Origin of the sequence: Paraburkholderia sp. EG286A (assembly GCF_040965375.1) — a bacterium.
Classification (GTDB): Bacteria; Pseudomonadota; Gammaproteobacteria; order Burkholderiales; family Burkholderiaceae; genus Paraburkholderia.
This window is the reverse complement of the sequence record NZ_JBFRCB010000006.1, coordinates 397,395-626,811: the sequence shown is the minus strand read 5'-3', so window position 1 is coordinate 626,811 and position 229,417 is coordinate 397,395. Positions and strand designations below refer to the sequence as shown.

Annotated in this window: 202 protein-coding genes, 1 tRNA gene, 2 pseudogenes and 2 riboswitches (2 of these 207 only partly in view); of the genes and pseudogenes, 111 read left to right on the top strand and 94 right to left on the bottom strand. The window is 64.2% G+C overall.

Going from position 1 to position 229,417, the window contains the following annotated elements; genetic code table 11:
• The 3 genes from efeB to AB4Y35_RS29775 form a co-directional block, all read right to left on the bottom strand.
• A protein-coding gene (gene efeB / locus AB4Y35_RS29785) for an iron uptake transporter deferrochelatase/peroxidase subunit (protein ID WP_368707190.1) crosses the window boundary here: on the bottom strand, positions 1-576 show its 5' portion. Its footprint begins 732 nt before the window's first position; the window shows 576 of its 1,308 coding nt (coding positions 1-576); its start codon is at positions 574-576; its stop codon lies beyond the left edge, outside the window.
• A 2-nt stretch (positions 577-578) separates the two neighbouring features.
• The gene (locus tag AB4Y35_RS29780; protein ID WP_368707189.1) at positions 579-1,739 is read right to left on the bottom strand and encodes a hypothetical protein; all 1,161 of its coding nucleotides are present in this window, start codon (positions 1,737-1,739) and stop codon (positions 579-581) included.
• A gap of 94 nt (positions 1,740-1,833) precedes the next feature.
• The gene (locus AB4Y35_RS29775; protein WP_368707188.1) at positions 1,834-3,348 is read right to left on the bottom strand and encodes a carbohydrate porin; all 1,515 of its coding nucleotides are present in this window, start codon (positions 3,346-3,348) and stop codon (positions 1,834-1,836) included.
• 320 nt (positions 3,349-3,668) lie between these two features.
• Here AB4Y35_RS29775 and AB4Y35_RS29770 point away from each other — a divergent pair, with 320 nt between their 5' ends.
• Both AB4Y35_RS29770 and AB4Y35_RS29765 read left to right on the top strand, forming a co-directional pair.
• A complete protein-coding gene (locus AB4Y35_RS29770; protein WP_368707187.1) occupies positions 3,669-4,535 on the top strand; it encodes an arylamine N-acetyltransferase in 867 nt (288 codons plus the stop codon).
• A 78-nt stretch (positions 4,536-4,613) separates the two neighbouring features.
• Positions 4,614-5,291 carry an isoprenylcysteine carboxylmethyltransferase family protein gene (locus AB4Y35_RS29765; protein ID WP_368707232.1) on the top strand — a complete coding sequence of 226 codons (678 nt, stop codon included), beginning with the start codon at positions 4,614-4,616 and terminating at the stop codon, positions 5,289-5,291.
• A gap of 7 nt (positions 5,292-5,298) precedes the next feature.
• On the opposite strand, the gene AB4Y35_RS29760 is transcribed toward AB4Y35_RS29765, so the two are convergent.
• From AB4Y35_RS29760 to AB4Y35_RS29730, 7 genes are all read right to left on the bottom strand, one after another.
• Complete coding sequence (locus AB4Y35_RS29760; RefSeq protein ID WP_368707186.1) at positions 5,299-6,078, bottom strand: hypothetical protein; 780 nt, start codon at positions 6,076-6,078, stop codon at positions 5,299-5,301.
• 86 nt (positions 6,079-6,164) lie between these two features.
• Positions 6,165-6,320, bottom strand: coding sequence for a hypothetical protein (locus AB4Y35_RS29755; RefSeq protein WP_342922500.1), 156 nt, complete (start codon positions 6,318-6,320; stop codon positions 6,165-6,167).
• The gene (cydB, locus tag AB4Y35_RS29750; protein ID WP_368707185.1) at positions 6,295-7,299 is read right to left on the bottom strand and encodes a cytochrome d ubiquinol oxidase subunit II; all 1,005 of its coding nucleotides are present in this window, start codon (positions 7,297-7,299) and stop codon (positions 6,295-6,297) included. The genes AB4Y35_RS29755 and cydB overlap by 26 nt, the downstream gene beginning before the upstream one ends.
• 37 nt (positions 7,300-7,336) lie before the next feature.
• Positions 7,337-8,776, bottom strand: coding sequence for a cytochrome ubiquinol oxidase subunit I (locus tag AB4Y35_RS29745; protein ID WP_368707184.1), 1,440 nt, complete (start codon positions 8,774-8,776; stop codon positions 7,337-7,339).
• Between the two features lie 409 nt (positions 8,777-9,185).
• The gene (locus AB4Y35_RS29740; RefSeq protein ID WP_368707183.1) at positions 9,186-9,374 is read right to left on the bottom strand and encodes a 4-oxalocrotonate tautomerase; all 189 of its coding nucleotides are present in this window, start codon (positions 9,372-9,374) and stop codon (positions 9,186-9,188) included.
• Positions 9,375-9,418: 44 nt separating this feature from the next.
• Entirely contained in the window at positions 9,419-10,195 is a 777-nt protein-coding gene (locus tag AB4Y35_RS29735; RefSeq protein WP_368707182.1) for a class II aldolase/adducin family protein, read from the bottom strand.
• Between the two features lie 10 nt (positions 10,196-10,205).
• Entirely contained in the window at positions 10,206-11,153 is a 948-nt protein-coding gene (locus AB4Y35_RS29730; protein WP_368707181.1) for an urea transporter, read from the bottom strand.
• Between the two features lie 344 nt (positions 11,154-11,497).
• Here AB4Y35_RS29730 and AB4Y35_RS29725 point away from each other — a divergent pair, with 344 nt between their 5' ends.
• The gene (locus tag AB4Y35_RS29725; RefSeq protein ID WP_368707180.1) at positions 11,498-12,079 is read left to right on the top strand and encodes a putative glycolipid-binding domain-containing protein; all 582 of its coding nucleotides are present in this window, start codon (positions 11,498-11,500) and stop codon (positions 12,077-12,079) included.
• Between the two features lie 18 nt (positions 12,080-12,097).
• Here the strand turns inward: AB4Y35_RS29725 and kch are convergent, their stop codons facing one another.
• The 4 genes from kch to AB4Y35_RS29705 form a co-directional block, all read right to left on the bottom strand.
• Complete coding sequence (gene kch, locus AB4Y35_RS29720; RefSeq protein ID WP_368707179.1) at positions 12,098-13,279, bottom strand: voltage-gated potassium channel protein; 1,182 nt, start codon at positions 13,277-13,279, stop codon at positions 12,098-12,100.
• Positions 13,276-14,160, bottom strand: a complete 885-nt coding sequence (locus AB4Y35_RS29715; RefSeq protein ID WP_368707178.1) for a mechanosensitive ion channel family protein — start codon at positions 14,158-14,160, stop codon at positions 13,276-13,278. The genes kch and AB4Y35_RS29715 overlap by 4 nt, the downstream gene beginning before the upstream one ends.
• Positions 14,161-14,283: 123 nt before the next feature.
• A complete protein-coding gene (locus AB4Y35_RS29710; protein ID WP_368689619.1) occupies positions 14,284-14,820 on the bottom strand; it encodes an N-acetyltransferase family protein in 537 nt (178 codons plus the stop codon).
• Between the two features lie 97 nt (positions 14,821-14,917).
• Entirely contained in the window at positions 14,918-15,841 is a 924-nt protein-coding gene (locus AB4Y35_RS29705; protein WP_368689620.1) for a DMT family transporter, read from the bottom strand.
• Between the two features lie 122 nt (positions 15,842-15,963).
• Here AB4Y35_RS29705 and AB4Y35_RS29700 point away from each other — a divergent pair, with 122 nt between their 5' ends.
• Positions 15,964-17,382: a PLP-dependent aminotransferase family protein gene (locus AB4Y35_RS29700; RefSeq protein ID WP_368707177.1), complete on the top strand. Its 1,419-nt coding sequence runs from the start codon at positions 15,964-15,966 to the stop codon at positions 17,380-17,382.
• An 18-nt stretch (positions 17,383-17,400) separates the two neighbouring features.
• Here the strand turns inward: AB4Y35_RS29700 and AB4Y35_RS29695 are convergent, their stop codons facing one another.
• A complete protein-coding gene (locus tag AB4Y35_RS29695) occupies positions 17,401-18,705 on the bottom strand; it encodes an MFS family transporter (protein ID WP_368707176.1) in 1,305 nt (434 codons plus the stop codon).
• Between the two features lie 249 nt (positions 18,706-18,954).
• On the bottom strand, positions 18,955-20,523 hold the full coding sequence (locus tag AB4Y35_RS29690) for an MDR family MFS transporter (RefSeq protein ID WP_368707175.1): 1,569 nt from the start codon (positions 20,521-20,523) through the stop codon (positions 18,955-18,957).
• Between the two features lie 97 nt (positions 20,524-20,620).
• Here AB4Y35_RS29690 and AB4Y35_RS29685 point away from each other — a divergent pair, with 97 nt between their 5' ends.
• The 3 genes from AB4Y35_RS29685 (at position 20,621) to AB4Y35_RS29675 (ending at position 23,609) form a co-directional block, all read left to right on the top strand.
• Positions 20,621-21,349 (top strand): TetR/AcrR family transcriptional regulator, encoded by a 729-nt coding sequence (locus AB4Y35_RS29685; protein ID WP_368707174.1) that lies wholly within the window; start codon positions 20,621-20,623, stop codon positions 21,347-21,349.
• An 88-nt stretch (positions 21,350-21,437) separates the two neighbouring features.
• Positions 21,438-23,000 (top strand): deoxyribodipyrimidine photo-lyase, encoded by a 1,563-nt coding sequence (locus tag AB4Y35_RS29680; protein WP_368707231.1) that lies wholly within the window; start codon positions 21,438-21,440, stop codon positions 22,998-23,000.
• A gap of 198 nt (positions 23,001-23,198) precedes the next feature.
• Positions 23,199-23,609 (top strand): response regulator, encoded by a 411-nt coding sequence (locus tag AB4Y35_RS29675; protein ID WP_069268743.1) that lies wholly within the window; start codon positions 23,199-23,201, stop codon positions 23,607-23,609.
• A 108-nt stretch (positions 23,610-23,717) separates the two neighbouring features.
• On the opposite strand, the gene AB4Y35_RS29670 is transcribed toward AB4Y35_RS29675, so the two are convergent.
• A complete protein-coding gene (locus tag AB4Y35_RS29670; RefSeq protein ID WP_368707173.1) occupies positions 23,718-24,347 on the bottom strand; it encodes a Fur family transcriptional regulator in 630 nt (209 codons plus the stop codon).
• Between the two features lie 57 nt (positions 24,348-24,404).
• Positions 24,405-25,031 carry a glutathione S-transferase family protein gene (locus tag AB4Y35_RS29665; protein ID WP_368689626.1) on the bottom strand — a complete coding sequence of 209 codons (627 nt, stop codon included), beginning with the start codon at positions 25,029-25,031 and terminating at the stop codon, positions 24,405-24,407.
• A gap of 216 nt (positions 25,032-25,247) precedes the next feature.
• On the opposite strand from AB4Y35_RS29665, the gene AB4Y35_RS29660 reads away from it, so the two are divergent.
• A complete protein-coding gene (locus AB4Y35_RS29660) occupies positions 25,248-26,924 on the top strand; it encodes an ATP-binding domain-containing protein (protein ID WP_368707172.1) in 1,677 nt (558 codons plus the stop codon).
• A gap of 12 nt (positions 26,925-26,936) precedes the next feature.
• Here the strand turns inward: AB4Y35_RS29660 and AB4Y35_RS29655 are convergent, their stop codons facing one another.
• The gene (locus AB4Y35_RS29655) at positions 26,937-27,878 is read right to left on the bottom strand and encodes a phosphoribosyltransferase family protein (RefSeq protein ID WP_368707171.1); all 942 of its coding nucleotides are present in this window, start codon (positions 27,876-27,878) and stop codon (positions 26,937-26,939) included.
• A gap of 306 nt (positions 27,879-28,184) precedes the next feature.
• On the opposite strand from AB4Y35_RS29655, the gene AB4Y35_RS29650 reads away from it, so the two are divergent.
• Together AB4Y35_RS29650 and AB4Y35_RS29645 are read left to right on the top strand one after the other, a co-directional pair.
• Positions 28,185-28,709, top strand: coding sequence for a molybdopterin-dependent oxidoreductase (locus AB4Y35_RS29650; RefSeq protein WP_368707170.1), 525 nt, complete (start codon positions 28,185-28,187; stop codon positions 28,707-28,709).
• Between the two features lie 52 nt (positions 28,710-28,761).
• Positions 28,762-30,612, top strand: coding sequence for a hybrid sensor histidine kinase/response regulator (locus AB4Y35_RS29645; RefSeq protein WP_368707230.1), 1,851 nt, complete (start codon positions 28,762-28,764; stop codon positions 30,610-30,612).
• A gap of 82 nt (positions 30,613-30,694) precedes the next feature.
• Here the strand turns inward: AB4Y35_RS29645 and AB4Y35_RS29640 are convergent, their stop codons facing one another.
• Entirely contained in the window at positions 30,695-31,549 is an 855-nt protein-coding gene (locus AB4Y35_RS29640) for a helix-turn-helix domain-containing protein (RefSeq protein ID WP_028205599.1), read from the bottom strand.
• Between the two features lie 323 nt (positions 31,550-31,872).
• Here AB4Y35_RS29640 and AB4Y35_RS29635 point away from each other — a divergent pair, with 323 nt between their 5' ends.
• Positions 31,873-32,514, top strand: a complete 642-nt coding sequence (locus AB4Y35_RS29635) for a C39 family peptidase (RefSeq protein ID WP_368707169.1) — start codon at positions 31,873-31,875, stop codon at positions 32,512-32,514.
• Positions 32,515-32,629: 115 nt separating this feature from the next.
• Here the strand turns inward: AB4Y35_RS29635 and AB4Y35_RS29630 are convergent, their stop codons facing one another.
• Together AB4Y35_RS29630 and AB4Y35_RS29625 are read right to left on the bottom strand one after the other, a co-directional pair.
• Positions 32,630-33,592, bottom strand: coding sequence for a LysR family transcriptional regulator (locus AB4Y35_RS29630; protein ID WP_342922521.1), 963 nt, complete (start codon positions 33,590-33,592; stop codon positions 32,630-32,632).
• A 299-nt stretch (positions 33,593-33,891) separates the two neighbouring features.
• Complete coding sequence (locus AB4Y35_RS29625; RefSeq protein ID WP_368707168.1) at positions 33,892-34,944, bottom strand: NAD(P)-dependent alcohol dehydrogenase; 1,053 nt, start codon at positions 34,942-34,944, stop codon at positions 33,892-33,894.
• A gap of 189 nt (positions 34,945-35,133) precedes the next feature.
• Here AB4Y35_RS29625 and AB4Y35_RS29620 point away from each other — a divergent pair, with 189 nt between their 5' ends.
• From AB4Y35_RS29620 to AB4Y35_RS29610, 3 genes are all read left to right on the top strand, one after another.
• Complete coding sequence (locus AB4Y35_RS29620; RefSeq protein WP_368689633.1) at positions 35,134-36,114, top strand: AraC family transcriptional regulator N-terminal domain-containing protein; 981 nt, start codon at positions 35,134-35,136, stop codon at positions 36,112-36,114.
• 68 nt (positions 36,115-36,182) lie between these two features.
• Positions 36,183-37,115, top strand: coding sequence for a 2-hydroxyacid dehydrogenase (locus tag AB4Y35_RS29615; protein WP_368707167.1), 933 nt, complete (start codon positions 36,183-36,185; stop codon positions 37,113-37,115).
• Positions 37,116-37,335: 220 nt separating this feature from the next.
• Positions 37,336-39,384 (top strand): EAL domain-containing protein, encoded by a 2,049-nt coding sequence (locus AB4Y35_RS29610; protein ID WP_368707166.1) that lies wholly within the window; start codon positions 37,336-37,338, stop codon positions 39,382-39,384.
• Between the two features lie 7 nt (positions 39,385-39,391).
• Here the strand turns inward: AB4Y35_RS29610 and AB4Y35_RS29605 are convergent, their stop codons facing one another.
• The 3 genes from AB4Y35_RS29605 to AB4Y35_RS29595 form a co-directional block, all read right to left on the bottom strand.
• A complete protein-coding gene (locus AB4Y35_RS29605; protein WP_368707165.1) occupies positions 39,392-40,708 on the bottom strand; it encodes an MFS transporter in 1,317 nt (438 codons plus the stop codon).
• A gap of 67 nt (positions 40,709-40,775) precedes the next feature.
• Positions 40,776-42,008: a CaiB/BaiF CoA transferase family protein gene (locus AB4Y35_RS29600; protein WP_368707164.1), complete on the bottom strand. Its 1,233-nt coding sequence runs from the start codon at positions 42,006-42,008 to the stop codon at positions 40,776-40,778.
• The gene (locus tag AB4Y35_RS29595; RefSeq protein WP_368707163.1) at positions 42,005-43,807 is read right to left on the bottom strand and encodes an acyl-CoA dehydrogenase family protein; all 1,803 of its coding nucleotides are present in this window, start codon (positions 43,805-43,807) and stop codon (positions 42,005-42,007) included. The genes AB4Y35_RS29600 and AB4Y35_RS29595 overlap by 4 nt, the downstream gene beginning before the upstream one ends.
• A gap of 131 nt (positions 43,808-43,938) precedes the next feature.
• Here AB4Y35_RS29595 and AB4Y35_RS29590 point away from each other — a divergent pair, with 131 nt between their 5' ends.
• Positions 43,939-44,850 (top strand): LysR family transcriptional regulator, encoded by a 912-nt coding sequence (locus AB4Y35_RS29590; protein ID WP_368707162.1) that lies wholly within the window; start codon positions 43,939-43,941, stop codon positions 44,848-44,850.
• A gap of 10 nt (positions 44,851-44,860) precedes the next feature.
• Here AB4Y35_RS29590 and AB4Y35_RS29585 read toward each other — a convergent pair whose 3' ends face one another.
• Positions 44,861-47,413 (bottom strand): adenosylcobalamin-dependent ribonucleoside-diphosphate reductase, encoded by a 2,553-nt coding sequence (locus tag AB4Y35_RS29585; RefSeq protein WP_368707161.1) that lies wholly within the window; start codon positions 47,411-47,413, stop codon positions 44,861-44,863.
• Positions 47,414-47,648: 235 nt separating this feature from the next.
• Here AB4Y35_RS29585 and AB4Y35_RS29580 point away from each other — a divergent pair, with 235 nt between their 5' ends.
• Positions 47,649-48,140, top strand: a complete 492-nt coding sequence (locus AB4Y35_RS29580; protein ID WP_368707160.1) for a thioesterase family protein — start codon at positions 47,649-47,651, stop codon at positions 48,138-48,140.
• A gap of 23 nt (positions 48,141-48,163) precedes the next feature.
• Here the strand turns inward: AB4Y35_RS29580 and AB4Y35_RS29575 are convergent, their stop codons facing one another.
• The gene (locus AB4Y35_RS29575) at positions 48,164-48,463 is read right to left on the bottom strand and encodes a DUF3331 domain-containing protein (protein ID WP_069266348.1); all 300 of its coding nucleotides are present in this window, start codon (positions 48,461-48,463) and stop codon (positions 48,164-48,166) included.
• A gap of 383 nt (positions 48,464-48,846) precedes the next feature.
• On the opposite strand from AB4Y35_RS29575, the gene AB4Y35_RS29570 reads away from it, so the two are divergent.
• A complete protein-coding gene (locus AB4Y35_RS29570) occupies positions 48,847-49,914 on the top strand; it encodes an AI-2E family transporter (protein WP_368707159.1) in 1,068 nt (355 codons plus the stop codon).
• A gap of 46 nt (positions 49,915-49,960) precedes the next feature.
• Here the strand turns inward: AB4Y35_RS29570 and AB4Y35_RS29565 are convergent, their stop codons facing one another.
• The gene (locus AB4Y35_RS29565) at positions 49,961-50,815 is read right to left on the bottom strand and encodes an alpha/beta hydrolase (protein WP_368707158.1); all 855 of its coding nucleotides are present in this window, start codon (positions 50,813-50,815) and stop codon (positions 49,961-49,963) included.
• 126 nt (positions 50,816-50,941) lie between these two features.
• Positions 50,942-52,051 carry an OpgC domain-containing protein gene (locus AB4Y35_RS29560; RefSeq protein ID WP_368707157.1) on the bottom strand — a complete coding sequence of 370 codons (1,110 nt, stop codon included), beginning with the start codon at positions 52,049-52,051 and terminating at the stop codon, positions 50,942-50,944.
• 716 nt (positions 52,052-52,767) lie between these two features.
• Here AB4Y35_RS29560 and AB4Y35_RS29555 point away from each other — a divergent pair.
• Positions 52,768-53,628 carry a peptidoglycan DD-metalloendopeptidase family protein gene (locus AB4Y35_RS29555; protein ID WP_368707156.1) on the top strand — a complete coding sequence of 287 codons (861 nt, stop codon included), beginning with the start codon at positions 52,768-52,770 and terminating at the stop codon, positions 53,626-53,628.
• Positions 53,629-53,722: 94 nt separating this feature from the next.
• Here AB4Y35_RS29555 and prpF read toward each other — a convergent pair whose 3' ends face one another.
• From prpF to prpB, 4 genes are all read right to left on the bottom strand, one after another.
• Positions 53,723-54,913 (bottom strand): 2-methylaconitate cis-trans isomerase PrpF, encoded by a 1,191-nt coding sequence (gene prpF, locus AB4Y35_RS29550; RefSeq protein WP_368707155.1) that lies wholly within the window; start codon positions 54,911-54,913, stop codon positions 53,723-53,725.
• A 58-nt stretch (positions 54,914-54,971) separates the two neighbouring features.
• Positions 54,972-57,569 carry a Fe/S-dependent 2-methylisocitrate dehydratase AcnD gene (gene acnD / locus AB4Y35_RS29545; protein WP_368707154.1) on the bottom strand — a complete coding sequence of 866 codons (2,598 nt, stop codon included), beginning with the start codon at positions 57,567-57,569 and terminating at the stop codon, positions 54,972-54,974.
• Between the two features lie 84 nt (positions 57,570-57,653).
• On the bottom strand, positions 57,654-58,820 hold the full coding sequence (prpC, locus tag AB4Y35_RS29540) for a 2-methylcitrate synthase (RefSeq protein ID WP_324148636.1): 1,167 nt from the start codon (positions 58,818-58,820) through the stop codon (positions 57,654-57,656).
• Between the two features lie 31 nt (positions 58,821-58,851).
• Positions 58,852-59,742 (bottom strand): methylisocitrate lyase, encoded by an 891-nt coding sequence (prpB, locus tag AB4Y35_RS29535; RefSeq protein WP_368707153.1) that lies wholly within the window; start codon positions 59,740-59,742, stop codon positions 58,852-58,854.
• A 236-nt stretch (positions 59,743-59,978) separates the two neighbouring features.
• On the opposite strand from prpB, the gene prpR reads away from it, so the two are divergent.
• Positions 59,979-62,015, top strand: coding sequence for a propionate catabolism operon regulatory protein PrpR (prpR, locus tag AB4Y35_RS29530; protein ID WP_368707229.1), 2,037 nt, complete (start codon positions 59,979-59,981; stop codon positions 62,013-62,015).
• A gap of 7 nt (positions 62,016-62,022) precedes the next feature.
• On the opposite strand, the gene AB4Y35_RS29525 is transcribed toward prpR, so the two are convergent.
• Entirely contained in the window at positions 62,023-62,415 is a 393-nt protein-coding gene (locus tag AB4Y35_RS29525; RefSeq protein WP_368707152.1) for a hypothetical protein, read from the bottom strand.
• A 174-nt stretch (positions 62,416-62,589) separates the two neighbouring features.
• Here AB4Y35_RS29525 and AB4Y35_RS29520 point away from each other — a divergent pair, with 174 nt between their 5' ends.
• Positions 62,590-63,210: a DNA-3-methyladenine glycosylase gene (locus tag AB4Y35_RS29520; protein WP_368707151.1), complete on the top strand. Its 621-nt coding sequence runs from the start codon at positions 62,590-62,592 to the stop codon at positions 63,208-63,210.
• Between the two features lie 216 nt (positions 63,211-63,426).
• Positions 63,427-63,771: a DUF4148 domain-containing protein gene (locus AB4Y35_RS29515; protein WP_368689653.1), complete on the top strand. Its 345-nt coding sequence runs from the start codon at positions 63,427-63,429 to the stop codon at positions 63,769-63,771.
• Between the two features lie 424 nt (positions 63,772-64,195).
• Here the strand turns inward: AB4Y35_RS29515 and AB4Y35_RS29510 are convergent, their stop codons facing one another.
• Positions 64,196-64,639, bottom strand: coding sequence for a CBS domain-containing protein (locus AB4Y35_RS29510; protein WP_324156329.1), 444 nt, complete (start codon positions 64,637-64,639; stop codon positions 64,196-64,198).
• Between the two features lie 284 nt (positions 64,640-64,923).
• Here AB4Y35_RS29510 and ribA point away from each other — a divergent pair, with 284 nt between their 5' ends.
• Positions 64,924-65,571 (top strand): GTP cyclohydrolase II, encoded by a 648-nt coding sequence (gene ribA / locus AB4Y35_RS29505; protein WP_035513597.1) that lies wholly within the window; start codon positions 64,924-64,926, stop codon positions 65,569-65,571.
• Between the two features lie 663 nt (positions 65,572-66,234).
• On the opposite strand, the gene AB4Y35_RS29500 is transcribed toward ribA, so the two are convergent.
• Together AB4Y35_RS29500 and AB4Y35_RS29495 are read right to left on the bottom strand one after the other, a co-directional pair.
• Positions 66,235-67,947 carry an ATP-binding protein gene (locus AB4Y35_RS29500; RefSeq protein WP_368707150.1) on the bottom strand — a complete coding sequence of 571 codons (1,713 nt, stop codon included), beginning with the start codon at positions 67,945-67,947 and terminating at the stop codon, positions 66,235-66,237.
• Positions 67,944-68,945, bottom strand: coding sequence for an SIR2 family protein (locus AB4Y35_RS29495; RefSeq protein WP_368707149.1), 1,002 nt, complete (start codon positions 68,943-68,945; stop codon positions 67,944-67,946). Before AB4Y35_RS29495 ends, AB4Y35_RS29500 begins: the two co-directional genes overlap by 4 nt.
• 747 nt (positions 68,946-69,692) lie before the next feature.
• On the opposite strand from AB4Y35_RS29495, the gene AB4Y35_RS29490 reads away from it, so the two are divergent.
• From AB4Y35_RS29490 to AB4Y35_RS29470, 5 genes are all read left to right on the top strand, one after another.
• Positions 69,693-74,840, top strand: a complete 5,148-nt coding sequence (locus AB4Y35_RS29490) for an AAA domain-containing protein (protein WP_368707148.1) — start codon at positions 69,693-69,695, stop codon at positions 74,838-74,840.
• Entirely contained in the window at positions 74,837-75,847 is a 1,011-nt protein-coding gene (locus AB4Y35_RS29485) for a hypothetical protein (protein ID WP_368707147.1), read from the top strand. The genes AB4Y35_RS29490 and AB4Y35_RS29485 overlap by 4 nt, the downstream gene beginning before the upstream one ends.
• Positions 75,844-76,860, top strand: coding sequence for a hypothetical protein (locus AB4Y35_RS29480; protein ID WP_368707146.1), 1,017 nt, complete (start codon positions 75,844-75,846; stop codon positions 76,858-76,860). The genes AB4Y35_RS29485 and AB4Y35_RS29480 overlap by 4 nt, the downstream gene beginning before the upstream one ends.
• Before the next feature lie 550 nt (positions 76,861-77,410).
• On the top strand, positions 77,411-79,825 hold the full coding sequence (locus AB4Y35_RS29475) for a hypothetical protein (RefSeq protein WP_368707145.1): 2,415 nt from the start codon (positions 77,411-77,413) through the stop codon (positions 79,823-79,825).
• Between the two features lie 490 nt (positions 79,826-80,315).
• A complete protein-coding gene (locus AB4Y35_RS29470; RefSeq protein WP_368707144.1) occupies positions 80,316-81,413 on the top strand; it encodes an HNH endonuclease in 1,098 nt (365 codons plus the stop codon).
• A 321-nt stretch (positions 81,414-81,734) separates the two neighbouring features.
• Here AB4Y35_RS29470 and AB4Y35_RS29465 read toward each other — a convergent pair whose 3' ends face one another.
• The 4 genes from AB4Y35_RS29465 to AB4Y35_RS29450 all read right to left on the bottom strand — a co-directional run bounded on the left by AB4Y35_RS29465 (position 81,735) and on the right by AB4Y35_RS29450 (position 85,126).
• Complete coding sequence (locus AB4Y35_RS29465) at positions 81,735-82,472, bottom strand: zeta toxin family protein (protein ID WP_368707143.1); 738 nt, start codon at positions 82,470-82,472, stop codon at positions 81,735-81,737.
• A gap of 7 nt (positions 82,473-82,479) precedes the next feature.
• Entirely contained in the window at positions 82,480-83,058 is a 579-nt protein-coding gene (locus tag AB4Y35_RS29460; RefSeq protein ID WP_368707142.1) for a hypothetical protein, read from the bottom strand.
• Between the two features lie 290 nt (positions 83,059-83,348).
• Positions 83,349-84,473 carry a helix-turn-helix domain-containing protein gene (locus AB4Y35_RS29455; protein ID WP_368707141.1) on the bottom strand — a complete coding sequence of 375 codons (1,125 nt, stop codon included), beginning with the start codon at positions 84,471-84,473 and terminating at the stop codon, positions 83,349-83,351.
• The gene (locus tag AB4Y35_RS29450) at positions 84,470-85,126 is read right to left on the bottom strand and encodes a hypothetical protein (RefSeq protein WP_368707140.1); all 657 of its coding nucleotides are present in this window, start codon (positions 85,124-85,126) and stop codon (positions 84,470-84,472) included. The genes AB4Y35_RS29455 and AB4Y35_RS29450 overlap by 4 nt, the downstream gene beginning before the upstream one ends.
• Before the next feature lie 248 nt (positions 85,127-85,374).
• Here AB4Y35_RS29450 and AB4Y35_RS29445 point away from each other — a divergent pair, with 248 nt between their 5' ends.
• Genes AB4Y35_RS29445 through AB4Y35_RS29430 form a run of 4 tightly spaced genes read left to right on the top strand, consistent with a single transcriptional unit; the run spans position 85,375 to position 92,310 of the window.
• The gene (locus AB4Y35_RS29445; RefSeq protein ID WP_368707139.1) at positions 85,375-86,802 is read left to right on the top strand and encodes a Wadjet anti-phage system protein JetA family protein; all 1,428 of its coding nucleotides are present in this window, start codon (positions 85,375-85,377) and stop codon (positions 86,800-86,802) included.
• The gene (locus AB4Y35_RS29440; RefSeq protein ID WP_368707138.1) at positions 86,799-87,470 is read left to right on the top strand and encodes a DUF4194 domain-containing protein; all 672 of its coding nucleotides are present in this window, start codon (positions 86,799-86,801) and stop codon (positions 87,468-87,470) included. The genes AB4Y35_RS29445 and AB4Y35_RS29440 overlap by 4 nt, the downstream gene beginning before the upstream one ends.
• Complete coding sequence (locus tag AB4Y35_RS29435; protein WP_368707137.1) at positions 87,467-91,168, top strand: SbcC/MukB-like Walker B domain-containing protein; 3,702 nt, start codon at positions 87,467-87,469, stop codon at positions 91,166-91,168. The genes AB4Y35_RS29440 and AB4Y35_RS29435 overlap by 4 nt, the downstream gene beginning before the upstream one ends.
• The gene (locus AB4Y35_RS29430; protein ID WP_368707136.1) at positions 91,165-92,310 is read left to right on the top strand and encodes a Wadjet anti-phage system protein JetD domain-containing protein; all 1,146 of its coding nucleotides are present in this window, start codon (positions 91,165-91,167) and stop codon (positions 92,308-92,310) included. Before AB4Y35_RS29435 ends, AB4Y35_RS29430 begins: the two co-directional genes overlap by 4 nt.
• A gap of 522 nt (positions 92,311-92,832) precedes the next feature.
• On the opposite strand, the gene AB4Y35_RS29425 is transcribed toward AB4Y35_RS29430, so the two are convergent.
• The 4 genes from AB4Y35_RS29425 to AB4Y35_RS29410 all read right to left on the bottom strand — a co-directional run bounded on the left by AB4Y35_RS29425 (position 92,833) and on the right by AB4Y35_RS29410 (position 100,267).
• Positions 92,833-94,860: a sigma-54-dependent Fis family transcriptional regulator gene (locus AB4Y35_RS29425; RefSeq protein ID WP_368707135.1), complete on the bottom strand. Its 2,028-nt coding sequence runs from the start codon at positions 94,858-94,860 to the stop codon at positions 92,833-92,835.
• Positions 94,861-95,233: 373 nt separating this feature from the next.
• Positions 95,234-95,740 (bottom strand): acetone carboxylase subunit gamma, encoded by a 507-nt coding sequence (locus AB4Y35_RS29420; protein ID WP_368707134.1) that lies wholly within the window; start codon positions 95,738-95,740, stop codon positions 95,234-95,236.
• Positions 95,741-95,786: 46 nt separating this feature from the next.
• A complete protein-coding gene (locus tag AB4Y35_RS29415) occupies positions 95,787-98,111 on the bottom strand; it encodes a hydantoinase B/oxoprolinase family protein (protein WP_368707133.1) in 2,325 nt (774 codons plus the stop codon).
• Positions 98,108-100,267 (bottom strand): hydantoinase/oxoprolinase family protein, encoded by a 2,160-nt coding sequence (locus AB4Y35_RS29410; protein ID WP_368707132.1) that lies wholly within the window; start codon positions 100,265-100,267, stop codon positions 98,108-98,110. The genes AB4Y35_RS29415 and AB4Y35_RS29410 overlap by 4 nt, the downstream gene beginning before the upstream one ends.
• A 421-nt stretch (positions 100,268-100,688) precedes the next feature.
• Here AB4Y35_RS29410 and AB4Y35_RS29405 point away from each other — a divergent pair, with 421 nt between their 5' ends.
• The 7 genes from AB4Y35_RS29405 to AB4Y35_RS29375 all read left to right on the top strand — a co-directional run bounded on the left by AB4Y35_RS29405 (position 100,689) and on the right by AB4Y35_RS29375 (position 108,800).
• The gene (locus AB4Y35_RS29405) at positions 100,689-101,669 is read left to right on the top strand and encodes an SH3 domain-containing protein (protein ID WP_368707131.1); all 981 of its coding nucleotides are present in this window, start codon (positions 100,689-100,691) and stop codon (positions 101,667-101,669) included.
• Between the two features lie 771 nt (positions 101,670-102,440).
• On the top strand, positions 102,441-102,827 hold the full coding sequence (locus tag AB4Y35_RS29400; protein WP_342922546.1) for a hypothetical protein: 387 nt from the start codon (positions 102,441-102,443) through the stop codon (positions 102,825-102,827).
• Between the two features lie 253 nt (positions 102,828-103,080).
• Positions 103,081-103,779, top strand: coding sequence for a response regulator transcription factor (locus AB4Y35_RS29395; protein WP_342922547.1), 699 nt, complete (start codon positions 103,081-103,083; stop codon positions 103,777-103,779).
• Positions 103,776-105,191: a FecR domain-containing protein gene (locus AB4Y35_RS29390; RefSeq protein ID WP_368707130.1), complete on the top strand. Its 1,416-nt coding sequence runs from the start codon at positions 103,776-103,778 to the stop codon at positions 105,189-105,191. The genes AB4Y35_RS29395 and AB4Y35_RS29390 overlap by 4 nt, the downstream gene beginning before the upstream one ends.
• Positions 105,192-105,202: 11 nt before the next feature.
• Positions 105,203-107,611 carry a CHASE2 domain-containing protein gene (locus AB4Y35_RS29385; RefSeq protein ID WP_368707129.1) on the top strand — a complete coding sequence of 803 codons (2,409 nt, stop codon included), beginning with the start codon at positions 105,203-105,205 and terminating at the stop codon, positions 107,609-107,611.
• 82 nt (positions 107,612-107,693) lie between these two features.
• Positions 107,694-108,320, top strand: a complete 627-nt coding sequence (locus tag AB4Y35_RS29380) for a DUF4136 domain-containing protein (RefSeq protein ID WP_368707128.1) — start codon at positions 107,694-107,696, stop codon at positions 108,318-108,320.
• Between the two features lie 99 nt (positions 108,321-108,419).
• Positions 108,420-108,800, top strand: a complete 381-nt coding sequence (locus AB4Y35_RS29375; RefSeq protein WP_368707127.1) for a VOC family protein — start codon at positions 108,420-108,422, stop codon at positions 108,798-108,800.
• A 7-nt stretch (positions 108,801-108,807) separates the two neighbouring features.
• On the opposite strand, the gene bluB is transcribed toward AB4Y35_RS29375, so the two are convergent.
• From bluB to AB4Y35_RS29355, 4 genes are read right to left on the bottom strand one after another with little or no spacing between them, the layout of a single operon-like run.
• A complete protein-coding gene (bluB, locus tag AB4Y35_RS29370; protein ID WP_368707126.1) occupies positions 108,808-109,500 on the bottom strand; it encodes a 5,6-dimethylbenzimidazole synthase in 693 nt (230 codons plus the stop codon).
• On the bottom strand, positions 109,484-110,794 hold the full coding sequence (locus AB4Y35_RS29365) for a cobyrinate a,c-diamide synthase (protein ID WP_368707125.1): 1,311 nt from the start codon (positions 110,792-110,794) through the stop codon (positions 109,484-109,486). The genes bluB and AB4Y35_RS29365 overlap by 17 nt, the downstream gene beginning before the upstream one ends.
• A gap of 4 nt (positions 110,795-110,798) precedes the next feature.
• Positions 110,799-111,401 carry a cob(I)yrinic acid a,c-diamide adenosyltransferase gene (cobO, locus tag AB4Y35_RS29360; protein ID WP_133185648.1) on the bottom strand — a complete coding sequence of 201 codons (603 nt, stop codon included), beginning with the start codon at positions 111,399-111,401 and terminating at the stop codon, positions 110,799-110,801.
• The gene (locus AB4Y35_RS29355) at positions 111,401-111,823 is read right to left on the bottom strand and encodes a cobalamin biosynthesis protein (RefSeq protein ID WP_368707228.1); all 423 of its coding nucleotides are present in this window, start codon (positions 111,821-111,823) and stop codon (positions 111,401-111,403) included. Before AB4Y35_RS29355 ends, cobO begins: the two co-directional genes overlap by 1 nt.
• 211 nt (positions 111,824-112,034) lie before the next feature.
• A riboswitch (cobalamin riboswitch) is annotated at positions 112,035-112,305 on the top strand.
• A gap of 213 nt (positions 112,306-112,518) precedes the next feature.
• Between AB4Y35_RS29355 and cobW the strand changes: the two genes are divergently transcribed.
• The 4 genes from cobW (at position 112,519) to AB4Y35_RS29335 (ending at position 119,131) form a co-directional block, all read left to right on the top strand.
• Entirely contained in the window at positions 112,519-113,610 is a 1,092-nt protein-coding gene (gene cobW / locus AB4Y35_RS29350; RefSeq protein WP_368707124.1) for a cobalamin biosynthesis protein CobW, read from the top strand.
• A 27-nt stretch (positions 113,611-113,637) separates the two neighbouring features.
• Positions 113,638-117,432 carry a cobaltochelatase subunit CobN gene (gene cobN, locus AB4Y35_RS29345; RefSeq protein ID WP_368707123.1) on the top strand — a complete coding sequence of 1,265 codons (3,795 nt, stop codon included), beginning with the start codon at positions 113,638-113,640 and terminating at the stop codon, positions 117,430-117,432.
• On the top strand, positions 117,429-118,466 hold the full coding sequence (locus AB4Y35_RS29340) for an ATP-binding protein (RefSeq protein ID WP_368707122.1): 1,038 nt from the start codon (positions 117,429-117,431) through the stop codon (positions 118,464-118,466). Before cobN ends, AB4Y35_RS29340 begins: the two co-directional genes overlap by 4 nt.
• A 155-nt stretch (positions 118,467-118,621) precedes the next feature.
• Positions 118,622-119,131: a VWA domain-containing protein gene (locus AB4Y35_RS29335; protein ID WP_368707121.1), complete on the top strand. Its 510-nt coding sequence runs from the start codon at positions 118,622-118,624 to the stop codon at positions 119,129-119,131.
• A gap of 7 nt (positions 119,132-119,138) precedes the next feature.
• Here AB4Y35_RS29335 and AB4Y35_RS29330 read toward each other — a convergent pair whose 3' ends face one another.
• Complete coding sequence (locus AB4Y35_RS29330) at positions 119,139-120,137, bottom strand: flagellar brake protein (RefSeq protein WP_368707120.1); 999 nt, start codon at positions 120,135-120,137, stop codon at positions 119,139-119,141.
• 192 nt (positions 120,138-120,329) lie between these two features.
• Between AB4Y35_RS29330 and AB4Y35_RS29325 the strand changes: the two genes are divergently transcribed.
• Complete coding sequence (locus AB4Y35_RS29325; RefSeq protein ID WP_368707119.1) at positions 120,330-121,880, top strand: diguanylate cyclase; 1,551 nt, start codon at positions 120,330-120,332, stop codon at positions 121,878-121,880.
• Positions 121,881-121,887: 7 nt separating this feature from the next.
• On the opposite strand, the gene cobJ is transcribed toward AB4Y35_RS29325, so the two are convergent.
• From cobJ to cobG, 4 genes are read right to left on the bottom strand one after another with little or no spacing between them, the layout of a single operon-like run.
• Complete coding sequence (gene cobJ, locus AB4Y35_RS29320; protein ID WP_368707118.1) at positions 121,888-123,597, bottom strand: precorrin-3B C(17)-methyltransferase; 1,710 nt, start codon at positions 123,595-123,597, stop codon at positions 121,888-121,890.
• Positions 123,585-124,316 carry a precorrin-2 C(20)-methyltransferase gene (locus AB4Y35_RS29315; protein ID WP_342922563.1) on the bottom strand — a complete coding sequence of 244 codons (732 nt, stop codon included), beginning with the start codon at positions 124,314-124,316 and terminating at the stop codon, positions 123,585-123,587. The genes cobJ and AB4Y35_RS29315 overlap by 13 nt, the downstream gene beginning before the upstream one ends.
• Positions 124,317-124,943: a precorrin-8X methylmutase gene (locus tag AB4Y35_RS29310; protein WP_368707117.1), complete on the bottom strand. Its 627-nt coding sequence runs from the start codon at positions 124,941-124,943 to the stop codon at positions 124,317-124,319. It lies immediately after the preceding gene.
• Positions 124,936-126,321 (bottom strand): precorrin-3B synthase, encoded by a 1,386-nt coding sequence (gene cobG / locus AB4Y35_RS29305; protein WP_368707116.1) that lies wholly within the window; start codon positions 126,319-126,321, stop codon positions 124,936-124,938. The genes AB4Y35_RS29310 and cobG overlap by 8 nt, the downstream gene beginning before the upstream one ends.
• 95 nt (positions 126,322-126,416) lie before the next feature.
• Positions 126,417-126,605, bottom strand: a riboswitch (cobalamin riboswitch).
• 167 nt (positions 126,606-126,772) lie between these two features.
• Between cobG and cbiE the strand changes: the two genes are divergently transcribed.
• Genes cbiE through cobM form a run of 3 tightly spaced genes read left to right on the top strand, consistent with a single transcriptional unit; the run spans position 126,773 to position 129,473 of the window.
• Entirely contained in the window at positions 126,773-127,999 is a 1,227-nt protein-coding gene (gene cbiE / locus AB4Y35_RS29300) for a precorrin-6y C5,15-methyltransferase (decarboxylating) subunit CbiE (RefSeq protein WP_368707115.1), read from the top strand.
• Positions 127,996-128,721 (top strand): cobalt-precorrin-6A reductase, encoded by a 726-nt coding sequence (locus tag AB4Y35_RS29295; protein WP_368707114.1) that lies wholly within the window; start codon positions 127,996-127,998, stop codon positions 128,719-128,721. Before cbiE ends, AB4Y35_RS29295 begins: the two co-directional genes overlap by 4 nt.
• Positions 128,722-128,735: 14 nt before the next feature.
• Positions 128,736-129,473, top strand: coding sequence for a precorrin-4 C(11)-methyltransferase (gene cobM, locus AB4Y35_RS29290; protein WP_368707113.1), 738 nt, complete (start codon positions 128,736-128,738; stop codon positions 129,471-129,473).
• Here the strand turns inward: cobM and AB4Y35_RS29285 are convergent.
• Positions 129,470-129,916, bottom strand: coding sequence for a MarR family winged helix-turn-helix transcriptional regulator (locus AB4Y35_RS29285; protein ID WP_069266231.1), 447 nt, complete (start codon positions 129,914-129,916; stop codon positions 129,470-129,472). The genes cobM and AB4Y35_RS29285 overlap by 4 nt on opposite strands.
• Positions 129,917-130,019: 103 nt before the next feature.
• Here AB4Y35_RS29285 and AB4Y35_RS29280 point away from each other — a divergent pair, with 103 nt between their 5' ends.
• Together AB4Y35_RS29280 and AB4Y35_RS29275 are read left to right on the top strand one after the other, a co-directional pair.
• Entirely contained in the window at positions 130,020-130,385 is a 366-nt protein-coding gene (locus AB4Y35_RS29280) for a hypothetical protein (RefSeq protein WP_368707112.1), read from the top strand.
• 13 nt (positions 130,386-130,398) lie between these two features.
• Positions 130,399-131,016, top strand: a complete 618-nt coding sequence (locus AB4Y35_RS29275) for a glutathione S-transferase family protein (RefSeq protein WP_368707111.1) — start codon at positions 130,399-130,401, stop codon at positions 131,014-131,016.
• 61 nt (positions 131,017-131,077) lie between these two features.
• On the opposite strand, the gene AB4Y35_RS29270 is transcribed toward AB4Y35_RS29275, so the two are convergent.
• Together AB4Y35_RS29270 and AB4Y35_RS29265 are read right to left on the bottom strand one after the other, a co-directional pair.
• The gene (locus AB4Y35_RS29270; protein WP_368707110.1) at positions 131,078-132,553 is read right to left on the bottom strand and encodes a sodium:solute symporter; all 1,476 of its coding nucleotides are present in this window, start codon (positions 132,551-132,553) and stop codon (positions 131,078-131,080) included.
• Complete coding sequence (locus AB4Y35_RS29265) at positions 132,550-132,765, bottom strand: DUF3311 domain-containing protein (RefSeq protein ID WP_368689679.1); 216 nt, start codon at positions 132,763-132,765, stop codon at positions 132,550-132,552. Before AB4Y35_RS29265 ends, AB4Y35_RS29270 begins: the two co-directional genes overlap by 4 nt.
• Positions 132,766-133,010: 245 nt before the next feature.
• Here AB4Y35_RS29265 and AB4Y35_RS29260 point away from each other — a divergent pair, with 245 nt between their 5' ends.
• The gene (locus tag AB4Y35_RS29260; RefSeq protein ID WP_069266235.1) at positions 133,011-133,688 is read left to right on the top strand and encodes a MarC family protein; all 678 of its coding nucleotides are present in this window, start codon (positions 133,011-133,013) and stop codon (positions 133,686-133,688) included.
• A gap of 55 nt (positions 133,689-133,743) precedes the next feature.
• Entirely contained in the window at positions 133,744-134,577 is an 834-nt protein-coding gene (locus AB4Y35_RS29255) for a class II glutamine amidotransferase (protein WP_368707109.1), read from the top strand.
• 33 nt (positions 134,578-134,610) lie between these two features.
• On the opposite strand, the gene AB4Y35_RS29250 is transcribed toward AB4Y35_RS29255, so the two are convergent.
• The 4 genes and pseudogenes from AB4Y35_RS29250 to AB4Y35_RS29235 all read right to left on the bottom strand — a co-directional run.
• The gene (locus AB4Y35_RS29250) at positions 134,611-136,581 is read right to left on the bottom strand and encodes a PAS domain S-box protein (protein ID WP_368707108.1); all 1,971 of its coding nucleotides are present in this window, start codon (positions 136,579-136,581) and stop codon (positions 134,611-134,613) included.
• Positions 136,582-136,670: 89 nt separating this feature from the next.
• The gene (locus AB4Y35_RS29245) at positions 136,671-137,585 is read right to left on the bottom strand and encodes a glycosyltransferase family 2 protein (protein ID WP_368707107.1); all 915 of its coding nucleotides are present in this window, start codon (positions 137,583-137,585) and stop codon (positions 136,671-136,673) included.
• A gap of 252 nt (positions 137,586-137,837) precedes the next feature.
• Positions 137,838-138,521: an HAD family hydrolase gene (locus tag AB4Y35_RS29240; protein ID WP_368707106.1), complete on the bottom strand. Its 684-nt coding sequence runs from the start codon at positions 138,519-138,521 to the stop codon at positions 137,838-137,840.
• Between the two features lie 99 nt (positions 138,522-138,620).
• Positions 138,621-138,815: pseudogene (locus AB4Y35_RS29235) on the bottom strand (trehalase family glycosidase); the annotation flags it as partial.
• Between the two features lie 61 nt (positions 138,816-138,876).
• Between AB4Y35_RS29235 and AB4Y35_RS29230 the strand changes: the two are divergent.
• Positions 138,877-140,619: a recombinase family protein gene (locus AB4Y35_RS29230; RefSeq protein WP_368689684.1), complete on the top strand. Its 1,743-nt coding sequence runs from the start codon at positions 138,877-138,879 to the stop codon at positions 140,617-140,619.
• A 48-nt stretch (positions 140,620-140,667) separates the two neighbouring features.
• Here AB4Y35_RS29230 and AB4Y35_RS29225 read toward each other — a convergent pair whose 3' ends face one another.
• From AB4Y35_RS29225 to AB4Y35_RS29215, 3 genes are all read right to left on the bottom strand, one after another.
• A complete protein-coding gene (locus AB4Y35_RS29225) occupies positions 140,668-140,949 on the bottom strand; it encodes a hypothetical protein (RefSeq protein WP_368689685.1) in 282 nt (93 codons plus the stop codon).
• A 272-nt stretch (positions 140,950-141,221) separates the two neighbouring features.
• Positions 141,222-141,437 (bottom strand): hypothetical protein, encoded by a 216-nt coding sequence (locus tag AB4Y35_RS29220; RefSeq protein ID WP_368689687.1) that lies wholly within the window; start codon positions 141,435-141,437, stop codon positions 141,222-141,224.
• Positions 141,437-141,670, bottom strand: a complete 234-nt coding sequence (locus AB4Y35_RS29215) for a hypothetical protein (RefSeq protein WP_368689688.1) — start codon at positions 141,668-141,670, stop codon at positions 141,437-141,439. The genes AB4Y35_RS29220 and AB4Y35_RS29215 overlap by 1 nt, the downstream gene beginning before the upstream one ends.
• Between AB4Y35_RS29215 and AB4Y35_RS29210 the strand changes: the two genes are divergently transcribed.
• Positions 141,660-141,998, top strand: coding sequence for a hypothetical protein (locus AB4Y35_RS29210; RefSeq protein WP_368689689.1), 339 nt, complete (start codon positions 141,660-141,662; stop codon positions 141,996-141,998). The two genes, AB4Y35_RS29215 and AB4Y35_RS29210, sit on opposite strands and share 11 nt — an antisense overlap.
• Positions 141,999-142,082: 84 nt before the next feature.
• On the opposite strand, the gene AB4Y35_RS29205 is transcribed toward AB4Y35_RS29210, so the two are convergent.
• From AB4Y35_RS29205 to AB4Y35_RS29150, 12 genes are all read right to left on the bottom strand, one after another.
• Positions 142,083-142,568 carry a hypothetical protein gene (locus AB4Y35_RS29205; protein ID WP_368689690.1) on the bottom strand — a complete coding sequence of 162 codons (486 nt, stop codon included), beginning with the start codon at positions 142,566-142,568 and terminating at the stop codon, positions 142,083-142,085.
• A complete protein-coding gene (locus AB4Y35_RS29200; protein WP_368689691.1) occupies positions 142,562-143,032 on the bottom strand; it encodes a hypothetical protein in 471 nt (156 codons plus the stop codon). The genes AB4Y35_RS29205 and AB4Y35_RS29200 overlap by 7 nt, the downstream gene beginning before the upstream one ends.
• A 3-nt stretch (positions 143,033-143,035) precedes the next feature.
• A complete protein-coding gene (locus tag AB4Y35_RS29195) occupies positions 143,036-143,590 on the bottom strand; it encodes a hypothetical protein (RefSeq protein WP_368707105.1) in 555 nt (184 codons plus the stop codon).
• 18 nt (positions 143,591-143,608) lie between these two features.
• Positions 143,609-143,830, bottom strand: a complete 222-nt coding sequence (locus tag AB4Y35_RS29190) for a hypothetical protein (RefSeq protein WP_368689693.1) — start codon at positions 143,828-143,830, stop codon at positions 143,609-143,611.
• 4 nt (positions 143,831-143,834) lie between these two features.
• Positions 143,835-144,812: a hypothetical protein gene (locus AB4Y35_RS29185; protein ID WP_368707104.1), complete on the bottom strand. Its 978-nt coding sequence runs from the start codon at positions 144,810-144,812 to the stop codon at positions 143,835-143,837.
• Between the two features lie 83 nt (positions 144,813-144,895).
• Positions 144,896-145,807: a YqaJ viral recombinase family protein gene (locus AB4Y35_RS29180; protein WP_368707103.1), complete on the bottom strand. Its 912-nt coding sequence runs from the start codon at positions 145,805-145,807 to the stop codon at positions 144,896-144,898.
• 833 nt (positions 145,808-146,640) lie between these two features.
• The gene (locus AB4Y35_RS29175; RefSeq protein WP_368689696.1) at positions 146,641-147,120 is read right to left on the bottom strand and encodes a hypothetical protein; all 480 of its coding nucleotides are present in this window, start codon (positions 147,118-147,120) and stop codon (positions 146,641-146,643) included.
• The gene (locus AB4Y35_RS29170; protein WP_368689697.1) at positions 147,117-147,785 is read right to left on the bottom strand and encodes a hypothetical protein; all 669 of its coding nucleotides are present in this window, start codon (positions 147,783-147,785) and stop codon (positions 147,117-147,119) included. The genes AB4Y35_RS29175 and AB4Y35_RS29170 overlap by 4 nt, the downstream gene beginning before the upstream one ends.
• 1,167 nt (positions 147,786-148,952) lie before the next feature.
• Entirely contained in the window at positions 148,953-149,339 is a 387-nt protein-coding gene (locus AB4Y35_RS29165; protein WP_368689698.1) for a hypothetical protein, read from the bottom strand.
• Positions 149,336-149,545 (bottom strand): hypothetical protein, encoded by a 210-nt coding sequence (locus AB4Y35_RS29160; protein WP_368689699.1) that lies wholly within the window; start codon positions 149,543-149,545, stop codon positions 149,336-149,338. The genes AB4Y35_RS29165 and AB4Y35_RS29160 overlap by 4 nt, the downstream gene beginning before the upstream one ends.
• Positions 149,542-149,775: a DNA-directed RNA polymerase subunit alpha C-terminal domain-containing protein gene (locus AB4Y35_RS29155; protein WP_368689700.1), complete on the bottom strand. Its 234-nt coding sequence runs from the start codon at positions 149,773-149,775 to the stop codon at positions 149,542-149,544. Before AB4Y35_RS29155 ends, AB4Y35_RS29160 begins: the two co-directional genes overlap by 4 nt.
• The gene (locus AB4Y35_RS29150; RefSeq protein WP_368689701.1) at positions 149,772-149,993 is read right to left on the bottom strand and encodes a hypothetical protein; all 222 of its coding nucleotides are present in this window, start codon (positions 149,991-149,993) and stop codon (positions 149,772-149,774) included. Before AB4Y35_RS29150 ends, AB4Y35_RS29155 begins: the two co-directional genes overlap by 4 nt.
• A gap of 501 nt (positions 149,994-150,494) precedes the next feature.
• On the opposite strand from AB4Y35_RS29150, the gene AB4Y35_RS29145 reads away from it, so the two are divergent.
• The 35 genes from AB4Y35_RS29145 (at position 150,495) to AB4Y35_RS28975 (ending at position 178,679) form a co-directional block, all read left to right on the top strand.
• Positions 150,495-150,809 (top strand): hypothetical protein, encoded by a 315-nt coding sequence (locus AB4Y35_RS29145; protein ID WP_368689702.1) that lies wholly within the window; start codon positions 150,495-150,497, stop codon positions 150,807-150,809.
• Positions 150,810-151,067: 258 nt separating this feature from the next.
• Positions 151,068-151,721 (top strand): hypothetical protein, encoded by a 654-nt coding sequence (locus AB4Y35_RS29140; RefSeq protein WP_368707102.1) that lies wholly within the window; start codon positions 151,068-151,070, stop codon positions 151,719-151,721.
• Positions 151,722-151,781: 60 nt separating this feature from the next.
• Positions 151,782-152,006 (top strand): hypothetical protein, encoded by a 225-nt coding sequence (locus AB4Y35_RS29135; RefSeq protein WP_368689704.1) that lies wholly within the window; start codon positions 151,782-151,784, stop codon positions 152,004-152,006.
• A 19-nt stretch (positions 152,007-152,025) separates the two neighbouring features.
• Positions 152,026-153,087, top strand: coding sequence for a hypothetical protein (locus AB4Y35_RS29130; RefSeq protein ID WP_368707101.1), 1,062 nt, complete (start codon positions 152,026-152,028; stop codon positions 153,085-153,087).
• Positions 153,068-153,619 carry a hypothetical protein gene (locus AB4Y35_RS29125; protein WP_368707100.1) on the top strand — a complete coding sequence of 184 codons (552 nt, stop codon included), beginning with the start codon at positions 153,068-153,070 and terminating at the stop codon, positions 153,617-153,619. Before AB4Y35_RS29130 ends, AB4Y35_RS29125 begins: the two co-directional genes overlap by 20 nt.
• Complete coding sequence (locus AB4Y35_RS29120) at positions 153,616-154,116, top strand: hypothetical protein (RefSeq protein WP_368689707.1); 501 nt, start codon at positions 153,616-153,618, stop codon at positions 154,114-154,116. Before AB4Y35_RS29125 ends, AB4Y35_RS29120 begins: the two co-directional genes overlap by 4 nt.
• Positions 154,113-154,337: a hypothetical protein gene (locus AB4Y35_RS29115; RefSeq protein WP_368689708.1), complete on the top strand. Its 225-nt coding sequence runs from the start codon at positions 154,113-154,115 to the stop codon at positions 154,335-154,337. Before AB4Y35_RS29120 ends, AB4Y35_RS29115 begins: the two co-directional genes overlap by 4 nt.
• A gap of 249 nt (positions 154,338-154,586) precedes the next feature.
• Positions 154,587-155,171, top strand: a complete 585-nt coding sequence (locus AB4Y35_RS29110) for a hypothetical protein (RefSeq protein ID WP_368689709.1) — start codon at positions 154,587-154,589, stop codon at positions 155,169-155,171.
• Between the two features lie 198 nt (positions 155,172-155,369).
• On the top strand, positions 155,370-155,663 hold the full coding sequence (locus tag AB4Y35_RS29105; RefSeq protein ID WP_368689710.1) for an HNH endonuclease: 294 nt from the start codon (positions 155,370-155,372) through the stop codon (positions 155,661-155,663).
• A 216-nt stretch (positions 155,664-155,879) separates the two neighbouring features.
• Positions 155,880-156,404, top strand: coding sequence for a ParB/Srx family N-terminal domain-containing protein (locus tag AB4Y35_RS29100; protein WP_368689711.1), 525 nt, complete (start codon positions 155,880-155,882; stop codon positions 156,402-156,404).
• The gene (locus AB4Y35_RS29095; RefSeq protein WP_368689712.1) at positions 156,388-157,056 is read left to right on the top strand and encodes a hypothetical protein; all 669 of its coding nucleotides are present in this window, start codon (positions 156,388-156,390) and stop codon (positions 157,054-157,056) included. The genes AB4Y35_RS29100 and AB4Y35_RS29095 overlap by 17 nt, the downstream gene beginning before the upstream one ends.
• A 30-nt stretch (positions 157,057-157,086) precedes the next feature.
• Positions 157,087-157,566: a phage terminase small subunit P27 family gene (locus AB4Y35_RS29090; RefSeq protein ID WP_368689713.1), complete on the top strand. Its 480-nt coding sequence runs from the start codon at positions 157,087-157,089 to the stop codon at positions 157,564-157,566.
• 25 nt (positions 157,567-157,591) lie between these two features.
• A complete protein-coding gene (locus AB4Y35_RS29085; protein ID WP_368689714.1) occupies positions 157,592-159,262 on the top strand; it encodes a terminase large subunit in 1,671 nt (556 codons plus the stop codon).
• 11 nt (positions 159,263-159,273) lie between these two features.
• The gene (locus AB4Y35_RS29080; protein WP_368689715.1) at positions 159,274-159,852 is read left to right on the top strand and encodes an HK97 family phage prohead protease; all 579 of its coding nucleotides are present in this window, start codon (positions 159,274-159,276) and stop codon (positions 159,850-159,852) included.
• A gap of 2 nt (positions 159,853-159,854) precedes the next feature.
• Positions 159,855-161,351 carry a phage major capsid protein gene (locus tag AB4Y35_RS29075; protein WP_368707099.1) on the top strand — a complete coding sequence of 499 codons (1,497 nt, stop codon included), beginning with the start codon at positions 159,855-159,857 and terminating at the stop codon, positions 161,349-161,351.
• Positions 161,352-161,424: 73 nt separating this feature from the next.
• Entirely contained in the window at positions 161,425-161,571 is a 147-nt protein-coding gene (locus tag AB4Y35_RS29070) for a hypothetical protein (RefSeq protein WP_368689717.1), read from the top strand.
• 3 nt (positions 161,572-161,574) lie between these two features.
• Positions 161,575-163,059: a phage portal protein gene (locus tag AB4Y35_RS29065; protein WP_368689718.1), complete on the top strand. Its 1,485-nt coding sequence runs from the start codon at positions 161,575-161,577 to the stop codon at positions 163,057-163,059.
• Positions 163,046-164,089, top strand: coding sequence for a hypothetical protein (locus tag AB4Y35_RS29060; RefSeq protein ID WP_368689719.1), 1,044 nt, complete (start codon positions 163,046-163,048; stop codon positions 164,087-164,089). The genes AB4Y35_RS29065 and AB4Y35_RS29060 overlap by 14 nt, the downstream gene beginning before the upstream one ends.
• Positions 164,086-164,535, top strand: a complete 450-nt coding sequence (locus AB4Y35_RS29055) for a head-tail connector protein (protein ID WP_368707098.1) — start codon at positions 164,086-164,088, stop codon at positions 164,533-164,535. The genes AB4Y35_RS29060 and AB4Y35_RS29055 overlap by 4 nt, the downstream gene beginning before the upstream one ends.
• Before the next feature lie 10 nt (positions 164,536-164,545).
• Complete coding sequence (locus tag AB4Y35_RS29050; protein WP_368689721.1) at positions 164,546-164,911, top strand: phage head closure protein; 366 nt, start codon at positions 164,546-164,548, stop codon at positions 164,909-164,911.
• Positions 164,908-165,411, top strand: coding sequence for an HK97-gp10 family putative phage morphogenesis protein (locus AB4Y35_RS29045; protein WP_368689722.1), 504 nt, complete (start codon positions 164,908-164,910; stop codon positions 165,409-165,411). The genes AB4Y35_RS29050 and AB4Y35_RS29045 overlap by 4 nt, the downstream gene beginning before the upstream one ends.
• A 16-nt stretch (positions 165,412-165,427) precedes the next feature.
• Positions 165,428-165,787, top strand: a complete 360-nt coding sequence (locus AB4Y35_RS29040) for a DUF3168 domain-containing protein (RefSeq protein ID WP_368689723.1) — start codon at positions 165,428-165,430, stop codon at positions 165,785-165,787.
• The gene (locus AB4Y35_RS29035; protein WP_368707097.1) at positions 165,784-167,238 is read left to right on the top strand and encodes a hypothetical protein; all 1,455 of its coding nucleotides are present in this window, start codon (positions 165,784-165,786) and stop codon (positions 167,236-167,238) included. The genes AB4Y35_RS29040 and AB4Y35_RS29035 overlap by 4 nt, the downstream gene beginning before the upstream one ends.
• Positions 167,239-167,568: a hypothetical protein gene (locus AB4Y35_RS29030; protein ID WP_368707096.1), complete on the top strand. Its 330-nt coding sequence runs from the start codon at positions 167,239-167,241 to the stop codon at positions 167,566-167,568.
• 255 nt (positions 167,569-167,823) lie between these two features.
• Entirely contained in the window at positions 167,824-169,917 is a 2,094-nt protein-coding gene (locus AB4Y35_RS29025) for a hypothetical protein (protein ID WP_368707095.1), read from the top strand.
• Complete coding sequence (locus AB4Y35_RS29020) at positions 169,914-170,366, top strand: phage tail protein (protein ID WP_368689727.1); 453 nt, start codon at positions 169,914-169,916, stop codon at positions 170,364-170,366. The genes AB4Y35_RS29025 and AB4Y35_RS29020 overlap by 4 nt, the downstream gene beginning before the upstream one ends.
• 10 nt (positions 170,367-170,376) lie before the next feature.
• Positions 170,377-171,039: a phage minor tail protein L gene (locus AB4Y35_RS29015; RefSeq protein WP_368707094.1), complete on the top strand. Its 663-nt coding sequence runs from the start codon at positions 170,377-170,379 to the stop codon at positions 171,037-171,039.
• The gene (locus AB4Y35_RS29010) at positions 171,036-171,794 is read left to right on the top strand and encodes a C40 family peptidase (protein ID WP_368707093.1); all 759 of its coding nucleotides are present in this window, start codon (positions 171,036-171,038) and stop codon (positions 171,792-171,794) included. Before AB4Y35_RS29015 ends, AB4Y35_RS29010 begins: the two co-directional genes overlap by 4 nt.
• A 39-nt stretch (positions 171,795-171,833) precedes the next feature.
• Positions 171,834-172,355, top strand: coding sequence for a tail assembly protein (locus AB4Y35_RS29005; protein ID WP_368707092.1), 522 nt, complete (start codon positions 171,834-171,836; stop codon positions 172,353-172,355).
• Between the two features lie 3 nt (positions 172,356-172,358).
• Positions 172,359-175,694 carry a host specificity protein J gene (locus AB4Y35_RS29000; protein ID WP_368707091.1) on the top strand — a complete coding sequence of 1,112 codons (3,336 nt, stop codon included), beginning with the start codon at positions 172,359-172,361 and terminating at the stop codon, positions 175,692-175,694.
• A gap of 2 nt (positions 175,695-175,696) precedes the next feature.
• Positions 175,697-176,719: a hypothetical protein gene (locus tag AB4Y35_RS28995; protein ID WP_368707090.1), complete on the top strand. Its 1,023-nt coding sequence runs from the start codon at positions 175,697-175,699 to the stop codon at positions 176,717-176,719.
• A gap of 89 nt (positions 176,720-176,808) precedes the next feature.
• Positions 176,809-177,222 (top strand): phage tail assembly chaperone, encoded by a 414-nt coding sequence (locus AB4Y35_RS28990; protein ID WP_368707089.1) that lies wholly within the window; start codon positions 176,809-176,811, stop codon positions 177,220-177,222.
• A 2-nt stretch (positions 177,223-177,224) separates the two neighbouring features.
• Entirely contained in the window at positions 177,225-177,707 is a 483-nt protein-coding gene (locus AB4Y35_RS28985) for a hypothetical protein (RefSeq protein WP_368707088.1), read from the top strand.
• 4 nt (positions 177,708-177,711) lie between these two features.
• Complete coding sequence (locus tag AB4Y35_RS28980; RefSeq protein WP_368707087.1) at positions 177,712-178,230, top strand: hypothetical protein; 519 nt, start codon at positions 177,712-177,714, stop codon at positions 178,228-178,230.
• Positions 178,227-178,679 carry a D-Ala-D-Ala carboxypeptidase family metallohydrolase gene (locus AB4Y35_RS28975; RefSeq protein ID WP_368689735.1) on the top strand — a complete coding sequence of 151 codons (453 nt, stop codon included), beginning with the start codon at positions 178,227-178,229 and terminating at the stop codon, positions 178,677-178,679. Before AB4Y35_RS28980 ends, AB4Y35_RS28975 begins: the two co-directional genes overlap by 4 nt.
• A gap of 231 nt (positions 178,680-178,910) precedes the next feature.
• Here AB4Y35_RS28975 and AB4Y35_RS28970 read toward each other — a convergent pair whose 3' ends face one another.
• Entirely contained in the window at positions 178,911-179,807 is an 897-nt protein-coding gene (locus AB4Y35_RS28970; protein WP_368689866.1) for a LysR substrate-binding domain-containing protein, read from the bottom strand.
• A gap of 310 nt (positions 179,808-180,117) precedes the next feature.
• Here AB4Y35_RS28970 and AB4Y35_RS28965 point away from each other — a divergent pair, with 310 nt between their 5' ends.
• From AB4Y35_RS28965 to AB4Y35_RS28940, 6 genes are all read left to right on the top strand, one after another.
• Positions 180,118-181,197: an ABC transporter ATP-binding protein gene (locus AB4Y35_RS28965; protein ID WP_368689736.1), complete on the top strand. Its 1,080-nt coding sequence runs from the start codon at positions 180,118-180,120 to the stop codon at positions 181,195-181,197.
• 45 nt (positions 181,198-181,242) lie between these two features.
• The gene (locus tag AB4Y35_RS28960; RefSeq protein ID WP_368689737.1) at positions 181,243-182,319 is read left to right on the top strand and encodes an ABC transporter substrate-binding protein; all 1,077 of its coding nucleotides are present in this window, start codon (positions 181,243-181,245) and stop codon (positions 182,317-182,319) included.
• Between the two features lie 39 nt (positions 182,320-182,358).
• Positions 182,359-184,119, top strand: coding sequence for an ABC transporter permease subunit (locus tag AB4Y35_RS28955; RefSeq protein WP_368707086.1), 1,761 nt, complete (start codon positions 182,359-182,361; stop codon positions 184,117-184,119).
• A 43-nt stretch (positions 184,120-184,162) separates the two neighbouring features.
• A complete protein-coding gene (locus AB4Y35_RS28950) occupies positions 184,163-185,296 on the top strand; it encodes a M24 family metallopeptidase (protein ID WP_368707085.1) in 1,134 nt (377 codons plus the stop codon).
• Positions 185,297-185,341: 45 nt separating this feature from the next.
• Positions 185,342-186,097, top strand: a complete 756-nt coding sequence (locus AB4Y35_RS28945; protein WP_368707084.1) for a gamma-glutamyl-gamma-aminobutyrate hydrolase family protein — start codon at positions 185,342-185,344, stop codon at positions 186,095-186,097.
• An 87-nt stretch (positions 186,098-186,184) separates the two neighbouring features.
• Positions 186,185-186,871 carry an aspartate/glutamate racemase family protein gene (locus AB4Y35_RS28940; RefSeq protein ID WP_368689741.1) on the top strand — a complete coding sequence of 229 codons (687 nt, stop codon included), beginning with the start codon at positions 186,185-186,187 and terminating at the stop codon, positions 186,869-186,871.
• Positions 186,872-187,753: 882 nt separating this feature from the next.
• On the opposite strand, the gene AB4Y35_RS28935 is transcribed toward AB4Y35_RS28940, so the two are convergent.
• The 4 genes from AB4Y35_RS28935 to AB4Y35_RS28920 all read right to left on the bottom strand — a co-directional run bounded on the left by AB4Y35_RS28935 (position 187,754) and on the right by AB4Y35_RS28920 (position 190,393).
• On the bottom strand, positions 187,754-187,969 hold the full coding sequence (locus tag AB4Y35_RS28935; RefSeq protein ID WP_368689742.1) for a hypothetical protein: 216 nt from the start codon (positions 187,967-187,969) through the stop codon (positions 187,754-187,756).
• Positions 187,970-187,982: 13 nt separating this feature from the next.
• The gene (locus AB4Y35_RS28930; protein WP_368689743.1) at positions 187,983-188,243 is read right to left on the bottom strand and encodes a hypothetical protein; all 261 of its coding nucleotides are present in this window, start codon (positions 188,241-188,243) and stop codon (positions 187,983-187,985) included.
• Between the two features lie 3 nt (positions 188,244-188,246).
• A complete protein-coding gene (locus AB4Y35_RS28925) occupies positions 188,247-188,546 on the bottom strand; it encodes a hypothetical protein (RefSeq protein ID WP_368707083.1) in 300 nt (99 codons plus the stop codon).
• Positions 188,547-189,154: 608 nt separating this feature from the next.
• On the bottom strand, positions 189,155-190,393 hold the full coding sequence (locus AB4Y35_RS28920; RefSeq protein WP_368707082.1) for a Shedu immune nuclease family protein: 1,239 nt from the start codon (positions 190,391-190,393) through the stop codon (positions 189,155-189,157).
• 237 nt (positions 190,394-190,630) lie between these two features.
• Between AB4Y35_RS28920 and AB4Y35_RS28915 the strand changes: the two genes are divergently transcribed.
• Positions 190,631-190,771, top strand: a complete 141-nt coding sequence (locus AB4Y35_RS28915; RefSeq protein ID WP_368707081.1) for a hypothetical protein — start codon at positions 190,631-190,633, stop codon at positions 190,769-190,771.
• Here the strand turns inward: AB4Y35_RS28915 and AB4Y35_RS28910 are convergent.
• The 3 genes from AB4Y35_RS28910 to AB4Y35_RS28900 all read right to left on the bottom strand — a co-directional run bounded on the left by AB4Y35_RS28910 (position 190,768) and on the right by AB4Y35_RS28900 (position 194,007).
• Entirely contained in the window at positions 190,768-191,910 is a 1,143-nt protein-coding gene (locus tag AB4Y35_RS28910; protein ID WP_368707080.1) for a RelA/SpoT domain-containing protein, read from the bottom strand. The two genes, AB4Y35_RS28915 and AB4Y35_RS28910, sit on opposite strands and share 4 nt — an antisense overlap.
• A 114-nt stretch (positions 191,911-192,024) precedes the next feature.
• Complete coding sequence (locus AB4Y35_RS28905; protein ID WP_368707079.1) at positions 192,025-193,419, bottom strand: hypothetical protein; 1,395 nt, start codon at positions 193,417-193,419, stop codon at positions 192,025-192,027.
• Between the two features lie 381 nt (positions 193,420-193,800).
• Complete coding sequence (locus AB4Y35_RS28900; RefSeq protein ID WP_368707078.1) at positions 193,801-194,007, bottom strand: ribbon-helix-helix protein, CopG family; 207 nt, start codon at positions 194,005-194,007, stop codon at positions 193,801-193,803.
• A gap of 747 nt (positions 194,008-194,754) precedes the next feature.
• Here AB4Y35_RS28900 and AB4Y35_RS28895 point away from each other — a divergent pair.
• The gene (locus AB4Y35_RS28895) at positions 194,755-195,273 is read left to right on the top strand and encodes a hypothetical protein (protein WP_368707077.1); all 519 of its coding nucleotides are present in this window, start codon (positions 194,755-194,757) and stop codon (positions 195,271-195,273) included.
• 160 nt (positions 195,274-195,433) lie between these two features.
• On the opposite strand, the gene treF is transcribed toward AB4Y35_RS28895, so the two are convergent.
• Positions 195,434-197,359, bottom strand: coding sequence for an alpha,alpha-trehalase TreF (treF, locus tag AB4Y35_RS28890; RefSeq protein ID WP_368707076.1), 1,926 nt, complete (start codon positions 197,357-197,359; stop codon positions 195,434-195,436).
• 234 nt (positions 197,360-197,593) lie between these two features.
• On the opposite strand from treF, the gene AB4Y35_RS28885 reads away from it, so the two are divergent.
• Positions 197,594-198,766, top strand: a complete 1,173-nt coding sequence (locus tag AB4Y35_RS28885; protein ID WP_368707075.1) for a 4-hydroxybenzoate 3-monooxygenase — start codon at positions 197,594-197,596, stop codon at positions 198,764-198,766.
• An 83-nt stretch (positions 198,767-198,849) separates the two neighbouring features.
• Here the strand turns inward: AB4Y35_RS28885 and AB4Y35_RS28880 are convergent, their stop codons facing one another.
• From AB4Y35_RS28880 to AB4Y35_RS28860, 5 genes are all read right to left on the bottom strand, one after another.
• A complete protein-coding gene (locus AB4Y35_RS28880; RefSeq protein ID WP_368707074.1) occupies positions 198,850-199,902 on the bottom strand; it encodes an Ldh family oxidoreductase in 1,053 nt (350 codons plus the stop codon).
• 41 nt (positions 199,903-199,943) lie between these two features.
• On the bottom strand, positions 199,944-201,440 hold the full coding sequence (locus AB4Y35_RS28875) for a DASS family sodium-coupled anion symporter (RefSeq protein ID WP_368707073.1): 1,497 nt from the start codon (positions 201,438-201,440) through the stop codon (positions 199,944-199,946).
• 292 nt (positions 201,441-201,732) lie between these two features.
• On the bottom strand, positions 201,733-202,065 hold the full coding sequence (locus AB4Y35_RS28870; RefSeq protein WP_254318105.1) for a DUF4148 domain-containing protein: 333 nt from the start codon (positions 202,063-202,065) through the stop codon (positions 201,733-201,735).
• A 171-nt stretch (positions 202,066-202,236) separates the two neighbouring features.
• Positions 202,237-202,920 (bottom strand): DJ-1/PfpI family protein, encoded by a 684-nt coding sequence (locus tag AB4Y35_RS28865; protein WP_368707072.1) that lies wholly within the window; start codon positions 202,918-202,920, stop codon positions 202,237-202,239.
• A gap of 224 nt (positions 202,921-203,144) precedes the next feature.
• Positions 203,145-203,582 carry a carboxymuconolactone decarboxylase family protein gene (locus tag AB4Y35_RS28860; RefSeq protein ID WP_368707071.1) on the bottom strand — a complete coding sequence of 146 codons (438 nt, stop codon included), beginning with the start codon at positions 203,580-203,582 and terminating at the stop codon, positions 203,145-203,147.
• 191 nt (positions 203,583-203,773) lie between these two features.
• Here AB4Y35_RS28860 and AB4Y35_RS28855 point away from each other — a divergent pair, with 191 nt between their 5' ends.
• The 3 genes from AB4Y35_RS28855 (at position 203,774) to AB4Y35_RS28845 (ending at position 207,197) form a co-directional block, all read left to right on the top strand.
• Positions 203,774-205,270 (top strand): PLP-dependent aminotransferase family protein, encoded by a 1,497-nt coding sequence (locus AB4Y35_RS28855; protein ID WP_368707070.1) that lies wholly within the window; start codon positions 203,774-203,776, stop codon positions 205,268-205,270.
• 323 nt (positions 205,271-205,593) lie between these two features.
• Positions 205,594-206,043, top strand: a complete 450-nt coding sequence (locus AB4Y35_RS28850; protein WP_028205533.1) for an HU family DNA-binding protein — start codon at positions 205,594-205,596, stop codon at positions 206,041-206,043.
• Between the two features lie 254 nt (positions 206,044-206,297).
• Entirely contained in the window at positions 206,298-207,197 is a 900-nt protein-coding gene (locus tag AB4Y35_RS28845; RefSeq protein ID WP_368707069.1) for a LysR substrate-binding domain-containing protein, read from the top strand.
• A gap of 230 nt (positions 207,198-207,427) precedes the next feature.
• Here AB4Y35_RS28845 and AB4Y35_RS28840 read toward each other — a convergent pair whose 3' ends face one another.
• Together AB4Y35_RS28840 and AB4Y35_RS28835 are read right to left on the bottom strand one after the other, a co-directional pair.
• Entirely contained in the window at positions 207,428-208,600 is a 1,173-nt protein-coding gene (locus AB4Y35_RS28840) for a porin (RefSeq protein ID WP_368707068.1), read from the bottom strand.
• Positions 208,601-208,820: 220 nt separating this feature from the next.
• Positions 208,821-210,230, bottom strand: coding sequence for a YihY/virulence factor BrkB family protein (locus tag AB4Y35_RS28835; protein WP_368707067.1), 1,410 nt, complete (start codon positions 210,228-210,230; stop codon positions 208,821-208,823).
• Positions 210,231-210,425: 195 nt separating this feature from the next.
• On the opposite strand from AB4Y35_RS28835, the gene fdnG reads away from it, so the two are divergent.
• From fdnG to AB4Y35_RS28775, 12 genes and pseudogenes are all read left to right on the top strand, one after another.
• A complete protein-coding gene (gene fdnG, locus AB4Y35_RS28830; protein WP_368707066.1) occupies positions 210,426-213,497 on the top strand; it encodes a formate dehydrogenase-N subunit alpha in 3,072 nt (1,023 codons plus the stop codon).
• Positions 213,498-213,510: 13 nt separating this feature from the next.
• On the top strand, positions 213,511-214,446 hold the full coding sequence (gene fdxH / locus AB4Y35_RS28825) for a formate dehydrogenase subunit beta (protein ID WP_368707065.1): 936 nt from the start codon (positions 213,511-213,513) through the stop codon (positions 214,444-214,446).
• A complete protein-coding gene (locus AB4Y35_RS28820; RefSeq protein ID WP_069266254.1) occupies positions 214,433-215,059 on the top strand; it encodes a formate dehydrogenase subunit gamma in 627 nt (208 codons plus the stop codon). The genes fdxH and AB4Y35_RS28820 overlap by 14 nt, the downstream gene beginning before the upstream one ends.
• Positions 215,060-215,186: 127 nt before the next feature.
• Positions 215,187-216,119: a formate dehydrogenase accessory protein FdhE gene (fdhE, locus tag AB4Y35_RS28815; protein WP_368707064.1), complete on the top strand. Its 933-nt coding sequence runs from the start codon at positions 215,187-215,189 to the stop codon at positions 216,117-216,119.
• A 15-nt stretch (positions 216,120-216,134) separates the two neighbouring features.
• On the top strand, positions 216,135-217,601 hold the full coding sequence (gene selA / locus AB4Y35_RS28810) for an L-seryl-tRNA(Sec) selenium transferase (RefSeq protein WP_368707063.1): 1,467 nt from the start codon (positions 216,135-216,137) through the stop codon (positions 217,599-217,601).
• On the top strand, positions 217,598-219,526 hold the full coding sequence (selB, locus tag AB4Y35_RS28805; protein ID WP_368707062.1) for a selenocysteine-specific translation elongation factor: 1,929 nt from the start codon (positions 217,598-217,600) through the stop codon (positions 219,524-219,526). Before selA ends, selB begins: the two co-directional genes overlap by 4 nt.
• Before the next feature lie 46 nt (positions 219,527-219,572).
• Positions 219,573-219,668, top strand: a tRNA-Sec gene (locus tag AB4Y35_RS28800).
• 565 nt (positions 219,669-220,233) lie between these two features.
• The gene (locus AB4Y35_RS28795) at positions 220,234-222,762 is read left to right on the top strand and encodes a transposase family protein (protein WP_368707061.1); all 2,529 of its coding nucleotides are present in this window, start codon (positions 220,234-220,236) and stop codon (positions 222,760-222,762) included.
• Positions 222,743-223,888, top strand: a complete 1,146-nt coding sequence (locus AB4Y35_RS28790; protein WP_368707060.1) for an ATP-binding protein — start codon at positions 222,743-222,745, stop codon at positions 223,886-223,888. The genes AB4Y35_RS28795 and AB4Y35_RS28790 overlap by 20 nt, the downstream gene beginning before the upstream one ends.
• Positions 223,885-224,352: pseudogene (locus AB4Y35_RS28785) on the top strand (TniQ family protein); the annotation flags it as partial. The gene AB4Y35_RS28790 and the pseudogene AB4Y35_RS28785, both read left to right, overlap by 4 nt.
• A gap of 468 nt (positions 224,353-224,820) precedes the next feature.
• Positions 224,821-225,258 carry a hypothetical protein gene (locus AB4Y35_RS28780; RefSeq protein WP_368707235.1) on the top strand — a complete coding sequence of 146 codons (438 nt, stop codon included), beginning with the start codon at positions 224,821-224,823 and terminating at the stop codon, positions 225,256-225,258.
• Between the two features lie 61 nt (positions 225,259-225,319).
• Positions 225,320-226,708 (top strand): TniQ family protein, encoded by a 1,389-nt coding sequence (locus AB4Y35_RS28775; protein ID WP_368707059.1) that lies wholly within the window; start codon positions 225,320-225,322, stop codon positions 226,706-226,708.
• A gap of 690 nt (positions 226,709-227,398) precedes the next feature.
• Here the strand turns inward: AB4Y35_RS28775 and AB4Y35_RS28770 are convergent.
• Positions 227,399-228,913, bottom strand: a complete 1,515-nt coding sequence (locus AB4Y35_RS28770) for a tyrosine-type recombinase/integrase (RefSeq protein WP_368707058.1) — start codon at positions 228,911-228,913, stop codon at positions 227,399-227,401.
• Positions 228,910-229,417, bottom strand: partial view of a DNA-binding protein gene (locus AB4Y35_RS28765; protein WP_368707057.1) — the 3' portion only. Its footprint extends 464 nt past the window's final position; the window shows 508 of its 972 coding nt (coding positions 465-972); the start codon falls outside the window, past its right edge; the stop codon is at positions 228,910-228,912. The genes AB4Y35_RS28770 and AB4Y35_RS28765 overlap by 4 nt, the downstream gene beginning before the upstream one ends.

Here is a 229,417-nt window from a genome sequence, read left to right as displayed (position 1 = left end):
GGCACACGCCTGCACGAACAGATCGCCGCCGGTCTTTTGCGCGATCAGCTGGTCGCCGTTGAAGCGCGGCAGATCGACGAGCGCGGCAGGGCGCTTGTGCGCGAGGCCATAGCGGTCCTTGTCCTGCGACGTGAAGAGGCCGGGGCCGAAGCCGAAGGTGACCGTGAGGCCCGCCGGGCCGAGGCCCAGCACGTCGCCAGAATCGGGCGCGGGATGGTCGTCGCCGGTGTAGTCGAGCGCGGCCGCCGGCTGCGCCTGGCTCATGCGCGCCGCGGACTCGGTCCACTTGCGCAGCAGGTTGATGACGTCGTCGCGCGAGGTCGTCGTGAGGTCGAAGGCCGCGACATACGTGTGCGCCTGCTGCGGCGTCACGATGCCGCCCTGGTGCTCGCCGTAGAACGGCTCGACGGCGAGCATCGGGTCGGCGGACATCGCGTGGTGCTTCGCTTCGGCGGCCTGGGCGAGGCCGCTCGTGGCCGCACCTGCGCCGAGGCTCGCACCGAGCGCGGCGCCGGCTTTCAGGAAGCCGCGACGCGCGGGGCGCGAGGGCTGGTTGGGGGTATCGTCGGAGGGCATGATTATTTAGCCAGCACGAGAGTGTTCACGTCGTCTTCCACGTAGTAGAAGCCGTCGCCTGCCGGGGTCAGCGCGATGCCGAACAGGTCGCCGTTGCCCGGAGGCGTCTGCGCCTTGTCGGTATCGATCCAGCGGGCGTACAGCTGCTTTGCCGCGGCCGGGTCGATCTCGACGACCTGGCCGTTCAAGGCATTCGTCACGAGCAGGTGGCCCTGCGGCGTGGTGATCATGGCGAGCGGACGGTGCAGCAGCCCGTCGGCGGTGAGCTGGCGGCCCACGCCCGCGCTCGTGTCGCGCGTGAGCGGGTCTTCGATCACGTTGATGCGGTTGCCGATCGCGTCGGACACGTAGAGCAGCTTGTTGTCCGCCGACAGCGCGAGGCCGGTCGGGCCGACGAGGAACACGCCCTTGTCCGCCTGCGCGCCGAAGCCGCTCGCCACCACGGTTTCGCGCTTCAGGACCGGCGCCTGGCCGCTCGGGATGTCGAAGTCGAGGCGCAGCACCGTGGCCTGCTTGAACACGGGCGGGTTACCGTCCGCACCGCCCACGCCGAAGCCCGCATTGCTCACGAACAGTGTGGCGTGGTCGCCGTTGTCGACCACGGCCATGTTGCCCCACGGGTCATTGAGATTGGAACTGCTGATGACCTTGTTGATCTTGCCGCTGCTGTCGAGCACGATCATGCAGCCCGCGCCCTTGGTGCCGGTGGTGCCGTCGTTGCTCGGCGTGCTGCCCACGATGACCCAGCCCGACTTGAGCATCGTCATCGCGGTCGAAAGTCCGACGCCGCCCGGGCATTCCTTGAGATCGCGCGGAATCGTCGCGAACAGCGTCATCTGCTTCGTGTCGGGGTGGTAGTCGACGATCGTGCTGCCGGTGCCCTGCAGGTTGGCCGCGTTGTTGAAGTTGTCGACCAGCACGTCGCCTTCTTTCACGGTGCCGGAGGAGACCGGCGCGACGAAGATCGCATACGGGTTCTGGTCGCCGTTGTCGGGCACGGTGTTGATGAGCGTGGTGTGGTGCTTGACGGTCTCGAGCAGGCCCTGCGGGTCGGCGTGAGCCGCGAGCGGCGCGCCGGCGAGCGCCGCCGCGGCGGCAAGCGCGAGCGCCGAGCGGACCGCGTGGGCCGTGCATTGCAGGAGCGTGCGCGTAGCGTGTTTCATACTGAATCTCCGTGCCTCGCGCGGCCGGCGCGCACGCCGGCTGGGACACGCGAGGACTTGGGGTTGAACATGGGTCGGGTGCGCTTTCGTGGGCCTAGAACGTGATGTTGGTCCGCACGCCGATCACGAACGTATTGCGCAGCGGCGCGGTCGGATCCTGCGGATTCTGGCCGGCGCCCGCGTTGAACGTGTATTGCGCGTCGGCCTGGAGAATCCACCACGGCGTGACCTGATACTGATAGGTGGCTTCGAGCGCGGTTTCCTGCGTGCGCACGCCGTAAGGACCGCCGGTGAACATCTGCTGGTCGAGGTCGAGGTTGTGCACGTTGTTGCCGACCTTGATGTAGGTGGCGGCAAGGCCCACGCTGTCGTTGTCGCGGCCCTTGAACGGCGCCTTCATGACGATGCCGAGGTTGGCCGCGAGGCTCACGAGATTGCGGTCGCCGGGCGCGCCCATTACGCGCGCGAATACACCGATGCTGCGCGCTTCGTCCGGGTCGGGACGCCAGATCATCTGGTCGGCCACCGCGTAGATGCTGTAGTTGCCCCGATGCGTCGCCGGAATCCCGGTCGAGGCCGGATTGGCGAGCGACAGGCCGGTGTTGTCGTAGCGCTGGTCGTCGAACGGGTTGTTGTTGTACCAGAAGCCAATCTTGTAGGTGCCCGGCAGGCCGTGATTGTCGGCGCTCACGAGTTCGCCTTCGGACGGCTGGTTGATGGCGTACTGCAGTTCGCCGATCCACAACGTGCCGTTGTGCAGATTGAAGTTCGTACCGCTAAGGTTGTTCGGATCGTTGCCGAGCGGGTCGCCTGCGAACACGCCGGCGAGCGCGGTGAGCGAAGGCGTGATCTGGCCGCGCACGCGCACGCCGAGACCGGCGAGCGGATAGGCCGGGCCGCCCGAGGGCATGTCGTACGAAGGCAGCGCGGGCCAGCCGAACATCGTGTTGATGAAGAGCGCGGCGTACTGGCTCGTGATGAATTCCTGGTCGAGACTCTGCTGACCGATCTTCACGTCGAGGCGCTTGTCGAGGAACGATTGCTGGTACCACAGCTCCCAGAGGCGCGTGGTCGGCGTCGCTTCGATGCCGCTCGCGGTATTCAGCGTGCCGAGGTTCGACGTGCTCAGGTTGGTGCCGTGAATCTGCAGGCCGCTCACGTTGAACAGACCGCCCGGAATGCCGAGCGCCTTGCTCGTGTCGACCTGCACGGTCGCCGTCGTGAGGCCGTCGTACGCGCCGCCGGTCTTGAGGCCGCCGCGCAGGTTCGCGAGGTATTCGCTCGTCTCCGTGAGCTGGAAGGTCACGCCGTATTTGCCGAGCCACGGCCGCAGTCCGCCCATGTCGCCGAGCATCGTCTGGCGCGTCCAGAAGCCGGTCCAGAAGTTCGACGGCTGCGCCTGAATCGCGAGGTCGGCTTCCGGTGCTTCCGGGGCGGCGTCCGGGTTCGCATTGCTTTGCGCATGAGCCGCGCCGCAAGCGAAGGTCGCGCTGGCAGCGAGCGCGGCGATGGCGCGCAACGCCGGCGCACGCCGGGGCGCCGGACGATGGCGCACCGAACGGCGCGAGCAGGCCGACGAAGCAACGTGGACTGATCGGGTCAATTCCATCGTATTCCTTACTTATTGAAATGTTTGCGTGATGGGTCGCTCTGGCTTTGTTATTCGCAAATCGCTGAATACCCGACATCTCCAGACGGCGCCATCGTACTAACGGAGAATGCGAGCGTCAACAAAAACGAGAATGATTCGCAACTGTTTTACGCTTGCTTTACGCTGCATCACGGACATCCTTGCGAATTGCTTTCAATCGCGCATTTACGCATTACAGGTCGTTAGCTTTGGATGAATTAGTCAGGCGAATGAAGTCGCTTATCATCATGTGTGTGAACGCGCGTTTCGCCGCTCAAACTTCAAGACAAGCTGGCTCCATGACCGACATTTCCCCAGGCTACGAACTCGATCTCGATGCGTACTTCGCCCGCATCGGCTACGACGGTCCGCGTGTCGCGACCCTCGCCGTGCTGCGCGAACTGCAGCGCCTGCATCCGCTTGCGATTCCTTTCGAGAACCTCGATCCGCTGGCGGGGCGGCGCGTCTCCATCGAGCTGCCGGACATCGTCGCGAAGCTCGTGACGCAGCGACGCGGCGGCTACTGCTTCGAGCACAACACCTTGCTCGCGCATGTGCTCATGCAACTGGGCTTTACGGTGACGCCGCTCGCCGCACGCGTGCTGTACGGGCGCGAACCCGACGCGCGCACGCCGCGCACGCATATGCTGCTGCGCGTGGAGGCGGAAGGCGATACGTGGCTCGTCGACGGAGGCTTCGGTGCCGCGACGCTGCGTGCGCCGCTCTCGTTCTCGACAGAGGCGGAACAGCCGACGCCGCACGAACCGGCGCGCCTCGTGACGTTGTCCGCGAACGAGCGCAAGCTGCAATTGCACGATGGCGAGAAGTGGTTCGATCTCTATCGTTTTGAATTGACGCCCGCCGAGTGGGTCGATTACGAAATGGCGAACTGGTACACGTCGGCGTCGCCCGAGTCGTTCTTCACGTTCAGCCTGATCGCGTGCATTGCACGCGAAGGCGGCCGCGCGATCCTGTTCAACGAGCGTTTTACCGAGCGCGACGCACAAGGTCAGGTGAGCGAGGAGCGTACGCTCGCAAATGGAGCGGAACTCGCGCAGTGTCTGCGCGAACGCTTCGGCATCGATCTCGCCCGCGGCGAAGAAGCGCAGCGTATCGACGCCGACGCGCTCTATGCGCGCATGACGTCACACGGCGCGCAACGGTAGACGCGAGTCGGCGTCCGACGCGACGCCGCGCCCGCGGGCAAGGAGGGCATCATGACTGAGCTGAAAATGACGAAAGCGCTGATGGCGAAGCTGTTCGCGCAAGTCGTGGTCTGGTTCGGATTGATGGGCGTGCTGTTGTTCGTCTCGGCGGGCACACTGGCGTGGACGGCGGCGTGGCTGTGGCTCATCGAGTGGGCGTTGTGCGGCGTGTGGATCGGCCTGTGGCTCGGGCGCGAAGATCCGGGCCTGCTGGTCGAGCGCCTCGCGCCGTTCGCGCAACGCACGCAGCAGCCGTGGGACCGCGTGTTCATGCTGTGCGTCTCGGTGGGTTTTTGCGCGTGGCTCTGCCTGATGGGCATCGACGCCGTGCGCATGGGCTGGTCGCGCGTGCCGCTGTGGCTCAGCGTGCTCGGCGCCATCTTCATCTTCGTCGATATCTACGCGACGCGCGCCGTCTTCGCGGCGAACCGCTTCGCGGCGCCCGTGGTGAAGATTCAGAGCGAACGCGGGCACACAGTCAGCGATACCGGCCCGTATGCCTACGTACGTCACCCGATGTATGGCTTCGCGCTGCTCTTTCTCGTCGGCACGCCGCTCATGCTCGGTTCGTGGTGGGGGCTCGCTTGCGTGCCCGTGATGGTCGTGGGGATCGGCTATCGCGCGGTGCGCGAAGAGCAGACGCTGGCGGAGAATCTGCCCGGCTACCGCGAGTATCTGGCACGCGTGCGTTATCGCTTCGTGCCGGGCATCTGGTAGTGCGAGATTAGCTCGTGGCGGGCGAAGTCAGGGCTTGCGCGTAACGTCGATAAAGCCAGGCGAGCGCCGTGGTAGTGAGCAGCGCAAACACGATATTGCCGATGCTCTGACCAATGGCGAGTGCGGTGAGCCATCCCGGCTGCCGCACGATTTCAGGCGTGACGCCCGCGAGGCCCATGCCGATCAGCACGATCAGGCCGCACACCGCAATGGGCAGCGCGGCGACGAAGGTGACGCCAAAGAGGCTCCAGAAGTGCCCGCGGCTGTCGCGCCAGGCGGCGCTGAAGGCGATCTTGCTGCCGACGGCGAGCGCCGGAAAGAGCAGCGAGAGGCGCACCGCCACGAACATCCAGATCGCAACGACCACCAGAAAGAGGAACGCGGCGCCGCCCTGGTATTGAGGCCGCAGCACGACCCACAGCAACAGCGCGAATGCGCCGAGCGCGACCGCCAGAATGAGGCCGACCGCGAAAATACGCAGGAACGGCTTGGCCCCTGCCGGCATGAGCGGCGCGCTGCGCTCGCCTAGCAGCACGAAGCGCGAAATCTTGAGCGTGAACCAGAGGTAGACAAGCGAATTCAGGAGCGAGGCGAGATTGCCGAGGAAAATGAGCCCGGCGGAGGGCGCTGCGCCTTCGGCCGGCACGGGCCGCCCGGCGAGCCCGAACCAGCCGAGCGCCGCGTAGATCACAAACGTTCCCGCAAGGAGAACCGGCATTTGCACGGCGGCCTGCCAGGCGCTCGCCCATGCGCGCTTGACGCATTCCATGAAGGTCATCTGTTGCATGAGGTTTTCGCACGGGTAACAGAGAGCCTACAGTCTAACGCGGCGCCGTGAAATCGAGCGCGCTCGTGCGACTCCGCTCGTGCCATTCACTTCACGGCGAACAGCGTGAGGTTCATGAAGACCTTGAACGCGAACCCGAGCGAGACGGCTGCGCCCACGCCCGCACACCAGAGGAGTACGAACCAGAGCCAGCCAGGCAGCGCCCGGCGTGCAGTTTTAATGGTAGTGATGGGTGTCGCCATGACGCACCTTGCCTCTAAAGACCCAGTAGCTGAGCATCGTGTACGCGAGGATGACCGGCAGAATGAACGCCGCGCCCGCGAGCGTGAACATCTGGCTCTCGCGCGGCGCCGCCGCTTCCCACAGCGTGAGGCCCTGCGGAATCGCGTACGGCCACAGGCTCACGAGCAGGCCCGCGTAGCCGAGCAGCACGAGTCCGATGGCCGCGATGAAGGGCGTCTTGTGATGGCGTGCATGCACGGCCCAGCGCATCCACGCGGCGCAGGCGAGCACGAGCAGCGGCACCGGCGCGAGACGCCAGAAGAGGCCCGAACGGAACCAGCGTTCGGCGATGGCCGGATCCTGCAGCGGCGTCCACAGGCTCACGAGCGCGATGAAGCCGAGCAGCATGACCGTGAGCGGCCAGACGAGCTTGCGCAGGCGGCGCTGCAGGTCGCCCTCGGTCTTCGCGACGAGCCAGCAGCAGCCGAGCAGCGCATAGGTCGCGACGAGCCCGAAACCCGAGAGCAGGCTGAAGGGCGTGAGCCAGCCGAAGGCGTCGCCGGCGAACTGGCCGCCGTCCATCGGAATGCCTTGCAGGAACGCGCCGAGCGCGATGCCCTGGAAAAACGCGGCGCCCGTCGAGCCGCCGATGAACGCGAGGTCCCACAAATGCTTCGTGCGGTTGGCCTTGGCGCGAATCTCGAACGAGACGCCGCGGAAGATCAGGCACGCGAGCATGAACACGAGCGGCAGGTAGAGCGCGGAAAGCACGGTCGAGTACACCACGGGGAATACGGCGAAGAGCCCCGCGCCGCCGAGCACGAGCCAGGTCTCGTTGCCGTCCCACACGGGGGCGACCGTGTTCATCATGAGATCGCGCTCATCCTCGTCGGGAAAAAGCGGAAACACGATGCCGATGCCGAGATCGAAGCCGTCCAGCACCACGTAGAGAAGAACGCCGAGCGCGATGATCGCGGCCCAGATGACGGTGACATCCATTTGCTTGCTAGCCTCGTAACGATGAATGCGGGGAGCCTCAGGCGTCGATCAGCTGATCGGCGGCGGACATGGGGCGGCGCGCGGTCTGGCTCGCAGCGAGCGCAGGGTGCGCCACGCGCGGCTCACGTGGCTCATGCGGCGCATGTGGCCTCGAGTCGGGCAGCGCGGGACCTTTGCGCAGAAGCTTGAGCAGGTAGTAAATGCCCGTGCCGAACACGAGGAAGTACACCGCCACGAACGCCATCAGCGAAATGCCCACCTGTTGCGCCGTGAGCGGCGACACCGCCTGTGCCGTGCGCATCACGCCATAGACCACCCAGGGCTGACGGCCGGCTTCCGTCGTCACCCAGCCCGCGAGCAGCGTGATGAAGCCCGTCGGACCCATGGCGAGCACGAAGCGCTGGAAGCCGCGCGATTCGTAGAGCGTGCCGCGGCGGCGCAGCACCCAGCCGGTCACGCCGAGCACGATCATCAGGATGCCTAAGCCGACCATGACGCGGAAGCTCCAGAACAGCAGCGGCGAATTGGGCCGCTCGTCGGCGGGGAAGGACTTGAGTCCCTTGATCTCGCCGTCCCAGCTATGCGTGAGGATCAGGCTGCCCAGGTGCGGAATGGAAACGGCGTAGTGCGTCGTCTCGGCCTGCATGTCGGGAATGCCGAACAGATTGAGCGCGGTGCCGCCCTGTTCGGTGTCCCAGATGCCTTCGATCGCGGCGATCTTGGCGGGCTGATATTCGCGCGTGTTCAGGCCGTGTGCGTCGCCGACGAAGGCCTGCACCGGCGCGAGCACGAGCAGCAGGCCGAGCGCCATCGAGAACATCTTCTTGATGGCGGGGTCGCGCCGCCCCTTGAGCAGATGCCACGCGCCGCTCGCGGCCACCACGAGCGCGGCCACGATGAACGCGGCGATCGCCATGTGCGCGAGACGGTACGGGAAGGACGGATTGAAGATGATCTTGAACCAGTCCACCGGCACGACGTGGCCATCGACGATCTTGAAGCCTTGCGGCGTCTGCATCCAGCTATTCGAGGCGAGGATCCAGAACGTGGAGATGAGCGTGCCGATGGCGACCATCAGCGTCGCGCCGAAGTGGGCGCGCGGGCTCACGCGGTTCCAGCCGAACAGCATGATGCCGAGGAAGCCCGCTTCGAGAAAGAACGCGGTCATGACTTCGTACATCAGCAGCGGTCCGGTGATGGGGCCCGCGAACGACGAGAAGCCGGACCAGTTGGTGCCGAATTCATAGCTCATGACGACGCCGGACACGACGCCCATGCCGAAGGCCACGGCGAAGACCTTCGACCAGAACAGGCAGAGGTCCTTGTAGAACGGTTGGCGCGTTTTGAGCCAGCAGGCTTCGAGCACGGCGATGAAGCTCGCGAGGCCGATGGAGAGCGCCGGAAAGACGATGTGAAACGAGACGGTGAAGGCGAACTGCAGCCGGGCCAGGTCGAAGGCGGATAGTGACGTGTGCATGTACGTGCCTGTTGCTTGCTTACCGGGAAAAGCGCGGAAGAAACGTCGCACGGCGAGGCAGTGGGGGCGCTGCGCTTCTCGTGCAATGGACGTAAGCGTAGGGGAACGGCGAAGGTTTTGCTGCGCTGCGACGTGCGCCAGCGTGTCGCAGTCGTCAATATCAAAGGGACGAAAACATGCGCTAACGCATTGATACAGATCAATTTAGATTAAACACTCGTTGCGCAGCGGGGATGTGCGAAGAGCGTCGCGCTGCGTCAATACACCGCGCTGCCGCATGGGGTGCGGCAATGTGCCTCCGCGTGCGGGGTCAGGAATCGTGCGGGGGGAAATTCAGGCGCGCCTGGCGGCGCGAGCGGGTGTACGACGCCAGGCGGAAAAGATCAGGAATGCGATGAAAATGGCGGCTTTAGCGCGGATCGCTCCACAGCTTGCCGGCCGTCGCCCAGTTTTCCGGCTTCACGTCCTGAAAGATGATGTCGACGGATTGCGGCTCGACGCCGAGCACCTTGCACGTGGTCTCGGTCAGGGCGGCGGCGAGCTGGCGTTTTTGTTCGACGCTGCGGCCTTCGAACATTTCGATGTGGAATGTCGGCATGGAGGTCTCCTTGAAAAGTGAGCGAAACGATGGATTGGGCGCGATCAGTCTCGGTATGACGAATCGATGCGATCGAGCTTGCGCAGCAGCGCGGGCCATTCGAGCACGCCTTCGATCGCGCCGCCGTCGCGCAACTGCTCGGCCGTGCGTTCGGCCACCCCGGGCGGCGGCACGACGAGCGGTACGCCGCCGGCCTGCGCCTGCAGCTGGATTTCGCAGGCCTTGATGAGCGTCGCCATCAGCACGTAGGCTTCGGCCACCGTGCGGCCGGTGGTGAGCGTGCCGTGATTGCGCAGCAGCATGGCCGGGTGAGCGCCGAGATTGGCCGTGAGGCGCGTGCCTTCGGCGGGCGTGAAGGCGAGGCCTTCGTAGTCGTGCCACGCGAGCTGGCCGTAAAAGCGCAGCGCGTGCTGCGAGGCGGGCAGGAGCCCGTCGCGCTGGATCGACACGGCAATGCCCGCCGTATTGTGCAGATGCATCACGCACACGGCGTCGGGCCGCGCGAGATGCACGGCCGCGTGCAGCGCGAAGCCGGTGGCGTTCACGGGATGCTCGCTTGCGCCGACGATACGGCCTTCGGTGTCGATCTTCACGAGGTTCGAGGCGCGCACTTCGTCGAAGGCGAGGCCGAACGGATTGATGAGGAAGCGGCCCGCCTCGCCCGGTACGGCTGCGGAGACGTGCGTGTAGATGAGGTCGTCCCAGCCGTTGAGTGCGATGAGGCGGTAGGCGGCGGCGAGATCGACGCGCAGTTGCTGCTCGGCGGCGGAGCGCGGCGCGGTCTCGGCGCAGGTGCTCGTCGGGCGATGGGCGAAAGACATGGCGATTCCTTCAGCGGACGATGGACTCTTCAGGCGGCGTGGACGACGCAGGGCGCAGGCGTCGCGCCGCCGCGTGCACGCTCCAGCTTGCCAGCACGAACGGCGCGGTCAGCGCGGGCAGTCCGCAGCGCACGGCGGCCAGATGCAGGGCCGCGGCGAGCATGGTCGCACAGATCGCGGCGCGTGTGCCGAGCGCGCAGACCGCGAGCGCGGCAAGCGCGCCGTTGAAGCCCGCGAGGCCCGCGCCGAGGGCGGCCGGGCTCGCGCCGCACGCGAGTTCGAGCGCGCTCGCGAGCGCCGCGCCGCCGAGCGCATAGGCCGCTGCGCGCCGCGACGACCAGGCGAGGCCCGCGAGCACGCACAGTCCCGCCGCCGCGCCCGAGGCAAAAGTGGTTTGCGCGAGGCCGCTCAACACGCCGGCGGCGGCGTGTGCGGCGGCCGCGAGCGGCGCGCCGTGTGGCGCCTGCGGGGCTGCGGCGATTGCGCTGGCGACGGGGGCGCTGCCGGGGTGCAGCGGCAGCCAGATCCAGGTCGCGATGACACAGGGCACGGAATGCAAGCCGAGCCGGGCGCGCGCGAGGCGGCGGTCCAGCGGCCCGGCGAGCCACGCGCTCGCGCCGCCTGCGATGAGTGCAAGCGCTGCCGCCGTGCCCGCATCGCCGACAAAGGTGAACGCCGCGAGCGCGGCGAGCGCGCCGTTGTAGCCTGCGAGGCCGTCGCGGATCGCCGCTTCTGCGTGGCCTGCCACGACCGCGCAGACATTGGCCGCCGCGGCGCCGAGCAGGGCGGCGAAAGCCAGCCGCCAGTCGGTGAGCGCGAGCGCCGCGAGCAGGCACGCGCCCGTTCCCGCGTGCGCCTGCAGCACGATCTGGCCGAGGCTGCGCAAAAGCGCGCCAGCGGCGGCGGTGTCGGTGGACCGGGCAGTGGCGCCGGCAGCGGCGGAAAATCGGGCGGACATGGCGAAGACGTGGCGTGCGGGTGCGGGCGGTGAGGCCCCGGTGCGAGGCGCACGGCCGGCCAGATTGCGAGCATAGGCGATGCAGACCGCCTCGCGCATGCGCGTGTGTTGATAGTCGCTATTCGTCGCCGCGTTACGATATGCGCAAGGGCGGTTATCGAGGTCATCCAGAGACAGCTTTGCATGGGACCAGAGTAAGTGCTAAAGCACTAACTCTGGTCGACAGCTTTGCATGGGACCAGAGTAGGTGCTAAAGCACTAACTCTGGTCGACAGCTTTGCATGGGACCAGAGTAAGTGCTAAAGCACTAACTCTGGTCGACAGCGTTACATGGGAGGCGAACGATGCGTGAAGTGCGTTGGGCATCCGAGACGGGCGAGGGTATCGAGCATCTGGCGTTCGATGCGCATTGCGGCCCGAAATTCGGCGAAACAGGCGACACGATCCGCGCGGAAAGCGTGGTCATCGGCGAGCGCTACGGCAAGTCCTATGGCCTGTGCTACGCCATCGAGTGCGATGCGCGCTGGCGCGTGCGCTGGGCGGCGTTTCGCGTGATGGGCGGCGGCTCGCTCGTGCTCCAGAGCGACGGCAAGGGCCACTGGACCGACGGCGAGGGGCGCGCACTGGAGGCGCTCGACGGCTGCATCGACATCGACATCGCCGCGACGCCGTACACGAACACGCTGCCGATCCGGCGTCTGGGCCTCGCGCGCGGCGAGCGCCAGCCGATCCGCGTGGTGTACATCGCCGCGCCCGAGCTGGATCCCAAGCCCGTCGAGCAGGCCTACGTGTGCATCGAGCGCGATCGCGAGTATCGCTACGAGGGCATCTTTCGCGACTTCACGGCGAACCTGCGCGTGGACGAAGACGGGCTCGTCATCGACTATCCCACGCTGTTCCGGCGCCTGCCGCCGCTGGACCGGTAGCACGCGGCGCCAAGACGCTTACGCCGCGCCGCCCGCGCTCTTGCCGAACAGCAACTGTTCGATCAGCGTGTTGTCGATGGTTTCGTTGTTGAGCGTGCGCGCGAGCAGTTCGCCCGCGAGCAGTTGCGGCGAAAACACCATGTCCGGCTGCAGCAGGCGCAGCCGCTGCAGGTTGCGGCTGTCGTTGACGAGCGCCACGGTGCGCACCTTCGGCGCGATTTCCTTGATGGCGAGAATCACGAAGGCGTTCTCGGCGTCGTCCGAGCGCAGCGCGAGCGCGGCGAGCGCGGTTTCGGCGCCCGCGTTGTGCAGCGTCGCGGTGTCGCTCGCATCGCCGACGATGAGGTCGGCCTCCGGTGGATAGTTGTGCGGAATATTCGGCGCGACGATCACGGTCGCCGCGTAGCCGCGCTTGAGGAGCCCCGCGTACACGCTATGCGCGAGCGGCGACGCGCCGACGATCAGATAGTGGTTCTTGCGGGTCACGTTGGAAATGCCTCCCTTCACGATGCGTTTCAAATGGCCGCCGATCACGGGCCCGATCACGGCGCTGATCGACGTCGCGAACACGGTGATGCCGAGCACGATGATCGAGGCCGTGAACAGCCGCGCAGTGTCCGAGCGCGGCACGATATCGCCGTAGCCGACCGTGGACATCGACACGATCGAGAAGTAGAACGCCGTGACGAGGTTGCGGATAGGCGGGTCGAAGTCGTCGCCGAGATACAGCGAGCCGAACACCGCGTAGACGACCAACGAGCCAATGCTCAGGAATGCGAACAGCGATCCCGCGGCGACGCTCGCGCGATCGAAGTGGCGCCAGTAGTAGATCAGCGCGCAGGCGAGGGCGAGCGAGAAGCCGGCGAGCGCGTGACTGCGATAGTCGCCCCACAGGCAGATGCTGGCCGCGCCGGTGAGCAGCACCAGAGAAAGCACCCACGCCACGCGGGCGCGCAGCGCGATGCCGAACGACATCATCGTGAGGCCGGTCGCAACGAGCGCCTGAGGCAGCGCGAGCACGCCGAACGCATTGATGAGCGTGATCCAGTCGTCGAACCAGTTGCCGCCCGCGTGTTCGAGCGCCTTCTGTGCGACCGGGCGCACCAGCAGCAGGCCGTCGAGCACCAGCAGCACAGCCAGGTAGCCGTGCGGCACGAGCCCTCGGGCGTAGCCGCGCAGGCGGCGCGCGTACGCGCTCATTGCTGCGCGTGTTGCGTCGGTTGTGTCGGTTGCTCAGGTTCCGCCGGTTGCGTCTGCACGATGTGCAGCTCGCGCGTGCGCAGGGGCAGCGAGCAGTGCGCGTCATTGAGCGTCTGGCGCACCTTGCGCGACAGCTCCCAGCGCATCTCCCAGAACGTGTCGATATTCGACCACACGCGCACGTTGAGCACGGCGGTGCTGTCGTCGAAACGCGTCACCATGACTTGCGGCGCGGGCGAGGCCAGCACGCGCGGGTCGGCGGCGGCGAGCGTGCGCAAGGCGTCGATCGCGCGGTTCACGTCGTCGCGCACCGACACTTCCACTTCGAGGTCGAGCCGGCGCGTGGGATTGCGGCTGTAGTTGCGGATCGAATTGCTCCACAGCGCGCTGTTCGGCACGTACTCGCAGATGCCGTCCGGTTTCGTGAGGCGCGTGGTGAAGAGATTCACTTCCTCGACGGTGCCCGCGACGCTGGCGCCGGCGCTGCCGTCGATATAGTCGCCCACCTTGAACGGCCGCAGCAGCAACAGCATGATGCCGGCCGCGATGTTCTGCAGCGTGCCTTGCAGCGCGAGACCGATGGCGAGACCGGCGGCGCCGAGCACCGCGACGATGCTGGCGGTCTGGATGCCGATTTGCGAGAGCGCGCCGATCACGGCGACGAGGCGCACGCCCCACACGGCGGTGTCGCGCACGATGGGGCGCAGCGTGGGATCGATGCCGCTGCCTCGCCGCTTGATCCAGTTGCCCACGCGCCGGGAGAGCCACCAGCCGAACCAGAGGATCGCGAAGGCCGCGCACAGGCGCAGCGCGAGCGCGGAGAGCGCGTCCCACAGGAAGCCCCAGTTGGACGGGTGCAGGTGTTCGAGGAGGGGTTGCATGGTGAATCAGTCCTTGTCTGCGGAGCCCTGAGTCCGGCTCCGTTGCGAAAGGACGTATTGTACGAGCGGCGTTTCGCTTGCGGCGCGCGTGTGGCGTGCCGCCATGCAGTTGAGGCTCGCGCGTCAGCCCTTGGGCGGCGTATCCGCGCCCGGCCCGAGCGTGCGCTGCATGAGCGCGGTGTCGCGCCACTCGCCATGCTTGAAGCCCACGCCGCGCAGCGTGCCGGTCAGCGTGAAGCCCAGGCGCTCGTGCAGTTTGAGCGAGCCGCCGCGCGGGTCGGCGACCACGGCGATCATCTGCCGCCACGGGCCGGCCTCGCAGCGCTCGATCAGCGCGTCGAGCAGCGTGTGGCCGAGTCCGCGGCCGCGAAACGCCTCGTCGATATAGATCGAGTCTTCGACCGTGAAGCGGTACGCCGGACGCGGCCGGTAGGGCGTGGCGTAGCAGTAGCCCGCCACCTGGCCGTCGATCTCGGCGACGAGCCAGGGCAGGCCGTGTTCGCGCACGGCGGCGTGGCGGCGCAGGAGTTCTTCGCGCGAGGGCGGCGTCTCCTCGAACGACGCCGTGCCGTGCAGCACGTGGTGCGCGTAGATCGCGGCGATGGCGGGAAAGTCGTCGGCGGTGGCGTCGCGCACGTGCGCGTCGGAGTGTGGGTTCATCGGTTGGAGCGAGCGCGAAGGCAAAGGAGAAGGAGGTTTGCGTTCCTCACTATGCCTTGCGCGGGCGCGCTTTTGAAGCGCGCCAAAAAAGCCCGGGCTAGACGCGCTGCGTGCCCGCGCGATTCGCGACAGCGGAAGCACCGCCCGCGCGCCCGAAGCGCCGCGCGCCGGCCACGCACGCGATCACCACGGCGGTGACGGCGATCATCGCGGGCGGCACGGACTCGTGCAGCAGCAGCGCGGCGAGCACGAAGCCGAAGAACGGCTGCAGCAACTGCAACTGCCCGACGCCCGCAATGCCGCCGAGCGCGAGCCCGCGATACCAGAACACAAAGCCGATCAGCATGCTGAAGAGCGACACATAGGCGAACCCCCACCACGAGGCCGCGCCCACCGCGGCGAACGAGGCGGGCCGCAGCCACCACGCGAGCGGCGCCATCACGGGCAGCGAGATCACGAGCGCCCAGCAGATCACCTGCCAGCCGCCCAGGCGCCGCGAGAGCCGCGCGCCTTCCGCGTAGCCGAGCCCGCACACGACGATCGCGCCGAGCATGAGCGCGTCGCCGAGCGGCGAGGCGTCGATGCCGTGGCGCAGCGCGAACGCCACCACGGCGGCGCTGCCCACCGCGGAAAAGAGCCAGAAGGCCGGCTGCGGACGCTCGCCCGCACGCAGCACGCCGAACACGGCCGTGGCGAGCGGCAGCAGGCCGACGAACACGATGGCGTGCGCCGAACTCACGTGCTGGAGCGCGAGCGCCGTGAGGAGCGGGAAGCCCACCACCACGCCGAGTGCCACGATGACGAGCGGCCAGACCTCGGCGCGCGCGGGTCGCGCCGCGCGCAGCCCAAGCAGCAGCAGCACGCTGAGCCCGCCCGCGATGCTCGCCCGCGCGACGGTGAGGAACACGGGGTCGAGGCCGAGCACGGCGAGCCGCGTGGCGGGCAGCGAGCCGCTGAAGATGAGCACGCCTGCCAGGCCGCAGAGCCAGCCGTCGGTGGTGGGGTCGAGCGTTTTGCGCATGGGCTTGTGGGCAAGAGGAAACAGCGGTGATCGATCCGCAGATGATGCGCGCCGCGCCGCGCGAAGGTAAGCTACAGATCAGTACAATTTGTTCAAACTGTATTGAACACGGAGCAGTACAGATGAAAGACAGAGCGAGGACGCAAGCCCTGCCCATGACGCGCGTCGAGCAGGTGATGCAGGCGCTGCGCGAGCGCATTGCCGCGCGGGCCCTGGCCGCGGGCGCGCGCGTGCCGTCGATCCGGGCGATGAGCGGGCAGCTTGGCGTGTCGAATTCGACGGTGGTGGAGGCCTACGAGCGCCTCGTCGCCGAAGGCGTGCTCGTCGCGCGGCGCGGCGCCGGATTTTTCGTGGCCGGGCACGCGCCGCCGCTCGCGCTCGCCGCGCTCGGGCCGCAGCTCGACCGCGAGATCGATCCGCTCTGGCTCACGCGCCAGTCGCTGCAGACCGAGGCCGACGCGCTGCGGCCCGGCTGCGGCTGGCTGCCCGCCTCGTGGCTGCCGCAGGACGCCGTGCGGCGCGCGCTGCGCGCCCTCGCACGCGACCCGCGCGCGCCGCTCACCGATTACGCGTCGCCGCTCGGCCTGCCGGCGCTGCGCCAGCAGCTGGCATGGCGGCTCGGCCAGCACGGCGTGGAGACCGCGCCCGGGCAGATCGTGCTGACCGACGGCGGCACCCAGGCGCTCGACCTGTTGTGCCGCTTCCTGCTGGAGCCGGGCGACACCGTGCTCGTGGACGACCCGTGCTACTTCAATTTCCAGGCGCTGCTGCGCGCGCACCGGGTGCGCGTGGTCGGCGTGCCGTACACGCCGACGGGCCCGGATCTCGCCGCGTTCGAGCGCGCGCTGGCCGAATCGCGTCCGCGCCTCTATGTGACGAACTCGGCGGTCCACAACCCCACGGGCGCGACGCTCGCGCCCGCCGTCGCGCATCGCCTGCTCAAGCTCGCGGAGGAACACGACCTCCTGATCGTCGAGGACGACATCTTTGCCGACTTCGAGATCGAGCCCGCGCCTCGCCTCGCGGCCTTCGACGGGCTCGCGCGCGTCGTGACGATCGGCAGCTTTTCGAAGACGATGTCGGCGGCGGCGCGCTGCGGTTTCATCGCGGCACGCGCAGACTGGATCGAGCCGCTCGTGGATCTCAAGCTCGCGGTCTCGTTCGGCAATGGGGAGATGGTGGCGGAACTCGTGCACCGCCTGCTCGTGGACGGCACCTATCGGCGGCATCTGGACGGCTTGCGTGCGAAGCTCGCCGACGCCATGGGCGAGACGCTGCAGCGGCTCGCGGCGCTGGGCCTGACCGCATGGACGCGTCCGCAGGCGGGACTATTCGTATGGGCGCGGTTGCCGGATGGACTCGACGCCGCGCAGATCGCGCGCGAGGCGCTGGTGGAAGGCGTGGTGCTCGCGCCTGGCAACGTGTTCAGCGTGTCGCGCAGCGCGGGCGATTTTCTGCGCTTCAATGTTTCGCAGTGCAATCGTCCGAAGGTCTACGAAACATTGCGGCGTGCGATGGAGCGGGTGGCGCAGCCCGCATGAAGGGGCCGCGCCCATGCATCACGGTTCGTGACGCAGATAGCCTTCCTTCGACGGATCGCGCATACGCCACGAGACGATCAGCGAAATCGCGCACAGCGCGGTCACGTACCAGTAGAACATGGACTCGCTGCCGGCCGCCTTGAACCACAGCGCGACGTATTCGGCCGAGCCGCCGAACAGCGCGTTGGCCACCGCGTACGAGAGACCCACACCCATCGCGCGCACTTCGGGTGGGAACATCTCGGCCTTGATGAGGCCGCTGATCGAGGTGTAGAAGCTGACGATGGCCAGCGCCACCGTGATCAGCGCGAACGCGGCCACCGGGCTCGACACGTCCTTGAGCGCATGCATGAGCGGCACCGTGCCGATCACCGCGAACGTGCCGAACAGGATCATCGACGTGCGCCGGCCGATCTTGTCGGACAGCGCGCCGAACACCGGCTGCATCAGCATGTAGACGAAGAGCGCGCAGGTCATCACGTTGCTGGCGGTTTTCGCGTGCATGCCGGCCGTGTTGACGAGGTACTTCTGCATGTAGGTCGTGAACGTGTAGAAGATCAGCGAGCCGCCTGCCGTGAAGCCCACCACGGTCAGGAACGCGCCCTTGTGCTGCCACACGCCGCGAATCGTGCCCGCGTCGCGTTTGTGGCGCGACTCGCTCGTCGAGGTTTCGTCGAGCGATTTGCGCAGATAGAGCGAGATCAGCGCGGCGAATGCGCCGACCACGAACGGAACGCGCCAGCCCCAGGCCTTCAGTTCTTCGGTGGAAAGCGTCTGCTGCAGGATCACGAGCACGAGCAGTGCGCAGAGTTGGCCGCCGATCAGCGTGACGTACTGGAACGACGCGAAGAAGCCGCGCCGGCCCTTGAGTGCGACCTCGCTCATGTAGGTCGCGCTCGTGCCGTACTCGCCGCCCACCGAAAGTCCCTGGAAGAGCCGCGCGAGCAGCAGCAGGAACGGGGCGAACGCGCCGATCTGCGCGTAGGTGGGCAGCATGGCGATCACGAGCGAGCCGCCGCACATCATGAGCACCGAGATCATCATCGCGGTGCGGCGGCCGTGGCGGTCGGCGATGCGGCCGAACAGCCAGCCGCCGATGGGGCGCATGAGGAAGCCCGCGGCGAACACGCCGGCGGTGTTGAGCAGCTGCGTGGTGGTGTTGCCGCTCGGGAAGAACGCGGGCGCGAAATACAGCGCGCAGAACGAGTAGATATAGAAGTCGAACCACTCGACGAGATTGCCCGACGAGGCGCCGACGATGGCGAATACGCGTCGCCTCGTGTCTTGCGCGGATAGCGTGGTTGGGTCGGTCTGGACGTCCATGGGCGGGTCTTCTCCTGGTTTGTGTGTTTTGTGGCGAGCGGCCGTCATGCGACCGTCGCAAGAGTTGAAACGCGCGCCGCCGGGTCCCGGCGCGCGATGCCCGCGATTTTAGATAACTGTAATTAAATGTGTGGAAAATGTAATGACTGCACGAACGGGCCCTAATAGGCCCACGCAATGCCGGTTCGCGAGGCACAAAAAAGCCAGCGGGGAGCCGCTGGCTGGAGGGGGAAAGCGGGGGAAAGTCGCTCAATGCTGCTTGCGCAGCGGCACGTCGCGCAGCAGCCACGACAGCGCGAACGAGAACACCACCACGACCGCAGCCGAAAGATAAACGGTGTGCAGCGCGCCGGCGAACGCATCGAGATACTGCGCGTGCAGCGTGGGCGGCAAATGGTGGATCACATCGGGCGTGAGCGGCTGCGGCAGTTGCACGTCGGCGGTAAGCACCTTTTCGAGCCGCGCGTTCAGCCCATGCGAGAACACCGCGCCGAACGCGGCTACGCCCACCGAGCCGCCAATCGAGCGGAACAGCGTCGCGCCCGACGTGGCCACGCCCATGTGGCGAAATTCCACGGCGTTCTGCACGGCGAGGATCAGCACCTGCATCACCATGCCGAGGCCGCAGCCGAGCAGACCCATGTAGACATACATGAGGTGAATCGGCGTATCGATCTGCAGGCGCGCGAGCAGCATCATCGCCACGGCCACGAGCGCCGTGCCCACGATCGGGAATATGCGGTACTTGCCGATCTTGCTGATGATGCGGCCCGTGATGATCGACATCACGAGCACGCCGCCCATCATCGGCAGCATCTGCATGCCGGCCTGCGAGGGCGTCGAGCCCTTCACCACCTGCAGATAGAGCGGCAGGAACGTGACCGAGCCGAACAGCGACACGCCCACGATGAAGCCGATCAGGCTCGCGAGCACGAAGGTGCGCTGGCGAAAGAGTTCGAGCGGGATGATGGGCTCGGCCGCATGCTTTTCCTCGTGGATGAAGCCCGCCACGGCGACGATGCCGAGCAGCAGCGTGAGCCAGAGCGTAGGCGACGTCCACGGCAGCAGCGAGCCGCCCTCGCTCGTGAAGAGGATCAGGCAGGTGAGGGCAGCGGCGAGCCAGCCCGCGCCCATGTAGTCGATCACGTGCTTCACGTGCGCGGCGCGCGGCTTGAACACCGCGCCGATCACCACGAGCGCGATCGCGCCGAGCGGCAGATTGATGTAGAAAATCCAGCGCCACGACAGATGCTCGACGAGAAAGCCGCCGAGCAGCGGCCCGATCACGGTGGCGATACCGAATACGCCGCCGAACATGCCCTGATACTTGCCGCGCTGCGCCGGCGGGATCACGTCGCCGATGGCGGCCATCGTCACGACCATCAGGCCGCCGCCGCCGATGCCCTGCAGGGCGCGCAGCACGATGAGCTGTTCCATGTTCTGCGCCACGCCGCAAAGCGCCGAGCCGATCAGGAAGATCACGATGGCAGCCTGCAGCACGATCTTGCGCCCGAACAGGTCGCCGAACTTGCCGTAGAGCGGCACGACGATCGTCGAGGTGAGCAGGTAGGCCGTGACGACCCATGAGAGCCGGTCGAGCCCGCCCAGTTCGCCGACGATCGTAGGCAGCGCCGTCGAGACGATGGTCTGGTCGAGCGCGGCCAGCAGCATGACGAGCAGGAGCGCCGGAAACAGCAGCCGGATCGGCGGGTGGCCGCCCGCATCGGCAGCTGCCGGGCCCGACGCCAGCACCGCTGCATTCGCGTGAGCGCCGACCCCCGCCGTAGCGGGCACAGGGTGTTTCGTGCTGGGTTTCATCGTGTGCGTCTGTCTTGAAATTAATTAATTCGGAGGTTAATATTAGGACAATTATTCCAGTTGGTCAAAATTCATTTCGTTACCCGATAAAACGCCTATGAAAGTGCCAGAACCCACCCTCGACAGCGCAGGCGGCACGCCAGGCCGGCCCGCCACGCGCCGTCCCGGCCGGCCCAGCGGCGGCGTGGGCGGGGCGGAGCAGCGCGCGCGTCTGATCGACGCGGCGCTTGCGTTATTCGCGCGCCAGGGCATCCTCGACACGTCGCTGGCCGCCATCGCCCGCGAGGCGGGCGTGACGCCGGCGATGGTCCACTACTACTTCAAGACGCGCGATCAACTGATCGACGTGCTGATCGACGAGCGTTTCGTGCCGCTGCGCGAGTCGCTTGGCGACATCTTCGCGGAGCATCCCGACGACCCCGTGGCGGCGCTCACCGCGCTGGTGCAGCGCTTCGTGACGCTGGGGCAGCGCAATCCGTGGTTTCCGCCGCTGTGGGTGCGCGACGTCATCAGCGAGGGCGGCGTGCTGCGCCAGCGCATGCTCGAGCGCCTCGGCCGCGAGCACCAGGAAAAGGCCCACACGGCCATCGCGCGCTGGCAGCGCGAGGGCCGGCTCAACGCGGCGCTGGAGCCTGCGCTGCTGTTCCAGTCGCTGATGGGCCTCACGCTGCTGCCGCTCGCCACCAGCCAGATGTGGCGCGGCGACGCACAGCAGCCTCACGTCGGCGTCGAGGCGATCGCGCGCCATGCGGTCGCGCTCATCACCGAGGGCGTGGGGCCTGGGCGCATCGACGCACACGCCGATACGGGCATTGATACGGATTAGTCGCCAGCGCGCGCCGTGGTACGCTCCGTGACCTTTGCGGCATGGCCCGTGCGCAGTGCCGCGCGCATGTTCCCGGTCGAGGTCCGGTCTGCCTTCTTGTTCCGCTTCTTCCCGCACTTCTGCGCACCAAGCCCCCGCCATCGTCTGGTTTCGCGACGATCTCCGGCTCGCCGACCAGCCCGCGCTCGCGCAGGCCGCGGCGAGCGGCCTGCCGCTGATCTGTGTCTGGATCCACGATCTGCACGCGTCGGGCGAGCGCCCGGAGGGCGGGGCGGCGCGCTGGTGGCGCCATGAATCGCTGCGCGCGCTCGAAGCGGCGCTGGCTGCTCGCGGCGGCCGCCTGCTGCTATTGCAGGGCGACGAAGCGGCCACGCTGGACACTCTCGTCACGGAAACCGGCGCGCAAGCCGTGTACTGGAACCGCCGCTACGGCGCGGCGCAGCGTGAGGTCGATCGCGCCCTCAAAGCCTCGCTGCGCGAGCGCGGCGTGACTGTCGAGAGCCTCAATGGTCAGCTCCTCAACGAGCCGTGGACGGTGCTCAATCAGTCGGGCGAGCCGTTCCGGGTCTTCAGCGCCTACTGGCGCGCCTGCCTGCGCATGGGCGACCCACCGCCGCCGGCAGGCGAGCCCGAACGGATGATTTTTCAATCGCTGCCAGCACGTCTTACCCAGCGTGCATCGACGCTCGACGCGCTCGGCCTGGCTCCTCGCGCGCCCGACTGGTCGGGCGGTTTGCGCGCAGCCTGGCCAGCGGGCGAGGAAGCCGCGCTGGAGCGCCTGCGCGCGTTCCTCGCCACCGACCTCGACGCCTACGCCGGCGAGCGCGACGAGCCCGGCGACGCGGCCACGAGCCGCCTCTCCCCGTATCTCGCCGTCGGCGCGATTTCGCCGCGCCAGGTCTGGGCGGCGCTCAGGGCGGCGCAGCACGCGCACGGACGCGGCTCGGCGCGCCGCGCCGCGAGCGCCGAAAAGTTCGCGAGCGAACTGGGCTGGCGGGAGTTCTGTCATTACCAGCGCTTTCACTACGTCGATCTGGCCACGCGCAACCTGCGTCCCGCTTTCGACGCCATGCCGTGGCGCAAGGACGCCGCCGGCCTGAAAGCGTGGCAGCGTGGGCTGACCGGCTATCCGCTCGTCGATGCCGGCATGCGCGAGCTTTGGCACACGGGCTGGATGCACAACCGCGTGCGCATGGTCGTGGCGTCGTTCCTGAGCAAGCATCTGCTGATCGACTGGCGCGCGGGCGAGTCCTGGTTCTGGGACACGCTCGTCGACGCCGACCCGGCCAGCAACCCGGCCAACTGGCAGTGGGTGGCGGGCTCGGGCGTGGATGCCGCGCCGTATTTCCGCATCTTCAATCCGGTGCTGCAGGGCCAGAAGTTCGACCCGCGCGGCGCCTATGTGCGGCACTGGGTTCCGGAGCTGGCGGGCCTGCCCGATGCGCTCGTGCACCAGCCGTGGCAGGCCGGCGCGCAGCAACTCGAAGCGGCGGGCGTGCGCCTCGGCAAAACTTATCCGGAACCTGTCGTCGAGCATGAACTGGCACGCCAGCGTGCACTCGAAGCCTATGCGCAAACCGGTAAGGCCAAAGGCCTTGCCGCTTCGCGACAGCGTTCAAAGCAGGACAAAAAACAGGGCGGCAAAGCGTGAGCGCGGCCGTCATCGGGCTGTCTTGTGATGCGGCTATCGTGCGCGGCGCGGATGGGCGCACGCGCGGCACGCAGGAACCGGACGGCATCAAGATTGCTCTATCAGGACGGCCCGCGTTGCCGTGCGCCCGGCGTGACTCCGGGCTCGTAGCCTTGCGGCACTCGGCCTGACAGACAGAAAGGCATGTAAGCAAACACAATGAACGCAGTACACAAGCTCGACCGGACGACCATCGTCCTCGTCGAAGACGACCCGCACAGCCGGGCGTCACTGACTTCGCTGCTCGAGGCGGAGGGTGCGCATGTGGTGGCGGTCGAAGACGCCGAAACCGGCGTCGAAGCGGCCCTGAGCCTGCACCCCGACGCCGTGGTCTGCGATCTCGACCTGCCGGCCATGGACGGCTTCTACCTGATCCAGCGCCTGCGCGACTACGAAATCCGCGGCGATCACGCACCGACCGTCGCGGTCGCGCTCACGGGCCATACCGACGAAAGCTGGCGTCTGCGCAGCATCGGCGAGGGCTTCCAGCACTTCATGACCAAGCCGGCCCGGCCGGACGAACTGGTGACGCTGCTGAGCGACGCGATCGACGCGCGCCAGTCGCTGTGACGCCGCGCGCGTAGCGCGGCGGCAAAGGTGCGGGTGCGGATGGACTGAAGCGCCGCGAGATGCGGCGCGGCTGAGCTGTTGCCCGCGCTCAAGGGCGGGCAAGATCGGTTAGCTAACGGACGAGGACTGCGCGGCGGCTTGCGGCGCCGCAGCGGCGCCCGGCTGTGCAGCCTTGTCGGCCGAATTGGCCTGACTCTCCTGGCATTGCGCGCAGAGGCCTTTGAGCTCGATGCCGTCGCCGGCGAGCCGGTAGCCCGCGGCCTCGATCTGCGCAACCAACGCCTGGCGCAGCTTGGGCTCGTGCAGCTCGGTGACGTTGCCGCACTGCTGGCACACCACGAGAATGCCGTGCTGACACTGCGTGAGGTCGTGGCACACGGCGAACGCGTTGATCGATTCGATGCGGTGGATGAGCCCCGCCGACAGCAGGAAGTCGAGCGCCCGGTAAACAGTCGGCGGCGCCGAACCCGGATGGATCTGCCGCATTTCGTCGAGCAGCGAATACGCCTTGGTCGCGCGTCCCGAGGCGAGCAGCAGCTCCAGCACCTTGCGGCGGATCGGCGTGAGCTTTTCGCCGCGCTCGCGGCAATAGGCTTCGGCCATCGCGAGCGCGGACTCGACCGAAGCGCCCTCTACACCGTCGTGCGAGTGGGCGTGGCCGTGATCGTGCGCGTGGTCGTGCGCCTCGGTGTCGCTGTGCAGGGCCAAGGCGTCCGGGGACGGTTTTGCTGTCTTCATGCTTGCGATTATACGGGGCGCGCCGCCGGCCCGCCCGCGCCGCCATGGAGCGACGGCTCAGGTGAGCGGCAGATCGATGTACTTGCGAAAGCCCTGGCGCTGTGCGATGCGCTGATACCAGCGTTCGACATTCGGCAGCGGCTCGCGCTCCACGCCTTCGAGTCCGAACCAGCGCCGCGCGTACGCGCCGAGCACGATGTCGGCGAGCGAGAAGCGCTCGTTTTCCATGAAGAAGCGGCCTTGCAGATGGTGGTCGAGCAGCCGCCAAAGCGGGGTCAACTGATCGAAGTCGGCCGCGAGCTTCGCCGTGTCGCGCTTTTCGGGCGGCGTGCGCACGAGCGCGAGGAACACGGGGCGCTCGACGGGCGCGAGGGTGCCGATCGACCAGTCGAGCCAGCGCTCGATCGAGGCGCGCACCTTCGGGTCGGTCGGATAGAGCAGGCTCGAAGGGCCATACTCCATCGCCAGATAGCGCAGGATCGCGTTCGACTCCCACAGCACGAACGTGCCGTCGGTGATCGTCGGGACCTTGCCGTTCGGATTCATGGCGAGATAGGAAGGCTCGTTGAGATGGCCGAACGAGCCGCCCGCGTCGATGCGCTGGAACGGCAGCACGAGTTCATCGCAACACCACAGGACTTTCTGGACATTCACCGAATTGGCGCGTCCCCAGATCGTGATCATCTGGCGCGTACTCCTTGCAAGAGGAAAAAGGGTCAACCTGGCGCAGGCCGCCACGATACACGATTCTCGCGCGGTTTATTTGTGCAGCCAGGCATTTCGTAGAATAGGCGCTGCGCGGCGCCCGGAGTTCCGCCGCCGCGCCCGCTTCGTGCGGCAGCGCTCCCTCGCTTGCCTGCGCGGCCGCCACGAACCTCAACATCCGTCCGAGACCCGCCCATGGCCCGCATTGTCCCCGACGACTGGCAGCATCTCGAAGCCACCGGCGCCGCCGCGCGCGAGCGCGAAACGCTCGCCGCGCTCGCCCGCGGCTTGCCGAACGGCTACACCGTCTATCACGGCGTGCACTGGACGCGGCTCTCCGAGGGCTTTTCGGTGTTCGGCGAGGCCGATTTCGTGATCGTCAGCCCGGCCGGGCGCGTGATGCTCGTCGAGCAGAAAACGGGTTTTTTGCGCGAAACGCCGGGCGGGCTCGTCAAGGCGTACATGCAGACCGAGCGCAACGTGGCGATCGCGCTGGCGCGCACGGTCGAAGGGCTGCACCGGCGCTTTACGGCGTCGTTCGGCGCGGGCACCTACGTGCTCGAAGAGCTGTTCTACTGCCCCGACCACGTGGTGCGCGAGCCGGCCATCGCGGGCGTGAACCCGGCGCGCATCGTCGACGCCACGCGCAAGGCGCAGCTCGCCGCCATCGTGCTCGAAGCCATGCCCGCCGACGAGCCGCGCCTGCCGTGCGCCGCCAGGATCCATCACTTTCTCGCCGACGAACTTTCGCTCACGCCCGACACCAGCGCGCTGCTCGGCGCGGCGGGCACGCTCGTCACGCGGCTCGCGGGCGGCCTCGCCACATGGGCGCGGCGGCTCGAATTCGCGCCGTTCCGGCTGCGCGTGATCGGCACGGCGGGCTCGGGCAAGACGCAACTGGCCGTGCAGGTCATGAAAGACGCGATGGCGCGCGGCGCGCGCACGCTCTACGTGTGCTTCAACCGGCCGCTCGCGGATTACATCGCGCAGCTCGCGCCGCCCGGGGCAAAGGTGGCGACCTATCACCAGCTGTGCGACTGGGTCGCGCGAGACGGCGGCCACGTGCCCGACTTCGCGAGCCCCGGCGCGTTCGAGGACCTCGTGCGGCGCTTCGGCGAGATGCCAATTGCCGAGCGCTGGCAGTTCGACCTGCTGATCGTCGACGAAGGGCAGGATTTCCATGAGCCGTGGGTCGGCGCGCTCGCGCGTCTGCTGCGGCCGGACGCTGCATGGTGGTGGCTCGAAGATCCGCTGCAGAACCTGTACGTGCGTGAGCCGCTCGCGCTGGCGGGCTGGACCGTGCTGCGCGAAAACACGAACTACCGCAGCCCGCGCGACATCCTCGCGTTCCTGCGCGACGTGGCCGGACCGACCGTGCCCGCCATCGCGCAGCTCGCGGCGGGGAGTCCGTTCGACGGCTCCGACGTGACGGTGGCGAGCTGGGACGAGCATGAAGCCGGACCCGGCGCGGAACCCGGGGTGGTTCTGGCCACGAAACGCGCGATTACGCAGGCGCTTTCGCTCGGCTTTCGCAAGCAGGACATCGTCGTGCTTTCCTGGCGCGGACGCGAGCATTCGCTGTTCGCGACGCTCGATCAGCTCGGCCCGCACCGGCTGCGCAGCTTCACGGGCCAATACGACCTGTTCGGCAATCCGCAGCACCGCGAGGGCGACCTGCTGCTCGAATCGATCTACCGCTTCAAGGGCCAGTCCGCGCCGTGCGTGATCCTGACCGAGGTGGACTTCGAGTCATTCGACGAGCGCGCCGCGCGCAAACTCTTCGTCGGCGCGACGCGCGCGGCCATGAAGCTCATCGTGGTGGCGTCGCCGCGCGCCGCGCGGTTCATCGAGGGCCGGCGCGGCGGCGCCTGAACGCTGGCTCGCTCAGCTCCAGGCCGAGGCGCCGATCAGCGTGCCCGTGCGTGCCTGGGCGTTCCACCAGATCACGCGCAGGAGCGGCGCGGTCTGGGCAATCAGGATCGCCTGCACCGGATCGCTCTCGATGAAGTGCGTGACACCGCTGCGGATGGCCGCCGCGGCCTTGTGCGCAGCCACGGCCGCGGCCGTGTCGTCGTGTTCGTCCGGCGTGCGCATGATCAGTTCGAGGTGCCCGAAGCCGTGGCGTTCGAGCCAGGCGAGCGTGCGCTCGCGGTCGATCTCCGGACGCCCCGTGATGATCGCGCGCGTGCGTTTCATGTCGATGCCGGGCAGCCGCTCGAACGGCACCAGCTCATCGCGCTCGGCGAGCGCGGCGACGAGGTCTTCGTCGTAGCGCGCAATCGGGAGGTCGGGGAGCAGGACGCCGTCGAGATCGATGGCGTAGACCGCGTACTCGTGGTCGTCGGCCATGCGCGTGCCTTCGCCGTCGCGGATCCAGTCGGCGCGATAGCGGTCGGTGTAGGCCTGGCGCTCCCACGGGAACAGCGCGAAATAGCCGCTCGCGTCGATCGAATAATCGGGGCGCAAACGGCTGAGGTCGTCGTAGGCGCCGGTGAGCGTGCGCACGACGAGCCCGTGCTCGCTCAGGAACGCGATGCAGTCCACGAGCGTATGGCCGCGCCCCGCGATGTCCTCGCAGAGCAGCACTTTCGAGCCCGGTTCGGGCAGCGGCAGCGTGGAATCCCAGCGCACTTCGCGCGTGATGCGGTCATAGCGCAGGAATGCGACAGCCGCACCCGTTGCGTGCGAAACCATCAGCGCGAGCGGCGCGCCGCCGCGCAGGATGCCGACCACGAGGTCGAATTCCTCCGCGATCAGCGCCGGCTGCAGCGACTCGACCCAGTGATCGAGCTGTTCGTAGGTGAGCGGAACGACAGGTTTATCCATGGGTTGAATTGGGTGTCGAAGCGCGTGATCGGTAACTGCGCGGCAACTGCGCGGCAACTCCGCAACGCGCGTTTCCGATAGCGGTGTACGAGAAAAAGACGGCTATTGTCAGCACAATGTTTGACGATATTATGCCTATGCTCACCAGCGCCTGCTGGCATGGCGGGTGGAGGTAGCAGGAAAACGAGGGAAACGCAGCAGGAAAAAGCGGCGCATTACCGCAAAATGTAGCGTAGCGCCGCGCAAAGACACACGAAAACGACGCGAATCATCGCGCGAAAGGGCTCGGGCAAGATGTGGCATTGGATGGGATGGCCAGGCTGGCGGCGCTGGGCCGCCGTGGTGGCGCTCGCGGGTGCGGCGCCGTTTTTTGCACCTTCTGCGCAGGCGGCGGGTGCTACGGGTGCGCTCTCGCTCGACGTCGATGGCGAGGTGCGCGTGACCAACAACGCGTCCCACACGGCGTATCACTTCAGCGAGGCGGAACTGCTCGCGCTGCCCGCGCATTCGATCACGACGGCCACGACCTGGACGCCGCGCTCGACCTTCACGGGCCCGCTGCTTTCGGACGTGCTCAAGGCCGTGGGCGCCTACGGCAGCCAGATCGAGATCCATACGCTCGACGACTACACCTGCGTCGTGCCCGTGGCCGACGCCGCGCGCTACGGCGTGGTGGTCGCCTATGAGATGAACGGCCAGCGGCTGAAGGTGAGCAATTTCGGCCCGTTGTTCCTGATCTATCCACGCGACCAGCATCCGCTCGAGCTCGACGGCGCGGCCGGCGACTCGAAATTCGCGTGGCAGATCAAGTCGATGACGATCAAGCGGTGAGTAGCGGGTGATACAACGTCCCTTGCGACGCCTGCTGCAGGCGATCATCTGGATGGCGGCGCTCGCGCCGCCCGTGGTGGCGGTCGGCTATCTGCTCTATGCGAACCTGCTCAATCCGCAGGTCGTGCAGCGCATCACGGGCAATTACGACGGCCTGTACTGGGACGCCGCGCAGCTCCAGATCGCCTACGCGCGCTTCGAGAGCCAGTTGCTGATGTTCGCGGACGGCATCGACCGCGATCTCGACAAGGTGCGGCTGCGCTACGAGGTGCTGCAGTCGAAGCTCAACGTGATGAAGGGCTCGACGCTCTCGCTCGACTCGACGCCGGGCCTCAAGCGCCGCCAGGACGCCGATCTCGCCATTCTGGCCGCGACGATTTCGCCATTCGAGGCCGAAATCGCCACGCTCGCCGACAACCCCGAACGCGCGGTGCCGATGCTCATGGCGCTCGACCTGCACTGGACCCAGGTGACCGACCTCGCGCTGAACCGGCGTTTCGCCGACGTGACCGAGCGCGAGGCGATCCGGCACGATTTCATCGCCAAACGCCGCGAACTGTTCGCGTCCGGGCTCGTGCTGCTCGTGCTGTCGGCGGCGGCGGGCGTGCTGCTCGTGATGAACGGCTACCGGCGCACGCGCCTCTTGCACCAGCAGCGCGCGGCGCTCGAAGCCGAGCACCAGGCGAGCCGCGCCGCGCGCGAGGCGAGCATGGCGAAGGACGCCTTCCTCGGCATGATCAGCCACGAACTGCGCACGCCGCTGCACGCGATCGTTTCGTCGATCGAGCTGCTCGGCTTCAACTCGCACTCGGAAGCCGACCGCAAGGTGATCCAGCGCCTCGAAACCGCCGCGCGCCAACTCGAAGCGCAGATGAAGGACCTCACCGACTACGCGCGTCTCGGCGCGGGCAAGCTCGAATTGCGCCAGGAAGAGTTCGAGCCGCGCGAACTGCTGCAGTCGATCGTCGACGAGAACGAGCAGGCGGCGCGCTCGCGCGGGCTCGTGTTCGAGCATGCGTGGGTGGGACCGCAGCGGCGCGTGGTGGCCGACCCGCACCGGATTCGCCAGATCGCCGGCAATCTCGTCACGAACGCGATCCGCTACACCGAGCGCGGCAAGGTGCGGCTCGAATTCTGGCTGCAGGCGCCCGCGCGGGTCCCGCGGCCCTCGCCGGACGAGGAGGGTGCGCCGAAGCCTGCTGGCGGCGACACGCTCGTGATCGTCGTCGGCGACACGGGGCCCGGCGTGGCGCCGGACCAGATCCCGCTCATCTTCAAGGAGTTCACGCAGCTCGACACGTCGCGCTCGCGGCGCTACGAGGGCGCGGGGATGGGACTCGCGATCGTGCGCGGCCTCGTCGAGCTGTTCGGCGGCACGATCGAGACGCAAAGCCGCGTGGGCAAAGGCACGACCTTCACCGTGCGGATTCCCGTCACGCCGGTCGAGCCGCTTGCGCCCCCGGCCGTGGCCGAAGCGGCGCAGCCCGCGCGGACAGCGCCGCAGGTGCTCGTCGTCGACGACAACCCGCTCGTGCGCGATTCGCTCTGCGAGATGGTCGCGCACATGGGCTATCGCGCGCTCGCGGCCGGCGACGCCGACAGCGCGCTCGCGCTGCTCGCGCACGTGGCATGCGACGTGGTGCTGCTCGACCTGCACATGCCGGGCCGCGACGGCTACGACTTCGTGGCGGGGCTCGAAACCGCGCAGGACGTGCTCGCGCAGCCGCGTGTGATCGCGGTGAGCGCCGACGTGGCGGGGCTGGCGGCGCTTCCGGACCACGCGGGCAAGACGCCGGGCGGCGAGGGCGCGCCGTTCTTCGACCGGCTCACGAAGCCGGTGCATTACGAGGTGCTGCGCGCGGCGTTGCAGCGCGCGCTGAGCGCGCCGCGGGCGGCCGCCTGAAAGGCGTGGGAGCGGGCTGAGCGGGCGGAGCGGGCTGAGCGGACGGAGCGGACGGAGCGGACGGAGCGGACGATGCGCGGCGTCAGCCGCGGTTGAGCCGCTTGGAAAGATCGGCGACGAGAATCGCCATGCGCGCCGGCTTTTCGTAGCAGGCCACGTTGTAGTGGCGCACGACCTGGCTGATCTCCGATTCGCTGGCCTTGCCGGTCAGCAGTTCGCCGGTGAGCACGAAGATGGGCGCGTCGGGGTTCTCGGAGGCGCGCACGCTGCGGATCGCCTCGGCGGCGGTCTGGCTGCCGAACAGCCAGTCGATCACCACGCCGTCGAACACGTTGTTTTCGAGCGCTTCGTTGAATGCCGCGAGGCCGTAGAGCGCGAGTGCCGTGTAGCCGCTGTGCTCGAGGTAGTCGCGCAGGTTGTCGGCGGAGGAGCGGTCGTCGTCGACGACGGCGATGAGCGGCTTGTCGGACTCGGCGCGGCGCGGGTAGATCTCGATCTTGTGGACTTCGCGCGCGTTCTGGTAGAGCGCGCCGTCCGGGCGCACCACGCGCCACTGGCCCTGCTTTTCGTAGGCGACGAAGTCGGGGCGGCTGCCCGCCTCGACCGGCGCGCCGATCCACGCGGTGCAGGGCAGCTCGGCGGCGCTCACGCAGAGCATCGCCTCCTGAGCGCTGGCCCCAACCATGCCGGGGTCGAGCAACTGCGCGCCGAACAGCTGGCCCGCGGGTTCGCCGAACGCCTCGGCCACTTTCTTGATCTGCGCGAGCGTCCATGGGCTGTTGCCGCGCAGCTTGCGGTGCCCCTGTGAAAAGCTCAGGTCAAGAATCCGGCACAGCTCGGTCGTTTGCTGACGCTTGCCGATGCCGTGACGGCTCATCAGCTCGCGTACGCGCTCCGCCACCGAGGCCGAGTCGGTTGTGTAGGCAACGTTCGACATACTGCTCAAAGGGGGGATTCGTGGATTCAGTTTCTGATTGATCATGCCGTGGCGCCGTGAGGCCGGTCTGACCGGACCTCGCGCGGCCTGCGCACGGGAGCACGATATTCTAAACGCATAAAATGCCAAACGACGGCGCTATTTTAGCTAAATGTAATGCGGCGCCGAATAACGAGAATGTAAGCGTATATTCGGCTTCGTTTACATCCGGCTTGCGATATTCGCGGCATTGCGGGGACGGCGCGCGGCTGCGAAGATGCACGATTTTGAACGCCGTGCGCTCGCGCGCGGAAGATCAACCTTACTGGGGCGAGGGGTATCGTTTGGACGACGTGCGCAACGGCGGGACATGGCGGCATGAAGGCGTGCCGTACTACAGCCAGTGGGGCAGCGCCGACTGGGTGGCGCCCATCGTCGAGCGCGGCGCCGACCCGTGCGAGGACCCGCACTGGCGGGCGAGCGGCTTCTCGGAGGCCGACGCCTACCGCTTCTGGGCCAAGCGCCTGTGCGGCCTGACCTGCCTCGAATCGGCGCTCGACTATTGGGGCGTCGCGCATACGCCGCGCGCGCAGATGCTCGAGGAGGCGTTGCGGCACGGGGTATATCGCGTGCGCGAAGACGGTGGCGTGGACGGCTTGATTTACCGGCCGTTCGCCGCATGGGTGGAAGGCGCGTTCGGCGTGCGCGTGGAGGTGATGACCGACGAGGGCATCGCGGCGAGTGCCGCGCGCATCGATGCCGATACGCTCGCCATCGTTTCCGTGAGCCCGGAGATCCGCTATCCCGAGCGGATGGATCCCGGCCAGGGCGGTCATCTGATCCTGCTGCACGGACGCGGCGATGGCGGCGTGTGGTTCCACAATCCTTCGGGCATTGCGCCGTATCAGGCTGATGCCTGGCTGCCCTATGAGACGGTTGCGCGGTTTCACGCGCGGCGTGGGATGGCGCTTAGGCGGCCGCGCTGAATGCGCGTGGGTGGGGTTTTGGTTGTGGATCCTGGCGGCTTTGGCCTTTCCTTGTTTTCGCGTCGGTATGCAGGCGCGACCACAAGAAAAGGCCAAAGCAAAAAACCGCAAACACTCAAACCGGCGCCAGCTGCAGCCCCTCCAACAACTGCCGCACACGCGAGAGATCGCGATTCACCGCGCCAGCATCCTCAAACAACTCCGCGAGCCAGTCAACGAACACGCGCACACGCGGCGACAGCTGCCGCGACTTCACGAACGCCACCGAAACGGGCGTAGGCAGCGGCTTCCACTGCGGCAGCACCTCGACCAACGCACCGCTGTCCAGGTACGGCTGCGCCGCGAGCAGCGGCGGCTGGATCAGCCCATAGCCCTGCAGACCGCACGTGAGGTAGGCGAACTCGTCGGAGACATGCACGAACCCGTCCACCTTCACCTTGGTCGGACTGCCGTCCACCTCGAAGTCGAACTCGAACGGGCGGCCCGTGAGCGGCGAGAGGAAGTTGACGACGGGATGCTGCGCGAGATCGTCGAGCGTTTGCGGCGCGCCATGCCGCTCGAGGTAAGCGGGGCTCGCGCAGGTCACGTGCTCCAGCACGCCGAGGCGCCGCGCAGCGAGTCCCGAATCGGGCAGCTCGCCGAGCTGGATGCTGCAATCCACGCCCTCGCCGACGAGATCGACGTTGCGCAGGCTCACGCCGATCACGAGGTCGATCTGCGGATAGCGCGCGTGAAAATCATCGAGCGCGGGCAGCACGATCGCGTTGGCGATCAGGCCCGGCATTTCCACGCGCAAGCGGCCGCCGATCGCGCCGGGCGACTGGCGCACGCTCGCTTCGGCATCGTCGATGTCGGCGAGGATCTGCGAGGCGCGCTCGTAGTACGCGGCGCCTTCGGGCGTGAGCGAAAGGCGCCGCGTGGTGCGCACGAGCAATTGCGTGCCGAGCAGCGATTCGAGGTTTTGCATCAGCGTAGTGGCGCTGGCGCGCGGCATATCGAGTGACTGCGCGGCTTTGGTGAAACTGTTGGTGTCGACGATGCGTACGAACGTGCGCATCGCCTGGATGCGGTCGATCACGGGCGAGCTCCTGACAATGGGCTTGAGGCTTGAACGAAATCCGCGCTGCTGCAGAAAAAGAGTGGGCCGCGTAGCGACGAATGCGCTTCGCGGTGCCGGCGTCTCGCGGAAAGCGACGCTCAGCGGTTAAACAGCCATGACGATTGGATGGCGGCGCATGTGACGCCGGCTCGACTACGGGAGGCCAAAAAAGTAGGCCTCGAAGGGGAAGGGCTGGCGGGCCATCCGGAACGGATGGCCCGGCGGGGCAGGGTGTTACGTCGGGATGCGCGGGTCTTGTTGCCTGCGCGGCGTGCGCGTTACTTGCGCAGCGAATCGAGGTCGATCACGAAGCGGTACTTCACATCGCTCTTGAGCATGCGCTCATAGGCGTTGTTGATGTCCTGCATCTTGATCATTTCGATATCCGACGTAATGCCATGCTTGCCGCAGAAGTCCAGCATTTCCTGGGTTTCTGCAATGCCGCCGATCAGCGAGCCCGCCAGACGGCGGCGCTTCATGATCAGGTTGAAAACTTGCGGCGACGGGTGATCGTGCTCGGGCGCGCCCACCAGCGTCATCGTGCCGTCACGGCGCAGCAGTTCGATGAACGGGTTGAGGTCGTGCTGCGCGGCCACGGTGTTCACGATCAGGTCGAAGCTGTTGGCGTGCGCCTGCATCTGCTCCGGGTCCTTCGAGATCACCACTTCATCCGCGCCAAGGCGCTTGCCGTCTTCGATCTTCGACGGCGACGTGGTGAACAGCACCACGTGCGCGCCCATGGCATGCGCGAGCTTCACGCCCATGTGACCGAGGCCGCCGAGCCCCACGATGCCGACCTTCTTGCCGGGGCCCGCGCCCCACGTGCGCAGCGGCGAATACGTGGTGATGCCCGCGCACAGCAGCGGCGCCGCAGCGGCGGCATCGAGGTTCTCGGGCACGCGCAGCACGAACGCTTCGTCCACCACCAGCTGCGTGGAGTAGCCGCCGTAGGTGATGTCGCCGCTCACGCGGTCGGCGCCGTTATAGGTGCCGACCCAGCCGCTCTCGCAATACTGTTCGAGGAGTTCGGCGCAGCTCGGGCAGGTGCGGCACGAGTCGACGAGACAGCCCACGCCGACGAGTTCGCCCACCTTGTACTGCGTGACGCCGTTGCCGACTTCGGCCACGCGGCCCACGATCTCGTGGCCCGGCACGACCGGGTAAATCGTGTTGCGCCATTCGTCGCGCGCCTGGTGCAGGTCGGAGTGGCACACGCCGCAGAACAGCACGTCGATACGGACGTCGAGTTCGCGCAGGTCGCGGCGCTGGAATTCGAACGCGGCGAGCGGCGAGGCGGCGTCGCGGGCGGCGTATCCGTAAGTTAGGTACATGGGTTGGCTCCTTTGGTGCATGGGTGTTGCGGCAGGGTTCCCATCGTAAGGATCGGGACCCACCCAGGGAATACCTGAAGCTATCGAAGACTTGCCTGATTCTCCTGGTGCTCAGCACATCCACAGGTTCGGTGATAGATTGGCAAGCCTGTTTCTCTGCCTGACTTCATCTTTTGGGGCACAACCGATATGGGCTACGTCAAAACCCTCGCCGCGGCGGCCATCGCGCCGGCGGCCGCCACGCAGGCGCGCACGGTCGACCTGCTCATGCAAATCACGCAGCGCGACGGCGTGCACGCCACGGCGGTCGAAGGCGTGCGGCTCTACCGCGGCAGCCAAAGCCATCCGCGCCAGCCGGTCATGTACGAACCGAGCATTTTCATCGTCTGCCAGGGGCGCAAGCGCGGCTTTCTCGGCGACCAGGTGTTCATCTACGACGCCCAGCAATACCTGGTCCTCTCGGTGCCGATGCCGTTCGAGTGCGAGACCGAGGCGAGCCCCGAGAAGCCGATTCTCGCCATCTCGATTCGCGTCGATCTCACGACCGTCGCCGAACTGCTCATGGCGCTCGACGACCCGCGCCGCGCCGTGTCCGAACCCTCGGGCATCTACGCCACGCCGCTCGACGCCACGCTTTCGAACGCCGTGCTGCGCCTGCTCGAAGCGCTCGCGCAACCGTACGAAGCGCGCATTCTCGGTCCTTCGATCGTGCGTGAGATCTGCTACCGCGTGCTCATGGGCGAGCAGGGCGACGCGATTCGCGCGGCGCTCACGCATCAGCATCACTTCGGGCGGATCGCGAAGGCGCTGCGGCGCATTCACACCGACTACCGCGGCGACCTCGACGTCGAAACGCTCGCCTCCGAGGCGGGCATGAGCCTTGCCGTTTTTCATGCGCATTTCAAGGCCGTTACTTCGACGTCGCCGATGCAGTACGTGAAAACCACGCGCCTGCATCATGCGCGCCTCCTGATCACGCACGACGGCCTGACCGTGAGCGCGGCGGCCACGCGCGTCGGCTATGAAAGCGCGTCGCAGTTCAGCCGCGAATTCAAGCGCCTGTTCGGCATGAGCCCGGCCGACCAGATGCGCCAGGCGCGCGACGCCGCAGCCGCCGCGGCCGCGCCGCGCGTCGAGGTGCTGCCGCCGCGCTATGTGACGGCCGTGTGAAGTCCACGCGCGGGGCACTCCGGTATTCGATTCGCATATCGAAACAATGACGGAAGGGTGACACGACGATGAAGCCATGCCTGCTGGTCCTGATACTGCTTCCCGCTGAAGACCTCGCCGGGTTTGGCGAACAGTTCGACGTGATCTACGCGCCCGATGCCGATGCGCGCGCCAAAGCGGTCGCGGAACGTGGCAAGGACGTGCGCGTGGTGCTCACCAACGGCACGACGGGCCTCACCACCGACGAAATCGACCGCATGCCCGCGCTCGAACTGGCGGGCGCGCTCGGCGCGGGCTACGAGAACATCGCGCTCGACCACGCCCGCGAGCGTGGCATCGCGCTGTGCAATGGCGCGGGCGTCAATGCCGACTGCGTCGCCGACCACGCGCTCGCGCACCTGCTCGCGGCCGTGCGCGCCGTGCCGCGGTTCGACGCCGCCTGCCGCACCGGCGTCTGGCGCGACGCGCTGCCCATGCGCCCCACGGTCACGGGGCGGCGGCTCGGCATCGTCGGCTACGGGCATATCGGCGAGAAGGTCGCGCGGCGCGCGGCGGGCTTCGGCATGGAGCTCGGCTATCACAACCGCAAGCCGCGCGAGGGCGCTCAGGCGCGCTATTTCGAGAGCGTGATGGCGCTCGCGCAATGGAGCGACTTTCTCGTGATCGCGACGCCGGGCGGCGCGCAAACGAAGCATCTGATCGACCGCGACGTGATCGATGCACTGGGGCCGCACGGCTTCCTCGTCAACGTGTCGCGCGGCAGCGTGGTCGATACGGCCGCGCTCGCCCTCGCGCTGAAGGCGGGGACGCTGGGCGGCGCGGGGCTCGACGTCTACGAGGGCGAGCCGCAGCCGCCCGCCGCGCTCATCGGGTTGGACAACATCGTGCTCACGCCGCACGTGGCCGGCGCGTCGCCCGACGTGCGCACCGCCACGGTGCGCCACTTCGCCGAAAACGCGGCGCGACACTTCGCGGGCGAGGCGCTGCTCACGCCGCTTTGAAGGCCGGCGTTGGGCGCTTTTAGCGCCCGCGTGCACCGCCCCGTGTATGCCACCGTGCACCGACGCCCGCAGCGCATGACGTATCATCCCTCCTGTGCGAGCCAGAATCGCTGTTCGAGCGGCCGCTAGTGACCACCACGGCCATGAACCCGGCGCGACACCCTGCCCGTTTTGCAGATCCGGGCCGTGACGCCAGGGCGGTGATATCGAAGGCTCAAAAATGAAAACGCTGATTGGCGCGCTACACGAGCACGCGGCCCACGTGGTGAACCGCTTCTACGAGGAGCTGGGCCGCTTGCCCAAATCCCGCCGCATCCTCGAAATGCTCTCGGCTGCGGAACTCGCGCACCTCAAGGCGCGGCAGATCCAGAATCTCCTTGCCCTCGCCAGCCTCGGCCTGACCGCGCGCGAGCACGAGGACATGGCGCAGCGCATCGGCCGCATTCATGCCATCGTCGGGCTCGACAAGGAAGAACTCGTGCGCAGCCGCGGCATTCTTCAGGAGCTGATCTACGCGGACGTCGGCCGAACCGTGAGCACGCAACAACTCTCGCTCTACGCGCGCCGCCTGACCACGGACCTCGCGTGGCAACTCAAGGCGTACCAGGCGGTCCAGGACTCGCAGCAGGAGGCGCTGTTGCGCATCACGCGTCTTGTGTGGGAGGCGGGCAGCTACACGAATTTCATCGACCAGGTGATCGCCGCGCTGGCGGCGCACGACGAAGTGAGCGCCTGCACCATCGGGCGTCCCGACGCAGCGGGCATTTTCCATTTCGAGGCCGGCGCGGGCGGCAAGACCGAAGGCGGCATGCTCAACGTGCTCGCCGCGCACGATCTGGAAATCAGCGTGCGCGCCGATCATCCGCAAGGGCAGGGCGCCATCGGGCGCGCGTGGCGCAACGGCAAGCCCGAGCGCGTCGTGAACTATCAGACCGATCCGCTCGTCGCGCCGTGGCGCGATCTCGCGGCGCGCGAGGGCGTGCGCTCTTCGGTGGCGATTCCGCTGGCCGCGCCCGGGCAGCCGCCGCTCGCCGTGCTGAGCCTGTACAGCGCGTTACCGGGCGGCTTCGTCGGGCCCGATCAGGTGGCCTTCGTCGATTTGCTGCAAACGCTGCTCGGCTGCGCCGCGATGCGCATCCCCGCCAACGACGGCCTGAGCGCCGCGGTGCCGGTGAGCGTGCGCCAGCATTGGGCGGCGCTCGTGCGCACCGGCGCGCTGGAAATGCACTATCAGCCGCTGCTCAGCCTCGCAACGGGCAGGGCGACCAAGGTCGAAGCGCTGGCGCGTCTGCGCGACGGCGAGCGCCTGCTCGTGCCCGACATGTTCCTCTCGGCGCTCTCCTCCGACGATCTGCTCGCGCTCTTCGCACGCGGCATCGAGCAGGCGCTCGCCGACCGCGAACGCTGGTACGCCCAGGGCCGCGACCTCGACGTCTCGATCAACCTGCCGCCGGCGGCGCTCAACGACATCCGCTATTTCGAGGCCACCCGCACCGCGCTGGCCGCGCACCGTTGCCCGGCTGCGCGGCTCACGCTGGAAGTTCTGGAGAACGAAGCACTGTCGCTGAGCCAGGGGCAGCGCGCCATTCTCGCGAAGTTCCGCGAATTGGGTGTGCTGCTCGCGCAGGACGATCTCGGCGCCGGGCATAGCGGCCTCACGCGCCTGCGTGAATTGCCGTTCGACTGGATCAAGCTCGACCGCGAGATGGTGAAGGTGAGCGGCGGCGACGCGCTCAGTACGCTGCGCGTGATCTATCAGTTGACGCGCCTCGGCCATTCGTTGGGCAGGCGCGTGCTTGCGGAAGGCGTCGATACGCTCGACCTCCTTCGCGCGCTCGCCATTCTCGGCGTGGACGGCGCGCAGGGCTATGGCATCGCGAAGCCGATGGAAGGCACACGTCTCATCGAATGGCTCGACACGACGCCGGCCTTCGCCGCGACCGCGAACGTCGAAAGCGGCGCTGGAACGGAAAGCCTGCTGGCGCGGCTCGCCCGCTTCGTGATCTGGGAAGAGCGCATGCTCATGATCGCGGCGGTGCCCGACGCGGCGCAAGACCTCTTGCGCGCCTTGACGCGCGAAGAGGGCGAGGGCGGCAGCACGCCGCTCGCGCAGTCGCTGGCGGGCTTCGGCGATATTCTGCCGGCCGGCGCGCAACGCGATGCGCTGCACCGGGAGGTGGTCGGCGCGCTGCTGACCGAAGGCCCGAACAGCGAAGCGTGGCGCGTTGCGCTGAACGGGCTGATAGCGGCGATTGCGGCGGCCGTGTAGCGGAGCGTTAGTCCTGCAACGCGAGCGCCACATCGCCTTGCGTGGCCGGCGACTGCTTGCGCTGCAGTACCGCGATACACACGAGCGAAATGGCCGCAAGCGCGCTGTAGAACAGCGCCAGCGGCCACCACTGACCCGGATAGTCATGCGCGAGCAGCGTGCCGACGAGCGGCGTTAGGCCACCCGCGAGCGCCGCGCAACACTGGTAGGAGATCGAAATCGCCGAGTAGCGCACGCGCACCGGGAACGCATTCGTCATGAAGCCCGCCATCACCGCATACGAGCTGCACATGCACATCACGGCAATCGCAATGCCGACCACGATGGCGACCGGCCGGCCGGTGGAGACGAGCACGAACATCGGGTAAGGCGAAATCATGGCCAGCGCGGCGGCCAGCACGAGGAAGCGACCGGCGCCCACGCGCTGGGCAAACCAGCCGGAAAAGAGCTGCGTAAAAAGCTGGATGAACGCGACGACGAACAGGCAATCCAGAATCAGCCCGCGGTCGAGCCCGAGCGTTTGCGTCGTGTAGTTGAGCATGAAGGTGTTGACGAACCACGCGCCCGCCACGCCGATCACATTCGCGCCGAGACACAGCAGCACGGCGCGCCACGAATCGCGCAGCACTTCGACGATCGGCATCGCGGCGGTGCGGCGCTGCGTCCGGATCGCCTCGAATTCCGGCGACTCGCCCACGCCCGAGCGGATCAGCAGGCCCACCACGAGCAGCACCGCGCTCGCGATGAACGGCAAGCGCCAGCCCCAGGCAAAGAGCGCATCCTTGTCGAGATGCGCCACGCTGCGAAATGCCAGCAGCGCGAGAATCAGACCGGCCGGGCTGCCGAGCTGCGCAAACGAGGCGAGAAACGTGCGCTTTTTCTTGGGCGCATGCTCGCCGGCCATCAGCACCGCGCCGCCCCATTCGCCGCCGATCGCAATGCCTTGCGCCACGCGCAGCAGCACGAGGAGCGCCGGCGCGAGCGCGCCGGCGCTCGCATAGGTCGGCAAAAAGCCGATGCCCACGGTGCCGACGCCCATGATCGACAGCGTCGCGACGAGCGCCTTCTTGCGGCCGATACGGTCGCCCAGATGCCCGAACACGAGCCCGCCGAAGGGGCGCGCGAAAAAGCCCACGGCGAAGGTGCCGAACGAGGCGAGCGTGCTGTAGAACGGCTCGTGGGAGGGGAAGAAGAGCTTGCCGAAGATGAGCGCCGAAGCGGTGGCGTAGATATAAAAGTCGTACCACTCGATGGTGGTGCCGACAAAGGCGGCGAGCGAAGCGCGCGCGGGCTGGCGCGCAGGGGTAGTGCCGGGGCGGGTCATGCTTGTCTCCTGGATCGGGGTGAGCCGGCTTGGGCCGGTCTGTATTCCGTTGAGGGTGAATGGAACGCTAGTCGCTTGGCATCGTTTCGGGTTCCTTGACAATGCCGGCTTCGAAGAGTCGTTGCTGCGTATCGGCGTCGATGCCGAGCGTCTCCATCACGGCGCGCGTGTCGGCGCCGAGCGCGGGCGGGCGCGTACGGTAGGTCGGCGGCGTGCGCGAGAGCTTCACGGGCGCGCCCGTGCCGCGATAGCCATCCATCTCGACGATCATGCGGCGGTGCTGCGTGTGCGGATGCGCGGCCACGGCGTCGACGGTCTGCACGGGGCCGCACGGCACGCCGGCCCGGATCAGGTCGCGCGCGAGCGGCTCGCAGTCGTGCGCGGCAAGCCGCGCTTCGAGCGCCGCCTTGAGTTCCGGCCGATGCGCGCAGCGGCTGCGGTTGTCGGCGAAACGCGGGTCGTCGGCGAGGCCGGGCACGCCCAGGTGCGCACAGAGCTTCGCGAACTGGCGGTCGTTGCCCACCGCGAGGAAGATGGGCGCGCTACCCGTCGCGTAGCTGTCGTACGGCGCGATGTTCGGGTGCGCGTTGCCGCTGCGCTGCGGCGTGCGGCCATTGCCGAAATAGTTCGGCAAATGCGGATGCAGGAGCGACACGCCGCAATCGTAAAGCGCGATATCCACCGACTGCCCGAGGCCGCTCTTTTCACGCTCGGCCAGCGCGAGCAGGATGCCGGCGAGCGCGTTCAGCCCCGTGACCATGTCCACGATCGGCAGGCCGATGCGCAGCGCGGGACCGTCGTGCTCGCCGTTCACGCTCATCAGACCCGCCATCGCCTGAATCGCGGCGTCGTAGCCGGGCAGTCCGCCGAGCGGTCCGTCCGGACCGAAGCCCGAGATCGCGCAGTGAATCAGGCGAGGAAAACGGGGACGCAGATCGCGCTCGTAGTCCATGCCCCAGCGCGCGAGCGTGCCCGGCTTGAAGTTTTCGACCAGCACATCCGCGCCTTCGAGCAGCTGCCACAGAATCGTGCGACCCTCTTCGCGCGAGAGGTCGACGGCGATGCCCTGCTTGTTGCGGTTCACGCCAACGTAGTACGACGCCGTATCGCCGACGAAGGGTGGGCCCCAGCCGCGCGTTTCGTCGCCGTCGGGCGGTTCGAGCTTGATGACCTCGGCGCCGTGGTCGGCGAGCGCCTGGGTGCAGTACGGACCGCCCAGCACGCGGCTCAGATCGATCACGCGCAGGCCATGCAGCGCGCCGTTCACCGGGGTTGCTGCGGATTCCTGAGTTGTATTCATCGCGCGTCGCCTCGATGTGCCGGAATCAGTTGCATGGCTTGCTCGAGCGTCAACGCTCGTTCGTCCACGAGCGCACGCAGCGTCGCGGCGTTTTCGTCGCGTTCGTCGAGCGCGAGCGGGTCGCGCGGCAGCAGCTTGTGGCGCACGAGCAGATGCGCGAAGGCGAGGCGCCGGTAATCCGCGGCGTCGTGCGAAATCTGCGCGGCTTCGCAGGCCATGAGGGCCGCCGTCGTGGCGTGATAGAGCGCGCTCGCGGCCTGGCGCACCGATTCGTCGCGGCCGCATTCGGCCACGCTCACGAGCGCCGCGCCCGCGCGGTCGAACACGTCGCGCAGGAGCGCGGTACTTGCTTCGGGCAGGCCGCTTTGCGCAAGCTCCGCGTGCACGTGCTGCGTGAGCGCCTCGAGCGCGCCTTCGCGCTTCGCCGCACGCGCGACGTCGAGCGCGACGATATTGCTCGTGCCTTCCCAGATCGAGCCGAGATGCGCGTCGCGCACGAGGCGCGGGTCGCTCCACTCCTCGATATAGCCCACGCCGCCGCGCACTTCCATGGCGTCGCCGGTGACGCGGCGCGCGTCGCGGCAGGCGCGGAACTTGATGAGCGGCGTGAGAATGCGCACGCACTTCGCCGCGAGCGCGTCGCCGGCATCGGCGCGCGCGAGCAGCGTGGCGATGCGCATGAACATCGAGCGCGCCTGTTCGGCGGGCAGCATCATCTTGAGCAATTGACGCTGCATGAGCGGCATTTCGATGAGCTTGCGGCCGAACGCCTCGCGGTTGCGCGCGACGTGCAGCGCCTCGGTCACGGCGCGGCGCATGAGGCCCGCCGCGCGCACGCCGTTCGACAGCCGCGACATGTTGATCATGTCCGCCATCTGATGAAAGCCGCGGCCCACCTCGCCGATCAGGTACGCCTGCGCGCCTTCCAGCACGATCTCGCCGCTCGCCATCGAGCGGCTGCCGAGCTTGTCCTTCAGGCGCACGATGCGATAGGCGTTGCGCGTGCCGTCGGTGAGCGTCTTCGGCAGCAGGAACAGTGCGAGGCCCTTGATGCCGGGCGGCGCGTCGTCGGGGCGCGCCAGCACCATTGCGAGATCGGCGTCGGCGTTCGAGCAGAACCACTTGTCGCCGTAAAGACGCCACACGTCCTCGCCATTCGCGTCGCGCTCACGCGTGGCGCGCGTGGCGATGCGCGCCACGTCCGAACCCGCTGCCTGCTCGGTCATGAACATCGCGCCCTGGTAGAGCGTGTCGAAGTCCTGCGAGGCGAGCATCGGCAAATAGCGCGCAACGAGGTCGGGCGAGCCGAAGCGGCGCAGCGTGCGCGTGAGCGAGTCGGTCATGCTCACCGGGCAGCACAGGCCGAATTCGGCCTGCACGAACAAAAACGTGAGCGCGTATTTGACGAGCGGCGCGGGCGCGCTCTCGCGATGGCTCATGGCCGCGAGGCCGAGCTCCGCGTAGGCGACGCGTTCGAGCGCCACGTAGTCGGGATGCTTGTCGATGCGCTGGATCGCTTCGCCGCTGCGCGTGCGCGCCTCGAGCGTGGGCGGGTGCTTGTCGGCGACGAGCGCGAACGCGTCGAGTTCGTCGGAGGCGCGCTGGCCGAGCGCGACGAGCCGCGTTTCGAGCGCGCCGAATGCGGCATCGCCGAGATAGCTACGCAAAAGGGGCGCGAAACCGGGGTCGCTGGTGTAGAAGTTGATGCCGCGGCTATCGGGGATGTTGGCCGAAGCGCTTGCCGGGACGGCCTGCGGGGCCTGTGCGGACTGGGTGGCGAAGGCGGGGCGATCGCTCATCGTGTGCTGTCTCCATGCTGTTTTGCTCTGCGATTCGGCGTAGCTTAGGCGCGGCTTCGATAATCGTCCAATACAACCGATGTCATGTACGATAAGCGCCATCTATCGATAACACGCCGAAGGAGGCCGCCATGGAACTCAAGCAACTGCGCTATTTCGTGGCGGTAGCCGAAGAGCTGCACTTCGGGCGCGCGGCGCGCCGGCTCTTCATTTCGCAGCCGGCGCTGAGCTTCGACATCCGCAAGTTCGAGGATCAGCTAGGCGTGCAGCTGCTCGAACGCACCAACAAGGCCGTCGCGCTGACCAACGCGGGCAACGTGCTGCTCGAAGAGGCGCGGCGGCTGCTGGAGCAGGCCGACGAAGTGCGGCGCATCGCGGCGCGCTCCGCGCACGGGCTGGCGGGGCGGCTGCGCATCGGTTTCGTCAATTCGATGCTGTATCGCGGGCTGCCGGAGGCGGTGCGGCGTTTCGAGGCCGATCATCCCGCCGTGGAAGTGGTGCTGCGCGAGATGAACACGGCCGAGCAGGTGCAGGCGCTGCAGCGCCTGCAGATCGATCTCGGCTTCGCGCATTGGGGGCGTTTTCCGGCCGAGGTGCAATCGGAGCGGTTGTTTGCCGAGCCGTTTCTCTGCTGTCTACCGGAAGGGCATAAGCTCGCGCGCAGGCGCCGTATCGAACTGGGCACGCTCGCGCGCGAACCGTTCATCCTGTTTCCGCGCTCGGTGTCGCCTCACTATCACGATCAGATCATTGCGACCTGCGTGGAGGCCGGATTCAGTCCGCAGATTCGCCACGAAGCGCGGCTCTGGCAAACCGTCGTGACGATGGTGGAGTTCGGCATGGGCGTCGCGCTCGTACCCGCCGCGCTCGGGGCTGCGGGCGGCGGGCGCGTGGTATTCCGCCCATTGGCCAGCAATCCTTATGAATCGCAGGTGCTAAGGCTCGTGCGCAGTGGCGAGGCGAATGCGCTGGCGCAGGGGTTTGCGGGTTATCTTGGCGGGCGAAAGGAAAACAGGGCGGCCGCCACGCCGCCCCGGACTTGAACGCCGGACCTCAACCGCAAGTCCCGATCTCGCCGCACGCCGTGCAGAAGTCGCAGCCGTCCTTGCGGATCACCGCATTCGCCCCGCACGACCCGCACTTGCGGCCGAGCATCGCGTGAGCAAACGCGTGCTGGGTATCGGCGGGCAGCGCGTTGTCGCCGTCCAGCACCTGGTCGCCGGGCTGTTCCGCGCCGGCCCGCGCGTTGCCGGTGAATTGCGCGGCCAGTGCACCGTCACGCCGCTGCGCGAGCAGCCGTGACGGCACCTGCCGCCCCTCGGCATCGAGAAAGCCGCGCCGGTGCAGGATCTGCTGGATCGCGTAGGCGATGGCCGCGACCTCGGAGTCGTGCCACAGCGGAATGCGCCGGCCGTCCAGACGCTGCGTCTCGCCATAGCGCACCTGGCCGCGATCCCACGACACCTTGCGCAAATCCTGCAGATTGCGCGCGACGAAGCCGCCGCGCGCCGCGAGCGAGAGCGAACGCATGGTCGCCGTGATCCATTGCTGCTGCTCGTCGCGCTGGCCCACGGGGATGAAGAATTCGATGGGCCGCTCGATCGTCACCGCTTCGCCGCCCACCTGGCCCGTCACTTCGAGAAACGACACCGCCACGTAGAGCGACACCTTGCCCGTCTGCGTGATGTATTCGATCTTCTCGATCACGGCCGGCAGCTCGCCCTTGGGTCGATGGTCGATCGCCACGCGCAGCGGGTCGAGCAGGGCGTCGCCGAGCGCGTCGTCGGCCGTTGCCGCCGCTTCGGGAGGCAGCGTTTGCAGCACCGCGCCGAGCGTCTCGTTCGGGCGGTAGGTCGCGAGTCCCTTGAGGCCGCGCCGCCATGCGTCGAGATAGAGGTTTTCGAAGTCCTCGAACGGATAGTCGGCGGGCACGTTGACGGTCTTCGAGATCGACGTGTCGACGTACGGCTGCACGGCCGCCATCATCGCCACGTGTTCCTGTGCGCTCATTTCCAGCGCGCTCACGAAGTACGCGGGCAGCGCGCTCACGTTGCCGCCCAGTTCGCGGAACACACGCCACGCGTGGTCTTCGACGTTGAACGTTTCGCGGTTGCCGTCGGCCATGCGGCGCGTGCGCTGGTAGGTCCACGAGAACGCGGGCTCGATGCCGTTCGAGACGTTGTCGGCGAACGCGAGGCTCACCGTGCCCGTGGGCGCGATGGACAACAGATGGCTGTTGCGGATGCCATGCGCGCGGATCTCGGCCTTGAGGTCGTCGGGCAGGCGTGAGGCGAAGGTGCCTTCTTCGAGGTACGTCCTCGCGTCGAAGAGCGGAAACGCGCCGCGCTCGCGCGCGAGTTCGACGGAGGCGCGATAGGCGGCGTCGCGCATCGTGCGCCCCACGCGCGCGCCGAATTCGCAGCCTTCGGGCGAGTTGTAGCGGATGCCGAGCATCACGAGCGTGTCGCCGAGTCCCGTGAAGCCCACGCCGATACGCCGCTTGGCCGCCGCCTCCGCCTGCTGCTCGGGCAGCGGCCAGAGCGTCGCGTCGAGCACGTCGTCGAGGAAGCGTACCTGGGTGCCCGTGCGTTCGGCGAGCTGATTCCAGTCGAAATCCGCCTTGCCGCCGCGCATCTGCGCGAACGGGTCGATCACGAAGCGGGTGAGGTCGAGCGGTCCGAGGTTGCAGCAACCGTACGCGGGCAGCGGCTGCTCGCCGCACGGATTGGTCGCGCGGATCGATTCGAGCGCGCGCAGGTTGTTGTCCTCGTTCATGCGCGAGATGAACACCACGCCCGGCTCGGCCACGTCGTAGGTCGAGCGCATGATCGCGTCCCACAGCGCGCGGGCGCGCGTCTCGGCGTAGACCCACAGGCCGTCGTCGCGGCGCTGCAGGTCGCCCGAGGCGCGCAGCGCGGGCGAGGGCTCGGCGCGATGCACGAGCTGCCAGGGCGCGTCGTTTTCCACGGCGCGCATGAATTCGTCGGTCACCGCGACCGAGACGTTGAAGTTGTTCCAGCGCCCCTTCGAATGCTTGGCCTCGATGAATTCGGGCAGGTCGGGGTGATCGCAGTCGAGCACGGCCATCTGCGCGCCGCGCCGGGCGCCCGCGCTTTCCACGGTGCGGCACGAGGCGTCGAACACGTCGATGTAGCTGCACGGCCCCGATGCGCTCGATCCCGTCGAATGCACGAACGCGCCGCGCGGCCGGATCGCCGAAAAGTTGTAGCCCACGCCGCCGCCGCGCCGCATGGTCTCGGCGGCCTGCAGCAGCGCGACGTAGATGCCGGGACGGCCTTCGGCGTCCATGCCCTGGATGCTGTCGCCGACCGGCTGCACGAAGCAGTTGATCAGCGTGGCTTCGATGCCGGCGCCCGCCGCGCTCATGATCCGCCCCGCGCCCAGCGCGCCGTTGCGCAGATTGTCGACGAAACGCGCCTCGACCTCGGCGCGCAGCGCGGGCGGCTCGACCTGCGCGACGCCGCGCGCGACGCGGCGGTAGACGTCGTCGGCGGTCTGCTCGTCGCCTTTGGCGTACTTCTCGAGCATCACGTCGAGCGAGAACTGCTGCGGGGGAAACGGAAGCGGGGGCGTGTTTTCTGCCATGGCCGGGCCTCGCGAAGCGCCGCGCGGGAGGCGGCGGTTGAAGGGCGTTGGAAGGGCGGCGGCTGCGCCGCGACCGTTCAACCTTACCCCAGCGGCGCGCGGCGTGCACGGCGACGCGAGCACACATGCGGCGGCGCCGGAGCCTGCCGGCGTCGCGGCGCACGAGGCGGGTCTGCGGTTACACTGCTCCCGCCTGCATGCGGGCACCGAATGTGGAGACGCGAGGGGAGACTGGATGACGAACGAAACGGCGCCCGTGGTCTACCGCGACACGGTGCGCGCGGAGTGGGTCGATTACAACGGCCATCTGCGCGACGCGTTCTACATGCTGATCTACAGCTACGCGACCGACGCGCTGCTCGACGCCATCGGGCTCGACGCGGCGGCGCGCGAGGCGCGCGGGCGGTCGATGTACACGCTGGAAGCGCACCTGAACTATCTCCACGAGATCAAGGAGGGCGCCCAGGTGCGCGTCGACGTCCGGGTGATCGAGCACGACGCGAAACGCGTGCGCCTGTATCTGGAGCTGTTCGCGGGCGATCTTGACGAAGCGGGCGGCTCGCCCGTCTCGGCGAGCGAGCAGTTGCTCTTGCACGTGGACCGCTCGGGCCCGCGCGCAGCGGCCTTCGACGCCGATGTGCTCGCGCGCGTGGAGGCGTTGTGCGCCGCGTCGGCGGGCGTCGCGCCGCGCCATGCCGCGCGGGCTATCTCACTCGCGCCTCGTTGAGGCCGCGGGCGACGTCGCCGCGCTTACTTCGGCAGTTCTGCGCCGATGAGGGCGCCGAACACTTCGGCGGCGATCATGACGGAGGCGTTGAGCGGTGCGGGACGTTCGGCCGGCTTGAACACGGCGTCGCCGCGGCGGATCTTGCGGCGCGACACGGCGCAGGTGCCCGAAGAATGCGCCGAGCGGCGGCGCCAGCGCTGTTCGCCATAATGGCAGCGACCGGGTTCGACCCAGCGGATCACCAGCGCCGTATCCGTCTGCTCGAGTATTTCGATGCGCTCACCGTTGGCTCCGTCAAGCGAGAGGCACGCTTTTTTCTTCATTGTCGGCTCCGTAAGTGTGGTGCCGCGAATGTAGTCCTGCGCGCTGACAAGTGCCATTCTGTCGCCGTTGAAACACCATTCCATTATCAGCAACAATCGCCCTGCGACACGTTGCGATTCACGAAGGAATGGGGGTTTGCGGCAGATTGGGGGTCGACATCTCGAATTTGTGCAACGCACTGTTGTACGTGGCGCGACATCGAGTGGCCCGAAAACGGGCGCCTGGAGGGCGTTCCAGGGTGGGGACGGAACGGTTGGCGCGGACCGGGATCTGAGGAAAGACTGGGCCGCCTGGATTGATTGCTGCACCGCGCTGGCTGGTGGCACCGCACCTGCGCAGCCACGAAACCCGGGCCCCTGTTTTTGAATTTTCACGAGGTTACATGATTCATCGTCCGCCTGCTCCGAACTCCGCAAACGAGCAGAAAATCCAGCGCGCCGCCTCCGCGGTGCTGTACGCCACGCTCGTCCTGCTGGCGCTGTGGATCGTGCGCGAGTTCGTGCCCGCCGTGGCCTGGGCGAGCGTCTTTGCCATCGTCCTGTGGCCCACCTATCAGGCGATCGAGCGCCGCGCCTGGTTCAAGGGCCGCAAGACGCTGATCGCCACGCTGCTCACGGCCGCGATCGGCCTGCTCGTGCTCCTGCCGATCGCCGTCACGGCCATTCAGGCCGGCGGCGAGGCTCACGAGCTTTACCTCTGGCTGCGCGACGCCCAGGAGAACGGCGTGCCGGTGCCCGACTTCGTTGCGCATCTGCCGGTCGGCAGCCGCCAGGTGAGTGACTGGTGGCAGGCCAATCTCGCGCAGCCGCTCAAGGCTTCACCGGCGATGAAGAGCCTGCACGGCGACACCATCGCCACGTTCGGCCGCCACTTCGGTGCGCGCGCCGCCCACGCCACGATGACGTTCGGCTTCATGCTCGTCACGCTATTCGTGATCTTCCGGGCCGGCCCGCGTCTTTCGGCAACGGTGATGCGCGGTGCGCGCCGCGCCTTCGGCGCCGACGGCGCACAGCTCCTGCAGCGCATGGCCGCCGCCGTGCGCGCCACGGTTACGGGGCTCGTGGTCGTGGGGCTGGGCGAGGGCGTGCTGCTGGCCGCCGCCTATATCGCGACCGGCGTGCCGCATGCGGCGCTGCTCGGCACCGTCACCGCCATCGCGGCCATGCTGCCGTTTTGCGCGCCCATTGTGTTCTGCGGCGCGGCGCTGTGGCTCGTCATCCAGGGTTCGTTGATCGCGGCGGCTGCGCTCGCGGTATGGGGCTTCGTGGTGGTGTTCGTCGCCGAGCATTTTGTGCGGCCCGTGCTGATCGGCAGTTCCACGCGTCTGCCGTTTCTGCTCGTGCTGTTCGGCATTCTGGGCGGGGCGACGACCTTCGGGCTGATCGGCATCTTCATCGGCCCGGCGCTCATGACCGTGCTGATGGTGCTTTGGGTGAACTGGGCGGAGTAACGCCCAGTTACGCCCGGTTCGCGGCGAGGCGCGGCACGCGCCTCGCTCAGCGGAAGCACCCGAGCGTGTACTTGAGCGCCGCCGGCAGCAGTTCGCGCCACACGGGCCACACGTGGCCGCCATCGACGATGCGCAGTGCCGCCGTATTGCCCGCCTCGCGCAGCCGCGTATAGAGCAGCGACGACTCGGCCTGGATCACGAGGTCGTCGTCGCCGGCGGCAATGAAGAACGGCACGCGCCGGGGCTGCGCGAAATACGGCTTCCAGAGCGCCGGATAGTTGAGCGTGCGCCAGATCTGCGCATCGAACTGATGGTCGCCGAACACGCCCACGTGACGCGCCGCCGAACTGGGCGGCGGGTCGCCCGCATAGACCGCCGGGGAAAGGAGCAGCGCGCCGCAGAACATGTCGGGGTGCTCCAGCGTATAGCGCAGCGCGCCGAACCCGCCCATCGAAACGCCGCCGATCGCGCGGCCGTCGCGTGCGTCGTCCACCGCGAAGTGCGACTCGATCTCGGGCAGCAGATCCTGGAAGAACGCCGTCTCCATCCGCTCCTTGCGGTCGACGTACCAGTCGGTGCCGCCCTGCGGCATCACGATCACCACGGGCGGGATCTCGTGACGGGCGATCAGCGTGTCGGCGGTGGTCTGGAGCTGGCCATGCGTGACCCAGTCCATGGGCTCGCCGTTGTTGCCATGCAGGAGATAGAGCACCGGGTAGCGGCCCTGGTCGGCGCGATAGCCGTTCGGCAGGTACACCACGTAGGGCCACTCGCGGTTGAGCGCCTCGGCGTGGAACGTGCGGACCACGATCGTGCTCGCCGCGGCAGGCGCCGCTGGCGTGACGAACGCCGCGCAGGAGAGGGCGAGCGGGAGCAGCGCGGTGCGAAGGAGTCTGCGCATGGCAGGGACATCGAGAGCGGTGGCGCGCCGGCGGCGCGGGGTCATCATGCTAGCAGCCGCTCGTGCGCGCCGGAAGCCGTGATCGGCTGGCCGGCGAGCCGTGCATGGCCGGCGAGCCGCGTCGTTTCAGGCGGAAGCTTTGGCGCGCGAAGGCAACAGCCGCTTGAGCGGGTCGGACGCACGCGCGACGAGCAGCAGCGCGGTGATCGCCACGGCGTCGGCGCAGAGGCCGAGCGGCACGTTCAGGTAGCCGTCGGTGTACCAGTAGAGCACCGAGTCGACCGTGAGCGAAATCACGGCGCCGGCCACGAACGAGAGCATCCCCTTGCGGCCGACGAGGCCCACCCAGGGCAGCGCATGCGCCACGCGCTTCGCCCAGCCGAGGCGGATGACATGCGCCGTGAGCCACGCGATGCCAAGGAAGTTGAGCACGCGAAACCAGGCGAGGTTGCGCTTGAAGTCGCCGTCGAGCGCGACGTTGCCGAGCTGCAGTCGATAGATCGCGGCGCCCGCCACGACGGCGAGTGCGGCGAGGGTCACGAGCGTGCCGAGACGGTGCGCGCTCACGCGCTGGAACACGGGTTGCGCCTGCGCGATCACGCCGAGCACGAACATCAGCTGCCAGCCGAACGGGTTGAAGTCCCATTGCACGTCTTCGACGTGCGGCAGCCACGGCGCCAGGTGCGGCGCGACGCCCCACAGCGCAAGGCTCACGGCCAGCAGCAGCCACGGCCGCGTGCGCGCGAGCGGCAAGGCGAGCGGGGCGGCGAGCGGGGCGGCGAGCGCGAACCAGGCGTACATCGGCAGCACGCCGGCCAGATACGGCTGGCGGCGCAGCAGCACGATGTCGCGCAGCGCGGCGGCGGGCGCGAGCGTGAGATCGTCGAGATCGGTGGTGGCGAGGTTGGGCGCATCGACGTTGCAGGCCACGAGAATCGCGGTGACGAGCAGCATCAACAGCGCCGTCACGACGAACGCGCGGTAGATCTCGAACGCGCGTTTGATGAAGCGCTGCCGCGCCGCGGCCTCGGTGCGGCGTGCGCACAGCGTGGCCCACGCGGTGGCCGTGGCGAAGCCGCCGAGGAAGACGAAGACCTCGGCCGCGTCGCACAGCGCGTAGGCGTGCAGCGTGACGCGCGAGACGATGCTGCCGCCAATGTGATCGACGACGATGATGAGCAGGACGAGGCCGCGGAAGAAATCGAGTTCGACTAGACGGTTGGATGACTTTGGCATGTTGGGGCAGCGGGCCGGGCCGGTATGGGGCGCATGAAGCAGCCGGTGATGCAAAACGGGCCGGGCGGGCAGATGCTGGGAGTACCTGGCTGGAAAAATCGGGAAATCGGGAATTCGGGCGAGGTTCGTGGGGCGCCTGGCGCCGGGAACCGTGACGTGGCCACCGCGGCGGCCGCACGACAAACGCAGGAAAAGACCTGAAGATTACGCGAGGGTTCCCGCCGCATGCGGGTTTACGTTGACGCCGCCGATATTAGCGCAATTTCAAATGCCTTTCAGCGGGCGCCGCCAGTGCGCCCTTCAAGTTTCCGGGACGTGTGCCGATAAGTCAGGGGAAAGGGCACGATCATGCCGGCGCGGCGAACGCCGCCCTGACGCGGGTTTGGGCAGTTTCTTCTGGCCCCTTGTCGATGTTTTTATCGAGCAAGAATTCGGCTAATTAACATTTGTTTCAAAGTGTTCTCCCTGGGCTGATTTCGTGGAGTTGCGCTTTACAATGCCGGATCGAATTTGAGATGGCACGCTCGTTCGTTAATGGAGCGATCGCGTGCGTTGAATGTTTATGGTTCGAGATGCAGTCGATTTAGATGCAGATCGAAGCAGCCCGGCGCAGGCGAGCCGGAGCGCCACGGGGGCGGGAGCGCGGCATACGCAGCAGACCGTCCCGGGCATCCACTCGCTGCATCGCACGGCTGCAAGCACCGCAGGAGAGAGCAATGATGAAAGACGATCGTATCGGCCAGCGCGGTCTCAAGGGGTTCTGGGCCGTGTTGGGGCTGGCAGCCCTGCTGGGCGGCTGCGCCGACATGAACCAGCAGCAACCGCAACAACAACCGCAGCCCGACACGGCGGCGGCGGCCCCGGCCTCCGACGCAGCGAGCGCCGACGCCAGCGCCGCACAACAGGCGGCGAGTGCGCCCGTCACGCGCGTCGTCACGAAAACGACCTACGTGCGTGTGCGCCGCGGCGACACGCTGCAGCGCATCGCGCAAAAGCACAGTGTGTCGGTCAAGGATCTGGCCGCCTGGAATCACCTGAAGCCGAACGGTCACCTGCGCGCAGGCCAGTCGATCAAGCTGGTTTCGAAGCAGACGATCACCGTCCAGGTGGCCGCGCCGCAAGCTGGCGGCGCAACGGCGAACGCCAACGCGAACGCAGCCGGAAACCGCCAGGTCGCCGCCGAAGTGGCGCGCCACGCGAACAGCGTCGCGCTCGTGTGGCCGGCGCATGGCCGTGTGGTCGAACCGTTCGCGCCGGGCACGACGCGCGGCATCGAGATCGCGGGCAAGGCCGGCGATCCCGTGATCGCTGCCGCCGACGGCAAGGTCATGTACGCGGGCACGGGCCTGAACGAATACGGCAGCCTGATCATCGTCCAGCACAACAAGGACTTCCTCACGGCTTACTCGCACAACCGCCGTCTGCTCGTGAAGACCGGCGACACGGTGCACCAGGGCCAGCAGATCGCCGAGATGGGCAGCGAGAACAACGACCGCGTGGCGGTGCTGTTCGAGGTGCGCCGCGATGGCAAGCCGGTGGACCCGATGCCGTATTTGCCTTCTTCTCCGCAGGGCTGAGCGCGGCAAGAACAACAAAACCGCCCAGACGCATCGCAGCGTCAGGGCGGTTTTTTTTCATCACCGCAAACCGCGTACTTCTTGAAACCGCGCCTTAAAACGCGTCGCCCGGCACCCGCACCCAGCCTTCCATCAGCACGCGTGCGCTGCGGCTCATGATGGCCTTCGTGACCGTCCATTCGCCGTTTTCCTGACGCGCCTCGGCGCCCACGCGCAGCGTGCCCGACGGATGCCCGAAGCGCACCGCGCTGCGCTCGCCGCCGCCCGCCGCGAGATTCACGAGCGTGCCGGGAATGGCCGCCGCGGTGCCGATCGCCACGGCCGCCGTGCCCATCATGGCGTGATGGAGCTTGCCCATCGACATGGCGCGCACCAGCAGGTCCACATCGCCGGCTTCCACGCGCTTGCCGCTCGACGCCGCATAGCCCGTGGGCTGCGCCACGAAAGCGATTTTCGGCGTGTGCTGGCGCGTGGCGATCTCGTCGAGGTGCTTGATGAGCCCCATGCGCAGCGCACCGTGCGCGCGGATCGTCTCGAACTTCTCGAGCGCCTGCGCGTCGCTGTTGATCGCGTCCTGCAATTCCGTGCCCGTGTAGCCGATGGCTTCGGCGTTCACGAAGATCGTCGGAATGCCCGCATTGATCATCGTGGCCTTGAGCGTGCCTACGCCCGGCACTTCGAGGTCGTCCACGAGATTGCCGGTGGGGAACATCGCGCCGCCCGCGCCTTCTTCCTCGGCGGCCGGGTCGAGGAATTCGAGCTGCACTTCGGCGGCGGGGAAGGTCACGCCGTCCAGTTCGAAGTCGCCCGTCTCCTGCACGTGGCCGTTCGTCATCGGCACGTGCGCGATGATGGTCTTGCCGATGTTGGCCTGCCAGATGCGCACGGTCGCCACGCCGTTGTCGGGCACGCGGCTCGGGTCGACGAGGCCGCCGCTGATCGCGAACGGGCCCACGGCGGCGGAGAGATTGCCGCAGTTGCCGCTCCAGTCCACGAAGGCCTTGTCGATGGCGACCTGGCCGAACAGGTAGTCGACGTCGTGGTCGGGCTTGGTGCTTTTGGCCAGAATCACGGTCTTGCTCGTGCTCGACGTCGCGCCGCCCATGCCGTCGATCTGCTTGCCGTACGGGTCGGGGCTGCCGATCACGCGCATGAGCAGCTTGTCGCGCGCCACGCCCGGCTGCTGCGCCGAAGCGGGCAGATCCTGGAGGCGAAAGAACACGCCTTTGCTGGTGCCGCCGCGGATGTAGGTGGCGGGAATCTTGATCTGAGGTACGTGTGCCATGTGTTGTCCTGAAACGAAGGGCGGCGCGCGCGTGAGCGCTGCGCCGCCCGTTTCCCGTTTATGCCGCTGCCTGTGACGATTCGAGGAAGTCCTGCGCGAAACGCTGCAGCACGCCGCCGGCTTCGTAGATCGACACTTCTTCGGCCGTATCGAGCCGGCAGGTAACCGGCACTTCCACGCGCTCGCCGTTGCGGCGTTCGATCACGAGCGTGAGGTCGGCGCGCGGCGTGCGCGCGCCGATCACGTCATAGGTTTCCGTGCCGTCAATGCCGAGCGTCGTGCGGTTCGTGCCCGCCTTGAACTCGAGCGGCAGCACGCCCATGCCGATCAGGTTGGTGCGGTGAATGCGCTCGAAGCCTTCCGCCACGATCACTTCCACGCCCGCCAGACGCACGCCCTTGGCCGCCCAGTCGCGTGAGCTGCCCTGGCCGTAGTCCGCGCCCGCGACGATGATGAGCGGCTGCTTGCGTTCCATGTAGGTTTCGATCGCTTCCCACATGCGCGTGACCTTGCCTTCCGGCTCGACGCGCGCGAGCGAGCCCTTCTTCACGGCGCCGTCCACCACGGCCATCTCGTTGATGAGCGTGGGGTTCGCGAAGGTCGCGCGCTGCGCCGTGAGGTGGTCGCCGCGGTGGGTTGCGTACGAGTTGAAGTCCTCTTCGGGCAGGCCCATCTTCGCGAGGTACTCGCCCGCTGCGCTGTCCAGCAGGATTGCGTTGGAAGGCGAGAGGTGGTCGGTCGTGATGTTGTCGCCGAGCACGGCGAGCGGGCGCAGGCCCTTGAGCGTGCGCTCGCCGGCCAGCGCGCCTTCCCAGTACGGCGGGCGGCGGATGTAGGTGCTTTGCGCGCGCCAGTCGTAGAGCGGGTCGGTCGTTTCGCCCGTTACCGCGGTGGCCGCGAACATCGGTTCGTACACCTTGCGGAACTGCTCGGGCTTCACGCTCTTCGCGACGATGGCGTCGATCTCTTCGTCGCTCGGCCAGAGGTCCTTGAGGTACACGGGCTTGCCATCCTTGTCCGTGCCGAGCGAGTCCTGTTCGATGTCGAAGCGGATCGTGCCCGCAATCGCGTAGGCGACGACGAGCGGCGGCGAGGCGAGGAACGCCTGCTTCGCATACGGGTGAATGCGGCCGTCGAAGTTGCGGTTGCCCGAGAGCACGGCGGTTGCGTACAGGTCGCGGTCGATGATCTCCTGCTGGATCTTCGGGTCGAGCGCGCCCGACATGCCGTTACACGTGGTGCACGCGAACGCGACGATGCCGAAGCCGAGCTTTTCCAGATCGGGCAGCAGGTTGGCTTCTTCGAGGTAAAGCTCCACGGCCTTCGATCCCGGCGCGAGCGAGCTTTTCACCCACGGCTTGCGCGTGAGGCCGCGCGCGTTCGCATTGCGCGCGAGCAGCGCGGCGGCGATCACGTTGCGCGGGTTGCTCGTGTTCGTGCAGCTCGTGATGGCGGCGATGATGACCGCGCCATCGGGCATCTGGCCCGGCGTTTCTTGCCACTTGCCCGCGATGCCGCGCTCGGCGAGAGCGGACGTGGGCAGACGCTTGTGCGGATTCGACGGGCCGGCCATGTTGCGCACGACGCTCGAAAGATCGAACGTGAGCGTGCGCTCGTATTGCGCGTTGTCGAGCGTGTCGGCCCACAGGCCAGCGGTCTTCGCGTAGGTTTCGACCAGCTTGACCTGCTCTTCCTCGCGGCCCGTGAGGCGCAGATAGTCGAGCGTCTGGTCGTCGATGAAGAACATCGCGGCCGTGGCGCCATATTCGGGCGCCATGTTCGAGATCGTGGCGCGGTCGCCGAGCGTGAGGCTCGATGCGCCTGCTCCGCGGAACTCCAGATACGCGCCCACGACCTTTTCCTTGCGCAGGAATTCGGTGAGGGCGAGCACGATGTCGGTCGCGGTGATGCCGGGCTGGCGCTTGCCCGTGAGTTCCACGCCGACGATATCGGGCAGGCGCATCCACGAGGCGCGGCCGAGCATGACGTTCTCGGCTTCGAGGCCGCCCACGCCGATGGCGATCACGCCGAGCGCATCGACGTGCGGCGTGTGGCTGTCGGTGCCGACGCAGGTGTCGGGGAACGCCACGCCGTCACGCGCCTGGATCACGGGCGACATCTTCTCCAGATTGATCTGGTGCATGATGCCGTTGCCCGGAGGAATCACGTCGACGTTCTTGAACGCCTTCTTCGTCCAGTTGATGAAGTCGAAGCGGTCTTCGTTGCGGCGGTCTTCGATCGCGCGGTTCTTGTTGAACGCGTCCGGGTCGAAGCCGCCGCATTCCACGGCGAGCGAGTGATCGACGATCAGCTGCACCGGCACGACCGGATTCACCTTGGCGGGGTCGCCGCCCTGGTCGGCAATGGCGTCGCGCAGGCCGGCGAGATCGACGAGCGCGGTTTGCCCGAGGATGTCGTGGCAGACCACGCGCGCCGGGAACCACGGAAAGTCGAGGTCGCGCTTGCGTTCGATGAACTGCGTAAGCGACGCGGCGAGCGTGGCCGGGTCGCAGCGGCGCACGAGGTTTTCGGCGAGCACGCGCGAGGTGTACGGCAGCGTGGCGTAGGCGCCGGGCTGGATGGCCTCGACGGCTTCGCGCGCGTCGAAGTAATCGAGCCGGGTGCCCGGGAGGGACTTGCGGTAGGCGGTATTCACGGCTTGGGGACCAAATGTGTTGTGAGCGGCGGTGCGCGGGATCGAAGGCGATGTCGTCACGCTACGACGCATCGCCTCCGGCGATCAGCGCTTGCTGATCGGCGTGAACTTCAGATTCTCCGGACCCGTGTAATTCGCGCTCGGGCGGATGATCTTGTTGTCGATGCGCTGCTCGATGATGTGCGCGCTCCAGCCGGCCGTGCGCGCGATCACGAAGATCGGCGTGAACATGGCGGTCGGCACGCCCATCATGTGATACGACACGGCGCTGAACCAGTCGAGGTTCGGGAACATCTTCTTGACTTCCCACATCGTCGATTCGAGGCGCTCGGCGATGTCGAACAGCTTCATGTTCGACTGCTCCTTCGAGAGCTTCTTCGCGATTTCCTTGATGACCTTGTTGCGCGGGTCCGAGATCGTGTACACCGGGTGGCCGAAGCCGATCACGACTTCCTTCTTCTCCACGCGCGCGCGGATATCGGCTTCTGCGTCGTCGGCGTTTTCGTAGCGCGACTGGATCTCGAATGCGACTTCATTCGCGCCGCCGTGCTTCGGACCGCGCAGCGCGCCGATCGCGCCCGTGATGGCCGAGTAGATGTCCGAGCCCGTGCCCGCGATCACGCGGCCCGTAAACGTCGAGGCGTTGAACTCGTGCTCGGCGTACAGGTTGAGCGACACGTGCATCGCGTCGACCCACGACTTCGACGGTGCGCGGCCGTGCAGCAGGTGCAGGAAGTGGCCGCCGATCGAGTCGTCGTCGGTTTCGACTTCGATGCGCTTGCCGTTGTGCGAGAAGTGATACCAGTACAGCAGCATCGAGCCGAGCGAGGCCATCAGGCGGTCGGCGATATCGCGCGCGCCCGGCAGGTTGTGGTCGTCCTTTTCGGGCAGCACGGTGCCGAGCACCGAGACGCCGGTGCGCATCACGTCCATCGGATGCGCCGAGGCGGGCACCGCTTCCAGTGCGGTCTTCACGGCCGCGGGCAGGCCGCGCAGCGCCTTGAGCTTGGCCTTGTAGCTGGCCAGTTCGGCCGTGTTCGGCAGCTTGCCGTGCACGAGCAGGTACGCGACCTCTTCGAACTCACACGCGGTGGCGAGGTCGAGAATGTCGTAGCCGCGATAGTGCAGGTCGTTGCCGGTGCGGCCCACGGTGCACAGCGCCGTGTTGCCCGCCGCCACGCCCGAAAGCGCAACGGACTTCTTCGGCTTGAAACCGCCTGCGGCTTGCGTGGTGTTTTCTGCTTCGCTCATGGTGTCTTCCTCTCTCTATGTATGGTCAGGTTTACTTCTTCGCGGCAAAGAGCGCGTCGAGCTTGTCTTCGTACGCGTGATAGCCGAGGTAGCGGTAGAGGTCCTCGCGCGACTGCATCGTCGAGACGGCGGCCTTTTGCGTGCCGTCGCGCTTGACGGTTTCGTAGAAGTTCAGCGCTGCGGCGTTCATCGCACGATACGCGCCGCAGCAGTAGAGCGCGATATCCACGTTCGCGCTCTTGAGTTCTTCGGTCGTGAAGAACGGCGTCGAGCCGAATTCCGTGAGATTGGCGAGAATCGGCACGTTCACGGCGGCGCGGAAACTGCGGTAGTCGTCGAGCGTCTTCATCGCTTCGGGGAAGATCATGTCCGCGCCCGCTTCCACGTAGGCGACGGCGCGCTCGATCGCGGCGTCGATGCCTTCCACGGCGGCCGCGTCGGTGCGGGCCATGATGACGAAGCCGTCGTCGGTGCGCGCGTCCACGGCGGCCTTCACGCGGTCCACCATCTCGCCGGTCGCCACGACTTCCTTGTTCGGGCGATGGCCGCAGCGCTTCTGGCCCACCTGGTCTTCGAGGTGAACCGCCGCCACGCCGGCCTTGATGAACGACTTGATCGTGCGCGCGATGTTGAAGGCGCCGCCCCAGCCGGTGTCGATGTCGACCATCAGCGGAATGTCGACGGCGTCGGTGATGCGGCGGGCGTCGATCAGCACGTCGTCCATGGTGCTGATGCCGAGGTCCGGCACGCCGAGCGAGTTGGCGGCCACGCCGCCGCCCGAGAGATAAACGGCCTTGAAGCCGGTCGCCTGCGCGAGCTTGGCCGCATACGCGGTGATGGCGCCGACGACCTGCAGCGGTTGTTCGGCGGCCACGGCTGCGCGGAATTTCGCGCCGGCGCTGGCGGGGGATTTGTTGTTCATGCGGGATGTCTCCAATTGAATCGCCGCCTCATACTGCAGATAGCGTGCCAGCTCCGCGCAAGGAGGCTAACGCGTTGATTTTGCGCCGGAATCGCGTGTGCCGGCAACGCGCCCCGATTTCCATGGTGAAATCGTAATTTCAAAAATGAAATCGACGCGCGATAATGCGAAATCTGGCTGACGGCCGGCTTTCGGCTGCGCCGGCCCTCGACGTCACGACCGTATCGTTGGACATCATGAACCGCTTTCCCGCTCCCGCTTCCTCCGCCATTCGCCCGCGTGTCTGGGCCATGGGCATCAGCCGCTTGCGCGACCTGTTTCGCGACATCGCCCGCGAATACGACGAACTCGCGGACCTGCGCGTGGTGCCGCGCGGCTTCGAGGAAGCGGTGGCCGAAATCGCCGCGGCGGGGCCGAACCAGCGGCCCGATGTGGTGGTCGCGGCGGGCTCGAACGGCACCTACCTGAAGGCGCGTATCGACCTGCCCGTGGTGCTCGTGCAGCCCACCGGCTTCGACGTGATGCAGGCGCTCGCTCGCGCGCGGCGCGAGGCCGAACTCGTCGCGCTCGTGACCTACGGGGAGTCGCCCGTGGAAGTGCAGCGCTTCGCGAGCGCGTATGGCATCAACGTGGTGTTCGGCCATTACCGCACCGTGCAGGACGCCGAAGCCTGCGTGCTCGACCTGCGCGACCGCGGCGTGGGCGCGGTCGTGGGGCCGGGCCTCGTCAACGATCTCGCGGCCCGGCTCGGGCTCGTGCCGTTTTTCGTCTACTCGCGCCCGTCGGTGCGCGCGGCGTTCGACAACGCGCTGGATCTCGTGCAAGCCACCTGGCGCGAAACGCAGCGCCGCCAGCGGCTCGACAGCGTGCTGCAACATCTGCGCGACGGCGTGGTCGCGCTCGACGCGCGCGGCCGCGTGGAGGCGATCAACCAGCGCCTCGCGGCCGTGCTCGGCATCGATCCGGCGGCAGCCGCGGGCCAGTCGCTCGCGGCGCTCGCGCCCGACATCGCCTTCGCGCTGCCCGAGGCCGATGGCGAATCGCTCGAGACCGTGCGTGGCGTGAGTTACGTCGTGCATCGCGGGCCGCTGGTCGACAACGGCGTGACGACGGGCGCCGTGCTCACGTTCCAGGAGTCGCGCGCGGTGGAGCGGCTCGACCGCACGCTGCGCTCGCGTCAGCGCACCCAGCAGTTCGTCGCGCGCTACCGGCTGGACGACCTGAGCGGCGCGACGCCCGGCATCGAGCGCGTGCGCCAGCTCGCGCGGCGCTATGCGAAGTCGGACGCCACGGTGCTGATCCGCGGCGAAAGCGGCACCGGCAAGGAGATGATCGCGCAGGGCATTCATCGCGAGAGCCCGCGGCGCGACTTTCCGTTCGTCGCCATGAATTGCGGCGCGTTTCCCGAGGCGCTGCTGGAGAGCGAGCTGTTCGGCTACGAGGAGGGCGCGTTCACGGGCGCGCGGCGCGGCGGCAAGGTGGGGCTCATCGAGGCGGCGCACCGCGGCACGCTGTTTCTCGATGAAATCGGCGAGATGCCGTTGCCGTTGCAGAGCCGCCTACTGCGCGTACTGCAGGAGCGCGAGGTGGTGCGCCTCGGCGCCACGGAGCCCACACGGGTGGACGTGCGCGTCGTCGCCGCCACGCACCGCGCGCTCACCGAGCAGATCGAAGCGGGCGAGTTTCGCGCGGATCTCTTCTATCGCCTGAACATTCTCAATCTCGCCATTCCGCCGTTGCGCGAGCGCGGCGCCGATATCGCGCTGCTGGCGGCGGAATTGCTGTTCCAGGCGTCACGCCGCGAGCCGCGCGTGGCCGTGCGCATCCGCACGCCCGAAGATGCGGCGCGCACGCTCGCGCTGGTGAGCGGCGCGCTCGCGCGGCACGCATGGCCCGGCAACGTGCGCGAGCTGCAGAACGTGGTCGAGCGGATGGTGGTGGAGCTGGCCGATTCGGAACAGGACGTGCTGACGCCCGACGTGCTGCGCTCGATCGCGCCGGAGGTGTTCGAGTCGCGCGGCGCGGCGAGTGGCGCTGCAACGACGGCAGGCGAGGGCGCGCTGACCTTGCGCGAGCGCAGCCTCCACACCGAAGCCGATGAAATCCGCGCCGCGCTCGACGCCTGCAACGGCGATCGCGCCCGCGCTTGCGAGATGCTCGGCATCAGCAAGACGACACTGTGGCGGCGCCTTTCCGCCGCGAAGGGCAAGCGCGGCGGTGCGGCCGCGGAGGCAACGGCGGCCACGGCTCCCCGCAAGGCGCCGCGCGCCTGAAACGCGCTCAGTTCTTCAGGGCGTTGAGCAGCGGCGCCACGGTGCCGTGCAAGTGCAGGATTTCGGGGCTCGCCTGCAACAACGCCTGATAGCGCTCGTAGAACTCCGCCGATTCCTCGCCGGAAAAGAGCGCCGCCACGCCTTGCGCCGCGCCGATGCGATCGTCGGGGCTCGCGTCCTTGGCGTCGAGCGTTTCGTCGACGTTGGCGATCACCGTCGAGAGCGGCATGAGCCAGCGAAAGCCCGAGCCGTTGATGAGCACCTGCAGGAAGGCCGCCGGCGTGACCGGTCCGAACTCGCGTTCGTAGTCCTTGCGCTCGTGGTCGAGAATCGCCTTGTGCAGCGTGAGCAGGGGCTTGCGCACGGTCGAGAGGAATTCAATCGCGCTTTGTTCGTTCATCGTGCGGCTCCTTCGGTAGCGCGAACCGTTCGCGCGGATATGCGGACGATGGTAGCGCAATGGCCGGCCGCACGTGGCCAAGCGGTAGATGAGCAGTGGACGAGCGCGGCAGCGCTACACTCTGCCGGTCCGCGAAACCGCGATGCTTGCGCCGATCACCCCGAGAACGCTTCGATGACGATGACGATCCTGCCACTGCACCGCAACGACCTGCCGCTCGACACCGCCGAGCTGGCGCGCTTCATGGTCGGCAAATACGTCGTGCGCGACCTGGCGCGCGGGCGCATGGCCGGGCGGCTCGTCGAAGTCGAAGCGTATCCCGTGGGCGACTCCACGAGCTACGCCTACATCGGACGCCGGCCCTATAACGCCGCGATGTTCCTCGAGCGCGGTCATGCCCACGTGCGGCTGACCTACGGCAGCGCCTGGATGTTCAACATGTCGAGCGAAGCCGTGGACGTGGGCGCGGGCATCCTGTTTCGCGCGCTGGAGCCGCTCGAAGGCATCGGCGCGATGGAGGCGCTGCGCCCCGGCGTCCCGCTGCGCGATCTCGCGCGCGGGCCGGGGCGGCTCTCGCAGGCGTTCGGCATCGCGGCGGCCTTCGACGGCGTGGACCTGTGCCGCGGGCACGGACTCTGGATCGGCCGCGTGGACGAACCCGAGCGGCCCGTGGGGGTGACGACGCGCATCGGGCTCTCGCGCGAGATGGACCGGCCGCTGCGCTTCTACGAACTGGGCAGCCGCTTCGTGAGCGGCCCGCGCAAGCTGCTGGACGGCAGCGTCGCCCCGCTGTGACCGGCTCGAGCGCCCCGTGGGAAGCCGCGGGAAGCGCCGTGCCGCAAGGCGCTCGGGCGATATCGCATGCGCGCGGCATTGTTGCCGCGAATGAAAGTGTATTTTCTCAAAATAAGGGTTTCCCCTGGGCTCCTGTCTCAATACACTGAAATCACTGGTTCGGCGAGGCAAGCAGACACCGCCGTCGGCATAAAACAAGTGATGGAGGTAATGAACATGAAGTCCCGTACCCTGATTCAAGCCGCAATCGTCGCTGCCCTCGTGGCTGCTCCGGCCCTTTCGTTTGCCCAGGTGCAAGGCAACGGTCCGGTCACACGCGCCGAAGTGAAGTCCGAATTGATCCAGCTCGAGAAGGCCGGCTACAACCCGGCTACCGCCAACGACGCGACGTACCCGAGCGACATCCAGGCCGCCGAAGCCCGCGTGAGCCAGCAGGAAGGCCTGGCGCAACAAGCGCCGGCAGCCGAAACGAGCGGCTATGGCCCGTCGACCTCGGGTTCGGCGCAGTCTGGCCAGCCGGCCACGGTGCGCCCGTCGCAGTCGGTGTACTTCGGCAACTGAGCGGCTACCGGCGTGGGCGACCGGCCCGGGCAACTGAGCGGATAACCGGGCAGGGCGCGCCGTCATGGGGCGCCGAAGTCCGGGGAAAGCGAACGGTGCAAACGGCCGCCGCTCAGACACCGGCGCAGGCGACATCGCCCGGCCACAGTCTGGCCGCTCCCGCGCCAGCCGGTGCCGGGGCGCTTCGAGCAGGCCCAGACGCCCTCGCAAGTTGACCCGGCCGCGCCCCCACCCAGCCTGGCTCCCAACCGATACCGGCGAAGGCGGACACCGTTCCGCCTTTGTCGCACGCCGCCCGCGCAAACCATCGCGCGATTTTTCATGCGTGGAACCTCCGCCGCCGAAAGGTGGCTTCGCCCAACCCCGTCGGGATTGGGCGCTTTTTCACGTCTGGCGGTCTGGAGGGAGGGGCGGGCGCGTTACGTCAGGCGCCAGGCCCGCCGGTGATGTAATGCTCGAGCTGCTCGATCGTGAACTTCTGCTCGGCGATGATTTCCTTCACCAGGTCGCCGATCGACACCATCCCCACGAGCTTGCCGCCGTCCATGACGGGCAGGTGGCGCATGCGCCGCTCGGTCATGAGCGCCATGCAGTCGTAGGTGGTCTGCTCCGGCTGGACGAAGCGCACGTGCGTGCTCATGATGTCGCGCACGGCGGTCGTTTTCGAAGATCGGTCCATCAGCACGATCTTGCGCGCGTAGTCACGCTCGGTGACGATGCCGGCGATCGATGGACCGTCGGTCACGAGCAGCGCGCCGATCTGCTTATCGGCCATCAGGCGGATTGCGTTATAGACGGAATCGGAGGCTTCGATCGTGTACACCACCTGTTCCGGCTTCGATTTGAGTACCTGTGCAACGCTTGTCATAGGGCGACCCTCTTCGTCCTTCTGGTTGTCCAGTCATTGCGCGGTGCGGCAAGCCGGGCGTATTGCCCGTCAAGCCATTGGAAAGCCTTTTCAGTATAGGCGGCCGGCGTGCCGCGCGTCGTCGGGGTATGCGCGGGGTCGCACCATTTATGCCGAGGGCATGCGGCGCGGGCCGAGCCGCCCCTACGGGGCTGCGCGGCGGGGCGGAGCAAATGGCGGTAAACTCCGGTTCCGAACCTCAACCCGGCCCCTTGCCGGTTTTGCCAGTTTTTTGCTCGAGAATCATGCCTACGCTTCCTGAGTCGTCCTGTGCGGACGGCGACAACGCCAACGAATGCGTCGTGCTTGACGCGACTGCCACGCTGCCGACCCGCTACGGCACGTTCGAGTCCTATGTCTACCGGGTGAAGGACGGCGGCGCCGAGCATCTCGCGCTCGTCATGGGCGACGTGGGCAGCGGCGAGCCCACGCTGACGCGGCTCCACTCCGAGTGCCTGACCGGCGACGTGTTCGGTTCCTACCGCTGCGACTGCGGCGAGCAGCTCGACCTCGCGCTGCGCTACATCGCCGCCGAAGGCCGTGGCGTGCTGCTCTATTTGCGTGGCCACGAAGGCCGGGGCATCGGCCTGTCGAACAAGATCCGCGCGTACCAGCTGCAGCAGCAGGGCCGCGACACCGTCGAGGCGAACCTCGATCTCGGTCTGCCCGACGACGCGCGCGAATACGATTCGGCGGCGGCAATCCTGCGCCTGCTGAAAGTGTCGTCGGTGAAGCTCATGAGCAACAATCCGAAGAAGTTCGACACGCTCAGGCAGCACGGCCTCCCGGTGATCGAACGCGTGGCGCTCGCGATCCCGATGCGCGAGGAAAACGAGCGTTATATCCGTACCAAGCAGGTCAAGTTCGGGCATTACTTCGAAGAGAACGAGTAGTTTAGGATTGCATAGGACTATATCTGTCTCGTTTAATGGGTGTGCGTGCAAGTTATTGATTTATAATAAATTTATTTGGGGTTGTTGATGTGATGGTCAAGATTGTTTCGAATCGTTTGAAATAATGAACGAATGAAAAAAACGTAATATCCGGCTCCGCCAGAAGCGGTCGGGGCTTGAGATTTTCGTATGCAACTTATTGATTTTAAATTGATTTATTGGCCAGACGCGAGCGTTTGAAGATGGGCCTCCGCCCACGTTGCTCTATTCGGGCTTGCTACGTCGGCGTAGGTTTTTCTCCCATTGCGAGAAAACCTACGCCGCGTGTTTTTTCTGCAGAAACCTACGCCGAGGAGCCATTCCCGATTTTTGGCATGCCTCGCGTCGACGTTGCGTTGCGCGCTTGTGAGTGGGCCAACGCCCCCCGGCGTTTGCCGCACAGGCACCATCCACAGCCAATCTGGCGGGACTGTCGGGCAAGTGGCGACGGTGTTTGCAGCAACGGACAGCAGAGGCTTGACTGGTTCGATACTTACGTCCGTTGCACCACAAATCAGGTTCAGGGCGCTGGAACACATATTTGCGACCTGCTTGACGCCGATTTCATAGCGTCGGCAGTGTCTTCGGTATCTAGATGGTGCTCTGAGGAAAGCCGGTATCTGGCTACATCTTCCAGAACTTGTGGTATGCGGGGCCTTCTGACTTTGGAGGGTGTTCCGGCTCAGTAATCTTGACGGGGGTGGGCATCGGGAAATCAACGCCCACCAGAATGGCTTCTCCCTGCCCAAGCGTCGGTAGGAAGGCTGCTGCCGAACCATCCAGGTTTCCGCACGCTTTTTCGACAACGTCACGATCCCGTTCGTTGATGAGTCGATGGACGATGAACATACCCATCTGGCTCAGCACATCCTCAGGCACGTCGCGAGGGCGTTGTGTCGCCAGAATGGTCGTTAGGCCGTACTTTCGTCCTTCCTTCGCAATGAGCCCAAAAGCATCGAGGTGTATGCGGTTGTGTTCGTCACCCATATTCCTGTTGAGGAACTGATGCGCTTCATCCAGTACAACGACCACGGGCATCTCTTGAAAGGCACGTTGACGGGCCATACCCAGCAGGTGGCGTCCGATGGCATTGGCGAGCAACTCACGGGCGTTGTGGTCAAACGGCAGATATTCCATCGAAATTCGGAGAACACGGTTGCCGGATTTGAGAAATGCATCGATTTGCTCAGTGAGCGACGACGCGAATGCTTCTGGATGAAAGAGGCAGCGGAGAGACTTCGAGCGAGTAATTGAATAGATCTTCGCTACGAGAGTTTCGCAGTAGCCTTTGGTGCGTTCGTCGTACCCACCCCACATGGTGTAGTCGGGTTTCGCGAGGGTGCCGCCGTTTTCGTAAACGCACTCCTCGAAGATTTGCTTTCCAAGCTGCGAAATGAGGTATTTGGCGCCGTCGGCTTCGACGGCCGCTTCATGGCGCGCCCAAGCTACATTGAACTCCCGACGGACGGTGCCTGCCTTCTTGATAGTAGGAGGCTCGCTGTCCCCGTTGAGAACGTAGTTGAGTTTGAGGCTGCGCAAGGCCTCCCGCAGTTTCGGCACCTGTGCCCCGGGACTCGGCTGGAAAATGGCAAAGAGGTCGGGCTCGGTCAACTGCCAGTATGGAAAGGCGACGAAATGCCGAGGATCGTCTTTGCTTTCCTGCTCGCCGCCCAAATGGATGGCCTGCACTCCTTCTGTGAATGTATGAAATTCTCCGGTCGGATCGACCAGGATGATCTTGCCTCCAATCCGGGCAGCTTCCTGGATGATCCGAGCCACGGTCCAGCTCTTGCCTCCGCCAGTGGCGCCAAGTACTGCACAGTGGCGGCCAAACATATGCGCGGGACTGACGTTGACCCGGGTACCGGATTCCTGTGAAATCGTTGCCAGTTCAATGAGCCCAGCGACGCCAGCGTTGTTGCCTTCGACAATGTGCTTAACCAGCAGCGGGTGTGCCGAAAAGACCTGCTGGCCAATGCGGGGATGAATGGGAATGCCCGAAATCACCTTTCCGGTTGCAAGCTCCAGAGTCGTTAGCAACTGCACGAAGCCGATCGGATGTGCTTCCGGACGCTCACCCAGGACTGGCTCTGCCTTGAGCCGTTCGTTATCGGGCAATCGGACCTCGGTTATCCGGCCGAGTACGGCAAGTCCTTCTCCCTCGATAAAGACAAATTCGCCGACCTGGCCACCAAGAACGGCATAGCCTGAATACTGGCGCGCCGATACGCTCGCCGCAAATGGCAGATTGATCTTTGCAGCATCGGGGGATATATACGACACGGAGCCGATGTATCTGCTGGGATCGAACGGACTGGTGGACAAGCGCCTGTTCATGCGCTTTCACCTCGAAGACGGCGGACACGATCCAGGTGCTGCTCGAGATCCGTTTCTGCAGCGATGTCGGGTAGGTGGGGAACAATTTCCTCGAACGTCGCGCTGACTAGCGCAAGGCGAGCATCGCCATGCTCGATGAGATAACGGATCTTCTTCAGATGTGCGTTCGTCGCATCAATCCCCAGCCTTGTGGGCTTCCCCTCACGTGGGCCAAGACTGGGGTCACATATGGCCACCTTGAGGCTCAGATTTGAATTGATTGCCGAGAGAATGGGCTCTGCAATGTGATTGTCGTTAAAGCCGAACCCTAGGATCAGCAGACCCGTATCGGGTTGGCGAAGTGCCGCCTGCAGCGATGACATCATTTCGAAATAAGGCTGCTCGAACGCCAATTCATATTTGGTGTTACGGGGATAGACTAGCAGGGGACTTTCACAGTCCGATTTTTTTTCGATCTCGTTCGTGACCGGGTTTCTCATCCAGTCAATCGAGCCGTGCAGTTTATAGAGCAGAAAGACGTTCGAGATGAAATCGTGGCTATCGGGATTGCTGTCGCGCTTGACGATGTCATACGTGAAGTAAAGGCTGTCAAAGACCTGTGGGCTAGAGTGCGAAAAGCCGTCGATCACGACATATCGTCCCTTGCGCGCGGCGTACTCGAAGCACAGATCGTAGTTCGTCGTGAAGAGCTTGCTGCGCATCTTTCGCGGTGAGCGGCGTGACAGACGGCGCAGAAAATCTGCATGCACGGCTACGTCATCATCCGGCTCAAGAAAGCGGACAGCGTCCCGAACCGTTGACTCAGCAGTATGAATGAACCGGCGGACTGTTTCTCGCTCGTCCGGGTCGGCTAGAAACTCTGCTGCGATCTTGCAGTGAGAAAGCAGTGCCTCGATATTTCCCTTTTGTTGTTCATCCTCTGGTAGTCGCGAAAGCGCGAGTACCTTTTCGAAATCATTGCCGGTCGCTGCAAGGACCTTTGACCACAGGTCCCACATGGTCGGTGCCAGTCTTTTTCCCTCAATGGGTTGGCGACCGTCTGCGCGCCTCGTCTCATCAACGTTCACGTGCAGCGATGTTCCAAGGCCTGTGAGAACAATCAGGTTGTTGCACCGGAAGCAGTCAGACAGACTGCGCTGTATTTCATCGAGCGCTGGATCTGACACGGGTTCCGCGTTCTCGCTAGTCGACCGCGTCCGTTGCCAATGGCCGGTACTTCGATACGTGAATACCTGCATTTGCTCATTTCCGTGCTGATGGTGCCGGCAGTATACGATTTTCAAACGCGTGTGAGGATACGTGCTGTGCTGGATAGTGTAAAAGGTGTCCTAGCTATGAAGTCATATCGCAAGATCAATTTTATGCAAAATGAATAGGCAGAACATTTCTGCCATCAGGTGATTGTGATGTTTGGTTAAAACTCAATTGGTGCGTATTCAACGGCAGATAGTGCCGCGAATTTGTGTCATAGTGCGACTCGGTCGGATTGAATTGCACCGTCAATGTGCGAGATCAGCGAACGGTTATCACATGAGGCGGGCGGGGGCAAGACGTTAGTCATTGTCGGCACATAGCGTTACAGCAGCTTAGAGTAAACAAGAAATAACATGCTCCGCAAAGTTTGGGGAAAGATTGCATCTGCGTTGGCTGGAAGCGCACCACATGGGGAAGGGCCGCACAATGAGCGTCGAAGTCCCGACCGCGAAATCCCGGCAACGCAAACGTCGTCGCAGGCACGGAACGCAATGCTGAAGTCCCGTGCCGTCGTTCCTTTGACGGATGCGGTGCTGCAATACTGGTACGAGACCCTGAAATCCGACGATATCTCGGCTTTCGCAAGGTCGAAATTCCGGTTCGCCGTTGGAGATCCGCTGCGCCTCGGCTGGAATTCATTCACGTTGGGATTTGGTTCTGCGCAAGCTGCGCTTGACGCTCTCATCGAGCAAGCAATGTCTGGCAATCGGCGAGCCGCTCCCGCCGGCCCCGCAGCTGCAACCGACGAAGTCGGCGTGGATCAGGATGCCGACGAGGAGGACGTGGACGACGAGCCTGAGTTCACGGACGATCGCATCAGAATGGCAGTGGTTTTCTACGCGTCGTCGAAATGGAAGGCCGATTTGACGCTCTGGCCCGGCATGCCAGGGGCCAAAGCTGACGATGCTCCACCATTGGACATCGTCTACTGGTTTCCGTTTGAAATCGACAGGGAAGGGCGGGCTTACCTGCCACGTGACGCACAGGATCAGTGGCCGCGCATCGTGCGCCAATGGCTCGATCCACAACCCGTTTCCGATCGGGACGACCAGCCCGAACCCTTTGCACATCTGGACACGTACCGCGGTGCACTGGAGACATTCTTCACTGCCTGCGGGGAAGGCGCATCGCTTGCCGTGTACGTCAAGGCGAGCGTGCAGTTGTGGACTACCCTGCAGCAGAGTGCCGAAAGCGACGGATACTCCCGCGTGAGGGGATTCTGGGCCGCAGTGCCTCGCGTGCCAGGCTTTGCTGTTCGTGCGCTCCTGGACGTTTATGAAGCCATGCCGGGTGACCGGTCGCCGGGGGCTCTCGCGCAGTTGCTCGGTGGGAGCGATAGAAAATCGAGCGCACTGGACGTTGCTGCGCCGATCGGTGAGACCACGGCACGGCGCCACATCGGCATGGTCGACAAAGGCGCGAAGGTTGATCGCCCCGATGACGGGCGCAGTGCCGACCCGCTGAACGATTCGCAGCGTCGTGCAGTCCATGCGCTAATCGAACTAGACAAAGGGGGCGGCGTCATTGCGGTTAGTGGGCCGCCAGGCACCGGCAAAACCGCCATGCTGCGCGCGATGATCGCTAACCAGTGGGTGAGTGCCGCATGCGAGGATCAGCCGGTTTGTCCGATGACGCTCGTTTGCGGTGCCACGAACCAAAGCGTCGAAAACGTCATGGGAACGTTCGATGGTGCGGTCGGCGAGTATGATGCGCTCGCGAGGCGTTGGCTGAAGAGGGGCGGCAGGAAGCGTCTGGGTTTCACGGCGAGCTTTCCGTCGACGGCCAAGCGCGAGAAGCACCGAGAACGCTTTTCTATCATGAAGGCAGACAAGAGGAGCGGCAAGCTTGTCGTGCAAGGCGTGGGAGCGTCGAGTACCCATGCGAAACGCGAGCATCTGCCCTTTGCAGCACTGTACTGGGCTCGCGGGTTTGAGAAAGCACTGGTCGCGCTTGGGCCGCTTCTGACGGACCAGCAGCGCCGAGCCGTAGGCGATAGTGTTGCTGCGATCGCGCGCATTGCTAAATCGTCGTGTCAATCCGGATCGTATCCGCGATACTCAGACGTACCGACCACCGGCGTTCAGGAAGAGGCAATCAAGGACGTCGTACTGCGACTCGGGACGCTCGCAAGACTACTCCAGCAGGCGTTGCACGTAGCGGTCGGCGAACAGGAGCGGGTGCGGGCCGCGCTGATACGCGGCGATGGGCTCACCAACGGGCAAGCCGGTGCGGTCGTAATGTTGTCTTCGAGGTGGCTAGAGCCGCTCGGCGACGAACTGAAGCAGGCGACGGGAGCGCATGCGCGACGCCTCCTAGCGGAAAAAATCGTCGATGTTGCGCTGCGTCCTCTAGCGTTTCACCTGGCGGCGCGCTATTGGGAGGCGCGCTGGCTCATGAGTCTCGCGGAGCAGCAGGAGGGCAGGCCCGCGAATCTGCGCCGGCTCGCCATGCTTTTTCCCTGCATGGTGTCGACGTTGCACAGCGCGCCCAGACTGCTGAGCGACGAACGCGAGCCCATGTTCGATTTCGTCGATTTGCTAATCGTCGACGAAGCGGGACAGGCTGCGCCTGAACTCGGCGCACCTGTATTCAGCCTCGCGAAGAAAGCGGTTGTCGTCGGGGACATGAAGCAGCTCGCGCCCGTGTCGTCGATAACCGAAGAACTCGACGCGCGCCAGGTGGCGGATCGCTACGCTAACGAAGCGCTGTTCGGCAACTGGCGGCTGCGCGGCGCGGATGCGGCAACAGGCTCCGTGATGAAGCTCGCGGCAACCGGTGCGTCGCGCGCGGAGCGTGCACCGGATGGGCATATCCGCGATGGACTCCTGTTGCGGGAGCATTACCGTTGCGCGGAATCGATCATCAACGTATGCATCGACCTGCTGTATCACGAACACGACCGCGATCCGGACGGTGCGGTGAGGACGCGCGAGCTCGTGCCGATGGTCAAGGATCCGTTGCCTGGCTCGTTCGCAGACGGCGAGCGTCCGCTGGAGCCGGACCCAGCATCTGAAGCGGCGCTACGTAGGCGCATGAAGCAGACCTATCCGTTGCCCCCTCTGGCATTTTTTCAGACAGGAGGCGCAAACGACGAACCGGTCAAGACCGATTCGTGGCTCAATCCGGGCGAGGTCGAAGCGATTGTGAGCTGGCTGGAAACCGTCGGACCGCGGCTTTGCAGGTGGGTCGCCCGAGCGGACGGGAGAGTGGGTGAGCAGGAGGACCTCGCGAAGGTCATTGCCATTGTGTCGCCGTTTCGCGGACAGGTGCGTGCGATCCGTGAAGCCGTGAGGGAGCGGCTCGATAAAGCCTGGACATTGAGTGGAGAGCCTGCGTTGAGCGAGCGTATGACGATCGGCACCGTGCATACGCTGCAAGGTGCGGAAAAGCCAGTCGTGCTGTTCAGCGCCGTCAACAAGGAAAGCCGCGCCAGCCAGCGTACGTCGAATAATCACCGGGAACGCGTCTTTATCGATCGCGATGACGGTCGACTGCTCAACGTTGCCATTAGCCGCGCGCAGAAGTGTTTCATCCTGTTCGGCCATTCGGACCTGTTCTTTTCGGCGCAGGCGATGAGTACTGGCAACGACCTGCCGTCCGCAATCGTTGGCCGATGTCTCGCCGGGGTGCGTGAGTCGGAGCGCGAAGCGCGCACCGGGGCGCGGCGCCAGCCTGCTGTCAAGCTCGGGCCGACGAAGTTGATGGTGGTCGAGTCACCGCATAAGGCGAAGATCATTCAGCAACTGTTGCAGGAACCGATCCAGGTGTTTGGCTCAGGTGGTCACATACGCGATCTTGCCGGGCCGGGTTCCATTCGTAGTGCAGATGGCCTGAAGCCGCACTGGTACCTAATCGGGAGGACGGGGCAGACGGATGTGCAAATGCTGCTGGCCCGGACAGCGTCGCGGCTGCTGCAGTGTGAAGAACTCATTCTTGGCACGGACAACGATGCGCAGGGTGAGGCCATCGCGTGGCACATACTTGATGTGCTGAGCGGGGCTGCCTGGTTTACTCATGTGAAGCGCGTTCGGCGTGTGCGATTCCAGGCGTTGACGTCGGTGGCGCTTGACGATGCTTTCAGCGAAGCGACCGTCGTCGAGATTTCGGGCGATACGCCGCTTGCGCGCACGCAGAGCGCCTGCGCCGCGCTGAATATGGGTGTGGCCTACGGCGCGCTCGCGACGCGCGTGCTCGACAATCTTGTGGGGTCTGTCTATGCACGGCATGGCGTACCTGGTGGCGGCCGTGTCAAGGGACCGCTATTGCGCGCGCTGGCTGGCGAAGGCGATGAGGGTGATGCACGCGGCGGCCGTTACGGACTCAGTGTTGGCGTCGTCGTCGGGCAGATGCAGCAAAGCGTGCCTGCGAGGCTCGTGGTGAGTCGCAAGTCAGGACCGTGGCAGCCATGGGGAACGTCAAGCCTTGAAACCGCGCAGCAGTACCGGCAACGCATTGCGGGTGTTCGTCTCGCATCGGTTCCGTGTCTTGTGTCCGGGAACATCGAGCATGTGCCGAGCGACGATCGTATCGGCACGAATGCCGTGCTGCGTGAGGCATTCCAGAGATTTCGGTTGATGCCATCGGAAACGATGCGGCTCCTGCAGTTGCTTTATGAGCGACGTCCGGGGGAACTGGACGACCCAGGAACAGATCCGGCGCCGGGTCAGGTGGCGACAGGCGCATGGGCCTCCGTGGACGGAACCGGCGTATTGAGGCTGACACCGACCGGCAAGGAAATGGCTGGTCGGTTGCTTGACGACGCGTGGCTCAGAAACATCAGCTCCGGCTCGCTTCTGAACGGGTTCGACTTTGCGTTGTCGAAACTGGCTTTGAAGCCAGGTGCGTCGCTTGACGACTATCGGCATTTCGTGGCGACCTGGGCCGTCCGCTTCGACGACACGCTGCGAGCGCGCGACGGGACGCTCGAGGTAGCGCAACCGTGGGGACCCACACTTGACGCGTCGGGTTCGCCGCTCGATCTGTTCGCTCAGCAACCTGCTGTCGCGTTACCCACGTGGGCGGTCGGCGACAAGCATATAGCCCTGGCTCAGATCGCTACGCCGGAAGCGCGGGCGGCTGATGACAGCTTGGCTGCGGCGCGCCATGGCGCACGCGGCGCACTCACGCCTCTCGATGTGCGTGTCAATGCGCAGAGCAAGACGATGCAGGGATTCCCGGATTCGGCCTTGAAAGTCTATGCGATGTTGCAGGCGATGACTTTGGCTGCGGTCGTCGTGGATACCGAAGTCCAACTGGTTCGCCACGTGTATCCGCTCGATGTGTCTGGCGCTGTTGACGACGAAGCGCTCGGCGTCGAAATCGCCATCGCGACGGGTTTGGAGCGAGCCGGATGGTCTGCTGTTGATCCTGTTGGGTGGGATTGCATTGCACGCCAATGGGCGAAACCTGAAGATGAAAGGGCGATCGGTCAAGGCGCGGTCGTGACTGTGGACGAGAGCATTCATACGCGGTCGCTGTCCTTGCCGAGTGTCGATCAGTTGCTGCTCTGGATGGAGCGTCGAGGTCTGGGGCGGCCATCGACATTCGGCACGCATCTGGCCGCGCTGTTGAGCGGGCCCGCCGCTATCGGGCGGCCGACCGGAACGCCGCAGGCAACGGAAGAAACGGTGGAGCAATGAGCGTTGCATTTCATGACATGCGCGCCGTGCGCGAAGCGTTCGACGCCTGCCAGCGGGCGCCGGATGATCCCGCAGCGCTCAACCACTTTCGTGCGTTGCACACCGCGAATCAGGATCAGTTCGTCGAATCGTTCGACGTCGGCGGCGTAACCTATCCGCGCACCGACGGACATCGCCTGAGTGAAGCGCAGGCTCGCGAGGCAATCAGCAAATACCTGGAAACGGGCTCGCCGGCGGACCTCAATGCGCAAACTGTGGCGATTGCATGGCCGTTACCCGACGAGGTTCTTCGGCAGGAGATCGAGACGGTAGTGAAGATCGCGAGCGCAGTCGAGAAGCTGGACTGGCGGACCGATGAGATTGCTGCCTCCGATGTGAGCGCGTTGCGTGAACTGCTTCGTATGCCAACAAGCACGGGAAGCTACGGCGATCTGCGCAGTCAAGTCGGGCACGGTTTGGTTGTCCGCGGTTACGATGCTGATCATCTGATCCCAGACAAGGCCATGCGGGGGCGCACCACGTTGCGCGGCGATTCTCCGACGAAAGCCAGCGGCTTTGCGACGTTTCTGCAGGATGGCCAAAATCGCGGCTCTCAGCATAAATTTGCCACCGATGCGCAGATTACGGTACGGCAGTATTTTGCTACGCTCGATCGTAATCCCACCGTTGGCGAGTACCTTGAACGCGTGCATGTCTGGATGACGAATATCTATACGACCGCGGATCTGGCAGTCGAATCGTTGCTGAGCGATCCGGCGATGCGCTCCGGGGCGGACTTCCAGAAGGAAAACGTCAAGGGCTATGCAATCGCCCAAGCGGGTTTCATGACGTGGCCGGAGCGACAAAAAGTGGGCCGGGCAATTGCAACCGCATTGCTCATCCAGGCTCGTAATCACTATCGCGATATGAACTGGGACATGAACCGCGAGCTGCCACTTGTCAGGAACGCATCGGGTGTCGCGCCTCCCCGCGTGCAACCTCAGCCGTCTCTGGCCGATAAGGCATGATCGATTTGGACGATAGCACTGCAGGGACGATGCGCAACTGCGCATACGTGTCCGCCGATCTGACGATGGTGGGTGACGTGCCGTATTGGGCGGTCCACGCGATCGACGAAGATGATGGGAACCGGACGTCGTGGGTTGTGCATGGCCACTTCCAAGGAGACGCGTTTTCCATCTCGTACGACGTCTGGGTGCCCGACGCAATCCAGGCGATTGCGGGCAACGCAAACGGTCATCTGTGGGCCATCACTGCCGGTGGAGCGCTTATCACGAATATGCCGATGCAGGATCGTCCTGAATGGGAGGCCATGGCCGTGCACCCATCGCTTCACGACGGCGCCACGTGGTACACGCACGAGCTCGTATTCGAGTGCGAAGGCGCAGCAACGCCGGAAGTCGCGGTGTGTCTGTGCTGGAGCGCGGATGAACTGTTGATAGGGACGTTCAGCCGGCGGATCTACTGCTGGCAGGGAAGCGCTGCCAGCCTCGAATTCTGTAGTAGGGCGCCCGAGTTCTCCGGAGGAGTCAACGATATCCTGGCGACTTCTGCTGGCGCAATTGCGCTCGGATATGGGGGCACATTGCTTGCGCGCGCACGCAAAGGTGTGTGGAGTGCACCGCAGGTCCCGTGGTCGCCGGAGGATGCAGCGTTTGTCAATGTGGTCGCCGGAGTCGTGACGCACGACGGTCGGATGTGTGCGGTCGTCGATGGAGGATGGGTCGTGACGGGCGACACCTCCGCAGTGACCATCACGCATCGGGTTGCAGGTAAGCCATTGGGTATCTCGACATTTCAGGACGATATTTACGTGGCAACAATGGAGGGGCTTTATCAACTGTCGGGCGCTGGTCACGCGACCTTGATGAGACGCAATGTCGCGTTGGGGAAGCTGATCGATGCCGGTTGCGCACTTGTTGCCACCGATGCAGCGCCTGCAGATCCGGCACGCGCCGGGCTCTATATATGGCTGCGTACACGCACTACCGATCGGTGGTCCAATCCGACGCTGGGATGAACAGGGGCTTTCGCGTGAAGGGGCGTGTGGCAGGCGACGATGGCCAGTGCACACTATGACAGGAACGCCGAAACCGCAGGTTCGTTGGATGGCGTTCGGGTTGAATGCCATAATCGCACGCCAAAGGAGCCACCGATTGTCGGGGGGCAGCCAGCGTAAAAAGCGGAGGCGCGGTGATCCGAGGCTACACCGAAGTCGAGTTCGGAAGGAAGCTGGGCGCAGTGCTTTCTGCGTCGCGACTGATCCACTGCATCGAGTACTTGAAGAGGCGCGAGAAGGAGCCTTATACGATCAAGCGAAGTCTGTACGCCGCAGGTCGCCATGTATTCATTTGCGGCGACCGAGGAGTCGGCAAGAGTTCGCTCGGGTAGCGGCCCGCGCCTAGGCTGGCGATGTACGTTGGAAACGCGAAGCGTCTATCGTGGCCCGAGCATCCCGCGTGGCGTGCACGTGGGAGAGACGGTCGCCGAATGGGACGACTTGAGGTCATAAGAACGGTCGCGCGCCGTATCTCGTCCGGTTCTCGGGCAACCCATCTGTTGGGGGAAGCATGGCTGAAGAGAAGCAGAGAGGATTGAGTGGATATCGCGGATACGAATACCAGATCGTGGCCTCGATCTGGATCTCGTTGTCGCTAATGCTCGAGAGCGGGCGTGTCACACAGGTTGTGGTGGAACCAGAGAACCACGAAGATCTCGAGGCCGAGTTTGTCGGCACGGTGTCGTCGCCGGATCAGGAATCATCTACCGTGGTCGCATCGGATGGCCAGTCGATGCGTGCAATCTACCAAATGAAAACGCTATCATCTCGGCACTGGTCACTTAAGGCGCTGGGAAACGTGATCGGTCAAGGCACATCGGTGAAGGGGGCTGATGCCGGATCGCGACATCGGACTAGAGCCCTGGAGATGCTGTTGAACGATGCCTCTCTGTCGTACACTCTGGTGACAGATGCGCGTGTCAACGACGAACTGGCCGGGCTTGTTCGTACCACGATACCGCTCGGGCGCGATGACGCGGGGTTTCCCGTAGAACTGTTAGCAGATGGCCGGCATGATCTGCTGGCCACTCTGCGCGGGCGCTTGCACATACTCCACGACCTGAGTGCAGAACTGCTGGGGTATCGGATTCGCGATCTCCTCACTAAAAAGGGCGGGGTACCCCGCGGCGAGGTAGCCGGCTGTATGGCGGCCCTCAAGGATGCGTTTCGGCTGTGCATGCTCGGCAAGCGTGACACTCGCTTCACCGCGATTGAGCTTAGCGCGATGCTGGAACGTCACGGGGCAAGACCGGCGTCGGGACCCATCCCGGGATATGTACCGCCGGCCATTGCCGCTCAAGCCGCATCAACTCTACGTGAACAACGTTGTGTCGTGATAGTGGGAGCCCCGGATATTGGCAAGGCCTCGCTGGCCGACTATCTCGCGGCCAGTTTCGAACTGGATTCGCTGCCGTGCCCGGTGATCCCGTTGGAGGATCTCGCCGGCTTACCGGTTCGCCTGCGGAATGAAGGTCCAGCATTATTGGTTGTTAAGGATGGCTGGGCAAAATATGGCGCCGTTCATTCGCATGCGTGGACCAACTTTCCGGAGATATTGGCGCAGGCTCCCAGGGACAAGTTCTTCATCGTGACCTGCGACCTTGATGTGTATCGACGCCTGCCGGACCACATGCGTACGCGTCTTCAGTGCCATCGCGTGAAAATCGAAGAGGAACATTACGATGATAAAGCCCGCTGGCAAATCGTGCTGAACCAGGCCGGCCTGACGTCTTGGCAACTGAAGTCGCTCGAGGCTGCGCGAGAGGCGGTCTTGCGCGACGTTGCGGAGCCATTCACTCTGAATTTGTTCGGCACCTTAGTGCGCGAGCACGCGCAGCACATGATTCAACCCACACCTGCCGATGATTGGGGGAGTCTGCCCTTCGATCTACCCCAAGCCGATCCGAACAGCAGACTGCTTGAGGATCTGGCTGAGCGGGCCCTCCAGGAGACCGTTGGCTATCGAACGGTTCGACTGATCTCGGCCTACCACCACATGCCGTGGCAACATGCGGCACTGGTATACGGCGTCTACGTGGCGTTCGCACAGAACAGGGACTCCGACATGGAGCGCATCGCCGAGCAAGTAGCTCACAAGACGGGAGTACGCCTGCATGGGGAGGCGTTCATCGAGTACTTGGTCAATACGGGCGTCGCACAGCGTTGGGAAAATCACCGCGTCACCTTGGAGAGGACATCACTTGACGCGCTGCGTCGGCTGGTCGTGGAAAGGAGGCTCGACGTTCATCCGGTGTTTGTGGCCGTCGTTCTGAATCTTGCCGAGACGATGGATCAAGCCAATTTTGCGAGCCGACTCGAGCGAATCGTGACGCTAATCACCGAAATCTATCCCGACGTGCCACCGCATGACAGCGCTTGGAATAAGGTAGCCCAAGTGGTCGACGCCCAGCTCCTGCGTGCATTGGACGTGCGGGACTACCGTCAGTTCATCCGCAATGTGGAGGCGTCAATGGACTGGGGATTTGGGAAATCTGCGCTATCCCGCCTGATGTACACACTGCATCCGCGGCGGATTCCTTGGGTCGATATGGAGTTTTACGATTTCTTGCCATCTTCGCACCACGCCTGGAACGCCGTGGTGATGGAACTGCCGGACTATGACTTGAACCGGTTTGTCTGTCGCTTCATCGTCGAATTCATGCCCTATTCGTTGATCGACTACAGTGCCGCATCGAAGCAGTTCGTCAGTTTCCTTCGCGCCTCGGGGAAGGTATCGGGCGACGATGTGCATAAGGCCGTTCACATCTTAGAGGATTTCGTTTCGACGGATTGGGGTGATGACCGTTGGTCTTACGACTACGACGGCAATCAAAACAAGCCGGTGTTGTTAGCCTTGCTAGAGGCGTCCAGCGAAGACCCATTCGTATCGCGCCTGCCGCCCCCGACCCCTCCTTGGGCTCTCTGAACCGACGTAGCGCACATCGGCGCATCAACTGCCCACTTCGTCGGCTACGACTATCGCTTGCCTAATAGGATCGATGTGTGCACGATTGCTGATCTAGATGTATCGCGATACGAACGCGATGTACAGCAGAATCCGAGTAACAGATACTTTGAGTCGGTGGAGCTTGCGTCCTTCGGCGGAATTGGCACCGATGTTGGCGAGCAAAAGCGCAGCATTGGAGTGAGGGCTCGGGTCAGACTGGACTCATCCGGATCAGATCGTTTTATGTGGCGCGTGGGCGGCGGCGGACTGTCACCTTTAAGCGTTCTAAATCCGCGCCGGCGCGTTGCTCCAGAGCTGCGCTGAGCCACATCGGCCGCATCCGGAAATTGCTGGCTTGTTCGATAGAACGAGGTGGGTAGGCGCCTAGCCGCAGACCACGGCAGACGCTATTCTGTCGCGCGTTTCCCAGCGCGACCTATTTGCAGAAACGAGAGAATGAGAGAGAGCGATGGCGCTGTTTATCCAAAAGCCGATACTTTGGAATACCAACGACTACATCGTGCCCTCTGGCGTGATCGCGACTAGTGGCTATCCCCGCGAGACCGGCTACGGGCATGAGGAGTGGAACAACTCGCCGCGAATGGTGCTCAAGCGTGGCGAGGAGCGCTTTCGGGTGTTTCACACTGAAGGTCTCGGCTCCGCACCGCTCGATGAGAATGCAGGGCAGACATTCGTTTTCATGACGGTCTCGCACGACGGTATCCAGCAGCTCGTCGGTATCGCCGGCAACGCGATTGGGCTCTCGCAAGAGCGCGATCAAACGCAACGCGAAGCAATCGTCCGAGAACTCTCGCTCGACGACTTTTGGAAAGACGCGTGGGCGGTCGAAAACGTGCAGACGCAATACGGCGGCCACAAGCCGACCTTTATGACTGGCTGGCGGCAAAATCTCCACTGGATCCCCAACTGGGTCTGCCCCGATGATTTTTATTGGTGGCTCGATCAACCAGTCACTCTCGATGCGCGCGAGATCACAGGGAAAGGTAAGCTGCTCGGGATGTTTGGCAGTTACACCGAATGGGACTTACCTACCGTCGGCCGCGTTCTCGACGCGATCCCAGCGGCTCGACGCAACAAGAAGTGGGGCATTCTTGCGGATGCGATGCAATGCGCCCCGACGGCGCGTCTAGACATAGAGGACCGGCCGGATGGCGACGAGCCCGTTACGGATGTGCTCACGCGCGCGAACGCGCGGCGTGGCCAGGGCCGGTTTCGAGAGAAGCTCATGCAAGTGTGGGGCGGCGCGTGCGCGGTTAGTGGAATTGACTGCCGCGAACTCTTGATCGCCTCGCACATCAAGCCATGGAATCACTCAACTCGCAAGCAGAAGCTCGACAGCTTCAACGGGCTTCTGTTGTCGGCCAACCTCGATGCACTCTTCGACAAAGGGCTCATTACCTTCGTAGACGGCGGCGGCATGCAGATATCACCGCGGCTCGAAGCCCGGCATATCGAGGCGCTCGGATTGCCGAAGTCGCTTCGCTTCGTCCCCGATGGGACGGAGGCCTACCTCAAATATCACCGCGAACGGGTCTTTCAACGCTGACGCGGCACGTGGTTGCGGGCGCTGTACCACACCGCTTTTGTATCCGTCCCGTCGGCGGCCGGCCGCCCCCGCCAATTGGACGAAAAGAGGCCGACGCGCAGTCGGTCCAAACACACGCACTAAGCCGCGGGCACTTCTCGAATTCAGGCCCGCACATCGCGACGCGTGTGGCAAGATCTGTAAGCGTCCCGCCATCGCATCTCGACTACCCGCGAAGGGGCTCGGGAGTACCGTCGAAGTAGTGAATCGGCCCGGTCCCATAGGCTGATGGAAAGCCAGCCAACGGGGGCTCATCGCGTCACGATGTTGGCCTAGGTGGCGTCAGTAGGGCGCCACGATATCCAGCCACGCGGTAATTTCCTGCGGTGCCTTGCCAGTCGAGCGAATATCAAACAACACGTCCGTGTGCGTACGGACGTAGCATGGCGTGAAGGCGCGCGCCAGATCTCGGCTGTTGTCGACGAGCACCGCCGCATCAGCCACGGTCAGTGCGGCATGAATGGCCTGCTGCGTGCGGGGGAAGCGTGCGAGGATTTTTTCCGGGCTGACGTCGTGCCCGCCGGCGGCCACGCGAGTGAGTACACGCCCAAGGGAAAGTGCCGCGCTGCTCAGCCCCACAAAGAGTAGCACGACGAAATAGCCTGCCGCCTGCAGGTTGCGGATCAGGTCAATCTTGCTTTCGTGGCCTCCGCCGGGCAAAGGCTTCCAGTGGGAGAAAACGGTCTCCGTGGCAAAAGGAACCTTGTTAGCCATTGCCTGGGCGACAAAGCTCTCGACGCCTTTCTGGGCGACCTGCATCCACATGGCGTCGGTATCACGCAGGCGCTGCGCCCAGGGACGTAACTTACCCCTGCTGTTCTGTTCCGGAAGAATCGACAGCATCATCCGGTCGGCGTTGATCAGCGGAATCTGAATGTCATCGACAATGTGCTTGTACCACATCGTCGATTTTCCCGAGCCGTTGTGCCCTGCCAGGACGATGGCGAACGGTTTGCCGGACGCAACGGCGAGTTTGACAATATCGCTGACGGATTTTTGTATTGGAGTTTTTCGCGCCATACGAAAATTATGCGTGGGATTTTTCAGGTTTGAACTGTCCCTTCACGAAATGGCCTCGTTCCACCTTCCCATGCAGACGGCGTACAACGCGCTGCGGGTCGATCGGATCTGCGGTAAAGACGGGCACCCCCGGCGGGTGACGCAGGGTCACCCCAGGTTTGACCAGACGTTCACCCAGCCCCTTTGCCACCTTTTTACTCGCGGTCACCGCGCGTTTGACATTGGCTGCGGTCGGTTGCTGGACTGACACCGAGACGTGGCCAAACGTGACTTCCACGATGGGCATCGTGTCTTTCCCTGTGCGATGCGCGGTTAGGACCCGGTCGTTCGCCGTTTTGTTCGCGTGCTTTGCTGCCGCAACAACGCCTGCGCTTTTACTGGTGCGTTTGGCTGCTGCTGTAACAACGTCCGCGGCGGCCTTGCCCAGACGCTTCGCTCCCACGGCAACGCCTGTGCCTTTGCCAGCGCGCTTGGCTGCCACAACAACGTCCGCACTTTTGCCCGGCCGCTTCGCCACCACGCCTTTCCCTGCACCTGCCTTGGCTGACTTGGGTGATGCTGTCGCTGCTTGCTTGATACCAGGCACGATGGACCTCCACGTATTGCTTTCCCCTCTGAGCATTCTACCTCCCAAGCAGGTTTTGCCACCAGACAGACAATGGGTTGGATGGAACATCAGGAGCGGTTATCGGAATACAGCTGGCTTGTAGAAATTAGTGCCAGAGCAATTGATATTTGCCGCTGGCCGTCGTCTTCCTGGTCAGGGTTGCTCAAGCAGCAAGGCGAGAGCATCGATCACGATACCGGCGAGCCGTACTCGTTCTTTTTTCGTTGTACGGTCATCCTCATGCGACATGGCGCGCATGTCTGCCTCGGTCATTCGAGGACATCCCCTTGGGAACCCACGATACGGAGCTGAGGCGGCTTGCCCGTTCGAGCCTTGTTGTTTCCGCCGCCACTGAGTCCGGTAAGCGCCAGCCCGAAAACAAGCTGATCCAGTTCTTCGACGGGGACGCATAGGTCACTGGCAATATCCACCTTGGAAATGCTCTCATTCCGAAGTGTCGCGAAGACCTTTTGCAGGATTTGCGATGACTCACGCAGCCCTTCGTTGGGTTCCTGTTTGCGATAGCCACGCGAAGACAGTTCGATGTAAAGCGATTGATAGTGCCAGTCGCTCAGTACGCCCACAGCGTGCAGACGGTAGGTCAGTGCCGCAACGGAAACGCTCCAGTACTTTTTGAGTTCGATGAGATGGTCGACGGTAGCCATCCTCGGAGCGTAGGTGAGGATGCTCGACTTTGGCATCAGGAATGCAGAAGCAAAGGCATTTGCCTGTTGTTCTGCCTCACGACCCTGCGGCGAGCCATGGCGGTGAAGGACCAGATGCCCCAGTTCGTGGGCTGCGTCGAAACGGCTGTGCTCGGCGGATTTCTTGGTGTTCAGAAATACGAAGGGCGTGCGTTGTCGCCACATCGAGAACGCGTCAACCTCGGTCGCATCGACCGAGAGGGAGAACACACGAACGCCTTTGGATTCCAGCAGATGCACCATGTTCTTGACTGGTAGTTCACCGAGTCCCCATTGCTGACGCAATGCAAGTGCCGCAGCTTCGGGATTGTCTTCACGGCTGAGGTCGGGCAAGTCCGGTGTCGGAAGCTCAAACCGTGCTTCGATCCAGCCATTCAGCATGAGGGCGATGGCCCCGGCGCCAAGCGCGGTATCCCGTTGCCCGGCGGTCATCTTTGAGAGCGCCCGAAAACTGGCAATGTCTGGTGTTGGTTCGTCCAGGTCGTCGCCGAAAAAAAACACCTTGGGAAACCCGAGGGCCGAGGACAGTCTGGTCAGGCGATCTCCGTCAGGGCTGAACTCCCCTTTTTCATAGGCCGAGATCGACCGTGGCTCGACGCCTACCGCGGCGGCGAGCTTGATCATCGTCAGCCCGCGCCGCTTGCGAGCCAGGGTCAGGCGAGACGGATTGAACAGCGCGTTCTGGATCATGCTCGCCGCTTGACGTCGACGTTGATATCCGGCTGGTCCGGCGGCGAAGGGGGAACGACTTCCAGAGCCGCAGGGTCAGTCGGGATCGCGCCCAAAATGATTCGTTCCTGCCAGCCATCTACACGGCCGTCCAGTCCCATCGAGGTCGGCAAAGAAAGTTCGCAGCGGACTTCGCCCTGCGCACGGTGGACCAGCAGAATCCACGTCATTCGCTGCTCCTCGGATGCTGCATGACGCGCGGGCGCTGGCACATCGATCGGTGGGAAGATGAGATCGAGTTGTAACTGGTTAGACGTTACTGCGCCGGCCGTGCTTGGGCCTTTTGACGATTTGGTTGTCGGCTGGATACCGGCGAAACCGGTAGCTTCGTCGCCGGTAGCAACAGCTATGGCAATAGAACCCACCGGGTTGATCACCAGTGAGTAGTTGTTCTCGTCCGAACGCTCCCATCCCGCCGGCAGCACGTATTCGCGCAGAGCGCGAACCATGGCCGCCCAGGCGCTGAAGCCGGGGTAGAGTGGCGGATCGTTCGCTGTGCAAGACGCGAACGCAACGTAGCCGCGTTTCACGACTTCGGCGAGCCTGCTCGCCTCAAGGCCGAGCTGACCTAAGCGGTTTTCAGCATCAATGCTTTCAACGTGGATTCGCGTCATGGGGGCACCCCGAAGTCAACTTCCGGTTTTTATACCTTAAACAAGGTGAAAAAACAAGAAGTTCTGAAGGCGGCAGAGTGTCGGGTGTCGACGAGGGGATGGCCTCGCGGGGCGAAAACCTGGTCATTCTTCAGGGCCGGTTGATGATTGGAGTGTGCTGGCGGGTTACAGCGTCGCTAGGCGAGCTTTATCATAGTGGGCGCTGAGCAGCCATGGCCGGCATGGCGCCATACCGGGGCAACCACTCCATGAGTCAACCCGCGTTCTTCGAGGCTGAGCGCAAGCGTTTCTTCCGACCCCTGAACAGCTCCCGTAGGGAGTTCGTCGTCGCTTGCCTTCGTGCCCTGTACGAGCGCTTGCACGGGCCGGCCGCTGACTACGCGCACACGATGACGCGAGATTCGCTGCGCGAGCTGCTCATGGCAGTCGTGCGAGATAACCCCGACAGATTGATCACAGAAGCAGAAGCTGACGAGTTCAGTATCGCTGACGGTGAGCCTCTGCAACTGACAAACCTCGTGATGAGGACGCTGCTTACCGACGGTTGGCTCGAACAGTTCGCCGACCGAGAGGGCTTGGTCACGGCGTTCCGGTTCTCGCGCCCGGGCAAGCTCTTCGCCGAGGCGCTGTGGACGCTGGACCGCCCGAGCCGAAGCCGGCAGCGAAACATGCGCGGTTGCCGAAACGCCTTGGAAGCGGCCCTGCAGCCTCGCGGTGACGCCCATGACCTGGTCGACGCTTATGAATACGCCGAGAAGGTCATCGAGGACCTGACTGAGGGCATCGACTATTTCCAGGAGCTTGTGCGCCACCTGATGCAGGCGGCATCGGCGCAGCGCCAGTGGGGCGAGTTCGTCGAGTTCCTCGACCGGTTCCAGCGGGAGTACTCCAAGCAGTTGACCGCGGACAACGCGATGCTAAACCGGCAGGCCATCCGCCAAAACTTGGACAGGCTTCGCCAGGTAAACGACACGAAGTTCAGCCGAATGGACGAGCAGCTTCACGACATTGCACACTGGGCAGTGAAGGAGCACACCGGTGCCTCGGTCTACGAGTGGCTCCTCGGTCGCATAGAGGCCATCGTCGACGCCGCCTGTGAGACCAAGCAGCCCGGCTTCCTCAAGGCGATGGAGACCTACCTGAAGCGCATCAACGGGTTGGCGATGCAATCGCTGATGCTGCGAGCAGGTCAGACCCGCCATGCCTATTTGCAGGGCATCCAGCGCGTGGCGCAGGCTGAAGACAGGGAGGAGCAGGACCGGCTTCTCCGGCACTACGGCGCTTACCTCACCAATGCTGAGGTCCGGCTGCTCGACCCGGCCAGCTTCAAGCTGCGTACCGCGACGCAGCGCCGTAAGGCTGTCACCGTGACCATTCGACCGCGGACTACGCGAGAGGAACGCCTCGCCGCCGTTCTCGCACGCGCAGAGGCAGAGGCTTTCTCACTCCCGAACGAACTTGTGGCCGAAGGCCTCCGCGCGGACCTGCGCATCTTCCGGCATCCGGTGAGGCTCTCAGCCCTTCCAGCCGAAAGCGCGGAAGATGTGCTCAAGGCTATGCAGGCTGTCGAAGCTGCGCGGGCCAGTGGTGATGACTTCCTGGTGCGCAGGCTGCCCACGCGCCTGGATAATCCGGCTTATTCCGGCAGTGACTACGAAATCGAACTGAAAAAATGAACTTGTCCTCCGTCATTCGCGACCAACTGGCGCTGATCAACATGAAGCAGGAGCGCTTCCGGGAGCTGGTCATTCGGCTTTTTTCCTATGGCGTCATCGTCCGCGACGAGGACCGCACCGAGCAGGCGCTGTACGACGACGCCAGGCGCATCCAACAACTGTTAGAAGACTACTTCGATCTCGCCGGCTTCCTGCTTCACCACGACACGACGAATCAGTTCTACCGTCTCTATGCTCCAGGCGCCGTGGTCGACGGACTGCCGGAGGACACGCTTGAGCCTGTGCCTTCACTGCGCGCTCGCCTATCGACCGATTTCGTCGCCGCAGCCTTGGCGCTGCGCTTCCTGTACCAGAACAAGCTGAATTCGGGTGACATCCAGCCCCAGGGCGAAGTGCTCATCAGCTTCGAGGATCTAGCGGTGGCGTTGCAGGCTCAACTTAAGCGTTCGTTGCCGAACGGCGTCACCGAAAAGATGCAGTTGCTGGCAGAATTGCGTAAGCATCGGCTGCTGAGTTACTCGACGACCTTCAGCATCGCCGACGAAGATGCGCTTCTGGCCATCCGGCCCACGATTTTGGGCATCGTCTCCAATGATGCGATGACCGCCGCGCTCGATACAGATGGCATTGTCGAGCAGGAGACGACCGTCGGAGAGGAGGCGGAATGAAGCTGGACCGCTTGGTGCTCGTCAACTGGGGGCAGTTGCCTCCGGGCGACTACGAGCTGGGCAACATGACGTTGCTCACCGGCCCCACCGGCGCCGGCAAGTCGACCATGCTTGACGGCTTGCAGACCGTGATGACGGCGTCCTATCAAGGCATCGTGGCTTACAACCCGGGCCAGGAGGAGACTCACGGCACTCAACGTCGCGGCAAGACCCGGCGCACGCTGGAGTCGTTCATCTGTGGTGCTGAGTACAGTCTGTTCTCGCGTCCTGATGGCGCCCACGGCTGTGTGGCTGCGATCTTTCGCCCTGAGGATGGTGAGCCGACGGCCAAGCTGTTCACCGCGGTCGTCGCCGCAGCCGCCCGGGTGGATGGGCAGGGAGAACGCCGGGTCGCCCGCCTTGAACGACTGGAACTCATCATCGTTGATGAGGAAGCCCTGAGCGTCGCCGACTTCCTGAAGGACGCTAGTCACAGCGAGTGGGTCGCGGTCGAGGATCTGGTCAAGCGGTTGAAGTCGCGTTACCGCAAGGTCACCTCATTCGGTGGCCACAAGAAGGATTATCTCTGCGCTTTGTATGGTCGGTTCCGCGGTCGCACGTCGGTGACGTGGGATGAGACCTCCAACGCTGCCAAGGCGTGGAGCCAGTCCATTGCCTACAAGCCCATCGGCTCGGTGCATGATCTGGTGCGCGACGACATCCTTGAATTCGACGGCAAGCTGCTGCAGGAAAGCATCTCGCGCATCAGCGAGCTGATGCGCCAGGTGACCAGTCTGCGGGAGGAAGGCGAGCGCCTGACTGCTACTGTCAACCGACTGAAGCTGCTGAAGGGGGCCATTGACGAAACAGCCGTGGCCTTCGAGCAGCAGGTGCAGTACGACCTCCTTTGGGCAAAGATTCATCTGCGCGATGACGAAACGCGGGTGGCGGAAGAACGTCGGAAGATTGCCGCCGATGGCGAAATTGAGACGCGCAACCTCGCTCTCATCCGGACGCTCACCGGGCAATGGGAAAACCTCGACCGCAGCCGCGTCCAACTGACTGCAACCCTTCAAGGCATCGAGGCTCACGGTGTCAAGGAGCGGCTGGAGCTTCAACTGCGAAACGCGACGAGCAACGCGCGCAAGGTACTGGACGAGCTGGCCAAGGGACTCCGGTCCGCGGCGAATCTCGACCAGGTGGCTCGGCAGCTTGCGGGCAAGGTGGTGCCCAAGGAATTCACCCGACTCCTGCCGGCCGTCGAGGTTGTTGCCAGGGCGTTTGCAAAGACCGAACTCGGGCACTTGGCGGATCTTGTGCGCGCCGTGCACCGCGTGTTGCAGGCGCCGTCGTTCGTACCTGACGAACTCCTGGAACTCTCCGGCCAGTTCGAGGGGCTCAACCAAGGACTTGCTGAGGTGTTCAAGACCTTAGTAGGCCCTGTGGACAGTGTCTCTATGGCCATCGCCGCCGACGAAGCGTCGTTGACCACTCGTATCGAGACTGAGCAGAGAACGGTTCGAGACCTGGCGAGCACCAAGGCACGGCTGGCATCCGGGGGCGGCAACTACGACTCGCCGACAGCAATGGCCGTCGCCCGCATCCGGGAAACGCTGCCCGAGGCATCGGTGCTGGTGCTGTGCGATCTCGTCGAGCCGGCGTCCGAGAAGTGGCAGCCGGCCATCGAAGGCTATATGGGCAACGCCCGCTTCAACCTCATTGTCAAGCCCGAGTGGGAGGCAAGGACCATCGACTTCCTGCACACTTGGGGCTCGAAGGCGAAGGTGGTGCAGGGGAAGCGTTGCCTGGACAAGGCTGACATGAGCCGCGTGCCACGTGAGTCCATCATCCACGAGTTGCACACCAATCATCCCATCGCGCGGGCGTACCTCGTCGAACAGTATGGCTCTGTCATCAAGGTCGACACATCTAACCAGCTACGTGACGTTGCTCGCGGATTGACGATGGACGGGAAGGGCAGTGGTTCGCGCACCATGTTCGTGACTGAGCGTTATGAGTTGGTATTTGGACGTGCGGCCCGTGAGAACGCGCTCCGACGAACGACCGCTCAGCTGGATGAGGCAGAAGGCCGCTTGGCCGACCTTCAGGCGCTCAAGAAGACGCTCTCCGATGTCAGGTCACTGCTGTCAGCCGTTCGCGAGCCCAACTTCGACCCCGACCCCCTGCTCAATTACGCGGGGGAGATTGACCAGGCTCAGAGTGCACTGAACCAGCTGGACCTGCGCGAAGTGAACGAACTGGAGACCCGCTTGACCGAGTTGCAGCGGCAACTCGGCGACGTCGACCGGGACCGCAACGACGCGCATCGGGCCATTCACCTAGCACAGGAGAGGACAGAGAAGTCTGAGGAGGTAATCAAGGGCATTACCGGCCGCCGCGACGAGCGACTGCGCGAGCTCCAACGGCAGATTGGGAGGCTGAAACAGCTCTGCGAAGTGAACCCCGAACGCACCTACACGGTCATGTCGGAACAGGTCGAGGGCCTGCTGTCCGCCGCAACGGTGGCGGAGGTGACGACTCGCCGTGATCAGCTACGCAGCCTTCCAGCTCTGCGTGTTGGCGAAGTTCGTGAACAATTGAGCGAGCACAACATCAAAGCCAGGACGGAGGAGCGCTTTCAAGTGCACCTACCCTATCTGCACGAAGGGGATGGCTTCGACCCCTGTTATGGCCCGTTGGCGCAGCTCGGGCGCGCGGTGGGCGCGATGCACGCTGACCTCGAGGGCGTGGGACTGTACAACAACCGCAATGAGGTGGGAAAGGCAGAGCGGTCCTTCCACGACGTTTTTACCAAACAGTTTTGCGTCGAAATTAAAGCCAAGGTCGACGACGGCATCCGGACCTTGCGGCAAATGAACGCAGAGCTCCAGAATCTCAAGTTCGGCACCGACCGCTTTACTATCGACTGGTCCAGGTGGGAACCAGAGTTCGAAGACTATTACGGTTTTTTCAAGGCCGTGGCGGAGCTGGCTGACTCACCGGACACGGTCGACCTGTTTGCAGAGACAACGCTGAGCGACAAGCATCGGGCAGTACGCGACCGGCTGGTGAAGCTGCTTCTGGACAAGGACCAGGAGCGCGCCGAGCGAGACCTGTTGCGCATCGCGGATTACCGGAACTATCGCCGATACGAAATCTGGAATGAGTCTGATAGCGGCGGCCGCATCGCACTGTCCATCTGGGGAACCGGCTCCGGCGGCCAGCTGGAGACGCCGGCATACATCGTTCGTGCCGCCGTAGTGACGAACCGGATGAAGCTTTTTGACAAGGGGCCGAGTCTGAAGCTGCTGGTGAGCGACGAATCGTTCTCCCGAATGGACGAGCTGCGCGCCCGGGCGGTGCTTCGGTATCTGCGCGACAGCCTGGGCCTCCAACTGATTAGCGCCATGCCAACTCGCGGCGCGGGCGGCTTGCGACCGGAGTTCGATCGTGAATTCAGTTACAGCCGGGCCGGCGTCGACGAGATGAATGGCGAGCTGGACTTCATCATCGAGTGCGACGAGCGCCACTTCAAAAAGGACCGCATGCGTGAGATGTGGGAGGCACACCGCGAGAAGGTCCGGGAGCAAGCGAGGCTGGCATTCGAGGCGAAGGAGCCGGCGCCGTCGGAAGTCCCGCAGGCTTCACCTGGCGACTTGTTCTTGTCAGATGCCCTTGCCGATGCAGCGCCGGCCAGTTCCATGGAGACAGCCCCGTGAGCGATCGAGCGCCTCTGTGGCTGCAGGGTGCCGACATGCAGCGGCTGCTCAATCTGCTGGTTGACAGGCTCGAAAGCGCAGACCAGCGAGGCACGCGCGCACAATCGGTGGCTCTTGGCCCCAAAACTTGGCCGGCTCTTTATGAGGCGCCGTTCGAGTCCACCAAAGAGATGCTTTGGGAGCAATTTGGCGAGCTAGTGCGCTGGGGCTGGCTGGCAGTCAAGCCTGAGGGCGTTGCAAAGGAGCGCTCCGGCTACGACCGGGCCCCGCGTGTCACCGTTCTTGACGAACCCGCACTGCGCGCGGCCGTTGGTCGTCCAGAGCGGGTCCGCAGCCCCGCGGAACTCTGGCGGGAAGCTGTCTTCGCTGACTTGGTCGCCTCGAATGAGGTCAAGCGTCAGGTCAGTGAATTCTGTATCGACATGCCTGACCGAGCGATGTCCGAGGTCGTGGCCCGCCTTAACGAACTGCGGGTGTTGAAGCACGAGTCCTTGCTTCTTCGCGAAGTCTCCTCCCGGCTGTTCTGGGGCATGTCCAAGGTTCTGGATAAGCGCCAGGCGTTGGTTGCCGCGCTGCTCGAGCTCGATGACTGCCCTTTCCCGGAGTCGCCGGTACAGCTTCAAGTGTTCCTACCGCCAGCAGGCTTCCGCGGCGTTCTCCTCATCGAAAACCTGACGACCTACGACCGGGCGATGCGGTCTGGTAGCGCTGCCTTCGAGGGGCTGGCCTTGGCGTTCGCATCCGGCTTTAAGGGTAGCGCTCAGCGGTTGCGTACGCCCGAGGGATGCTCGCTGTTTTTCTCTGATCAAGGCGGCGACACGCGCGACCTGCGTGACGGATTCAAGTCTTGGCTCTTCGGGAAAGAAACGCGGCCAGCGTACTTTTGGGGTGACCTGGACTGGGCTGGTATGCGAATCCTCGCAGCCATGAGAGCCAGTTTCTCCGGGCTGACTGCGTGGCAAACTGGTTATGCGGCCATGTTGCAGGTTCTTCGAGAGGGCCATGGGCACTCGCCGGAAGCAGCCGAGAAGCAAGGGCAAAAGATCCTCGCGGAAACCGGTTGCGCGTACGCCGATGGCCAACTCGTGCCTGCGCTCCGTGAGACACGCCGTTTTGTAGACCAAGAACTATTCATGCCGTAGGGCCACAAGCTCACCATCGTGGTCAAGTCCATCGGCCGCTTCTTCAGTGACCTTGCGCTTCCGCTCAAGAATGTCCGGTGGTCACTGGGGGCTCTGCTGGTTCTATCCTGTTGCTCCGAACCTGATCGGATGAGTTCACGCGACAAGACGGTGTGCGGCGGGTCACTTTGTCGCGGGAGTCGGCGGGATACCGTTCTGGCGACTCTTACGGCTTCGACGGGTGCTACGGGTAGCTGGAGGCGGTGCGGGCGGGGTGGCCAATGGACGCATCCTATCCGGTCATTTAGGGGCAAATCCTGCACTTTCGGGTCCTCTGTTGCTGAAATGCGACGCTAACATGCCAAAGAGTCGCGAGGGAATTCAGCGTAGGTTTTGGCGTAGGTTTGCAGGTGACGGCCCGCCAGAAAAGGCCGCGTCACTACTTCGAAGAGAACGAATAACGCCGCCGCTAGCGAGACTGCCCCGGCCGCGCCCTGCAACAGGGCGTAGCCGTTCAGGCGTTGTCGCGCAGGTCTGGCTCGTCTAGCGCAAGCCCCCTGACCGGCGCGCATGGCTCACGGCTGCCACGAGGCCGTATCTGCGGACCTTTTCATAAAGCGTACTTTTGGCGATGCCCAACTGATTCGCTGCCTGCGTGAGATTGCCGGCGTGGCGTTCGAGCGCCCGGCGGATCGTTTCGGCTTCGGCCATCCGCAGCGATGCCTCCGCGCCTTGTTCCGATGTGCTCGTAGCACCCGGCGCACCGCACTCCATTGGCACAACAGGCGCGCGGACCTCTGCAGGTAAGGTCTCCACGCCGATCGTCGGGCCGTGGGCCAGCAGGAGGGCGCCTTCGATCGCGTTGCGCAGTTCGCGCACGTTGCCCGGCCACGAATAGTTGAGCAGACAGGCATAGGCCTCGTCGTCGAACGATCGGTCCTGCAAACCGTAAGATCCGCACATCTGCTCGAGCCAGTAGGCAATGAGGGCAGGCAGATCCTCCGTACGTTCACGCAGACTCGGAATCGACACGGTCGTCACCGCAATGCGGTAGAACAGGTCCATGCGGAACGTGCCCTTGCCAATGGCATCCTTCAGGTCGCGATGAGTGGCGGCGACGAGCCGGAAGTTGACCTTGCGCGGCGTGTTCTCGCCTAGCCGGTAGATTTCGTTCTCCTCCAGAACGCGCAGCAGATGGGGCTGAATGTCGAGCGGCATCTCGCCGATCTCGTCGAGAAACAGTGTGCCGCCGTTGGCCGCTTCGATCTTGCCCGCGGCGCCCGACTTGCGCGCGCCGGTAAACGCCCCTTCGGCATAGCCGAACAGTTCGCTCGCGAGCAGGTCTTTCGAGAGTCCGCCGCAGTTCAGCGCGACGAACGGCCCGTTCGCCCGTTCGCTGGCCTGATGGATGCCCTGTGCGAAGAGCTCCTTGCCCACGCCCGTCTCGCCGAGCAACAGGACAGGGACCTTCGAGGGCGCGAGCTGGCGCGCCTTGTCGACGGCCGCGCGCAATACGCGGCTGTCTCCGACGATGCGCCCGAAGCCGCGGGTCGCGCCGGGAAGCGGCTCGCGTTCGCGGGCAACCGGTTTTGGGCCGCGCACGGCGGGCGCGCCGGGGATCACGATCATGAAACCCAGGACACCGTCTTCGCGCAGTATTTCGACATGGGCATGTCGCAGCCAGGCCGGTGCTGCCGCCGAAGCGACGCTGCCTGACCTGGCGTCCAGTCCGGGCAGCACGAAGCTGGCGTCGAGCTGCAGGTCGAAACCGAGTCGCCGCAGCGCGGGCACGATCTGGGCATTCGCCTTGACGAGGCGCCCCTGCTCGTCAACGATGAGCACTCCGTCCGGGCCGTTGGTACCCAGGCGTGACGCGCAGAGGTCCAGCACGCGCAAACGCCGCTGCATGGCATCCTTGGCAAGCCGGCTTTCGATGCGCCCCGCGAGCGACACGGTCAGCGCGAGCGTGTAGCGGCTGTAGGTGTCCGCGAGTCCCGAGACATCGATCACGCCCAGCACGTGGCCATGGAACGGATCGCGGATGACAGTGGCCGAGCAGGTCCAGCGCTTGATGCCGGCGCAGAAGTGCTCCGCGCCGTGAATCTGCACGGGCTGCCCCAGTGCGAGTGCAGTCCCGATCGCGTTGGTGCCGCAGTTGAGTTCGGTCCAGTTGCAGCCCGGCACGAGCCCGACCTCACGCGCGGGCTCGATGATCCGCATGTCGCCTTCGTGTTTCAGGACGATGCCGTCCGGGTCGGCAAGCAGCATGACCGTACCGGTCTGCGTCAGCAACTCGCGGATCTGCTGCATGAGCGGCAGGCTTGCGCTGATCAGACGGTTGCTGGCGCCTTGCCACTGCATCAGCTGGTCTTCGCCGAGCGGCGGCGGTGCGCGATCCGCTGCCGGGTTGACCTGCCCGAGGAGGCAGCGCTGCCAGGAATCATCGACGACGCCGCGCACCTCGGCCGAGTGCCATTCGTCGCCGCCTACTCGATGCTCCCATGCCGTCATGATGCCGGCGTCGTGCTGGGGACTGGAAAACCAGTCCATGGGCGTGCCTGTCGGTTGCATACCTGTCTCCTGGCAGTTCGCGTTTGCAGCAAACCATGAGGCCGTGGCGACCGGCCTCTTTTTTCATCCCAGTCTTGCCCGGCTGGACCGGCCGGGGCTCGTTGCTGGGTATCGTACTCCGATCCGGTGCCATGACCGGCTCGCAATCTATCCCGTACAAGCAATGCGTGCGCCAGCCGGCCCCCGGCAGGCCTTGTGGTGCCTGCTGCCAACGCAAGCGGACGGGTCGGTTTCAACTGCTCGAGCGAAAGCGCGACCGGAAACACGCCGGCCGTCCGGAAATCGAACGGCCGGAAAACGAACGCCCCGCTTCGCGCAATGCGAAAGCGGGGCACACCGGCGTCAAACCACGCCAGCCGGTTCGAACATCAGCCTAATCGACCCGCTCGGGGACCGGCAGCTTGACCCATTCGGAGTAGAACGCGTCGATGTCGGGCTCGAAGTCGTGGACGACCGGATACCACGGCGTCGGCGCCTCCACGTCATGCATCGCTGCGCACGTGGGGCAGTAGTACTCGCGGTACACCTGCCATTGCGTATCGGGCGCCATCAGCCGCGGATAGACATCGTCCATGGCTTCGTCGGTATCGCGTACGAAGATGTTGGCGTGCAGCTTCCAGTTTTCCCGGTAGTCGCAGAACACGTGGCCGCAGTCGCACTGTGTGACCCATTTCTTCGTCGCCCATTGCTGCACGATGTACAGGTGCGGCCCGAGCGGCAGCACGATGCGGTCCTTCCAGCCGAGCCTGGCCTGCAGCGACTCGACGTACATCTGAAACCGCTCCGCGTCCTTGGGCATCGACAGCATGCGCAGCGTCGTGTCCCAGTCGAGCTTGCCGTCGACCAGATTGCGGATCTGTTCCCTGGTGTAGGTGGACATGGCGTTTCCTCCTCGAATTCCTTGATGGTTGCGTGAAAGCGCGGACTTACTCTTCGACCAGCACGACGGTGTTGACGTCGGGCATCTTCGAGAGGTCCATGCGGAATTTCGAGCCATAGGTCGGTACGTCGAGCTCGTCTTCGGTGAGCGTCCACGCATCCGGCAGATCCCAGAACGCCCGGAACTGCTGCTCGAACTTCGTCGAGAGCCCGAAGCTCGTTGCGAACATGTGCTGCACCTGGGGCGCGGCGTGTTTGAGCACGATGCGCTCGCGTTCGCCTTTCATCCATTCGCGCGTGGGTTGCGAACGTGCCAGGCGCGCATTGCGGATCGTGACGCGCTGCAGTGCAGTGGCCTTTGCGTCCACGGTCCAGATGCCGTTGGCATGCTTCGTCGCGACGGCGCCGTACACCTTCTGCGCGTATTCGGGCAGCAGCAAGGCACTGTTCAGATCGCGTTCGATGGCTTCGGGCTCGCGATCGAGCGGGTCGCCAAAGCCGGGGCCGCCGCGCAGATAGTTGAGGTAGAGATCGTAGTTGCTGTAGCAGTCCTCCGTGGTCATGCACTGATGATCGCGCTTGATGATGGCGCCCGCGTTCAGGTGATTCTCGTAGTCCGGGAAATCCGGGTTGGCATCGCCGCCGAGCGGCAGGCTTTCGCCCAGTGCGATGCGCTCCTTCAGGCCGGTGCGGTGCGCCTCGAAGCGGTAGCCGGTGGCGCTCGGGTAGCCGCCCATGAGCCCCCAGTCGCTGTTCATATAGCCGTTGCCCATGAAGAACATGGTCCAGTCCTGCGCCTTCCACACCATGCGCAGTGTTTCGAAACCACACCCGCCGCGATACTTGCCGTAGCCGCCCGAGTTCGTCTTGATGTTGCGGCCGAGGTAGAGCAGCGGTTCCGCCATCTCCCAGATCTCGATATCGCCCATGTCGCCTTCGGGATTCCAGATCGCGGCGGCATGACTGAGGCCGTCCTTGACTGCGCAGGCACCCGTGCCGCACGACGAAGCCTCGAAGCTGTTGACGGCATGGATCTCGCCATCCTGGTTGATGCCGCCGCCCTGCAGCCAGTTCGATGTGTTGGCGTTGCCCGCGTTGACCTCCTCGAGATAGCCGCGGCTGAAGTAGGCCTGCGAGAGACCGCGCCACAGCGCGCTCCAGCCCGAAACCAGGAAGTGCCAGGCATAGGCGTGACCCGTGCGGCGGTCGTCCGGATTCATCCACGCGCCCTTGGGCAAATGGAACTCGGTGCCGAAATACGCGCCGTCGTTGATGCGCTGCGTGGGGACGAGTGTTTGCGTCATCATCACCCAGATGCCGCTCGTGAACGCGACCTGGTGCGCGTTGTACGAGTGCCAGCCCCAGCGGCTCGCACCCTCGAAGTCGAGCCGCCAGGTACCGTCCTTGCGGATCTCCATTTCCACGGGCGAGTGCATGATCGAGTCGAGTTTCGCGAACGCCGACGAGGTCTGCACATCGGGATGGTTGTACGGCACGTCGACGAAGGCGACCTTGCGATACTTGCCCGGCAGCGTCATCGCCTTGATGCGGGTCTGCAGACCCCTGCGTCCTTCCTCGATCACTTCATAGGCAAACTTCTCGTACGCGTCGAGCCCTTCCTCTTCGATCACTTCCTCGATCAGGTTGCGGATCATGTGGCAGCCGGCAATGCGCGTGCGTTCGTCGAGAATCCAGTACTTCGGTGTACGTACCGAACGCTGGCTCTCGTGGAGCCAGTCGCGCAGCGGTGTGTCGTTCACACCGGTCTTTCGGCACGTGATCATGTAGCCGTCGCCGAAGCGCTGCACCTGGCCGGTCGACATCGATCCCGGTGTCACCGCGCCCGTGTCGATCACGTGGGTCACGCCGCCCACCCAGCCGACCAGCTTGCCGTGCGAAAAGATCGGCACGATCGTCGCGATGTCGCACGGATGGACGTTGCCGATCGAGCAGTCGTTGTTGGTGAACATGTCGCCGGGATGAATGCCGGGATTCGCTTCCCAGTTATTTTCGATCATGTACTTGATCGCCGCGCCCATCGTGCCGACGTGGATGATGATGCCGGTGGAGGTGAGCACGCAGTCGCCCGCGGCGTTGTAGAGCGTGAAGCACAGTTCGCCTTCCTGCTCGACGATCGGGCTTGCCGCGATCTTCTTCGCGGTTTCGCGCGCATGGACGAGCCCGCCGCGCAGCTTCGAAAACATCTTTTCGTAGCGGATCGGATCGCGCTCGCGCAATTCGAGCCGCTCGAGCCCGTTGTAGTGGCCCGTTTCACCGGTGCGCGCGAGGATGCCGTCGCGGAACTGCTTGAGGGTCTGGCCGTTCTTGAGGAGGTCGGCGAAGCCGACTTCCTGGCGGGATAGCATGTTCATTGCGTGTCTCCTTGCTGGACTTCCCTGAGATGGAAGAGGCGGTGCTTGTCGAGCGTGGTCGCAAAACCTTTCGGCACGACGAAGGTCGTCGCGTCGGATTCGATGATGGCCGGGCCGGTGATCTCGTTGCCGGGTTTGAGCGCCTCCATCTTCCACAACACCGCGTCGTACCATTGCTTGTTGCGATAGAGCCTGCGCACTCCGGTTCGCGCCTCGGCCGGCGGCAGGGCGCCGCCTTCCGCGTCCTCGGGGAGCACGGGCTTTTGCGTGATCACCATGCCGCGCATGATGGCGCCGGTGACGGAGAAGCCAAGCTCGGGCGAACGCGCCGAACTGGCATAGACGCGGCCGTAGGTGTCCTCGAATGCCGCGACGATGCGATCCCAGTCCCCGGCCTGCGCGGCGCTGGCGATCGGCGATTCGATCTCGAGGTCGTTGAGCTGACCCATGTACTGCATGCGAAAGCCCGGGCGCAGGATCACGTCCTGCTCGCTGAAGCCGTTGATGCGGAATTCTTCGACCACCTTGGCGGCGAGCTCTGACCACGCCTTCTGGATGGTTTGTGCGGCGAGGACCTTGTCGTCGTCGCCGGCGAGTTGGGGCAGCGCCAGATCGACACTCTTGTCGTACCGATACTCGAAATCCGCGCACGCGCAGCCGAACGCCGAGAAGCCGGCCGCCCACGCGGGCACCACGACATCCTTGAAACCAAGCCCTTCGGTGTAGCCATAGGTGTGGACCGGACCGGCGCCGCCATACGAAAAGCACACGAACTCGGTCGGGTTGTAGCCTTTCGCGCTCACGTTCGAGCGCAGGTACTCGCGCAGCTGCAGGTCCAGCAACTCGATGACGCCGGCGGCCGCGTCTTCGACGGAGAGCCCGAGCGGAGCGGCGATCTGCGCCTCGATGTGCTCGCGCGCGCGGTTGACATCGAGCTTGATCTGGCCGCCGAGGAAGTTGTCGGGGTTGAGGTAGCCGAGTACCACATGGCAGTCGGAGACCGACACGGTCGTGAGCCCGCTTTCCGGCCAGCAGGTGCCGACGCGATAGCCGGCGCTGTCCGGGCCGAGCTTGATCGCGCCGCTATAGGGATCGAGCCGCACGAAGCTGCCCGCGCCGGCGCCCACGGAATCCATCGTGACGAGCGGCAGCGACAGCACGAGGCGCGCCATGTCCGGATCCGATGCGATCGCGAAGTTGCCCTTCGTGATGAGCGCCATGTCGAACGACGTGCCGCCGATATCCGAGCATGCGATGTTGTCGTAGCCGAGGGCCTCGCCGAGCAGCTTCGAGCCGATCACGCCGCCGATCGGGCCCGAGACGATCGTGCGCGCGAGTTCTTTCGCCTTCCAGCTGATCGTGCCGCCGTGGGTCGCCATGACCCGCAGGTCGAACTTCGCACCGTGCTTGCGGAAGCGGTCGCTGACCTTTTTGAGCGTCTGCCGCGACGGCTCGGCTGCATAGGCCTCGAGCACGGTCGTATTCATCCGGTGGCTTTCCTTGCGCTGCGGATAGTAGTCGACCGAGGCGAACACCGGGATGTCCGCGCCGACTGCCTTCAGCTCCTGGCGCACGATGTCGCGCGCGAGGCGCTCGCTCGTGGCGTTCTTGTGCGACTGCAGGAGACAGATCACGATGGCCTTCGCGCCCGCTGCGACCAGCTCGCGCGTCGCCTGCCGCACTTCGGCGTCGCGTACGGGAATGACGATTTCACCCTGCACGTCGGTGCGCTCGGTGACGCCGCGCGTGCGCGAGAGCGGCACGAGCGGCTCGTCATAGCGGTGCGTGTTCAGATGAATCCGCTCTTCGAGCGCGTAGCCGAGGTAGCTCTGGATCGCGCGGCCCATCGAGTGCACGTGCTCGAAGCCTTTATTCACGAGCAGCCCGACGTCGAGCCCCTTGCGCTGCACGACGCGGTTGAGCATGGCCGTGCCGGAGTACACGCAGGTCACGAGTTCGGGATAGACGGCGTCGACGTCGCGCTGCCAGTGCGCGAGCGCGTCCTGCGAGGAGTTGAAGATCGCGAATGATTCGTCCTCCGGGTTGCTCTGCGCCTTGCCGACGACGAATCGCCCGTCGGCGCGCACGAAGAAGGTGTCGGTCATCGTGCCGCCGGCGTCGATGCCCAACACCTGGACTTGCGAAAGCCCTTCCATGGTTTCGTCTCCAATGATTGAAGTAGTCACGAGCGGCGTTGCTCACGTTTGACCGAATGCGTCGCACGCGATGTCGCGGCTCGCGCTCGTCTCTGCAACAGTCGTGCCATTGCAGGGCAATCCAGGGCAGAGCCCCGCGCGACAAGGGCTCGCGAGCAGAGCCAGGCGCAGGGGCGGGGCGGCGATGGGTCCGGAAGCGCAGCCAGACGGCCGGTTTTCAGCCTTGACCGGCGTTCGAATGCCGGTCGATCGGGCGCATCGGATGGTTGATGTCGTTGCAGGCTCACCTGGATGAGGGGAGCGTCCGGTCGCGCAGCGACTTCACTACGTCAAAGAAAACGCATAACCTCGAAGCAGCGTCGCGTGCCGGGCACGGCAATTGCGCAGCGGCAAAACAAACTAGCTGGAACAGGGAGAAACAATGTCCAAGCGCTTCAACACGCGCCTGCGTGCGCTCGTACCTGCGCTCGCCAGCGCGTGCCTCGCAACCGGCCTCGTGCTCGCGTCGTCCGACGCCAGCGCGCAATCCGCGGCCTACACGAGCGAACCGGTGGATCTGTACGCAGGGCCTTCAGGCGACTATCCCGTCGTTGCCGAACTGGGACCCGGCCAGCCCGTCACCGTGATGGGCTGCGTGGGCGACTATTCGTGGTGTGACGTCACGGTGCCGGGTCTGCGCGGCTGGGTCTACGGTGGGTATCTCAGTTATCCGTATCAGGGCAACTACGTGCCGCTCACCGACTATGGCGCGGAGATCGGCGTGCCGATCGTGGCGTTCTCGCTCGGTGCCTACTGGGGCAGCTTCTATCGCGACCGGCCGTGGTATGGCGAACAGCATCGATGGGATCACGTACCGCCGCCTGAACGCGGCCGCCCGCCGGCCGCGCCGGCGTGGCACGGCGCGCCGGGCCGTCCGCCCGCGATTGCGCCTGGCGGCGGCGAGCGCCCGCCCGCGCCCAATGAGCCGATGCGCGGCGCACCGCCGCCCGGAGCGCAACGCCCGCCTGGCAACGTGGAGCAGCCCGGCACCATGCGTCCCCACGAGGCGGGGCATCCGCCCGAGCAGCAGCAGTTCGGCGGCCGGCCGCCGGCCGGCGCGCCCGCGCAGGGCTATGCGCGTCCGCCGGAGCCCCAGCCGCAGGGCGGCATGCGTGCGCCCGGGCCCGCACCTCAACAGCCGCAGGGTGGCATGCGTGCGCCCGCGCCCGCACCTCAACAGCCGCAGGGCGGCATGCGTGCGCCCGGGCCTGCACCTCAACAGCCGCAGGGCGGCATGCGCCCGCCCGCGCCCGCGCCTCAACAGCCGCAGGGGCGGCCGGCTGCGCCGCCTCAGGGTGGTCAGGGCGGCCACGGTCCCAGCCAGGGTGGCGAACGGGGCAACGAGCGGCAAACCGAGCACTAACGCATAGCGTTGCTTCGCCGCAGCGGCGGGATCTCCATGGCGGGAATCCCGCCGTTGCTGTTTTCCGGCTGCGAATTAGGATTGCGAATCAATCAAGGGGTGTGACGGTCATGCGACGCGTTACGCGGGCTCACTGGAGCCATCGCCCGCGCCATGCCCTCCGCCCGGCTTTTCACCGCTTTTCGTCGGTTCTGACAGATTTAACAATCCCTGACAGTAAATTCATGGCGCCCAGGTGAGAATACGTCGTCGCGGCAAGTGCAAGCACGGCCGCACGCCGCCAGCGCCACGCGAGCTTCGCGCATGCGCCGCTGGCAACGGATTTCTGCTACGGGGGCTGGCTCGCTCGGGACCTGGCGACGCAGTCAGCAAGAGGAAGTCAGAGCGAACCCGAGTTCGCCGGATAACGCTGGGAAAACCAGTGCTTTGAGGTGGACGTGGCGATGGCGGCACGTGCCTCGTCGTGCAGGGAGGCGGCTGCGGCCCGCTGACAGCGTCGGGCGGTGACGCTGGCAGCGGGGCTCGCGCCGCGTACGACGATGACTGCGCTGGCGGTCCGACTCCGGGGGCGGAATCCGGAGACCACGCAGTGCGCAGCACGCGGCCGTCGCCACATTTTTTTCCGCACACCAGAACGCATTCTTTTTGCCGCTTCGCGCATGGCGAGCGGCTCGACGTTGTTGCGTCCGCGAAAAAACGCCTGGCCGCTTCACTTCCGTTGCTCTGCCTGCTTGTCTTCACGGGGGCTACATGTTTTTCCGATCCGGCCGTATGCGTTTTCCACCGGGCTCGCGCGTGGACAGCCCCGACGGTGGCCGCGAGTTCGACCGCATCGAACTCGACCTCGCGCGCGACCGCCATGCGCGCGCCGCAATGGAGGCCTACGCGGACTCCTGCGCGGCCGAACTCCCGTGGCTCAGCGAAGCGCTGCACCTTTCGCGTTTCGGCGCGGCCGAGCGCCTGACACAGTGTTCGTCCACAGTGTTGCGCGTGTTTGTCATGGCGCAGTCGCGCGCGGCCTTGCAGCCCGACTATGCGCATGCGGCATGGGAGCACGTGCGCTCCCATCTGACCGCGCTGCTCGCGGAATCGCCTTCAGCCGCGGGCGAGGCGGCCAGGCCCGGTTCGAACGAAGGCAAATTCGACTACCATGAGTGATTAACATGAGAGCGATCTGTTCACCGAAGTCGAGCGCGGCCTCGCGCTCCCATTTTTTTCGAGACGCGGCGAGAGTAGCGGCCTTTGCTGCACGGCGGGTTGCGCGTGCCGCCAGGGCCAGGGCGGGTGGCCGACGATCCGGTGCCGAAGCGCGCGCCAGAGCCCGCCAGGCGATGGTCCCGGTGGCAGCGCGGTGCGGCAGGGAGGCAGTCCATCGCAGGACGATGAAGAACAAACCTGGTTGCGGGGTGCTATGAGAGTTGCAGTACTGGATGACGATGCAGCGCAGACCGAGTTCGTCTGCCAGGCCTTGAGCGCGGCGGGCCACGTCTGCCACGCGTTCGCCAAGGGCAGCGAGCTCGTCAGGCAGCTTCGGCGGCAGACGTTCGATCTGCTCGTGCTCGACTGGAACGTGCCCGACATGGCGGGCGACGAAGTGCTGCACTGGGTGCGGCAGAGCCTCTCCACGCGCCTGCCGGTGCTCTTCATGACGAGCCGCAGCCGCGAGGCCGACATCGCGCAAATGCTCAACGCCGGCGCCGACGACTACGTCGTCAAGCCCGTCTCGGCGCCGGTGCTGAGCGCCCGCGTCAATTCGCTGCTGCGCCGCGCCTATCAGCTGCACACGCCCGCGTTCAAAGAAACCTTCGGCGAGTACGAGTTCGACCTGAAGTCGCGCCAGGCTTCGGTGAGCGGCCGCAACGTCGCGCTCACGCAGAAGGAGTTCGATCTCGCGCTGCTGCTGTTTCAGCACCTGAGCCGGCCGCTGTCGCGCGCGCACATTCTCGACGTGATCTGGAAACAGTCCGACGACATTCCTTCGCGCACGATGGACACCCACGTTTCCATGCTGCGCTCGAAGCTCGGCCTGCGTCCCGAAAACGGCTATCGCCTCACGCCGATCTACGGCTACGGCTACCGGCTCGAGCGGATCGAGGGGGACAACGCGTGAGGGGCGTGCGTGCGGTGCGCGCCACCGCGGCGCCGTTCCTTGCCTTCGCGCTTGCGTTCATTGCCCTTCCCCGCGGCGCCGAGGCCCGCGAGCACGCGCCCGCGCAGCCGCCCGAGATGACCACCTACGTCACGCGCCCGGGCGACTCGCTCTACGACATCGCCACGCGTTACCTGCGCAATCCCGCCGACTGGAAGACGCTCGCGAGCCTCAATCATGTGAGCGAGCCGCGCCACCTCCGGCCGGGCACGACGCTGCGCGTGCCGGTCGCGCTGTTGCGCCAGGATGGCCTGAGCGCGAAGGTGGTCGCCGCGAACGGTCCCGTGCAGCATGCGTTCCGCGCCGGTCCGCTCCTGCCGCTCACGGTCGGCGCGAGCCTCGTCGAAGGCGACAGGGTGCAGACCGGCCACAACGGCTTCGCCACCCTCGAACTGACCGATGGCTCGCATATCGCGCTGCCGCCCGATACCTCGCTCGACCTTGCCACGCTGCGTCAAACGGCGCTCACGGGCGCGACCGACCGCATCGTCGATCTCCATCATGGCGAGGTGAACAGCGAGGTCACGCACGCCACGAAGAAGGACGATCGCTTCCAGATCCGCTCGCCTTCGGTGGTGGCCGGCGTGCGCGGCACGCAGTTTCGCGTGAGCTACGACGGCGACAAGCGCGCGACGGCGGTCGAGGTGCTGGACGGTGCAGTGGGCGTCGACGCCGACTCGCTGGCCCACAAGGGCCGCGGCGCTCGCGCACAGCCGCCGGCACCGGGCGTGCCGCTTAGCGCCTCGGAGCAACTCGTCGCCGCGCACCACGGCAACCTCACGCTGGCGGGCCAGCCGGCGGGCGCGCCCGTCACGCTGCTCGACGCGCCCGAACTGCTGCATCCGTCCAAAGTGCAGGATGACGAAGCAGTCGCCTTCGAAATCGCGCCGTCGGCGGGTGCGAGCGCCTGGCGCGTGCAGATCGGCCGCGACGCGGGGCTGCTCGACATGATTCGCGACCAGCGCAGCGCCGAGCCGCGCGCGTCGTTTGCCAACCTCGAAGACGGCACCTACTTCGTGCGCATCTCCGCCATCGACGCCCGCGGCCTCGAAGGCATGCCGGCGTCGTATGCGTTCGAGCGCCGGCGCGTCGCGCTCGGCACGAGCGCCGGCCCCATCGAAGGCTCGCGCGACTTCGCGTTCCGCTGGTTCATCGACCGCAACGCGCCGAACACGCGCTTTCGCTTCGTGCTCGCCACGACGTCCGATCTGCGCGCGCCGCTCATCGACCGTACCGACATCACGGCGGGCGACGCGGTCGTGCGCGACCTGCCGAAGGGCGTCTACTACTGGACGGTGATCGCCGAGCAGTTCGACAACGGCCACTATTACCAGAAGGCCAGCCCGGTCCAGTCGTTCAGGCTCGATTGGTGACGGAGCCGCGCATGAGCGTGAGGCCGCCCGCGCGCCTTGGCCGCTCCGTCGGGCGACGCTTCCTGTTCGAATGGACCGGGGTGGGCTGCGCGGGCGTGGTCGTGGTCGTGCTCTGCGTGCTCTGGCGGCTCACGAGCGGCGCCGACCATCTGGTCTATGACCGCCTGCTCTCTGCGCGCGCGCTGCCGGTGTCGCCCGACATCGTGCTCGTGGAGATCGACAATGCGAGCGTCGCCGCGCTCGGACGCTGGCCCTGGCCGCGCGAGCTGCACGCGCGGCTCGTCGATCAGCTCGCGAAAGCGGACGCGGCGGCCGTCGTCTACGACGTGCTGTTCACCGAATCGTCTCCCGACGACGCGCACTTTGCGCAGGCGCTGCGCGCGCGCCCGTCGTTCCTGCCGATCCTGCTCACGCCCGCCGACGACACCGGCCACCGCGAGGCCGTGCCCCCGGTCGCGCCGCTCGCGCAGGCGGTCGCCGGCATGGGCCATATCAACCTCGAAGTCGATAGCGACGGCATCGTGCGCAGCGTCGCGCTGTTCGAAGGCGACGCGCAGCAGCGCTGGCCACAGCTGATGGTGCCGGTCTGGCGGGCGGTGCGCAGCGGCGCCGTGAAGCTCGCGCACGGTACGCCCGGTGCCGCGCAGCGCGATGAGGTGCTGCATGCGGCGGCACCCGGCAGCGAGTCGCGCTTCCTGATTCCTTTCGGCGCGAATTCGCAGGCCTTCCGCAAGGTCTCGTTCGCCGACGTGCTCGATGGCCGCGTGCCGCCCGAGCAGTTGCGCGGGCGCGTGGCGATCGTCGGCGTCACGGCCTCGGGGCTCTACGACCGCTTCGCCACGCCGCTCTCGGGTACCCTCGGGCCGCTGCCCGGCGTGTACATCCACGCCATCGTGCTCGACACGCTGCTCAACGGCAGCGCCATCCAGCCCGTGCCGCCGGTCATGGTCGTGCTTGCCTCGCTCGCGCCGCTCGTGCTGCTGCTGGCGGGTTTCCTCGTGCTCTCGCCGCTGCGCACGCTGCTGCTGCTCGCGTTCCTGATCGCCGTGTCGCTCGGTGCGAGCGCGGGCATGCTGCACGCGCGCCTCTGGCTCCCGCCGGTGCCCGCGATCGTCGCGCTGCTCATCGTCTATCCGGTGTGGAGCTGGCGCCGCCTCGAGATGACGATGGCGTATCTGCGCAAGGAACTGCGCCAGCTTGCCGACGAACCCTACCTGCTGCCCGAGGCCCCCACGCCGCGCCGCGAATTCGCCGGCGACGCGCTCGCCCAGCAAATGGCGCTCATGGCGCAGGCCGCGCAGCGGCTGCAGGACATGCGCCGCTTCGTGTGGGACAGCCTCGATTCCGTGCCGGAGCCGATTCTCGTGGCCGATCTGCGCGGTGTCGTGCTGATCGCGAATCATGCTTCGCGTGCGTATCTCGAGCGACTGAACGTGAGCGCCGCGGAAGGTCGCCGGATGCAGGACGTGTTCGGCGACCTCGCGCTCGTCAAGCCGATCGACCCGGCGCCCGACGCGATGGCGTTTGCGCACGCGCACTGGCCCGCGCCGCTCGACCCGGCGCGCGACGAGTTCGCGGAATTGATGGAGCGTGGCGTGGAAGTGCGCGCGCGCGACGGCAGCGACTACCTGCTGCGCTACGCGTGCTGCACCAACGCGCAGGGGCAGGCGGTGGGCTGGATCGCGGGTCTCGTCGACGTAACCGAGCTGCACGACGCCGAGCGCCAGCGCGAAGACGCGCTGCGCCTGCTGTCGCACGACATGCGCTCGCCGCAGGCCTCGATCGTTGCGCTCGTCGAGACGGAGCGCGAACGCGGCACGCTCGGCTCGGAGCCCGTGCGCGGCGTGATGGAGCGGATCGAGCGCTACGCGCGCCGCTCGCTCAAGCTCGCCGACGACTTCGTGCAACTCGCGCGCGCCGAGTCGCAGGTGTATGCGCTCGAGCCCACGAGCCTCGCGGAGCTGGTGATCGATGCGAGCGATGAAGTGTGGCCGCAGGCGCACGCGAAGCGCATCCAGATCGACACCGTGTTCGAAGGCGAGCAGATGGGCTGGATCAACGCCGACCGCTCGCTCATGACGCGCGCGCTCGTGAACGTGCTGAACAACGCAGTGAAGTACAGTCCTGTGGATACGCGCATCGTCTGCACCGTTGCGCTGGACGACCGCGTTGCGCCGCGCGTGCTCTGCTCGATTCGCGATCAGGGCTACGGCATTTCGCAGGAAGATCAGGCGAGGCTGTTCCAGCCGTTCCAGCGCTTTCACGCGGAACAGCGGCCCGAGGTGAGCGGCGCGGGGCTCGGCATGGCGTTCGTGAAAACAGTCGTGACGCGCCACGGCGGCGACGTCCAGCTGGACAGCGAGCCAGGCAAGGGCACCGTCCTGACGATGTCGCTGCCCGCGTTCGACGCGCCGGTTTGAGCCGCGCCGGACCGTTGCGGCGGCGCATGCATAACCCGAATGCCGCTGGCCCCATGCCAGCGGCCACCCGATGGAGTGTTTCGTGAAGACCTTGCTGTCGATCTGTCTCCTGCCGATGCTCGTCGCCCTCGCCGGATGCGCGGGCGTGACGACCGACGTCGCGGCCACGGGTGCGCTGCCCGCTGCGGCGGCGACCAGCCAGCCCGCGCTCTACCGTTTTGCGCCAACCCCCGCCCAGGCCGATGCGGGCGAGATCCTGCCGTACCAGGCGTTGCTGAGCGACGGTCTCGCGCAGCGCGGCTTCAAGGCAGGCGCACCCGAGGCGGCGCGCTATCTCGTCTCGGTGGCGTGGGACACGCATCCCGCCGAGGTGAAAGTCGTGGATAGCCGTTGCGGCGCCGGCTGCGCGCCGGCCGAGGGGCCGTCGTTGCCGTGGTTCGGGCGGCCCTACGTGCATACGCTGACGCTGCGTTTCTTCGCGTTGCCCGAAGGCGGCGAGGTCTACAAGGTGAGCGCCGTGAAGCGCGACCGCAACGCCGACGCACGCGAGGCCGTGCCGTATCTCGTGGCGGGCGCACTGGCGCGGCTGCCGTACGCGGGCGCGCCGCAATGGCGCGTCAAGCTGAAGGCTCCGGCCAGCGCCGGCACGGCGGAGCAGGCGCCTGGCATGCCGGAAGTGCTCTCCGTCTCACCCGTCAATCCGCAGTAGTTCAGGGCAACTTTTCCCAGGCCGCGCCGAACGCGAAGGCGCTATGCTGGCTCCAGAATCTGGCGCAACGGTTGCGCGCAGACATCACGGGAGTCGCTCATGTTCGATCACATTGGATTGCGCGTGCAGGATCTCGCACGAAGCGTGCGTTTTTACGAGGCGCTGCTCGCGCCGCTAGGCGTCGTGGTGTGCATGCGCGACGACACCTACGCGGGGCTCGGCCAGCCGGGCGAGCCCAAACTCTGGCTGCACGCCATATCCGCCGACACCGCGCTGGCGCCGCGCGGCGTGCACGTGGCATTCGCGGCGGCGAACCGCGCTGCGGTCGCTGGTTTCTATGAAGCGGGCCTGCGCGCAGGCGCGAAAGACAATGGCGAGCCCGGCGTGCGTGCCGATTACAGCCCCGACTATTACGCAGCATTCCTGATCGATCCCGACGGCAACAACGTCGAGGCCGTCTGCTACGCGCGCGAGGCGTGAGCGGGCGTCAGGCGCCGGGCGTTGCGTCCGGCGCCGCTTCGGCCACGCTGGCCGGCTCGTCATGCGGCCAGCGGTTTTCGAACACGCATTCGCCAAGCGGCTTGCGTTCGGCCCATTTCTCCATTTCGAGCATCGGCTGAGGGTAGAACGCGTCGACCTGACCCACGCACAGTATCGCCACCGGCTTGGCGCCGGGGGGCATGGCGAGCAGGGCGCGTACCTCGTCGACGTCGAAGATCGACACCCAGCCCATGCCGAGGCCTTCGGCGCGCGCCGCGAGCCACATGTTCTGGATCGCGCACGCCACGGAAGCGAGGTCCATCTCGGGCAGCGTGCGGCGGCCGAAGACGTGGGCTTCGCGGCGATCCATCAGCGCGACCACGAGCACCTCGGCGCAGTCGCGCATGCCCTCCACCTTGAGCTTCATGAACTCGTCGCGCCGTTTGCCCAGCGCATCGGCGGTCGCGATGCGTTCGCGCTCGACCGTCGCATGCAGTTGCTCGCGCAACGCATGGTCCGTGATGCGCACGATGCGCCACGGCTGCATGAAGCCCACGCTCGGCGCGTGATGCGCGGCGTCGAGCAGACGCGCGAGCGTCGCGGGGTCGATCGGGCCCGGTGCGAAGTGCCGCATGTCGCGGCGCTCGTAGATCGCGCGGTAGACCGCCGCGCGTTCGGCTTCGTCAAAGGGCTGTGCCATGGAAGAGTGCGGCCGCGAAAGCCGGGTTGGAGGGCCAGTAAGCGTGCATATAGGTGGCCGCGATCGAGCCGTGCCGATACAGCGCCTCGCCGGGCGCGCCAGTTTGAGCGTGGCGTGCCGTGAGCGCGGGCGCGAGCGGTGTGGAAACACGCGAATAGTGAAACGTATGGCCGCGTAGCTCGCCATGCGCGCCGTCGAGCTGCTGCATGCCGAGCGCCGCGAAGCGCTTTTGCATGACCGCCTCGCCCGGAAGCATGCCGAGCATCGGCGTGCGCGTGCCTTCCACGTCGGTCAACGCATCGAGCAGATAGAGCATGCCGCCGCATTCGGCGACGAGCGGTTTGCCTGCGGATACATGCGCGCGCAACGAATTCGCGCTTCGCGTGTTGTGCGCGAGCGTCGAAGCATGTAGCTCGGGATAGCCGCCCGGCAGAAAGACCGCATCGGCGCCGGCGGGCGCGGGCTCGTTCGCGAGCGGCGAGAAGTAACTCACGCTCGCACCCAGCGATTCGAGCAACGCAATGTTCGCCGGATAGAGAAACGAGAACGCGGCGTCGCGCGCAATGGCGATATGACGGCCTTCGAGTCGTCGCGCAATCGCTTCGTCATGCGAAGGATCGGAGAATGCCACTGCCGGCGGCAATTCGGCGAGCGCGGTTTGCGCGAGCGCGTCGGCGGCGCGTTCGATGCGCGCGTCGAGGTCGTCGATCTCCGCGGCCTGATGCAGGCCGAGATGACGATCGGGCAGCGCCATCGTCGCTTCGCTCGCGACGTGCCCGAGCCAGCGCACGTCGGCGGGCAACGCCTCCTGCAGCATTTGCGCGTGGCGCGGCGAGCCCACTCGGTTCGCCAGCACGCCATGAAACGGCACGTCCGGCCGAAAGCGCGCGAGACCGAACGCGATCGCGCCGAAGGTCTGCGCCATCGACTTCGCGCTGACGATGGCGGCCACCGGCACGCCAAACTCAGTCGCGAGATCGGCGCTGCTCGGCGTGCCATCGAACAGGCCCATCACGCCTTCGATAAGGATCAGGTCGGCTTCGCGCGCGGCCTGCGCGAGCAGCGCGCGGCACGCTTCTTTGCCCACCATCCACAGGTCGAGCGAGAGCACCGGCGCGCCGCTCGCGCGGGCGAGGATCATCGGGTCGAGAAAATCCGGCCCGGTCTTGAAGACGCGCACGCGCCGGCCCGCGCGCCGGTGCAGGCGCGCGAGGCCGGCCGTGAGCGTGGTCTTGCCCTGGCCCGAAGCGGGCGCGCTGATGAAGAGCGCGGGGCAGGCAACCGTTGCGCTCATGCGCTTAGAACTCCACGCCCTTTTGCGCTTTCACGCCTTGCTCGCGATACGGATGCTTCACGAGGCGCATTTCCGTGACGAGGTCGGCCGCTTCGATCAGCGCGTCGGGCGCATGGCGGCCCGTCACGACCACGTGCACGTGCGGCGCGCGCGACGCGATCACACCGAGCACTTCGTCGAGCGGCAGATACTCGTATTTGAGCACCGTGTTGAGTTCGTCGAGGATCACCATGGCGTAGTCGCCGCTCTCGATCATGCGCTTCGCTTCGTCCCAACCCTTGCGCGCGGTGGCGATGTCGCCGTCGCGATTCTGCGTGTTCCAGGTGTAGCCGTCGCCCATCGTCACGAAATCGCAGTGCGCAACGCTGCCGAGAAAGTCGCGTTCGGCCGTGTGCAGCGCGCCCTTGATGAACTGCACGACGCCGAGCTTCATGCCGTGGCCGAGCATGCGCACCGCCATGCCGAACGCGGCCGTGCTCTTGCCCTTGCCGTTGCCGGTGTTGACGATCAACAGGCCCTTTTCGTGCGTCGCGGCGGCCTGCTTCTTCTCGTGGCCCTCGCGGCGGCGTTGCGTCATGCGTTGGTGCGATTCGGGATCGGTTTTCATCATCGGGAGTGGGTTGATTGCGGCGCTTTCGCGTCCGCGTTTGCGGGGTCTTGCAGAAAGCCTGCGATTGCGACCGTCACGCCGTCGAGCGCCAGCTTGCCGCGCACGAGCGGAGCGCCGCCCGCCGCGAGACGCGCGCAGGGCTCGCACACGCCGTCCACGCCGAACTGCGCCTGCGCGGCGGCGGAGGGCGGCGCCGGTGTCGGCGTCGCGGCGAGTTGCTCCCGCGTGTACGTCTGCAGCGGCAGCGCGTGTGCCGCGCAAAACGCTTGCAAGGCGGGTTCGCCGGCTTTGGCGTCGAGCGTCGCCACGGCCGTTACGCCGTCGAGCGGCCACGCGCCGAGCGCGGCGCGCACTGCGGCTTCGACCTGCGCGAGCGTCACGCCGCGCCGGCAGCCGATGCCGAGCGCAAGCGGCGGCACGCGCTGCGCGGGCTCCGGCGTGGCTTCGAATGAGGCTGCGCGCGAGGCGCGATGTTCGGCAGGATTCACGGCGAGAGCGTCGATCGAAGGCGTGACCGCAGTGGCAAAACGAGCAAAAGCGTCGCGTTCCAGCAGGCGCCGGATGCGCGCTACGATAGCACACGCTTTTGCGGCTTCCCACGCCTTCCTTGACGCGCAGGCCCCCCGCGCCTACACTCGCACGCACTCTGGTGCTCGCGCGCGCGATTCATAATGCACGCGCAGTTAAACGGGAATCAGGGAGCCATCCCGCCTCGGGCATGGCCAACCTGAACTGCACCCGCAACGGTACAACGAGCGCGGCGTTCGCACGAATGCCGCAAACCGCTTCCATGCTTTACGCAGTCCACGCCACTGTGCAAGCCGGCCGCAAGGCCGCTCGCGCGGGAAGGCGAAGCGGTGTTTCGTCAGTCCGGATACCGGCCAGATACGTGGGATTCGCGCTGCGGGGATGCGGTGCCGGGTCCGTGATTTTCATGCGTCAGCCGGGCGAGGCCCGGGTGCGTTTCTGGCCGTTCGTCCCCTGCAGGTTGTTGAATCGTTGCGCGTGACAGCGTTTCCATGGATGCGCGCGTGTCCGCAACGCAGCACCCGCACGAACGGCAGGCGCGACGCACCATGCCCCTCGATACGGCCTGGCGCCGAAGGAGCACTTCATGCAAATGCGCAAGATTCCGGTCACGATCGTGACGGGCTTTCTCGGCAGCGGTAAAACCACACTGCTGCGTCACATTCTTCAGCACGCGGGCGGCCTGCGCGTCGCGGTCATCGTCAACGAATTCGGCGAACTCGGTATCGACGGCGAGATTCTGCGTGGCTGTGGCATCGGCTGTGACGAGAACGGCAACGAAACCGAAGGCCAGCTCTACGAACTCGCGAACGGTTGCCTCTGCTGCACCGTGCAGGAAGAGTTCTTCCCCGTGATGGAGAAACTGCTCGAACGCCGCGGCGATGTCGATCACGTGCTGATCGAAACCTCGGGTCTCGCGCTGCCCAAGCCGCTCGTGCAGGCGTTCAACTGGCCGTCGATCCGCAACGCGTTCACCGTCGATGCGGTCGTGACCGTGGTGGACGGCCCCGCCGCCGCGAGCGGCCAGTTCGCCGAAAATCCGCAGGCCGTGGACGCGCAGCGCCGCGCCGACCCGAATCTCGATCACGAATCGCCGCTGCATGAGCTGTTCGAAGACCAGCTTTCGGCCGCCGACCTCGTCATTCTCAACAAGACCGATCTGCTGGACGTTGCGGGCCAGGACGCGCTCATCGCCGAGCTGCGCGAAGAGCTGCCGCCGCAGGTGAAGATCGTGCGCGCGCAGCACGGCAAGCTCGATCTGCATACGCTGCTTGGGCTCGAGGCGGCCTCCGAGGAGAGCATTCATCTGCGCCACGACCATCATGGTTCCGCCGACGATCCCGATCATCACCACGACGAGTTCGATTCGGTCGTGGTGTCGGGCAATGCGGCTTCGCGCGAGACCGTGATCGAGGCGCTGCAGCAACTCGTCGATGCGCACACGATCTATCGCGTGAAGGGCTTTGCCGCGTTGCCGGGCGCGCCCATGCGCCTCGTGATTCAAGGCGTGGGCCGCCGCTTCGACAGCTATTTCGACCGCCGCTGGAACGCACAGGAAAGCGCGGCGCAGCCGCTGGCGAGCCGCTTCGTGCTGATCGGCGAAGACCTCGATGGCGCGACGCTGCAAGCGGCCTTCGATACCGCATTGGCGAACCTGCAGACCGCGGGCGCGAAGTGAACGCGCCGAGCTAGACGAGGCAGTCCCATGCATTTGCTGCGCACCACGCCAGGCGGTTTCGTCGACGACACGCAAGGCGTTATCCGGATCGACCAGCAGCCCGCCGAGATCGTCGTGCTCAGTTCGGCGGACACGACGCTCGCGCTGCTCGCGAGCGTCGTGCCGCGCCTGCCCGCGGGCTTTCCGAGCGTGCGGCTCGCGAACGTCACGTATTTGCGCCAGCCCGCGTCGGTGGACTTCTACGTCGAAGACGTCCTGCAGCACGCGCGCGTGGTGGTGGTCGATCATCTGGGCGGCGAAACGTACTGGCCTTATGGCATCGAGCAGGTCGTCTCGCTCGCCGGGCGCCGCGGGCAACTGCTCGCGATGTTTTCGGGCGACTTGCAGGAAGACCCCAATCTCATCGCCAAGAGCCGCGCCGAGCCCGAGTTTTGCCGTTTGCTTTGGCGTTATCTGCGCGAAGGCGGCGCGGCCAACGCCGCATCGTTCCTGCGTGCGCTCGCGTGGCGCGCGTTCGACTGGGGCAGCGAGCCCGCGCCGCCCGTTGCGCTGCCCGCCGCCGCGCTCTATTGCCCGCAGCGCGACGTCGCGACCATCGACGAATGGCGCGCGCGCTGGCAACCCGGCGCGCCGGTCGTCGCGCTGCTGTTTTACAAGGCGCATTTGCAGGCGGCCAACACTGCCGCTTTCGATGCCCTGATCGCCGCGCTGCTCGCGCGCGGCCTGAACCCGCTGCCGCTTGCGATCACGTCGCTCAAGGACGCCTTGAGCCGCGACGTGCTCGACCAACTGGCGGCCGAACACGACGTCTCGCTCGTGCTGAATACCACGGCCTTCGCGGCTTCATCGCTCGATGACCCCGAACCGATCGCGCTCGCCGGCGACGCGCCCGTGCTCCAGGTGATCCTGAGCGGCGGCAATCGCGAAGACTGGGTGAAGGACAATCACGGCCTGAATTCTCGCGACATCGCCATGCATATCGCACTGCCCGAAGTGGACGGCCGCGTGATTACGCGTGCGATCAGCTTCAAGGGCCTTGCGTACCACTGCAAGGAGACGCAGGTCGATGTCGTGCGCTATCAGCCCGACGCCGAACGCGTGGCTTTCGTCGCCGAACTGGCGCGCCGGTGGTGCCGTCTGCGCAGCCTGCCGAATGCAGAGAAGAAGCTCGCGCTCGTGCTCGCGAACTATCCGATGAGCGAAGGGCGCATCGGCAACGGCGTGGGGCTCGACACGCCGGCCTCGGTGGTCGGCATCCTGCGCATGCTGCGCGACGAAGGCTATCGCGTGGCCGATCTGCCCGAAGACGGCGACGCGCTCATGCGCATCCTCACGCAGGGCGTGACCAACGATCCCGACACGCGCGCGCTGCGCCCCGCATGGCAGAGTCTTTCCCTCGACGATTACCGTGCGCGCTTCTCGCAGTTGCCCGCCGAGGCGCAAAACGCGCTGATCGCGCGCTGGGGCGTGCCGGAGGACGACCCCACGGTGCGCCGCGGCCGCTTCATGATTGCGGGCTGGCGCTGTGGCCAGGTGTTCGTGGGCATCCAGCCGTCGCGCTCGCGCGGCGACGACACCTACGCGAACTACCACGACGCCGAACTCGTGCCGCCGCACGCGTATCTCGCGTTTTACTTCTGGCTGCGCGACGCGTTCGGCATCGACGCCATCGCGCACGTGGGCAAGCACGGCAACCTGGAGTGGCTGCCCGGCAAGAGCGTGGCGCTCGCCGACACCTGCTGGCCCGACATGGCGCTCGGGCCGCTGCCGCATCTGTACCCGTTCATCGTCAACGATCCGGGCGAGGGGAGCCAGGCCAAACGCCGCGCCCAAGCCGTGATCATCGATCACCTGATGCCGCCGCTCACGCGTGCCGAAAACTACGGGCCGCTGCAAGACCTCGAACGTCAGGTCGATGAGTATTACGAAGCATTGATGGTGGACCCGCGCCGCGCCAAGCTGCTGCGCAAGACCATCCTCGCGACGATCATCGAGCATCGGCTGCACGAGGAGTTGAGCGTTTCCGCGCCGCAGGATCAGGCCGGCGAAGACGAATTGCTCACGCGCGCCGACGCTTATCTCTGCGAGCTGAAGGAGGCGCAGATTCGCGACGGCCTGCATACGTTCGGCGAATCGCCGCAAGGCCAGCAGCGGCGCGACACGCTGCTCGCGCTCGGGCGCTACGCATGCGGCGACGGGCAGGGCGCAAACGCGGGCCTGATCGACGCGCTCGCGCGCGACCTGCGTATCGATCACCTCGTCGATCCGGCCACGGTCGATTGGGCTGCGCCGTGGCAGGGCCCGCGTCCGCCGCAACTCGCTGCGGTGAGCGATACGCCATGGCGTCATGCGGGCGACACGCGCGAACGCCTCGAAATGCTCGCGGCCACGCTGATCGAAGACATTTGCTCAGGCGAACGAAGCGATGCGGAGCCTGCATCGCTGCCGCACGCGGCCCGGGTGCTCGCGCGCCTGCGCGACGACGTGCTGCCGCGCCTCGACGCCTGCGGCCCCGAAGAGTTGCGCCAACTGCGCCGTGGCTTCGAAGGCCGCTTCGTGCCGCCGGGCCCGAGCGGTTCGCCCTCGCGAGGCCGCCCCGACGTGCTGCCCACGGGCCGCAACTTCTATTCCGTCGATACGCGCGCCATTCCGACCCAGGCGGCGTGGGCGCTCGGCATGAAATCGGCGCATCAGCTCATCGAGCGCCATCTGCAGGAGCACGGCGACTACCCGCGCGCCGTGGGGCTTTCGGTCTGGGGCACGGCGACGATGCGCACCGGCGGCGACGACATCGCCCAGGCGTTTGCGCTGATCGGCGTACGGCCGAAGTGGGCTGCCGGCAGCCAGCGCGTGACCGACTTCGAAATCATGCCGGTCGAGGCGCTGGACCGGCCGCGCATCGACGTGACACTGCGCGTATCGGGCTTCTTCCGCGACGCGTTTCCCAACGTCATGCATCTGTTCGACGCCGCCGTGCAGGCGGTGGCCGATCTCGACGAGCCGGAGCACCAGAACCCGCTGCGCGCACGCGTGCTGCGCGAGCGCGACGTGTTGGTCGCGAACGGCATGGCCGCCGACGAGGCGCGCCGCCGCGCGGGCTGGCGCGTGTTCAGCGCACGCCCCGGTGCGTACGGCGCGGGCTTGCAGTCGATGATCGACCATCGCCAGTGGCAGACCGACGCCGATCTCGCGAACGCGTATCAGGCGTGGGGCGGCTACGCCTACGCGCAAAAGAGCGCGGGCGATGAGGCGAGCGAGGCGTTCCGCGCGCGTCTCGCGTCGCTCGACGTGGTCCTGCAGAACCAGGACAACCGCGAACACGACCTGCTCGACTCGAACGACTACTACCAGTTCCAGGGCGGCATGGCCGCGGCGGCGCGGCATTTTTCGCAGGCGCAGCCCGCGCTCTATCACACGGACCACAGCAACCCCGCTGCGCCGCGCATACGTCCGCTGCACGAAGAGATCGCGCGCGTGATCCGCTCGCGCGTGGTGAACCCGAAGTGGATCGACGGCGTGAAGCGTCACGGCTACAAGGGCGCGGCGGAAATGGCGGCGACCGTGGACTACCTGTTCGGCTATGACGCGACCGCGCGCGTGGTGGGCGATCATCAGTACGCGCTCGTCGCGAACGCCTACGTGCACGACGACGACACGCGCGAATTCATGCAGCGCCACAATCCGCATGCGCTGCATGCCGTGTGCGAGCGCCTGCTCGAAGCGATCCAGCGCGGTCTCTGGCAGGAGCCGGGCGAGCATCGCGCACAACTCGAACACCGTCTGCTCGAAGCCGGGCAGCATCTGGAAGGATCAGGACCATGAGCGCTGCGGCCACGCGTCCCGCGTTTCCCTTTACCGCGCTGGTCGGCCAGGCGCCGTTGCAGCGCGCACTGCTGCTCGCGGCCATCGACCCCGCGATCGGCGGCGTGCTGGTGAGCGGGCCGCGCGGCACCGCGAAATCCACGGCCGCGCGGGCGCTCGCGGCCCTCCTGCCGGAAGGCGCGTTCGTCACGCTGCCGCTCGGCGCGAGCGAGGACAAACTGATCGGCACGCTCGACCTCGAAGCGGCGTTGCGCGAGAGCGCGGTGCGCTTCGCGCCAGGGCTGCTCGCGCGCGCGCACGGCGGTGTGCTCTACGTGGACGAAGTGAACCTGCTGCCCGATGCGCTCGTCGACGTGCTGCTCGACGCGGCGGCGAGCGGTGTGAACACCGTGGAGCGCGATGGCGTGTCGCACACCCACGACGCGCACTTCGTGCTGGTCGGCACGATGAATCCCGAAGAGGGCGAGTTGCGTCCGCAATTGCTCGATCGCTTCGGCTTGATGGTCGAACTCGGCACGCCTTATGACGCCGCGGAGCGGCAACGCATCGTCAAGGCGCGTCTCGCGTTCGACGCCGATCCGCAGGCGTTCTGTGCGGCGCGCGAGACTGAACAGCGCGCGCTCGCGCAGCGTATCGCGGCGGCCCGCGCTGCGCTCGCCAAGCTCGACTGGAGCGACGCCGTCCACGAGCGCGCGGCGCAGCGTTGCATCGAGGCCGCCGTCGACGGCTTGCGCGCCGACCTCGTGATGCTGCGTGCGGCGCGTGCGCTCGCCGCGTTCGAAGGCGCGCAGGCGGTGAGCCCGGACCACGTCGATGAAGTTGCCGATTGCGTGCTCGCGCATCGCCGGCACGCCATGCCGCAGCGTTCCGATGCGCCGTCTTCCCCCGAGCCGCAGCAGCCGCCCTCCGCTTCCAGGCGCGAAGACAAGCACACCGAAACAACGTCGGATGCCGATTGGGGCGAGTTGCCGCCCGAGCCCGTCGCGGCGAAGGCCGTGAAGGGCGTCATCCCGCTGCCCGCAAAAAAACGCTGACCCGTCGGGCACAGGCCGCCGCCTTCGCACAGGGCGGCGCTCGACGGCGAGAAGGCCCGGGGCGCGGTCCCGCGCAAGTCGCGAAGCGCGGCGAGCGCATCGCCTGGCCGCCCACGCTCGCGGCCAAGCGCGCCGGGTCGTTGCAGGCGCAACATTTGCGCTTCGCCAGACGCAAGACGGGTTCCGGCGCGCTCCATTGCTTCGTGCTGGACTGCTCGGCTTCGATGCTCGCGCGCGGCCAGCTCGCGCTCGCCAAGGGATTGTTGATCGCGCTGTTCGATCGCGCCCGCGCCGAGCGTGTGGAGGTGGCGCTGATTGCTTTCGGCGGCGCCGGCGCCGAGCTGAGGTTCGGGCCCGCGGTGCCGCGCTGGTGGAACGAGCGCTGGATCGAGCCGATCGGCGGGGGCGGCGGCACGCCGCTCGAAGTGGGCATCGGCCGCGCGGCGCAAGTGCTCGAAACCGCCGCGCGCCGCGATCCGGCGCGCGCGCGTCATCTCTGGCTGTTCAGCGACGGCCGCACGACGCAGTGGCCCGAGCGGCCGCGCCACGCCGACCACGTCACGGTGATCGATTGCGAACTTGGCGCGCTGCGCGTGGGGCGCTGCGAGGCGCTCGCGCGAGCCTGGGCCGGCGAGTGCCTGGACGCTCAGGCATTGCTCGCCTGAACGCGCATTAGCGCATGCTGCCGGTCCAGTACAGCACGTCGTCCTGACGATCGAATACGTAGACTTTCATCGCCATCTGTTCGGCGGGCGTGAGGCGGTCGAGTTCGAGGCCGAGCGTCGCGTGCGCGGGGTCGCCCGTTTCCGCCTGCACGTTGCGGATGATTGCAGTGGTTTCGATCGCCGTCGCGTTGTCGCCCGAGCGCAGCTGGAAGGCCACGCGCAGCCGCTCGCCCACCTTGCCGAGTGCCCACGCGGCGCTCACCGAAAGCCCGAGCGCGCTGATCCCGCGTGCGAGCGCCACGCCGTCATAACCCGCACCTTCCTCGCCGATGCCATAGCGCACGGGAAATTGCGCGCGCACCCGAATCGAGCGGCGTTCGCGCAGGCGGCGGATGTTGGCGGGCTTCGAAAGCACGAGGTAGTCGAGCGGCGACTGGCTGAGCGCATGCACGGTGCATACGAAGCGATAGACGGCCTGGCTCGCAATCGCGACGATCTCCACGTTTTCGCCCGGCGTGATGGCGATGGGGCGGCCGTCGACATAGGGCGTCGTCACGAAGAGTGCCTCGTTGGGCGCGAAGCCGATCAGGCGGCACGGGTGCATCGGTGCGCCGCTCGCGCCCATCTGCGGACGCAGGCCCATCAGCGCGCCGATGGTCAGGTGCATGTCGCGCGTGGTGGCGGCTGGATCGCCGGTGCTGGGCGCATTCGTGGCCGTCGCGCTCTCCGGTGCAGCCTCGAGCCGTTCCCTGTCGCCGCGATGCGGCGCGAAATGCTGGAACAGAAAGTCGCGTTCCGCTTCGCCCATCAGCACCGAGCCGGCGTCGAGCAGCAGGGCGCCGTCGCGATCGACGACGGGCCAGGCGAGCGGCTCGCCGACCGGCAGGGCTTGCGGCGTGAGCGGGGCGGCTTCCGTTGCGGCGTCGGTGGCTTCGGCTTGATCTTCAGTGGTCGGGTTGGTCATCGGCGCAGGGTGGACGGTGAGCGGTTCGCGTTGCGAATGCACTTCGCGGCTTCATCTGGTTTACGGCGCTGCGGCAGGGAAATTGAGTATGTGCCGCGCTTCGAAGGCGGTTTCGCGAGCCGCAGTATGATGGCGCCTGAATGCAATCTGTAATCGGCCGGCAAACAGTTCAAGCGGGATCAACGAAGCGAGCGGAGCAAGAGGAAACGCCTCATGAAGCTCTGGACACGATGTTTGCGAATCCTCCGCCAATGGAATGGGGCGCTCATGCAGTGGGTGGGGAGCCATCCGTTCATTGTCGGCACGATGGGCTCGCTGGTCGGCGCGGCCATCGTCGCCATCGTGCTGTTGGGGCTGATGCAGCAGCGCACCCAGGCCATCGTCAGCACGCAGCACAATTCGGGCGCGCTCGTTGCGCTGATGTCGAACGACCTCGAGGCCAATTTCAGCATCTGCGACCTGTTGCTGCTCGACGCCGCCGAGAGCGCGCGCGACCCGCGCACGCAAAGCCTGCCGCCCGACCTCCGCCGCAAGCTGCTGTTCGGCCGCGTGGCGACCGGCACGTATCTCGACGACGCGTTCTATGCCGACGCGAGCGGCCATATCGTCGAATCGCGCGACGGCCGCGCGTATCCCGGCGTCAATCTCGCAGACCGGGACTATTTCACGGCGCAGCACGAGCGCTCGGTCGGCATGTATATTTCGGACCCGATTCGCTCGCGCACGCGCGAAGGCCAATATTCGATCGCGCTGTCGCGCCGCGTGAACGAGTACGACGGCTCGTTTGGCGGCGTCGTGCTGCTCACGATGCGTCTTGCGTATTTTCAGCAACTGTTCGACCGGCTCGACATCGACCCGAAGGGCAGCGCGTTCATCATGCTCAGCGACGGGACCTTGCTCGCGCACCATCCCTATTCGGACTACGAAGTGGGCGCGCAGATCGGCGAGCTGGACTACATCCAGCCGATGCTGAAAAACAGTGCCGGCTCGTTCATCGCCGTGGGCGAGGCGGACGAGGTCGAACGCATCTATACGTACAAGCGCGTTCCGCACACGTCGCTCGTCGCGGTGGTCGCGCCTTCCGTGGACGGCGCACTCGACGCATGGCGCCACCGCCTGCGGATCTATGCGCCGATGGCGTTGATCTTCGGCGCGCTGATCGCGGCTTCGTCGTGGCTGCTCGCATTTTCGATGCGCACGCGGCTCGCCACGCAAAAGGAATTCGAACGTCTCGCGGTCACCGACGCGCTCACGGGCCTCTTCAACCGGCGCGCACTCGACTTGCGCATCGAATCCGAATGGCAGCATGCGAGACGCGCGGGCGAGCCGCTCTCGGTGCTCTTCATCGACATCGACAAGTTCAAGCTCTTCAACGACTTCTACGGGCATGCCGAGGGCGATAAAGTGCTGGCCGCGGTGGCCCGTGCGATACGCGAGGCCTGCCGCCGCGCGACGGACATGGTGGCGCGCTACGGCGGCGAGGAGTTCGCCGCGGTGCTGCCGGCCACGCCGATCGACGGCGCCGTGAAAATCGCGGAAGCGGTGCGCCAGCAGGTGGCGGCGCTGGGCATCGCGCACGAGCATAGCGAATACGGCACGCTGACCGTGAGCATTGGCTGCGCCACCTGCGTGCCGCACAAGAGCGATGGCGCGCAGGCGCTGCTGCGCGCCGCCGACGCGGAGCTTTACGCCGCGAAGCAGGCGGGGCGCAATCAGGTGAAAGCGCGCGAGTTCGAGGGTGCGCCACCCGACCCGCGCGACTCGCTGCCCACCCTGAAGGCGTAAGTTTCTTTTAGGTATCCTCGCGATACCAGCGCGGCGTGTAAATCCACTCGCTGCCATCGCCGCGAGCGAACCCGCGCGTGGCCGACGACCCGACGATCACCATCGTGCGCATATCGACGTCCGCCGAACGCAGTTCGCCGAGGGTCGTCGCGCGCAGCGTCTCGCCGGGGCGGCCCACGTCGCGGCCCAGCACCACGCGCGTCTGCGGCGCGCGCACGCTGCGCACGATCTCCAGCGCGCGCTCGAGCTGCCAGGGCCGCGCGCGCGAGATGGGGTTGTAGAACGCCATCACGAGATCGGCCTGCGCCGCATGCAGCAGGCGCTTTTCGATCACCGTCCACGGTTTCAGGTTGTCGGAAAGCGAAAGCATGCAGAAGTCGTGGCCGAGCGGCGCGCCGACTTGCGCCGCCGTGGCGAGCGCCGCGGAAACGCCTGGCACGATCGCCAGCTCGACGGCATGCCAGCCGGCGTCACCCGAGCCTTCGAGCGCTTCGAGCACGGCGGCCGCCATGGCGAACACACCGGGGTCGCCCGACGAGACCACGGCCACGCGCCGGCCCTCGCTCGCCATCTCGAACGCGTGGCGGGCGCGCTGCAGTTCTTCGCGGTTGTCGGTGGCGTGGCGCTGCTGGTCCGCGCGAAACGGGCCCGCCATCTCCACATAGGTGGCATAGCCGACGATATCGGTGGCGCTGTCGAGCGCGGCGCGCGCGGCGGGCGTGAGCAGGTCGGCTCGGCCGGGGCCGAGGCCCAGCACCGTGAGCTTGCCGCGCGCGCGGCCCAGCGTGAGCGGGTCGAGCGGCGCGGCCGCGCAGGCGAGGGCGACGCCGTTATCGTTCGGCGCGTAGCGCTCGACATTTGCCGCGAAGTCGAGGGCGGCGAGCGTGGCTTGCGCCGTGTTCTCCGCGCTATCGACGAAGCGCAGCGGCACGCCGAGTTCCGTTGCGGCCTGCGCGAGCGATGCATCGCGCGTGTGCGCAGCAGGGGCGACGAGCGCCGCGAGCGCGAGCGGCGCGAGGCCGTGCGCATCGAGTGCGCGACGCACATCTTCAGCAAGCGCTGCGCGTGGCGCGCCCACGGCCGCGACGATGCTGCGCGGATGAATCACGAGATCGTCGGGACTGCCGTCCCAGGCGTTCGCGCTCACGCGGATGGCATGGCGCGCCGCGACGTCACGCGGCAGATCGACGTTTTCCAGCCACGGTGCCTGGCCGTCCACGCGTGTCGTTGCGCCCGCAAGCAGATCGGAGACGAAGCGCTTGCCTTGCGCGAGACTCGCGAGCGTATAGCCCGCGGGCGGATTGAGCAGGCAGGTGCCGAAGCGCAATTCGCCGCTCGTGGTGATGGCGGGCGCAACCGCGAGCGCCGCGCCGATTTCGCGCGCCATGACGTTCACGCCGGTGAGTCCGCCGAGCAGCGGCACGACGGCGCTGCCGTCCTCGGCGAGCGCGAGCACCGGCGGCTCCGCGCCCTTGTTGGCAAGGAGCGGTGCGAGGCAGCGGATCACGATGCCCGCCGCGCACAGCGCGACGATGGGCAGGCCGCGCGTATAGCATTCGCGCAAATGCGCGCCAAGCTCGCTGAACGCGACATCGCCTGCCACGCGGCCCTGCAGTGCATGGACCTGCGCGCCGGGGTAGAGCGCCTGCACGCGCCGCGCCGTGGCGAGCGCGCCGGGCCCGAGAATGACGATCGCGGGCGGCGTCACGACTGCCATTTCGCCCCCGGCACGACGAGCAGCGAAAAGTAGGGCGAAGCCATCGGATCGACGTCGTCGAGCGGGACGATGCGCTGGTTCGCCATGGTTGCGCGCTCGACATACAGCGCGCGATGCGCGAGGCCCAGTTCGCCCAGCACGCGGCGCACCTTGTCGAAGTTGCGGCCCAGTTTCATGATCACGGCGGCGTCCGCGTCGGCCAGGCGCCGGCGCAATTCGTCCTCGGGCAGCACGCCCGAGAGTACGGCGAGGCTCTGGTTGCGGTAGACGAGCGGCACGCCCAGCACCGCCGCGCCGCCCAGCATCGAGCACACGCCCGGCACGACTTCGGCCTCGTAGTGCGCGGCGAGGCGGTCGTGCAGATACATGTACGAGCCATAGAAGAACGGATCGCCTTCGCAGATCACGGCCACGTCGCGTCCGGCGTCGAGATGGCGCGCAAGCATTTGCGCCGCGCCGTCGTAGAAGTCGGCGATGATCGCTTCGTACGAGAGCGGCGGTTCGAGCGCTTCGGTCGTCACGGGGTACACGAGCGGCAGGCGTTCCTGCTCCGCTTCGAGATGGGCCTCGACGATGCCGAACGCATTGCCTTTCTTGCCCTTCGCGACGAAATACGCGACCACGGGAGCGGCCTTGAGCAGGCGCAGCGCCTTGAGCGTGAGCAGTTCGGGGTCGCCGGGGCCGACGCCAATGCCGTGCAGACGTCCTTTGCGGATCATTTATTCGGTCTCCGAAGCGAGTGCGTTGACGGCGGCGGCGGCCATCGCGCTGCCGCCGCGGCGGCCGTGCACGACGACGAAGGGCACGCCGTGACTTTCGGCTGCGAGTTGCGCCTTGGACTCGGCCGCGCCGACGAAGCCGACGGGAAAGCCGAGGATGAGCGCGGGGCGTGGGGCGCCCGCGGCAATCATGTCGAGCAGATAAAAGAGCGCGGTGGGCGCATTGCCGATCGCAACGACGCTGCCTGCCAGATGCGGCCGCCACAGTTCGAGCGCGGCTGCCGAGCGCGTGTTGCCGACATCGCGCGCGAGATCCGGGACGGCGGGATCGTCGAGCGTGCAGATCACGGCGTTGTCCGCGGGCAAGCGCGCGCGCGTCACGCCATAAGCGACCATTTTCGCGTCGCAGAGAATCGGCGCGCCGCCCGCGAGCGCGTTGCGGCCCGCCGTGCCCGCGCCTGCGGAAAACGCGAGGTCGGCGGCGACGTCGACCATGCCGCATGCGTGGATCACACGCACGGCTAGTTTTTCGAGGTCGGCGGGAATGCGCGAGAGGTCGGCTTCGGCGCGGATCGTCGCGAACGACTCGCGATAGATCGCCTGGCCGTCGCGAATGTAATCAGACATCTTGGGTACTCCGGGGCCGCTGCGCGAGGGCTAGCGCGGCGGCTTCGATCGTCAGGTTGCGCGCGACGAGCCGGCCGAAGCCGCTTTGCGTCTCGTCGCGCTGGTACAGGTCGTAGTGGTCGGGGGCGCTGGCGAGCAACGTGAACGGCGCGCAATGCGCGGCCGCGCAGGAGCGCTCGCAGCCGCTCAGGTGGGCTTCGGCGCCGGGCGGCAGCAGGGCGGCGAGGCGCTGGGCGTCGGCTTTCGTGTCCGCGCGGCTTTTTGCGCATCCCGTCGAGCCGGTGCACGCGATCAGGCGCGCGAGCGGGTTGGCGCGCGAGACGATGAGACCGAGCGCGTGCAGGCGTTCGAGCGCAGCGGGCACGGCGTGCGCGGGCACGTTCGGCAGCAGCACGCCTTGCCATGGCGTCACGCGCAGCGTCGCATCGCCCGAGTCTTCCGCGAGCGCGGCGAGTGCGTGCAGCGTTGGCGCGTCGATACGGCCGAGCGCGGGCTGCGTGCCCACGTAGCCGCGGCCGTCGGCGTGCAGCGCGTGCGCGCCGAGGCGCAGGTCGGCGGGACTCGCCGCGCGGCGCCACGCGTGCAGCGTGGCGTCGTCACGCATCAGCGTGCATTCGCCATGCTGTTGCGCGCGCTGAAGCAGCGCGTCGAGCGAGTGAGCGGCCAGCACGTCGCGCATGCGTGTGGCGTCCGCGCCCGCGAGATCGAGGAACGCATGCAGCAGCGCGCGCATCGATGGGCAAACGTCTTCGGCGCCAAGCGTGCCGACTGGCTGCGCCGTGGGGCAACCCGCGAGGCCCAGCGCGAAGCGCACCGTTGCGCCATGCGGCAGCGCGGCGAGCCAGATGTCGTGCGGATGCTCGAGCATCGCCACACGCTCGCCGCCGTCCAGTTGCAGCGCGAACTTGGGCGAGAGCGCGGCGAAGCGTGGCTCGCGCCGCATCATGTCGATGAGCGCGGCGGCGAGTTCCGTCGTGTCGCACAACGCGTCAGGATCGAGGCCCGCGAGCGGGCTCAGCATCACGTTGCGCAATTCGTCGGCGGCGCAAGCACGCTCGATCGGGCTCGCGGCGTCGATGCCGGTAGGGCCGAGGCCTGCGTCGATCAGCGCGGCGCTCAATGCCGCTTCCTCGCCGGCGCGCACGCCGCGAATCTGCACGTTCGCGCGATTGGTCAGTTCGAGTACGCCGTTCGCGTGTGTCGACGCTGCGTCGGCGAGGGCCCGCGCACGCGCGGCGCTCAGCACGCCGCCAGGCAGACGGATGCGGCACAGGCCGCCGTCGCGCGCCGCGACCACGCGCACGAGCCCCGGGCACGCCGAGGGGCGGAGCACGGCTAATGCGGCAATGGGCGAGACGGGCTTCGTTGCGTGTTTCAAGGCATTATCGGGTAAGCATCACGCTGGAGCGGCGCGTTGCCCGCACGGCAGGCGGGAAACGGCAGCGATATCGGTACACCCCGCCCGATATGGGTTCGCGCGAACAGTCGGCCGGCAGGTCTCCTGGCTCGCAGGTCGTGAACCGCATCGGCCTTCCCGGTAAAACCAGTGGCTCGGGTGGATGCGGTCTCGCTGCTCACAGTCGCGGGGGCGGCCACAGCTTGCTGTGTTCCCTGATTGCGATCCGGAGTTAGCGCTTCAGCGCTTACTCCGGTCCCATGCAAAGCTGCGATCCGGAGTTAGCGCTTCAGCGCTGACTCTGGTCTCACGCAAAGTTGCCTTAACGGCGCCGGCGGACACGGTATTATGCCCGTTTTCGCGCGTGCTCCGCCCCACGATCGGGCTGCGGGCCCGTGGCGGCATAGAGAAACAGGCAACGGCGGGAGAGCGAATGCAGGGCAAGCAGGCATGGCTGACGGTGGTGGGCATCGGCGACGACGGCTACGCGGGGCTCGGGCGCGACGCGCGGCGCGCGCTGTTCGACGCGGCCATCGTGACGGGTGGCGAGCGCCATCTGGCGATGCTGCCCTCGCGCGTGCGTGCACGGCGCGAAGCGTGGCCCCAGCCGTTCAGCGTGGAGGCGCTGCTTGCGTACCGCGAGGCGAATGCGTCCGTCTGCGTGCTCGCGAGCGGCGACCCCATGCTGTTCGGCGTAGGCGCGACGCTCGCGCGCCGCGTGGCGCCAGGTGAAATGCGCGTGCTGCCCGCGCCGTCGTCGCTCTCGCTCGCGGCGGCGCGCATGGGGTGGGCGTTGCAGGATACGGCGATGGTCTCGCTCGTCGGCCGTCCGCTCGATGCGCTGCGCCGCCATCTCTACGCGCGCTCGCGCGTGCTCGCGTTGAGCGCGGACGGCCGCACACCCGCGGCGCTCGCCGCGCTGCTCGCCGAAGCGGGCTTCGGCGCCACGCGTCTTGCGGTGTTCGAGCATCTCGGGGGCCCGCTCGAACGCCGCATCGAAGGCCGCGCCGACGCGTGGCACGTCGAACAAGCCGCGGCGCTCAATCTGGTCGCGTTCGAATGCGAAAGCGATAGTGCGCAGACGCCCGCGCGCGGCTGGACGCTCACGCCCGGCCTTCCCGACGACGCCTTTCGCCACGACGGTCAGATCACGAAGCGCGACGTGCGCGCGCTCACGCTCGCGCGTCTCGCGCCGACGCCCGGCGCGCTGCTGTGGGACGTGGGCGCGGGCAGCGGCTCGATCGGCATCGAGTGGATGCGCTCGCACGCCGCCTGCCGCGCGATCGCGATCGAGGCGCACGCCGAGCGTCAACGCTTCATCGAGCACAATCGCGCGGCGTTGGGCGTGCCGGGTTTGCAACTCGTCGCGGGCCGCGCGCCCGAAGCGCTCGCAGGACTCGCCGCGCCCGACGCGGTCTTCATCGGCGGCGGCGTGACCGTACCCGGCGTGCTGGACGCGTGCTGGGCGGCGCTCGCGAGCGGCGGCCGACTCGTCGCGAACGCGGTGACGTTGCAGAGCGAAGCGGCACTCGTGGCATGGCGCGCGCAGCACGGCGGCACGCTCACGCGCATCGGCATCGGCGAGGCGCAACCGCTGGGCGGCTTCGACACCTGGCGTCAGGCCTTGCCCGTCACGCTTTACGAGGCCGTCAAGCCATGACGGCGCGCATCCTGCTGCTCGGCGGCACCGGCGATGCGCTGGCGATCGCGCGCACGCTCGGCCCGCAGCACGTGTACTCGCTCGCGGGCCTTGGCCGCGTGCCCGCCGATCTCGCCTGCGCGGTGCGAGTGGGCGGCTTTGGCGGGGCAGAAGGGCTCGCGCGCTTTCTCGCCCACGAAAACATCGCACTCGTCTTCGACGCCACGCATCCCTATGCCGCGCAGATCAGCGCCAACGCGGCGCGCGCATGCGTGGCGGCAGACGTGCCGTACTGGGCGCTGCGGCGTGCGCCGTGGCAGCCGCAGCCCGGCGACGACTGGCGCATGGTGAGCGGCTGGGCCGGGGTAGTCGAGGCGATTGCGCCGTTCGCGCGCCCGCTCTTCACGCTCGGGCGCGAGCCGCTCGCGCATCTGGACGAAGTGCCGCCGCAGCAGCACTGGACGATCCGTTGCCTCGAAGCGCATCCCGGCCACGCCCGCGCACACATCATCGATGCGCGCGGGCCGTTCACCGCCGACGGCGAGCGCGCGCTCTTTACCGAGGCGCGCATCGACGTCGTGGTCAGCAAGAACAGCGGCGGCGCCGCGACCGAAGCGAAGCTCGCCGTCGCGCGCGAACTGGGCTTGCCCGTGGTGATGATGCAGCGCCCGCCGCTGCCCGACGCGCAACGTGAATTCACGTCGGCGCAAGCGGCAATCGACGCGCTCGCGAACCCTGTTTAGCGGAGTTTTCACGCATGACCGTTTTCTTCATCGGCGCGGGGCCGGGCGATCCTGAACTGATCACCGTGAAGGGCCAGCGCCTCGTGCGCAGCTGCCCCGTCATTCTCTACGCGGGCTCGCTCGTGCCGCCCGCCGTGCTGGAAGGCCACCGCGCGCATAAGGTGGTGGACACGGCGCCGCTCACGCTCGACGAGATCGTCGCGCTGCTCGAAAACGCGCATGCCCAGGGCTTCGACGTGGCGCGCGTGCATTCGGGCGACCCGTCGCTCTATGGCGCGATCGGCGAGCAGATCCGGCGCTTGCGCATGCTCGGTATTCCTTATGAAGTCGTGCCCGGCGTGACCGCGGCCGCTGCGTGCGCGGCGGCGCTCGGCAGCGAACTCACGCTGCCGGGCATTTCGCAGACGCTCATCCTGACGCGCTACGCCACGAAAACGTCGATGCCCGAAGGCGAGCAGCTAGGCGACCTCGCGCGGCACAAGGCGACGCTCGCGATTCACCTGGGCGTGCGCCATATCGCGCGCATCGTCGAGGAATTGCGGCCGCATTACGGCGAAGATTGCCCGGTCGCGGTGATCTATCGCGCGAGCTGGCCCGACGAGGAACGCGTAACGGGCACGCTCGCGGATATCGCGCAGAAGGTGCTGGCGACGGATATCGAGCGTACGGCGCTCATTCTCGTGGGGCGCGTGCTCGCGGCGGAGGGATTTGCGGATTCGACGCTTTACGGGACGCAGAAGCGCCAGGACTAAGAAAGCGCGCGCAAGTGCGCCCGCAGCTTGTCCACCTCGCCCTCGGCGAACTCCTTTTCGATTTCCTCATGCGTTTGCTGCCATAGCGGAAATGCCGCGTTGAGCAGCCGATGCCCCTCGTCCGTGAGGCTCAGCAAGCGGCTGCGCTTGTCTTCCGGGTCCTGCTCGATCACGACGAGACCGCGCCGCTCCAGTGGCTTGAGCGCGGCCGTGAGCGTGGTGCGGTCCATGGCCAGCAGCGACGCCACGTCTTTCATGCCGGGCGGATGCGGCCGGTTCAGCGACATCAGCAGCGAAAACTGCCCGTTCGTGAGATCGAGCGGCCGCAGCACGTCGTCGAAAATGCGCGCGAGATTGCGTGCCGCCCGCTGCATATGCAGACACAGGCAGCAATCGCGCACCAATAGCGTGGTTTCGAAGGGAAGTTTCTTTGCGCGTGCCATGTTGCAATTATGTTGATATCAACCTATGCTGTCAAGGCCGGATGGGCGACATGCCGTTGCTCCCGTTTTCAGACCAGCAACCAGACCAGCAGTTGGAGGACACATGAGCGATCAGAAACTGTTTCTCGCTGTTTTTCTCGGTACCAAAGACAACGCGCGCATGAAGGGTTGGGCGGCGCTTTCCGAAGCGGATCGACATGCAAAGGAAAAGGAGGGCATAGCGGCCTGGCACGCGTGGGTCGAAAAGCACAAGGCGTCGATCGTCGATATGGGCGGCCCGCTCGGCAAGACCAAGTCGATTGGCGAGGATGGCATCGCGGATACGTCCAATGCGCTAACGGGCTATACCGTGCTGCGTGCCGCATCGCACGAAGAGGCCGCGAAGCTGTTCGAAGGGCACCCGCATTTTTCGATTTTTCCGGGCGAGGGCGTCGAAGTGATGCCGGTTTTGCCGATTCCCGGTGTCTGAACGGAGGCGCGCCATGAAACTCTACGGCTTTGCCGGCACCCGTTCGCAACGCGCGCTATGGGGCCTCAAGGAAGTCGACGCCGATTTCGAATTCATCTCGGTCAATCTGCTCGAAGGCGAGCACAAGCGGCCCGAATACCTGCGCATCAATCCCGCGGGCAAGGTGCCCGTGCTGATCGACGGCGACCGCGTGATTCCCGAATCGGCTGCCATCGTGCTGTATCTCGCGGATAAATATCCGGAGAAGGCGCTGTTGCCCGCCGATCTCGACGAGCGGGCGCAGGCGTATCGCTGGACCCTGTTCGCGGTCACCGAGCTGGAGCAGCCGCTCTGGAGAATCACGCGGCATTCGTTCCTGTATCCGCCGGAAAAGCGCAGCCCCGCCGAAATCGAACTCGCGCGGGAGGACTTCAGGACCATGGCCGCGGTGCTCGAGAAGCATCTCGAAGGACGCGAGTTCATCGTCGGCAACCAGCTTTCCGTCGCCGACTGCGTGACGGTGTATCTGATGGACTGGGCCAACGAAGTGCAACTGCTCGACGGCTTCCCGCGTTTGCAGGCGTATCTCGAACGCCTCTACGCGCGCCCCGAGGCGCCGCAGCGCATCGCCGAAGCGCGCAAGGCGGCATAAATGAAAAACGGCCCAACCGGATCACGCCGATTGGGCCGCCTCGCTACCGCGTTACGCCATCTCAATGCGCCCGCGCATGCTCATGATCCACATGCGTGCGCGGCTGCGTCACCGTGCTCACCACCACGAGCACGATCACGTTCACGAACAGCGCAAGGAAGCCGATGTTGACGTCCTTGAGCGCGTCCGGCGCGAACGGAATCAGCTGAGCCACGCTCACATGCGTGAGCGTCGTGGCGATCACCACGAGCACGCCCGCCACGATGCCGCAGAACGCGCCTTGCTTCGTCACGCGATTGTGCGCAAAGAGGCTGCACACCAGCGCCGGGAACAGCTGCGTGACGAAGTTGTAGCCCATCAGCAGCAGCGCGACGATGGTGTCGCCGCCCTTGAGCGTAAAGCCGACCGCCACGAGCGCGATTACCGGCACGAAAATGCGCGCGAGCTTCGCGACTTGCGCGTCGTTCGCGCTCTTCGAGAGTGCGCCGCGATAGACGTCGTTGGCGAGCAGCGTCGAAGCCGTGGTGAGGATCATCGAGCCCGGCACGAGTGCGGTGAGCACGCCCGCCGCGCCGATGACGCCCACGAACCACGGATCGAACGTCTGCAGCGCGAGACGGAACAGCGAGAGGTCGATGTCGGAGCCCTTGAGGCCCGGCACCTTGAGCACGGCCGCGAAGCCGCAGAAGAACACGAACAGCAAAATGAGCTGATAGAGCGGCAGGATCATCGCGTTGCGGCGGAAGATGCGCTCGTTCTTCGCGGTGTAGACCGACATGAACGTGTGCGGCCACATGAAGAAGCCCAGCGCCGTGAGCAGCACGGTGGACTGGAACCACGTCACGCTCTGGCCTCGCGCCGGGAACGTGAGGAAGCCGGGCTTGGCGGCGTCGATGGCGCGGAACATCTCGCTCAGGCTGCCATAGTGGTGGATCGGCAGGTAAATGCCGAGGAACACGGCAATGGCGAGAATCATCGTGTCCTTCACGACCGAGTTCCACGCGCAGCCGCGCACGCCCGAAACGATCACGTAAGCCGTGACCACGGCCGCGCCGATCCAGATCGCTGCCGTGGAGGAGATCGCGCCATAGGAGGCCGTCGTCACGATGATGCCGAGGCCCTTGAGCTGCAGGACGAGATACGGCACGAGCGCGAGCACGCCCACGCACGCCACCAGCACGCCCAGCGCGGGGCTCTGGTACTTGCGCGCGAAGAAGTGCGGCTGCGAGACGAGCCGGTGCTGCTTGGCGAAGCGCCATACGGGCGGCAGCATCCAGTACGAGAGAATGTATGCAAGCGTGCCGTAAGCCAGAATGTAGTAGACGGGCGCGCCCTTGCCATAGGCGAAGCCGCTGCCGCCGAGGAACGTGAAGGTGGTGTAGATCTCGCCCGCCATCAGCAGGAACACGAACGCGGTGCCGAAGCTGCGGCCGCCCACGGCCCACTGCTCGAGGTTCATGTCGTGCCCGCGGCGGGCGCGCATGCCGAGGTAGAGCGCGACGAAGGTCATCGCCGCGATGATGATGAGGGCGCTCATGATCGCACCTCCGCATCCGCGTCGCCCGAAAGCCGGTTGACCGGGTCGAGCCGGTAGACGATCCCCATGATCACCGCGGCCAGCACGACCCACATGACGATCCACGCGAGCACGAGCGGCATGCCGAGCACGAGCGGCTCGGTGCGATTGACAAACGGCACCCCTAACAGGATGCCGATAAAGGGCAAGGCAGCGAGCAACCGCAGTGACATGGCAACTCCTCTTTCATATAAGAAGAAAAGAAACGTCGCGTCGGGGTGCGAGGCCACCCACTCTATGCTTGTGAACGCGCCCCGTAAAGCTGCCAAAAATACTGAAGGGCTTGCCGTAAAGTTTGGTGCAACGCGCCATTTTCCGGGGCATCGAGCGACACCGATCCGGCACGCCTGACGCCGATCCGGCTACACTTCTCGCAGCCCGGCGCGCTTTTTGCGCATGCCCTTAACGGATCGACTCCATGATCGAGAGCCTGATTTCAGACATCCTGTTCGGTTTCACCGGACTCATCAGCATCATCAATCCCTTGAGCGGTGCTTTTGTTTTTCTCGATCGCACCACGACGCTTACCGACGAAGAGCGGCGCCTGCTCGCCAAACGCGTGGCGATCAACGCGTTCTTCGTACTGGTCGGGGCTTTTTTCGTCGGCACGCCCATCCTGCATTTCTTCGGTATTTCAATGGAAGCGCTGCGTATCGGCGGCGGCCTCGCCGTAGCCGTGGCCGGCTGGCAAATGCTCAACGCGCCCGAGCCGGAGCCGCCCGCGGTCGATCATCCGGTCAAGCCCGTGAGCGCGAGTTCGGCTTCCGGCAAGGCCTTTTTTCCGCTGACCATTCCGCTCACCACCGGCCCGGGCTCCATCGCCACGGCCATTGCGCTGAATGCCAACCGCACGCACAAGCTTTCGGCGTGGCTGCTCTCGAGCTTCGCGTCGCTCGTGATCTCCGCGCTTGTCATGCTCGTGATCTATTACGTGTACAGCCGCGCTGCGCGGCTTTCGCAGTACCTGGGTGTGGAAGGCACGCGCGTGGCCATGCGCGTGTCGTCGTTTCTGCTCCTGTGCATCGGGGTGCAGATCATACTGACTGGCCTGACCGGCTTTCTCACGCCGATCGCCGACCTGCGCGCCGCGAAGTAGCGGCGCTGTCAATCGGGCCGGCGTACACAAGCGTTCTCACGCGAAGGAGACCATCATGTGCCGCTGGCTTGCGTATAGCGGGAACCCCGTGCAACTCGAAACCGTGCTATTTCACGCACGGCATTCGCTGATCGATCAAAGCCTGCATTCCACCAAAGGCGCGACCACCACGAATGGCGACGGCTTCGGCATGGGCTGGTATCAGGACCCGCACGACATTCCCTATCGTTACCGCAGCGTGCATCCCGCCTGGAACGACCGCAACCTGCGCGAGCTGGCGCGCGCGGTGCGTGCGCCGATGTTCGTCGCGCACATACGCGCGGCCACGCATACGCCGGTGCAGGAAACGAACTGCCATCCGTTTCGCCACCGGCGCTGGATCTTCGCGCACAACGGCTTGATTCGCAGCTATCCGCTGATGCGGCGCGATCTGTTGGTCGCGATCGATCCGGGGCGTTTCAATGCGCTTGAAGGGTCGACCGATTCGGAAACGATGTTCTATCTCGCGATGACATTCGGCCTTGAAGTCGATCCTGTTCTTGCGCTGGAACGCATGGCGGGTTTTGTCGAGGCAACCGCGCAAAAGCATGGCGTCGAGCCGGCGCTCAACATGACGGTTTGCGCATGCGACGGCGAGCAGATCGTCGCCGTGCGCTATTCGAGCGAACGCAATTCCCGCTCGCTTTTTCACACCACGGCGTTCCGGCATCTGCGCGAACTGTATCCCGACGACCCGCGCATCATCGCGGCCGGCGACGACGCGTATCTGCTCGTTTCCGAGCCGCTCGGCGATGCGCCCGATGTATGGGCCGAAGTGCCGGAATCGACGGCTATTGTCGTGCGCGGGCCCGAGGTCGAATACCGGCCGTTCGCACCTGTCTCACCTTAAGGCACCGTAACTTAAGGGCGCGACAAGTCGACCTCACGCGCTGCGGCGCCTTTGTCTTGCCGCCGCGAGCGCGAGCACCTCGTCGAACAGCGTGACGTCCACGGGCTTCACGAGGTGCATCTCGAAGCCCGCCTCGTGCGTGAGTTCGATGTCGGCGGCCTGGCCGAAGCCCGTCATCGCGGCGAACAGCGTGTGCTTGAGCGGCGGCAGCGCGCGCAGGGTACGCAGCGTCGCATAGCCGTCGATCTCGGGCATGGCGATGTCGATGAGCGCGGCATCCGGCGTGAAGCCGTCCACTTCCTCGCACGCGTGGGCGGCGCTGTAGGCCACGCGCACGTCGTGCCCTTTGAGTTCGAGCAGCATGGCGAGGCTGTCGGCCGAGTCGCGGTTGTCGTCGACCACGAGCACGCGCAGCGGCGGCACGCCGGCTTCTGCCAACGCGGCAAGCTCGGCGGTATCCGGCGTGAGCGGCGCCGGCTGCACCGCATGCGCGCTCTCGCGCGCGAACGGCAGGCGGATCGTGAACGTGCTGCCTTTGCCGGGCCCGTCGCTCCTCGCGGAGATCGTGCCGCCATGCAGCTCGACGAGCGAGCGGCACAGCATGAGGCCGATACCGAGCCCGTTTTCCGTGGGCCCCGGCACCGAGCGGTCCTGGCTGAAGAGGCCGAAGATCGACTCGTACGTGCCGGGCCGCAGGCCACGGCCTTCGTCGTGCACCTGGATCTGCACGGCGCGCGCGGCGGAACGTACGTCCACGACGATGCGGCTGCCGTCGGGCGAGAACTTCGAGGCGTTGTGCAACAGGTTCTGCAGCACCTGCACGAGGCGCGTGTGATCGCCCGTCATGGTGAGCGTCGCGTCGGGCATCTGCACGTCCACGTGCTGGCCGCGTGCCGAGGTGAACGGCTGCGCCGCGTCGATGGCGTGCGCGACCACCTCGCGCAGGTCGAGCGGCGCCTCGCGCAACTCGATCTTGCCCGAGGTGATGCGCCCGACGTCGAGCAGGTCGTCCACGAGCCGCGTGAGGTGGACGATCTGGCGGTCGATCATTTCGCGGGCGCGCTCGATCTCGGGGCTCGGCGCATCCATGAGGCGCATCGTGGCCACGGCGTTGCGCACCGGCGCGAGCGGGTTGCGCAGTTCATGCGCGAGCAAGGCGAGGAACTGCTTCATCTGCTCGCTCGAATGCTCGAGTTCGTCGGTGCGGCGGCTTTCGGTCATGTCGCGCGTGACCTTCGCGAAACCCGTGAGGCGGCCGTGGCCGTCATGCACCGCGGTGAGCGTGACGTTGGCCCAGAACATCGAGCCGTCCTTGCGCACGCGCCAGCCCTCGGTCACGACCCGGCCCAACTCCTTCGCGCGGCGCAACTCGCGCTCGGGCTGACCGGCGGCGACCTCGTCGGGCGGATAGAACACGGAAAAATGCTGGCCGACGATCTCGGCCGGGCGGTAGCCCTTCAGGTTGGTCGCGCCGGTGTTCCAGCTCACCACGTGGCCCTGCGGATCGAGCATGAAGATCGCGTAGTCGCTCACGCTTTCCACGAGCAGGCGAAAGCGCTCTTCGGAAAGGCGCAGTGCCTCGACCTGGCGGCGCTCGGCGGTGAGGTCGCGCGTGACCTTGGCGAAGCCGGAGAGCGAGCCGTCGCGCTCGCGCAGCGCGGTGATGACGACGTTGGCCCAGAACATCGAGCCGTCCTTGCGCACGCGCCAGCCTTCGTCGTTGAAGCGCCCGTGCAGCGCGGCCTGCTCCAGCTCGTGATCGGGCCAGCGGCGCGCGTTGGCTTCGTCGGTGTAGAAACGCGAGAAGTGCTGGCCGATGATCTCGTGCGCTTCATAGCCCTTGATGCGGGCCGCGCCGCGATTCCAGCTCGCGATGTAGCCGCGCGTGTCGAGCAGGAAGATCGCGTAGTCCTCGATCGGCTCCACGAGCGCCTCGAAGCGGCGTTCGTGGTGGCTTTCGGTGGCGGTGTTGTGCGGGGCGATGCCGGGGTCGGGCGTCGTCATGGTCCTCGGGTCTGTCATAGGGCCTGTTCACAAGTTTGACAGGCTCTGGCCTCTTGAATGGACGTCCCGCGCGCAGCGGGCGCCGCAGCTTACCACGCGCGCTGCCCCGAGCGGTCGTACTTTTCGGCCATTGCCGGAATGCCTGCGCGCACGTGGCGTTCCGCGCGGCGTACCTGGCGGGTGAGCAGCACGACGTGGGGCGGCACCACGCGGCGCGCGCGCAAGGTCCAGAACGCGCCGCGCAGCAGCGCCACGCCCGCGGGCCCGAGCGAGCGCTGGCGGGCGAACACGGCGAGCGCACGGCCGGTCGCCGCGATCGCATCGCGCGCGGGCAGGCGCATCCATGCCACCCAGGCGGTGTTGCGCGCGAGCGCGCATTGCTGCGCGCGCGTGAACCAGCGGTAAAGCGGCTCGCGATGCGCGAGCGCCTGCTCGCAATAAACGATCTGGTGGCCGGCCGACAGCATGTCGAGCGCGGCCAGCTCCTCGGCGCCGCCGTGCGAAAGCCGCTCCTCGTAGCCGCCGAGCGCGCGGAACACGGCCGCGCGGAAAATGCACGCGCCGGCCATGAAGTTCGCGAGCCCCGGCCCGGCCTCGCCTTCCGCGCCCGGCGACGTGGCGGCGAGCATCAGGCACGCGGGGTGAATTTCGCGCTCGTCGCCGCTCACCACGCGCGCGTTGAGCACGGCCACCTGCGCGTGGGCGTCGAGCAGCTGCGCCGCGCGTGCGAGCGCGCCGGGTGCGAACCAGGTGCTATCGTCGCAGCACGCGACATAGTCGGTGCGCGCGAGCAGCACGGCGCGATTGAAACCGGCCATGCCGTGGTCGCCCAGCGACTGGACGATGCGCACTTGCGGAAAGAGCGACGCCAGCAGGGAGACGGTGGAATCGGTGGAGCCGTTGTCGGCCACGATGACGTCGGGGTGTTCGGGAAGGGCGGTGAGGCGCGCGACGGTATCGATGATTTGACGCACGTGATTGCGCGTGAGGACGACCACCGTCACGCGTGGCGCGCTGGGAGTTCCGGGGGCAGGGGCGGAGTCGTTCATCGCAGCAGGCGGCGGGAGCCGGCCGGTGAGTTGTCGAATTGACCTATGTCAGCATACGCCGATGGCGCGCGACATGCAGTACATGGCGTGCGCCAGTGGCGGGGCGGCGCAGCGGCGGTGCTGCACTGCACAGCCGGGAACTGCGCAATTTTCGCGCCGCGTGCGGCGGCGCGCGCGATCAACCCGATTCGCGGCTCGATCAGCCGCTCAATCGCGCGCGCAGACTTCGTCGAGGTGGCCGAGCAGGTCGGCCGGATCTTCGTACACGCGCAGCGCGCCTGCGCGCTCCAGTTCCTCGGTACCGTAGCCGCCCGACTGCAGGCCGATGCCGAGCGCGCGGCAGCGCTGGGCCGCGAGCATGTCCCAGACGCTGTCGCCCACCACGAGGCAGCGCTCGATCGGCACGTTCAGCCGCAGCGCCGCGGCGATAAAAAGATCCGGGTCGGGCTTGGCGTGGCGCACTTCGTCGCGCGTGACCACGGTCGTGACGGACGGGTCCACGCCGAGCGCCTGCAGGTTCACGGACGCCGTGGCGAGCCGCCCGCTCGTGGCGATCGCCCAGGGCACCTGTGCGGCGCTGAGCGCGTCGAGCAGCGCGCGAGCGCCGGGCAGCGGACGCACCTTGTCGGCGTGGCGGCGGTAGGCGTCGGCGTGTAGTTTTTGCAAGCGCGCGATGCGCTCGGGCGCGATCGACTCGTGGGCCTCGTGGGTCTCGCGCAGCAGCTGGTTCATGAAGAGCCCGCCGCTCATGCCGATGCGCCGGTGAATGCGCCACACCGAGAGCTCGATGCCGTCCGCGTCGAGCGCTTCCTTCCATGCGAGCACATGCTGATACACGCTGTCGACGAGCGTGCCGTCGAGGTCGAACAAAAACGCCGTTTCGTTGCGCATGGGTGGCTCCTGTTGCTACACGACGATTACGCGGTGGTGGCGCAAAAAGTGTACGCCGCGCGGCGGCGGCGTGCGCCGCGGAGGGCGCGCGGCGTCGCCTCAGGGCGCGCTGGCCGCAGCCGCGCCGGACGCCGCCGGCGCGCCTTGCGCGGCGCCCGTCTGCGGATACATCTGCAGCAGCACGCGCAGGACGCCGTTGGTCCATCCAAAGCCGTCCTGCAGCGGATATTCGCCGCCGCCCGCCGACGAGGCCTTGGTGGCCGACGCGCTCACGTCGTACTTCTCGACGAGCTTGCTCGCTCATTCTCGATGTCTATACTCTAGTAACGAACCGCCTTATTTGGGCAGGATGACCATGTTAGTCAAAGCGCGAAAGCAACCCCGCAACCACAACACAATTGAGCTAGCGCCGCAGCCGCCGAGGGTTTACAGCTACCTCCGGTTTAGCTCCCCCCAACAGGCGAAAGGCAACTCAATTGCACGACAGTCGGAGTACGCAAGGGAATGGGCGGCCAAACGCGGCTTCGAACTTGACGAATCCCTTACGATGCGCGACGAGGGTTTGTCGGCATTCAAGGGCACCCACATCAAGCGCGGCGCGCTCGGCGTATTTCTCGAAGCAGTCGAACAGGGGCTGGTCCCTCAAGGCTCGGTGCTCATCGTCGAGTCGCTTGACCGACTCTCACGCGCCGAGCCGATCATCGCGCAGAACCTGCTAACCAGTATCGTCATGTCGGGCATCACTATTGTCACGACTGGCGACACCCCGACTGAGTACAACCGCGACACGGTAAAACAGAACCCCGGCATTCTTTTCATGGCGCTCGGTACGGCAATGCGTGCACACGAGGAAAGTAGCACCAAGAGCGACCGCGTGCGGAAGTCGTACAGGTCGAAGTGTGAGCGCTGGATCAAAGGCGAGTATCGCGGCCTGGTCGGCTCACCCCGACGAATCGACGCGCAGGGCAAAGTAGTCAAAGGCACCGATCCCATCTGGGTTCTATACAGCGAAGAAACAAAGCGCCTTGAACTTGTGAAGGAAAAAGCAGAAACGATGCTGAGAGTCATCGAACTCTATAAGGCTGGTTTCGGCTCCGTCGAGATCACGAGACGGCTTAACGCCGAAGGCATGTCTATCAGTGACAACCGCCCGACCATCAGAATCCATAAGCTCATTACCTACCCGGCGCTGAAGGGCGACAAGGTGGTGGTCGCTGACGGCAAGGAATATACGCTCAAGGGATACTATCCGCCGCTGATGGACGAGCCCGAGTTTGAAGCGCTCCAGCTACTCGTCGGCAAGCGGGTCCGCAAAGGCAAAGGAGAAGTACCTGCGGTGCTCACGGGTCTGAAGTTATGCCGTTGTGGGTACTGCGGCGAATTCATGTCCGGTCAGACACTAACGACAACGATGGCAGACGGCACCAAGCACAGGAATTTTCGCCGTCTGCGTTGCGGTTCGTATTCGCTTCGGGCACAAGAGTGTCGCGGCGGAGCCAGTTGTACGGCCGTTCCGATTGAACTGGCGGTTATGAGGTTTTGTGCAAACCAGATGAACCTTGATCATCTTTTCAGCGGTAACGACAAGTCGAACCCGCTCATGAGGCAACTCTCCGCGAAACGGGCGGCGCTGGCCAAGACAGAACTGAAACTCCAAGGCATCAAGGACGAGATGCTTAACGGGGATGGTATGCCTTCCATGTTCCGCGAAGTCGTACGCGAACTGGAAGCGAACCGGCGCACGCTTACGCAGGCGATTACGAAACTGGAGCGGGAGCTATCCATCAGTTCAACGTCGCGGCCAGCACCCGCAGAGGAATGGACCCAACTTATTTCTGGCGTACAGGTTCTTGACTACGATGCCAGGATGAACGCACGTCGGCTGGTCCGGGAGACTTTCGAGCGTATTGACGTTTTCGCAAAGGGCCTTGAGTGCGACGGCAAAAATATGCATGTGCGCGTGACATCGAAACGAGGCGTCGTGATGGGATTCGATCTCGACCGGCGAACTGGCGAACTGATCGAAGCAACGAAGGTGCCGAGCAGTGAGAAAGTGGCAACAGGCAAGCATGCGGAGCGCAAGCCGCGCACAAGGTAAGCACACGCGCTCGATGCAGAAAGGCGACTCTCGACGGGTCGCCTTTTTTTAGTCGTGGTCCTGTAGCAGACCTTCGGGTGTCGAGTAAATGCGGAGCAGACCTTCGCCGACGAGATACTGGCGATATGCGAGCACCGCCAGTTCCCATAGCTCGTGTGCGACCTGTGGGCCCGCGTCGAGCACGTGGCCGTCCTCGTCGAGAATCGCAAGTGTCGCGGGCCTGCCATCGTCGCCCGTGATCGTGAAGCGCTCCCACATCAACGCCGTCACGGTCGAGTGCCTGAGGACCGGCGCATTTTCCGGGTTCGGTGCATCAGCGGTGGTACTCATCGTGATTCTCCTGTTACACCTGCTGCTCGATGCATTCTAGGCTGTCAAGCCGCCACGAGTCGAGCGTAGGCCTGTCCGAAAAGCTCGTGCGTGCAAGCTCGCGGACTGCCGCGACGAATAGCTCCTGCCGCGTCGAGTTACGCGGTGCGTGGATGTCCACAAACCCATCGTAGGTGGCCCACATACCGGGCGCGCTGTGAAGCCACACGCGCCACCGCAGCAGGCGTGGCTCGGGCGGTGCGAAAAAGTCATCGTCGGGGTCATAGTCACCATCAGTCATTCTCGGCCCCGAGCGTCATGCCGATCGCTCCACAGACCGTATTGCCGGCCTCGACCTGCTTCGGCGTGAGCAGCACATTGAATATCTCGGCCTTGTGCAGCCTGCAGAACGTGGCGAGTGCCTGCCGTGCACTCTCGACGTGGCCGGGGTTGAGTGCATCGCATGACGCGAGCAGCAGCAGCGCCACGAAACAATAGCGAAGTTTCATCACTCGTTCCTCCTTCGCGCATAGAGCGGGATGCCGTGTGGCAAACTTCCGCCCTTGACCTCAAACCGGATGACGCGCAGCACGAGCACAGGCACGTTGTCGGGGTTCACTTCCACACGCGCCGACGCGACACCCTGAAGCGGCTCACCATCGACGAGCACAAGCGGTCGCGGCCCCGACAGGTCAAGCTCAGCCACCGGGCCCATCGTTGTCTTGATTGTCGTGCTGCTCATCGCCATCCCTCACAATTGCCATCGCGTCGGCCAGTGCGTCGGCGCATATCTCGCAAGTGCCGTGGACTATCGCTTCGACTTCGCCTGCGAACGTGAAGACATTCAGGTCACTGAATGGCTCACCGCAATTGACACATCGATAGAAACGGCTGCTGCGCTCCATTGCATTGCCTCACCTGTATCGCTCACCGACCTCGACGAGCGCGATGCGGAGCCTTGGACGGCTTACCTGCCCGAACTGCGGCGCGCCGCGCGATGTCGAGCGCGACGGCGACGGCGGCCTTCTGCGGCCGTCCTGCCCGCATCTCCGTCGCGATATTCCGGCTGATGCTGCGCTTCGAATAACCTCGAATCAGTGGCATAGGGTTCCCCTTCAACGTCAGGCACCGAGAACTTCTCGTGCGCCCTGCGACTATGTGAGGACATCGGCAACCTCCTTGAGTGGTTCGGGCATGTCATGCGATGCCTGATTGACTCGCACCTTGTACGCATACACAACCCGCGTTTCGAGCATCATGCTTTCGGCAAGGTCGATGAGCGCTTCGGGCCACTGCAGCGGCTTCACCTCGTCATGAATCTGCAGCAGGCGGATGAGCAGGGCAGCGTGCAGGTACAGGAACTTGCGGAACTGCGTGTAGCAGCGCGAGCTAAACTGCGGCGCGGCGAAAAACCATTCGAGCGCCGTGATGCCTTTGCCTTCCATCGCCGGGTCATACACCGACTCGGGCACTACCGCGCCGACCGCGCACGCGTGGCCGCGCCCATCGCGGTACATGCAATTACGCGTCGGGCCTTTCGTGCTGCGCTCGCCCTGTTCGAGCAGGTGTGCTGCAACGTGATCGAATACGCGCTGCCGCTTCCACGTCACAAGCTCGTCGATGGTCGGATAGGTCACCATGCCGGTTCTCCGAGCGCAATGTCATCGAGCGACCCAAGCCGCGCCGGGTCATACTCGTGCAGGCCCTGATCGACCACTCGCGCATTCAGGCCGTTCTGGTGCGCGATGCCGCGCAGGCGCGCGGGCCACTGCGCGGGCGGGTTCGAGTCGTGCATGTGTTGCAGGTCACTGAGCAGCACCATGTGGCGTATGAGAAACGCCGCGAAGGCGTGGTACTCGTGGCGCGTCGAGTCGAGCATCATCGAGGCAAGGTCACGCACGCTGAAAAATTCGAGCGACCGCGAATACACATCATCGGGCATGAGCCACCCGACCGCGCAGCGCTTGCCGTCAGGCGCGCGGTACATGCATTTTGATGTGCCCGGTGCAATCGCCTGACCGTGCTGCCGCAGCAGGTGCCACGCGGCGATGTCAAATACGTCCTGCCCGTCAAGCTCGGGGAGCATTCTTGTCGTGAGTCTCATGGCCTAGTCCTCATCGTCCTCATCGTCGCGCGCTGCCTGCTTGCGCGCATTCTTCGGGTCGGTGGTCACCGCCTTCGACATGTCAGTGCTTGCAGGTACGTCGTGCTTGAGCAGGCTTGCGAGCTTCGCCGTTTCGTCAGGCGTAGGTAGCACCTGGGCACGCGCGACGCATGAGCAGGTGCCACCTTCCTTCGGCTGCACAACCAGTTGGCCGAACGTCGATTCAACCCATAACAGGTCACCTTTGCCGCGTCCGTTGCCGGTGTGCAGGTGGAAGCCGACCGATGACCACTCGGCTATCCACGGGAACTTGCCTTCCTTGCCTAGCTGCGGATAACGCAGGTGCGTGAGGTGATCGCCATCGGGGCCGAGCAGGTCGGGGTCGCTCGACGCTTCATACAGCGACTCGCGCAGGCCCGCCGCGATATCGTTTAGCCGCGTGTTCGGCAGATCGAAGGTAATCTTGATGTCGAGCGCGTTTACGTCCTCGTCGCCGTGCTTCTCGGTGCGCAGGTTAAGGTGCGCAATCTTGACGGGGTGCCGCTTGAGTTCCAGCATTGCCATTCTCCTTTCGTTTCACCTGATGCCCTTGCCGAACCGCCGCGACTCGATGTGCAGGCGTTCGAGCAGGGACCGCGCGACATACTCATCGAGTTCGGACAGTTCGCGTGTCGCGTCAAGCATTCCCCGGAACCCCGCGTAATAGGCAGTGCGCAGTTCTTGCAGGCGCTCGGGTGGGGTGCCGTGATCGATGCGGCGCAGCCGGTAATTCGTCCAGCGTTCCTCGATTGTGAGCATGGCGTCACTCCTCGAATTCGGCGGCGCGTGCCTTGAATGCCTGCTCAAGCTCGGCGCGTTGCTTCGCGTCCGCAACGTGCTTGATGAAGTCGCCCGCGTCATTCACCTCGTCAAGGCTGCGCGCCTTGTTGAGCATGTCGGTAACTTCCGCATAGGTCACGGCATTCGACGCCGCGGCGTCGGCAGCTTTCTTTTTCGCGCCTGCCTTCATGCGTGTCTTGACCGCAGCTGTGCCGCCGCCTTTCGGCGCGTTGGCGCCGCCGTCAGCCGGTTTGCCTGCCGCATCGCCACTGCCAGCCTCGAACCATTCGCTGGCATCGCTCATGCCGTCGCGCAACGATGCATAGATGCGCTTCAGGCCGACCACCTGTGCGGGGGCAATCGCGTTGAGGTGCCGCTGGATGCGCTTCTCGATTTGAGCTTTCGTCACGCCGAACTCGGCGAAGGCGACAACCATTTTTTCCATCGCTTCGGGGCTGGTGTCGGCTTTCGCCTTCAGAGTCTTGTCGGCCTGCACCATAGCGACTTCCACAACGTCGCTCGGAATGACTGCCTCAAGGCATGCGCGCACACGACGTTGCGCGGCCGACGCGCAAAGCTCGTAGACGTCGCGCTCATCGCGCAGCGGATAGCCGCCCTCACGGGTGTCGCGCCAGTGCGGCACCATGAAGGCAATGCGCTTGCGCGTGCGGGTCTGAAGGTCAACGGCTACGGATTCGACTTCCGAGTAGGCAACGCCGCGCGCATCGACACCGCGCGAGCGCTCACGCCATGCCGCGTCGATGTTTCCCCAGATGGCTGCGATACGCTCCATCGCTTTGATGCTCGGGCCTCGAATATCGGTGCCGCCGCGCGAGTACGCGTACTGTGCTTTCTCTGCGAGCCCGAGACGCGTGAACGCATTCTCGATGAGGTCAACGGCACGCACCTCGTCGCGCGGGTGCTCGGCAGCCGTCATGTAAACGACCCGCAGTTCGAACATCTCGCGAGCCTGATCCGCACGCGCCGCTGCCGTGTCAACCACTTCGCGCTTCTGCGGCGTCAACTCGGGATCACTAAAATCATTCATGTCTTTTCTCCTTTACGTGCTGAGAAACGAAAATCGACATAGGTGCTCGGCTCGACGGTGTAGCCGTCGCGCTTGATGACCTTTCTCGTGTAGCCGCCGCCGTTCGGCAACAGGCCGACCGCTGCCTCACCCATCATGTGCAGGATGCGGGCCTTCGCCGCGTCCGCGCCCTTGCTCATCAGTTCGGCCTGTTCGGTGAAATCGAGCCGCGCATAGTGCATCGCCTCGGCTTCGGCGGGCAGCCGGACCGTTTCGCCGCTGCTACCGGGAAACAGTCGCTTGAGCAGGGGAATTGCGGTCGGGTGTTGATAGTCGAGCGGCGGCGCTTCGTTGCGCTCGATGTGCTGCCAGAACTCCGCTTCGCCGTGCTCGATTAACTCGACTAGCTCACTGTCGCGCTCGACGCGAAAAACTTTCAGGGTGTTACCGCCGACACACGCAGCGAGCACCCACGCGTCGTATCCGCTGACCGCCAAGTAATGAGCACACTGGAGCAGGTATTCTTGCGGCACCTGGTCAGAATGCTCATCGCCCCAGCCGCCGAAGCGGTACGAAAGCAAGTCAACGTTTTTGCATTCGAGGCCGATGCGTTGACCATCGACCGTGCGGTCAAAAGAGCCGATCATCCACGGAAAACGCGGATGCACCGCGAGCCTGTTATGTTTTCGCAGCCGCACGTTATAGCGGCGGGCATACATGTCCGCGATGACCTGCTCGATGAGCTTGCCGAACTCCATGCGCTCGACAGCATCAGGACTCGCCATGACATCGCCGGGTATCTGTCCAGTCTTTTCCAAGTAAAGCTGGTGCGCGGTCTTGTGTCGGCTCTGACCTAACGCGGCAGCAGCGTCGGACCCACCGATGCCGCGCTTTCTTTCTTCGAGCCACTGCGCTCGTGGTTCATTCATGATGTACTCCGAACTAAGGTGCCTGCCCTGCAACACCGTCACTCGCTCCGACCTGCCGTTCCCCAACGGGCCTAAACATGCCTTGCGTTGCACGCCGACCGAAGCCGATGTCTGCTCCGACTAGATCCGCACTTCCTATCCGCGCAAACCCTTGCGGGCCTCTTCCTGCGTTACCTCAACAGAACTCGTCCAGTCATCTCTAGCGATGCCTTGCGGGCCGTGCCTTTTCTAACCTAGACAGGTCCTAGACGTGCGCCGTCGTGCGTGCCTCGACATGCTCCGCGCTGCCTCGCCGGTACACCGCAAGCGTCGCCAACCACGACTGCAAGCGGCCCGCCTCGATCCAGCGTGCCCAGCCTTGCCGTTGCACGCCGCGCCGTGTCTGTTCGTGCCATGCGTGCCACGCCTAACCTAGACTCGCGCGAGCAGGGCTCGCCTTTCCTCACTTCGCGACGCGTGCCGAGCGGTGCCCCGGCTGACCATGCATAACCGGGCCAAGCGTGCGTTGCCACGTAAGACCGATCTGGACATGGCATGCATCGACCGGACGTGCTACGCGTGCCGACCCGACCCGGACAAGTGACGCGCTCACACACGCAACCGCGCGTGCCAAAACTTGCTCGACATTGATCAACCGAGCTACACCCGGCCCAACCCAAGCGCTTGCGCCACGAATGCCTAAGCTTGCCCGAGCTTGCCATTCCGAACCCGGCCCGACCGAGCGTGACAGCCGTGCGTGCGTGGCAATAACCAACCTCGCCGGTCCCGGCGCTGCCGAGCCTAGCGCTGCGGGCTCAACCGTAACCTCGCAGACCCGAAGGTCATCGTGCTGCTCAAGCTGCGCGCCGACGAGCGCTATTAAAGAATTCGCGCAAATGCACCATCAGCGCTGTGTAGTCGTTCTCCATGCGAAGCTCTACCGCAAGCTCACGCATGCGTTCGAGTTGGCCGCGCGCATTGGCGAACGCCTCTGCGATCACCATGCGGGCCACTTCCGGTTGTTCGCGCAAGGTGTCAAGCGAGCTATAGCCGCCGCGCAGCGGGTGATGCGCATACACGCGTGGCGTGACATCAGGTGTCGGCGTGTCGGTCTGTTCCTCGCTCACAAAGCGCACGCTGCGGATGAGCGCTCGCGCCTGCTCGTCGCGGTACAGATCGGCAGCAGTGCTGTCGTTCCACTCGAACTCGGGATGCAGCGGATGCTTGACCGGCTTCGATTCCTGCCACACATTGCGCGGCATGAGCACGCCGCCCGCCTTGTCGTGCATCTTGCGCAGCGTGTCGCTCACGGTGCGCTGCCGGTCGGTGCTCATGCCGCCTCCGTCGCCAGTTCGCTTTCGTCAGGAGCGTCGGCCTTGCCGCGCTTGCCTTTCTTCGGCGTGTCTGCCGCCTGCTGCCGACGCCGCTGTACCTCTTCACCGAACCACGAAAGCAGTTCCTGTGTCTCGGCGTTGTAGGCAAGCGGCTCATGCATCGCCTGCTCCTGCACCTTGCGACCTCCCTGCTTGCGAATCTCGACGAATTCCTCATCGTCGGGGTCGCACACGCGGAACTGGCCGTAAGAGCCCGCGCCTTTCTCCACCCGGAAGTCACCGATGCCACGGATCATTCCCGCCGCCGCAAGCAGTCGTACAATCGCGGCGTCGCTCAGGTTCGGCGTGATGAATGCAACGGGAAAGACGAGGCACCAGCGTTCGAGAATGCATCGGCTGCGGATGTCAGGCGTGCGGTTTATATCGCTGTTCCGCACGACCGACATGAGAATTTTCGGGATGCCGTACACGCCGACCATTTCAACCGGCACCGTGGTTAGCCGACCGATTTGTGCGGCGGCGACCTTGCCGGGAAGGTCTTTCGCGGCATCGGCCATTGCGGCCTTGATTGCGCCACCGGGCACGCATAGCAGCGTGTCGCTGGGATTGTCGAGCACGTATGCTGCCGAGCGGAATTCATCGATCGGCTCGTGCTTGAGCGTCACGGCGCGCTCGGCGCTGTTCTTTCGCAGGCTCGGCAGGAGTAGCTGCTGGCGTGCCTTCTCCGCGAGCCGGTTGAGGATGAGAGGTGTCTGTCCGCAGATCGCAACCGAGATGCGCTTTTGTGAGAGCAGCGGGACGAGGATGCTCGCATCGGCTGCTTCAGGTGCTGCTTTCTTCGTTGCCATTTTTGAACTCCGTAAGTGTCACGCGTTAAGGGTGCAGGAGGTCACATGGCCGTGCGGCCTCCTGCGGGTACAACTCGACAGAAGTGCTAACTACTTTCTATGCATCCTTTTCACACGCGGCCTTGTCCGTAATGGCTGCTTCGCCAATTCATGCCGCGCCATCAACTTTCACGCGCTGCGTTGCGTGCCTCGCCGGTACTGACCGTGCCTGGACCAGAAACGCCCCGCGACGCCTAAACTGCCTCGACTCGACGGGCTCCGACTCATCCCGCCCGGTTAGGCCTGACCAGGCCGCGCCTAGCCTACCTGTCTCGACTTCTCATGCCCTGCACAATGCGGCGCGACCTAACCGGGCCCAGCGCTGCCGAGCGTGCCAGTGCGCACCGCGTCACGTTTGCCCAGACCGGACGCGCGTTGCGCTGCCTCGCGTGTGCTGCCACGCCTGTGCTCGCTTCGCCGTGTCACGTCATGCGTGCCGCGCTATGCCGAGACACCCCCCGCCTGACGCCACCGCGCCATGTCGCGCGTGCCTAGCCCTGCATCGGCTCGGCATCGCATGCCACCCGCGCGAGCCTGCACCGGGAGATGTGCGGCCTGAACGTGCGCAGTGATGACACGCGTGCCAAGCTGAGCCGTGCCACGTCAGAACAAGCCGAGCAATGCCACGCGTGCCCTGACGCGCCAAGAACGGTGTGACCTTGCCGGACCGAGCGATGCCAAGCGCAGCGAGCGATGCCGGAACCACAGACACGTCACGACATGACTAGCCCGGTGCTGCCATGCACGCACCACCCGGCCCTGACATGGCGGGCCAAGCGCTGTTTCGCCAAGTCAAGCGGGCCTAACCTCATCGTGCGGTGCGACTGCTCAGCAGAACGCGGCTGCCTTAACGCGTCTTGCCCGTAGCACGACTCGGAACGCCATAACGGGCCCAGCGCGTGAGCGCCTGTCCACACCGTCCAACCCCTGCGGGGCTCTTATTGCCTACCGCTTGCCTGCCTTGGTCACATCGATTGAAGGCCAACGGCGGGCGACCGCGCGCTGTACGGTTCGCTGCTGGCTCGGCGTGCCGTGCTGAGCTACACGCGCAAGCGCATTGCGGGCTCGCGCTATCGTGTTGATTGGATAGGCGCGCTTCGACGGAAAGGCAAAATTCGACGGCTTGATGCGTGCCCGACCTTTGGCTGTCAGTGTCATGGCTATACCTCCTGTGATTGCGATCACGCCTTCGCGGTGTCCGTCGAGGATGTTGCCGTGCTCATCGTATTCGACGGGAACGAGCAGCACGCCACGGTCTTCCATGTCGGCATTGAGTGCTTTAATTTCCTCAAGCGACACCTTCGCCACTATCTGATAAACACTGGGGTTCATATCGAAGTCCTCGTGCGCAGCCACGCCACGGCGCGATAGCTGCCTGTTCGTGTATCGAAGTCGGGGCCAAACATCTCCGGGTCCGACTCGGGCGGTGCCTCGTCGACGGTCCGCTGCGCGGTGGCGCGTACCTCATCGAGCGTGATCCCGTTCACGATGACGCGGCGGCTGCCGCTGTACGTTTCGACGCGAATGCTTGCGCTCACGCTGCCTCCGTATCGATGTCACGCAAGTCGAGCCCGTAGGTCTGCAACACCTCGCGAATCTCGCGTACCGTGTCGGGCCCGAACCACGTCACGGCGAGAATGTCTGCGGGACGCTTCGCACACAGCTCGGCGACGGTGGTGATGCCGTGCGCGCGCAGGCGACGCGTCATCTGCTTCGGCAGGCACAGCACGTCGATGTCCTGTGCGGGGCGGATGGTCGCGGCGCTCATGCGCGTACCTGCTGACGGCGTGTGGTGACGAGCGCGCGAAAGCCGCCCGATTCGAGGTCGATGCGCGGCCCGAACACTTCGGGGCACTGCTCGACCGGCATCGCGTTTTTCTCGTCGAGCGCAGCGCTTAGGACGGTGTCGTGGTCCGCGCCGATGACGAGCACGCGCAATGCGCCGAATTCGTCGGTTTCCCGTTCAATCCGAATTGACGTGCTCATCTTTTCGCTCCGACCGGCCCATGAATTTGTGGGAAGGATAGAACCGGTTATTTGAATTACGCAAAGTGCGAAAAGCGGCCCGCGCGTCGGGTTAATCGCGCTTTAATGATTAACTGTCAACTCGACAAATAAGGTTTCTGTGATACACATAATGTGCTTTTGCTGAGTTCTCAAAACTAGACTAGGAGCCGCTGACAGCCAAAAATGCGCCCACGCAGCGCCCAACTTGCGCCCACTTGGCGCCCAAGTCGCGCCCACGCCGCGCCCACTTCGCGCCCACGAATGCTCGTCGAGGTATGCGGGTATACACCTACAAAGTAGGTTAGACGGGGCATGATAGGTGCGCGCAGACCGAAATATTTTGAGAAGGTCTGGAAGCCTTTCCAGCACTGGCGTTGCCCGGAAACGCACGCCCGGAGCCACTTCGCACATGTTGTCATCGGCGAAACATGGGACTACGATTCATCAACCTGTCATTCGTCGGAGTACACGAGGCCAGTGATGGCACGGGTGCGAAGTCTGAAAATTGCGCAGGGGCATGCCGCCCTGCTCGAAGCCATCGACCTCTGCGGGTCGATGGGCGAACTCGCTCGCAGGGTTAACCAGTACGTGCCATGCACGAACGGCCGCATCGATCAGTGGTTGCGCCGTGGTGTGGCCGTGCCGCCGGCCGTTGCGCCGTTCATCGCCCACGCTGTGAATGACCAGGTATCGGTTTACCGACTGTGCCCCGAATACGCGCGGGGCTGGGCACTGCTGCACAAACAACTCACTGCCGCCAACAGGCGACGGCGAAAGGCTGACGTTGGCCTTTAATCGCCAGAAGCTCGGCGGCAACATCACCGAACTTCCGTAGCAAAAGAAACCGGGTTGGTTGTTATTGAACCAGCGCGACTTTTTGCGCGCTCCGTTTTAACGCTTTACTCACTTGGAGGCATCAAGAGAGCGCTGGAGCTTTTGCCGTTCGTTTTATCCGAGCAGCGATGCTGTTCGGAATGAATGGCAATGGGCCATAAGAAAGTTGAGAGATGGATTTTAGTGCCACTTACCATGTTTCCTTATTGAGGACCGAAAGTGGAGACGCCAATAGTTGAATCGGTCGAGGGCCCTGAATTACGCAAGCTGAAACCGCATCCGCTCACGCTGCTCGTGCCGCCGAGCCCAGGCATCAGCGTGCGGGACGCCATCGATGTGCCGGTGATTCTGGCCGATGGTGATGTGCTCGATGGTCGGGCGCGGGTCAGCGAAGCGGTACGCCTCGGCATCCCGTGCCCTTACGTGAACCTGTCGCCGCGGCACCACGAGCATCCCGCTCTCGTGCTGGCACGGGCGATGGTGGCACGCGCGGAGCCGCCCGACCGTGCGCTGTGCGCGCTCGTGTGCGCACGTCTCGTGGACGCCGTGCGCAAGCGGCCCGCATGGCTCGACCACTATGACAGCGGTTTCAGCGCGCGTTTACACAAGCAACACCACCTCGTCGAGTTCTTGGAAGCGGGCGGGGCCACGTTGCGCTCGTACCAGCGCGCAAAAAAAATTCTCGAGGACCAGCGCATCGTGCTGGCCGTTCTCGACGGCGCGATCACGCTCAGGATGGCCGAGACGCTTGTGCGCGAGGTGCCCGGAAAAAAACGTATGGCGTTCGTCAGCATGACGGACGAGCAGCGCGGCGCGGCACTCGCGCACCTGCACACTCGGCGTCACAGGCCGCAGCGGCTCGAAGGCTGCTAGTGGATACACACACAACGGCGCGCGCTGCGGCAGCGGTGGGCGCCACACAGGAGAAGGACGATGAGCACCCCGCGACGTAATGCCATCAGGTTTATTCCAGATTCCACAGAAAATCTCGAACGCGTCATCAACGGCACGCTCCGCAAGTGGGCGGCAGCAAGTCGTTGCAACCGACCCGGCCCGTGGATCGCCCTCGACCTTGCGGCCATGCCCGACGCCGAGCAGGAGATGCATGCGCGCAACCTGATGACAGTGCGGCCCCTGCCATGCGAGTGCAACGAATGACACGACGGGGAGCACGATCATGGCATCGCGATATGAGCGGCAGGGGCGCTCGCGCTTCCGCACGATACAGGTGCGCATGTGGGGTGATGAGAAGTTCAAGCGGCTGTCACCGATTCCGCCGTGCGGTCAGGGCCTGTGGGTGTACCTGCTGACCGGACATCACACGGGACCGATTCCAGGGCTCTTTCACACCGGCCCCGCTGCAATGGCCGAGCAGCTTCACTGGTCCCTCGAAGACTTCGCGAAAGCCTTCGATGAAGTCTTGCAGCAAGGAATGGCGCAAGTCGATCTCGATGCCTGTGTCGTGTGGATTCCGAAGGCTGTCGAATACAACAAACCGCAGTCGCCGAACGTCGTTCTGTCGTGGGCCAACGAGTGGGACCTCATGCCCGAATGTGCGCTCAAGTGGGAAGCACGCGAAACGCTGCGCGCCTTTATCGGCGGGCTCGGGAAAGGGTATCCGAAAGCCTTCGCTCAGGTTTTCGACAATCACTCGCCAGAGGCTTTGCCGAAGGCTTCGGGCAAGACTACGTGTAATCAGGAACAGGAACAGGAACAGGAACAGAAAGACTCTAAAGAGTCTTTAAAACATATACGTCCTGCTCGCGCGGACGGCGCTGCGCGTGACCTGCTCGGCGACGAACACGGCAGCGCGAACGGCACCGCACGCCATGTCGGCATCGCGGAAGTGCGCAAGGTGTTCGGCTACTGGCAAACCGTCATGCACTCACCGCGCTCGAGGCTCGACGACAAGCGTGAGCGGAAAATCCGTATCGCGCTGCGCGACTTCACGCCCGAGGAACTGCAAGCCGCCATACGCGGCTGCTCGAAAGACCCGTGGCACATGGGCACGAATCATTCTGGCCGCGCATTCAACTCCATCGAACTCATCCTGCGCGACTCGCAGCACATCGAAAAATTCATCAGCTATGACAGCAAGCCAGCGCTGCCCGTGAAGCCGAGCGGGCCCGTAGCGCGGCAGGAACGCCGCGCACGCACCGCGAAGGCGTTCGGCCTCGTGACGAGCGAGGGCGTGGTTGACGTGCCGCCTGAGGACTGCCATGACATCACCCGGCACTGAGACGCGCGGCGCGTGGCTGTGGCGCAAGATGGCAAACGTGTACGGCGCGCAGTTCCTCGACATGTGGGAAGGCGTCGATGCCGCTGACATGCAGGACACATGGACCGAGGCCCTGCGTGCGGCGAACGTCACGCGCGAAGGGCTCATGCGTGGCGTGTCGAAGCTCTGGCACGTTAGGCGCCCGCCGACGCTGCCCGAGTTCATCGAGCTATGCGCGCCGCCGTCCGCGATGTACCGGCAACGCGCGCTCGCGCTCACGGACGAGCGTCGCACGTCGCCCGAAGAGGCGCGGGCCCAGCTCGCGAAGGTGCGGGCGCTGGCCGAGCAGGTGCTCGTGGATTCGCGCGGCACGAGCGCTGCCGGTATCCGCTGGGCGAACAGGCTGCTCGAACGTGCCGCTGCTGGCGAGGACGTCACGCCGGGACAGGTCGAGCACGCGAAACAGGCCATCGAGCAGTGGCTCATGACGCACGGCAGGCACGACAACGGGCACGAGCGCGAGCCCGGTTGCGATGACGAGGTGATCGAATGACCCGCATCGAATTCACGATACTCGGGGAGCCTGCGAGCAAGGCGAACTCGCGAGAGATAGTGGCGCGCACGACACGCGACAAGGAAACCGGCGAACTCAAGACTCGCCCGATGAGCATCAAGTCAGACAAGGCGCGCGACTATGAGGCGGCATGCATCAAGCAGATTCCGCCGAAGGCACGGCAGCGGCTCGAAGGCCCCGTGCGTGTCGCTATCCGAATCTGGTACGCAACCGAGCGGCCCGACCTCGACGAGTCGGTGATTCTCGACTGCCTGCAGGATCGGCATGCATGGGTAAAGCACGGCACGGGTGAGCGCAAGGTGCTCGTGCATCGTGGCTGCTATCGCAACGACAGGCAGGTGCGGCAGAAAGTCGTGCTGCACGGCATCGACCGTCACAACCCTCGCGCACACGTCATCATCGAGCCGTTGCAGGCGCAACAGATGGAGTTCGCGCTCGATGAATCCTTTGACCCCTTCGCACTGGTTCACTCATGAGCACCGACCCCGTAAGCAAGCAGCATCACCTTGTGCACGCGCTCGCGTGGAAGCAGCACCTGCAGCACGAATGCGAGCGCATGCGCGATGCCCTGCATCACATCGAGGACATTGCCTCGACCAGCGCCGATCCGAAGTCGCTGCGGACCATCGCACAGGTTGCACGCAGTGCGCTCGCGCCGTCGCAGCCACCGAACCCGAAATTCGGAGCGCAGCGATGAGCGGCTATCAACCCGGACCCGGCAGGCTCACGCCGCCACCGTCGACGCACACGCACCGATGCCTTTGGCCAGGCTGTGAGGTAACCGTCAACGCCGACATGTGGGGTTGCCGCCCGCACTGGTTTGCGTTGCCGAACAACCTGCGTGCGTGGATCGGTCGCGCCTACCGGCAGGGCGTGCGCACGAACACACATCCGTCGCAGTCATGGCGCAACGCACACGCTGCTGCGCTCGCATGGATCGCTGAGCATGGACAAGGTTGACCGCATCCTGCTTGACTGGTTCGAGTGGGACAACGGCTGGGAACCCGTCGCGGGCTACGGTCGCGATGACGCCACCTGCGGGCTGTACCAGACCTCGCGGCAGTGGACAGGCTTCGATGACGAGGAGGTTGATCGGCTCGTGCTCGAAGCGACCGCGCAGCTTGTCGGCCCGCTCGTCGCGCGGCTCGACATGCGCATGCGGCTCGCCGTCAATGTCGAGGTGTACAACCTGCACGTGGGCGCGAAGGTGTGGCGCAATCCGCGCTGGCCCGAGACACATGACGCCGACTACCGGCGCGCGAAGTTGTGGCTCGCGCCACAGTTCGCCGCGTGCGAACTCATGTCGCGCGAGGAACTTGGCGATGTACGCAGACCGCAAGCCGCGCTCAACCGCGCACAGGTCACCACGCACACCGCGACCGCTAACGGGCGGACAGAGGATCGAAGCTGCACACAGGCAGGACCGCGCGGAAGCCATGCGGCGTCGCCACCCGAGCAGCGCGGGCAGCAGCGCGACGGCGGCACGCGTGCTGTGGTGGTGCATGGCGAACCGCGCCCACGGCGAGGGTGAGCCCGACGAATGAACCTTGCGGTTTGAAAATTTTTGTACAAGAATGCGCACCAAGGCCCGCAGTGTGTCCAGAGAAAAGCGAAAGCCCGAACCTTCACCGGTTCGGGCTTTTTCTTTTTCTGGCTGTACCGCCCGCCGCCATTAGCTTTCCGGCCTGACCCCGCCCCCCTGTACCGCTGCTCCCCGGAGTGAACTGCCATGACTGCCACGCCCCGCACCCGTGGTCGGAAGTGGCTGCGCATTCGTGCGCGACAACTTAGGCTGCATCCGCTGTGCGCCGAGTGCCTGCGTGCTGGTCACGTCACGGAAGCCACCGAAGTCGATCACATCGTGCGGCTCGAAGACGGAGGAACCGATGACCCCGGCAACCTGCAGAGCCTGTGTCACGAGTGCCACGCGGACAAGTCGGCCCGCGAGTGCGGCCACACGCGCCCGACCGGCTGCGATGCTGACGGAAACCCGCTCGACCCGGCCCATCCGTGGCGCGCGTGACGCGGCCCGCGTGGTCGCCTCGGCGGGCGCGGCTCGGCGGGGGGCATTTTTAAAAAAATACTTCAAACCGCGAAAACCCCGCGCTCACCTTTTTCTGCGAGATCGCAGGATAGGGCGGGGGGGTCGGAACGCAGAGCCAGAGACGCGAGAAGCGCTCAAGCTCGCGCGAGATGCGTCGCTGTGGCGTTCGCCATGCTGCGGCGATGGTTGCGCGTCATGACACGCGCGCCATCGCGTCAGTGGCCCGCTGACGCTGTTGAGCGTTGGCCCATCGAAAAGCTGATTCCGAGCGCTCGCAACGCGCGCACGCACACCGACGAGCAGATCGCGCAGCTTGCGGCGTCGATACGCGAGTGGGGGTGGACCATCCCCGTCCTCGTCGACGAGTCGGGCGGGTTGATCGCCGGTCACGGGCGGGTGCTCGCGGCGAGACAACTGGGTGTGATGGAGGTGCCCGTCATGATCGCGCGGGGTTGGTCAGAAGCCCAGAAGCGCGCCTACATGCTGGCCGATAACAAGCTCGCCCTGAACGCGGGATGGAATGACGAACTGCTGAGCATCGAGCTTGCCGACCTTCAGTCGATGGGCTTCGACCTGCCGTCTATTGGTTTTTCGGATGCCGAGATCGCGGACGCGCTCATGGGCCACGACTTCACACCGGGCGATGCGGGCGGGCAAGGCACGCTCGACGCAAAGCAGCCGATCGTTTGTCCGAAGTGCGGCCATGCGTTCACCCGTTGAACTTCGCATCGACTGGTGCACGCCTGAGGCGGCGGCGTACGCAGTGCTGCACTGGCACTACTCACGCCGCATGCCGATGCCACCGTGCGTGCGCATCGGCGTGTGGGAAAACGACCGCTTCATCGGCTGCGTGATATTCGCGCGGGGCGGCTCGCCGTATCTCGGCGCGCCGTATGGTCTCACGCAGCTTGAGTGCTGCGAGCTTGTGCGCATTGCGCTGTGCAGTCACGAGACGCCTGTGAGCCGCATCGTGTCGATAGCGATCAGGTTCCTGCGCAAGTCGAATCCGGGCCTGCGGCTCATTGTGTCGTTTGCCGACACCGCGCAGGGGCACCACGGCGGCATCTATCAGGCCGGCAACTGGATCTATGCGGGCCGCACTGCCGACTCGATTGAGTTCTGGCACGAGGGCCGATGGAAGCACAACCGCGAAGTCAGCGGCGGCGCGTTCGGTGGAGCGCGCAAGGTCGCGGACCCGTCGCGGCTACCGAAGCGCAGGACACACGGCAAGCATCGATACCTCATGCCGCTCGATGACGAGATGCGCACGAGGCTCGTACCGCTTGCCAAGCCGTATCCGAAGCGGGAAGCAACGACGCGTGAGAAGCAGGCGATGGCTGGTTCCACCAGCACAGCGGCAGTGCAGCGCTGACCCTCACGCTCCACATTCACAGAGGCAACCATGCCGGGACCGAAACCGAAACCGACAGCGCTCAAGCTCATCACGGGTAACCCTGGCGGGCGCCGCCTGCCGAAGCGGGAGCCGAAACCGCGCAGCGGTGTGCCGCGCCGCCCGCCGCATCTCGACGCGACCGCAGCTGCGGAGTGGGAGCGCATCGTGCCCGAGCTACTGGCGACGGGCCTGCTCACCGTCATCGACGGCATGGTGCTCGCGGCCTACTGCATGGCGTACTCGCGCTGGGTTGACGCCGAAGAGGCACTGCGGCGCATGAAGGAACGCGACGGGCTCACGCACGCGCTCATGATCAAAACGTCGAACGGCAACGCCATCCAGAACCCGCTGGTCGGCACCGCGAACAAGGCGCTCATGGTCATGTCGCGACTTGCCGGTGAGTTTGGCATGACGCCAGCCGCGCGGACCCGCATCGAAACAGGTGTGCCGAATGGCGACACGGGCGACGAGGCGCGCCACTACTTCTGACGTGGTGACGCGCTATGCGCGCTCAGTGGTAACCGGGAAAGAGATCGCAGGTCCGCATGTGCGCGACGCGTGCAGGCGGCACCTTGACGATCTCGAACACGGGCCCGCTCGCGGGCTCAAGTGGAGTATCAAGGCAGCAAACCGCGCCATCAATTTTTTCGGTGACGTGCTACGGCTCAACGGCGGCGAGTTCGAGGGTCTGCCGTTCAGGCTGCTCGACTGGCAGGCATTCGTCATCGGCTCGCTGTTCGGCTGGCTGCGTGTCGACGGCTCGCGCCGCTTTCGTGAGGCATATGTCGAAAGCGGGAAAGGGTCGGGCAAGTCACCGCTTGCTGCGGGCGTCGGGCTGTACATGCTCACCGCCGATGACGAGATGCGTGCCGAGGTGTACGCCGCGGCGACGCGGCGCGACCAGGCGATGATTCTCTTTCGCGATGCCGTGGCGATGGTTGACCTCTCGCCCGAGCTATCGCGCCGACTGCTCAAGAGCGGGCGCGGCGAGCGCTGCTACAACCTCGCGTATCTCGCCAAGGGCTCTTTCTTCCGGCCTATCTCAAGCGACTCAAGCGGACAGTCGGGACCGCGCCCGCACTGCGCGCTCATCGACGAAGTGCACGAGCACCGCGACCGCACGGTGATCGACATCATGCAGGCTGGCAAGAAAGGCCGACGCCAGCCGCTCATCTTCCAGATTACCAATTCGGGTGTTGACCGCACCTCACTCTGTTACGAGAAGCATGAATACGGCGCAAAGGTGTCCGAGCGCGTGCTCGATGACGATGCGTTTTTCGCCTACATCTGCGCGCTCGATGAGGGCGAAGACCCGTTCAACGATGAAGCGTGCTGGGTCAAGGCGAACCCGTCGCTCGGCGTGACCATCCAGAAGTCGTACCTCGACGAGCAGGTGCGGCAGGCGCGCGGCATGCCGTCGCTCGAATCGGTGGTGCGGCGGCTCAACTTCTGCGAATGGGTGGACGCTGAAAACCCGTGGATCACGGGCGAACTGTGGCGTGCGTGTGAGTGTGAAACGCTCACGCTCGCGGACTTCGACGATGCCGTGGTCTATGGCGGGCTCGACCTCTCGGGCCTGCGCGACCTGACCGCGCTCGCGGTTGCGAAGCGCAACCCCGACGACTCCGTTGATGCGTTCGTCGAGTTCTGGACTCCCGAAGACACGATGCTCGAAAGAGCCCGCCACGACCATGTGCCGTATAACGCGTGGGTGCGCAAAGGCCATCTGTTCGCCACGCGCGGAAAGGTCATCAAGTACGACGAGGCCGTGAAACGCCTCGCACACCACGTCGAGCGCATGCACTTCGAGGGCATCGCCTACGACCCCTACCGCATCAAGTATTTCCGCGACGAACTCGAATCGGCCGCGCTCGCGCTCGACATGGTGCCGCACGGTCAGGGGTTCTATCGCTCGCAGGATTCGCAGCTTTGGATGCCGCGCTCGATTGAACTGCTTGAGCAACTGGTTTTCAGCGGCAAGCTGCGCGTGGTTTTCAACCCATGCCTGCGGTGGAACGTTTCCTGTGCGGTCATCGAGCAGGACGCGAAAAACAATCGCATGTTCCGCAAGCGCAAGGAAAACGGCCGGCGTATTGACGGCATCGTTGCGCTCGCAATGGCCGTGGGGTACGCGCTCAACAAGGCGAGTGAGCGCGAGCCCGAGTACCAGATGTTCGTCATCTAGGAGCACACACCATGAACCGTGACTACTGGGCGCTCGAAGTCAGGAGCGCCGATGATGATGCGCGCGTGATTGAAGGCACCGCCACGACACCTGTACCCGACCGTTATGACGACATCGTTGAACCGATGGGCGCGCTGTACAAGCTGCCGATGCCGCTGCTGTGGCAACACAACCACGACGCGCCGGTAGGTCATGTCGAGTTCGCTGAGCCGAACGAGAAAGGCATTCCGTTTCGTGCGCGGCTCGCGCGACTCGACGAACCGGGTAAGCTCAAGGATCGGCTCGACGAGGCGTGGCAATCGGTGAAGGCCAATCTCGTGCGCGCCGTGTCGATCGGCTTCCTGCCGCTCGAAGAGTCGCAGCTTGAGCACGGCGGCTACCGGTTTCTCAAGTGGGAATGGGTCGAGCTAAGTCTCGTCACCATTCCCGCGAACCCCGAAGCAACGATTCACACCATCAGGTCCATGCATCGCCGCACTGTACCCACCGCGTCAGGCAACAAGGGCAGTGTCGTGGTGCAGCTTGACCACAACCCTGCGCGCGTCGGCGCTAAGCCATTCGTGATCCGGAAGGTTCACGTACAGGAGTAGCCATGAACCTCGCAGAACAGATCGCCGCGTATGAAGCGAAACGCGCGGCGCACGCAGCACGTATGTCCGAACTCATCGAGCTATCGGGCGACAAGGGCGAAACGCTCGAAGCTGAAGCGCAGGAGGAATTCGACACCCTGCAACGCGAGATCGAAGCCATCGACGGGCACCTGAAGCGCCTGCACATCGTCGAGGCCGCGCAGCTTGCGCAGGCCGCGCCTGTGCGCAATATCGGCTCCGCTGCCGCTGCTGCCGCAGTTCGAACCGTGCAGCCTGCAACCGCGAGCGTCGCTCCGGTCATCAGCGTGCAGCGCAACCTCGAACGCGGCACCGCATTCACGCGTTTCGTGATCGCGATTGCACGCTCGAAAGGCAACCTCATGCAGGCCGTGGAAATGGCCCAGGCATGGCGCGAAACGACACCTGAAGTCGAGACGGTGCTACGCGCCGCAGTGGCGGCGGGCACCACGACCGACCCGGCATGGGCCGGTGCGCTTGTGCCGTACCGCTACATGGCCGACGAGTTCATCGAACTGCTTCGGCCTGCCACGATCATCGGTCGCATCGAAGGCTTCCGGCGCGTGCCGTTCAACGTCAAGATGCCAGCACAACTCACGCCGTCAAGCGCAGCGTGGGTCGGTGAAGGCAAGCCGAAGCCGCTGAGCAAGCTGACCTTCGAACTGCTCACGCTGGGCTTCGCCAAGGCAGCGGGCATCGTGGTGCTCACCGAAGAACTAGTCCGCTTTTCCGATCCGTCTGCCGAAGCGGTAGTGCGTCGCGACATGATCGAAACCATTGCCCGCTTTCTCGATGAGCAGTTCATCGACCCGAGCGTGGCGGCGGTCGCGAACGTGCACCCCGCATCGGTCACGCACGGTGCCCCGACCATCGCCGCGAGCGGCAGCGATGGCAACTCGCTGCGGGTCGATATTGCGCACCTGTTCGCGCTGTTCGTCGAGGCGCACCTGTCGCTCGCTGGTGCCTACTGGCTCATGTCGCCCGTGACGGCATTGACTATCGGCATGATGCAGAACCCGCTGGGGCAAAGCGAGTTCCCCGGTATCGACATGAACGGCGGTCGTTTCTTCGGTCTGCCCGTCATCGTGTCAACCACCGTAGGCGACATGATCATCCTCATCCAGCCGCGCGAAATTCTGCTGGCGGAGGACGCGCTCACCATCGACATCTCACGCGAGGCATCGTTGCAGATGAGCGACACGCCGAGCGACGGTGCTGCTCAACTCGTGAGCCTGTGGCAGCAAAACATGGTCGGCGTGCGTGCCGAGCGCTATATCAACTGGGCCTCGCGCCGCCCCGGTGCTGTCGCCTATCTCACCGGCGCGGACTACACACCCGTCATGATCAATCCCGGGCTGCTGGGTGCCGGCGGTGGCACTGAGCCAGGCACGATCGGACTCGGCGGCGCCACGCGTCCGAGCGCAGACGAAAGAAGGCGCGAGCGGCGCGCACAGGAGGAACGCGACAAACCGCAGGCATGAGGCTCGCACCTCCTATCAATCAACCGCACAGGGCGGGCCTTCGGGTCCGCCCTTTTTCAATCGGAGCGCGGACATGAAACCACAGGCCGAACAGAAGCAGCAGAAAAAGCGCAAGGGCAAGAGGCGCGACCCGCAGCCTGTGACGCGTCATGACGCGAAGCCAGAGAAGGGTCGCTATGCACGGCGCGACATGCGCGCGCTCGACGATGACGGAGCGTGAACCATGCGCATTCTCGGCATGGAGATCACACGCGCCGCGCCGCGCAATGAGGTTGCTGCAGGCGGCAGCGCCGATGACGAGCGGCTGTGGAACTGGAACGGCAACGGCGGCGGCTGGTGGCCCCTCATCATCCGCGAGCCGTTCGCAGGGGCATGGCAGCGGAACATCGAGCTTGCGCCCGAAACGCTGTTGGCCTTTCACGCGATCTATGCCTGCATCACGCTTATCAGCAACGACATCGGCAAGCTGGAAATACGGCTGATGCGGCGTGACGATGACGGGATATGGCTACCGGTCACCAATCCCGCATATACGCCTGTGCTGCGCCGACCGAACAGTTACCAGAATCACATCCAGTTCACCGAAAACTGGATCATGTCGAAGCTCACGCGCGGCAACACATACGGACTGAAGGAACGCGACGAACGCGGAGTCGTGCGAAGGATATTCATTCTCGACCCCGAGAACGTGTTGCCTGTCGTGACACCTGGCGGCGATGTCTACTACCAGCTAAACGCAGACAACCTTTCGGGCATCGCAGATTGGGGCATCGACTGGATCGAAGGCGTGGAGGTTGAGGGCCGCGACGTCACGCGACAGATAACGGTCCCCGCGAGCGAGATGATTCACGACCGCATGAATTGTCTTTTTCATCCGCTCGTCGGCACGTCTCCCATTTTTGCATGCGCGCTCGCTGCGCGTCACGGGCTCGCGCTCGAAGGTGGGGCCACCGCGTTTTTCGAGAACGGTGCGATGCCGGGTGGCGTGCTCGTCGCGCCCGGTGCGATCAGCAATGAATCCGCCGACCGCCTCAAGCGGCAATGGGAAGAAAAGTTCTCGGGCCCGAACCGTGGGCGCATCGCGGTACTCGGTGACGGGCTCAAGTACGAGCAGATCGGCATGTCGGCGGCTGACTCTCAGCTAGTCGAGCAGGCGAAGTTCAACGCCGAGATAGTGTGTTCGGTTTTCCATGTGCCGGGTTTCATGCTCGACATCGGCAAGATGCCCGGATACAACAATGTCGAGGCACTGCTTCAATTCTATTACTCGCAGTGCCTGCAATCGCTCATCGAGGCGTATGAGCTAAGTCTCGATGAAGGGCTCAACCTGCCGAACGGCTACCGTACCGAACTCGACCTCGACGGGCTCCTGCGCATGGACAGCGCAGCGCTCATGAAGATGCTCAAGGAAGGCGTTACGGGCGGTCTGCTCGCGCCGAACGAGGGGCGTCGGCGGCTCAACCTTCGCCCCGTGCGTGGTGGACAGACACCCTACCTCCAGCAGCAGAACTATTCACTCGAAGCGCTTGACGAGCGCGACCGTGGGAGCCCGCTCGGGCCGGCTGCGGCACCTGCCGCGCCCGTAGCGACACCCGATCAGCCACCCGCACAGAACGCGGTGACTGCCGACGAGCTTTTGCAGTTCGGCAGGGACAGCCTCACGCGCGAGGTAGCACTTCTCGACGGAGCGCGCCATGACACCGAGTGAAGCCAGGCAATTCATGGGCGTGGTGGCTCAGCTGATCAGCGAGCACGTCAGCAGCGCACTCGCGCCGTTTGGCGCGCGCATCGCTTCGCTCGAGGATCGTGCGCCGGTCGACGGGCGTGACGGTAAAGACGGCGAACCGGGCCGCGACGGGCGCGACGGCATCGACGGAAAGGACGGCGGCAATGGCACGAACGGTATCGACGGAAAGGACGGCGGCAATGGCACGAACGGAATCGACGGAAAGGACGGCGCACCTGGTCGCGATGGCGTGGACGGCGCTGCCGGTGCTGATGGTATTGCAGGCCGTGACGGCATCGATGGCCGCAATGGCGCTGACGGCGCAGCAGGCCGAGATGGCATCGACGGTGCTCCGGGTCGTGACGGCGTGGATGGTGAGCGCGGGGCCGTTGGCCGTGACGGATTGGATGGTGAGCGTGGGGCCGATGGCCGCGATGGCATCGATGGGGCGCCCGGTCGCGATGGCATCGACGGGCGTGACGGCGAACCCGGCAAGGATGGCGCTCCGGGGACCGATGGTCGCGACGGTCGCGACGGCAAGGATGGTCGCGACGGCGCGCCCGGTCGCGACGGTATTGACGGACGCGATGCTGCGGAGCTTGTCGTGCTCGACGGCATCGACTCGAACCGCACCTATGCGCGCGGCACGTTCGCATGGCAGGAGGGCGGACTGTGGCGCGCGGAGGCGAAGACGGAAGGCATGAGCGGATGGCGATGCGTCATGAACGGCACGGCAGCCGTTGATGTTATCCATGACGGCGAACGTGCCTTCTCGATGCTCGTGCGTCGTACAGATGGCACGGTCGAGCCGCACGCGTTCACGCTGCCCGTCGCGCTCTATCGTGGGGTGTATGAGCAGGGCCGCACCTATGAGCCTGGCGACATCGCGACATGGGCCGGTTCGATGTGGCATTGCAACGCGACCACGACCGACAAACCGGATGCAGGTTCAGGCGCATGGACGCTTGCGGTAAAACGCGGGCGCGACGGTCGCGATGGAGGCAGGTCATGACACGCCAATGGTGGATGTCCGATCACAGGCTTTATCTGGACTGGATCTATGCGCCGCTTGTGTGGGATGACAAATGGGGCCGCTTGTGGTTCTCGCTCGACCTGCCGCCCGACGACGAGCACGAGGAAAGATACCGGCGCGAAATCCAGATGCTTTGCAGTGTCGAGGAAGCGAAGGAATGGCTTCGTATCGATACCGATGACATGGTGCCAAACCTGAAGATTGCCATTGCGGGCGTGAGCGAAATGGTCATGACGTACCTCAAGCGGCGGCGCAATTTCAGGGATGACGAGATACCGCCGAGCGTGAAGCTCGCCACGCTCGCAGGCGTCGGCTACGTGATCCGTGACCCTGACGGCGTGGAGGCCGCGCAACTGGAGATGGGCTTTCTGCCGAAGCACGTCCTGAACATTCTCTATCCGCGCCGCACTCCCACTATCGCTTGAGGCTCCTGTCATGGCAACCCGCACATCAGGTATGCGCGCTGGACGCCTGCGCCATCGCATCAAGCTGCAGGCCCCGAAGGTCGAGGTGGACCCTAACACAGGGGAACCGATCATCGTTGCGTGGCTGGACGTCGCAACCGTATGGGCTTCGATAGAGGCGCTCTCCGGTCGCGAGTGGCTTGCGTCGGACCAGTACCGCCCCGGCGTGACAACGCGCATCCGCATCCGCTGGCGCGACGGCGTGACCTCCTCCATGCGCGCGCTGCATAAGGAAACGGTCTACAGCATCGACGCCGTGATTCCGAACTTCGAAGGCATGGCCGAGATGCAGCTGATGTGCGGTGACGGCATCGTGACGCAGGGAGGCGTGGCGTGAACTTCTCGTTCGACGTCAGGGGCCTCGCTGAGATGGAGCGCTTTCTCACGACGCTTCCTGAGGAGGTCGAACGAAAGATGCTCTACGGCGCGCTGATGGGTGCCGCGTTTCCGATTCTGGAGCAGGCGCGCGAGAACGTGCGCCGCAACTTCGGAACTTCAGTCAGGTACACCGGCACGCTCGAAAGAGCCCTCGTGCGCGGGCGCAACCGCCGCACCAAATTCGCGGCGCGCGTGGACATCAAGATTCGCAGGCCGAGGCAGAAGGGCAAGCGAACGATGCGCGGGACATCTGGCACGCCCGTATTGAAACCGTTTGGAGACGATGCCTTCTATGCGCGCTTTCTGGAGTTTGGCACTTCGCGCATGATCGCGCGCCCCTTCCTGCGACCTGCAGTCAATGCCAAAACCGCCGTTGCGACCGAGCGCTTCGCGAGAACACTGCGCAAGCGCATGGAGGCTTATTGCAAGCGAAACGGCGTGACGTATCGCCCATTCTGAAAGAGGGAGGCGCACCGTGAACGAGGCACAACTGTTCAGGCTGGTCGAGCCTGCGCTCCCCGGCAAGGTGTTTCTGATGCTCGCGCCAATGGAGGCACGCGAGCCATACGTGATTCTCTCGCTGGTCAGCGGCACGCCGAGCCTCACGCTTTGTGGCGATGCGAAGGCAACGCAACTCGACTATCAGATCGACTCCTACGCGCGCACCTATGGCGACGCGCTCGAAGTCATGCAACGCATCGCAGACATCGTTGACGGCTGCGACGGCGATCCAATCATCAAGAACAGTCAGAACCTTTTTGAACCGGACACGCGAATTCATCGCGTGAGTGTCGTCGTTTCAACGTGGTCCCAACCGGAAGAGGTGCAATCGTGAAGAAGGCAATCAGCGCGCAAAAGACGAAGTTTATGCTTGAGAACCCCAACGCACCTGCTGCGGCAACGGGATTTATTACCAGCCTCTCGAAGTCGGCCCCGGCGACGGCGATCTTTAGCGATGTGTCTGCGCTGCGTGAAGGCGCGCCGGTCTACATCATCGGCACCGGCTTCGCAAGCATCGACAATCGCTCCTGGGTGGTGCAGGGCATCGACATCAACTCGCGTGCTGCGACGCTCGCGAATTCGGACACCTCCCGCGAACCCGGCGACTTCAACCCGACTGCTGCGTTCATCATGCGCGCGTTTACGGACCTCTGCGTGGTCTCCTACCAGATCAATCAGACCGCAGCGGCCGAGATCAACGTGACCACGCTTTGCGACGACGAACAGTCGTTCCTCGCAGGCTTCAGCGACCCCGGCACGCTCACGTTCGACTTCTTTATCAATGCGACCGACCCCGCCTATCAGGCGCTGCGCGAAGCGCAGAAAGACGGGATGGAGCGCATGCTCGAAATCATTTACCGGAACAAGGCCGTGCGGACGGTCCCGGTGATCGTGCAGAGCATCAACGAGAGCGGCGGCGTCGATCAAGCAATTCAGGGTTCTGCGACGCTGAAAATCACCGGTCCCGATGTCCTCACGATGCCACCCGGCGACCAGACGCTCGACTATGTGCTGATCCCTGTAGTCGTGCCGACCTCGGGTAACGTGCCGCTCGACGTGACGCTGACGCTCAACGAAGCAGGCGGGCAGGCCTCGCAGTTCAAGATCGACTGGAAGGACGGCTCTGCGGTCCAGACGACCAACAACCATCAGGCAACGCACGCCTACACCAGCGCGGGCCAGTTCAGGCCTTCCGTTGTTGCCGTGATTGCCGGATACGAGACGGCTCCGTTCGCTGCGCAAAACACCGTGACGGTACAGCGCCTGCCGTATGGCGCCGAGGTACGCATCGATCCTTCGACGGGCGACGCGCCGCTCGATGTGGCGCTCACGATTGATGAGACGAACGGCCCCGCTGAACACTTCAACGTGAATTGGGGGGATGGCTCGACCATCCAGCAGATCACCGCCCTGACTGCTATGCATACCTACGAGGAAGCGGGCCTGTACTTCCCGACTGTTGCACCGCGCGTGGATGGCGTCACGCTGACGCCGATTGCAGCAGGCGAGGTATCCGTGATCCCCGCGTACGAGGCCAGTGTGAGTGTCGTGCCGACATCAGGCTCGGTTCCGCATGACGTGACGCTTACTGTCACCGAGACGGAAGGCAGCGCGGGATCGTTCAGCGTGCTCTGGAATGACGGCAGCGCCACAGAAACGATTACCGGCACCACGGGCACGCACACCTATACGGCTGCGGGCACATATACGGTCAGCGTCATTCCGCGCGTCGCGGGCCAGGATCGCGATGCCCTCTACTCGCAGCAGATCACCGTGAGCGCCTAAATGAACGACTTGGCTAAACCTCCAATCCTCTTCGAAATCCCTGCGCCTCTCTCCGAGAAGGTGCCGACGCGCAATTTCGGCATCGTCACGATGACGTCGCCGCCGCCGCACGTTATCGAGAAGGTGTTTGGCAATCACGTCAACGGGAAAGACGACGAGGCCCCGTATCGCGAACTCGTTGCCGAATGCGCACGCGGCGAGAAGGGCGAGCGCTTTACTGCTGGCCTGCTCGCGAACCTCCCCGGCCAGTGCTTTGGTGACTGGCTCGACCTGCGCTCTGCCGTTGTGCGTGTGTGCGGCCTGAACAGGGAGGCCGTAGCAAAAAACTGAGCAACCCCGTCACTCGCCTCGTGTTCGCAGTCGCCCAGCAGCTCGGCATGACAGCGGGAGAGGTGCGGGGTCGCATGGATTCGCATGAACTCTTTTGCTGGGCGTTGTTGCTTTCTCCTCCTGATCCAAAGCGCGATGACGTGCCCGAGTTGATCGATGTCGAGGATGAGATAGCAGTCTGGGGGAACTGAAATGGCAAGTGCGGGCAGTCTCGTATTTGATCTCGTGGCGGATGTTGCGCGCCTTCGTGGAGACATGAAGAAGGCGAATGACGTTATCTCTTCGTCACTCAAGAGCATTCAGAACGCGACGCAGGCAATCGGCATAACGATGGGCGCGAACATGGCGATGAGCCTCGCGCGGAGTTTCGCCTCATCGATGCAGGCCGCTCTTGACCAGACCGACGCGCTGGGCAAGCTTGCGGAGCGCTACGGCACAACTGCAGAAGCGATGTCGGTTCTGCAGTATCAGGCCAAGACGTCGAACGTATCGGTCGAGACGCTTACGACCTCGATGCGGCAAATGGCGAAGGCGATGGTGGACGGCCAGAACCCTGCTTCGACGCAGGCGCAGGCGTTCCGCGCAATCGGCCTGAGCATCGACGACCTGCGCCGGAAAGACCCGGCACAGGCGATGGCTGATATTGCAGAGGCGATGTCGGGCTTCGCGGACGGCGCGGACAAGGTAGCCGTTGCGCGCGCAATCTTCGGTCGCGCAGGCGACGAACTTATCCCGATGCTCAACAAGGGGCGTCAGGGCTTCGAGGATGCGAAGAACGAGGCGGAAGCGCTCGGCCTTGTCGTGTCCACGCAGGCTGCAAAGGCCGCTGCAGAGTTCACAACCGAGCTGACGAAACTGCGCGAGGCAGGTGACGCAATGAAGCGGCAACTCGCCGCGGAGTTGCTGCCGTCCCTGCAGGAAGTCGTTAGCTGGATGATCGAATCTATCCAGACTGGCGGCTCGCTTATCACGATCATCGAAGCCATCGGTGATGCTGCTGCGCTTGCCGCAAAGGCAATGATCGGCGCAGGCGGTCTCGTGCAGGCAGGCAAGCAGTGGTTCAACATCATGAAGGGGACGACGCAGATAGGGAAACTGTCTGCGGAGCAGCTTGCGGAGAATGCGAAGAAGAATGCGGAGATGACTGAGGAGTTGCGCCGGGGCCTTGATGCCACTGCTGACGCGATGGCGAACGTCACGAAGCGTCGCGACGAATTCAAGCGCAACCGGGGCCAGCCAGAGAAAGACCTCGGCAATGAGGCCGCTGACGCCGGAAAGAAGGTGCTGAGTTTCAACGATGCACTCAACAAGGCAGCGCGCGCAGGCAGGGTCGCAAAGGCGGGCGTCGATGAGTTTGCGCAGATGCTCAAGTCGCTGCAGGAGGAGTTCAGGCGCACGCAGGCGAACGGCGATGAGATGGCATTGCTGCTGGCTGACCCGCGCCTCTCGAAGTTCTCTCAGGATCAGGTCGCGCAACTGACTGCGCAAAAGCAGGCGACACTCGATCTCGCTCAGGCACAGCGTGCAGCGGTCTATGAACTCGAACAGGAAGTTGCCCAATGGGAGCAAGGCCGCGCGGCATACGAGGAGCGCAAGAAGGGGCTCCTCGACTTCGCCAACGCGACGAAGGATGCGCTCGACCCGACGCGCGACTACGTGCGCACCGTGCAGCGGCTTGTCGAGGCAAACCTCGCTGGGCATCTATCGGCAGGCGAACTCGGCGCGGCTATCGACGCGCTGAAGGACAAAACCTTCAACGCCATTGACCCGATGCGGAAGCTGGCTGACGAGATGAAGGATGCGATGCTCGGTTGGGGCAAGCAGGCGTCCGACACGTTCATCGACTTCATCAGCGGCGCGGGCGACGCGAAGAAGTCATTTGGCGAAATGGCCGCTTCGATCCTGCGCGACATTGCCAAGATGCTCCTTTACAAGAACGTGATTGAGCCGCTATTCAGGGGCATTTCTGGCGGCTTCGGCGGTGGCATGGGCGGCATCTTTGGCGGCTTCTTCGGTTCAAGCGCAGACATCGGCACAGGCGACACAGGCGCGCTCTCCTTCGGTGGCAATCGCGCGGTCGGCGGCCCGACCTATCCGGGGCAGTTCTATCGCGTGAACGAATCCCCCTTCGCATCCGAGTTCTTCGTGCCGAGCGCGCCGGGGCGCATCGTGCGCGATGGCGGCGGCGACACGCCGATGAATGTCTCAATCACGATCAACACGCAGACAGGCGGAACGGATGTCGAGGGCGACACCGCGCAGGCGATCGAACTCGGCAAGCGCATGGCAATGGTTGCGCGTCAGGTCATCGCGACCGAGAAGCGAAACGGAGGCCTGCTCGCATCATGATCAACTATTACTGGCTGCTCAACGAGCAGGGATCGCCCCGCAGGATCACGACTGACGAGGACTGGCGCAGGCTATTCGCCGAGGTTGCGCCGCACGCGGTCGGCGCGATTTTCTACTGGTGCCCGACGGCTGCGAATGCTTCTCTCGAACCGCGCGTGATCGAAACGCAGTTCGGCGATGGTTATACCCAGCGCAGGCCTGCAGGCCTCAACACGCAGGATCAGGAATGGAACCTCGAATTCGCCAACCGGAAGAAGGTTGACGCTGATGCAATCCTCGCTTTCCTCTCTGAGCGAAACGGCGTCGATATTTTCAACTGGACGCCTCCGCGCACGTCAAAGGTGCTTGACGTTATCTGCCCGGACTGGTCGTGGACGTATGGCGAGACGCTTGCGGACGGCGCGCGCGCAATGACAGTCAGCGCCCGCTTCGTGCAGCAGCACGCGTAGCGGAGGCCCCATGAATATCCGAGGAGCCGCGCAGGAGTTGCGACCCGGCGCGGTGATTGAGCTATACGTTCTCGACATCTCGCAGTTCGGTGCCCCGATTGTTCGCTTCCATGCAGGCACGAACAAGATCGACGGAGACGTTATCTGGCAGGGCGCCGTCTATCAGCGCTTCCCGGTGCAGGCGACAGGCTTCGAGTGGAAGTCGCAAGGCACGCTGCCGCGCCCGACGCTCGCGGTGTCGAACATCACGTCGATCATCTCCGCGATGTGCCGCATGTACGACGACATGGTAGGCGCGAAGGTGATCCGCAGGCGCACGCTCGCGCGATACCTCGATGCCGTGAACTTCCCTGCAGGCAATCCGAGCGCGGACCCGAACGAGGCCTTTCCTGACGATGTGTTTTTCATCAACTGCAAAACGCGTGAGGACATGGAGGTCATCGAGTTCGAACTCGCGACGGCCTTCGACGTGGAGGGTGTGCAACTGCCGCGCAGGCAGGTGATCCGCAACGCGTGTCCGTGGAAGTATCGCGGCGACGGCTGCGGATATGCAGGCCCAGCGATCAACGCAGGCGACACCTGCGACAAGAGCCTCGCGGATTGCAAGGCCCATTTCGGCGTTCATGCGTGGCTTCCCTTCGGCGCGTTCCCCGGCGCAGGAGCATACAGATGACGCGCGACTTCTCTACGGTCATTCCTTTGATCAGGATTCACGCCGATGCTGAAGCGCCGCGCGAGTGTTGCGGCATTGTCATTGAGAAGCGCGACGGCGCGCTTCAGTACGTGCCGTGCAGGAACCTAGCGCGCGCGAAGGATCAGTTTGTCATTGACCCGAAGGACGCCGCGCAGGCCGAAGACTTCGGGCAACCCGTCGCGTATGCACATTCGCATGTGTTTGAGCCGCCGACGCCGAGCGCTGCTGACCGCGAGAGCATGGCGCGCTCGGGCCTGCCGTGGATCATCGTCAACCACCCGGAGGGTTCCTTCACGATCAACAGTGCAGCGCCCTTCGTTGCGCCGCTTATTGGCCGGAAGTTCGTGCATGGCGTCCATGACTGCTACGGCATCGTGCGCGACTACTACTTTACCGAACTCGGCATCGTGCTCAACGACTACCCGCGTTTGTGGGGCTGGTGGGAGCGCACAGACGGGCCGGACCTCTATCGCGATAACTTTGCACGCGAGGGGTTCACTGCAATCCACGAGGGAGCGCTTGACGCTCCTGCGCTGCGCCTGCTTCGTCTGCATGACGTGTTGCTCATGCGCATACGCACGCCACGCGACAACCACGCCGCAGTGTATGTCGGTAACAACGTCATCCTCCATCACCTGATTGATCAGCTCTCGTGCCGTGCTGTGTTCGACGGCTTCTACCAGCGCCGCACGACCGCGATCCTTCGCCACCGTAGTTTCATCGGGAGGGACTAGCACATGGTTACGGTGAGGTTTTACGGGAGCCTGCGCCGCTTGTTCGGTGAACAATGGACGCTCGACGTGCATAGCCCGCGCGAGGCCATTCACGCGTTGATGGTGCAACTCCCCGGCCTGCGAAGGTACTTTCAGGAGAACGCGACAAGGCACTTCCTCGTGCGCGGCGACGAGCAGGACTATGACGAGCACGACCTCGACTTCCCGCAGTCGAAGGGCACGCTTGCCGTCGTGCCTCTTGTGCATGGCGCTGGCGCGTTCGGAAAGATTCTCGCGGGCATCGCGCTTATCGCCATCGGCTTCTTTCTGCCCATCGCAAGCGCTGCAGTCATGAGCCTGGGGGCGGCGCTCGCGCTTTCTGGCATCGCGCAACTCCTCTCGCCGCGTCCTGCTGCTACGGCGACGCCGGAACGCGCAGACAACGAACCATCGCTAGCCTTCGACGGCGCCGTAAACACGATGGGGCAGGGCGGGCCTGTTCCGCTCGGCTACGGCCGCATGCGCGTCGGCTCGCAGGTTATCAGCGTGGGCTTCTCCACAAATAACGAGATCATGGTGTAAGCGATGGACACTCGCAGCCTGGTTCCCGTTATCGGTGCAGGCGGCGGGGGTGGCGGCGGCAAGGGCGGCGGGGGCGGAGGTGGCTCGCGTTCTCCGCAGGAGTCGCCCGACTCGCTGCGTTCGATCCAGTATGCGCGCGTCATCAACCTCATCTGTGAGGGAGAGACGGAGGGCATTGTTGGCGGTCCTCGCGGCATCTTTATCGAGGACACGCCGCTCCAGAACCCTGACGGCTCATGGAACTTCGTCGGCGCTGCAGTCGAATGGCGCGACGGCCAGCCGTGGCAAGCGCCGATCAACGGCTTCTCCTCAACGGAGTCTGAGACCTCTGTTGGCGTCACGGTGACAGTGAACGGACCGGTTGTGCGCGGCATTGTCAACCCCAACATCGACGCCGTGCGCGTCACTATCGGCTTCCCGTCCCTGTCCTCTACGGACACGGGCACTGGCGACGTGTCCGGTACGGAGGTGCAGCTTGCTGTCGATGTGCAGGTAGACGGAGGCGGCTTCCAGCAGATGATCGTGGACACGGTGCAGGGCAAGACGACCAGCCGCTATCAGCGCTCCTACCTGATCAATCTGTCCTCCCGCTTCGGCCAGGGGCGCACGTCCTACGATGTGCGCGTGCGCCGTCTGACGCCCGACTCCAACACCGTCTATCTCGTGAACTCGTTTCAGTGGGAGACGATGACCGAGGTTATCAATTCCAACCTGATGTATCCGCACTCCTCAATCTGCGGTGTGCAGGTTGACGCCTCGACGTTCCGGCAAATCCCGAAGCTGGCGTTTGATATCAGGATGCGCCGCATACAGGTGCCGTCGAACTACGACCCGGAGACGCGCGCGTATTACGGCGTGTGGGATGGCACGTTCAAGATTGCATGGACCGATAACCCGGCATGGGTGGTCTACGACCTCATCACCTCGGCGCGCGTCGGCCTTGGCGACTATATCTCTCCCGCTATGGTCGACAAGTGGTCGCTTTATGCGATTGCGCAATATTGCGACGGCATCGTGCCGAACGGCTTCGGAGGCGTCGAGCCTCGATTCACCTGCAATGTCTACATCCAGACGCGCGAGGATGCGATAACGCTGCTGCAGAACTTTGCATCGGTGTTTAACGGGATGATCTTCTGGTCCGCAGGCCTCATGACGGTCATTGCGGATATGCCGGGAGAACCCGTCGCGACCTATAACCCTGCGAACGTCGTCGACGGGCGCTTTACCTACCGTGGCACACCGCTCAACCAGAGGCACACGGTCGCGCTCGTGACGTGGAGCAATCCGTCGAACCGGTACGCGCAGGAGATCGAGTACGTTGAGGACCGCGACGCCGTGAATCGCTGGGGCGTGCGGGAAGTTCAGGTCAACGCGCTCGGATGCACTTCGCGAGGTCAGGCGAGCCGCGTCGGTCGATGGATGCTCCTGACGGAGCAGATGCTATCCGAGACGGTCTCATTCAAGACAGGCATCAACGCGGCATTCGCGCGCCCCGGCGACATTTTTCTCACGACTGATCCGGTGCGTGCAGGCTTTCGCATGGGCGGGCGCATTCTCGCCGCAACAGACAACTGGATTCAGATTGACGAGGCCGTTACGTTCGATCCGTTTGTCAGCTATACGCTTTCGGTGCTCCTGCCTGATGGCACGCTGCAGCGCGTGCCGGTTCACAATCCCGGCAGGTCTACTGACGGCATCCTGATCAACGGCACGTTCCGTATGGTTCCCGCGCGCATGGGAATCTGGTCTATCTCTGCGAGCAACGCGCAGAACGAGCAGTGGCGTTGCATCTCGGTTGTCGAGGATGAGGAAGGAAACGTCGAGATTCAGGGCGTGGCCTACCGGCCTGACAAGTTCGCCGCAATCGAACAGGGCCTCCGTCTTGAGCCTATTCCTACCGGCGTGCTCAATCCGTGGCATATCGGCGTGCCAACCGAGCTGCGCATCACCGAGAGTCTTTATCTCATCAGCCCGGTTGTCGTAGGTGCGCGCGCAACGTTTTCATGGCTCGCGCCAATCGGCGCTGTGCGTTACCAACTCAGCTATCAGTTTCGCGACAACTCGCCTACGTTTGTCGATTCGTTCATGTCGAGCATCGACGTTCAGCCGATGAATCCCGGCATGTGGTTCTTCAACGTGCGCGCGATCAATGCGCTCGGCGTGAGCAGCGCATGGGCCTCGATAACGGTTGAGATCGTCGCGCTGAACCGGCCTCCTGAGGACGTGCAGGAGTTCGCGCTCGACATGCTGAACGACTCTGCAAACCTGCGATGGAGGCCTGCAGAAAATCTTGACGTGCTGGTTGGCGGTCAGGTTGTCATCCGCTATTCGAACCGGTTGACGACAGAGGTGACATGGGAGGAGGCGCGCGAACTGACGCGGTTCGCAGGCGGGCAGTCGAACGGTTTTTCTCCACTGCTGCGCGGCACGTATCTCGGGAAGTTCGTCAACTCGTCGGGCAAGTTTTCCGCGAACGCGGCCTATGTGATCAGCACAACGGGACCGCTGCGCGACTTCGTTCTCGTGGCCGAGCGATATCAGCATCCAGAGTTCCCCGGCACGCACGTCAACACGTTCGTTCGATACGGCGCGCTGCACCTTGCTACAGACGATGAAGGCTATGCGGTATCCACCGAGGCCGCGTACTACTTCTCACCTTCGCCAGCGATTGACATGGGCAAGGTGTTCACGGTGCGCTGCCTCTCGGTCATCGAGGGCGCGCTCTATGGCCTGTTCGATACCGTGGACCGGTGGCCCGATTGGGACGCGCGGCTCGACGTTGACGGCCTGAAGGTTGACGAAGGCGGCGGGCAGGTGATGGCGCGCCTGACGAATGTCGATCCGGCGATTGCCGAGGCCGAGGACTGGAGTCCGTGGTCGCGCCTCGTTGTGGCTGACCTGACGTTTCGCTCTGCGCAGTTTGCGCTCGCGTTGCACGTTCCAGATAGAACGTGGGGCATAGGTATCGTTGAGCTTGGTGTGACCATCGACGTCCCTGATCGCCTCGAATCGCAGAACAATGTCGTCGTGCCGGTCACCGGCCTGCATATCCGCTTCGCGGTGCCGTTCAAAGAGACGCCTGCGATCAACATCATCGCGCAGGGCCTGCAGTCAGGAGACGCGTGGGGCATCACGAACCAGAGCCCTGAAGGGTTCTCGATCTTCTTCTATAACGCTTCTGGCGCGAGGGTTGAAAAGACCTGCGACTGGATTGCGCGCGGCTATGGATACGAGCACATAGGCCTACAGGGTATCGGGTACTCGAAGATGTGTGGGAAAAATCCACAACTCACTGCGCAGCGCGCGCAACTCGAAGTCGATAATGCTCCGAAGGAATAGTCATGGCTCAGGTAGACAACTATCAGGTTCCCGCGCATCCGACCGGCCTCGACATGCGCATCCAGTTGAACGCGATCATCCTCGCGCTCATTGGAGACAACGCAGGGCCGACCGAACCAGCCGAACTCTACCCCGGCATGTGGTGGGGCAACACGGCGAGCGGCCGGTTGATGCGCCGTCGAAACGACAATACAAGCTGGGTTGATATCGGCCCGCTTGACGATCCGCTGCTGGACCTCCGCAACGCAGTGAACGCCGCAAATAACGGCCTTGCTGGCAAGGTAAACCGGGTCGGCGATCAGATGTACGGTGAACTCCAGTTCATTCGCAACGACTTTGACGCGCTTCATTCGCATGGCCTCTCTATGTTTTCCGGATGGGCGAATGACCGTAGTACGTTAATGCGTTATTCGTATAACGCGTCGGGTATCGGTGGGCTGGAATGGATTAATTCCGCTCGAAGTATAGTGACCATGAACTGTTCCGATAACGGTACATTTTCGGCGCGCGAATCGATCAATACCGGATATCGATGCTCGCTTGGTGGAATGCCGCTGGGCGCGACGGGAACGGGCTATGGCGAACTTGAATTGCGCTCGCAGGATGGCACGTGGTTTCGCTTGCGAGGCCGACCCTCTGGCGGCGGGATGCAATGGATCAATCATGCCTATAACGCAGTCATCGCTGATATTGACGATGGCGGAAGCCTGAATAGCATGGGCGAATACCGGATGCGTTGGGGCGCTGCGTGGGTGAGCGATGGGAATCTCTACATGCCGTGGGCGGGGAACTGGCTATCGAACGTGATCGGTGATATCAACAATCGCATCAACGGTCTGGGGGGCAGCTTTGCGACGAGGCACGCGCAGTGTCAGCACGATAGCGGACTCGCGGAATTCGGTCGCATCGTACAGGGCTCAAGCGGTCACGGCGAGGTCACCTGTCCCGGCCCGTGGGTGATGGTCGGCCTGCGTGGTGCATCGTGGGAAACGTGGGCGCGCGGCATCGTTCTGCGAAATCAATAACGGAGGGGTGCATGGCTATGGTCACGAAACAACAATCGGACGCGCTCACAAGGCAGAAGGCGGGAGAGGGAGTGCCGCGGGAGCAGTGGATGACGCACGACGAATTGATTGCCGCGATCTCGATCCTCTACCCGAACGCGGTTCATGGGCGAGACTTCTACGTTGCGCACATGGTCGAGCCTCAAACGAACGTGCAGTTGTCGAGCGCATTTATTGCGCAGTGGACTATCGACGGCGTGCCCGAGCCTTCGCTTCCCGAATTGATGCAGGCCGTCGCGCCGCATGTGAACACCGCAAAGGCAACCGTTTGCGCGCGCGACGTTCGCTGGGAGCGCAATGCGCGTCTCGATCAGTCCGACAGCTTTTTGACGCGGGCCGTGGAAGCCGAGGACGCTGCGAAGGTGACTGCGCTCAAGGCATATCGCAAGGCGCTGCGCGATCTCCCTCTGCAAAGCGGGTTTCCGTTCGACGTTGACTGGCCTGAACTGCCTGCGGAGGCATAGCAATGATCGACATCAACCTTCTCGCCTTCGCGCTCTCGCAGGCGTACCCCGGCTCGACGCGCGAAAACTATTTTCTCTCCTACCATGTGGGCATCGACGGAAAGCAGGACGCCGATTCATCGATCATGTCGTGGACCCTCGATGCGCCGCAGCCGACGCCAGATGAACTGCCAGCGCTGTGCGAGAAGTATCGCGCGCAGTTCGAAGAGGACGGTCTAAAGAAGGACGCGCAGGCGATCATCGAATCAATGCTCATGCAGATCGACCACGAGATTGAGGAGGCACAGCACAAGGGCGACGAGGCCCGCGTGCAACTCCTGCAGGACATCAGGCAGAAGGTGCTGGACGTGCCGAACCAGCCAGGCTATCCGAAGGACATCGAGTGGCCTGACGTTCCGCTTGCCCCTCCGCAGACTGCATACGAATTCATTCCCGTCACGGCATCGCCCCCACCAGACCCGCCTATCCTTCCTCCGCAGGAGTGAAGCCATGCATTCGACCGTCTTTGCACTGCTCGGCGCAGTAGGAGGCGGTGTGCTGCGGCTGTTCCCCGAGATGCTGGGCGCGTGGGCCAGCCGGCAGCAGAAAGATAACGCCGTGCGGCTCGCGGAACTGCATCTTGAGGAAGTGCGTGCCGAACTCGCGGCGCGGCTCGACATCGCGAAACTCGGCGCTGAGAACGTTGAGGCTGACGGGCGGCTTGCGGTTGAGCAGGCGAGGGCTGAGTCGATGGTGATCGCGCAGTCGCATCTGACCGGCGTGCGGTGGGCCGATGCGCTCAATCTCAGCGTGCGCCCGGTTGCAACGTACCTGATGCTGCTGCTTTACGTCGCCTTCAAGCTCATCGTGATTCGCGATGCAGTCATACAGGCGGCGGGCCCGACGAGCGCCACTGTCACGTCGCTGGTTGCCATCGTGTGGGATGATGACGATGCCGCGATCTTCGCTGGCGTGCTTACGTTCTGGTTTGCCGATTCGGTGCTCGTGCGTCGGAGCAAGCGGCCATGAGGCTATCCCCGCACTTCTCGCTCGACGAGCTTATACAGTCCGAGACGGCCACGCGGCACGGCATCTCGAATCAACCCGGCCCCGCGGAACTCGACAACCTTGTGCGGCTGGCCGATGTGCTCGAACTCGTGCGCACGCTGCTCCACGGCAGACCGATGCTCATCTCGTCGGCCTACCGCGCGCCCGGTGTCAACCGTCTTGTCGGCGGGTCCGCGACGAGCGACCACATGAGCGGGCGCGCTGCCGACTTCATTTGCCCCGGCTTCGGCTCCCCGTTGCAGGTGTGCCGCGCCATCGATGCCGACGCGTCGATACCCTTCGAGCAACTAATTTTCGAGGGCACTTGGGTCCACCTGTCGATAGCCGCCGAAGGCCGCGATGTACGGCGGCAGGTTCTCACGGCTCACTTTGGGAGCGGCTCCGTCACATATACGTCGGGGCTGCCGTGAAGCAAAATAGAGGTACTCCGAGAATATCCGGGAAGACCGATTAAGGCTGTAGTCGGCTGTGAAGGATCATTCGCTGGGACCATCGCACAGACATTCAGCCGTCGGTTCCGCTCGGTAACCGGCCGCTCAGCTTGCAATGTACCTCTCAGGGAACCGGCTACGTCGTCAAAACGCCCTACCTGCGAGAGCGTTTCTGTTCATGACATCCATGCGAGGGGAGTTATTCGCGACTCAGCCGGATTGGCGTACTTCAGACAAGAGCCATTTGCTCAACTTTGCAACTGCGTCCCCTGTTGGCATGTCCTCGCGAACGCAAAGGTAATAATCCAGACCGATGTCGAGCGTCAGATCGAGCGGCGCGACCAGTACGCCTTCCGCCAGCTCTCGCTCAATAATCTTCGCGCGCATGAGTCCAAAGCCGAGTTCAGCCCGAACCGCTGCCAGTGTTAATTGGCCGTCTTCGAGCAGTGGGCCTGTCAGGCGATCAGTTCGTACGCCCGCATGCGCGAACCACGCAGCCCATCGCGCTCGATTCCCATCATGTACTAACGGCGCCTGAGCAATGTCGCGGGCATGACGGAACGGACCGTACCTTCGCGCGAAGGCCGGTGTACATGCGGGCACTAGCACGCCGGAGAGCAAGCGGGTGGCTTGGTACCCGGGCCAGCGTCCCGTTCCCATGCGAATCGATAGATCTGTCGAATCGCTTGGGTAACTGCCGTGCATCGAATATACGACGCTGATACCTATGTCCCGATGCGCATCGGTAAATCGGCCTATTCGCGGCAACAGCCAGTTGCTTCCAAAAATGCCGGTCACCCCGATGGTCAATTGGGTCAGCATTGAACGCTCTTGCGCTTGACGGGTAGCCGTCCGCAGAACGGTGAATGCACTGTGAATTGACCGGTAATAATCGCGACCCTCGTCGGTGAGATATAGGGCGCGGCCCTTGCGCACAGTTAGCGCAGTCTGCATGTGGGTCTCCAGCACATGTAGCTGATGGCTAACCGCCGAGGGCGTGACATTAAGCTCAGCCGCAGCTCCTGCGATTGAACCACGCTCGGCAAAGGCCTCGAAGGCGCGGATGGCGCGCAACGGCGGTTCCGTATCGTTCGTTTCAAGTTCCATGATACACAAAAAAAATTCAACTGTTGATTTTGGCCTCATTCCAGGGGCCCTGCTGACAGGTAATCTTAGCTCCGTAGACGAGCATCCGCGCAGTTTTTCGGGGTATCAATTGAATTCAATGCAACTGAGCGCGGGATGCAGCGAAACTCGCCTTGGGCTGCTCGTCGAGGCGACGACGGCCGCGCTGCGGGAGCCCTCGCGCCGGTGCGTATTGGCACGAATTAGAATCTTTTGGAGGCACTTAATGATGGTCGCTCAGCCCCCCGCGGATACGCTGGTCCAGCCACGGTCAGCGGCGGAATCGCCCGGAATGACGAATCAAGGGGTTCGCCTCTGCGGGATCTCAAAGTTCTACGAGAATTTTCCCGCCCTCAAGAACGTCTCCATTGACATCGCCCCTGGGGAGTTTCTTACCCTTCTGGGACCCAGTGGATCAGGCAAGACGACCACGATGATGGCGATCGCCGGATTCACGGATGTGACGTCGGGGGAGGTGTACATCGAAGGGCGCCGCGTCGACATGTTGCCGCCGCATAAGCGCAATATCGGCGTCGTCTTTCAGCATCTCGCTCTGTTCCCACACCTGTCTGTCGAGGATAACCTCGCTTTTCCGCTACGCATGCGGGGGGTGAAGGAAGCCGCGATTGCCACGAAGGTCCGCAGTGCACTCGAACTCGTGCACCTCTCTGCATTTGCCGACCGCCTCCCGAATCAGTTAAGCGGCGGTCAACAGCAACGTGTCGCGCTAGCACGAGCGATTATTTTCGATCCACCCGTTCTTCTTCTCGATGAGCCACTCAGCGCCCTTGATCGAAAGCTTCGAGAGAGCATGCAGAACGAACTGAAGAACCTGCAGCGAAAACTCGGTGTGACGACTGTAATGGTGACACACGACCAGGAGGAGGCGCTGGCAGTGTCGGATCGCATTGCGGTAATGAACAACGGCGAAGTCGTGCAACTGGACACGCCGGAGATGCTTTACGAAAAACCGAACTCTCTGTTTGTCGCGGACTTCATTGGCCATTCCACAAAGCTCGAAGGCGTCGTCACATCGCTTACTCAAACAGGATGTCGTGTCAGGACGAAGGGTGGCATGGAATTGTCGGGGCAACCTACAGATGCGCCGGTTGGTTCCACCGTTTCGGTCGTTATCCGCCCGGAGAGGTTCGCTTTCGACGCCGCAACCCGCGATGACAATCATGCGTTTGGCCAGATTGTCGAGTCTACCTATGCAGGCGATGCAGTCACTTACAGCATCAAGACCGAGAGCTCAGAAACGCTCATGGTGAAGCTGAACAATCTAAAAAACACGCGACATCCGGTTATGGGTGATCGCACTCAAGTTTCGTGGAAAGTGACGGACACCATGGTGTTCGCGACCGACCGCTAATAAAAGCAGACCGCTGCGGTCAGGCGTTCAAATGGAGACTCGAAAATGAATCGACGAGAATTTATAGCGGGATGTGCAGCCGCGCCGCTGGCAGTTGGCCTTGGTAGTAGCCGGGCTTTTGCAAAGGACGCTGGCACCGTCACAGTCGCCTCATGGGGTGGCACGTTCCAGGACGCCCAGCGCGAAGCCTTATTCAAGCCCTTCGAAAAGCAAACTGGGATCAAAGTGATCGAGGCGACGGGCCCGAGCTTGGCTAAGGTCCGTGCAATGGTGATGAGCGGATCGGTTGACTGGGACGTGATTGAGGCGGTGCCCGGTGACATGCTCACGATGTCGGAGTCGAATCTGCTGGAAAAGGTCGACTACAGCGCGCTGAACAAAGAAGTGATGAGCGAGCTTCTTCCGGGCTCCATGCACCCTTACGGCGTAGCGACGATCAGCTACTCATATGTTATCGCGTATAACACGAAGAAATTCACCAAGGAACATCACCCACGTTCCTGGGCAGAAGTTTGGGATGCAAAGACCTTCCCAGGTTCACGCATCCTTCCCGCAGGCAGCTACGTCGTCCGTCCGAACGAGCTTGCGCTTCTCGCCGACGGCGTGTCTACCGACAAACTCTATCCGCTCGATCTTGAGCGGTCGTACCGCAGCCTGTCGAAAATTCGTCCCTCGGTGTTGAAGTGGGCGACCAGCGGCACTATGGTCCCTCAATCGCTCGTCAGTGGAGAAGCCGATATCGGCTTCGCGTCACAGGGCCGAATCGTGCAACTGAAAGAGCAGGGTGCGCCAGTTGACTACGACTTCAACCAGGGCGAACTAACCGCGGACTTCTGGACTATCCCGAAGGGCGCGAAGAACCGTGAGAACGCACTGAAATTCATCGAATTCGCTTCGCGAGCAGAGCCGCTTGCAGCACTTTGTCGTGCGGTTCCCTACGGGCCTCCCAATCGACGCTCACTTGACTTGCTGCCGGCTGAGATTGCTCGCCAGCTTCCGACCCATCCCGACAATCTGAAGCTGCAATTCAAGCTCAACGCGGAGTGGTGGGCACAACGCAGTCAAGGTAGAACGAACCTCGAACGCAACACCGACATGTGGAACAACTGGATCCGCCAGTAATCCGCAAAGGGCAACGCAATTCCATAGGATCTGAAAGACATGTCGAGTTTCATCTCACAAAAAGGCGTTTCACGATCGACTATGCGGCTGTCACCGATCTTGCTTTTGGTGCCCGCGATTCTCGTTCTTGGCGTTGTTTACGGGTGGCCCCTCGTCCGGCTTCTCCGAATCAGCTTTGGACAGAGCGATTGGACGATGACGCACTACGTCCGAGTGCTCTCCGACAGCTACAACGTGCTCGTGCTTTTTGAGACGTTTCGACTGTCTTTCTTCGTCGCCCTGATCTGTCTTTTGGTCGGCTATCCGATCGCTTACCTGATTTCGAGGCTCAGCAAGCGTTGGAGCGTGATCGTCACTGCGCTCGTAGTTCTGCCGCTGTGGACAAGCACACTTATCCGAAGCTTTGCGTGGATGGTTCTGCTCGGACGTCATGGTGTAGTCAATGACCTGTATCTCAACAGTGGACTCGGCTCAACGCCCCTGAGCATCCTTTACAACAGGTTTGCCGTCTATGTCGGAACGGTGCACATCATGTTGCCGCTGATGGTGTTCCCTCTGCTGTCGGCGATGAAGAAGGTTGACTGGCGGCTCATCGATGCAGCGAAAAGCATGGGGGCGAGGCCCGCTGCTGCTTTTTTTCTGATTTTCGTCCCGTTGACAAAATCAGGCATGGTCGCCGGCTTTCTACTGGTGTTCATCTTGACGCTGGGATTCTTCGTGACACCCGCATTGTTGGGTGGACCGCACGATGTGACATTCGTCATGTTGATCGAGCGCGCCGTTAATGAGCTTTCTGACTGGGAGGCTGCTTCGGCAATGTGCGTGATTCTCCTGCTCGCGACCTTCCTTCTTTATGGTCTGTACCGCCTAGTTGTGATGGTGAGTGCGAGGAGATCTCGTAACGCTGGCCGCTCCCGATCGAACCCGCTGCGCATCGCGACCCAGATCATGGGCCGTCTTCCCACCGCGTCGACCTCCAACTGGGCTCCTAAGGCTCGGTCTCCGAAGCTGTCAAACCGGCCAGGAGCGGCTGCATGGATCACCGGAATTCTCATTGTCACGTTCCTCGTGCTTCCCATACTCATCATCCTCCCGATCAGCTTTTCGGCCTCTCCCTACCTCGACTTCCCACCGCCCAGCCTATCGCTACGATGGTACGAGAACTATTTCACACGTGCCGATTGGATCAAGCCAACGTTGACGAGCCTTCAAGTGGCTATCGCGGTAGCAGTGATCTCCACGCTGATTGGCAGCTTGGCCGCGATCGCGCTGGTGAGAGGTAAGTTCGCGGGAAAGGCTGTGATCACTGCCTTCCTTGTCTCGCCCTCAGTAGTTCCTACGTTGATAACCGCAGTCGCAATTTATTTTCAGTTTGCGAAGTTGGGGCTTATCGGGACATTGACCGGACTCACGTTGGCGCACACCGTAATCGCAGTTCCGATCGTCCTTATCCTTGTGATGGCGTCGCTCAAGAGCGTTGACACTCGACCCGAGGTTGCAGCCCAAAGTCTCGGTGCCCACCCCATCGTCGCGTTCGCCAAAATTACGCTTCCTGCTATTCGGCCAGGCATCATATCGGCCTCGCTGTTCGCGTTCCTTACGTCGTTCGACGACATCATCATCGCGCTTTTCGTGAGCAGCGACTCGGCAAAGACCTTGCCGATGCGGATGTGGGAAGGTATCCGCTTCGACCTTGACCCGACTATGGCAGCGGCTTCGTCCGCAATCATCATCTTGTCCATCGTTTTGCTGGCAATTGCGCGACGCGTCGCCCCGGGCGCTGGAGAGAAGGCAGGCTAGAGCACACATCAATACCTTCAACCTACCTAATTAAAGTGATCCAATGCCACGTAATCTAATCTTCAGCGAAAGTGAATATCGGCAACGAGTGACGAATGTGCAGGCGGACATGCGCGAGAAGGAATTAGACGCACTGATCGCCCTGGAGCCGGAGTCGGTCGCCTATCTGACGGGATATCTCTCGCCTCGGGGGTACAACGGGTTTCATTGTGCTGTGGTGCCGGCGGAGGGCGAGCCCGTCATCGTCTATCGACGCGCGGAGATCTACCATTTTGAGAAAAGTTGCGCCTTCGAGAAAAGCTTTCGCTGGTCTGATGGCGACAACATAGAGCAGTTGGTGGCGAAGGCGGTTGCATCGGTTTTAGGCAACAAAAAGCGCCTAGGCGTGGAGATGTTCTCTTGGCAACTCAATGCCTCCCGATTCAAGGCGCTCAAGACCGTGCTGCCCGGAGATCTTCAAATCGAGGACGTAGGCAACCTGGTTCGTCGTCGCCGCATCATCAAATCCACGGCGGAGCTGAACTATATGCGACGAGCTGGTCGTGCTGCTGAGGCAGCAATGGACGCCGCGCGCGGTGTCGCACGCGTCGGTGCGAGCGAACGAGAAATTGGCGCCGCGGTAGCAGCAGCGATGGTTCGCGCTGGAAGTGATCGTGCTGAGCCGGGTCCGATTGCCTCCGGCGAAGCGGCACATTCGATCCATTGCGTGTTCACCGATCGCGTCTTGGAGCGCGGTGACACGGTGCAACTGGAAATGTGTCCCCATGTACACAATTATCACGCACGATTCTTCCGGCCCTTGAAGGTGGGCGAGGCGTCACGTGACGAGATCGACTTCGCTCGGCGGTTGTTCGAGATTCAAGATGAGGCTCTTGCGCAAGTTCGGCCGAACGCGTCTGTACGGGCGGCCGACGCGATTTATCGGCGAGGCGCAGAGGCTACTGGGAAGGTGAGCGAATACCATTACAAAACGTTCTATTCGGTCGGACTGATGCTGTACCCCAATGGCGCAGAGTATCTTGAGGCGGCTCCTGTGTCGGACTGGTATTTCGAGCCAGGTATGACGTTTCACACCTACCTGTTCGTCGATGGTTTTGGCGTGAGCGAAACGATTGCCGTCACCGACAACGGCTATGAGCCGATCACCCGCTACCCACGCGAATTGCTCATCTCGTGACCTCCAAGCTGCTTTTTTCGATACATACCTGTCAGGATTGCTAACATGTCTGAAACGTTTCCGCTAGTTGGGGTGTCCGCGTGCTACCAGACAATCGAAGGATTTCCATCGCATACCGTTCACGATAAGTATGTCGAAGCGGTGTCCATTGGTGCTGGAGCAGTCCCAGTTATTCTGCCGGCGTCAGGCGAGGCGCTGGCTGAACGGGTAGTCGAATCCCTCGACGGGATTCTCTTGACGGGAAGCGCATCGAACCTTGAGGCGTCGCTGTACGACAGTGATACCGTTTCGGACGGGCCGTTTGATCCGCGCCGCGACGCGACCTGCCTGAGATTGGTTGCCCTTGCAATTCAACGAGATATTCCGGTACTAGCGATCTGCCGAGGTATGCAGGAGCTGAACGTGGCTTTAGGCGGCACACTTCAGACTCAAATGGATAAGGACCCAGACTTCGCCGTGCACGTTGCAGCAGACTCCGAGGATCTTTCCGTGCGTTATGGCGCCCGACATGAGATCCACTTTGCTAGCGGTGGACTGTTCACCAAGATCATCGGTCGAACGTCGGCACGTGTGAATTCTCTTCACACTCAGCGTATCAGGGATCTTGCGGATGACCTCGAAATTGAAGCGAAGGCGGAGGACGGTGTCATCGAAGCAGTGCGACTGCCGCAAGCCACGTTTGTTGTGGGCGTTCAATGGCACCCTGAATGGGAGTTTCAACGAGATGATGTATCGTCGCCTCTTTTCAAAGCATTTGGGGACGCTGTGCGAAGTCGCTGTCGAGCACGAGCCGCACGCTAAGAACGCGGACATGATCCGCGACCGCGGGGCCGCCCTCGAACAGTATGATGGACGGTCCCTTTAGAGGGCTTTTGGGTGAAACGCAAAATGACAGAAAAAGTTTTAGGGATTCTTGAGCTGGAAAACAGGCCCATGATGCATCCGGGCGCGCTCAGCGCGCCCGGCACATTCGGCTTCCCGGTCAAGCGCCTGACAGTGCCGGGGGCGACCACGAATTCGGTCGTGGGATCTTCGAGCGCGATTATCAAAGAGGCGTACATCGCTTGCGCCAAGCAGCTTGAGAGCGAAGGTGTGTCGGCGATCATCGCAAACTGTGGATTCAGCGCTCCCTTTCAGAACGACGTGGCAGCCGCCATCAACGTTCCGCTCGCGCTCTCAAGTCTCTTGCTGGTGCCACTTCTTGCTCGAACGCTACCGGCCGGAAAGGTGGTGGGGATTCTGACCTATGATTCCACGAAGCTGGAAGAACGACATTTCGCTGGTGCAGGCTGGTCAACGCGTGAGATAAGTGTTGCTGTCGGCGGAATTGAAGGTTCCGAGACATGGCGTGAGCTCGCTGAGCCGAATCCGGTGATCTCCCCGGAAGTGGTGACTGGCGATATCGTTTCAGCCGTGGAGTCTCTGATGAAGGCGAATCCAGCGATCGGAGCGATCGTATTGGAGTGCGCAGGCTTCCCGCTGGCCGCAGATGCAGTGCGAGAGGCGACCGGTCTTCCCGTCGCTGATTACGTTAGCTTGGGACGGTTAATGATCGAGATGAGTCCGTGCTTGTAGCAAGCTGAGGCGGTGACTTCCAGACGCCGATCCAAAGCCAGCGCCCGGTGCTCGTGGTCGCTGGCTTTCGGTAGCGGACGCGGTTATTCACGTTCCAGGCGTTCAATCAAATCGTGCCGGAGTTCGAGCTAACTTCGCCTAGCCGTACCGGCCTGGTTAAGTGCAGGCTTTTCACTATCTGTGTCAGCAGTTTTTCACTTACCTGGCACAATTTTCACTTTCTCTGTCACCCGACAGCCGTCACCGAAGGTGCCCCTCTCCCGCCACCCATTCGGATCGACGAGCCCACATTGCGGTCTGATGACATCTCTCATGAGTTGTGGATCGGCACGTCATAGCCGTGGCTCACCTTGGCTTCAATGAGCGGCCGGTTTGAGGCAGTTAGCAGCGCGTTCGCCCAACCATTCGTTCGAGCAGGCCCAACCGCGTCTCTCTACGCGAATCGATGAACGGCCGTTGTGCTTTTGAAGCTGCCATGGATGTTGCGATGGGTCAGATGGGTCGACGGACCGCTACGGGTCGGACAGAGCCCACCCGGAAACTGCGACGGCAAAAAAGAGCCCGCCGCTCGGCGGGCTGGCGTGAGACTACAGACCCGTTGCGCTGTGTCGGGGCGACGCCGGGAGGATCGTGTGCATTCCAGCAATCAGGCGCGCCATCCGCTCGCGAGTGCCGCGCGCATGCGTCAGGCGTGCGCGAGAGACGACCAGCGACGCGATGCGAGCGCCCCAGCGACGCTGGCCGGTCGGGCGCGCGTGTTTGTGTTGGGTGGAGCGCGCCAGGGCACTGCGCGACGTTCTGGGCGCTTCGCACGTGTGGTCGAGCACCCATAAAAAAGCCCCGCTTTGGCGGGGCTTTTCAGGGCGCGAATGCGTCATCGAGTCATGCGCCTCCCGTGTCGATGATGTACGTGCCGTAGTGCGTGAAGTAGCTCAGGTTGACTTCGCCACCGTCATGCTCGTGGTACACGGTGAGCCGCGCAGTGTGCTCGGGCAGGAACCCCAGCGCGGCTATCGCGTCGCGCACTGCCTCATCATCGGTCGCGCCGTACCCGTACACGGTAGAGGCCAGCGCCGAGAGCTTCGCAACGTAACGCATGCTTACCTCCATCTCAAGCGGTGCGCGTGACTCGAAAGAGCCGGAAAGGCGCTTCCTCGAATCCGTGCGCGAGTCCGTAGCACAGCGTGACTTCGAACGCTGCGCCCGGTACGTTCTCTGCGCAGGTGCACAGATACCGGCGCGTGTGTGCGTGCTGCTCAAGCTCGACGAACGCCTCGCCGACCTGCAGTTCACTGATGCGATACGGGACCGAGCCCGGGACTAACGCGCTCGGGCGACCGCGCCCGCGCAGTGCCTCGGTTGTCTTGCTCATCGCTCAGTCCTCCATCATCGCTGCTGCGATCTCGTGCCAGTTGACCATCCCGAGTGCGTGAGTGAGCAGGTCGGTGTACACGCTCGTCGGCATCGGTGGCATGTGCGCCTCGTGCTCAGCTTCGAGGTGCCTGGCAAGCTCCCCAACAATCTCCGCATGCGCGTCCTCGTCGCCCTCTTCGAAGTTGGCTTTCAGTTCGTCGATGACTTCGCAGAAGTAGTGATACGTGCCTTCATCGTTCGTGAGCCACAAATGGACCGCCCAGGTTTCATAGTTAGTCCATCCGTTGTACTTATTAACCATCTCGCTTGCCTCTTTCAGTTCCGGGCTACCTCTAACCCTTCACCTGTAGCCTACGGGCATGTGGCGTATGCAGGGAAAATACCCGTTGGTGAACCGCTCTAGGCTCTGGTTGAGAGTAATTCTCGATATGGCGCGCACATGCCATCGCACGTGCTGGACGCGAGCGTGCGTGTTGGGGGAGCGGAAAGCTCGCGCAGCAGTGCGAGCAGCGAGCGCCGCGGCGCGCGTGTGCGCTCTCTCATAACTAGATACACGACGCGGCAGCTAGCGAAGCGCCTACTATATAGCCGTCGTCAACAGCCAGATGCGTTGCCGGGATTGGCTCTCTGGCGATTTGGCTTATCGTGGAGCATCTAGCGCGCCGGGTCGCGGCGTCGGCCCGATGAGCCTGATCGATCCGAAGCGGTCACTAGGTATGCTCCGAAGCGGATGTTCGCCCGGGGCGCGGTTGGGTGAGTGGCGATTCGGGTTTGGTTTCGCGCTTGGCCTCGAGCGTGCGGCGCGTCTGGCCAGGGGCACGCTCTACACGTCGTGCTGGATGTAGTCTGCCGCGAAGCGCCGCCCTCCGGCACAGAAAGCCCTACGTCACTGGCCGGAGTGGCGTGTTGTCAGTGTTCCAGCGCGTAGATGGTGTTTTGAAGGCGGCCTAGCAAGTCATCGTAAGTGATGATGTCCATCATGTTCGCGTACTTGCGCTTGATGATTTCAAAATCGAGTTGCTGGCTATCAGTCATCTTCTTTCCGCCAAGCTGGTTGCGGCCGACGATAATGATTGCCTTCGGATTTGATATCCGGATATCAAATCCAGGAGGAAGCTCGGAGGCGTAGGCCTTGGTGAGGGCGCGCTCTCCGTCGACACCCCATTTCGACAGGTGAAAGAGATACTTCTCTGCCTGCATGACGCTACCGGTCAACTCGGCAGTCGGAATGTTGTTACCTCGGTACAGTCCTTGGCGAAGAATTTTGTCTTCGAAAGGTTTTTTGAGTTCAATGACGTCGAGGTTCCCGCTCGCGTCCACTAGCCCGATATCGATATATCGCTTGGACGTTTTGCCGGACTTGCTGTAGTAGTCGTTAATTGTGATGTTTTGAAGCACCCTGATGTACTTTGGAAACAACAGTAGAAGGAATGAAACCATCCGCTGTTGCCATTCTTTCTCGGACAGGTTCTTACCGCTCAGCAGACTCTGTTGAATCTCGTCATGGATAAGGCGGTACTTGAGAACCTCCTGTTCCTTCAACGCTTTGAGTTCCGGCGGCTTTTCAGCAGAAAGTGTTCCGTTCAGTGCTGACCGCTTATCGAGGTAGGACTCGTAACGCTCCCGTGCATCCTTCATGCCGTCCACATACTGCGAGAGGATGGTGTGAACGCGTGCAGCAGCGTAGCGATTAAGCTCGTGTGTGGTCGGAAATTTCTTGAGCAACTCCTGATAGACGGGCAGTGGGATGGTCCCGGCGCGGCTGCCTCCGATTACAATAGGCTCGTCGTTATCGAGAAGATCGGAGAGCCGCTTCATAATTGAGACATTTCGTTCCGCGACAAAGATCGAACGTTTGAGCCGAAGCTCGCGGCTTACGAGGACATCTCGCTCGATAGAAAAGACACGACCGGGGATCCGCAAGTACTCGTCTTCAAACGTGCCAAAGCGAAATGTATAGACGTACTCAGTAAAGTCTGTTTTGTTGGTGGGCGGATTCTTGAGGTCCGCTTTTCGAAAGGAGAATGCGCGAGATACCTCCATGGACTTCCCACTCTTCATTTCCTCCCAGACCCACTGATTTTGAGTGCCAAATTCCGGCTGGTAGTCGCAATCGACGCCGGTCTTCGTGGTACGGAAATCCAACATGCTTCCTCTCAATGCGAGATGATTTCGCGCCTAGATGTGGGGTGCCAAAGCCTCTGGTCCAAAGTACCCAGGCTTTGTCGAAGTACTGATTTTGCTGGGCCATCAGGCCTTCCAACGGTGGCAGGGGACCGCCCGCGCGCTGAAAAGTAGAAGAGCCCGCTGATCAACCGGGACCAGTGAATACTGCCCTGCCTGTTCGTTTGAAGTCCACCTGAACCTCGCGTAGATGAGGGGGCAATGCCGCTTGTTGAACAGACGATGAGCGCGCAGCGCTTCGACCCGGGAACGGTGCTGGCCGCACTTAATGGCGTGCCGTCGGCATTGGGCCTCGAATGCAATTTCACAGTCAAACCAGCGGCTCGCGAAGAAGCTTTCTAACTAAAGTTGTTTGATCCCAGAGCGATGAGATCCAGCGATGGATTCAATCTGCGCATATTGAATGCAGCGGCTCTGATCTTTTCCTTTTGGGCTTCGAAAGTAGCCAAGTCGTCGCCGTCATTTGGACTACGGAGGATAGCCAAAGCTGTTCGAGAAATCCGACCAGGAACCGTCTGATCGCCATCAGAAATCGTGAAGCTCACAAAATCTCCTCTGGTTTTGTCCGTCGGATCGTAAATGCGGAACGCGTCGTCCATTGCTTTCCTCTTGCGACGATATGGATTTTTCGACAAGCTGTCGGTCAAACTGAGGAATGTCGCGAACTTGTTCAGTTCTCCGTCGGATACGTCCACGGGGTTGAGCGCGTCCCTGAGTGAGCGCTGCAGTGCGTCGTCATCGCGATTCACAATCGCATTAACTGTGCGGACCGACTCGGTCATCCGCCGTACGAAGCTTCCCATCTCATCCGCCGCACCGGCCAACCGATTGAAGATACCCAAGAACTCGGCGACGGATTCGTCATCAGAAAAGTTGGGGTACTTCACCGCGTGATCGATTTCAGCCCAACCTTCCTCGAAAATAGTCCTAACTTGGATCTCTGCAAGTATTTTTTGCCGTCGGGGACTGGTTGAGACTATGTAGTGGACCGATCGATATCCTGCTTTGTGGTCTTTGACATCGAAGCCCGCGTCCTTGAGCTTTTCCCCCGAGTCGCCTTGGCGAACATAAGCGACTGGTGGATTTTCCTCCTGCTCCCACGCATCGCGGATGCTCTTGTCGATGCGAAACAAGTCTTCCTTGAACAGATGTAACGCCCTTACGCCAACGAGATCAGTGATTATCGCTTGATAGTTCTCAACGCCGATTTCCGCATATTTTTCGCCACCTTCAACGCGCTTCCGAATGATTTTGGCCAACAGATGGTCGGTATCCTTGACTCGAAATCTGACGGAATGGACCCGATCAATGCTTTGAAGGTCACGAGCCATCGCTTCGGCGGCTCGTGCGAGGGCGTTTTTCTGAGAATTGTGACGACTCCCGATTGCTGACAATGTGTTCCAGTCAAGTTTTGCGATCTCCCATTCGGCATCCGTTATCCTGTTTTGTTCTCGGAACTCCGCCTCAGTTTTCTGGTACATCAACCAATCCCCATTCATTTGCGCCTGACTAGCCGGCGACTATATGCTGCATGGCCGACCGCCTCAGTGGCAAGGCGGTGAATTCGGTTAATCCTATGGTACTGATTCGTGATACTACCGACCTTTCTCCGCCAGAAAGTTTAAAAGGCGGTCAAGCATATCCTCCCGAGTACCATGGATCTCTTGTGCCCACTGTTGCCCCAGTACTTCAGGCGAACCTAAGGTGGAGAAGTCTGGGCGACCATCCTTAACGGGTATCGTACGGAGCTTTTCTAAATATGCAGTCTTCTTTTGTTCCCCGTCTTTCTGTTGGAACTCGGCAATGGCCGCCGCGGATTGCTCCTTCCCCATTGACCGAATAGTAGCCATTAGCCGCTTTTCAAGTTCGTCACTGCGAGAGCGCTTGACTCCAGAGATCGAATCAAAATAGTCCGTAGCGCCACTTTTCACTAGTTTGACTTGAGTTGCGAGGTGCAGTAAAAACGTAGGAACCTCCTTTGTTTGTGGGCTAACAATCTCCAGCTCCCGTTTGGAGGAAAATTCTAGCCACTTGCACATAATTGTATTGATATGGATATCGCCAAATCCATAGCCAACACATATCAGTTTTTCAACTGCGTTAATATGCTGGGAAAAGAACTTCAGCATACTTTCTGGGAGTACCTGCCTTCCAGAGCCATCAAATTTGTGCGCGCCCGCTAGAAGCGTCCTTCGAAGAAACTGCATTTCGCCGTCGTCGTCCGCGTACGCGATTTCATTCACTGCCTGAACCGTTCCACCCAGCATGCGCGGATCGACATACACCAATTCCTCATTCACAGCCCGCAGGGTTGATGTAGTGGCTTCCACTGTTTGTTCGTTTGGCAGGAATCTCAGTAAATCTTTCCCATCGTTGAATGTAAAGACGTCAAGAGCGCCATGGATTTTGAGTAAATTGATGCACATTTCCGATGAAGTCGAGAAGTGCATCCCCCCAGACTCCAATTCTGCCATCTCTATGACCTCTGCGCGAAGCCCGCCGATCTTGGTCCCATCTTTACTGCGACGAGGTAAAGTGATCTGCTTCGGACTGAATCCGCAATTCACAGGAATTGAGAATTTTGCGGCAATCAATTCAATGATCAAATCATGGTTGAGTGAGAATATCCAAAGGGGATTATTCGACTCGGCAAGTGAGCGCAGACCCTTATAAAAATCAATTTGACGATTCAGCAGATTGTCATTATTAACTTGTCGAAAATAGAGTAGTTGATAGACTAAATTGACCGTCCACGAATAAAGGCCGTGATATGCTTGGGAAAATTTGTGGTTCCGCCTAGATTGCGTTTCGAGATATCCCAAAATGCTTTCATAGTGCAAATTTGACATTTGAAGCGCCGTTGCAAGGTCTTCAATGACCTCTTCGGGGTAGCCCGTACCGTGATTGCGCCAACCAGCATTTAACTCGCGCAATTTCTCGGGTGTCAGCCAATTCTTGATCTCTGCAGTCAAATCCCACACGAGAGGCATGCTTGCCTCGTATGACGCGCCTGCGCCTAGAAAGAGACCAGTTAGTGACGTGTTCGTCATGGGCACCCCAAAATCGTGAACGAGAGCTATCAAGATCCTTATTGGCAAATCTTGCCTTATGTTCGTCCGAAACTGAACAGCCGAAGGCAAATAACGCTCGTACCAGCGGCGGACGACATGCGTCGTGCATAAAGCACAAGCCGAAAGGTGTCCGCGCCACTAGCCGCTTTGGGGACGCGAAGCGCATGCGATCTAGCGCAGATGACCGGGATATCGGCTGGTGGCTCGGCGGCAGTCATCGCGTACGTTCGTAGCGCGGTGGGGGCGACTGCCGCCAGCGCAGAAAGGGGTGTAGTGCGAATTGTTTGGCCGAACCTAACGTTAATTTTTTTTCAGCGGGTGCTCATCCATGAACCAGTCCGCCGCGAGCGAAAACAGGGCTGAGCGGTTCAACCCGCCCCGTCGCTTGCGATAGTGATCAATGCGCTCCAGCACTTCGGGGGGAACAGTAATACTTATCTTGATGCGGGCGCCACCGTCCTCGTCCTCTATCTCCCCCGTACTGGCAGCGCGTTTCGTCACAGACATGTGAGCCTCGTTTCGTTAACGAGTCCGCACTATAACAACGTCCATAAAACTTGATAACCAGTATGTTCACTTTGCCCCCTCTTGGCCGGATTAGGTACGATGCGGTGTGCCGGAATGCATACCCACTAGCCCAAAAAAATGCGCACCCGCGCTGTTTGTTTAAATGCTCCGTGAGACGCTACGCGCCATCACTTACGTGGCGATTACGATTTGGCGTGATGGTGATGGTGTTGAAAGTCCAACGTTGAAAGTTCAACGGCGGGCATCGAATGCCTTGATTGGTCGCGTGAGTCGGACCGCTGTGAAGTCGGGTTCATGGAACATGCTTGCTCTCTCCGGCAGGAATCGGATAGCACCTGTGCCCCTGGCGGCACTCCCCGTCTTGAGGCGAGAGTGAGTTCAATTCATGACATCTCGAAAGAACGGTAAATGATGCCGACGCGCTAACGCAATAGGCATGCGGGGCGCATGAGCCCGCGCGTTCGATTGAAGCTGGTCCACGACGCCCGCCAGCCAAGGGGCGCGAGGTTTCGCCGCGGTTAACCCTGCAGACTCGATGTTATGCGGAGTGGATCGAAAATCCGACCGATGTAGTGTGTTATTGGAAGCTTTAGGTATGGCAGCTGGCACCCTAAGTATGGATTTTTACTCCATACATCGTGATGGATTGATAGCCGCAGATTGCTCGCGTCGCGCAGGCAGTGCGCTTCCCCTATACTGTATATATATACAGGTTTGAGGAAGCAAATGGAGCCGATGTGGGAATGGAAGTGGGCGTACTGGGACGAGAAGCTCGGCCGCTTTGAGCAGACTGCTGTCTGGATGACCGATGCGGAGGCGTGTGCCGACTTCTGGGCCTACTCGGACCAGCGCTCACACAAGATTGAGCACACAAAACGTGACCGCCATCGCGTTGCGAGTATTGCCATGGTCGATGCACCAGACAGTGAGGTTGACTGGACCAAAGAAGCACGCCAGCGCGCGGAGCGTAGTCGTTTCGGGCTGCCGGCATTCGTCACGCCAACCTACGAGGAACTGCGGCGCGCCTGGAAAGAGAACCCAGGGTGCCGGCGGTTCGCGCTCGAAGTTCAGACTGACCGCTACACATTCTCCGAGTTGGAGGCGATAGCTGCGGAGGAATACTGGCACTTGTCTAAAGACAGCGCGACAGTCGAAGACGGTCGTAAGGCTCTCGCCCGTCTACGCCGTCGGCTGATGGCGGAACTCAATCGCATCGGCACCATCGATTCAAAGCGAAGGCGCTGAACGGCTCAAGTAGGCGCACGAAAAAATCGCCGACCGCATCGGAAGGCCTACAAGCCGCTGGCGCGACGTGGGTAAGGGGTAGGCCACACCCGTAAAAGGCTTTCGCACACTCCGCAATACGATTCAGCATTCTGCTTCGCGCGATGGCGGGACGCGTGCATTACGGCGATGCGTGCGCTGACCTCTCAGGTGCCATCGTGACTGCGGGCGTGGTGGTTTGCGGATACATCTGGAGCAGCACGCGCAGCACGCCGTTGGTCCAGCCAAAACCATCCTGCAACGGGTACTCGCCGCCGCCAGCCGACGACGCGTTTCCAGGCGCAACGCTCACATCGTATTTTTCGACCAGCTTGCCACCCGTTCCCCCCAAACCCTTATGGCACAAGGGTTTGGGGGTATCCGGGCATGTTATACTTCCATGGTCAACGAGCTTGTGCGTGCGGGTGTAGTAGGCGAGATTCGTGGCGATCCAGCGCGTGGCGATTTCCTGCGCGAGGTCCTGCTCGCCATAGCGGCGCAGCCCCATGACCGCGAGATATTGCAGCGGCGCCCAGCCGTTCGGCTCGTCCCATTGCTGGCCGGTCGCCACCTGGGTGGTGGCGAGGCCGCCGGGGCGCAGCAGTCCGGCGCGCAGCGCGGCAGCCACGTCCTGCGCCTGGGCCTTCGTCGCGACGCCCGCATAGAGCGGGTAAACGGTCGCCGCCGTGAGCCGGTGCGTGAGCGTATGGTGCACGAAGTCGTAGTCGCTGTACGCATGCAGTTGCGGGTCCCACAGCACGCGGTCGATGGCGTCGGCGCGTTGTTGCGCGCGCTTCGTCATCAGCTCGGCCTCGCGCGCGTCGCCCTTCAGGCCGTAGGCCTTCGCGAGCGTGCGTTCGAGGATCACCATCAGCGAATTGAGGTCCACCGGCGCGAGCGAGGTCACGTCGATGGTCGAGAGCGTGTGGCCGTCGGCGAGCCAGCGCGAGCTATAGTCCCAGCCCGTTTCCGCGCCCGCGCGCAGGTTGCGCCAGAGGTCCGAGGCGTCGCGCTGCGGCGTGGCGCGCGCGGTCAGGATGTCCTCGCGGTACGACTCGTCGCGCGGACGGTTGCGCGCGTCCCAGTAGCGGTTGAGCAGCGTGCCGTCGGGCAGGCGCACGAGGTGGCGCGCGGCGTGGCCGGGCTTGAGCGTCTGCGCGCCGGCCATCCAGTAGTCGTACTCCTTGCGCAGTTGCGGCAGGTAGTGGAGGTACACGGCGTCGCCGTCTTTCTCGGCGACGAGGCTCACCATCTGCGCGAAAAACGGCGGCTGCGAGCGGCTCAGGTAATAGGTGCGATTGCCGTTCGCGATGTGGCCGTAGCGGTCGATCAGCGCGGCGAAGTTGTTCAGCTCGTCGAGCGCGAGTTCGTGGCGGCCGCTGGCCTCCAGACCGAGCATGATGAAGTACGAATCCCAGTAGTAGATTTCGTTGAAGCGCCCGCCCGGCACGACGTACGCGTACGGCAGCGGCAGCAGCGACGAATACGGATTCGGCTTCGCGTCGGGACGGCGGCTCAGCACGTTCCAGAGCGTGTCGATGTGGCCGACGACATCCTGGTTCGGATCGGAAACGTAGTGATCTTCGGTTTGCGCCGGGGCCGTGAAGTACTGGTTCACGAACTGCGTGAGCGCGGCCTTGCGCGCGGCGTTGTCGTGCAGCCCCGCGTGTTGCTGGCGCCAGCGCTCGTAGGCGGCCGTGATCTGGCTCGGGCGCTCGTTGGGCAGCATGTCGGCAAACGTCTTGCTGTCGGGGAAGATCTGCGCGAGCTGCACGTCGTGATAGAGGCGGCCGTAGAGGTCGGCGGGCGTGGCGGGCTGGCTCTCTTTTGCCGCGTCATGCTGCGCTGGCGAGCGAACCGGCTTTGCCGATCGCGCGGGCGTTTGTAATTCCTGCGCGTTGGCGGGTGCGCTAGCGGAGGCTGCGACGTCGGCTGGTGCGTCGGCGGCATGGGCGGTTTGCGCGAGCGGCCATGCGAGCCACAACGCAGCGGCGAGCGTGGCGGCAAACGGGATGGGGCGGGATTTCGTGGTGGATGCGGGCGTGCGGGAGCGGAACGGGAAAGACATGGCCTTGATGTTTTTGATGGGCGAAGAGCGCGCCCGCGCGAACCAGGAGCGCAGGCGAAGCGTGTCGAAGAGCAATTTCCGTTCCGCGCAACGGGCTGGCGAGGCGGCTGGCGACCGCGTCGCTATTCGAAATCGGGATAGTGCGTATTCTCCATATCGCGTTGCGCGATAACGGGTGCAGCGGCGAAACTTGCGAAAAATCAATTCAAGCAACGCCGCATCAGGAGACATCTCATGCGCACTCAGGTTGGTATCATCGGCGCCGGGCCCGCGGGCCTGCTTCTTTCCCATCTTCTGCATTTGCGTGGCATCGACTCGGTCGTGCTCGAGCTGCGTGGCCGCGAGCAGATCGAATCGACCATTCGCGCCGGCGTGCTCGAGCAAGGCACGATGGACGTGCTCACCGAAGCGGGCGTCGGCGCCCGCATGAAGGCCGAAGGCGCGCTGCATCACGGCTTCGAACTCGCGTTCGAAGGCAAACGCCGCCGCATCGATCTCACCGGCCTCACGGGCAAAGCCATTACCGTCTACGCGCAGCATGAAGTGCTCAAGGACCTCGTGGCCGCGCGCGTGGCCGCGGACGGCAAGCTCTTCTTCAATGTCTCGGACACGTCGATTCACGGCGTCGACACCAGCACGCCGTCGATCCGCTTCATGCACGAAGGCGAGGCGCACGAGTTGCACTGCGACTACGTGATCGGCTGCGACGGATTCCACGGCGTGTCGCGCGCCTCGATTCCGGCGGCGCTGCGCCAGGACTACGAGCGCGTATTCCCGTTCGGCTGGTTCGGCATTCTCGTCGAGGCGCCGCCCACGTCCGACGAGCTGATCTACGCACGGCACGAGCGCGGCTTCGCGCTCGTCAGCACGCGCTCGCCGAACGTGCAGCGCATGTATTTCCAGTGCGATCCGAAGGACAACGTCGACAACTGGTCCGACGATCGCATCTGGGCCGAGTTGCACGCGCGCGTCGATTCGCGCGAAGGCCACCAGGTGCTGGAAGGCAAGATCTTCCAGAAGAACATCGTGGGCATGCGCAGCTTCGTTACGACCACGATGCAGCACGGCCGCCTCTTTCTCGCGGGCGACGCGGCGCACATCGTGCCGCCGACCGGCGCGAAGGGCCTCAATCTCGCGGTGGCGGACGTGCGCGTGCTGACTGCGGCGCTCGTGGCGTTCTATAAGGAAGGCCGCACCGATCTGCTCGACGGCTACAGCGAAACGGCGCTGCGCCGCATCTGGCGCGCCGAGCACTTCTCGTACTGGATGACGCGCATGATGCACCGCCTCGACGACGCCACGCCGTTCGAGCAGCGCCTGCAGGTTGCGGAACTGGAGCACGTCACCACGTCGCGCGCCGCCGCGACGGCGATGGCCGAGAACTACGTGGGCGCGGTTGCCGTGTGAGGTAAGCGCAACGCATGAAACGGCCGCGCGAGTCCCAAAGGGCTCGCGCGGCCTTTATGTTTACAGCGTCGCGTTGGACAGCCTCAAATCGCCTTGAGCGGCGCGATGGCCAGTTCGTTGGCGATATCGGCGAAAGGCTTTCTCACGGAGTCGGGCAGCGTGATCGTCTGCATGTGCCGCGCACGATTTTCCGCTTCGTACTGGCCGGGGTACTGGACCGGCTGCGCCGGATCCTGCGGCGGGCAGCTGAGCAGATAGTCGAGGAACGATTCGACCTCCTGCGATCGCCACGTCGTGTTGAAATCCACCTGCGGATCGAGCACCAGCGCGAACAGATTGTTGGTCGCCACGCCATTGCGCGGGTTGTCCGGATGGATCGTGCCGCCGCCCGAGAGCACGCCCGCGAGCAGTTCCGCCACGAGCCCGAGCGCATAGCCCTTGTGCAGGCCGAACGGCAGCAGCGCGCCGGGCGGGTCGGCGAACAGCACGTTGGGGTCGGTGCTCGGCTGGCCGTTCGCGTCGATCACCGAGCCGTCGGGTGCCGGCAGGCCGTTTTCGGCGAGCACGCGCGCCTTGTTCACGGCGATGGCGCTCGTGGCGATATCCACGACGAACGGTGGCCGCCCGCCCGGCAGCGGGCCCGCGAAGCACAGCGGGTTGGTCGTGAGCCGGGGCTCGCGCCCGCCGAACGGCGCGACGGTCGGCGCGCGATTCACCACGTTGGTGAAGGCGAGCAGCACGTAGCCCTGCGCCGCGACCATTTCGCCGTAGTGGCCCATGCGCCCCAGGTGATGGCTATGACGCAGCGTCACGATGCACTGGCCATGTTCGCGCGCGCGAGCGATCGCGTCTTCCATCACGACCTTGCCGACGTGCTGTCCGAAGCCGCTGTGGCCGTCATAGCCGATCAGGCTGCCGCGGTCGACGACGCGCTCGGCGCGGCCGTCGGCGGTGACGAAACCCGCGGCCAGCACGCGCTTGTAGTTCGGCAGGATCGACAGGCCGTGGCTCGCGTAGCCCACGCGGTCCGATTCGATCAGATGGTCGGCCACGTCGGCGGCGATGTCTTCGGGCACCGAGACGTTCGTGAGCACGGCCGTGGCGAAGCGGTGTGCGTCGTCGATCTTGACTTCCATGAGCGGCTCCTTGCTAACCGTGCAGCGTTCGGGTGCAGCGTTCAGATCCAGCCCAGCCAGCGCCACCACGTCGCGGCGAACAGCAGCAGCAACACGTAGCCGACGACGGTCAGCACGATGCCCACGCGCGCGAACTGCTTCGCCGTGAACGTTTCGGTGGCGAGGCACACCATGTTTTGCGGCGCGTTGATCGGCAGGATGAAGCCGAAGCTCACGACGTAGCCGAGCAGCATGGTGAGACCGAGCCGGTTGAAGTCGCCCTGCATGGACTGCAGCACCGACACGAGAATCGGCAGCATCGCGGAGGTGAGCGCCGTTGCGCTCGCAAATCCGAGGTGGATGAGGATGAGGAAGGCCGAGAGAATCGCGAAGGCCATGAACGGCGTGGCGGTGTCGAGCCCCGTGTGATGCGCGACGAGGTCGCCGAGCCATTGGCCCGCCTTCGTCGTGAGCAGCGCCGTGCCGAGGCTGATGCCCACGCCGAACACGATCACCGTGCCCCACGGAATGCGGCTTTGCACGGTCTTCCAGTCCATCACGCCAAAGCGCGGCAACAGCAGCAGCACGAGCCCCACGTAAGTGACGGAGGTGGTGTCGAACGGGTGCAGCTTGCCTTCGGTCGCCCAGAACAGCAGGAGGCCGATGGACACCCCGAGCAGGCGTTTTTGCGGGCCCGTCATGGGGCCGAGTTCGCGCAGCGAGGCTTCGACGGCTTCCTTGCCGCCCGCGATGGCGTCGGCTTCGGGCGGCAGCATCTTCAGCACGATGAAGAGCAGCGCCGCCGACATCACGATCGCCCAGGGCGCGCCCGCAATGAGCCAGTCGAGCCACGTGACACGTGCGCCGAGCATCTTGTCCATGAAGCCCACGGTCAGCAGATTCTGTGCGGCGGCGGTCTGGATGCCGACGTTCCAGATGCTCGTGGCTTGCGCGACCACGATCATGATGCCCGCCGCGATGTTCGAGCGCTTGTCCACGCCGAACGCCGAGATCACGCCCACCATGATCGGCACGACGCAAGCGCTGCGCGCGGTGGCACTCGGCACCACGAGCGAGAGCACGATGGTCACGGCGACCGCGCCGATCAGGATGCGCCGCGTGGTGGTGCCGATCAGCGAGAGCGTGACGAGCGCAATGCGCCGGTCGAGCCCGGTGACGGTCATCGCCGCGGAGATGAAGAGGGCGCCGGCCACGAGCGCGAGCGCGGAATTGGAGAAGCCCGCGAGCGCCATGCTGATGGCTTTGTTGGTGCCGTAATCGACTGCGGGGTTTTCGATGGTGGGCGCGGTGCCCACGAGAAATGCCATGAGCGAGGTGATGATGATGGCGCTCGCTTCGTACGATACGGCTTCGGTGAGCCACACGACCACGGCGAACGCGAGGATGGCGAGCATGCGCTGGCCGGCGGGCGGGAGGCTATCGGGCAGGGGCAGCAGCAGCACGACGACGAGCGCGATCACGCCCGCGATCAGGCCCACAGGTATGCCTTTTTTTTGCGGCGCGGCGCCCGCGTTGGCGGCTGGCTGGGGTGCGTTCATGGCGATGACTCCATGTTGGGCATGCACGCGGCATGGCTCGCGTGTCGCTTCTGGCAGAGCGCGTACCGCGTCGAAAAGCGGCGGTGTGGCGGCTTGCGAACGAGTCAGCGCATTCGCTTCGCGGATGGTACTGCCATTCGACTGATGAAGCGTTTAGTGTGTACAGCGGGAGCGCGCGAGCGTGAAGGCGGGGAAGCGCAGCGTTGCAGCATGCTGCGGGTGATGCGGGCGAGTTGAGGGTGAAGGCGTTTTAACCGGCAAAACAGCCGGTTAAAACGGCCGCTGACGCGAATTACTGGCTGGCGCCAGCCGCAGCGTTAGCTTTCTTCTGTGCGTCCTGCAAGTTCTGCGGATAGTTCGGGTCGTTCAGCGCCGGCTTGTAGCCCGCGTCTTCCAGCTTCTTCAACTCGGCATTGTTCTTCGCGCGAGCCTGCTTGCGCTCGGCCTTGCGCTGCGCTTTGGCTTGAGCCTTGGCCTGTGCTTTCTGTTCCTTGGTGAGCGGTTGCGAGGCCGCGGCGGCGGCGGGTGCGCTGGCTTCCGTTTGTGCGAACGCCGGCGCGGCAACGCCGATCAGGAATGCGGCGGTAGCCGCGGCGAGAGTCAGCTTGCTGGTGGTGGAGCGCATTGATTCCCCTAATGTTGATTTGAACGACTTGCCCAGGGCTGGGAGGACGGGCGCCAACGGCTGCGGCGCGCCCGTCCCTCAATGTAATCGATCCCCACCAAAGACGGTAGCAAGCGCTGACCCTGGCTCGCTCGTCACCGCAGCGACGACCCCGGCGGCCTCAACGGGCGTTCAGACGCCGAGCTTCGCGGCGGCCGCCGCGACGACTCGCGCGCGTTCGGCGAGCGACGCGGCTGTCTGCGCGCGCAACCTTTCCACGATCGCGCGCGGCGCGCTGGCGGGATCGCCCGCATCGAACGGCGGCGCGGGCGCGTACTCGAGTTCGAGCTGGAGCGCCTGGGCGGCTTCGTCGCCGATCAGCTCGGCGGCGAGCGTCAATGCGAAATCGATACCCGCGGTGATGCCGCCGCCGGTCAGCAGGTTCCCGTCGCGCACCACGCGCGCTTTCACGGGCAGCGCGCCGAGCGGCTCCAGCAGTTCGTGGAAGGCCCAGTGGGTGGTCGCGCGGCGGCCGCGCAGCAGCCCGGCCGCGCCGAGCACGAGCGCACCCGTGCAAACCGAGGTGACGTAGCGCGCCGTGCTCGCCTGGCGGCGCAGGAACGCGAGCGTTTCGTCGTCGGGAATCAGCTGGGAGACGCCGCTGCCGCCCGGCACGCAGATCACGTCGAGCGGCGGGCAGTCCTCGAAGGTCGTGTCGGGCGTGAGCATGAGGCCGGTGCTCGAGCGCACCGGATCGCGCGTCTTCCAGATGAGCCGCGCCCGGCTGTCGGGCATCGAGGCGAGCACGTCGTACGGACCGGTCAGGTCGAGCTGTTGAACGTTGGGAAATGCGAGAAATCCGATCTGCAGTGCCATGTAGTGTTCCCGGTCAAGGTTGGACGGTCGAAAAGGGTCGACGGTGCGCCGATGATGCGGAAATCACTCTAATCTCGCCCCGGTCCACAACCATGCCAAAAACCGCGCAAAAACTGCCAGCGGCGCGCGCGCCGCAATCGGGAAGCACTCGGTGACCGGTACATGCGCCGCGTTCAGCCGCCGCTTAATTTGCGGCGGCTGAACGCGGCGCGTTTGCTTCGAACTCAGGCCGGCAGCTTGCGGAACGTCACCGCGATGCGGTTCCAGCCGTTGATCGCGATGATCAGCAGCGTGAGGTCGGCGATCTCCTGATCGCTGAAATGCGGCTTCACGCGTTCCCACAGTTCGTCGGGCACGTGCGTTTGCGCGAGCAGCGTGACCGATTCGGTCCATTCGAGCGCCGCACGTTCGCGCTCGGTGAAGAACGGCGTTTCGCGCCACACCGATACCGTGGCGAGCCGGCGATCGGTTTCGCCGCCTTTGCGCGCATCCGCGGTGTGCATGTCCACGCAATAGGCGCAGCCGTTGATCTGCGAAGCGCGCAGGCGCACCAGTTCCGCGAGGGGCTTTTCGATCGAGCTTTTGCTCGCGCGCTCTTCGAGCGCAATCATGGCCTTCGTGCCTTCCGGGTTGGCCTTGTAGAAATCCAGACGTGCTTGCATGAGCGTTCACCTGTCGAGTTGAATGTCGTGGCGCTGTCGTCGACAGCGAGGCTGACAACGATGCGTTGAACTTGCGAATTGCGTCACCACAGGGGCACTTTAGGCGTTGCGCTGGCGCGTTCACATAGCCATTCTGGCAATATTTCGGGTGACCACTTTCACCCTCGTCGAGCGCTACCTGCAGCATCATCATGGAACTCCACGTCACCGTGTCGGGCCGTCGCGACCTCGCGGGCCAGATCTATCGCCAGTTGCGCGACAGCATCGTCGATGGCCGGCTGGCCGGCGGCACCCGCCTGCCGTCCACGCGCGATCTCGCCTTGCAGCTCGGCGTTTCGCGCAAGACCACGCTCGACGTCTTCGAACGCCTGCTCGCCGAAGGCTATCTGAACTCGCGGCGCGGCTCGGGCACATTCGTGGCCGAAACGCTCGATCGGCTGCCCGCGCGCGAGCACGGCCATCCGAATCCGCAGATACGCGCGGCCACTGCTGCCATCACACCTGTGCGTGCCGGGAAGACGCCGCGCGTGGTGCAGGCCACGCCGTGGTGGCAGGCGCAAGCCGAGGCGCTGCACGCTTCGCTGCCGCGCCTCGATACGCGGCTCGCCTGCGACTTCGCGGGCGGCGTCACCGACAAGTCGCGCTTTCCCTTCGACGTCTGGCGACGCTGCATCAACGACGCGCTGCGCGTGCAGGCGCGCGGTTACGGCATGTATCGCGATCCGGCGGGCGAAGAGAAGCTGCGCCTTGCGGTGTCGCGCTATCTCGCCTTCAACCGCGCGGTGCAGGGCAACTGGCAGGACGTGATCGTGACGCAAGGCGCACAGCAGGCGCTCGATCTGCTCGCGCGCGTGACGCTCACACCGGGCGACACAGTCGTCGTGGAGGACCCGGGCTATCCGCCCGCGCGCGATATCTTTGCCGCACTGGGCGCGAAGGTCGTGCCGGTGCCGGTGGATCGCGACGGGCTCGTCGTCGCGCGGCTGCCGAAGTCGGCGCGGCTCGTGTACGTGACGCCCTCACACCAGTTTCCGCTCGGCATGCCGCTGAGTCTCGAGCGGCGCGTCGCGTTGCTCGAATGGGCGCAGGCGTGCGGCGCGCTCGTGATCGAAGACGACTACGACTGCGAATACCGCTTCGAGGGCCGCTCGATGGAGCCGCTCAAGAGCCTCGACAACGCCGGCTTCGTGGTCTACGTCGGCACGTTTTCGAAGACCATCTTCCCCGAACTGCGCGTGGGCTACATGGTGCCGCCTGCCGCGCTGGCCGCGCCGCTCGCCCGCGCACGGCAGATCGGCGACGCCCACGGCTGCGTGCTCACGCAGACGGCGCTCGCCGACTTCATGCTCAACGGACATTTCGCGCGTTATTTGCGGCGCATGCATCAGATGTACGCGCAGCGCCGCGACGTGCTGCTCGCGCATCTGCGCGGACCGCTCGCGCCGTGGCTCGAAGCCGTCGAACCGAACACGGCGGGGTTGCACCTGGCGGCGCGGCTCGTCGCGCCGCTCGACGCCGCAGCGGTGGCGCAGGCGGCGCGCCGCGCGTCGATCGGGCTGCATCCGCTCGCGCCGTTTCATCTCGAAGCACCTGTGCAGAGCGGTTTTCTGTTCGGTTACGGTGGAGTCGACGCAGAGCGTATCGACGCCGCGCTGACGTCGCTCGCCACGCTGCTGCCCACGCTTTGACTGCATCCTGGCGTCGCGGCGATACCGGCGCGGCAGCCGAAATCGTGCAAAAACGCCATACGTATGGCGCTTTCCTGACGAACGCGCCGTACGCCGCGCCGACCGAAGCGTGTCGTCCGTCAGTGATCCGGCTGCGCCAGGTGCACGTTTACCCCTGTAAACAGGCGTCAAAATGTGATCGGGAGTCAGCGCCGCGCAACAAAATCGTAACGGCAATGCAAAAGCTTCACGCAAAACGCTTGCGCGTATGTAGAATCCGCCGTTGAAGCACGTGCATTCCGCAGTGCTTCTTCGATTCACTGACCAACACTGGTAGGAGAAACATGCCGACTTCCGCAAAGAAAGTGGCCGCAAAAAAGGCAGCTGCCCCGGCCAAGAAGGTTGCCGCAAAGAAAGCGCCCGCCACCAAGACGGCCGCAGCTAAGAAGGTCGCCGTGAAGGCGTCCGGCGCACCGACGCCGATCAAGGACACCTTCACGAAGGCCTCGCTGGCTACCCACGTCGCTGAACGTGCAGGCGTCGAGCCGAAGGCTGCCAAGGCCGTGCTCGCCGCGCTGGAAGACACGATCCTCGGTTCGGTCCACAAGAAGGGCGCTGGCGAATTCACGCTGTCGGGCCTTCTGAAGATCGTCGTCCAGGCCGTGCCGGCGAAGAAGAAGCGCTTCGGCAAGGATCCGTTCACGGGTGAAGAGCGCTGGTTCCCGGCGAAGCCCGCATCGGTCCGCATCAAGGCGCGCGCCCTGAAGAAGCTGAAGGACGCAGCAGCAGCCTGATTGCGCTGATTGCGCTTGAAGCCGCGGCCTTCGGGTAGCGGCTTCCCGTCAGTACCAAAAAATCCCCGTTGGCGTCGAGCCCGCGGGGATTTTTCATTTGGTGCGTGCAATGCGCAAGGGCGCTGCCGTGCTATGTTCTTATGTTATGGCAGACATCCGGTATCATGTCCCAATCATCCAGGAATAATCGTCATCCGCATCGTATGTAAACGATGCCGTAGACCCAATAATTCGAATATCCATAACACAGTGTTATGCAGACAGCCGACCTCAGTTTGCGCCAGGTGGAAGCGTTTCGCGCGTTGATGCAGTGGCGCACCGTCACGCGCGCGGCACAGGCGCTCGGCGTTTCGCAGCCCGCGGTGAGCCGTTTGCTTGCGGACTTCGAAGCAAAGATGGGGTTCGCACTTTTCGAGCGGCGCCAGGGGCGTTTGCTGCCGACCGTCGAGGCCCAGACGCTGCGAGACGAAGTCGAGCGCGCGTTCTTCGGCTTCGAGCGCGTGGCCCAGGCGGCCGCGCAGATTCGTGCGCAACGGCGCGGCATCGTGCGCGTTGCCGCGTCAGCCGATCTTTGCGCCGACTTCCTGCCGCGCGTGGCCGCCGCGTTTGCGAGCGAGCACGAAGGTGTCGATTTCGAACTGCTGACCGGCGAAGCCGTGGATATTGCCGAGCGCGTGGCGGCGCAACGCTGCGATCTCGGCTTCGTCGCGCAAGCCGTCGCGCATCCTGGCGCGCGTCTCGAGTATCTGGGCGAATGGCCGCTGCGCTGCATCGTGCCGCGCGGACACCGGCTCGCGCGCAAACGCGTGATTCATGCACAAGACTGCGCGGGCGAACGCTTTATTTCGTTTGCCGCGGCGAGCGAGGCGCGTCTGTCCATCGACCGGCACTTTGCCGAATGCGGGGTGGCGCGCGAGCCCGGCGTCGAAGCGGCGCTCGCGCAATCGGTCGTGGCGATGGTGGAAGCGGGGATGGGCATCGCGCTCGTCGACGCGCTGACCGCCCAGCATGCGAGCGCGCGGGTGAGCGTGAAGCGCTTCACGCCCGCGCTGTCGGGCGCGCTCCATGTCGTGCGCGGCACGCAGCGCGCAGCGACGGCGCTGGGCGACGCGTTCGTGTGGCACGCCGCAGCCGCGCTGGCGCGGCTGCGCTGAGTCTTGCGCTCGTGTAAATGGCGCGTAAACGGCGCAAGTTGTGGCCGTGCGTGAAAGCGCCCTGGAGAATCGCTTCTAAAACCCGGCGGGCATAAAAAAACCAGCCGGGGCTTGCGCCCGTGGCTGGTTTGTGCAGCGTGTCGTTTTTAGCTGCGTGGTCTCGCTCGCTGCGCCGGAATGGCTCGTCAGCCAGTTCCGGCGCCGGGCCGAGGCCCGGAGTAAAGCGTTGCTTAGAACTTGTGGCGGATGCCGACGCTGACCAGGGTCTGCGAGCTCGAATCCGAGTTGTAGCTGTACGAGCCGATTGCTGCGCCAGCGGTCGTCGTGGTGCCGTCCGCGTTGCGCTGCGTGCCGTTGGCGTGCTGGTAGGCAGCCACAGCGTAGAAGTCGGTGCGCTTCGACAGGTTGTAGTCCGCGCCCAGCGAAACCTGGTTGTACGTGTTCGACGTGTCGCCAGCGCCGTGCGACCAAATGTAGCCGAGGCCGAGCAACAGTGCCGGGTTCAGCTGATAACCGAGGAAGCCACCTGCGACGTTGTAGCGCTGGTTCGAAGCGAATGCCGAGGCAGAGTCCTGGCGCATCTGGACGTTGCTGTAACGGCCGCTCATCGTGAACGGACCAGCAACGTATTGAATTGCGACCGAAGCGATGCCGACCGACTTCGCCGTGTTGTAGCCGGCGGTGATCTGGTTGTCGCCGAAAATGCCGTCCGACGTTGCGGTCGACGACCAGCCCGTGCGCGCGACCGGCGACGCTGCGTTGTCCATGCGGAAGTAGCCAGCAGCGACGTTCAGCGAGCCGATGCCGTACGTAGCTGCGCCGCCCCAGCTCTGACCCGAGCCGGTTGCGCCAGCGACGCCGCCAAATGCGTACATGCCTTCGAACTGGAAGCCTTGCAGAACCGGCGAGACGTACTTGACTGCGCTGTTCGTACGCGAGGTGTTGTCGTTGTTGTCGACGTCACCCGGCGTTGTGAACGTGCTGCCGAAGTAGTTGTCGGCGGTCAGCGGCTGAACCATGTCGACCAGCGGGTCGTACTGGCGGCCGAACGTGACCGTACCGAACTGGTCGTGCGAGAGGCCGACGTATGCCTGACGGCCGAACATCTTGCTGCCCTGGCCGAGCTTGCCGGTGTTGATGTCAAAGCCGTTTTCCAATTGGAAAATCGCCTTCATGCCGCCGCCCAGATCTTCGGTACCCTTCAAGCCCCAGCGGTTGCCCGACAGGTTGCCGCCGGCGAGGCCGACCAGGTTGGCGTTCTTGCCGTTGGCGTCCATCGTGTTGTGGGCCCACTGGATCGATTCGTCGATCACACCATAGAGGGTCACGCTGCTTTGAGCGTGCGCGGTGCCAGCTGCGGCCAAGAGGGCCAGCGAGAGGGTCGAGAGAGCGACTCGTTTCATTCTGTTTTCTCCACGCAGAAATTGTGTAGTTGTTGCGCGTTGGAGAATAACGCAGCAGGCCAGGCGACCTGAAATGAAAAAATAAAGATTGTCGCGAAAACCTGACACCGGCCAGAACCCCTTGTCAGACGGGGCCTCCGTCGATTATGCCGTTTTAAGAAATATTGGATTGTTGACCGAGCATTATTGTTGTTTTTGATAAAAGTTCCGTAAACAATCGTTATTTTTTCGCCTTACTGCGATCTTTGGTAGCAGCCTCAATTGGCCCGCCGGCGTTGGGATGGCGGCGCCTGCCGGCGGCCGTCATGGCGAGCGCCGCGCTCGCGACGAACAGCACCGAACCCCACGGGTGGCGCTTCACGTAGCGGTCGGCGGCGGCGACCGTGCGGCCCGCGTGAACCAGGGTGAGCGCGGCCGCGTAGGTCGCGCTGTCCTCCATGCGCACGACCGAGCGGCGGATCTGCAGCCCTGATTTCAGCCTTCCGAACGCGCCGCCGTGCGCGCTCGCGCGCCCGATTGCGCTGAGCGGCGTTTCCGATCGTGTCGATTTGTCTGCCGAAACAGCCGCCGCCAGGGCCGCAGGCATTGCCGCAGCGGTTGCGCCGCCGTTTCCGATCGGCACGGCCGACGGCGCCGGCGCAGCGGCGGGGCGGTCCGCACGCTTCGTGTCGTGCCGCGCGACGATGGTGGAGGCGGCGAGCACCGAGGCCAGCTTGGCGCGGCTGCCGGGCGGTGTTTCCTCAAGGAAACCCCACGCGCCGCGCGGGTCGTGCATGCGCCCGCGCGCGGCCGAGAATTCCGCGCCGAGCAGGAGCACCGCCGCTGAAAAATAGAGCCACATGAGCAGCACGGCGAGCGAGCCGGCGGCGCCGAAGGCCGTCGCCATGCCCGCGTGCGCGAGATAGAGCGCGAACAGCTTCTTGCCCGCCGAGAACAGCACCGCCGCGACGATGCCGCCCACCATCGCGTCGCGCCAGCGCACGTCGGCGTCGGGCAGGAAGCGCAGCAGGGCGCCGAACGCGACGGCCAGCACCACGAGGCCCACGGCGAGCTGCATCAGGTTGCCGATGATCACATAAGGAGAATCGCCCCAGAGCCACTGACCGACGAATGTAATGGCCGTGTCGAGCACGAGCGAGACGATCAGCAGGAACGCGACGCCCAGCACGAGGCTGAACGAAATGAGCCGCACGCGCACGAGCGCCAGCACGCTGGAGGGACGCTGCCCGTCCGGCGGCCAGACGATGTTCAGCGCGGAATTGAGCGAGGAAAAGGTTGCGGACGCGCCGATCACGAGCAGGGCGAGCGAAATGATCGCCGCGACGCCGCCCTTGCCGCCCGCCCGGTGCGCGTTCTGCACGATGGTAGTGATGCCCGCGGCCGCGTCGTCGCCGAGCACGTTGTGGACCTGGCGGAAAAGTTCGCCGCGCGCGGCATCGACGCCGTAGAACCAGCCCGCCACGGCAATCACCATCACGAGCGTCGGCGCGAGCGAAAACGCCGAATAGAACGCGATGCTCGCCGCGAGCGACGGGCAGCGAATGGCGATGAACTGGCGCAACGCGCCCACCACCCACGACGCTTCCTTGCGTGCGGCGGACTGCAGTCGTTCGGTGGAAAGCGTTGACATGACGGGGTGCCCCGCGGTGGTGCTTCAGTGGTTCGTTTTCGTCACAAAGATGGCTCTTTCGCCATTCAATATTAGCAAGCGTGGTTCCCGGGCGAACTCGCGCTGCTCGCGTGTAACGCTCGCGAGCATCCAGCGCGATCCGTCTCCCAAAACGTCTTATACTGAAAAAACCCACAACCAAGCCGAGGACGAATCATGCTGCAGATGTCCCGGCGTCAGTTCCTCAAGGTCACGGCAACGTCGCTGGCGGGTTCCAGCCTCGCGTTGATGGGTTTCGCGCCCGACAACGCGCTTGCCGAGGTCCGACAATACAAACTGGCGCGCACCACTGAAACCCGCAATACCTGCCCGTACTGCTCGGTTGGTTGCGGGATCCTCATGTACGGTCTCGGCGATGGCGCGAAGAATGCTACGACGAGCATCATCCATATCGAGGGCGATCCCGATCACCCCGTCAATCGCGGCACGCTGTGCCCGAAGGGCGCGAGCCTGATCGATTTCATTCATAGCGAGAGCCGCCTCAAGTACCCCGAGTACCGGGCGGCCGGCTCGAACGAGTGGAAACGCATTTCGTGGGATGACGCGCTCGACCGCATCGCGAAGCTGTTGAAGGAAGATCGCGACGCGAACTTCGTCGAGAAAACCGCCGACGGCAAGACCGTGAACCGCTGGTTGACGACGGGCATGCTGGCTGCGTCGGCAGGCAGCAACGAAGTCGGCTATCTCACGCACAAAGTGGCCCGCAGCATGGGCCTGCTCGCATTCGACAACCAGGCGCGTGTCTGACACGGCCCGACGGTGGCAGGTCTTGCCCCGACGTTTGGCCGTGGAGCGATGACGAACCATTGGGTCGACATTCGCAATGCGGACGTGATTCTGGTGATGGGCGGCAATGCGGCCGAGGCGCACCCGTGCGGCTTCAAGTGGGTCACGGAGGCGAAGGCGCACCGCGGCGCGCGGCTCATCGTGGTGGATCCGCGCTTCACGCGCACGGCATCGGTCGCGGACTTCTACGCGCCGATCCGAACCGGCACGGACGTCGCCTTCCTTGGCGCGGTGATCAACTACCTGCTCACCAACGACAAGATCCAGCACGAGTACGTGAAGAACTTCACGGACTTCTCGTTCATCGTGCGCGAAGACTTCGCGTTCAACGACGGCATTTTCTCGGGCTACGATGCGCAGAAGCATTCGTACCCGGACAAGTCGTCGTGGAACTACGAGCTCGGCGACGACGGCTTCGTGAAGACCGACGACACGCTGCAGAATCCGCGCTGCGTGTACCAGATGCTCAAGCAGCATTACTCGCGCTACACGCCCGAGATGGTCGAGAAAGTGTGCGGCACGCCGAAGGACAAATTCCTCAAGGTGTGCGAAATGCTGGCGAGCACGGCCGTGCCGGGTCGCGCGGCCACGATCATGTATGCGCTCGGCTGGACCCATCACTCGATCGGCTCGCAGAATATCCGCACCGGCGCGATGGTGCAGCTCCTGCTGGGCAACATCGGCATTGCGGGCGGCGGTATGAACGCGCTGCGCGGTCACTCGAACATCCAGGGGCTGACCGACCTCGGGCTCATGTCGAACCTGCTCACGGGCTACATGACGCTGCCGTTCGAAGCGGAGCAGGACTACGACGACTACATCAAGAAGCGCGCGTCGCAGCCCATGCGGCCGAACCAGCTCAGCTACTGGCAGCATTACGGTGCGTTCTTCGTGAGCTTCATGAAGTCGTGGTGGGGCGACGCGGCCACGAAGGACAACAACTGGGGCTACGACTGGCTGCCCAAGCTCGACAAGCCGTACGACCTGCTCCAGACCATCGAGCTGATGAATCAGGGCAAGGTCAACGGCTATATCTGCCAGGGCTTCAACGTCATGGCTTCCTCGCCGAACAAGGCCAAGACCGTCTCGGCGCTCAGCAAGCTCAAGTGGCTCGTGATCATGGACCCGCTCGCCATCGAGACGGCCGAGTTCTGGAAGAAGTACGGCGACTATAACGATGTCGATCCGACTTCGATTCAAACCGAAGTGTTCCGTTTGCCCACTACGTGCTTTGCGGAAGAAAACGGCTCGCTCGTGAGTTCGAGCCGCGTGCTGCAGTGGCACTGGAAGGGCGCGGAGCCGCCGGGCGAGGCGAAGAGCGACCTCGAGATCATGTCGGGCCTGTTCCTGCGCATCCGCGCCGCGTATCAGAAGGACGGCGGCAAGCTGCCCGATCCGATCGTCAAGCTCGACTGGCCGTATTCGGATCCCGCGAGCCCCACGCCGGAAGAACTGGCGAGGGAGTACAACGGGAAGGCTCTCGCCGACCTGACCGACGCGAAAGATCCCACCAAGGTGCTCGTGAAGAAGGGCGAGCAGCTCGCGGCCTTCGCGCAGTTGAAGGACGACGGCACCACCGCGAGCGGCTGCTGGATCTTCTGCGGCGCGTGGACCCAGGCGGGCAACCAGATGGGCCGGCGCGACAACGACGACCCCACGGGTATCGGGCAGACGCTCAACTGGGCCTGGGCGTGGCCGGCGAACCGGCGCGTGCTGTACAACCGTGCCTCGTGCGACGTGGCGGGCAAGCCCTTCGATCCCACCCGCAAGCTGATCGCCTGGAACGGCAGCGCATGGGCGGGCGCGGACATACCCGACTACAAGGTCGATGAAGCGCCCGATCAGGGCATGGGGCCGTTCATCATGAACCCCGAGGGCGTGGCGCGTTTCTTCGCCCGCGACGGCATGAACGAAGGTCCATTCCCTGAGCATTACGAACCGTTCGAGAATCCGCTCGGCTATAACCCGTTCCACCCGAACAACCCGCTCGCCACGAGCAATCCGGCGGCGCGCGTGTTCCCCGACGACCGCAAGACGTTTGGCACCGCGCAGCAGTTCCCGCATGTGGCGACCACGTACCGGCTGACCGAGCACTTCCACTTCTGGACGAAACACGCCCGGCTGAACGCGATCATTCAGCCGCAGCAGTTCGTCGAGATCGGCGAGGCGCTCGCGAAGGAGGTGGGCGTGGTGGCGGGCGAGCGCGTGAAGGTGTCCAGCAATCGCGGCTACCTGGTCGCGGTGGCGGTGGTCACCAAGCGCATCAAACCGCTGACCATCGAGGGCAAGACCGTGCATCAGGTTGGCGTACCGCTGCACTGGGGCTTCAAGGGGCTCACGCACCCGGGCTATCTGACGAATACGCTCACGCCGCCCGTGGGCGACGGCAATTCGCAGACGCCCGAGTTCAAGTCGTTCCTCGTGAAGGTCGAAAAGGCATAGGGGAGGCGACGACATGGCATGGCAATCACTTGACGTCAAACGCCTCTCCGCGACCACCTCGGAGCCGCCCGGCGTGCGCGAGCCGGTGACGGGCACGGTCGCGAAGCTCATCGACGTTTCCAAATGCATCGGCTGCAAGGCGTGTCAGACCGCGTGCATGGAGTGGAACGATCTGCGTGATGAAATCGGTGTCAATACGGGCGTCTACGACAATCCGCACGATCTAACCGAGCACTCGTGGACCGTGATGCGCTTCACCGAGTACGAGAACTCGCAGGGCAACCTCGAATGGCTGATCCGCAAGGACGGCTGCATGCATTGCGAGGACCCCGGCTGTTTGAAGGCGTGTCCCGCGCCGGGCGCGATCGTGCAGTATACGAACGGCATCGTCGACTTCCACCAGGAAAACTGCATCGGCTGCGGCAATTGCATTACCGGCTGTCCGTTCAATATTCCTCGCATGTCGAGCGAACGCCGCGTATATAAATGCACGCTCTGCTCGGACCGCGTGGCCGTGGGGCAGGAGCCTGCATGCGTGAAGACCTGCCCGACCGGTGCGATCGTCTTCGGCACCAAGGAAGACATGAAGAAGCACGCGGCCGAGCGCATCGTGGACCTCAAGGAGCGCGGCTTCGAGAACGCCGGGCTTTATGACCCGCCGGGCGTGAGCGGTACGCACGTGATGTACGTGCTGCATCATGCGGACCGACCGTCGCTCTATGCCGGACTGCCCCAGGATCCGCACATCAGCCCGATGGTGCGGATCTGGAAGGGCGTGGCCAAGCCGATCGGGCTCGCCATCATGGCGCTCACCGCACTGGCCGGTTTCTTCCATTACACGCGGGTAGGCCCGAACGAAGTGACGGCTGAAGACGAAGCCGCGGCGCGCGAAGAGGCGCGGCGCATGCGTGGCGAACCCCCCGAGGAGCGCGGCGATGAAAGACGATGAACCGCAACTGATCGAGCGCTACACGCCCAACGAGCGCAGCAACCACTGGATCACCGCAATCTGTTTCATCCTGCTCGCGCTCTCGGGCCTCGCGATGTTTCACCCGGCCATGGCATTTCTGTACGCAGTGCTCGGCGGCGGCCAGTGGACGCGCATTCTGCACCCGTTCATCGGCGTGGTGATGTTCGTCTCGTTCCTGATTCTTGCGCTGCGCTTCTGGCATCACAACTATCTGGACAAAGACGACATCCAGTGGATGAAACAGATGGGCGACGTGCTGAACAACCGCGAAGACAGGCTGCCCGAGATCGGCCGCTACAATGCGGGCCAGAAGCTGTTATTCTTTGTGATGGTGGTTTGCCTCGTGCTGTTGCTCTTGAGCGGCATCGTGATCTGGCGGCGATATTTTTCGGTCTACTTTCCGATCGAAATTATCCGGCTCTCAGCGTTGGTGCATGCGGTAGCGGCATTCGTGCTGATCTGCGGAATCATCATTCATATTTATGCAGCGATATGGGTGAAGGGCTCGATCGGCGCGATGACGCGCGGTTATGTCACCTGGGGCTGGGCGAGAAAGCATCATCCGCGCTGGTTCCGCGAGAGCATCAAGTAACGCACAGGCTGCGCGCCGCCTGCCGCGCCGTTTGGCCAGGGCAGTGGCGGCGCGAGCGGCAAACCGCCGGCGCCCGCGAGGGCACGGCGGTTTTTTCTTTGTGAAGCCGTTCTGGAGCCGACCCGTCGTGACGCAACGCATTCTCGACCCGCAGCAAATCGAATCGCTCGACCCTTCGGCCATTCCGCGCATCCGTCTGCCCGAACGCGTCGCCTTTTTCAGCACGCGCGCCGTGCGCCTGCGCCATCTCGCGGACCACAACCCCATTGGCGGCTACGTGCGGCTCATGGCGGCGCTCGTCGACGCGCAGCAGGAGGCGCTCGAACATTGCAGTGCGTCCATGCCCTCGCGCGAAGCCATTGCGAACGCGCAGCATCACTCCATGCCGATCCTGCCGGCGCTTTCGGGCGAGCGCGACCCGCAGTGGCGCGCCGTGCTCTTGCGTCTCGCCGATCGGGTCGAAGCCGCAGGGGCGGTCGCGCCTGCGCTCGCGAAAGTGCTGGGCGAGCTGCGCGCCATGACCGATACGCAACTCGATGCCCAGGCCGATGCGGTTCTCGCCCAGCGCTACACCGAAGTCGCGCCCGCCACCGCGCCGTTCATCATGGCCGCGCTGCAGGTGGTGTGGACCGACCTCGCGAGCCGCATCGACGTGCGCGACGTGCCCTATGTCGACGCACCGGGCGCGTGCCCCGTGTGCGGATCGCCGCCCGTTGCCAGCATCGTGCGCATCGGCGGCGTGTATCAGGGCTACCGGTTTGCGCAATGCGGCCTGTGCGGCACCGAGGCTCACGTGGTGCGTGTGAAGTGCACGAACTGCGATTCGACCAAGGGCATTGCGTATCACGGCATCGAAGGCGGCAATGCTGCACTCAAGGCCGAATCGTGCGACGAATGCCACACCTACCGCAAGATCGGCTATCAGGAGAAGGACCTCGACTTCGAGCCGCTGGCCGACGACCTGGCGAGCCTCACACTCGATCTGCTGATGAGCGATGCGGGCTACCGTCGCGCGAGCCCGAATCCGTTGCTTTGGCCCGAAGTGCCTGGCGACCAGTAAGGAGCCGCGCACGCCATGAGTGAAACCGTGGGACAAACAGCGGAGCACGATGCGCACGCGCTTCATGCGTTGCTCGCGAAAATGCCGGCGGTCGAGCGTGTGATTGCCTCGGAGCAAGCGCAGCCGCTGATAGCGCAGTACGGACGCACCCAGGTGCTCGACGCGATACGCGCCACGCAGGACGGCTGGCGTCGCGATGTGCGCACTGGCGTGCTGGCGCATGAAAACAAGGATGCCGAACCATTTTCGCTGGAGCGCGTGATCGAAGCGACCGCGCAACGGTTGACCGAACGCGCGCAAAGCCGCCTGCGTTCCGTCTTCAATCTCACGGGCACGGTGCTGCACACGAATCTCGGCCGCGCGCTGCTGCCCGACGAGGCCGTCAAAGCCGTGGTGCAGGCACTCACGCAACCCGCAAACCTCGAATTCGATCTCGCGAGCGGCAAGCGCGGCGACCGCGACGACCTGATCGACTCGCTGATCTGCGAACTGACGGGCGCCGAAGCCGCGACCGTCGTGAACAACAACGCGGCGGCCGTGTTGCTGCTCTTGAGCGCACTCGCCAATCGCAAGGAGGTCGTCGTTTCGCGCGGCGAGCTCGTCGAGATTGGCGGCGCGTTTCGCATTCCCGACATCATGAGCCGGGCGGGCGCGCGCTTGCGCGAGATCGGCACGACGAACCGCACGCATCTCAAGGATTACGAAGCGGCGATCAACGCGCACACCGCGCTCCTGATGAAAGTCCACTGCAGCAACTACGCGATCAGTGGCTTTACAAAGAGCGTCGAACTCGATGAACTCGCGCCGCTGGCGCGTCAGCACGGCCTGCCCGTAGCGGTCGATCTGGGCAGCGGGACGCTCGTCGATCTCGCGCAGTGGGGCTTGCCGGCCGAGCCCACGGTGCGCGCGACCGTGGAAGCGGGCGCGGACCTCGTGACCTTCAGCGGCGACAAGCTGTTGGGCGGCCCGCAGGCGGGGCTGATCGTCGGCCGCAAGGAACTGATTGCGAAGATCAAGAAGCACCCGCTCAAGCGCGCGTTGCGGGTCGGCAAGCTCACGCTCGCTGCGCTCGAACCGGTGTTGCGGCTTTATCAGGCGCCCGAATTCCTGCGCGAGCGGCTCACGACGCTGCGTCTGCTCACACGGCCCGCCTCGCAAATGCATGAGGCCGCGCAGCGCGCGCTGCCCGCGTTTCAGCGCGCCATCGGCGAGGGGTATACCGCGAGCGTCGAGCCGATGTTCAGCCAGATCGGCAGCGGCGCGCTGCCCGTCGACGTGCTGCCGAGCAGCGGGCTCGTCGTGCGCCATGCCGGGAAGGGCGGCAGTGGCCGCGCGCTGCTCAGGCTCGAACGCGCCTTGCGCGAGCTGCCGCGGCCCGTGATCGGCCGCATTGCCGACGATGCCCTGCGTCTGGACCTGCGTTGCCTCGAACCCGCGGACGAAGCGGCGTTCGCGGCGCAACTCGCGGAGCTGCGTCTGTGATCGTCGGCACGGCGGGGCACATCGACCACGGCAAGACCACGCTGGTCCGCGCGTTGACCGGCGTGGACACCGACCGCCTGAAAGAAGAGAAGGCGCGCGGTATTTCGATCGAACTGGGTTACGCGTACCTGCCGCTCGCCAACGGCGACATGCTGGGCTTCATCGACGTGCCGGGCCACGAAAAGCTCGTCCATACGATGGCGGCGGGTGCGTGCGGCATCGACTTCGCGTTGCTCGTGATTGCGGCCGACGACGGCGTGATGCCGCAAACGCGCGAGCACCTTGCCATTCTGCAACTGCTGGGCGTGCAGCAAGGTGCCATCGCGCTGACCAAATGCGATCGCGTGGATGCGGCGCGGCTCGACGCCGTGCGTGCCGAAATCGCCGTGTGGCTCGCTGACACGATGCTTGCGGACGCCCCTGTATTCGAGACCAATGCCACGCAGCCGCATGACGAAGGCGTGGCGCGCCTCGACGTCTGGTTGCGCGAGCGCGCGAGTACATGGCGGGCGCGACGAGACGATGGACTCTTTCGCCTCGCGGTGGATCGCGTATTTACGCTGACGGGCCAGGGGACGGTGGTGACGGGCACCGTATTCGCCGGGCGCGTACAGGCGGGCGACGCGCTCGTGCTGGCCCCCGCCGGCACGGCTGTGCGCGTGCGCGGCTTGCATGCGCAGAATCGTGCGGTACAGGCGGGCGATTCAGGCCACGCCGGCCAGCGTTGTGCGCTCAATCTCGCGGGCATCGACAAGGAGCAGATTGCGCGCGGCGACTGGATCGTCGATGCGCGGCTGGCCGAGCCGGCCGTGCGCCTCGACGTCGAACTGCAGTTGCTCGACGACGCGGGCATTACGTTGCAGCACTGGTCGCCGCTGCATGTGCATCTCGGCACGACGCATCGCGTCGCGAACGTCGCGTTGCTCGAAGGCGAAACGCTCGCGCCGGGCGCGGCTGCCCGCGTGCAGCTCGTGTTCGAAGCGCCGTTGCACGCGTTGCCGGGAGATCGCTTCATCGTCCGCAACGCGCAGGCAAATCACACCGTAGGTGGCGGGCGTGTGCTCGATCCGTTCGGGCCGTCGCGGCGGCGCCGGACGCCGGAACGGCGTGCATGGCTCGACGCATTGCGCGCGTGGCTCGACGAAGCGAGCCTGGCGCTGCTGATCGAAGAAGCGCCGCGCGGCATTGCGCGCGCGACGCTGGTGCAGTTGACCGGTTACGACGAAGCTGCGCTCGCTTTGCCCGCCGATGCGATTTCCATCGCACCGCAAGGACGAGACGACGAAGGCGCGGTGATCGCACACGCGCACTGGTCGAAGCTCACCGGGCGCATTGTCGAAGCGCTCGCCGAGTTTCATGCGCGCTCGCCCGATGAGCAGGGGCCGGACGCGGCACGGTTGCGCCGCATGGCGGCGCCGCTCGTGAGCGATGCGGTGTGGCGCGCCGCGATTGAAGCGCTCGAGCGCGAGGGGCGTATGGCGCGCAGCGGGCCGTGGCTGCATCTGCCCTCGCACGCGGTGACGCTCGACGCCGATGATGAAGCGCTCGCCGCGCGCCTCATGCCGCTGCTCGCGCGAGCGCGTTTCGATCCGCCGTGGGTACGGGATCTCGCACGCGAGACGCGGCAGCCGGAAGAGAAGGTGCGTGCGCTGCTGCGCAAGCTCGCGCGCCTGGGTATGGTGTATCAGGTCGTGCGCGATCTCTTTTACGATCGCGACGTGGTGCAGACGCTCGCGCGTGCCGTCGCACAGATTGCCGCGGAGCAGGGCGGCGCAGTCAACGCCGCGGCGTTTCGCGACGCCACGGCATTGGGCCGCAAACGCGCGATCCAGATTCTGGAGTACTTCGACCGCGTTGGATATACTCGCTTTCAGCGCGATACGCATCTGCTACGGCACGATAGCCGGATGCGCGAATGGTTGTAGGCACATCGATATGTGTGTGCGGTTGAAGGTGGTTGGGTTTGACGAAGGAAGGCATTCGTATCCGGTGGTACGGCCGGGCTTCAAACCCGGTTGGGGGCGTCAGCCGCTCCCGGGTCAGTTCGACTCTGGCTGCCTTCCGCCAGTTTTTTTATGGGGACCACGATCCCCATCTGTCTAGGAAGCCATAAAACTTCCGTTTGGCAATTAATTGGTTTAATAATTTCGACAGAAAGTTACATATTGTTACATCGGGGTCGCCGCCTGCTCCCGCTCTCACGTTGTCAGAGCGCCCTTCGCCCAATTCCACAAGGGTTTTCGCGCGGACAATGCAAGCCGATTGAAGCACCATGTCCGACGCACTCGGATAGGTAGCCCCCCCTCCTCGCCTTGACTCCCACCCAAACAGAGCTAACTTACCGTACGCGAGTTTACATGCTTGGTAGCTAGCCTTGGGCGCATCGCCCCGTGTGTTTAGCGTACCGCCAGAGAGATCGCCCTATCGGTTGGCAGGCGATAGTGAGCCGCAGTCGTCGGAGGTGAGTATGCGGGAGTTCGATATTGAACGAATGTATCGATTGTTCGACGAACTAGATTTGCCTGCTCGAACTCGAGAATTGATAGTCGAAGGGTTGCGACGACCCGCCCGTTGGTTGCGACCGAACCAATGCAAGGCGCCGAGAGAGCTCTGCTGTCCCAAGATGGGATTTATGATTCACGTCGCCAACAATATAGAGAGGGCTGCAGCGAACAGCTATCTTTACGACGATGAGGTAATTGCTTACATAGATAGTCCTTTCGAACTGAATGTCAAATATCAGGGAAAGAATAATCGCCCGGTCCAGTACAACTGGAGGCAAGGCTTCCTGGTACTAACTCAGTCCGCCATCTATCTCGACGATTGGTTTGCGCAAAGCTCGCTTATTGCTCAGTGCAAAAGCAACCCGGGGCGATTCAAAAGAGAAGGCGTCGACGTTACAAGTCCGCCATTAGAAGCCGCCGCGAGTGCCATGAAGCTCGTCTACCGCTTGCGTAAAGCGGAAGAAATCGATGCTGTCGCTGCCCGAAATCGTGATTATCTTCGCTCGTATCTCGTCGACGGAACGAAGCTTCCGAGTGGCTTCCGATCGGACCTGGCAGATTTCTTCAGATCCTCAGCCTTTGCGACACTTGAAGAACTCGAGGCGGCCATACCACGCCGCGATGTGGATGCATTCAATTGCGCAATTGCGAACGGACTAATCGTTTCTGATTTCAATCGTGTATTTGTCGGAGACAAAAGCCGGTTCATGGTTTTCAGGGACCGGCAGAGCATGGAAACGTATCAGCAGGCTCACGTGTTTGATGCGCAGGTTCACGCGGCGTCAAAATGGGACACAGCGGAGATCCGCACTGGCACAAGAATTGTCTTTTCGGGCAAGGCATTCACGGTTGCAGTCGCCGGCAACCTTGATGTGTTACTGATGCCCGACGACGGGTCCGAGCCGCTGCCTCTTAAAGTGAGCGCTCTTGCCAAGGCATATAAAAAGGGGTTTGTCACGGTGACTTCCACGCCAGTAGACGACAGGGCCATCCAGTTTCTCGACGCGCCGTGGCGTTTTGTCTCAACGCACGCAGCCAAGGAGGCCGTGGACAAGTTAGATTTGCTGGAAAGGTGGGAGAGGGGCGATAGGAGTCTTGAGGTAACCGAAGCGTATTCTGATCGCACATATCGGACCTTCAGAAAAAAGAAGCGCGATGCGCTTAGTGCGGGAACTGACCTCGTGGCCGCGTTTCTGTCCGAAAAGGGAAAAAGAGGAAATCGCAACCCGCGGCTAAATTCTAATGTCGAAGGTGTCTTGAAAAAGATATTTTCGGAACGTTTTGAATCACTCAGAGGACCGACAAAATGGGAAGTTTTTGGTGAAATCGACAACGAGCTAAAGGAAATCGGAGAGAAAATAACCAAGACCACATTCCTTCGGCGGGTGAGAAATCTCGAAAGTACGAAAACCATTGGCAGCCGCGAGGGCGAAAAGGCCGCTTACCAAGCTAAGCCATTTTACTGGGTGTTGAAGCGCGACACTCCCGTGCATGGTGAGTATCCGATGCAGTTCGTTCACATCGATCATGAGGAGTTGAAGATAGAGGTCGTCGCGGAGGAAACTGGAGAGTCGCTCGGGCGTCCGGTGCTGACCTTGATTACCTGTGCCTTCAGTCGGCGTGTTCTTGGCTTCTACCTGTCACTCCGTAGCCCAAGGTATCTGTCGAGTATGGCCGCGTTGCTTGACATGATCCGTCGTTTTGGGCGTGTCCCAGACGAGATAATTTTCGATGGCGGGGCAGACTTCGGGTCAAGGGACTTCAAGTGGGCTTTGAGTTTCCTGCGTATCGGAGAGCGGCCCAGAAGAACATCCGCATGCCGGGACGGCTCGCTCATCGAACGCATGTTCGGAGTATCACAGATGACTTTCATTTTTAATCTATTTGGAAATACTAAGCTTCGTGTTAAGGGGCGACAGATCACAAAGAAAACGGATCCTTCGTCATTGGCCATCCACACGCTGGTCGAGCTTTACGATGGACTTGAAAAGTTCTTCTTCGATACCTATGACAAGAGGCGCCATGGAACACTGCTCATGTCGCCGAGACAGAAATTTGAAATTGGGATGGACAGGGCAGGCAAACGGCTCGGGAGACTTCGGCGTCTCGATCAATGTGTGCCGCACATTTTTCCATCCGTAAAGGGCATCACGCGTGTTATTGACTACCAGCGTGGTGTGCATGCAAATAATCGTCAATACCGAAATCCTCGCCTTGAACGACCACGGTTCGACGGCGTGAAGGCGGAGACGCGATGTCATCCGCTTGATCACAAAAGGATATACGTGTGGGTGGAAGATGAGTGGTATCCCATGTTCGAGGTTCCAACGGGACCTGACGAGAATACGTCTGACGCCTCCGTCCAGGCGTGCTTCGAGGAGAAAAGGGTTCTTTACGGCAGAACTCTTGCGTCCCAACAGGATGCGAATGCCGAGGTGGCCGGGATCGTTGTGGAGATGCAAGAAAAGGCTACGCTGCGCGAAAAAGCGCGGCGTGCAAGAGCCGCGAAGCAGGGGCCGGCGAGCAATTCGCGACCAAGGTTGTCTGCCAGCGCACCGAAGGTTGACGCGAAGGGTGAGGGCAGCACGTCGGAAAGCATGGCGGAGCGCCTCAGGAGGCTGAGGCAGGAGGGATATCGTGGAAAAAGGTACCCGTAAGCGTTATGAGCGACTCTATCCCGATGAATTGCTCGAGGCCCCGATAACGGAACGGCTGCAGTTTTTTCATGATTCGATCGTTAGCCATAGGATTTTTGACTCATGTTCTAAGGAAATCGATTATTTCATTAGTGGTCGCAGGCGCGAGACTATGATCATGCTGATCGGAGCCTCTGGCGCTGGTAAGTCTGCGCTTGCGGAGAATTTGCATGTTAAGGTTTGTACTGAATTTTTTCAGTCCCATCCCGATGACCTTCACACGATACCCTCGGTTCTTGCTGAGCCATGGGCCGAGGAGCGCGATCGTTTCGACTGGATCGATCTTTACGAGGAGTTACTAGCAAAACTTCAGGCGCCACTTATTTCCGACAGTCTACCGGAAGTAGTGAAGATTATTGCCGGGCGTGAATTCGTGCTTCCCGATATTGCGACTCGAAATCGACCAACACTTCGGACTTTGAGGCAAAGATTCCGTAGAGTAATTGTTGAACGAGACACGTCAGTGGTATTTCTGGATGAGGCCACCAATGTCATGTTGTCGGAGGAAAAGAAACGAGTCAAAAGACGAGCGACTACCCTACGTTCCATGGTCAACAGATCGAATACTTTGCTCGTTTGCTGTGGCGCATATGATCTCTATGACCTCGCATTGCAAAGTGGTCAGCTTGCTCGACGTGGCAACATTGTCCATTTGAGAACTTACCTGCCGAGCGAGCGAGATGCGTACGGACAGGCACTGATCGCGCTAGAGAACTGCCTACCTTGTAAGATAAAAGGTGGCACTCTTGATCGATACGCGGACCTCTTGGAGGCTCAGTCGGTTCGTTCTGTCGGGCATACCAAGACAATACTGATGAATGCACTAACTCGATCGTGCAACCTGAACAAGCCGATCGACAAGGAAATACTCGAGCGATCTTTTTACAAACCGGAGCAACTTGCGGTGCTGCGTGATGATATTTTTGACGGCTATCTTCTCGTCGAGGGAGTTCGTCATCCTGAAGACGATAGGGCAAAGCGGGCGCCGAGTACGGGTAAGGCGGACTCAACTCGCCCAAAAGCGAGGAAAAAGCGACCCGTTGGTAAAGTCCTCCCGATACGTCGTCCGGTGGGCGGAAAAACGTGACTAAGGAGTCCACCGGATTCGTCGTGCCGCCCCGTGCTATCTTTCAACTCGAGCCGCACGGCGTCGATACCTGGGTGCGTCAGCGGCTTTCAAGCTATATCCAGGAGCTTGCAGTTAGTTCGTTCGTGAGACCATCGAGGGTTCGCGATTGTTTCGGAGTGGCGCCGTACGGGCGATCGATATCTGGTGGAAAAGTTGACCGTTCAGCGTTTCACACGGTGAATGGCGCGGGGGAGTGCGCGAGGAACTGGGTGAAGGCATTTGAGCCTTTGGTTGGTCGATGCGATCTCGAAAATCTGACACTTTTGCCATTCGCCCGCTTTGTCGGTGGTGCAGAGGGAGGGTTTGTACATCGCCGTCGGCGATGGTGCGCCCGATGTCTGCACGATGACGCCGCTGCAGGATGTACTCCGTATGAGCGATTGCTTTGGGTGATCAAGGCAGTGGTCGTCTGCCCGGTCCATGAGGTATATCTCGATGACGCCTGCCCCGATTGCGGGCGCCAGCAGATAACCGAGATTTCGAGGGATTGTTTGCCCGGACACTGCGGACACTGTGGTTGTTGGCTTGGGAAGTCAAGTGTTTTGCAATCGAGTTGTGAAAATCCGTCCCGATTTATGTACGACATATGGGAAGCTCGCGATTTTGCAAATCTCCTTGCGATGTCGTCGTCGGAACTTGCGGTTGCGTCATTTGAAAACGTAAGAATTATGCTCCAGTATGGCTTGGAGATTGCACATGACCGTCTGAGGCAACTGCTCGATCCCAAGCCGTCGAAAGGAAGACTTTCCTCGTGGTTGACCGGGGCACGCCGGCCGTCGCTTACGTTGCTTAGTCAACTCTCGTGGATGTTCGGAATACCCATTCGTTCGTGGCTATCTGGCCAAACGAGCGCTTGGCTCAGCTCGGGTTGCCGGGAGCTTCCGTCGGACATGACGCTACGCCGGTTTAGAAGGCATGGTCGTGTATTGGCTAGATATGACCTCGATGCCGTGGCCACTCGTTTGCGGGAATCAGTGGTGAGTGTCCGGCCGTATTTCAGTGTGGCAGAGGCGGCCAAGGCTGAAAACATGACGCGCCTGACCTTCCGGCGTCACCTACCTGCGGAGTACGCCCTGGTGCGAGACAGCGCAAAAAAAATGAGGGATGCCTCTGCGGCAGAGCACAGGGAAAAGACGTGCGACCTCATTCGTGGCTTTATCAAAGATCTCATTAGTGATGGAGTTGCGCCGAGTAACCGGAAGATTCAAGGCAAGTTTTTGAAGGCCGGGCTTGGATTCGGAATTTGGGAGTCGATATTGTATCGGGAGGTTTGGGGCGCGTGGAATAGTGAGTCGCTGCGTTGCGATCGCTTCACCGTGAAGAGGTGACTATGTGGATGGGAAGGACGGGTGCAGTGAAGGTTGGTTAATCATTCCAGCTCGGAATTAGATGGAAAAGACTAAAGAGCGGTTGTTTGACGCCCGATCAGCCTTTCGTACTGAACCGGTCGAGCTTTCGAGCGCGCGGCGGCAGAAGTTAACAGACTACGTCATTCAGATGGCGAGTGAAGCGCTGCTGCCCGTCGAGGCGATTGTGGGAAAAATGCTGCAATGGCCGTCTTCCGGCGCGATTGAAGTAGACAAGTCGGCACGACATCCGTTTGCGTCCGGGCAATGTCTGTCGCTTGTAAATGCTTGCGGTACGACTGCGCAATATTGGGTCCGACGCGTAAACCACCTGTCGGGCCGTACGGATCTCGATGCGCTGACATTGTTGCCGTTTAGAGATGTGTTGCGTGACCCTCACGGGCTAGTCCAACGAGGCAGGCGCTGGTGTCCTCAATGCCTGCAGGCGGACCTGGTCAGCGGGTCGATCGTGTACGAACGTTTGCTCTGGGCGATTCGGATGGTGACTTGGTGCCCCATTCATAACACTCCGTTGACCGGACGCTGTGCGATCTGTGGCTATGAGCACAGATCTGAGATGTATCGACGCTCTTTGTCCGGTTTTTGCACTCGTTGCCACGGATGGCTCGGCCATCGGCAACGCTGTAGGTTTCAGCCAGCGCTTGGCGATCAGACCTCGATACGCGAACTCTGGATTGCGGAGCAGCTTGCTTCGATGCTTGAGATCTCGGCTGAGGACTTGCGAACCGTGTCAAGCGGTAACCTTAGCCGTATGCTTGAGTTGGGTATTGGCATGACTTGCGGCGGCAATGCCCGTTCTTTTGCAGAGTTACTTGGGAAATCCCCTTCAAGTCTGGCGGAATGGAGGGCAGGACTCGTGTACCCGTCTGTTTCGACATTGCTTTGTATGTCGCGGAAATTCGGAATTCCCTTCCGCGCGTGGCTCACAGGCGATCTTACTGCCTGGGAATCCAGAGCACTACGTCGCCAGTTGAAATCAGATCGTCGTATCGCATCGCGGCCCGAATGGACTGGCCGTGAATGGCCCGAAATTGAACGCCGGCTCCGGGCTATTGCAGCGGACGATGGGTACTTCCTGAGTTGGGAAAAGACGGCTCAGTTTCTGAAGATAGATCCATCGCAGCTTCGAGGAAAGTATCCGGATCTCGCGCGCAAGATTGCAACGAAGGCGCGAGAAAATAGGGCGCGCATGAGCGCTGTGCGGCGGGAAATGCGGAAAGCGACGCTTCGACAACATGTGGGGCGTGTTGTTCGGGATTTGCTCGACTCCGGGATTGAGCCCACGCGTCGGCGAGTGGAATGCGAATTGATCTCGCAGGGGATTAAGTTTCGATGGGCAGATTACCCGCTGATTTTGCAGGCAAAGCGCGAAATCGGAAGAGCCTCCATAGAGAAATGTGTCAATCCATGACCGGGTCATGAGTTGGCAAACTTACTGACATTGCATTTGATCTAGTCGCGGCGGTGCTCAACGGTTGCGCGGCCCAAGTTTCGCCCGGTTGCACATTCATTCTTGAGAGTTACTAAGCTCCCCGACGAATGAACGCGCGCAACTGCGTGCGGTCAGTCCTCGCATACGCAGTCGTTGTGCCAGGGCGTGACTGAGCAGGCACGTTACGACGAGCCGGTGGGCGAATTTGAGGCATGGATAGAAGTGCTCAGGGCGGCTTACTGGAGCCAGAGGTGTGCGTTGGCGGAGCAATTTCGATTGCCGCGAAGCGGATATCCCGACATGGATGTCGGTAAGATGACCGGCAAGGCGCTGAGGCATCGCTCGACACAGGCAACTACGCTGCTTTGTGTCGCCGGTGCGTCGTTGTTGATCTGTATAGCGCCCTCTAGGTGCATTCTGATGTGTGTGACGCGCACCGGAGTTTAATGGGAGGTACGAATGGGACCGCGCCAGTCTAATGAGAAATCCGTCTAGTTTCGGCTGGGAGCGGCCGAGATTCCTTGAAACGACTCTTTACTCTGTGTGTGATTACCTTGCAGAGCATTGATGCTTTGTCATTCGAGAGCCTAAACTCAGATAGCGTTTCTTTGCCGTCGTTTCAAGGTTCCACATGGCGCCGTTGAGGGGCCAACCAGATTGAGCACGATTTCAAGGGACTGGAAAACTCCCTTCGACAAATTCCCTCAGCTGCGTGCCGTCGGTCCGCGCATACGCCGCGGTCGTGTGCACCGAGGCGTGCCCCAGCAGCGCCTGGGCCACCGGCAGCGGCACGCGGTGGTCGACCACCAGCGTGCGGGCATAGCCGTGACGCAGCCAGTGCGTGGACGCTCCTTCGAGCGCCGCGCGCATGGCACCTTCGTCGGGCGGCAGCCGTGCCGCCCCCAGTGCAAACAGCGCCCGCACCTCGTCGTAGAGGCCGCTCGGACCCAATGCGCGGCCGCGTTCGCTGTGGATGAGCGGTAACTGTTCACCGGGCGGGGGATCGGCCGGCAGGCCGCGCACCCGCCGGTATCCACGCAGCGCCGGCAGGCAGGTGGAGGGGAGCGGTATCGCACGATGTTTACCGCCCTTGCCAATGATGTGCAGGGTCCACTGCCGGGCCTCGTCCACCTCGATCCGCGGCAGCATGCGTTCCTCATGCCACACCAGTTCGGCGAGCCGGATACCGGCAAAGCGGTACAGCGTCCAGATGGCGCGGCGCCGGGCCCAGCTTGTTGAAGGCACGTCGTCGGGCGCATCGCCAGCTGCGACCGTATCGCAGTGCGCGAGCGCGGCGGTGGACAGGAACCGCACCGGCGTCCAGGTCATGCGCGCGCGGCGTCCGGCGGCGAGTCCTTCGGCCGGATTCACGCTGAGATACCCCGTGCGGTGCCACCAGGCATAGAGGCTCGAGACCACGGCGAGCGCGCGCGACACGGTCGCCGCCGCTGCGCGTCGCGTGTTTCCGTCGGCACCAGCATGCGGGGCCTGCAGGGCGTCGCGGTACGCCATCAGGTCCTGGCGGGTGAGATCGGAAAACGGTCCCAGGCGCTCGCGTGTGCACCAGGCCGCGAGCCGTCGCAGCTCCGTCACGTAGGCGCGCAGGGTGTGCGGCGAGTGCGAGGCCCGCTCGCGCAGGAAGAGGCGCACCGCCTGTGCGTCATCGGCCACGCCGAGCGTGTTGGTCAGCGTTATCGCATTCGCGAAGCGCCCGGCGCGCGCGAGCCAGACCGGATCGACGCCGGCGGGCTGCAAGCCGTCCTCTTCCGTAGGCGCGTGCGGGACCGCCAGGGCGCTATCCGGTGCGTCGTCGGGTGACGCAATACGGAAGCGCCGCCGGTGCTGGCGCAGCACGCGTTCAAGCACTCTAGCGGCGGCAGGGGCCAAGGCCTCCGGCATCACGCGCAGGCGCCCGCGCTCCCAGTATTCGATGGCCGCGTCGTGTTCGAGCAGGAGCGCGAACACGGCGGGGTGCTCGCGCTTCGCGTCGGCGAGCGACGGGCAGCCGCGTTTCAGGGCCGTGAGCGTCCAGCGCACGTACACGGGGTGCCCGAGCGCCTGCGCGACGTATTCAATCGCGGCGTCGGTCGCCTCCGGCAGGCGCTGCGGGGGGCGGCAGCCGGTGTCGAGCCAGCGGGACGAGCGGGACAGATTGGGCGGATCGGGCGGACGGGACGGTTTCATCGCGCTTTCCTCCGCGACGGGCCGCCGGCCGCCGTTGTCGTTCGGGCGGTGGGAGCCGCACTGCGCGCCGGCCGGCGTGCACCGGCAGGGGGCTTCCTCGCCGTCGCGGCGCTCACCAGCGCCAGGGTCCGGCGCTGCTGTTCCACCACGGTGGTCAGTGCCGCCGCTTCCGCGGCGGCCTGCTGCCGTGCGTTGCGTTCGTTCGCGAGTTCCGTCAGGATCCGTTCGCGCAGCGACTCGAGTGCGGTGAGCCGCTCGGCTGCGCGCGCGAGTTCCGCCTCGAGCCGCTGCCGTTCCGTCTGGAACGTTTCGCGCTGGTGCGCGGTTTCGATGAGCAGCTGCTTCGACAGCCCCTCGTAGCGCGCCCGCTCGGCGGCGAGTTCGCGCCCGTGCCGCTGTGCCGCGTCGGCGGTGGCCGTCTCGGCGTTTGTGAGCCGCGTCCGCAGCTGGGTACAGGTGGATTCGAGCGCCTCGGCGCGTTCCTGCAGCGCCCGGCCTTCGAGC

Bases quoted from the DNA above. Each gene is read 5' to 3' on its own strand.
- AB4Y35_RS29780 (WP_368707189.1), bottom strand. From the start codon at position 1,739: ATGAAACACGCTACGCGCACGCTCCTGCAATGCACGGCCCACGCGGTC.
- AB4Y35_RS29775 (WP_368707188.1), bottom strand. From the start codon at position 3,348: ATGGAATTGACCCGATCAGTCCACGTTGCTTCGTCGGCCTGCTCGCGC.
- AB4Y35_RS29770 (WP_368707187.1), top strand. From the start codon at position 3,669: ATGACCGACATTTCCCCAGGCTACGAACTCGATCTCGATGCGTACTTC.
- AB4Y35_RS29760 (WP_368707186.1), bottom strand. From the start codon at position 6,078: ATGCAACAGATGACCTTCATGGAATGCGTCAAGCGCGCATGGGCGAGC.
- AB4Y35_RS29755 (WP_342922500.1), bottom strand. From the start codon at position 6,320: ATGGCGACACCCATCACTACCATTAAAACTGCACGCCGGGCGCTGCCT.
- cydB (WP_368707185.1), bottom strand. From the start codon at position 7,299: ATGGATGTCACCGTCATCTGGGCCGCGATCATCGCGCTCGGCGTTCTT.
- AB4Y35_RS29745 (WP_368707184.1), bottom strand. From the start codon at position 8,776: ATGCACACGTCACTATCCGCCTTCGACCTGGCCCGGCTGCAGTTCGCC.
- AB4Y35_RS29740 (WP_368707183.1), bottom strand. From the start codon at position 9,374: ATGCCGACATTCCACATCGAAATGTTCGAAGGCCGCAGCGTCGAACAA.
- AB4Y35_RS29735 (WP_368707182.1), bottom strand. From the start codon at position 10,195: ATGTCTTTCGCCCATCGCCCGACGAGCACCTGCGCCGAGACCGCGCCG.
- AB4Y35_RS29730 (WP_368707181.1), bottom strand. From the start codon at position 11,153: ATGTCCGCCCGATTTTCCGCCGCTGCCGGCGCCACTGCCCGGTCCACC.
- AB4Y35_RS29725 (WP_368707180.1), top strand. From the start codon at position 11,498: ATGCGTGAAGTGCGTTGGGCATCCGAGACGGGCGAGGGTATCGAGCAT.
- kch (WP_368707179.1), bottom strand. From the start codon at position 13,279: ATGAGCGCGTACGCGCGCCGCCTGCGCGGCTACGCCCGAGGGCTCGTG.
- AB4Y35_RS29715 (WP_368707178.1), bottom strand. From the start codon at position 14,160: ATGCAACCCCTCCTCGAACACCTGCACCCGTCCAACTGGGGCTTCCTG.
- AB4Y35_RS29710 (WP_368689619.1), bottom strand. From the start codon at position 14,820: ATGAACCCACACTCCGACGCGCACGTGCGCGACGCCACCGCCGACGAC.
- AB4Y35_RS29705 (WP_368689620.1), bottom strand. From the start codon at position 15,841: ATGCGCAAAACGCTCGACCCCACCACCGACGGCTGGCTCTGCGGCCTG.
- AB4Y35_RS29700 (WP_368707177.1), top strand. From the start codon at position 15,964: ATGAAAGACAGAGCGAGGACGCAAGCCCTGCCCATGACGCGCGTCGAG.
- AB4Y35_RS29695 (WP_368707176.1), bottom strand. From the start codon at position 18,705: ATGGACGTCCAGACCGACCCAACCACGCTATCCGCGCAAGACACGAGG.
- AB4Y35_RS29690 (WP_368707175.1), bottom strand. From the start codon at position 20,523: ATGAAACCCAGCACGAAACACCCTGTGCCCGCTACGGCGGGGGTCGGC.
- AB4Y35_RS29685 (WP_368707174.1), top strand. From the start codon at position 20,621: ATGAAAGTGCCAGAACCCACCCTCGACAGCGCAGGCGGCACGCCAGGC.
- AB4Y35_RS29675 (WP_069268743.1), top strand. From the start codon at position 23,199: ATGAACGCAGTACACAAGCTCGACCGGACGACCATCGTCCTCGTCGAA.
- AB4Y35_RS29670 (WP_368707173.1), bottom strand. From the start codon at position 24,347: ATGAAGACAGCAAAACCGTCCCCGGACGCCTTGGCCCTGCACAGCGAC.
- AB4Y35_RS29665 (WP_368689626.1), bottom strand. From the start codon at position 25,031: ATGATCACGATCTGGGGACGCGCCAATTCGGTGAATGTCCAGAAAGTC.
- AB4Y35_RS29660 (WP_368707172.1), top strand. From the start codon at position 25,248: ATGGCCCGCATTGTCCCCGACGACTGGCAGCATCTCGAAGCCACCGGC.
- AB4Y35_RS29655 (WP_368707171.1), bottom strand. From the start codon at position 27,878: ATGGATAAACCTGTCGTTCCGCTCACCTACGAACAGCTCGATCACTGG.
- AB4Y35_RS29650 (WP_368707170.1), top strand. From the start codon at position 28,185: ATGGGATGGCCAGGCTGGCGGCGCTGGGCCGCCGTGGTGGCGCTCGCG.
- AB4Y35_RS29645 (WP_368707230.1), top strand. From the start codon at position 28,762: ATGGCGGCGCTCGCGCCGCCCGTGGTGGCGGTCGGCTATCTGCTCTAT.
- AB4Y35_RS29640 (WP_028205599.1), bottom strand. From the start codon at position 31,549: ATGTCGAACGTTGCCTACACAACCGACTCGGCCTCGGTGGCGGAGCGC.
- AB4Y35_RS29625 (WP_368707168.1), bottom strand. From the start codon at position 34,944: ATGTACCTAACTTACGGATACGCCGCCCGCGACGCCGCCTCGCCGCTC.
- AB4Y35_RS29620 (WP_368689633.1), top strand. From the start codon at position 35,134: ATGGGCTACGTCAAAACCCTCGCCGCGGCGGCCATCGCGCCGGCGGCC.
- AB4Y35_RS29615 (WP_368707167.1), top strand. From the start codon at position 36,183: ATGAAGCCATGCCTGCTGGTCCTGATACTGCTTCCCGCTGAAGACCTC.
- AB4Y35_RS29610 (WP_368707166.1), top strand. From the start codon at position 37,336: ATGAAAACGCTGATTGGCGCGCTACACGAGCACGCGGCCCACGTGGTG.
- AB4Y35_RS29605 (WP_368707165.1), bottom strand. From the start codon at position 40,708: ATGACCCGCCCCGGCACTACCCCTGCGCGCCAGCCCGCGCGCGCTTCG.
- AB4Y35_RS29600 (WP_368707164.1), bottom strand. From the start codon at position 42,008: ATGAATACAACTCAGGAATCCGCAGCAACCCCGGTGAACGGCGCGCTG.
- AB4Y35_RS29595 (WP_368707163.1), bottom strand. From the start codon at position 43,807: ATGAGCGATCGCCCCGCCTTCGCCACCCAGTCCGCACAGGCCCCGCAG.
- AB4Y35_RS29590 (WP_368707162.1), top strand. From the start codon at position 43,939: ATGGAACTCAAGCAACTGCGCTATTTCGTGGCGGTAGCCGAAGAGCTG.
- AB4Y35_RS29585 (WP_368707161.1), bottom strand. From the start codon at position 47,413: ATGGCAGAAAACACGCCCCCGCTTCCGTTTCCCCCGCAGCAGTTCTCG.
- AB4Y35_RS29580 (WP_368707160.1), top strand. From the start codon at position 47,649: ATGACGAACGAAACGGCGCCCGTGGTCTACCGCGACACGGTGCGCGCG.
- AB4Y35_RS29575 (WP_069266348.1), bottom strand. From the start codon at position 48,463: ATGAAGAAAAAAGCGTGCCTCTCGCTTGACGGAGCCAACGGTGAGCGC.
- AB4Y35_RS29570 (WP_368707159.1), top strand. From the start codon at position 48,847: ATGATTCATCGTCCGCCTGCTCCGAACTCCGCAAACGAGCAGAAAATC.
- AB4Y35_RS29565 (WP_368707158.1), bottom strand. From the start codon at position 50,815: ATGCGCAGACTCCTTCGCACCGCGCTGCTCCCGCTCGCCCTCTCCTGC.
- AB4Y35_RS29560 (WP_368707157.1), bottom strand. From the start codon at position 52,051: ATGCCAAAGTCATCCAACCGTCTAGTCGAACTCGATTTCTTCCGCGGC.
- AB4Y35_RS29555 (WP_368707156.1), top strand. From the start codon at position 52,768: ATGATGAAAGACGATCGTATCGGCCAGCGCGGTCTCAAGGGGTTCTGG.
- prpF (WP_368707155.1), bottom strand. From the start codon at position 54,913: ATGGCACACGTACCTCAGATCAAGATTCCCGCCACCTACATCCGCGGC.
- prpC (WP_324148636.1), bottom strand. From the start codon at position 58,820: ATGAGCGAAGCAGAAAACACCACGCAAGCCGCAGGCGGTTTCAAGCCG.
- prpB (WP_368707153.1), bottom strand. From the start codon at position 59,742: ATGAACAACAAATCCCCCGCCAGCGCCGGCGCGAAATTCCGCGCAGCC.
- prpR (WP_368707229.1), top strand. From the start codon at position 59,979: ATGAACCGCTTTCCCGCTCCCGCTTCCTCCGCCATTCGCCCGCGTGTC.
- AB4Y35_RS29525 (WP_368707152.1), bottom strand. From the start codon at position 62,415: ATGAACGAACAAAGCGCGATTGAATTCCTCTCGACCGTGCGCAAGCCC.
- AB4Y35_RS29520 (WP_368707151.1), top strand. From the start codon at position 62,590: ATGACGATGACGATCCTGCCACTGCACCGCAACGACCTGCCGCTCGAC.
- AB4Y35_RS29515 (WP_368689653.1), top strand. From the start codon at position 63,427: ATGAAGTCCCGTACCCTGATTCAAGCCGCAATCGTCGCTGCCCTCGTG.
- AB4Y35_RS29510 (WP_324156329.1), bottom strand. From the start codon at position 64,639: ATGACAAGCGTTGCACAGGTACTCAAATCGAAGCCGGAACAGGTGGTG.
- ribA (WP_035513597.1), top strand. From the start codon at position 64,924: ATGCCTACGCTTCCTGAGTCGTCCTGTGCGGACGGCGACAACGCCAAC.
- AB4Y35_RS29500 (WP_368707150.1), bottom strand. From the start codon at position 67,947: ATGAACAGGCGCTTGTCCACCAGTCCGTTCGATCCCAGCAGATACATC.
- AB4Y35_RS29495 (WP_368707149.1), bottom strand. From the start codon at position 68,945: ATGTGGGACCTGTGGTCAAAGGTCCTTGCAGCGACCGGCAATGATTTC.
- AB4Y35_RS29490 (WP_368707148.1), top strand. From the start codon at position 69,693: ATGCTGAAGTCCCGTGCCGTCGTTCCTTTGACGGATGCGGTGCTGCAA.
- AB4Y35_RS29485 (WP_368707147.1), top strand. From the start codon at position 74,837: ATGAGCGTTGCATTTCATGACATGCGCGCCGTGCGCGAAGCGTTCGAC.
- AB4Y35_RS29480 (WP_368707146.1), top strand. From the start codon at position 75,844: ATGATCGATTTGGACGATAGCACTGCAGGGACGATGCGCAACTGCGCA.
- AB4Y35_RS29475 (WP_368707145.1), top strand. From the start codon at position 77,411: ATGGCTGAAGAGAAGCAGAGAGGATTGAGTGGATATCGCGGATACGAA.
- AB4Y35_RS29470 (WP_368707144.1), top strand. From the start codon at position 80,316: ATGGCGCTGTTTATCCAAAAGCCGATACTTTGGAATACCAACGACTAC.
- AB4Y35_RS29465 (WP_368707143.1), bottom strand. From the start codon at position 82,472: ATGGCGCGAAAAACTCCAATACAAAAATCCGTCAGCGATATTGTCAAA.
- AB4Y35_RS29455 (WP_368707141.1), bottom strand. From the start codon at position 84,473: ATGATCCAGAACGCGCTGTTCAATCCGTCTCGCCTGACCCTGGCTCGC.
- AB4Y35_RS29450 (WP_368707140.1), bottom strand. From the start codon at position 85,126: ATGACGCGAATCCACGTTGAAAGCATTGATGCTGAAAACCGCTTAGGT.
- AB4Y35_RS29445 (WP_368707139.1), top strand. From the start codon at position 85,375: ATGAGTCAACCCGCGTTCTTCGAGGCTGAGCGCAAGCGTTTCTTCCGA.
- AB4Y35_RS29440 (WP_368707138.1), top strand. From the start codon at position 86,799: ATGAACTTGTCCTCCGTCATTCGCGACCAACTGGCGCTGATCAACATG.
- AB4Y35_RS29435 (WP_368707137.1), top strand. From the start codon at position 87,467: ATGAAGCTGGACCGCTTGGTGCTCGTCAACTGGGGGCAGTTGCCTCCG.
- AB4Y35_RS29425 (WP_368707135.1), bottom strand. From the start codon at position 94,860: ATGCAACCGACAGGCACGCCCATGGACTGGTTTTCCAGTCCCCAGCAC.
- AB4Y35_RS29420 (WP_368707134.1), bottom strand. From the start codon at position 95,740: ATGTCCACCTACACCAGGGAACAGATCCGCAATCTGGTCGACGGCAAG.
- AB4Y35_RS29415 (WP_368707133.1), bottom strand. From the start codon at position 98,111: ATGAACATGCTATCCCGCCAGGAAGTCGGCTTCGCCGACCTCCTCAAG.
- AB4Y35_RS29410 (WP_368707132.1), bottom strand. From the start codon at position 100,267: ATGGAAGGGCTTTCGCAAGTCCAGGTGTTGGGCATCGACGCCGGCGGC.
- AB4Y35_RS29405 (WP_368707131.1), top strand. From the start codon at position 100,689: ATGTCCAAGCGCTTCAACACGCGCCTGCGTGCGCTCGTACCTGCGCTC.
- AB4Y35_RS29400 (WP_342922546.1), top strand. From the start codon at position 102,441: ATGCGTTTTCCACCGGGCTCGCGCGTGGACAGCCCCGACGGTGGCCGC.
- AB4Y35_RS29395 (WP_342922547.1), top strand. From the start codon at position 103,081: ATGAGAGTTGCAGTACTGGATGACGATGCAGCGCAGACCGAGTTCGTC.
- AB4Y35_RS29385 (WP_368707129.1), top strand. From the start codon at position 105,203: ATGAGCGTGAGGCCGCCCGCGCGCCTTGGCCGCTCCGTCGGGCGACGC.
- AB4Y35_RS29375 (WP_368707127.1), top strand. From the start codon at position 108,420: ATGTTCGATCACATTGGATTGCGCGTGCAGGATCTCGCACGAAGCGTG.
- bluB (WP_368707126.1), bottom strand. From the start codon at position 109,500: ATGGCACAGCCCTTTGACGAAGCCGAACGCGCGGCGGTCTACCGCGCG.
- AB4Y35_RS29365 (WP_368707125.1), bottom strand. From the start codon at position 110,794: ATGAGCGCAACGGTTGCCTGCCCCGCGCTCTTCATCAGCGCGCCCGCT.
- cobO (WP_133185648.1), bottom strand. From the start codon at position 111,401: ATGAAAACCGATCCCGAATCGCACCAACGCATGACGCAACGCCGCCGC.
- cobW (WP_368707124.1), top strand. From the start codon at position 112,519: ATGCAAATGCGCAAGATTCCGGTCACGATCGTGACGGGCTTTCTCGGC.
- cobN (WP_368707123.1), top strand. From the start codon at position 113,638: ATGCATTTGCTGCGCACCACGCCAGGCGGTTTCGTCGACGACACGCAA.
- AB4Y35_RS29340 (WP_368707122.1), top strand. From the start codon at position 117,429: ATGAGCGCTGCGGCCACGCGTCCCGCGTTTCCCTTTACCGCGCTGGTC.
- cobJ (WP_368707118.1), bottom strand. From the start codon at position 123,597: ATGGCAGTCGTGACGCCGCCCGCGATCGTCATTCTCGGGCCCGGCGCG.
- AB4Y35_RS29315 (WP_342922563.1), bottom strand. From the start codon at position 124,316: ATGATCCGCAAAGGACGTCTGCACGGCATTGGCGTCGGCCCCGGCGAC.
- AB4Y35_RS29310 (WP_368707117.1), bottom strand. From the start codon at position 124,943: ATGTCTGATTACATTCGCGACGGCCAGGCGATCTATCGCGAGTCGTTC.
- cbiE (WP_368707115.1), top strand. From the start codon at position 126,773: ATGCAGGGCAAGCAGGCATGGCTGACGGTGGTGGGCATCGGCGACGAC.
- AB4Y35_RS29295 (WP_368707114.1), top strand. From the start codon at position 127,996: ATGACGGCGCGCATCCTGCTGCTCGGCGGCACCGGCGATGCGCTGGCG.
- cobM (WP_368707113.1), top strand. From the start codon at position 128,736: ATGACCGTTTTCTTCATCGGCGCGGGGCCGGGCGATCCTGAACTGATC.
- AB4Y35_RS29285 (WP_069266231.1), bottom strand. From the start codon at position 129,916: ATGGCACGCGCAAAGAAACTTCCCTTCGAAACCACGCTATTGGTGCGC.
- AB4Y35_RS29280 (WP_368707112.1), top strand. From the start codon at position 130,020: ATGAGCGATCAGAAACTGTTTCTCGCTGTTTTTCTCGGTACCAAAGAC.
- AB4Y35_RS29275 (WP_368707111.1), top strand. From the start codon at position 130,399: ATGAAACTCTACGGCTTTGCCGGCACCCGTTCGCAACGCGCGCTATGG.
- AB4Y35_RS29270 (WP_368707110.1), bottom strand. From the start codon at position 132,553: ATGAGCGCCCTCATCATCATCGCGGCGATGACCTTCGTCGCGCTCTAC.
- AB4Y35_RS29265 (WP_368689679.1), bottom strand. From the start codon at position 132,765: ATGTCACTGCGGTTGCTCGCTGCCTTGCCCTTTATCGGCATCCTGTTA.
- AB4Y35_RS29260 (WP_069266235.1), top strand. From the start codon at position 133,011: ATGATCGAGAGCCTGATTTCAGACATCCTGTTCGGTTTCACCGGACTC.
- AB4Y35_RS29255 (WP_368707109.1), top strand. From the start codon at position 133,744: ATGTGCCGCTGGCTTGCGTATAGCGGGAACCCCGTGCAACTCGAAACC.
- AB4Y35_RS29250 (WP_368707108.1), bottom strand. From the start codon at position 136,581: ATGACGACGCCCGACCCCGGCATCGCCCCGCACAACACCGCCACCGAA.
- AB4Y35_RS29240 (WP_368707106.1), bottom strand. From the start codon at position 138,521: ATGCGCAACGAAACGGCGTTTTTGTTCGACCTCGACGGCACGCTCGTC.
- AB4Y35_RS29230 (WP_368689684.1), top strand. From the start codon at position 138,877: ATGTTAGTCAAAGCGCGAAAGCAACCCCGCAACCACAACACAATTGAG.
- AB4Y35_RS29225 (WP_368689685.1), bottom strand. From the start codon at position 140,949: ATGAGTACCACCGCTGATGCACCGAACCCGGAAAATGCGCCGGTCCTC.
- AB4Y35_RS29220 (WP_368689687.1), bottom strand. From the start codon at position 141,437: ATGAAACTTCGCTATTGTTTCGTGGCGCTGCTGCTGCTCGCGTCATGC.
- AB4Y35_RS29215 (WP_368689688.1), bottom strand. From the start codon at position 141,670: ATGAGCAGCACGACAATCAAGACAACGATGGGCCCGGTGGCTGAGCTT.
- AB4Y35_RS29205 (WP_368689690.1), bottom strand. From the start codon at position 142,568: ATGGTGACCTATCCGACCATCGACGAGCTTGTGACGTGGAAGCGGCAG.
- AB4Y35_RS29200 (WP_368689691.1), bottom strand. From the start codon at position 143,032: ATGAGACTCACGACAAGAATGCTCCCCGAGCTTGACGGGCAGGACGTA.
- AB4Y35_RS29195 (WP_368707105.1), bottom strand. From the start codon at position 143,590: ATGCTGGAACTCAAGCGGCACCCCGTCAAGATTGCGCACCTTAACCTG.
- AB4Y35_RS29190 (WP_368689693.1), bottom strand. From the start codon at position 143,830: ATGCTCACAATCGAGGAACGCTGGACGAATTACCGGCTGCGCCGCATC.
- AB4Y35_RS29185 (WP_368707104.1), bottom strand. From the start codon at position 144,812: ATGTTCGAACTGCGGGTCGTTTACATGACGGCTGCCGAGCACCCGCGC.
- AB4Y35_RS29180 (WP_368707103.1), bottom strand. From the start codon at position 145,807: ATGAATGAACCACGAGCGCAGTGGCTCGAAGAAAGAAAGCGCGGCATC.
- AB4Y35_RS29175 (WP_368689696.1), bottom strand. From the start codon at position 147,120: ATGAGCACCGACCGGCAGCGCACCGTGAGCGACACGCTGCGCAAGATG.
- AB4Y35_RS29165 (WP_368689698.1), bottom strand. From the start codon at position 149,339: ATGAACCCCAGTGTTTATCAGATAGTGGCGAAGGTGTCGCTTGAGGAA.
- AB4Y35_RS29155 (WP_368689700.1), bottom strand. From the start codon at position 149,775: ATGAGCGCCGCGACCATCCGCCCCGCACAGGACATCGACGTGCTGTGC.
- AB4Y35_RS29150 (WP_368689701.1), bottom strand. From the start codon at position 149,993: ATGAGCACGTCAATTCGGATTGAACGGGAAACCGACGAATTCGGCGCA.
- AB4Y35_RS29145 (WP_368689702.1), top strand. From the start codon at position 150,495: ATGGCACGGGTGCGAAGTCTGAAAATTGCGCAGGGGCATGCCGCCCTG.
- AB4Y35_RS29135 (WP_368689704.1), top strand. From the start codon at position 151,782: ATGAGCACCCCGCGACGTAATGCCATCAGGTTTATTCCAGATTCCACA.
- AB4Y35_RS29130 (WP_368707101.1), top strand. From the start codon at position 152,026: ATGGCATCGCGATATGAGCGGCAGGGGCGCTCGCGCTTCCGCACGATA.
- AB4Y35_RS29125 (WP_368707100.1), top strand. From the start codon at position 153,068: ATGACATCACCCGGCACTGAGACGCGCGGCGCGTGGCTGTGGCGCAAG.
- AB4Y35_RS29120 (WP_368689707.1), top strand. From the start codon at position 153,616: ATGACCCGCATCGAATTCACGATACTCGGGGAGCCTGCGAGCAAGGCG.
- AB4Y35_RS29115 (WP_368689708.1), top strand. From the start codon at position 154,113: ATGAGCACCGACCCCGTAAGCAAGCAGCATCACCTTGTGCACGCGCTC.
- AB4Y35_RS29110 (WP_368689709.1), top strand. From the start codon at position 154,587: ATGGACAAGGTTGACCGCATCCTGCTTGACTGGTTCGAGTGGGACAAC.
- AB4Y35_RS29105 (WP_368689710.1), top strand. From the start codon at position 155,370: ATGACTGCCACGCCCCGCACCCGTGGTCGGAAGTGGCTGCGCATTCGT.
- AB4Y35_RS29100 (WP_368689711.1), top strand. From the start codon at position 155,880: ATGACACGCGCGCCATCGCGTCAGTGGCCCGCTGACGCTGTTGAGCGT.
- AB4Y35_RS29095 (WP_368689712.1), top strand. From the start codon at position 156,388: ATGCGTTCACCCGTTGAACTTCGCATCGACTGGTGCACGCCTGAGGCG.
- AB4Y35_RS29090 (WP_368689713.1), top strand. From the start codon at position 157,087: ATGCCGGGACCGAAACCGAAACCGACAGCGCTCAAGCTCATCACGGGT.
- AB4Y35_RS29080 (WP_368689715.1), top strand. From the start codon at position 159,274: ATGAACCGTGACTACTGGGCGCTCGAAGTCAGGAGCGCCGATGATGAT.
- AB4Y35_RS29075 (WP_368707099.1), top strand. From the start codon at position 159,855: ATGAACCTCGCAGAACAGATCGCCGCGTATGAAGCGAAACGCGCGGCG.
- AB4Y35_RS29070 (WP_368689717.1), top strand. From the start codon at position 161,425: ATGAAACCACAGGCCGAACAGAAGCAGCAGAAAAAGCGCAAGGGCAAG.
- AB4Y35_RS29065 (WP_368689718.1), top strand. From the start codon at position 161,575: ATGCGCATTCTCGGCATGGAGATCACACGCGCCGCGCCGCGCAATGAG.
- AB4Y35_RS29060 (WP_368689719.1), top strand. From the start codon at position 163,046: ATGACACCGAGTGAAGCCAGGCAATTCATGGGCGTGGTGGCTCAGCTG.
- AB4Y35_RS29055 (WP_368707098.1), top strand. From the start codon at position 164,086: ATGACACGCCAATGGTGGATGTCCGATCACAGGCTTTATCTGGACTGG.
- AB4Y35_RS29050 (WP_368689721.1), top strand. From the start codon at position 164,546: ATGGCAACCCGCACATCAGGTATGCGCGCTGGACGCCTGCGCCATCGC.
- AB4Y35_RS29030 (WP_368707096.1), top strand. From the start codon at position 167,239: ATGAACGACTTGGCTAAACCTCCAATCCTCTTCGAAATCCCTGCGCCT.
- AB4Y35_RS29025 (WP_368707095.1), top strand. From the start codon at position 167,824: ATGAAGAAGGCGAATGACGTTATCTCTTCGTCACTCAAGAGCATTCAG.
- AB4Y35_RS29020 (WP_368689727.1), top strand. From the start codon at position 169,914: ATGATCAACTATTACTGGCTGCTCAACGAGCAGGGATCGCCCCGCAGG.
- AB4Y35_RS29015 (WP_368707094.1), top strand. From the start codon at position 170,377: ATGAATATCCGAGGAGCCGCGCAGGAGTTGCGACCCGGCGCGGTGATT.
- AB4Y35_RS29010 (WP_368707093.1), top strand. From the start codon at position 171,036: ATGACGCGCGACTTCTCTACGGTCATTCCTTTGATCAGGATTCACGCC.
- AB4Y35_RS29000 (WP_368707091.1), top strand. From the start codon at position 172,359: ATGGACACTCGCAGCCTGGTTCCCGTTATCGGTGCAGGCGGCGGGGGT.
- AB4Y35_RS28995 (WP_368707090.1), top strand. From the start codon at position 175,697: ATGGCTCAGGTAGACAACTATCAGGTTCCCGCGCATCCGACCGGCCTC.
- AB4Y35_RS28990 (WP_368707089.1), top strand. From the start codon at position 176,809: ATGACGCACGACGAATTGATTGCCGCGATCTCGATCCTCTACCCGAAC.
- AB4Y35_RS28985 (WP_368707088.1), top strand. From the start codon at position 177,225: ATGATCGACATCAACCTTCTCGCCTTCGCGCTCTCGCAGGCGTACCCC.
- AB4Y35_RS28980 (WP_368707087.1), top strand. From the start codon at position 177,712: ATGCATTCGACCGTCTTTGCACTGCTCGGCGCAGTAGGAGGCGGTGTG.
- AB4Y35_RS28975 (WP_368689735.1), top strand. From the start codon at position 178,227: ATGAGGCTATCCCCGCACTTCTCGCTCGACGAGCTTATACAGTCCGAG.
- AB4Y35_RS28970 (WP_368689866.1), bottom strand. From the start codon at position 179,807: ATGGAACTTGAAACGAACGATACGGAACCGCCGTTGCGCGCCATCCGC.
- AB4Y35_RS28965 (WP_368689736.1), top strand. From the start codon at position 180,118: ATGACGAATCAAGGGGTTCGCCTCTGCGGGATCTCAAAGTTCTACGAG.
- AB4Y35_RS28960 (WP_368689737.1), top strand. From the start codon at position 181,243: ATGAATCGACGAGAATTTATAGCGGGATGTGCAGCCGCGCCGCTGGCA.
- AB4Y35_RS28955 (WP_368707086.1), top strand. From the start codon at position 182,359: ATGTCGAGTTTCATCTCACAAAAAGGCGTTTCACGATCGACTATGCGG.
- AB4Y35_RS28950 (WP_368707085.1), top strand. From the start codon at position 184,163: ATGCCACGTAATCTAATCTTCAGCGAAAGTGAATATCGGCAACGAGTG.
- AB4Y35_RS28945 (WP_368707084.1), top strand. From the start codon at position 185,342: ATGTCTGAAACGTTTCCGCTAGTTGGGGTGTCCGCGTGCTACCAGACA.
- AB4Y35_RS28940 (WP_368689741.1), top strand. From the start codon at position 186,185: ATGACAGAAAAAGTTTTAGGGATTCTTGAGCTGGAAAACAGGCCCATG.
- AB4Y35_RS28935 (WP_368689742.1), bottom strand. From the start codon at position 187,969: ATGCGTTACGTTGCGAAGCTCTCGGCGCTGGCCTCTACCGTGTACGGG.
- AB4Y35_RS28930 (WP_368689743.1), bottom strand. From the start codon at position 188,243: ATGAGCAAGACAACCGAGGCACTGCGCGGGCGCGGTCGCCCGAGCGCG.
- AB4Y35_RS28925 (WP_368707083.1), bottom strand. From the start codon at position 188,546: ATGGTTAATAAGTACAACGGATGGACTAACTATGAAACCTGGGCGGTC.
- AB4Y35_RS28920 (WP_368707082.1), bottom strand. From the start codon at position 190,393: ATGTTGGATTTCCGTACCACGAAGACCGGCGTCGATTGCGACTACCAG.
- AB4Y35_RS28915 (WP_368707081.1), top strand. From the start codon at position 190,631: ATGCCGCTTGTTGAACAGACGATGAGCGCGCAGCGCTTCGACCCGGGA.
- AB4Y35_RS28910 (WP_368707080.1), bottom strand. From the start codon at position 191,910: ATGTACCAGAAAACTGAGGCGGAGTTCCGAGAACAAAACAGGATAACG.
- AB4Y35_RS28905 (WP_368707079.1), bottom strand. From the start codon at position 193,419: ATGCCTCTCGTGTGGGATTTGACTGCAGAGATCAAGAATTGGCTGACA.
- AB4Y35_RS28900 (WP_368707078.1), bottom strand. From the start codon at position 194,007: ATGTCTGTGACGAAACGCGCTGCCAGTACGGGGGAGATAGAGGACGAG.
- AB4Y35_RS28895 (WP_368707077.1), top strand. From the start codon at position 194,755: ATGGAGCCGATGTGGGAATGGAAGTGGGCGTACTGGGACGAGAAGCTC.
- treF (WP_368707076.1), bottom strand. From the start codon at position 197,359: ATGTCTTTCCCGTTCCGCTCCCGCACGCCCGCATCCACCACGAAATCC.
- AB4Y35_RS28885 (WP_368707075.1), top strand. From the start codon at position 197,594: ATGCGCACTCAGGTTGGTATCATCGGCGCCGGGCCCGCGGGCCTGCTT.
- AB4Y35_RS28880 (WP_368707074.1), bottom strand. From the start codon at position 199,902: ATGGAAGTCAAGATCGACGACGCACACCGCTTCGCCACGGCCGTGCTC.
- AB4Y35_RS28875 (WP_368707073.1), bottom strand. From the start codon at position 201,440: ATGAACGCACCCCAGCCAGCCGCCAACGCGGGCGCCGCGCCGCAAAAA.
- AB4Y35_RS28870 (WP_254318105.1), bottom strand. From the start codon at position 202,065: ATGCGCTCCACCACCAGCAAGCTGACTCTCGCCGCGGCTACCGCCGCA.
- AB4Y35_RS28865 (WP_368707072.1), bottom strand. From the start codon at position 202,920: ATGGCACTGCAGATCGGATTTCTCGCATTTCCCAACGTTCAACAGCTC.
- AB4Y35_RS28860 (WP_368707071.1), bottom strand. From the start codon at position 203,582: ATGCAAGCACGTCTGGATTTCTACAAGGCCAACCCGGAAGGCACGAAG.
- AB4Y35_RS28855 (WP_368707070.1), top strand. From the start codon at position 203,774: ATGGAACTCCACGTCACCGTGTCGGGCCGTCGCGACCTCGCGGGCCAG.
- AB4Y35_RS28850 (WP_028205533.1), top strand. From the start codon at position 205,594: ATGCCGACTTCCGCAAAGAAAGTGGCCGCAAAAAAGGCAGCTGCCCCG.
- AB4Y35_RS28845 (WP_368707069.1), top strand. From the start codon at position 206,298: ATGCAGACAGCCGACCTCAGTTTGCGCCAGGTGGAAGCGTTTCGCGCG.
- AB4Y35_RS28840 (WP_368707068.1), bottom strand. From the start codon at position 208,600: ATGAAACGAGTCGCTCTCTCGACCCTCTCGCTGGCCCTCTTGGCCGCA.
- AB4Y35_RS28835 (WP_368707067.1), bottom strand. From the start codon at position 210,230: ATGTCAACGCTTTCCACCGAACGACTGCAGTCCGCCGCACGCAAGGAA.
- fdxH (WP_368707065.1), top strand. From the start codon at position 213,511: ATGGCATGGCAATCACTTGACGTCAAACGCCTCTCCGCGACCACCTCG.
- AB4Y35_RS28820 (WP_069266254.1), top strand. From the start codon at position 214,433: ATGAAAGACGATGAACCGCAACTGATCGAGCGCTACACGCCCAACGAG.
- selA (WP_368707063.1), top strand. From the start codon at position 216,135: ATGAGTGAAACCGTGGGACAAACAGCGGAGCACGATGCGCACGCGCTT.
- AB4Y35_RS28795 (WP_368707061.1), top strand. From the start codon at position 220,234: ATGATTCACGTCGCCAACAATATAGAGAGGGCTGCAGCGAACAGCTAT.
- AB4Y35_RS28780 (WP_368707235.1), top strand. From the start codon at position 224,821: ATGACGCTACGCCGGTTTAGAAGGCATGGTCGTGTATTGGCTAGATAT.
- AB4Y35_RS28775 (WP_368707059.1), top strand. From the start codon at position 225,320: ATGGAAAAGACTAAAGAGCGGTTGTTTGACGCCCGATCAGCCTTTCGT.
- AB4Y35_RS28770 (WP_368707058.1), bottom strand. From the start codon at position 228,913: ATGAAACCGTCCCGTCCGCCCGATCCGCCCAATCTGTCCCGCTCGTCC.